Annotated in this window: 207 protein-coding genes, 1 tRNA gene and 4 pseudogenes (1 of these 212 running past the window's edge); 71 read left to right on the top strand and 141 right to left on the bottom strand. The window is 73.2% G+C overall.

Annotated elements, in window-relative coordinates; translation table 11 throughout:
* Nucleotides 1-346 (top strand): annotated as a pseudogene (locus A8711_RS20775) (hypothetical protein); the annotation flags it as partial.
* A 71-nt stretch (nt 347-417) separates the two neighbouring features.
* Here the strand turns inward: A8711_RS20775 and pulA are convergent.
* A complete protein-coding gene (pulA, locus tag A8711_RS20770) occupies nt 418-5,916 on the bottom strand; it encodes a pullulanase-type alpha-1,6-glucosidase (protein ID WP_069089110.1) in 5,499 nt (1,832 codons plus the stop codon).
* A gap of 143 nt (nt 5,917-6,059) precedes the next feature.
* Entirely contained in the window at nt 6,060-6,752 is a 693-nt protein-coding gene (locus A8711_RS20765) for a cellulose binding domain-containing protein (RefSeq protein WP_043329707.1), read from the bottom strand.
* Nucleotides 6,753-6,905: 153 nt separating this feature from the next.
* On the opposite strand from A8711_RS20765, the gene A8711_RS20760 reads away from it, so the two are divergent.
* Nucleotides 6,906-7,505: a GNAT family N-acetyltransferase gene (locus tag A8711_RS20760; protein ID WP_069089109.1), complete on the top strand. Its 600-nt coding sequence runs from the start codon at nt 6,906-6,908 to the stop codon at nt 7,503-7,505.
* Nucleotides 7,506-7,544: 39 nt separating this feature from the next.
* Here A8711_RS20760 and A8711_RS20755 read toward each other — a convergent pair whose 3' ends face one another.
* Nucleotides 7,545-8,198 carry a GPP34 family phosphoprotein gene (locus A8711_RS20755; RefSeq protein WP_030503305.1) on the bottom strand — a complete coding sequence of 218 codons (654 nt, stop codon included), beginning with the start codon at nt 8,196-8,198 and terminating at the stop codon, nt 7,545-7,547.
* A gap of 200 nt (nt 8,199-8,398) precedes the next feature.
* Between A8711_RS20755 and A8711_RS20750 the strand changes: the two genes are divergently transcribed.
* Nucleotides 8,399-9,910 carry an APC family permease gene (locus A8711_RS20750; protein WP_043329703.1) on the top strand — a complete coding sequence of 504 codons (1,512 nt, stop codon included), beginning with the start codon at nt 8,399-8,401 and terminating at the stop codon, nt 9,908-9,910.
* A 52-nt stretch (nt 9,911-9,962) separates the two neighbouring features.
* On the opposite strand, the gene A8711_RS20745 is transcribed toward A8711_RS20750, so the two are convergent.
* Nucleotides 9,963-10,352 carry a hypothetical protein gene (locus A8711_RS20745; protein ID WP_064445336.1) on the bottom strand — a complete coding sequence of 130 codons (390 nt, stop codon included), beginning with the start codon at nt 10,350-10,352 and terminating at the stop codon, nt 9,963-9,965.
* A 41-nt stretch (nt 10,353-10,393) separates the two neighbouring features.
* On the bottom strand, nt 10,394-11,101 hold the full coding sequence (locus A8711_RS20740) for a hypothetical protein (protein ID WP_064445335.1): 708 nt from the start codon (nt 11,099-11,101) through the stop codon (nt 10,394-10,396).
* Between A8711_RS20740 and A8711_RS20735 the strand changes: the two genes are divergently transcribed.
* Both A8711_RS20735 and A8711_RS20730 read left to right on the top strand, forming a co-directional pair.
* A complete protein-coding gene (locus A8711_RS20735; RefSeq protein ID WP_036343738.1) occupies nt 11,100-11,291 on the top strand; it encodes a hypothetical protein in 192 nt (63 codons plus the stop codon). The genes A8711_RS20740 and A8711_RS20735 overlap by 2 nt on opposite strands.
* Before the next feature lie 52 nt (nt 11,292-11,343).
* On the top strand, nt 11,344-12,180 hold the full coding sequence (locus A8711_RS20730; RefSeq protein WP_255365656.1) for a hypothetical protein: 837 nt from the start codon (nt 11,344-11,346) through the stop codon (nt 12,178-12,180).
* A gap of 392 nt (nt 12,181-12,572) precedes the next feature.
* Here the strand turns inward: A8711_RS20730 and A8711_RS20725 are convergent, their stop codons facing one another.
* Nucleotides 12,573-13,226 (bottom strand): DedA family protein, encoded by a 654-nt coding sequence (locus A8711_RS20725; RefSeq protein WP_064445333.1) that lies wholly within the window; start codon nt 13,224-13,226, stop codon nt 12,573-12,575.
* 24 nt (nt 13,227-13,250) lie between these two features.
* The gene (locus tag A8711_RS20720; protein ID WP_069089107.1) at nt 13,251-13,607 is read right to left on the bottom strand and encodes a glyoxalase; all 357 of its coding nucleotides are present in this window, start codon (nt 13,605-13,607) and stop codon (nt 13,251-13,253) included.
* A 156-nt stretch (nt 13,608-13,763) separates the two neighbouring features.
* On the opposite strand from A8711_RS20720, the gene A8711_RS20715 reads away from it, so the two are divergent.
* The 3 genes from A8711_RS20715 to A8711_RS31595 all read left to right on the top strand — a co-directional run bounded on the left by A8711_RS20715 (nt 13,764) and on the right by A8711_RS31595 (nt 18,120).
* Nucleotides 13,764-16,619, top strand: coding sequence for an aconitate hydratase (locus A8711_RS20715; protein ID WP_043329693.1), 2,856 nt, complete (start codon nt 13,764-13,766; stop codon nt 16,617-16,619).
* Between the two features lie 264 nt (nt 16,620-16,883).
* Nucleotides 16,884-17,840 carry a trypsin-like serine protease gene (locus A8711_RS20710; protein ID WP_233607910.1) on the top strand — a complete coding sequence of 319 codons (957 nt, stop codon included), beginning with the start codon at nt 16,884-16,886 and terminating at the stop codon, nt 17,838-17,840.
* A 73-nt stretch (nt 17,841-17,913) separates the two neighbouring features.
* Nucleotides 17,914-18,120: a hypothetical protein gene (locus tag A8711_RS31595; protein WP_043329680.1), complete on the top strand. Its 207-nt coding sequence runs from the start codon at nt 17,914-17,916 to the stop codon at nt 18,118-18,120.
* A 109-nt stretch (nt 18,121-18,229) separates the two neighbouring features.
* Here A8711_RS31595 and A8711_RS20705 read toward each other — a convergent pair whose 3' ends face one another.
* Nucleotides 18,230-18,460, bottom strand: coding sequence for a hypothetical protein (locus A8711_RS20705; protein WP_043329678.1), 231 nt, complete (start codon nt 18,458-18,460; stop codon nt 18,230-18,232).
* A gap of 56 nt (nt 18,461-18,516) precedes the next feature.
* Nucleotides 18,517-18,921 (bottom strand): SRPBCC family protein, encoded by a 405-nt coding sequence (locus A8711_RS20700; RefSeq protein WP_069089105.1) that lies wholly within the window; start codon nt 18,919-18,921, stop codon nt 18,517-18,519.
* 84 nt (nt 18,922-19,005) lie between these two features.
* Here A8711_RS20700 and A8711_RS20695 point away from each other — a divergent pair, with 84 nt between their 5' ends.
* Together A8711_RS20695 and A8711_RS20690 are read left to right on the top strand one after the other, a co-directional pair.
* Nucleotides 19,006-19,476: a YfbM family protein gene (locus tag A8711_RS20695; protein ID WP_205797677.1), complete on the top strand. Its 471-nt coding sequence runs from the start codon at nt 19,006-19,008 to the stop codon at nt 19,474-19,476.
* 79 nt (nt 19,477-19,555) lie between these two features.
* The gene (locus A8711_RS20690; RefSeq protein ID WP_069089103.1) at nt 19,556-20,332 is read left to right on the top strand and encodes a hypothetical protein; all 777 of its coding nucleotides are present in this window, start codon (nt 19,556-19,558) and stop codon (nt 20,330-20,332) included.
* A 146-nt stretch (nt 20,333-20,478) separates the two neighbouring features.
* Here the strand turns inward: A8711_RS20690 and A8711_RS20685 are convergent, their stop codons facing one another.
* Nucleotides 20,479-21,210, bottom strand: a complete 732-nt coding sequence (locus A8711_RS20685) for an SDR family oxidoreductase (RefSeq protein WP_064445325.1) — start codon at nt 21,208-21,210, stop codon at nt 20,479-20,481.
* 95 nt (nt 21,211-21,305) lie between these two features.
* Here A8711_RS20685 and A8711_RS20680 point away from each other — a divergent pair, with 95 nt between their 5' ends.
* Nucleotides 21,306-22,154 (top strand): LysR family transcriptional regulator, encoded by an 849-nt coding sequence (locus A8711_RS20680; protein WP_043329670.1) that lies wholly within the window; start codon nt 21,306-21,308, stop codon nt 22,152-22,154.
* 9 nt (nt 22,155-22,163) lie between these two features.
* On the opposite strand, the gene A8711_RS20675 is transcribed toward A8711_RS20680, so the two are convergent.
* The 8 genes from A8711_RS20675 to A8711_RS20640 form a co-directional block, all read right to left on the bottom strand.
* Complete coding sequence (locus tag A8711_RS20675; protein ID WP_064445324.1) at nt 22,164-22,646, bottom strand: GNAT family N-acetyltransferase; 483 nt, start codon at nt 22,644-22,646, stop codon at nt 22,164-22,166.
* Nucleotides 22,647-22,657: 11 nt separating this feature from the next.
* Entirely contained in the window at nt 22,658-23,266 is a 609-nt protein-coding gene (locus tag A8711_RS20670; protein ID WP_043329666.1) for an ATP/GTP-binding protein, read from the bottom strand.
* Complete coding sequence (locus tag A8711_RS20665) at nt 23,247-23,636, bottom strand: DUF742 domain-containing protein (RefSeq protein ID WP_030503284.1); 390 nt, start codon at nt 23,634-23,636, stop codon at nt 23,247-23,249. The genes A8711_RS20670 and A8711_RS20665 overlap by 20 nt, the downstream gene beginning before the upstream one ends.
* Nucleotides 23,633-24,058, bottom strand: coding sequence for a roadblock/LC7 domain-containing protein (locus tag A8711_RS20660; RefSeq protein ID WP_030503283.1), 426 nt, complete (start codon nt 24,056-24,058; stop codon nt 23,633-23,635). The genes A8711_RS20665 and A8711_RS20660 overlap by 4 nt, the downstream gene beginning before the upstream one ends.
* A gap of 65 nt (nt 24,059-24,123) precedes the next feature.
* On the bottom strand, nt 24,124-26,604 hold the full coding sequence (locus A8711_RS20655; protein WP_064445323.1) for a nitrate- and nitrite sensing domain-containing protein: 2,481 nt from the start codon (nt 26,602-26,604) through the stop codon (nt 24,124-24,126).
* Nucleotides 26,605-26,684: 80 nt separating this feature from the next.
* A complete protein-coding gene (locus A8711_RS20650; protein ID WP_064445322.1) occupies nt 26,685-28,232 on the bottom strand; it encodes a prenyltransferase/squalene oxidase repeat-containing protein in 1,548 nt (515 codons plus the stop codon).
* Nucleotides 28,229-29,104 (bottom strand): terpene synthase family protein, encoded by an 876-nt coding sequence (locus tag A8711_RS20645; RefSeq protein ID WP_064445321.1) that lies wholly within the window; start codon nt 29,102-29,104, stop codon nt 28,229-28,231. Before A8711_RS20645 ends, A8711_RS20650 begins: the two co-directional genes overlap by 4 nt.
* The gene (locus A8711_RS20640) at nt 29,101-30,438 is read right to left on the bottom strand and encodes a cytochrome P450 (protein ID WP_176722849.1); all 1,338 of its coding nucleotides are present in this window, start codon (nt 30,436-30,438) and stop codon (nt 29,101-29,103) included. Before A8711_RS20640 ends, A8711_RS20645 begins: the two co-directional genes overlap by 4 nt.
* Before the next feature lie 311 nt (nt 30,439-30,749).
* Between A8711_RS20640 and A8711_RS20635 the strand changes: the two genes are divergently transcribed.
* The gene (locus A8711_RS20635) at nt 30,750-30,998 is read left to right on the top strand and encodes a DUF2630 family protein (protein ID WP_030503278.1); all 249 of its coding nucleotides are present in this window, start codon (nt 30,750-30,752) and stop codon (nt 30,996-30,998) included.
* A 51-nt stretch (nt 30,999-31,049) separates the two neighbouring features.
* On the opposite strand, the gene A8711_RS20630 is transcribed toward A8711_RS20635, so the two are convergent.
* The 3 genes from A8711_RS20630 to A8711_RS20620 all read right to left on the bottom strand — a co-directional run bounded on the left by A8711_RS20630 (nt 31,050) and on the right by A8711_RS20620 (nt 33,720).
* On the bottom strand, nt 31,050-31,976 hold the full coding sequence (locus A8711_RS20630; protein ID WP_043329659.1) for a serine protein kinase RIO: 927 nt from the start codon (nt 31,974-31,976) through the stop codon (nt 31,050-31,052).
* A 197-nt stretch (nt 31,977-32,173) separates the two neighbouring features.
* Complete coding sequence (locus A8711_RS20625; RefSeq protein WP_030503276.1) at nt 32,174-32,818, bottom strand: HAD family hydrolase; 645 nt, start codon at nt 32,816-32,818, stop codon at nt 32,174-32,176.
* A gap of 56 nt (nt 32,819-32,874) precedes the next feature.
* Nucleotides 32,875-33,720, bottom strand: coding sequence for a carbon-nitrogen hydrolase family protein (locus tag A8711_RS20620; protein ID WP_069089102.1), 846 nt, complete (start codon nt 33,718-33,720; stop codon nt 32,875-32,877).
* A 104-nt stretch (nt 33,721-33,824) separates the two neighbouring features.
* Between A8711_RS20620 and A8711_RS20615 the strand changes: the two genes are divergently transcribed.
* The 6 genes from A8711_RS20615 (at nt 33,825) to mug (ending at nt 38,118) form a co-directional block, all read left to right on the top strand.
* Nucleotides 33,825-34,397 (top strand): TetR/AcrR family transcriptional regulator, encoded by a 573-nt coding sequence (locus tag A8711_RS20615; RefSeq protein ID WP_030503274.1) that lies wholly within the window; start codon nt 33,825-33,827, stop codon nt 34,395-34,397.
* A 102-nt stretch (nt 34,398-34,499) separates the two neighbouring features.
* Nucleotides 34,500-35,402, top strand: coding sequence for a TIGR04222 domain-containing membrane protein (locus A8711_RS20610; protein WP_043329655.1), 903 nt, complete (start codon nt 34,500-34,502; stop codon nt 35,400-35,402).
* Complete coding sequence (locus tag A8711_RS20605; protein WP_069089139.1) at nt 35,399-36,217, top strand: DUF692 domain-containing protein; 819 nt, start codon at nt 35,399-35,401, stop codon at nt 36,215-36,217. The genes A8711_RS20610 and A8711_RS20605 overlap by 4 nt, the downstream gene beginning before the upstream one ends.
* Nucleotides 36,214-36,660, top strand: a complete 447-nt coding sequence (locus A8711_RS20600; protein WP_064445317.1) for a hypothetical protein — start codon at nt 36,214-36,216, stop codon at nt 36,658-36,660. Before A8711_RS20605 ends, A8711_RS20600 begins: the two co-directional genes overlap by 4 nt.
* A gap of 32 nt (nt 36,661-36,692) precedes the next feature.
* Nucleotides 36,693-37,454 carry an SDR family oxidoreductase gene (locus A8711_RS20595; RefSeq protein WP_069089101.1) on the top strand — a complete coding sequence of 254 codons (762 nt, stop codon included), beginning with the start codon at nt 36,693-36,695 and terminating at the stop codon, nt 37,452-37,454.
* Between the two features lie 43 nt (nt 37,455-37,497).
* Nucleotides 37,498-38,118 (top strand): G/U mismatch-specific DNA glycosylase, encoded by a 621-nt coding sequence (gene mug / locus A8711_RS20590; protein ID WP_069089100.1) that lies wholly within the window; start codon nt 37,498-37,500, stop codon nt 38,116-38,118.
* Nucleotides 38,119-38,244: 126 nt separating this feature from the next.
* On the opposite strand, the gene A8711_RS20585 is transcribed toward mug, so the two are convergent.
* The 3 genes from A8711_RS20585 to A8711_RS20575 form a co-directional block, all read right to left on the bottom strand.
* A complete protein-coding gene (locus A8711_RS20585; protein WP_069089099.1) occupies nt 38,245-40,227 on the bottom strand; it encodes an ABC transporter ATP-binding protein in 1,983 nt (660 codons plus the stop codon).
* Nucleotides 40,228-40,362: 135 nt separating this feature from the next.
* Entirely contained in the window at nt 40,363-41,130 is a 768-nt protein-coding gene (locus A8711_RS20580; protein ID WP_069089098.1) for an enoyl-CoA hydratase/isomerase family protein, read from the bottom strand.
* Between the two features lie 46 nt (nt 41,131-41,176).
* Nucleotides 41,177-41,404 (bottom strand): helix-turn-helix domain-containing protein, encoded by a 228-nt coding sequence (locus A8711_RS20575; protein ID WP_007072022.1) that lies wholly within the window; start codon nt 41,402-41,404, stop codon nt 41,177-41,179.
* A gap of 302 nt (nt 41,405-41,706) precedes the next feature.
* Between A8711_RS20575 and A8711_RS20570 the strand changes: the two genes are divergently transcribed.
* Entirely contained in the window at nt 41,707-42,309 is a 603-nt protein-coding gene (locus A8711_RS20570) for a cadmium resistance transporter (protein WP_233607766.1), read from the top strand.
* Between the two features lie 41 nt (nt 42,310-42,350).
* Here A8711_RS20570 and A8711_RS20565 read toward each other — a convergent pair whose 3' ends face one another.
* Nucleotides 42,351-43,958 carry an ABC-F family ATP-binding cassette domain-containing protein gene (locus A8711_RS20565; RefSeq protein WP_064445312.1) on the bottom strand — a complete coding sequence of 536 codons (1,608 nt, stop codon included), beginning with the start codon at nt 43,956-43,958 and terminating at the stop codon, nt 42,351-42,353.
* Nucleotides 43,959-44,205: 247 nt separating this feature from the next.
* Here A8711_RS20565 and A8711_RS20560 point away from each other — a divergent pair, with 247 nt between their 5' ends.
* Nucleotides 44,206-45,120 (top strand): neutral zinc metallopeptidase, encoded by a 915-nt coding sequence (locus A8711_RS20560; protein ID WP_043331134.1) that lies wholly within the window; start codon nt 44,206-44,208, stop codon nt 45,118-45,120.
* Nucleotides 45,121-45,189: 69 nt separating this feature from the next.
* Here A8711_RS20560 and A8711_RS20555 read toward each other — a convergent pair whose 3' ends face one another.
* The 12 genes from A8711_RS20555 to A8711_RS20500 all read right to left on the bottom strand — a co-directional run bounded on the left by A8711_RS20555 (nt 45,190) and on the right by A8711_RS20500 (nt 58,889).
* Entirely contained in the window at nt 45,190-46,401 is a 1,212-nt protein-coding gene (locus tag A8711_RS20555; protein ID WP_043329648.1) for a chromosome condensation regulator, read from the bottom strand.
* A gap of 165 nt (nt 46,402-46,566) precedes the next feature.
* Nucleotides 46,567-47,205, bottom strand: coding sequence for an acVLRF1 family peptidyl-tRNA hydrolase (locus tag A8711_RS20550; RefSeq protein WP_069089096.1), 639 nt, complete (start codon nt 47,203-47,205; stop codon nt 46,567-46,569).
* Between the two features lie 85 nt (nt 47,206-47,290).
* Nucleotides 47,291-50,983, bottom strand: a complete 3,693-nt coding sequence (locus tag A8711_RS20545; protein ID WP_233607765.1) for a M12 family metallo-peptidase — start codon at nt 50,981-50,983, stop codon at nt 47,291-47,293.
* 216 nt (nt 50,984-51,199) lie between these two features.
* Complete coding sequence (locus A8711_RS20540) at nt 51,200-51,853, bottom strand: LysE/ArgO family amino acid transporter (protein WP_069089095.1); 654 nt, start codon at nt 51,851-51,853, stop codon at nt 51,200-51,202.
* 409 nt (nt 51,854-52,262) lie between these two features.
* Complete coding sequence (locus A8711_RS20535) at nt 52,263-52,700, bottom strand: metal-sulfur cluster assembly factor (RefSeq protein WP_069089094.1); 438 nt, start codon at nt 52,698-52,700, stop codon at nt 52,263-52,265.
* Nucleotides 52,697-53,170, bottom strand: a complete 474-nt coding sequence (gene sufU / locus A8711_RS20530) for a Fe-S cluster assembly sulfur transfer protein SufU (protein WP_064445308.1) — start codon at nt 53,168-53,170, stop codon at nt 52,697-52,699. The genes A8711_RS20535 and sufU overlap by 4 nt, the downstream gene beginning before the upstream one ends.
* Nucleotides 53,170-54,474, bottom strand: coding sequence for a cysteine desulfurase (locus A8711_RS20525; RefSeq protein ID WP_064445307.1), 1,305 nt, complete (start codon nt 54,472-54,474; stop codon nt 53,170-53,172). Before A8711_RS20525 ends, sufU begins: the two co-directional genes overlap by 1 nt.
* A 6-nt stretch (nt 54,475-54,480) precedes the next feature.
* Nucleotides 54,481-55,254 carry a Fe-S cluster assembly ATPase SufC gene (gene sufC, locus A8711_RS20520; RefSeq protein ID WP_064445306.1) on the bottom strand — a complete coding sequence of 258 codons (774 nt, stop codon included), beginning with the start codon at nt 55,252-55,254 and terminating at the stop codon, nt 54,481-54,483.
* Complete coding sequence (locus A8711_RS20515) at nt 55,254-55,598, bottom strand: non-heme iron oxygenase ferredoxin subunit (RefSeq protein WP_064445305.1); 345 nt, start codon at nt 55,596-55,598, stop codon at nt 55,254-55,256. The genes sufC and A8711_RS20515 overlap by 1 nt, the downstream gene beginning before the upstream one ends.
* Complete coding sequence (sufD, locus tag A8711_RS20510; RefSeq protein ID WP_069089093.1) at nt 55,598-56,740, bottom strand: Fe-S cluster assembly protein SufD; 1,143 nt, start codon at nt 56,738-56,740, stop codon at nt 55,598-55,600. The genes A8711_RS20515 and sufD overlap by 1 nt, the downstream gene beginning before the upstream one ends.
* A 56-nt stretch (nt 56,741-56,796) precedes the next feature.
* Nucleotides 56,797-58,227: a Fe-S cluster assembly protein SufB gene (sufB, locus tag A8711_RS20505; RefSeq protein WP_013287447.1), complete on the bottom strand. Its 1,431-nt coding sequence runs from the start codon at nt 58,225-58,227 to the stop codon at nt 56,797-56,799.
* Nucleotides 58,224-58,889, bottom strand: coding sequence for a metalloregulator ArsR/SmtB family transcription factor (locus A8711_RS20500; protein ID WP_223201463.1), 666 nt, complete (start codon nt 58,887-58,889; stop codon nt 58,224-58,226). Before A8711_RS20500 ends, sufB begins: the two co-directional genes overlap by 4 nt.
* Before the next feature lie 208 nt (nt 58,890-59,097).
* On the opposite strand from A8711_RS20500, the gene A8711_RS20495 reads away from it, so the two are divergent.
* Complete coding sequence (locus A8711_RS20495) at nt 59,098-60,060, top strand: heme A synthase (RefSeq protein ID WP_176722841.1); 963 nt, start codon at nt 59,098-59,100, stop codon at nt 60,058-60,060.
* Nucleotides 60,061-60,133: 73 nt separating this feature from the next.
* The gene (locus tag A8711_RS20490) at nt 60,134-61,801 is read left to right on the top strand and encodes a right-handed parallel beta-helix repeat-containing protein (protein WP_069089091.1); all 1,668 of its coding nucleotides are present in this window, start codon (nt 60,134-60,136) and stop codon (nt 61,799-61,801) included.
* Between the two features lie 599 nt (nt 61,802-62,400).
* Here the strand turns inward: A8711_RS20490 and A8711_RS20485 are convergent.
* From A8711_RS20485 to A8711_RS20475, 3 genes are all read right to left on the bottom strand, one after another.
* Nucleotides 62,401-63,318 (bottom strand): RimK family alpha-L-glutamate ligase, encoded by a 918-nt coding sequence (locus A8711_RS20485; RefSeq protein ID WP_069089090.1) that lies wholly within the window; start codon nt 63,316-63,318, stop codon nt 62,401-62,403.
* Nucleotides 63,319-63,327: 9 nt separating this feature from the next.
* On the bottom strand, nt 63,328-63,660 hold the full coding sequence (locus A8711_RS20480) for a hypothetical protein (protein WP_013287454.1): 333 nt from the start codon (nt 63,658-63,660) through the stop codon (nt 63,328-63,330).
* A gap of 219 nt (nt 63,661-63,879) precedes the next feature.
* The gene (locus A8711_RS20475; protein WP_043329632.1) at nt 63,880-64,839 is read right to left on the bottom strand and encodes a heme o synthase; all 960 of its coding nucleotides are present in this window, start codon (nt 64,837-64,839) and stop codon (nt 63,880-63,882) included.
* 264 nt (nt 64,840-65,103) lie between these two features.
* Here A8711_RS20475 and tkt point away from each other — a divergent pair, with 264 nt between their 5' ends.
* The 6 genes from tkt (at nt 65,104) to pgl (ending at nt 73,538) form a co-directional block, all read left to right on the top strand.
* A complete protein-coding gene (gene tkt / locus A8711_RS20470; protein ID WP_043329631.1) occupies nt 65,104-67,242 on the top strand; it encodes a transketolase in 2,139 nt (712 codons plus the stop codon).
* A gap of 16 nt (nt 67,243-67,258) precedes the next feature.
* On the top strand, nt 67,259-68,437 hold the full coding sequence (gene tal, locus A8711_RS20465; protein WP_069089137.1) for a transaldolase: 1,179 nt from the start codon (nt 67,259-67,261) through the stop codon (nt 68,435-68,437).
* 79 nt (nt 68,438-68,516) lie between these two features.
* Entirely contained in the window at nt 68,517-70,085 is a 1,569-nt protein-coding gene (locus A8711_RS20460; RefSeq protein ID WP_069089089.1) for a hypothetical protein, read from the top strand.
* A gap of 50 nt (nt 70,086-70,135) precedes the next feature.
* Nucleotides 70,136-71,650 carry a glucose-6-phosphate dehydrogenase gene (zwf, locus tag A8711_RS20455; RefSeq protein ID WP_043329630.1) on the top strand — a complete coding sequence of 505 codons (1,515 nt, stop codon included), beginning with the start codon at nt 70,136-70,138 and terminating at the stop codon, nt 71,648-71,650.
* A gap of 31 nt (nt 71,651-71,681) precedes the next feature.
* Nucleotides 71,682-72,698 (top strand): glucose-6-phosphate dehydrogenase assembly protein OpcA, encoded by a 1,017-nt coding sequence (locus tag A8711_RS20450; protein WP_043329629.1) that lies wholly within the window; start codon nt 71,682-71,684, stop codon nt 72,696-72,698.
* 69 nt (nt 72,699-72,767) lie between these two features.
* Nucleotides 72,768-73,538 (top strand): 6-phosphogluconolactonase, encoded by a 771-nt coding sequence (gene pgl, locus A8711_RS20445; protein WP_043329628.1) that lies wholly within the window; start codon nt 72,768-72,770, stop codon nt 73,536-73,538.
* A gap of 65 nt (nt 73,539-73,603) precedes the next feature.
* Here the strand turns inward: pgl and A8711_RS20440 are convergent, their stop codons facing one another.
* The 8 genes from A8711_RS20440 to rapZ form a co-directional block, all read right to left on the bottom strand.
* On the bottom strand, nt 73,604-73,948 hold the full coding sequence (locus A8711_RS20440; RefSeq protein WP_043329627.1) for an RNA polymerase-binding protein RbpA: 345 nt from the start codon (nt 73,946-73,948) through the stop codon (nt 73,604-73,606).
* Between the two features lie 130 nt (nt 73,949-74,078).
* Nucleotides 74,079-74,339, bottom strand: a complete 261-nt coding sequence (secG, locus tag A8711_RS20435; protein ID WP_043329626.1) for a preprotein translocase subunit SecG — start codon at nt 74,337-74,339, stop codon at nt 74,079-74,081.
* Nucleotides 74,340-74,434: 95 nt separating this feature from the next.
* Nucleotides 74,435-75,226 carry a triose-phosphate isomerase gene (gene tpiA / locus A8711_RS20430; protein ID WP_043329625.1) on the bottom strand — a complete coding sequence of 264 codons (792 nt, stop codon included), beginning with the start codon at nt 75,224-75,226 and terminating at the stop codon, nt 74,435-74,437.
* A complete protein-coding gene (pgk, locus tag A8711_RS20425; protein WP_064445300.1) occupies nt 75,227-76,426 on the bottom strand; it encodes a phosphoglycerate kinase in 1,200 nt (399 codons plus the stop codon).
* Complete coding sequence (gap, locus tag A8711_RS20420; RefSeq protein WP_043329624.1) at nt 76,423-77,427, bottom strand: type I glyceraldehyde-3-phosphate dehydrogenase; 1,005 nt, start codon at nt 77,425-77,427, stop codon at nt 76,423-76,425. Before gap ends, pgk begins: the two co-directional genes overlap by 4 nt.
* A 263-nt stretch (nt 77,428-77,690) precedes the next feature.
* Entirely contained in the window at nt 77,691-78,671 is a 981-nt protein-coding gene (whiA, locus tag A8711_RS20415) for a DNA-binding protein WhiA (RefSeq protein ID WP_030503240.1), read from the bottom strand.
* Nucleotides 78,672-78,725: 54 nt separating this feature from the next.
* On the bottom strand, nt 78,726-79,733 hold the full coding sequence (locus A8711_RS20410; protein ID WP_043329623.1) for a 2-phospho-L-lactate transferase CofD family protein: 1,008 nt from the start codon (nt 79,731-79,733) through the stop codon (nt 78,726-78,728).
* On the bottom strand, nt 79,730-80,653 hold the full coding sequence (rapZ, locus tag A8711_RS20405) for an RNase adapter RapZ (protein ID WP_043329622.1): 924 nt from the start codon (nt 80,651-80,653) through the stop codon (nt 79,730-79,732). Before rapZ ends, A8711_RS20410 begins: the two co-directional genes overlap by 4 nt.
* A 171-nt stretch (nt 80,654-80,824) precedes the next feature.
* Between rapZ and recQ the strand changes: the two genes are divergently transcribed.
* Nucleotides 80,825-82,696, top strand: coding sequence for a DNA helicase RecQ (gene recQ, locus A8711_RS20400; protein WP_069089088.1), 1,872 nt, complete (start codon nt 80,825-80,827; stop codon nt 82,694-82,696).
* A 101-nt stretch (nt 82,697-82,797) separates the two neighbouring features.
* Here the strand turns inward: recQ and A8711_RS20395 are convergent, their stop codons facing one another.
* The 5 genes from A8711_RS20395 to rsgA all read right to left on the bottom strand — a co-directional run bounded on the left by A8711_RS20395 (nt 82,798) and on the right by rsgA (nt 91,092).
* Entirely contained in the window at nt 82,798-83,454 is a 657-nt protein-coding gene (locus A8711_RS20395; RefSeq protein ID WP_069089087.1) for a C39 family peptidase, read from the bottom strand.
* Nucleotides 83,455-84,241: 787 nt separating this feature from the next.
* On the bottom strand, nt 84,242-86,191 hold the full coding sequence (gene uvrC / locus A8711_RS20390; protein WP_069089086.1) for an excinuclease ABC subunit UvrC: 1,950 nt from the start codon (nt 86,189-86,191) through the stop codon (nt 84,242-84,244).
* 75 nt (nt 86,192-86,266) lie between these two features.
* Nucleotides 86,267-86,755, bottom strand: a complete 489-nt coding sequence (locus tag A8711_RS20385) for a Rieske (2Fe-2S) protein (protein ID WP_064445299.1) — start codon at nt 86,753-86,755, stop codon at nt 86,267-86,269.
* Between the two features lie 100 nt (nt 86,756-86,855).
* Entirely contained in the window at nt 86,856-89,804 is a 2,949-nt protein-coding gene (gene uvrA, locus A8711_RS20380; protein ID WP_069089085.1) for an excinuclease ABC subunit UvrA, read from the bottom strand.
* Nucleotides 89,805-90,012: 208 nt separating this feature from the next.
* The gene (gene rsgA, locus A8711_RS20375; protein WP_069089136.1) at nt 90,013-91,092 is read right to left on the bottom strand and encodes a ribosome small subunit-dependent GTPase A; all 1,080 of its coding nucleotides are present in this window, start codon (nt 91,090-91,092) and stop codon (nt 90,013-90,015) included.
* Between the two features lie 221 nt (nt 91,093-91,313).
* Here rsgA and A8711_RS20370 point away from each other — a divergent pair, with 221 nt between their 5' ends.
* Both A8711_RS20370 and A8711_RS20365 read left to right on the top strand, forming a co-directional pair.
* On the top strand, nt 91,314-92,030 hold the full coding sequence (locus A8711_RS20370; protein WP_069089084.1) for a maleylpyruvate isomerase family mycothiol-dependent enzyme: 717 nt from the start codon (nt 91,314-91,316) through the stop codon (nt 92,028-92,030).
* An 8-nt stretch (nt 92,031-92,038) separates the two neighbouring features.
* Nucleotides 92,039-92,692 carry an MBL fold metallo-hydrolase gene (locus A8711_RS20365; RefSeq protein WP_043331130.1) on the top strand — a complete coding sequence of 218 codons (654 nt, stop codon included), beginning with the start codon at nt 92,039-92,041 and terminating at the stop codon, nt 92,690-92,692.
* A 45-nt stretch (nt 92,693-92,737) separates the two neighbouring features.
* Here A8711_RS20365 and A8711_RS20360 read toward each other — a convergent pair whose 3' ends face one another.
* Both A8711_RS20360 and A8711_RS20355 read right to left on the bottom strand, forming a co-directional pair.
* Nucleotides 92,738-93,346 (bottom strand): DedA family protein, encoded by a 609-nt coding sequence (locus A8711_RS20360; RefSeq protein ID WP_069089083.1) that lies wholly within the window; start codon nt 93,344-93,346, stop codon nt 92,738-92,740.
* Between the two features lie 89 nt (nt 93,347-93,435).
* Nucleotides 93,436-94,110 carry a methyltransferase gene (locus A8711_RS20355; protein ID WP_043331125.1) on the bottom strand — a complete coding sequence of 225 codons (675 nt, stop codon included), beginning with the start codon at nt 94,108-94,110 and terminating at the stop codon, nt 93,436-93,438.
* Between the two features lie 181 nt (nt 94,111-94,291).
* On the opposite strand from A8711_RS20355, the gene A8711_RS20350 reads away from it, so the two are divergent.
* Entirely contained in the window at nt 94,292-94,495 is a 204-nt protein-coding gene (locus tag A8711_RS20350; RefSeq protein WP_013287480.1) for a cold-shock protein, read from the top strand.
* Nucleotides 94,496-94,546: 51 nt separating this feature from the next.
* Here A8711_RS20350 and A8711_RS20345 read toward each other — a convergent pair whose 3' ends face one another.
* From A8711_RS20345 to A8711_RS20325, 5 genes are all read right to left on the bottom strand, one after another.
* Nucleotides 94,547-95,821, bottom strand: coding sequence for an MFS transporter (locus A8711_RS20345; protein ID WP_069089082.1), 1,275 nt, complete (start codon nt 95,819-95,821; stop codon nt 94,547-94,549).
* Nucleotides 95,822-95,873: 52 nt separating this feature from the next.
* Nucleotides 95,874-96,449 (bottom strand): helix-turn-helix transcriptional regulator, encoded by a 576-nt coding sequence (locus A8711_RS20340; protein WP_069089081.1) that lies wholly within the window; start codon nt 96,447-96,449, stop codon nt 95,874-95,876.
* A 97-nt stretch (nt 96,450-96,546) separates the two neighbouring features.
* Nucleotides 96,547-97,455, bottom strand: a complete 909-nt coding sequence (locus tag A8711_RS20335; protein WP_069089080.1) for a hypothetical protein — start codon at nt 97,453-97,455, stop codon at nt 96,547-96,549.
* 170 nt (nt 97,456-97,625) lie between these two features.
* On the bottom strand, nt 97,626-99,278 hold the full coding sequence (locus A8711_RS20330) for a CocE/NonD family hydrolase (RefSeq protein WP_069089079.1): 1,653 nt from the start codon (nt 99,276-99,278) through the stop codon (nt 97,626-97,628).
* A gap of 2 nt (nt 99,279-99,280) precedes the next feature.
* Entirely contained in the window at nt 99,281-99,805 is a 525-nt protein-coding gene (locus tag A8711_RS20325) for a MarR family winged helix-turn-helix transcriptional regulator (RefSeq protein WP_043329603.1), read from the bottom strand.
* A gap of 134 nt (nt 99,806-99,939) precedes the next feature.
* Between A8711_RS20325 and A8711_RS20320 the strand changes: the two genes are divergently transcribed.
* A complete protein-coding gene (locus A8711_RS20320; protein ID WP_043329601.1) occupies nt 99,940-102,075 on the top strand; it encodes an efflux RND transporter permease subunit in 2,136 nt (711 codons plus the stop codon).
* 79 nt (nt 102,076-102,154) lie between these two features.
* On the opposite strand, the gene A8711_RS20315 is transcribed toward A8711_RS20320, so the two are convergent.
* Together A8711_RS20315 and A8711_RS20310 are read right to left on the bottom strand one after the other, a co-directional pair.
* A complete protein-coding gene (locus tag A8711_RS20315) occupies nt 102,155-103,027 on the bottom strand; it encodes a lytic transglycosylase domain-containing protein (RefSeq protein WP_043329600.1) in 873 nt (290 codons plus the stop codon).
* Nucleotides 103,028-103,059: 32 nt separating this feature from the next.
* Nucleotides 103,060-104,517, bottom strand: a complete 1,458-nt coding sequence (locus A8711_RS20310; RefSeq protein WP_043329599.1) for a DedA family protein — start codon at nt 104,515-104,517, stop codon at nt 103,060-103,062.
* Between the two features lie 131 nt (nt 104,518-104,648).
* Between A8711_RS20310 and typA the strand changes: the two genes are divergently transcribed.
* Nucleotides 104,649-106,517, top strand: a complete 1,869-nt coding sequence (gene typA, locus A8711_RS20305) for a translational GTPase TypA (protein WP_043329598.1) — start codon at nt 104,649-104,651, stop codon at nt 106,515-106,517.
* A 536-nt stretch (nt 106,518-107,053) separates the two neighbouring features.
* Here the strand turns inward: typA and A8711_RS20300 are convergent.
* Nucleotides 107,054-107,719, bottom strand: a complete 666-nt coding sequence (locus A8711_RS20300; RefSeq protein ID WP_069089078.1) for a class I SAM-dependent methyltransferase — start codon at nt 107,717-107,719, stop codon at nt 107,054-107,056.
* A 61-nt stretch (nt 107,720-107,780) separates the two neighbouring features.
* Between A8711_RS20300 and A8711_RS20295 the strand changes: the two genes are divergently transcribed.
* Entirely contained in the window at nt 107,781-108,647 is an 867-nt protein-coding gene (locus tag A8711_RS20295; protein ID WP_069089077.1) for a serine hydrolase, read from the top strand.
* 5 nt (nt 108,648-108,652) lie between these two features.
* Here A8711_RS20295 and A8711_RS20290 read toward each other — a convergent pair whose 3' ends face one another.
* Nucleotides 108,653-109,450: a tyrosine-protein phosphatase gene (locus A8711_RS20290; RefSeq protein ID WP_043329595.1), complete on the bottom strand. Its 798-nt coding sequence runs from the start codon at nt 109,448-109,450 to the stop codon at nt 108,653-108,655.
* A 44-nt stretch (nt 109,451-109,494) separates the two neighbouring features.
* Between A8711_RS20290 and A8711_RS20285 the strand changes: the two genes are divergently transcribed.
* Nucleotides 109,495-110,592: a mandelate racemase/muconate lactonizing enzyme family protein gene (locus A8711_RS20285; RefSeq protein WP_069089076.1), complete on the top strand. Its 1,098-nt coding sequence runs from the start codon at nt 109,495-109,497 to the stop codon at nt 110,590-110,592.
* A gap of 129 nt (nt 110,593-110,721) precedes the next feature.
* Complete coding sequence (locus A8711_RS20280; RefSeq protein WP_233607855.1) at nt 110,722-111,558, top strand: NlpC/P60 family protein; 837 nt, start codon at nt 110,722-110,724, stop codon at nt 111,556-111,558.
* Nucleotides 111,559-111,566: 8 nt separating this feature from the next.
* Here the strand turns inward: A8711_RS20280 and A8711_RS20275 are convergent, their stop codons facing one another.
* Nucleotides 111,567-112,565, bottom strand: a complete 999-nt coding sequence (locus tag A8711_RS20275; RefSeq protein ID WP_043329590.1) for a TerC family protein — start codon at nt 112,563-112,565, stop codon at nt 111,567-111,569.
* A gap of 385 nt (nt 112,566-112,950) precedes the next feature.
* On the opposite strand from A8711_RS20275, the gene A8711_RS20270 reads away from it, so the two are divergent.
* Complete coding sequence (locus tag A8711_RS20270; protein ID WP_030503827.1) at nt 112,951-113,244, top strand: antibiotic biosynthesis monooxygenase; 294 nt, start codon at nt 112,951-112,953, stop codon at nt 113,242-113,244.
* A gap of 116 nt (nt 113,245-113,360) precedes the next feature.
* On the opposite strand, the gene A8711_RS20265 is transcribed toward A8711_RS20270, so the two are convergent.
* The 4 genes from A8711_RS20265 to uvrB form a co-directional block, all read right to left on the bottom strand.
* Complete coding sequence (locus A8711_RS20265) at nt 113,361-114,257, bottom strand: DUF5753 domain-containing protein (protein WP_030503826.1); 897 nt, start codon at nt 114,255-114,257, stop codon at nt 113,361-113,363.
* Between the two features lie 95 nt (nt 114,258-114,352).
* Nucleotides 114,353-114,721 carry a VOC family protein gene (locus A8711_RS20260; protein WP_069089074.1) on the bottom strand — a complete coding sequence of 123 codons (369 nt, stop codon included), beginning with the start codon at nt 114,719-114,721 and terminating at the stop codon, nt 114,353-114,355.
* Nucleotides 114,722-114,745: 24 nt separating this feature from the next.
* The gene (locus tag A8711_RS20255; RefSeq protein ID WP_069089073.1) at nt 114,746-115,582 is read right to left on the bottom strand and encodes a helix-turn-helix transcriptional regulator; all 837 of its coding nucleotides are present in this window, start codon (nt 115,580-115,582) and stop codon (nt 114,746-114,748) included.
* Between the two features lie 25 nt (nt 115,583-115,607).
* Nucleotides 115,608-117,713: an excinuclease ABC subunit UvrB gene (uvrB, locus tag A8711_RS20250; protein WP_043329585.1), complete on the bottom strand. Its 2,106-nt coding sequence runs from the start codon at nt 117,711-117,713 to the stop codon at nt 115,608-115,610.
* Between the two features lie 300 nt (nt 117,714-118,013).
* Here uvrB and A8711_RS20245 point away from each other — a divergent pair, with 300 nt between their 5' ends.
* The gene (locus tag A8711_RS20245) at nt 118,014-119,633 is read left to right on the top strand and encodes a hypothetical protein (RefSeq protein WP_255365654.1); all 1,620 of its coding nucleotides are present in this window, start codon (nt 118,014-118,016) and stop codon (nt 119,631-119,633) included.
* A gap of 36 nt (nt 119,634-119,669) precedes the next feature.
* On the opposite strand, the gene coaE is transcribed toward A8711_RS20245, so the two are convergent.
* Nucleotides 119,670-120,848, bottom strand: coding sequence for a dephospho-CoA kinase (coaE, locus tag A8711_RS20240; RefSeq protein ID WP_069089072.1), 1,179 nt, complete (start codon nt 120,846-120,848; stop codon nt 119,670-119,672).
* 161 nt (nt 120,849-121,009) lie between these two features.
* Nucleotides 121,010-122,539 (bottom strand): 30S ribosomal protein S1, encoded by a 1,530-nt coding sequence (rpsA, locus tag A8711_RS20235; protein WP_051611429.1) that lies wholly within the window; start codon nt 122,537-122,539, stop codon nt 121,010-121,012.
* 312 nt (nt 122,540-122,851) lie between these two features.
* Here rpsA and A8711_RS20230 point away from each other — a divergent pair, with 312 nt between their 5' ends.
* From A8711_RS20230 to A8711_RS20200, 7 genes and pseudogenes are all read left to right on the top strand, one after another.
* Nucleotides 122,852-123,655, top strand: coding sequence for a class I SAM-dependent methyltransferase (locus A8711_RS20230; protein WP_069089071.1), 804 nt, complete (start codon nt 122,852-122,854; stop codon nt 123,653-123,655).
* 107 nt (nt 123,656-123,762) lie between these two features.
* Nucleotides 123,763-124,314 (top strand): Uma2 family endonuclease, encoded by a 552-nt coding sequence (locus tag A8711_RS20225; protein WP_069089070.1) that lies wholly within the window; start codon nt 123,763-123,765, stop codon nt 124,312-124,314.
* A 41-nt stretch (nt 124,315-124,355) separates the two neighbouring features.
* Nucleotides 124,356-124,574 carry a DUF2945 domain-containing protein gene (locus tag A8711_RS20220; RefSeq protein ID WP_043329581.1) on the top strand — a complete coding sequence of 73 codons (219 nt, stop codon included), beginning with the start codon at nt 124,356-124,358 and terminating at the stop codon, nt 124,572-124,574.
* A pseudogene (locus A8711_RS20215) lies at nt 124,561-124,905 on the top strand (DUF3140 domain-containing protein); the annotation flags it as partial. The gene A8711_RS20220 and the pseudogene A8711_RS20215, both read left to right, overlap by 14 nt.
* Before the next feature lie 45 nt (nt 124,906-124,950).
* Complete coding sequence (locus A8711_RS20210; RefSeq protein WP_069089069.1) at nt 124,951-125,817, top strand: CPBP family intramembrane glutamic endopeptidase; 867 nt, start codon at nt 124,951-124,953, stop codon at nt 125,815-125,817.
* A 40-nt stretch (nt 125,818-125,857) separates the two neighbouring features.
* Nucleotides 125,858-126,607: an SDR family NAD(P)-dependent oxidoreductase gene (locus A8711_RS20205; protein WP_069089068.1), complete on the top strand. Its 750-nt coding sequence runs from the start codon at nt 125,858-125,860 to the stop codon at nt 126,605-126,607.
* A gap of 7 nt (nt 126,608-126,614) precedes the next feature.
* Nucleotides 126,615-127,016 (top strand): MerR family transcriptional regulator, encoded by a 402-nt coding sequence (locus tag A8711_RS20200; RefSeq protein ID WP_083297058.1) that lies wholly within the window; start codon nt 126,615-126,617, stop codon nt 127,014-127,016.
* A gap of 101 nt (nt 127,017-127,117) precedes the next feature.
* Here A8711_RS20200 and polA read toward each other — a convergent pair whose 3' ends face one another.
* The 11 genes from polA to A8711_RS20145 all read right to left on the bottom strand — a co-directional run bounded on the left by polA (nt 127,118) and on the right by A8711_RS20145 (nt 139,627).
* Entirely contained in the window at nt 127,118-129,817 is a 2,700-nt protein-coding gene (polA, locus tag A8711_RS20195) for a DNA polymerase I (protein ID WP_069089067.1), read from the bottom strand.
* Nucleotides 129,818-129,889: 72 nt separating this feature from the next.
* Nucleotides 129,890-130,678, bottom strand: coding sequence for an amino acid ABC transporter ATP-binding protein (locus A8711_RS20190; RefSeq protein WP_369830118.1), 789 nt, complete (start codon nt 130,676-130,678; stop codon nt 129,890-129,892).
* Between the two features lie 5 nt (nt 130,679-130,683).
* Nucleotides 130,684-131,655, bottom strand: a complete 972-nt coding sequence (locus A8711_RS20185) for an amino acid ABC transporter permease (protein WP_043329574.1) — start codon at nt 131,653-131,655, stop codon at nt 130,684-130,686.
* A gap of 2 nt (nt 131,656-131,657) precedes the next feature.
* Complete coding sequence (locus A8711_RS20180; RefSeq protein ID WP_069089065.1) at nt 131,658-132,569, bottom strand: ABC transporter substrate-binding protein; 912 nt, start codon at nt 132,567-132,569, stop codon at nt 131,658-131,660.
* A 32-nt stretch (nt 132,570-132,601) separates the two neighbouring features.
* Nucleotides 132,602-133,312 carry an ABC transporter ATP-binding protein gene (locus A8711_RS20175; protein WP_043329572.1) on the bottom strand — a complete coding sequence of 237 codons (711 nt, stop codon included), beginning with the start codon at nt 133,310-133,312 and terminating at the stop codon, nt 132,602-132,604.
* Entirely contained in the window at nt 133,302-134,147 is an 846-nt protein-coding gene (locus tag A8711_RS20170; RefSeq protein WP_047893879.1) for an ABC transporter ATP-binding protein, read from the bottom strand. Before A8711_RS20170 ends, A8711_RS20175 begins: the two co-directional genes overlap by 11 nt.
* Nucleotides 134,140-135,279 (bottom strand): branched-chain amino acid ABC transporter permease, encoded by a 1,140-nt coding sequence (locus A8711_RS20165; protein ID WP_030503807.1) that lies wholly within the window; start codon nt 135,277-135,279, stop codon nt 134,140-134,142. The genes A8711_RS20170 and A8711_RS20165 overlap by 8 nt, the downstream gene beginning before the upstream one ends.
* Complete coding sequence (locus tag A8711_RS20160; protein WP_043329571.1) at nt 135,276-136,226, bottom strand: branched-chain amino acid ABC transporter permease; 951 nt, start codon at nt 136,224-136,226, stop codon at nt 135,276-135,278. Before A8711_RS20160 ends, A8711_RS20165 begins: the two co-directional genes overlap by 4 nt.
* A gap of 105 nt (nt 136,227-136,331) precedes the next feature.
* Entirely contained in the window at nt 136,332-137,492 is a 1,161-nt protein-coding gene (locus A8711_RS20155; RefSeq protein WP_043329570.1) for a branched-chain amino acid ABC transporter substrate-binding protein, read from the bottom strand.
* 257 nt (nt 137,493-137,749) lie between these two features.
* Nucleotides 137,750-138,970: a hypothetical protein gene (locus A8711_RS20150; RefSeq protein WP_043329569.1), complete on the bottom strand. Its 1,221-nt coding sequence runs from the start codon at nt 138,968-138,970 to the stop codon at nt 137,750-137,752.
* Nucleotides 138,971-139,006: 36 nt separating this feature from the next.
* The gene (locus A8711_RS20145) at nt 139,007-139,627 is read right to left on the bottom strand and encodes an ANTAR domain-containing response regulator (protein ID WP_043331122.1); all 621 of its coding nucleotides are present in this window, start codon (nt 139,625-139,627) and stop codon (nt 139,007-139,009) included.
* Between the two features lie 104 nt (nt 139,628-139,731).
* Between A8711_RS20145 and A8711_RS20140 the strand changes: the two genes are divergently transcribed.
* Together A8711_RS20140 and A8711_RS20135 are read left to right on the top strand one after the other, a co-directional pair.
* Nucleotides 139,732-139,805 (top strand) — tRNA-Leu (locus A8711_RS20140).
* 35 nt (nt 139,806-139,840) lie between these two features.
* Entirely contained in the window at nt 139,841-140,590 is a 750-nt protein-coding gene (locus A8711_RS20135; RefSeq protein ID WP_069089064.1) for a helix-turn-helix domain-containing protein, read from the top strand.
* Nucleotides 140,591-140,626: 36 nt separating this feature from the next.
* Here A8711_RS20135 and A8711_RS20130 read toward each other — a convergent pair whose 3' ends face one another.
* The gene (locus tag A8711_RS20130) at nt 140,627-141,802 is read right to left on the bottom strand and encodes a PLP-dependent aspartate aminotransferase family protein (RefSeq protein ID WP_069089063.1); all 1,176 of its coding nucleotides are present in this window, start codon (nt 141,800-141,802) and stop codon (nt 140,627-140,629) included.
* Nucleotides 141,803-141,885: 83 nt separating this feature from the next.
* Here A8711_RS20130 and A8711_RS20125 point away from each other — a divergent pair, with 83 nt between their 5' ends.
* Together A8711_RS20125 and A8711_RS20120 are read left to right on the top strand one after the other, a co-directional pair.
* Entirely contained in the window at nt 141,886-142,365 is a 480-nt protein-coding gene (locus A8711_RS20125) for an Lrp/AsnC family transcriptional regulator (RefSeq protein WP_030503801.1), read from the top strand.
* A gap of 61 nt (nt 142,366-142,426) precedes the next feature.
* A complete protein-coding gene (locus A8711_RS20120; RefSeq protein WP_176722840.1) occupies nt 142,427-143,422 on the top strand; it encodes an LLM class flavin-dependent oxidoreductase in 996 nt (331 codons plus the stop codon).
* Nucleotides 143,423-143,589: 167 nt separating this feature from the next.
* Here A8711_RS20120 and A8711_RS20115 read toward each other — a convergent pair whose 3' ends face one another.
* The 5 genes from A8711_RS20115 to pyk all read right to left on the bottom strand — a co-directional run bounded on the left by A8711_RS20115 (nt 143,590) and on the right by pyk (nt 150,450).
* Nucleotides 143,590-145,875, bottom strand: a complete 2,286-nt coding sequence (locus tag A8711_RS20115) for a cellulose binding domain-containing protein (RefSeq protein ID WP_069089062.1) — start codon at nt 145,873-145,875, stop codon at nt 143,590-143,592.
* A 471-nt stretch (nt 145,876-146,346) separates the two neighbouring features.
* Nucleotides 146,347-147,477, bottom strand: a complete 1,131-nt coding sequence (locus tag A8711_RS20110) for a sulfite exporter TauE/SafE family protein (RefSeq protein WP_069089061.1) — start codon at nt 147,475-147,477, stop codon at nt 146,347-146,349.
* 111 nt (nt 147,478-147,588) lie between these two features.
* On the bottom strand, nt 147,589-148,056 hold the full coding sequence (locus tag A8711_RS20105; protein WP_043329564.1) for an Rrf2 family transcriptional regulator: 468 nt from the start codon (nt 148,054-148,056) through the stop codon (nt 147,589-147,591).
* 70 nt (nt 148,057-148,126) lie between these two features.
* Nucleotides 148,127-149,005, bottom strand: a complete 879-nt coding sequence (locus A8711_RS20100; RefSeq protein WP_043329561.1) for an acyl-CoA thioesterase II — start codon at nt 149,003-149,005, stop codon at nt 148,127-148,129.
* Nucleotides 149,002-150,450, bottom strand: coding sequence for a pyruvate kinase (gene pyk, locus A8711_RS20095; protein WP_043329559.1), 1,449 nt, complete (start codon nt 150,448-150,450; stop codon nt 149,002-149,004). The genes A8711_RS20100 and pyk overlap by 4 nt, the downstream gene beginning before the upstream one ends.
* 196 nt (nt 150,451-150,646) lie before the next feature.
* Between pyk and A8711_RS20090 the strand changes: the two genes are divergently transcribed.
* Nucleotides 150,647-150,871, top strand: coding sequence for a hypothetical protein (locus A8711_RS20090; protein WP_124779100.1), 225 nt, complete (start codon nt 150,647-150,649; stop codon nt 150,869-150,871).
* Here the strand turns inward: A8711_RS20090 and A8711_RS20085 are convergent.
* Nucleotides 150,855-151,220, bottom strand: coding sequence for a YciI family protein (locus A8711_RS20085; protein ID WP_043329557.1), 366 nt, complete (start codon nt 151,218-151,220; stop codon nt 150,855-150,857). The two genes, A8711_RS20090 and A8711_RS20085, sit on opposite strands and share 17 nt — an antisense overlap.
* A gap of 163 nt (nt 151,221-151,383) precedes the next feature.
* Here A8711_RS20085 and A8711_RS20080 point away from each other — a divergent pair, with 163 nt between their 5' ends.
* Complete coding sequence (locus tag A8711_RS20080) at nt 151,384-152,250, top strand: aldo/keto reductase (protein WP_069089059.1); 867 nt, start codon at nt 151,384-151,386, stop codon at nt 152,248-152,250.
* 79 nt (nt 152,251-152,329) lie between these two features.
* Nucleotides 152,330-153,922, top strand: coding sequence for a GMC family oxidoreductase (locus tag A8711_RS20075; RefSeq protein WP_069089058.1), 1,593 nt, complete (start codon nt 152,330-152,332; stop codon nt 153,920-153,922).
* 41 nt (nt 153,923-153,963) lie between these two features.
* Here A8711_RS20075 and A8711_RS20070 read toward each other — a convergent pair whose 3' ends face one another.
* The 4 genes from A8711_RS20070 to A8711_RS20055 all read right to left on the bottom strand — a co-directional run bounded on the left by A8711_RS20070 (nt 153,964) and on the right by A8711_RS20055 (nt 158,660).
* On the bottom strand, nt 153,964-154,767 hold the full coding sequence (locus tag A8711_RS20070) for an alpha/beta fold hydrolase (RefSeq protein ID WP_043329552.1): 804 nt from the start codon (nt 154,765-154,767) through the stop codon (nt 153,964-153,966).
* Between the two features lie 170 nt (nt 154,768-154,937).
* Nucleotides 154,938-155,201 (bottom strand): DUF6244 family protein, encoded by a 264-nt coding sequence (locus A8711_RS20065; RefSeq protein ID WP_013287536.1) that lies wholly within the window; start codon nt 155,199-155,201, stop codon nt 154,938-154,940.
* A 154-nt stretch (nt 155,202-155,355) separates the two neighbouring features.
* Nucleotides 155,356-156,147, bottom strand: a complete 792-nt coding sequence (locus A8711_RS20060) for a hypothetical protein (protein ID WP_069089057.1) — start codon at nt 156,145-156,147, stop codon at nt 155,356-155,358.
* The gene (locus A8711_RS20055) at nt 156,144-158,660 is read right to left on the bottom strand and encodes an FtsK/SpoIIIE domain-containing protein (RefSeq protein WP_083297057.1); all 2,517 of its coding nucleotides are present in this window, start codon (nt 158,658-158,660) and stop codon (nt 156,144-156,146) included. The genes A8711_RS20060 and A8711_RS20055 overlap by 4 nt, the downstream gene beginning before the upstream one ends.
* Nucleotides 158,661-158,844: 184 nt before the next feature.
* On the opposite strand from A8711_RS20055, the gene A8711_RS20050 reads away from it, so the two are divergent.
* The gene (locus A8711_RS20050) at nt 158,845-160,254 is read left to right on the top strand and encodes an alkaline phosphatase PhoX (protein WP_069089055.1); all 1,410 of its coding nucleotides are present in this window, start codon (nt 158,845-158,847) and stop codon (nt 160,252-160,254) included.
* 113 nt (nt 160,255-160,367) lie between these two features.
* On the top strand, nt 160,368-160,577 hold the full coding sequence (locus A8711_RS33075) for a Fic family protein (protein ID WP_069089054.1): 210 nt from the start codon (nt 160,368-160,370) through the stop codon (nt 160,575-160,577).
* Nucleotides 160,578-160,784: 207 nt separating this feature from the next.
* Here the strand turns inward: A8711_RS33075 and A8711_RS20040 are convergent, their stop codons facing one another.
* Both A8711_RS20040 and A8711_RS20035 read right to left on the bottom strand, forming a co-directional pair.
* Nucleotides 160,785-160,991, bottom strand: coding sequence for a DUF397 domain-containing protein (locus A8711_RS20040; protein WP_082930880.1), 207 nt, complete (start codon nt 160,989-160,991; stop codon nt 160,785-160,787).
* A pseudogene (locus A8711_RS20035) lies at nt 160,982-161,759 on the bottom strand (Scr1 family TA system antitoxin-like transcriptional regulator). Before A8711_RS20035 ends, A8711_RS20040 begins: the two are co-directional and overlap by 10 nt.
* A 184-nt stretch (nt 161,760-161,943) precedes the next feature.
* Here A8711_RS20035 and A8711_RS20030 point away from each other — a divergent pair.
* Entirely contained in the window at nt 161,944-162,279 is a 336-nt protein-coding gene (locus A8711_RS20030) for a hypothetical protein (RefSeq protein WP_069089053.1), read from the top strand.
* Nucleotides 162,280-162,602: 323 nt separating this feature from the next.
* On the opposite strand, the gene A8711_RS20025 is transcribed toward A8711_RS20030, so the two are convergent.
* A complete protein-coding gene (locus A8711_RS20025) occupies nt 162,603-163,184 on the bottom strand; it encodes a TetR/AcrR family transcriptional regulator (RefSeq protein WP_069089052.1) in 582 nt (193 codons plus the stop codon).
* Between the two features lie 182 nt (nt 163,185-163,366).
* On the opposite strand from A8711_RS20025, the gene A8711_RS20020 reads away from it, so the two are divergent.
* Nucleotides 163,367-164,821: an MFS transporter gene (locus A8711_RS20020; RefSeq protein WP_069089051.1), complete on the top strand. Its 1,455-nt coding sequence runs from the start codon at nt 163,367-163,369 to the stop codon at nt 164,819-164,821.
* Between the two features lie 66 nt (nt 164,822-164,887).
* Here the strand turns inward: A8711_RS20020 and A8711_RS20015 are convergent, their stop codons facing one another.
* Entirely contained in the window at nt 164,888-165,673 is a 786-nt protein-coding gene (locus A8711_RS20015; protein ID WP_069089050.1) for an SGNH/GDSL hydrolase family protein, read from the bottom strand.
* A gap of 195 nt (nt 165,674-165,868) precedes the next feature.
* On the opposite strand from A8711_RS20015, the gene A8711_RS20010 reads away from it, so the two are divergent.
* Complete coding sequence (locus A8711_RS20010; RefSeq protein WP_069089049.1) at nt 165,869-167,404, top strand: M1 family metallopeptidase; 1,536 nt, start codon at nt 165,869-165,871, stop codon at nt 167,402-167,404.
* 52 nt (nt 167,405-167,456) lie between these two features.
* On the opposite strand, the gene A8711_RS20005 is transcribed toward A8711_RS20010, so the two are convergent.
* The 3 genes from A8711_RS20005 to gltB all read right to left on the bottom strand — a co-directional run bounded on the left by A8711_RS20005 (nt 167,457) and on the right by gltB (nt 174,286).
* Nucleotides 167,457-167,984 (bottom strand): hypothetical protein, encoded by a 528-nt coding sequence (locus A8711_RS20005; protein ID WP_043329534.1) that lies wholly within the window; start codon nt 167,982-167,984, stop codon nt 167,457-167,459.
* Between the two features lie 145 nt (nt 167,985-168,129).
* Nucleotides 168,130-169,635 (bottom strand): glutamate synthase subunit beta, encoded by a 1,506-nt coding sequence (locus A8711_RS20000; protein ID WP_069089048.1) that lies wholly within the window; start codon nt 169,633-169,635, stop codon nt 168,130-168,132.
* Nucleotides 169,628-174,286, bottom strand: coding sequence for a glutamate synthase large subunit (gltB, locus tag A8711_RS19995; protein WP_069089047.1), 4,659 nt, complete (start codon nt 174,284-174,286; stop codon nt 169,628-169,630). The genes A8711_RS20000 and gltB overlap by 8 nt, the downstream gene beginning before the upstream one ends.
* A 145-nt stretch (nt 174,287-174,431) precedes the next feature.
* On the opposite strand from gltB, the gene A8711_RS19990 reads away from it, so the two are divergent.
* Nucleotides 174,432-175,274: a GNAT family N-acetyltransferase gene (locus tag A8711_RS19990; protein ID WP_069089046.1), complete on the top strand. Its 843-nt coding sequence runs from the start codon at nt 174,432-174,434 to the stop codon at nt 175,272-175,274.
* Nucleotides 175,275-175,291: 17 nt separating this feature from the next.
* Here the strand turns inward: A8711_RS19990 and A8711_RS19985 are convergent, their stop codons facing one another.
* Both A8711_RS19985 and lgt read right to left on the bottom strand, forming a co-directional pair.
* Nucleotides 175,292-176,479: an NAD(P)/FAD-dependent oxidoreductase gene (locus tag A8711_RS19985; RefSeq protein ID WP_069089045.1), complete on the bottom strand. Its 1,188-nt coding sequence runs from the start codon at nt 176,477-176,479 to the stop codon at nt 175,292-175,294.
* An 11-nt stretch (nt 176,480-176,490) separates the two neighbouring features.
* A complete protein-coding gene (gene lgt / locus A8711_RS19980) occupies nt 176,491-177,720 on the bottom strand; it encodes a prolipoprotein diacylglyceryl transferase (protein WP_083297055.1) in 1,230 nt (409 codons plus the stop codon).
* A 102-nt stretch (nt 177,721-177,822) separates the two neighbouring features.
* Here lgt and A8711_RS19975 point away from each other — a divergent pair, with 102 nt between their 5' ends.
* Nucleotides 177,823-178,374, top strand: coding sequence for an NUDIX hydrolase (locus A8711_RS19975; protein WP_043329524.1), 552 nt, complete (start codon nt 177,823-177,825; stop codon nt 178,372-178,374).
* A gap of 118 nt (nt 178,375-178,492) precedes the next feature.
* Here the strand turns inward: A8711_RS19975 and trpA are convergent, their stop codons facing one another.
* From trpA to trpC, 3 genes are read right to left on the bottom strand one after another with little or no spacing between them, the layout of a single operon-like run.
* A complete protein-coding gene (gene trpA, locus A8711_RS19970; RefSeq protein ID WP_043329522.1) occupies nt 178,493-179,296 on the bottom strand; it encodes a tryptophan synthase subunit alpha in 804 nt (267 codons plus the stop codon).
* Nucleotides 179,297-179,300: 4 nt separating this feature from the next.
* Nucleotides 179,301-180,527 carry a tryptophan synthase subunit beta gene (gene trpB / locus A8711_RS19965; protein WP_069089044.1) on the bottom strand — a complete coding sequence of 409 codons (1,227 nt, stop codon included), beginning with the start codon at nt 180,525-180,527 and terminating at the stop codon, nt 179,301-179,303.
* 35 nt (nt 180,528-180,562) lie between these two features.
* Entirely contained in the window at nt 180,563-181,366 is an 804-nt protein-coding gene (gene trpC / locus A8711_RS19960) for an indole-3-glycerol phosphate synthase TrpC (RefSeq protein ID WP_030271968.1), read from the bottom strand.
* A 443-nt stretch (nt 181,367-181,809) separates the two neighbouring features.
* Between trpC and A8711_RS19955 the strand changes: the two genes are divergently transcribed.
* The gene (locus A8711_RS19955; RefSeq protein WP_069089043.1) at nt 181,810-182,085 is read left to right on the top strand and encodes a hypothetical protein; all 276 of its coding nucleotides are present in this window, start codon (nt 181,810-181,812) and stop codon (nt 182,083-182,085) included.
* On the opposite strand, the gene A8711_RS19950 is transcribed toward A8711_RS19955, so the two are convergent.
* From A8711_RS19950 to A8711_RS19935, 5 genes and pseudogenes are all read right to left on the bottom strand, one after another.
* On the bottom strand, nt 182,078-182,635 hold the full coding sequence (locus A8711_RS19950; RefSeq protein WP_069089042.1) for a Trp biosynthesis-associated membrane protein: 558 nt from the start codon (nt 182,633-182,635) through the stop codon (nt 182,078-182,080). The two genes, A8711_RS19955 and A8711_RS19950, sit on opposite strands and share 8 nt — an antisense overlap.
* On the bottom strand, nt 182,632-184,185 hold the full coding sequence (locus A8711_RS19945; RefSeq protein WP_043329521.1) for an anthranilate synthase component I: 1,554 nt from the start codon (nt 184,183-184,185) through the stop codon (nt 182,632-182,634). The genes A8711_RS19950 and A8711_RS19945 overlap by 4 nt, the downstream gene beginning before the upstream one ends.
* Nucleotides 184,182-184,595 (bottom strand): phosphoribosyl-AMP cyclohydrolase, encoded by a 414-nt coding sequence (hisI, locus tag A8711_RS32905; protein ID WP_043331113.1) that lies wholly within the window; start codon nt 184,593-184,595, stop codon nt 184,182-184,184. The genes A8711_RS19945 and hisI overlap by 4 nt, the downstream gene beginning before the upstream one ends.
* Nucleotides 184,596-184,775: 180 nt before the next feature.
* Nucleotides 184,776-185,423, bottom strand: a pseudogene (locus A8711_RS32900) (phosphoribosyl-AMP cyclohydrolase); the annotation flags it as partial.
* Between the two features lie 151 nt (nt 185,424-185,574).
* Nucleotides 185,575-185,964 (bottom strand): MerR family transcriptional regulator, encoded by a 390-nt coding sequence (locus A8711_RS19935; protein ID WP_069089041.1) that lies wholly within the window; start codon nt 185,962-185,964, stop codon nt 185,575-185,577.
* Between the two features lie 110 nt (nt 185,965-186,074).
* Here A8711_RS19935 and A8711_RS19930 point away from each other — a divergent pair, with 110 nt between their 5' ends.
* The 3 genes from A8711_RS19930 to A8711_RS19920 are packed head-to-tail and all read left to right on the top strand — an operon-like array spanning nt 186,075 to nt 188,142.
* Nucleotides 186,075-186,797, top strand: coding sequence for an ABC transporter ATP-binding protein (locus A8711_RS19930; protein ID WP_043329517.1), 723 nt, complete (start codon nt 186,075-186,077; stop codon nt 186,795-186,797).
* Nucleotides 186,794-187,549 carry an ABC transporter permease gene (locus tag A8711_RS19925; RefSeq protein WP_043329516.1) on the top strand — a complete coding sequence of 252 codons (756 nt, stop codon included), beginning with the start codon at nt 186,794-186,796 and terminating at the stop codon, nt 187,547-187,549. Before A8711_RS19930 ends, A8711_RS19925 begins: the two co-directional genes overlap by 4 nt.
* Nucleotides 187,546-188,142 carry a TetR family transcriptional regulator gene (locus tag A8711_RS19920; protein ID WP_013475814.1) on the top strand — a complete coding sequence of 199 codons (597 nt, stop codon included), beginning with the start codon at nt 187,546-187,548 and terminating at the stop codon, nt 188,140-188,142. Before A8711_RS19925 ends, A8711_RS19920 begins: the two co-directional genes overlap by 4 nt.
* An 11-nt stretch (nt 188,143-188,153) precedes the next feature.
* Here A8711_RS19920 and A8711_RS19915 read toward each other — a convergent pair whose 3' ends face one another.
* Complete coding sequence (locus A8711_RS19915; RefSeq protein WP_069089040.1) at nt 188,154-188,888, bottom strand: DUF2470 domain-containing protein; 735 nt, start codon at nt 188,886-188,888, stop codon at nt 188,154-188,156.
* Nucleotides 188,889-188,955: 67 nt separating this feature from the next.
* On the opposite strand from A8711_RS19915, the gene rpsD reads away from it, so the two are divergent.
* Nucleotides 188,956-189,564: a 30S ribosomal protein S4 gene (gene rpsD / locus A8711_RS19910; protein WP_064445248.1), complete on the top strand. Its 609-nt coding sequence runs from the start codon at nt 188,956-188,958 to the stop codon at nt 189,562-189,564.
* A gap of 4 nt (nt 189,565-189,568) precedes the next feature.
* Here the strand turns inward: rpsD and A8711_RS19905 are convergent, their stop codons facing one another.
* Nucleotides 189,569-191,359: an ABC transporter ATP-binding protein gene (locus A8711_RS19905; RefSeq protein ID WP_043329513.1), complete on the bottom strand. Its 1,791-nt coding sequence runs from the start codon at nt 191,357-191,359 to the stop codon at nt 189,569-189,571.
* On the bottom strand, nt 191,356-193,224 hold the full coding sequence (locus tag A8711_RS19900) for an ABC transporter ATP-binding protein (protein WP_176722839.1): 1,869 nt from the start codon (nt 193,222-193,224) through the stop codon (nt 191,356-191,358). The genes A8711_RS19905 and A8711_RS19900 overlap by 4 nt, the downstream gene beginning before the upstream one ends.
* Nucleotides 193,225-193,417: 193 nt before the next feature.
* On the opposite strand from A8711_RS19900, the gene A8711_RS19895 reads away from it, so the two are divergent.
* The 3 genes from A8711_RS19895 to A8711_RS19885 all read left to right on the top strand — a co-directional run bounded on the left by A8711_RS19895 (nt 193,418) and on the right by A8711_RS19885 (nt 197,092).
* On the top strand, nt 193,418-194,047 hold the full coding sequence (locus A8711_RS19895) for a TIGR03085 family metal-binding protein (RefSeq protein ID WP_030500278.1): 630 nt from the start codon (nt 193,418-193,420) through the stop codon (nt 194,045-194,047).
* 128 nt (nt 194,048-194,175) lie between these two features.
* Nucleotides 194,176-195,126 (top strand): terpene synthase, encoded by a 951-nt coding sequence (locus A8711_RS19890; protein WP_043331108.1) that lies wholly within the window; start codon nt 194,176-194,178, stop codon nt 195,124-195,126.
* Nucleotides 195,127-195,265: 139 nt separating this feature from the next.
* Complete coding sequence (locus A8711_RS19885) at nt 195,266-197,092, top strand: long-chain fatty acid--CoA ligase (protein WP_043329509.1); 1,827 nt, start codon at nt 195,266-195,268, stop codon at nt 197,090-197,092.
* Nucleotides 197,093-197,163: 71 nt separating this feature from the next.
* Here A8711_RS19885 and A8711_RS19880 read toward each other — a convergent pair whose 3' ends face one another.
* Both A8711_RS19880 and A8711_RS19875 read right to left on the bottom strand, forming a co-directional pair.
* Nucleotides 197,164-198,471 (bottom strand): low temperature requirement protein A, encoded by a 1,308-nt coding sequence (locus tag A8711_RS19880; RefSeq protein ID WP_176722838.1) that lies wholly within the window; start codon nt 198,469-198,471, stop codon nt 197,164-197,166.
* Between the two features lie 72 nt (nt 198,472-198,543).
* Nucleotides 198,544-199,995, bottom strand: a complete 1,452-nt coding sequence (locus tag A8711_RS19875; RefSeq protein WP_064445245.1) for a PLP-dependent aminotransferase family protein — start codon at nt 199,993-199,995, stop codon at nt 198,544-198,546.
* Nucleotides 199,996-200,054: 59 nt separating this feature from the next.
* Here A8711_RS19875 and A8711_RS19870 point away from each other — a divergent pair, with 59 nt between their 5' ends.
* Both A8711_RS19870 and A8711_RS19865 read left to right on the top strand, forming a co-directional pair.
* Nucleotides 200,055-200,690 (top strand): YitT family protein, encoded by a 636-nt coding sequence (locus tag A8711_RS19870; RefSeq protein ID WP_043329506.1) that lies wholly within the window; start codon nt 200,055-200,057, stop codon nt 200,688-200,690.
* Between the two features lie 116 nt (nt 200,691-200,806).
* Nucleotides 200,807-201,268, top strand: a complete 462-nt coding sequence (locus tag A8711_RS19865) for a hypothetical protein (RefSeq protein ID WP_043329504.1) — start codon at nt 200,807-200,809, stop codon at nt 201,266-201,268.
* A gap of 7 nt (nt 201,269-201,275) precedes the next feature.
* Here the strand turns inward: A8711_RS19865 and hisF are convergent, their stop codons facing one another.
* The 12 genes from hisF to hisD form a co-directional block, all read right to left on the bottom strand.
* A complete protein-coding gene (gene hisF, locus A8711_RS19860; RefSeq protein WP_043329502.1) occupies nt 201,276-202,043 on the bottom strand; it encodes an imidazole glycerol phosphate synthase subunit HisF in 768 nt (255 codons plus the stop codon).
* 86 nt (nt 202,044-202,129) lie between these two features.
* Entirely contained in the window at nt 202,130-203,131 is a 1,002-nt protein-coding gene (locus A8711_RS19855) for an NADP-dependent oxidoreductase (RefSeq protein WP_064445244.1), read from the bottom strand.
* Nucleotides 203,128-203,553, bottom strand: a complete 426-nt coding sequence (locus tag A8711_RS19850) for an organic hydroperoxide resistance protein (RefSeq protein ID WP_064445243.1) — start codon at nt 203,551-203,553, stop codon at nt 203,128-203,130. Before A8711_RS19850 ends, A8711_RS19855 begins: the two co-directional genes overlap by 4 nt.
* A 1-nt stretch (nt 203,554) precedes the next feature.
* Nucleotides 203,555-204,001, bottom strand: a complete 447-nt coding sequence (locus tag A8711_RS19845) for a MarR family winged helix-turn-helix transcriptional regulator (RefSeq protein ID WP_043331106.1) — start codon at nt 203,999-204,001, stop codon at nt 203,555-203,557.
* 80 nt (nt 204,002-204,081) lie between these two features.
* A complete protein-coding gene (locus A8711_RS19840) occupies nt 204,082-204,504 on the bottom strand; it encodes a Rid family hydrolase (protein WP_069089037.1) in 423 nt (140 codons plus the stop codon).
* Nucleotides 204,501-205,229, bottom strand: coding sequence for a bifunctional 1-(5-phosphoribosyl)-5-((5-phosphoribosylamino)methylideneamino)imidazole-4-carboxamide isomerase/phosphoribosylanthranilate isomerase PriA (gene priA / locus A8711_RS19835; RefSeq protein ID WP_069089036.1), 729 nt, complete (start codon nt 205,227-205,229; stop codon nt 204,501-204,503). Before priA ends, A8711_RS19840 begins: the two co-directional genes overlap by 4 nt.
* Nucleotides 205,230-205,248: 19 nt before the next feature.
* Complete coding sequence (locus A8711_RS19830) at nt 205,249-205,569, bottom strand: hypothetical protein (protein ID WP_069089035.1); 321 nt, start codon at nt 205,567-205,569, stop codon at nt 205,249-205,251.
* A 19-nt stretch (nt 205,570-205,588) separates the two neighbouring features.
* The gene (gene hisH, locus A8711_RS19825; protein ID WP_043329494.1) at nt 205,589-206,212 is read right to left on the bottom strand and encodes an imidazole glycerol phosphate synthase subunit HisH; all 624 of its coding nucleotides are present in this window, start codon (nt 206,210-206,212) and stop codon (nt 205,589-205,591) included.
* On the bottom strand, nt 206,212-206,379 hold the full coding sequence (locus tag A8711_RS32475; RefSeq protein WP_176722837.1) for a hypothetical protein: 168 nt from the start codon (nt 206,377-206,379) through the stop codon (nt 206,212-206,214). The genes hisH and A8711_RS32475 overlap by 1 nt, the downstream gene beginning before the upstream one ends.
* Nucleotides 206,380-206,437: 58 nt before the next feature.
* Nucleotides 206,438-207,049, bottom strand: a complete 612-nt coding sequence (gene hisB / locus A8711_RS19820; protein WP_043329493.1) for an imidazoleglycerol-phosphate dehydratase HisB — start codon at nt 207,047-207,049, stop codon at nt 206,438-206,440.
* The gene (locus A8711_RS19815) at nt 207,046-208,119 is read right to left on the bottom strand and encodes a histidinol-phosphate transaminase (RefSeq protein ID WP_069089034.1); all 1,074 of its coding nucleotides are present in this window, start codon (nt 208,117-208,119) and stop codon (nt 207,046-207,048) included. Before A8711_RS19815 ends, hisB begins: the two co-directional genes overlap by 4 nt.
* Complete coding sequence (gene hisD, locus A8711_RS19810) at nt 208,116-209,441, bottom strand: histidinol dehydrogenase (protein ID WP_043329491.1); 1,326 nt, start codon at nt 209,439-209,441, stop codon at nt 208,116-208,118. The genes A8711_RS19815 and hisD overlap by 4 nt, the downstream gene beginning before the upstream one ends.
* 108 nt (nt 209,442-209,549) lie before the next feature.
* Here hisD and A8711_RS19805 point away from each other — a divergent pair, with 108 nt between their 5' ends.
* Nucleotides 209,550-210,254, top strand: coding sequence for an LON peptidase substrate-binding domain-containing protein (locus tag A8711_RS19805; RefSeq protein WP_069089033.1), 705 nt, complete (start codon nt 209,550-209,552; stop codon nt 210,252-210,254).
* On the opposite strand, the gene A8711_RS19800 is transcribed toward A8711_RS19805, so the two are convergent.
* The 14 genes from A8711_RS19800 to ftsZ form a co-directional block, all read right to left on the bottom strand.
* Complete coding sequence (locus A8711_RS19800) at nt 210,220-211,053, bottom strand: DUF2567 domain-containing protein (protein ID WP_069089032.1); 834 nt, start codon at nt 211,051-211,053, stop codon at nt 210,220-210,222. The genes A8711_RS19805 and A8711_RS19800 overlap by 35 nt on opposite strands.
* Nucleotides 211,054-211,102: 49 nt before the next feature.
* On the bottom strand, nt 211,103-212,641 hold the full coding sequence (locus A8711_RS19795; RefSeq protein WP_064445237.1) for a hypothetical protein: 1,539 nt from the start codon (nt 212,639-212,641) through the stop codon (nt 211,103-211,105).
* 140 nt (nt 212,642-212,781) lie between these two features.
* On the bottom strand, nt 212,782-213,636 hold the full coding sequence (locus tag A8711_RS19790) for a hypothetical protein (RefSeq protein ID WP_069089031.1): 855 nt from the start codon (nt 213,634-213,636) through the stop codon (nt 212,782-212,784).
* 2 nt (nt 213,637-213,638) lie between these two features.
* A complete protein-coding gene (locus tag A8711_RS19785; protein ID WP_064445235.1) occupies nt 213,639-214,583 on the bottom strand; it encodes an RluA family pseudouridine synthase in 945 nt (314 codons plus the stop codon).
* Nucleotides 214,580-215,182, bottom strand: coding sequence for a signal peptidase II (lspA, locus tag A8711_RS19780; RefSeq protein WP_043329486.1), 603 nt, complete (start codon nt 215,180-215,182; stop codon nt 214,580-214,582). Before lspA ends, A8711_RS19785 begins: the two co-directional genes overlap by 4 nt.
* Nucleotides 215,183-215,248: 66 nt before the next feature.
* Nucleotides 215,249-215,668, bottom strand: coding sequence for a TraR/DksA C4-type zinc finger protein (locus tag A8711_RS19775; protein ID WP_030500254.1), 420 nt, complete (start codon nt 215,666-215,668; stop codon nt 215,249-215,251).
* Between the two features lie 224 nt (nt 215,669-215,892).
* Nucleotides 215,893-217,398, bottom strand: coding sequence for a potassium/proton antiporter (locus A8711_RS19770; RefSeq protein ID WP_069089030.1), 1,506 nt, complete (start codon nt 217,396-217,398; stop codon nt 215,893-215,895).
* Nucleotides 217,399-217,420: 22 nt separating this feature from the next.
* A complete protein-coding gene (locus A8711_RS19765; RefSeq protein WP_069089029.1) occupies nt 217,421-217,729 on the bottom strand; it encodes a DUF167 domain-containing protein in 309 nt (102 codons plus the stop codon).
* A gap of 2 nt (nt 217,730-217,731) precedes the next feature.
* Complete coding sequence (locus A8711_RS19760) at nt 217,732-218,496, bottom strand: hypothetical protein (RefSeq protein WP_069089028.1); 765 nt, start codon at nt 218,494-218,496, stop codon at nt 217,732-217,734.
* Nucleotides 218,497-218,568: 72 nt separating this feature from the next.
* A complete protein-coding gene (locus A8711_RS19755; RefSeq protein WP_043329484.1) occupies nt 218,569-219,375 on the bottom strand; it encodes a DivIVA domain-containing protein in 807 nt (268 codons plus the stop codon).
* A 41-nt stretch (nt 219,376-219,416) separates the two neighbouring features.
* The gene (locus A8711_RS19750; RefSeq protein ID WP_030500249.1) at nt 219,417-219,722 is read right to left on the bottom strand and encodes a YggT family protein; all 306 of its coding nucleotides are present in this window, start codon (nt 219,720-219,722) and stop codon (nt 219,417-219,419) included.
* Between the two features lie 28 nt (nt 219,723-219,750).
* Nucleotides 219,751-220,452, bottom strand: a complete 702-nt coding sequence (locus tag A8711_RS19745) for a cell division protein SepF (protein ID WP_043329483.1) — start codon at nt 220,450-220,452, stop codon at nt 219,751-219,753.
* Nucleotides 220,453-220,645: 193 nt separating this feature from the next.
* Complete coding sequence (locus A8711_RS19740) at nt 220,646-221,392, bottom strand: YggS family pyridoxal phosphate-dependent enzyme (protein ID WP_064445230.1); 747 nt, start codon at nt 221,390-221,392, stop codon at nt 220,646-220,648.
* A gap of 9 nt (nt 221,393-221,401) precedes the next feature.
* A protein-coding gene (gene ftsZ / locus A8711_RS19735) for a cell division protein FtsZ (protein ID WP_030500246.1) crosses the window boundary here: on the bottom strand, nt 221,402-221,943 show its 3' end. 574 nt of this gene lie beyond the right edge of the window; the window shows 542 of its 1,116 coding nt (coding positions 575-1,116); its start codon lies beyond the right edge, outside the window; it ends in the stop codon at nt 221,402-221,404.

Genomic DNA, 221,943 nt, shown 5'->3' with positions numbered 1-221,943 from the left:
CCGCTTCGGCGGCGGCATCTACAACGGTGAGTGGCTCATCAAGATCGAGGACGGCTTCCTCACCCGCGAGCACGACAAGGACGACAACGCCACCCTCACCATCCGCGACACCGAGATCAAGGCCAACACCGCCCTCAACGGCGGCGGCATCTTCAACAACAAGGCCAAGATCACCCTCACCAAGACCCACGTCACCAAGAACACCGCCACCGACTCCAGCAAGCTCCACCGGGTCGCCGGCGGCGTCCTCAACAACGAAGGACGCGTCAAGCTCGACGACAAGTCCCTCATCAGCAACAACGACCCCACCAACTGCGCCAACACCGTCGAGGACTGCTTCAACTGACCTGACGGTCCCGGGGTACGCGACCGGCCCCCTGCCACGTGACGTGGCAGGGGGCCGGTCGGCCGTGCCGGTCAGCTCTGGACGAACACCGCCACGCTGCGCGCGGGCACGGTGAACGTGCCGGCGGCCCGGTCGAACGAGGCGGTACGCAGCGCCGGGTCGGCCGAGTTCCGCAGCACCGGATGCAGCGTCACGTTCGCCCCGCGCAGCCCGGTGACCGTCTGCTTCGCCGTCTCCGGCGTGGCGTTGAAGACGACGGTCACCGACTTCCACGTCCCGTCCAGCCCGCGCGCGTCGAGGGTCATGGTGAGCACGCCCGGCGTCTCCTTCGTCCCGGACAGCGGGAACGCCACCCGCTTCTGCACCTGCTCGGCGCTGCTGAGCCCGAACACCGGCGAGGATCGGCGGACGCGCAGCAGCTCCGCGTACCGGGCGTCGGCCAGTTCGACCGCCGCGCAGTCCGGCACCAGCAACGGGTCGGCCAGCAGCGGCTTCGCGTACGACCACTTGTCGCGGTTGTCGGCCTCCGGCGGCAGGCCCGCGCCGAACCCGTTGCCCTGGGCGCAGTCCCAGCGGATCTGGTTGAACCAGTCCCCCGAGTTGTACGAGTTGCGGTCCAGCGACTTCGAGCGCAGCCGCTCCGAGCCGGTGGTGACGAACCCGGCGCCCTGCCCGAGCGCTGTGGTCGCCAGCGCGAGCACCTGCATCCGGGCCCGGTCCTGCGCCGAGGTCCCCTGCGGCAGCTTGTACGCCAGCGCGTCGTACAGGATCTCGTTGTCGTGCGCGTCGACGTAGGTGACCGACTCGCCCGGCGCGGCCGTGTATCCGGCCGGCGCGCCCTTGTAGTCGACCTGCGCGCCGGTGACCCGCTTCCCGGAGGAGTCGGTGAACCGGTAGTCGCGCAGGTTACCGGTCAGGCCCACCTTGATCAGGTCGTGCTGGTGCAGCAGCCGGGCCCGCTGCTCGGCCGCCGTGCCGTTGACCTCGTCGCCGTTCGGGTCGGTGTAGAGGCCGGAGGCGAAGCCCTGCGCGCGCGGGTTCGCGTCGAACGGGCCGCCGCCGCGCACCGCGTCGCGGAGCCGGTCGTTGAACGTGCCGATGCCGGTGCCGGCCATGTTGATCTGGGTGGCCTGGGTGAACCGGGCGTCGTCGGCGACCTCGCCGAAGTTCCAGCCCTCGCCGTAGAGCAGGATCTTCCGGCCGTCGACGCCGTCGCGGGCGAGCGTGAGCTTGTCCAGCGCGGCCCGTACGGCCAGGATGTTCGCCTTCGGGTGGTGGCCCATCAGGTCGAACCGGAAGCCGTCGACCTTGTACGCCTTGGCCCAGGTGACGATCGACTCCACCACGAGCTTGCCCATCATGGCGTGCTCCGGGGCGGTGTTGGCGCAGCAGGTCGAGTTGGCCACCGACCCGTCGTCGAGGAGCCGGTGGTAGTAGCCCGGCACCACCTGGTCGAGCACCGACTTCGGGTCGGCGCCGGCGGCCGAGGTGTGGTTGTAGACCACGTCCATGACCACCCGCAGGCCGGCCTTGTTCACCCCGGCGACCATCTGCCGGAACTCGGTGGTGCGCTTGGCGCCGTTCGGGTCGGTGGCGTACCCGCCCTCCGGCACCGTGTAGTGCAGCGGGTCGTACCCCCAGTTGTAGCCGTCGGTGTCGGCGACCGCCGCGACGCACTTCTGCTGCTGGTCGGAGTCCGGCGGCAGCGCGGCCAGGTCGCAGGCCGGCTGGGCCTGGTCGGCCCGCTTCTCCGGGATGGTGGCGAAGTCGAACGCGGGCAGCAGGTGCAGGTAGTTGACCCCGGCGTCGCCGAGCGCCCGCAGGTGCTTCATGCCCGCCGTCTGCGGGTCGGTGAACGCCAGGTAGGTGCCGCGCCGCTCGGCCGGAACCGTGTTGTCGGCGATGGAGAAGTCCCGCACCGACAGCTCGGTGATCTGGGCCTTCGACGCCGGCGGGGCGGCCGGCTTGCGCAGGTTCGCCCAGCCGGCCGGCGCGAGCGCCGGGTCGGTCAGGTCGACGATCTGGCTGTGCGTGGAGTTCGGCGCGAGCGCCACCGAGTACGGGTCGGTCACCGACGCGGTGACCACCTTCTGTGTCGCCGGCTGCCACGCCTGCACCTGGTAGCGGTAGTAGCGGCCGGTCCACGCCTTCGTCCCGCGCACCGACCAGACACCGGTGCGGTCGTCGCGTCGCATCGCCACAGTGGTCGGCTCGGCCGTGGGCGAGTCGAACAGCTCCAGCGCCACCTTCTGCGCGGTGGGCGCCCACACGGCCAGCGTGGGTACCCGCCCGGCGAACGTCGGGCCGAGTTTCGCGCCGGTCGCGGCCGCGTAGACGTCGTCGAGCACGCCGGGGATCTGCACGCCGGTGGCGGCGAGCAGGGCGCCCTCGGCGTCCCGCTCGGTCACCACGAGCTGCCCGCGCAGCGCCGCCGGCACCTTGGCCAGGTCGCCGCGCGCGAGCGTGAAGGCGCGACGGTCCCAGAGATGGGGGTACGCCTGTCGTTGCGCCTCGGTCAGCCCGTTGCGCTGCGCCCGCAGCGGCAACTCGGTGTACGTGCCGGTCAGCTCGCCGTCGGCGACGCCGATCCCACCGGCCGGGGCGACCGCGAGCGCGTACCGCCTGCCGTCGGTCGGGCCGGTGGCCCAGGCGACTGTGGACCTGTCGATCCAGTTCGCCTTCTGCCTGGTGATGTCGATGTCGGTTGCGGCGCCGGACGTGGTGGTCGGCAGCAGCCGGCCCTTGACGCCGGCGAGCAGCCACACCTCGCGCCCGGCGGTGGCGAAGTCGAGCCGCTGGTCCTCGGGGTGGTCCTTCTGGTCGCCGGAGTGCACGATGTAGCTCAGCCCGGTCGCGCCGGCGCTCAGCGGCACGCGGAACACCGCGCCGTAGGCGTCGATCTTCTCCGGCTTGAGCGGCGTGGCCCAGTCGGTCGGGCTGGCGGCGCCGTCCCACAGGTGCAGGCCCCAGCCGTCGTAGTTGCCGTCGGCCTTGCGCCAGTGGATCAGCGCCGTGTCCGGCGCCACCGGCGGGTCGGGCTCGCCGGTGGCGGCCTGCCGCGTCGGGTACACCTCGGCGTCGCCCTGCTTGACCCAGACCTCCCCGGTCCGGGTCACGTCGATGAAGCGGTCGGCCGCGACGTCCTTGTTGCCGCCGGAGTCGACCACGACGAAGCCGACCGACTTCGCGCCCGGCTTGAGCTTCACCCAGGCGAACCGGCCGTACGAGTCCTCGCCGGCGAACGGCTGCCCGGCGGGCCACTCGGTGACGTACGCCGGGTCGATGTCACCCCAGGCGTAGAGCCGCCAGTCGTCGTACCCGCCGGCCGGGCGCTTGTAGTGCACGATCGCCCAGTCCCGTGACTCGCCCCGGTCCGGGGTGCCGACGGTGCCGGTGGCGCGGGCGGTGGCGGTGCGGCCCTTGCCGTCGCGGACCACTGCCTTGTACTCGACAGTGGTGCCGCCGGGCAGGCCGGTGAGGTCGTGGTGCACGGTGTACGGGGCGCGGTGCGCGCTGCCCAGCAGCGTCCACTTCCCGCCGTCGACCCGGGCGGCGAACGTGACGGTGGCGAGCGGGTCGCCGGTGACCTGGGCGGTGACGGTGGCCTTGCCGGGGGCGGGCTCGTCACCCGGCTCGGTGATCGTGATCTTCGGAGCGGCCCCGGGGTGCGGGATGGCCCGGTCGGCCTTGAGCACCACCGCCGACATCGCCGGCACGGTGAGGCTCAGCTTGCCGTCGGCAGCGGCCGTCACGTCTGCGGCGCCGCCGTACACGCCGGTGAAGCGGGCGCCGGCCGACCAGGTGTCCACCGTGACAGTCTGCGGGGTGGCGGCGTTGTTCACCGCCGCCACGTACTCGATCCGGTCGGCGGGCAGGACGCGGGAGAACGCGAAGACGCCGGGACCGTCGGCGGCGTGCCGGGTGACCTGGACGCCGTCGCGCAGCGCCGGGTGCGCGGCCCGCAGGCCGCCCAGCTCGGCGATGGTCCGGTAGAGCGGATGGCGGGTGTCGTACTGGTCGACGGCGTGGGTGCGGGTGGTGCCGATCAGGTCGTCGTCGAGGTAGTCGGCGGTCCGGGAGGCGAACATGTCCTGCCGGGCGTCCTTGTCCCCGCCCGGGCCGGTGAAGCCCTGCTCGTCGCCGGAGTAGACGACCGGCTGGCCACGGGTGAGGAACATGAGCTGGTGGGCGAGCCGGCTGCGCGTCAGCTGGGCGGCGTCGTCTCCGCCGCCGGCGGCGACGAACGAGCCGATCCGGCCCATGTCGTGGTTGCCGAGGAACGTGGTGAGCCGGTTGGCGTTCGTGTCCCGCGCGGTGTAGAGGTCGTCCTTGGCGTACACGTCGGCGAGGGCCTTGGCCGAGCCGTCGGCGGCGGCGTAGCCACGTGCCGCCTCCTGGAAGGAGAAGTCGAGCGTGGCGGGGAGGCCGCCGCGCCGCACGTAGGTGGACTGGATCTCCTGTTCGGCGCTGTAGACCTCGCCGAACATGAAGAAGTCCTTCTTGCCGGCCTTCGCCGCGGCGGCGTCGATGCCACGGGCGAACTGCGGCCAGAACTCGAGGTTCGAGTGCTTGACGGTGTCGAGGCGGAACCCGTCCACGCCGGCCTTGCCGATCCACTCGGCGTAGATGTCGGTCATGCCGCGCACCACTTCGGGCCGCTCGGTCCACAGGTCGTCCAGGCGGGAGAAGTCGCCGTACTCGCTGTTCTCCCCGGCGAAGGTGGAGTCACCGCGGTTGTGGTACATGGTCGGGTCGTTCAGCCACGCCGGTACCTTGACCTTCGCGTCGGCGGGGGTGGCGAACACCGGGGTGTACGGGAACGACTTCTCGTTGACGGCGGGGAACTTACGGGTGCCGTCGGCGTAGTTCCGGTCCTCGAAGGGTCGTCCCTGCGCGTCGCGGTAGGGCGCGGTCTTCTTGTCCACGTAGCCGTACTTGTCCTCGGCGTACCGGATGACGTCGGCGGTGTGGTTCACGATGATGTCGAGGTAGACCTTGATGCCCCGCCGGTGGGCGAGGTCGACCAGCTTCTTCAGCTCCGCGTTCGTGCCGAAGTGCGGGTCGACCTGGGTGAAGTCGGTGATCCAGTAGCCGTGGTAGCCGGCCGAGACGTCGGCGCCGGTGCCCTGCACGGGCCGGTTCTTGAAGATCGGGGCGAGCCAGATGGCAGTGGTGCCGAGCCCTTGGATGTAGTCCATCCGGTCGATCAGGCCCTTGAGGTCGCCGCCGTGGTAGAAGCCCTTGTCGGTCGGGTCGTGGCCGGTGGTGAGCCGGCCGCCGGTGAGGCCGCCGTTGTCGTTGCGCTTGTCGCCGTTGGCGAAGCGGTCCGGCAGGACGAAGTAGAACTGCTCGGCCTTGGCGGTGTTGCGGCTCGCCGCGAGCAGCGCGTCGGGCGAGGGCTCGTGGTTCCACTGGGGAGCGTTGCCGGCGGCGAGGACGTCGGGGGTGGCGGCGCGCTCGGGAGCGTCGTCGCCGAGCTGATGGAGGGCCACCGGAACGCCGACGACGGCGAGCACGAGGGAGGTGACCAGGGCGAGCAGCGCCTTGGGGGATATCGGCGGCGGTTTCATCGACGGCCTTTCTCTGGTCGCTGATTCGCCCGCACGCTAGCCCTTGCCGAAATATTCTGCAATACCTTGCAAACCATGCTGCAACAAAGCAGTTACCTTGCAAGAGAGTGCACGCGTGTCGCCCCGATCCCGGGGCGCGGGTTCTACCGAGCGACGCAGGGCGTGCCGTCGACGGTGCAGCTCGCCGGCCGGGTGCCCGCCCGCTCGATGTGGAACCGCACCGCCAGGGACTGCCCGGGGGCCAGGTCGAATCCGCTGCGGTAGGTGAAGACGCCGTCGTCGAAACGGAACACGCCCTGCTCGGCGCCCTCGACCCAGGCGGTGACCAGCCTTCCGCCGGGGAAGACCGCGCGCACCGTCCAGCCCCGGTGCGAACGCGCGGTGTTGACGAGCAGCACCTCGCCGATGAAGCCGCCGTCGAAGGCGCTCTGCACGCTGTACCTGCCGGTCACCGCGGACGGCGGCGCCACCGGCGGCGGAGACGACGGGGGCGGCACCGGCCGGGCGACGCCCCGGGGGCTGGGCGTCGACGCGGCCGGCGTCGGCCGGGCGGGCAGCTCCGTGGAGCGGGGCGACAGGCCCGGCAACACCGGAGCGGTGGCGGAGACCGGCGACGGACCGCTGGCGCTGACCGCCGTGGGGGTCGGCGGCACGTGCGGCAGCGGCATCAGCGGATCGGGCGGACCGGCCGCCGGGAACGTGCTCCGTCCCCGCACCGAACCGAGCGCCACCGCCAACAGGACCACCATCACGACCACGCCGGCGGCGACGAGGATCCAGGGGGACGAGGTCATGGCGGCCCCGGGCTGCGGGCCGGAGCGACGCGTGTGGGACATGGTCCTCCTGTCGGGGTCCGGGCCAGCGTAGCCACCGGGACCGGGCCGCGGCGAGCGGCCGGAATCGGGCCTGCCGCACGGCGCGGACTCCTGATACCTTGCACGCCGATCAATGACCACAATGGCTCGTCGAGCCGGTAGGACGGATGGCCAGTGACTGAGTGGCAGGGCAACATCCGGCGGGCGTCCACGGCGGACGCCGCCGTCGTGACCGCGATTCTCGCCGAGGCGTTCATGCAGGATCCGGTGAGCGGCTGGGTCTTCCCGGCCGACGACCACCGCGCGCGGGTCCATCCCGCCTTCTTCGGGCCGTTCGTCGCGCTGGCGCTGCGCACCGGCGAGGTCCACCTCGCGGGCGACGGCCTGGGCGCCACGCTCTGGCTGCCCACCGGCGACGGCCACGAGGCCGAGGAGGGCGACGAGTTCGCCGGGATGGAGGCCGCGATCGGCGCCGAGGCCATGAAGCGGTTCGGCATGCTCGACGAGATGATGGGCGCCCGCCACCCGAGCGAGCCGCACTGGTACCTGCCCTTCATCGCGGTACACCCGGACCATCACGGCAAGGGCGTCGGGGCGGCGCTGCTGCGTAACAAGCTGGCCGAGCTGGATCAGGCCGGCTCCGCCGCGTACCTGGAAGCCAGCTCGCCGCGCAACGCCGCGCTCTACGAGCGCCTCGGGTTCCGGCGCCGCCCGGTCACGCTCGACCTGCCGGACGGGCCCAGCCTCTACCCGATGTGGCGCGACCCGGCCTGACCGGGATCGTCCCGCCCCGGCCTCACCCGGGGCGGGACGTCATCGCCGTACCGTCGTGGTGCTCACGTCGAGCGCGCCCACGACGGCGGCGAGCAGTCCGTCGAGCTGCCCCGGCAGGAACCGCCGGCAGTCCCGCATCCGGACGCCGACCTGCGGGTCGAAGATGTTCGCGGCCAGCCCGACCGCCTCGGCGAGGCTGGCCAGCAGCAGCGTGCCCGGGTCCAGTTCGGCCGGGGACGAGTGCATCAGCATGGCGGTCAGCCGTACCCGCGGCGAGGCCGCCTGGTTCGGGTCGTTGGCCGGCCAGCGCACCGTCCGGCCGATCAGCTTGCCCTGCTCCCGGCGGAGCACGCCGGCGGTGACCAGCCGGGTGCCGACACGCTCGTTGATGTTGAGCTGGGTCCGCAGATAACGGATCCACAGCCGGGCCGGGTGCGCGCCCTCCCGACGCAGAATCTCGGTAATGAGCAGATCGGTGAGCGGCTCCTGCCACAGTCGCGGATCGACAGCGGCGATTCCGCCGCCGTCGAGGGCGATCCGGCCCTCGAACATCAATTCGGCGAGCGCGGCGCCGGCCAGCCCACACTCCAGCCGGTCGACGGCGACATGCGGCTTGCCGGTGAACTCGTCGTGTCCGATAAGGAACAGCGCATCCGCAAGCCGATACGTGGCCTGCGCCCCGGGGTAGGTCATGGTCCATCCTCGAACGGTGGCCGTGAACGTCGACACGGGACGGTACGGCATGACCACGCACAGCTCAATTCCGGTCGATCAGGAGCCCCCCAAATCGATATCGAGACGGGGTTGTGACGATCAGTGATCACCAATACCCTGCTTCAGGTTGTTCCGAAGTAGACAGCTGAACCCCCTCACTCCCCTCCCCTGGAGAAGCCTTGTCCTCCGATCCGTTTTTCTCTGACGGTGGGCTGCGCCGCGGTCGTCTCGGCACCGCTCACCTCGTCTTCTTCACCGTCGCCGCGTCGGCGCCGCTGACCGTTCTCGGCGGTGGCGTCACCACCATGTACGCGGTCAGCGGCAACATCGGCGCCGCGCTCGGATACGTGCTGCTCGCGGCAGTGCTCGCCGTTTTCGCCACCGGCTACGCCGCGATGAGCCGGTACGTCGCCAACGCGGGCGCGTTCTACGCGTACATCGCCAACGGCCTCGGTCGAGCCGGCGGGGTGGCCGGCTCGGCCGTCGCGCTGGCCGCGTACAACGCGATTCAGATCGGTCTCTACGGCCTGCTCGGCGCGATCCTCGGCGACTTCATGGACGCCAAGACCGGCATCAGCCTCGACTGGTGGGTCTGGGCGCTGCTGGCCTGGGTCTTCATCGGCGCGCTCGGCGTCCTGCGCATCGACCTGAACGCCACCGTGCTGGCGGTGCTGCTCATCCTCGAGTGCATCGCCGTGCTGATCTTCGACCTGGTCGCCTTCGCGAACCCGGCCGGCGGCGCCGTCACCACCGCCGGCATCAGCCCCGGCCACCTGTTCGGCGCCGGCTTCGGCGCGGTGCTCGCGTTCACCATCGCCTCCTTCACCGGCTTCGAGAGCGGCGCCATCTACAGCGAGGAGGTCAAGGACCCGCGGCGCACGGTGGCCCGGGCCACCTACATCGCCGTCGCGTTCACCGGCCTGTTCTACGCCTTCTCCGCGTGGGCGCTGACCGTGCTGACCGGCCCGGAGAACGCGCCGGCGGCCAGCGCCGAGGCGGGTCCCGGCGTCATCTTCGGCGCGCTCGACCAGTACACCGGCGCGGTCGTCGCGGACATCGCCAACGTCCTGTTCATCACCAGCGTGCTCGCCGCCCTGCTGTCGTTCCACAACGGCGTGGCGCGGTACCTGTTCGCGCTGGGCCGCGAGCGGGTCCTGCCGGGCTTCCTCGGCGCGACCTCCAGCCGCAGCGGCGCCCCGGTGGCGGGCTCGCTGGTGCAGAGCATCCTCGCCGTGGTGGTGTTCCTGGCGTTCGCGATGACCGGCCGTGACCCGGTCATCGACCTGTTCACCTGGCTGTCCGGCGCGGCGGCGGTCGGCGTCGTGCTGCTGATGACGCTCACCTCGGCCTCCGTCGTGGGCTTCTTCCGGGGCCGTCCCGGCCCGGAGAGCGCGTGGCAGCGGGCGATCGCCCCGGGGCTCGGCACGATCCTGCTCACCGCCGTGCTGCTGGTGCTGCTGTTCAACTTCGACGCGCTGCTCGCGCCCGACACCGCGAGCTACCTGAAGTGGCTGCTGCCGGCGATTCCGGTGGCGGCGGGCGTGCTCGGCCTGATCTGGGGCGCGGTGCTGCGCACCAGCCGGCCCGAGACGTACCGCCGGATCGGCCAGGTCACCGAGGAGGGCCTGCACGAGCCCGGCCTGCACCCGGCCCCCGAGGCCGACCGCTGGGCCGGCGCCCACCACCGCTGACGTCCGTCGGTGCGGCGGCCGGCCCGCGTGGCCGGCCGCCGCACCACCACGATCAGGCGGTACGGATGACAGTGCAGATGACCGGACCGTCCTCGGTGGTACGCAGCAGGTAGCGGTAACGCTCGCCGGGCACCGCGCCGCCCTGGCTGTCCAGGAACTCCCAGCGCACCGCCACCTCGGTGAGCAGCGCCGAGACCTGTTGCACGTCCTCGATCTGCGCGTTCGCGGCCACCAGTTCCCGCTCCTGGTAGTCGGGGGCGGCGCCGACGAAGCTGAGCGCCACCGCCGCCGGCGAGGTGAACGAGAAGCTGTAGGTGTCGGCGACCACCAGCCCGGGCAGGGCGTAGCAGCCGGCGATGGCCGGCACGTCGGCGGTGGTCAGCGCCACGCCGTACCGGTCGAAGAAGTCGGTGAGCGTGTCGAGGTCGGTGGAAGCCGTCACGACGCCCCTCATTACCGGCCCGGCGCGGCGGCAAACCTTCCTCAGCGCGGCGGGATCCGCACCTCGATCTCGGCTCCGAGGCGCGCGCCGCCGCTGAGGGCCAGGTCGTCGCCGCTCCAGAACCGTCCCGGGTCGTACCAGTTGGGCCGCCGCCCGGCGGGCAGCAGACCCATCGCCTCGTACGTCACCGCCACCACCTCGGCGCAGTACGCCGTCTCCAACGCGTTGTCGCTGCTCTGCCCGCCATCGGTGCTTTCGTCTCCGCTCCTGGTCCGGCCCCGGCCGCCGATCCGGCCCTTGATGCCGTCGAGGCTCAGGCGGCGCGGGTGCGGCACCCGGCCCCGGGCCCACCGCCAGGCGAGTTGCGCGGTGGACGGGAACGGCGTGCCGTCGAGACGGGCCACGGTACGCAGCACCGCCTCCTCCATCGCCGGGTCGGCCGGCGGTTCGAGCTGACGCAGCCAGCCCCGTTGGCCGTACCGGTTGGCCCAGACGCAGACCGCGTCGCGCAGGTCGTGCAGCTGCACGCCACGCTGGTGCGTGCCGGTCCACATGTCCGGCAGCGAACGGCCCAGCTCGGCGTGCCACATCAGCGGCGGCATGTCGTCGAGCACCACCGCCATGCCCACATGGTTGACCGGGCTGTTGGTGGTGAGCTGAATGGCGCGGTCCGGCACGCTGCGCCCGCGGAACACCCACAGATCGCCGGTGCGGGTCAGCTCCACGGCCTCGTCCAGGCTGATGCTCATGGAGGACTACCCTAAGCGGATGCGGCAACGGATGCGGTGGTGGAAGGTACTCGGACTCGCGGGTCTCGCCGGCGTCGCGGCGACCGGAGTGGTCGTGGCGCGCGCGGAACGGCGGCGCCGCGCGTACACCCCGGAGGAGATCCGGGACCGGCTGCGCGAACGGCACGCGAAGGCGTCGTCGTCCTCCTGAACGGACAGTCACGGGGCGGCGCGGCCGGGCGGGTTCTCCTAGCATCGGCGTGATGGGAACCAGTTTCTGGGAAAGCCCGTTCGTCCTCGACCCCCGGCCCGCCGCGGTGGAGCGGCACGGCGACGTCGACCTGCACGTCCCCACCGGCGACGGCCGGCATCCCGCAGTCGTGATCGTGCACGGCGTGCCGGGCCCGCCCGACGCGCCAGACGCGCGCGACTGGCCGCTCTACCGCGGTTACGGCGCGCTGCTCGCCGAGCGGGGCGTGCTGGCCGCGATTCCCCAGCTCACCGTGGCCGGCCCCGACGACCTGTACGCCGTCGCCGCGCGGGTCGCCGCCGCCGCCGAACTGCTCCGCGCCGATTCTCGCGTCGACGCCGACCGGCTCGGCCTCTGGTTCTTCTCCGGCGCCGGCCTGCTGCTCGGCGACTGGCTCCGCGACCCGCCCCGCTGGCTGCGCGGCCTGGCCGCGACCTATCCGCTGCTGGCCCCGCTGCCCGGGTGGCCCCCGGTGGATCCGCGCTTCCGCCCGATCGACGCGCTCGACCTGCCCGCCCCCACCGGCGACGCCACCGCCACCCCGGCGCGGCCGGACGACACCACGACGCCGGGCAGCGTGGACTCCGGCGGCACGGGCATCGACGCCGCGCGGCCGGGCGAGCCGGCTCGGCCGACGCTGGTGCTGACCAGGGCGGGCCGGGAACGGCCCGAGGTCGCACCCACCATCGAGGCGTTCACGGTGGTCGCCCGGCGGCGCGGCATCCCGCTGCACGTGGTGGACGTGCCGAACGGTCAGCACGGATTCGACGCGCTGGATCACACCGAGGAGTCCCGGGCCGCCGTACGCACCGCCCGAGACACCCTGCTCGACCTGCTGACCGCCCCCTGACCACCGGCCATCGCACCACCAGATCTCCCCACGCCCTCACCCCGCCTCGTTGATCATGAGGTTGGCCGGGACAAAGCAGACACAAACTGCCGCCAACCTCATGATCAACGGGGCGGGCGGCGCACCGGAATCCCGCACCCGCGCTTGAGCACCCGTTCCCGCTCGCCCCGCCCGTTCTCGCTTTCCCGGCCTACAGCCCACCAGCCAGCGCCCACGCCGGACGATCAAGGAGTTTTGGTCCTCTGGTGGGCCGAATCCGTACACAAACTCCTTGATCACCTCGGCGGCGGCGCCCGGGGGAGGCAGCTAGGCGAGGCGGAGGCGGGAGCAGGGCCGGGGACCGGAGCAGGGGCCATGGCCCAGGGCGGGGACCGGAGTGCGGGCGGGGTGGGTCAGCGGTCAGCTGCGGGGACCGGGTCGGGGGTGTCGGGGCTGTCCAGGGGCTGCAGGCGCTTGGCTCGGCGGCGCAGCCACGCGGTGCTCACCACGCCGGCCAGCACCGCCAGCACCAGCCCGGCCCAGGAGATGTCCTTGAGCCAGTGCTCGGCGGCCTGCCCCAGATAGAACAACAGGTAGGTGGTGCCGAACGCCCAGACCAGCCCGCCCGCGGCGTTCGCCACCAGGAACCGGCGGTACGGCACGCGCAGCGCTCCGGCGAGCGGCCCGGCGAGGATGCGCAGCAGCGCGACGAACCGCCCGAAGAACACCGCCCAGACACCGTGCCGGGCGAAGCTCAACTCGGCGCGGGCCAGGTGCGCGGGGCCGAGGTGTTTCGGGAAGCGCCGACCGAGCCGCTCCAAGAGGGGACGGCCACCGCGGCGGCCGACGGCGTACCCGACGGAGTCGCCGAGGATCGCGCCGGTGGCTGCGGCGGCGGCCACCCACTCGGGCCCGACGGCGCCGGTGGCGGCGAGCAGGGCGGCGCTGACCAGCACGATCTCGCCGGGCAGCGGGATGCCCATGCTCTCGACGCCGATCACCACGCCCACGAGCAGGCAGATCAGGCCCGGTGGGAGGGCGGCGAGCCAGTGCTGTACGTCGACCACCCCGCCGACCCTACCCGCGCCCGGTCACCCGGCGGGGGCCAAGAACTCCAGCCGGTTGCCGTGCGGGTCGTGCGTGTGGAACCGCCGCATGCCGGGAATCTCCTCGTCGCCCCAGGTCACGGCGTGGCCGGCGGCGACCAGGCGGGCGGCCAGCTCGTCCAGGTCGGGCCGCATCAGGGCCGGGTGGGCCTTGCGGGCGGGACGGAAGTCGTCCTCGACGCCCAGGTGCAGCTCGGCGTCGTACCCGGTGAACCAGCAACCACCGCGGGCGGCGAGGGCCGGGGGTTTGGGCTTCTCGGTGAGGCCGAGCAGGCCGACGTAGAAGGAGCGGGAGAGATCCTCGGAGCCGCGGGGGCAGGCGAGCAGGACGTGATGGATCATGGTGGCACCTCCTCGTCCCGCAGCGTGGCACGAGGTTGCGTGAATAGCAAGACGGACGTACGGTTTTGTAGAGACCGACGCAGGTAAGTGTTGCCTAAGCACGGCGGCGCTCCGGTCGGTGCGACAAACTGCTCAGGACTACTCACGGTCGCTGGTGTGAAGGAGTACGACGTGGCGAGCCTCGACACCTTCGGTGCGAAGACCCAGCTACGCGTCGGAGACGCGAGCTACGAGATTTTCAAGATCGACAAGGTGGAGGGCCACGAGCGACTGCCCTACAGCTTGAAGATCCTGCTGGAGAACCTGCTGCGGACCGAGGACGGCGCGAACATCACCGCCGACCACATCCAGCAGCTCGGCGCGTGGGACGCCACCGCCGACCCGAGCGTGGAGATCCAGTTCACCCCGGCGCGGGTGCTGATGCAGGACTTCACCGGCGTGCCCTGTGTGGTCGACCTGGCCACCATGCGCGAGGCGGTACGCGACCTCGGCGGCGACGCCACGAAGGTCAACCCCCTCGCTCCGGCCGAGCTGGTCATCGACCACTCGGTCATCGCCGACCTGTTCGGCCGCGAGGACGCCTTCGAGCGCAACGTCGAGCTGGAGTACGAGCGCAACAAGGAGCGCTACCAGTTCCTGCGCTGGGGCCAGACCGCGTTCAACGAGTTCAAGGTCGTCCCGCCGGGCACCGGCATCGTGCACCAGGTCAACATCGAATACCTGGCTCGTACGATCATGGAGCGCAACGGCCAGGCGTACCCTGACACGGTCGTCGGCACCGACTCGCACACCACCATGGTCAACGGCCTGGGCGTGCTGGGCTGGGGCGTCGGCGGCATCGAGGCCGAGGCCGCGATGCTCGGCCAGCCGGTCAGCATGCTGATCCCCCGCGTCGTCGGCTTCAAGCTCTCCGGCGAGATGCCGGCCGGCACCACCGCCACCGACCTGGTGCTGACCATCACCGAGATGCTGCGCAAGCACGGCGTGGTCGGCAAGTTCGTCGAGTTCTACGGTCCCGGCGTGAGCGCCGTGCCGCTGGCCAACCGCGCCACCATCGGCAACATGTCGCCGGAGTACGGCTCCACCGTGGCGATCTTCCCGATCGACGCCGAGACCGTCCGCTACCTGGAGCTGACCGGCCGCGACGCACAGCAGGTGGCGCTGGTCGAGGCGTACGCCAAGGAGCAGGGCCTCTGGCACGACCCGGAGCGCGAGCCGGAGTACTCCGAGCGCCTCGAGCTGGACCTGAGCACCATCGAGCCGTCGCTGGCCGGCCCGAAGCGCCCGCAGGACCGAGTGCCGCTGGGCAGCGCCAAGACGCTGTTCCGCTCCGCGCTCAGCGACTACGTGGCCGCCGACGAGACCGGCGGCGACCCGGGCCGCAAGCCGGGCGTGCCGCAGCAGGAGAAGCCGTTCGGCGCCGACGGCCCGGCCGACGAGGCGTCCGCCGAGTCCTTCCCGGCCAGCGACTCCCCCGCCAACGGCGTGAACGACCCGGCGGACGCGCCGCGCGACCTGGAGACCGCCGCCGTGGGCGCGGGCGGCCGGGCCAGCAATCCGGTACGCGTGACCGGCGCCGACGGCGTCGAGTACGAGCTGGACCACGGCGCCGTGGTGATCGCCGCGATCACCTCCTGCACCAACACCTCAAACCCGCAGGTCATGATCGGCGCCGCGCTGCTGGCCCGCAACGCGGTGGAGAAGGGCCTGGCCCGCAAGCCGTGGGTGAAGACCACCCTCGCGCCGGGATCGAAGGTCGTCATGGACTACTACGACCGCGCCGGCCTCACCCCGTACCTGGAGAAGCTCGGCTTCAACCTGGTCGGCTACGGCTGCACCACCTGCATCGGCAACTCCGGCCCGCTGCCGGAGGAGGTCTCCGCCGCCGTCAACGAGGGCGACCTCGCCGTCGTGTCGGTGCTGTCCGGCAACCGCAACTTCGAGGGCCGGATCAACCCGGACGTCAAGATGAACTACCTGGCGTCCCCGCCGCTGGTGGTCGCGTACGCGCTCGCCGGCACCATGGACATCGACCTGGCCAACGAGCCGATCGGCGAGGACGCCCAGGGCAACCCGGTGTACCTGCGGGAGATCTGGCCGAACAGCGCCGAGATCCAGGACGTCATCGCCTCCGCGATCGGCGCGACCGGCTTCAGCGCCGCGTACGCCGACGTGTTCGCCGGTGACGAGCGCTGGCAGTCGCTGCCGACCCCGACCGGCGACACGTTCTCCTGGGACGGCGAGTCGACGTACGTGCGCAAGCCCCCGTACTTCGAGGGCATGCAGCAGGAGCCGGCCCCGGTGCAGGACATCGCCGACGCGCGCGTGCTGGCGAAGCTGGGCGACTCGGTGACCACCGACCACATCTCCCCGGCCGGCTCGATCAAGGCGGACTCCCCCGCCGGCAAGTACCTGGCCGAGCACGGCGTGGCCCGCCACGAGTTCAACTCGTACGGCTCCCGCCGGGGCAACCACGAGGTGATGATCCGGGGCACGTTCGCCAACATCCGGCTGCGTAACCAGCTCGTCCCGGGTGTCGAGGGCGGCTTCACCGTCAACCACCTGACCGGTGAGCAGACCTCGATCTACGACGCCTCGATGGCGTACCAGGAGGCGGGCGTCCCGCTGGTCATCCTGGCCGGCAAGGAGTACGGCTCGGGCTCGTCGCGTGACTGGGCCGCCAAGGGCACGATGCTGCTGGGCGTGAAGGCGGTCATCGCCGAGTCGTACGAGCGGATCCACCGCTCGAACCTGATCGGCATGGGCGTGCTGCCGCTGCAGTTCCCGGGCGGGGAGACCGCCGAGTCGCTGGGCCTGACCGGCACGGAGACGTTCTCGATCAGCGGCGTGACCGCGCTGAACGACGGCGACACCCCGCGCACGGTGAAGGTCACCACCGACACCGGTGTGGAGTTCGACGCCGTGGTCCGCATCGACACCCCGGGTGAGGCGGACTACTACCGGCACGGCGGCATCCTGCAGTACGTGCTGCGCCGCATGATCGCCAGCTGATCCCGTACGGCTCACCGAGGGCCGCTTCCCGCTCCGGCGGGGAGCGGCCCTTTTGCGTACCTCATCCACCCCGAAAAATTGCGACTGGATGGAATTCCCGCAGCGACCGATCGCACATCCGACAATGCACAGAATCGACATCCATGATTCATTGACAAGCGCCGAAGCCCGTCGATACGTTTCGGTTGTCGCGACGAACCACGGGGGCGCTCCAGTTTTCGATACGGGAATCGAAACACTGGGAAGGAATTCATGAAAACGTCGATGAGACTTCTGGCATTGCCGATCCTGATCCTGCCGACGATCCTCGCCGGCACTCCGGCTCAGGCCGCCACCGACACCACCTCCGGCACCGCTGCTCCGGCCGCGGTGACCTCGATCGAGCGCAAGGTGGGGTCGTCGGCCGGGCAGGCCAGGGCATACTGGACGGCCGAGCGGATGGCGGCGGCCACTCCCGCCGACGAGGTGGAGAAGGCCGCCGGCCCGGTCACCCAGAGCCCCACGGCGGAGCGGGTACGGCGCTTCGCGGAGGCGGTGGCGCCGAAGGACGGCAGCGGCTTCGGCGCCCAGCTCAACGAGTCGATCACGGTGGGGAAGATCTTCTACACCAGCTCGACCGACGGCCTGGGCCATTACTGCTCGGCGAGCGTGGTGAACAGCCCGGCGCGCAACATGGTCTTCACCGCCGCACACTGCGTGCACGACGGGCCGGGCCGGGACTGGCACACCGCGAACTGGATGTTCGTGCCGTCCTACCGCAACGGCGCGCAGCCGTACGGCACCTGGGACTGGTCCACGCTCGCGGTGCCCAGCGGCTGGATCAGCACCCGCGAGCGGCAGTACGACGTGGCCGTCGCGCTCGTCTACGGCAGCCGGTCGATCGTGGACGCGGTCGGCGCGAACGGCCTGCTCACCGGCGGGGGGCGCGCGTACCACTACGACGTCTTCGGCTACCCGAGCAACAAGGACAGCGGCGAGATCCAGTGGGTCTGCTCGGGCACGTCGCGGGACGCGGGCAGCAACCGGATCGAGATGAACTGCGGCTTCGGGGGCGGTTCGAGCGGCGGCCCGTGGTACTACAGCTACGACAACACCACCAGGCGCGGTGACGTGCACGGGGTGATGAGCTACTCGAGCGGCACGAACACGAACGGCTCGCCGTACTTCTCCGCCGCGGTGGTGGGGACGCTCTACAACACGTACGCGAACGACACCTGGTGAACGACGGTCCGCCTGGTGTGCCGCCGGCGCACCAGGCGGACCGGCACCGGTCGACCGGTCCGGAGGAGGCGACATGTCACATCGTGTACTGCTCGGCGCGGCCGCCGTCGCGGCGCTCGCCGTGGCTGTGGCCGTCGTGGTCGTCGCGGCGCGCGACGGCGGCGCGGCGCGGCCGGCGCCGCCCGGCCCGGTGGTCGCTACCCACAATCCGAGCCCGGGTGCCACCGACCCGTCCGAATACTGGACGAGGGAACGAATGCGGGACGCGATCGGCGACTGAATCAAGAATTGCATTCGGCGCCCAGGTGCGTCGGATTTCGTCCCGCTCACGATCACCGGCCGAGCCCGGCGCGCAATTCCCATTTCAGGGGCGTGAGTGCCGCGTGCGTTCACGGGACGGTATCGGAGTAGACCTCGACGTCGTAGAGCAGTTGCACGTTGCGGCGTCCGTTGGTGATGCCGACGAAGACCGGGTCACCGGCCGGGGTGCGGCCCTGGCGCCACACCTGCTCCCGGGCCGCTTCCCGCGACTCGTGATGCACGCCGCCCTCGCGATGCGTCTGCAGGACGCGGCGGGCGGTGGTCGGGTCGCTGTCGAGGTGGATCCGCAGCAGGGGCATGACGCGCCCTCCTTGCCACTGTCGGGGCCGGACTGCCGACTGACCACGCGCGCCTCTCAGCCGGCGGCGCTCTCCAGCACGGCCTTGAGCCGGGCCAGATCCGCCTCGACCAGCGCGGTGTCCCGGTCGAAGTCCGTGTCGCTCATGCCGGGCATCCGGCGCAGGCTGAACACCACCTCGGTGGCGCTGCCGTCGGCGATGGCGCGCAACGGCACGTACACCGTCTCGCCCGACGGCGTCCGCACCTCGTGGTCGAGCACGCCGTACTCGTTGGCCGGGGCGAACGTGAGCCGCGCCCGCCCTTCGGGTGTGTCCACGAACCACTGGCCGTCGACGAGGTTCACCGAACCGCCGAGGCCCGGCGCCCAGCGGGGCAGGTTCGCCGGGTCGGCGGCGAAGGCGTAGACCTCCGCGACCGGACGGTCGATGTGGACGGCGAGGTGGCGGGTGTCAGTGGCCATGAGCCGATGGTGCCATGCCTGTCGCAAGCGCACGCTACGCTGCCGCCGATTCCGACCGGCACCCCCGAGAGGCACCCCGTGGGCATGATCTTCAACGCACGCCGGCTGTCCGCCGAGGAGCTGGCGGCGGTCCTCGCCGACCCGGAGAAGGTCGACACCCTGTTCCAGGGTGGCCCGGACGAGCTCGACCTCGACAAGGCGTGGCACGGGCTGCACTACCTACTGACCGGCGACACGTACGAGATCCGGGGCGACGCCGGGCCGGCCGTCCTGGGTGGTGACCCGATCGGGCCGGACCTGGGGATGGGCCCGGCCCGGCTGCTGATGCCCGACGCCGTCCGCGCTGTGGCCGGCGGGCTCGACGCGATCGACGAGGCGACGCTGCGGGCCCGCTTCGACCCGGCAGCCTTGTCGGAGGCCGAGATCTACCCGCACATCTGGGACGACGGCGCCGACGAGTTCGACGCCTACCTGCTGCCGAACTTCACCGCGCTGCGTGACTTCTACCGCGCCGCGGCCGAACAGGGGGACGGCATGCTGCTCGCCATCACGTGACCCGCCGGAAGCGTGCCTACGGAAGCGGGCCGGCGGAAACGGGTACGCGCCGACGATCGGGCGCCGGTAGCGTGCCGGCGTGGGACTCGACGCGTTCGTGTACTGCCGGTGCTGGCAGGACGGCCTCACCACGCCGTGCCCGGTCGGACCGGTCGGCATCGACGAGGACGGCTGTCTCGCGCTGTTGCGGCAGTGGGAGGGCAACGAGGCCGCGCACCGCACGTTCGACGCCTGGCTGGCGGAGGCGTGCCCGCACAAGGCCATGGAGCAGGCGAGCGAGCACGTTTCCAACTGGGCCGGCGTACGCCTGTTCCAGCAGGCGCTACGCGCCGCCGGCCCGGAGCGCTTCCCGACGCTCGCCACCGCGCTGCCGAACCTCAACGGCGGCTCGCTGCCGGCCGACCGGGCGGCGGTGGCGCTCGCCGAGCTGGACGCGTTCGCGCGCACCGATCGGATCACCGACGGGGTCGAACTGATCGACGAGGCGACCGGCCGGGTGCTGATGCAGTACGTCGAGAGCTACCACGGGGTGTTCATGCTCGGCCCGGACTTCCGGGCCGGGGTAGATCCGGACGGCTTCTTCGTCGTCGACACCGCCGACCCGCCGGTGACGCTGTTCCGGGCCGTCCGGTTCGGCCAGCGGCCGCTGCCCGGCGACCGGGTGGAGCTCACCGCCGGCGGGACGCGGACGGTGCTGGCGATGCTGCCGGTGGGCGCCCACGGCAAGCCGCCGCCCGAACGGCTCGCGGTGCGGACCCGGAGCCGGTCGGGCAGCGACTTCGCCTACATCGTGGAGCCGCTGCGCCGGCTGTGCGCGGCGTCGGTGGCCACCGGCAACCCGGTGATGTGGTTCTGACGGGCCACCCTCGACAGCCGGTCCGCACCGCGCTCTGATGGACCACCGCATGTCCGGGCGTGTCGTCCGGGGAAGGTGACGTCACCTGAGAGCGGTATACCCCGCCGTGAGCGTCACGCTCAGTCACGTCTAGAAGCTGACCGGAGTCACCACGGGATCGTGCCCGCGTCCTCGAAGTAGCCGCCGGTCGGCCCGTCGTCGGGCAGCGTCGCGAGCCGGATCGCGATCGCCGCGCCCTGCTGCGGGGTCCGCACACCGCGGAAGCTGTTGAGGTCGGTGGCGGTGAAGCCCGGGCAGGCGGCGTTGATCAGGATGCCGGTGTCCGCCAGCGCCCGCGCGTACTGGATGGTCACCGCGTTGAGCATGCTCTTCGACGGCGAGTACGCCACCGACAGCGGCCCGGTCTGGTCCTCTCCGGTGGAGGCGCTCTGCCGGGTCAGCGAGCCGACACCGCTGGACATGTTGACGATCCGGGGCGACGCCGAGCGGCGCAGCAGCGGCAGCATCGCCTCGGTCACCCGGACCACCCCGATCACGTTGACCTCGACGGCGGTCCGGATGGTCGCGAGGTCGACGTCGCCCGGGTGCTGCGGCACGCCACCTGTCACGCCCGCGTTGTTGACGAGCACGTCCAGACCGCCGGCCTCCGTCTCCAGCAGCCGGGCGGCGGCGGTCACGCTCGCGTCGTCGGTGACGTCCAGCGGTACGCCGAACGCGTCCACGCCGCCCGCGCGCAGCTTCGCCACCGCCTCGGCGAGCCGCCGCTCGTCCCGGGCGCCGACGCCCACCCGCCAGCCGAGCGCGCCCAGGCCGGCCGCGATCTCGTACCCGATTCCCTTGTTCGCGCCGGTCACCAGCGCGATCGTCCGTTCGCTCATGCCCTCGATCCTGTCCGCGGGCCGCGCGGGCCTCCAACACCGCTTCGGTGGCGCGCGATACCCGGAAGGTATCGATGCGGCGGTACGGTGGCGGGATGGAGACGCGGGAGCTTCGCTACTTCGTGGCGGTCGCCGAGGAGCTGCACTTCGGCCGCGCCGCGCGGCGCCTGGGCATCGCCCAGCCGCCGCTGTCGCGAGCGATCCGGCAGCTCGAACGCCGTCTCGGCGTGACTCTGCTGGAGCGGGACAGCCGCAGCGTCGCGCTCACCGCGGCCGGGTCGGTGCTGCTGCGGGAGGGCCGGGCCGCACTCGACGCCGTGGCCGCCGCCGACCGCCGCACCCGACGCGCCGGGCAGGCCGCTACCGGTGGCCCCGGGCTGGTGCTGGCGACCAAGACCGGGGCGTCGAGCGAGCTGCTGCCGAAACTGCTCGGCGCGTACGCCGCCGAGCCGGACGCGGTCCCGGTCGAGGTTCTGCTGTGCGGCATCGGCGAGCAGGAACGGCTGCTGCGCGACGGGCGGGCCGACGTGGCGCTGCTGCACCTGCCGTACGACTCGACGACCGGGCTGGACACCGAAGAGCTGATCACCGAGCCGCAGGTGGCGATCCTGCCGGCCGGGCATCCGCTGGCCCGGCGACCGCACCTGCTGATGGCCGAGGTGGAGGCGCTGCCGGGCCTGCCCATGCCGCGCTGGCCCCGGGCCGACGGGTCGTATCCGGACGGGCCCGGCCCCGAGGTCCGGGACCACGCCCAGTTGTTCCAGCTCATCGCGCTCGGCCGGACCGTGGTGGTGCTGCCGGAGTCGGCCCGGTCGCTGCTGCTCGCCGACCTGGCCACCGTGCCGGTGCCGGACGCGCCGGCGGTGACCACAGTCATCGCGTGGCCACCGCACAGCCGGTCCCGGGCGCTGGCCGGCCTGATCCGGACCGCCACCCGCCTCTGACGCTCGTGCCTAGGCGGGCAGGTCCTTGCGCATCTGCTGGGTGACCACCCGGTATCCCGACGTCTCGTACAGCTTGCGCGCCGTCTCGTTGGTGCCGAAGACGTTCAGCTCCAGCGCCTGGGCGCCGTGCTCCCGGGCCGCCCGCTCCCCCGCCGCGAGCAGCGCCCGCCCGAGCCCCCGGCCCCGGTGCCCGGCGGCCACCTCGATGTCGTAGAGGAACGCGCAGTCGGCGAGACCGCGAGGGTGGGTCAGGCCGATCCACAGCCAGCCGACCGGTGAGCCGTCGGCAAGCTCGCCGACCAGGAACAGCATGCCGGGCGTGGCCATGCCCTGCGGCAGGAAGCCGGCGGTGGCCTCCCGGGCCCGGTCGAGCGCCTCCTCGGGCGTCCAGTTGCCGGCCGTGACGTGCTCGCGCGCGTACCCGGCGGCAAGCTCGTCCTGCCAGCTGTCGAACTCCTCCGGTGACATCGCCCGGACACTCAGCTCGGTCATGCGACGCAGCCTCAGTCGCCGGCGGCGCGGCGGCGCGCCTCGCGCAGCTTCATGGCGTGTTCCAGCAGCGTGATCAGCACCTCCTTGGCCGACTCACGCTTGCGCGCGTCGCACAGCACCACAGGTACGCCCGGGTCCAGGTCGAGCGCCGCCTGCACCTCGTCGAGCCGGAACTTCTTGGCCCCCTCGAAGCAGTTCACCGCCACCACGAACGGCGTGCCGCGCCCCTCGAAGTAGTCGATCGACGGGAAGCAGTCCGCCAGGCGGCGCGTGTCGGCGAGCACCACCGCCCCGAGCGCGCCGAGCGCCAGCTCGTCCCAGACGAACCAGAACCGGTCCTGCCCGGGCGTGCCGAACAGGTAGAGCACCAGGTCGTCGCTGATGGTGATCCGGCCGAAGTCCATCGCCACGGTGGTGGTCGACTTCTCCTCCACGCCGGACAGGTCGTCGATGCCGATCCCGGTTTCGGTAAGCACCTCCTCGGTGCGCAGCGGCTTGGTCTCGCTGACCGCGCCCACCATGGTGGTCTTGCCGACGCCGAACCCGCCCGCGATCAGGATCTTGATCGCGGTGGGCAGCGGCCCGGCGCCCGCCGGCCGCTCAGAGCGCCCGTAGTCCATTGATAACCGCCTCGAAAACGTGCTCGTCGGGAAGGCCGGCGGTGGTCGCGCGCGGCTCGCGTACCTGCACCAGACTGCGGGCGGCCAGGTCTCCGAGGAGGACCCGGACCGTGCCCACCGGCAGGTCGAGATGGGCGGCGATCTCGGCCACGGAGAGAATCCGCTGGCAGAGGCCGACTATCGCCACGTGCTCCGGGCCCAGCCCGGACTCCGACCCGACATCCGTGCGGGTCGCGGTGACCAGCGAGATCAGGTCGAACGTGCCGGTCACCGGGCGGGCCCGGCCGCCGGTGACCGCGTACGGGCGCACCACCGGGCCGGCGTGGTCGTCCACCCACTCCTGCTCCGCGGACTCCCCCCGGCCGGTCATCGTGCCGCGTTCTCGCCGAGGGGCTGTTCCCGGGTCGGTGACGCGACGAACCGGCCGACCCGGGTGACGAGCATGGCCATCTCGTACGCGATCAGGCCGACATCCGCGTCCTCCGAGGCCAGCACCGCCAGGCAGGCGTTACGCCCGGCCGCTGTGACGAACAGGAAGGAGGACTGCATCTCGATGATGGTCTGCTGCACCTGCCCGCCGCCGAACCGCTTGCCCGCGCCACGGGCCAGGCTCTGGATGCCCGCCGCCATGGCGGCCAGGTGCTCGCCGTCGTCCCGGCTCAATCCGCGGGACGAGGCCATCAGCAGTCCGTCGGTGGAGAGCGCCACGGCGTGCTCCGCCTGCTTGACCCGGCCGACCAGGTCATCCAGCAGCCACGTCAGATCCGCGCTCGAAGCCGTCTTCTGCGCCACTCGTCGTCCTCTTCTTTCCGGCTGTGTGCCGTCAGCTTCCGGTTTCCGTCGCGTCGACGTCCCGGTCAGGTAACCTGCTCGTCCGCGTCGGCCGGCGCACCGCCGGCCCCCTGAGCCCCGCCGAGCAGGCGCGCGGCATCGGTACGGCCGCGTCGGGTGCCGCTCTGGTAGGAGCTCATCATCCGGCGCACCTGCTCCGGTGCACGCGCCGTGTCATCGTCGGCGGCGTCGTCGTCCGCCTCGGTCTGGTCGTGCCGCAGTTCCGGCGCGAGGCTGGCCTGGCGTACCCGGACCGGCAGTCCCGCGTCGGTGACCGGCGTCGTCTCCGCCTCGGTCTCCGGCTCCGTCGCCGGCGACGCCTCCGCCGCGTCGGTCGTGGCGGCGGGCCGCCGCTCCACCACCGCCAGCTCCGTGGTGGGCCCGGCCACCGCGGGCTGCCGCTTGCGGGTACGCGCCGGCAGCCCGGACGGGGTCAGCCGGGGCGCCCGCGTCACCGGCTCCGGCACCTGCGGGGCGGGCTCGGCCGGCTGGTCCGGTTCGGCGGCGCCGTCCGGGCCGGACGGGATCGCCGGCCCGTCGCCGGCCGGAGTGCTCCGCACCGGGTCCGGCGCGGGCGCCACGGGCAGGGCCGTCCCGGGTGCGGGAAGGGCCTCGGCCGCGTCGGCGCCGTCAGCGGTGATCAGTTCACGCGGGATCAGCACCACGGCGGTGGTCCCGCCGTACGCGGATTCCTTGAGCTGCACCTTGACGCCGTGCCGCTCGGTGAGCCGGCTGACCACGAACAGGCCCAGCCGGGCGGCGTCGGCCAGGTTCAGCTCGGACCGGTCGACGATGCGCGCGTTGGCGGCGGCCAGCTCGTCGGGGCTCATGCCGAGGCCCCGGTCCTCGATCTCGATGGCGAAGCCGTTCGCCACGAGCTGACCGCGAACCTCGACAGTGGTCTGCGGCGGCGAGAAGGAGAGCCCGTTCTCGATCAGCTCGGCCAGCAGGTGGATGACGTCACCGACGGCGCGGCCGGTCAGCGACACCTCGCCGAGTGGGCGCACCGTGACCCGGGTGTAGTCCTCGACCTCGGCTACCGCGCCGCGGACCACGTCGACCATCGGCACGTTGCGTCGCCAGGCCCGGCCGGGCGTGGAGCCGGAGAGCACGATCAGGTTCTCCGCGTTGCGCCGCATCCGGGTGGCCAGGTGGTCGACCCGGAACAGGTCCTCCAGCTCCTCGGCGTCGTGTTCCCGGCGTTCCATCGCGTCCAGCAGCGTGAGCTGCCGGTGCACGAGCGCCTGGGTGCGCCGGGCCAGGCTGAGGAAGACGTCGCGTACGCTGCGGCGCAGCTCGGCCTGCTCGACGGCGGTGCGGACGGCGGTCTCCTGCACGACGTTGAACGCCTTGCCCACCTGGCCGATCTCGTCGTCGCCGAACTGCAACGGCGGCGCCTCGCGGGCGACGTCCACCTCGTCGCCGCGGCCCAGCCGCTCCACCACGCTCGGCAGCCGCTCGTGCGCCAGGTTGAAGGCCGCCTCGCGCAGCCGTTCGAGCTGCCGCACCAGCGACCGGGCCGTGGTGATCGAGACGACCACGGAGGCGATGACGGCGAGCAGGCCGAGACCGGCGGCGAGCACCAGCCGCACGATGACGCCGATCGCTACCGGCATGGCCCGGGACACGATGTCCTCGCCGCCGGCCAGGATCACCCCGCGCAGGTCGGCCATCGCCTGCTCGGCGGCGGCCTGCCACGCCGCTGCGGTCACCGGCGGGCGCACGTCGGCGCCCTTGGCCGCGAGGACCCGGTCCTGAAGGGTCTGCAACTGCTGGAACGCGTCGCCCTCGACCATCCGCTCGAAGCGTGCGCGGTCGGTCGGGGCGAGCTCCCGGGCGGTGCGGTCGGCGAGGAACCACTGCGCGCCGACCAGGCGGGCGAACGCGGTCTGCTCGGCCACGGTGATCCGGTTGGCCGCGATCGCACCGGTGATCAGCGCGTCCTGTTGGGACAGCAGCTCCCGGGACCGGTTGAGGTCGATGAGCGCGGCGGTGTCCTTGGCGATCTCGTCGTCGTCGAGGCCGCCGAGCGCGTCGAAGACGGCGAAGATCGCGTCGACCGCCTCGTCGTACGCGGTGAGCGTGGCGGTGCGGTCGATGGTCTTGCGGCTGACGTCGGCGCGTACCTGGCCGATCTGGTCCAGCTCGGTCTTCAGCTCGCCGAGCCGCTGCATCAGCTCCTCGCTGGCCGGGATCTCGGTACGCCAGTCCTGCACCGAGCGCCACAGCGCGGTGGCGGTCTCGTCGGTACGGGCGCGCTGGGCGTCCAGCTCCCGCAGCCGGCCCGGATCGGACTCGCCCAGATAGCGCAGCGACAGCCGCCGCTCGGCCTGCAGCTCCTGCAGCAGCGGGTCGCTCGGCTCGAAGACGCGCGCGTTGAGCGTCTGCACGCCGAGCAGGTTGAACCCGTCCCGCACGGTCACCCACGCGGCGAACGCCCAGAGCGCGGTCAGCGACGCCAGCAGCGCGATGATCTTCGTACGGAGATTCGTACTGCGGGAACCCATCACACCGTCCTGGCCCGGTCTACGGTCGGTCCGAAATCCGATCGACTCCGGCGCACGCTAGCAGCCGTCGTGAACTCCATTCAAGCGATCCTGATCATGGTGGGTCCGGCCTCGACGGCGCGGCCGGAGGCCGCCAGCACCGCCGCGCGCACGATCTGCGTCGGGCGGTAGAGATCCTTGTCGTGCCATAGTGCCGGTTCGTCGTCGCATCCGTCCAGCTCGGACAGTCGACGGCGTCCGCGGGCGAGCGCCGCGGCGATCCGCGCGTCCCCGGAACGGCCTGCGCCGGCCAGTGCGAGCACCGCGTACGCGGTCTCCTCGGCGGTGCCGTGCCACAGTCCCCAGGAGCCGTCCGGGCGCTGCGTGTCCAGCAGCCAGGCGACGCCCCGCTCGACGGCGGCACGCGCCGTGCCGTCGGGCGCGTGGTCGGCCAGCGCCAGCAGCACCGCGTACGTGGCGTAGCAGGCCGAGGCGTGCCAGCGGTCCTCCCAGCGCCCGTCCGGCTGCTGCCGCTCCACCAGCCACTCGGTGACCCGGCGGCGGGCGCCGGTGACGCCGGGTCCGCTCGGCTGCTCGCCGAGCGCGTCGAGCACGTGCGCGTTAGTGGTCAGCGACGCGCCGTCCTCCCCCGGCCAGGTGCAGAAGTGCCGTCCGGTGTCGAACCCGGCCAGCGGCCCGACGCCGGGGGCGCGGCCCAGCCGGGCCAGCGCGTAGAGCGTGACAGCTGTGGTGTCCGCGTCGGCGGGCAGGCCGGGCGCGGTGGCCGCGCCGGACGGGCCGACGGCGGCGCGCAGCTCGGTGAGCACCGGCTCGGGCGCGCCGACCGGCACACCGGCCCGGACCAGGATGCCGAGCACCCAGGCGCGCTCGAAGACGGTGATCGGGCTGGCGCAGGGCACCGGGCCGGGCCGGGCCACCGCGCGCAGATAGTCCAGCGCCGCTCCGGGCTCCGGACGGCCCAGCCAGGCGGCAGTGGCGGCCGGGGAGGCGCCCACCGCGCCGCTGGCCGAGGGACGCACGCCGGCCGCCCGGTACGCCAGCTCACCGGCGACCTCCAGCGCGTGCGCCAGCTTCTCCGGCACGGGCCGCCCGGCGGCCAGCAGCGCGCGTACCCGGGTCAGGCGGGCCGGGTCGAGACCGGCCGGCAGCGGCAGGCGGGGCCGGCCGGCCCACTCGGCCAGCCCGGGTGGCGGCCCGGCCGGTCCGGTGAGGTGCCGGTCCACGGCAGTGAGCAGCGCGGGCACGATCAGGTCGGTGGCCGGCAGGTCGGGCGGCGCGTCGCCGCGCAGCGCGCCGGACAGGAACGTCAGGCCCCGGTGGGCCGCGGCGGCCGGCACGGCGGCCGGGCCGTCGCGACGCAGCACGGTCAGCAGCGCCTCGACCGCGCTCAGCGTCGGCACCAGCGCGTACCCGCCGGGACCGCCCCAGCCGCCGTCCGGCCGCTGCCGGGCCAGCAGCCAGGCCAGGCGCCGGTCGTGGCCGTCCAGCCAGGGCGCGAGCGCGACCAGCCGGGCGGTCTCGTAGACCGACGGCGACGTCTGCCCGGCCGGCTCGCCGGTGAGCGCGGCGACCAGGTCGTGCGCGGTCCCGGACCGGGTGGCGGGCACCGATCCGGCGGTGAGCGTCACCGCACGCCCCAGAAGTCGGTGTTGCGGTAGAAGCCGGTGGTGAAGCCGAGCTGCCGGGACAGGAAGTCGGCTTCCCGGGGCGCCTCACCGGCCAGCTTCGCCAGCCGGACGCGGCAGTGGTCGACCTGCTCGGCGAACCGCCGCTCGACCTCGGCCGGGTCGTCCACCAGCAGCAGCGCGTTGAGGTCGCCGGACTCGGCGTCGCGGCGGTGGGTGCCGAGGTCGTTCACCAGCCGCAGGGCCCGCTGCACCTCGTCGCTGACGGCGACCGCGTGGTCCATCGCCTCGGCGGTGGACACCGATCCGGTGTGGATCCAGTGCGCCACGTTGACCACTGTGGCGGCGAGGTTGTCGGCGTTTGCGAGGTAGTCGGCGAGCGTGGGGCGGCCGGTGCGCCGCCAGTCCCACTCGCGGGCCATCGCGTCGAGCGTGCGTTCCATCGCCGCACGCCAGTGGCCGCGCAGCGCCGGGTAGCCGGGCGCGGCGGCCACGTCGTCGCGCAGCTCGGCCAGGAACCGGCCCAGTGGGTCGTCGGTGCCGGCGCCGTCGAGCACGTCCAGGCAGACACCGGTGATCCGGTCGACCTCGGCCCGGCTGGTGGCCTGGTGGTCGACCAGCCAGTCCACGGCGAAGCCCCAGAGCACGGCGCGGTTGGTCACGGCCAGCTCGGCGGCGCTGTGCCAGGGGGCGCTGAACGCCATCGCCTGGGCGATGCTGCTGAACAGCGTCGCGTCGAACGGGTCCGCGGGGAACAGCTCCGGGTGCGCGGCGGCGGCCTTGCGCAGGCCGCGCTGGCCCTGCGCGGCGAGCGCGCAGACCCGGCCCTGCTCCGCGGCGACGGCGAGTAAATCCGGTGTCGGCCCGTCGGTCATGCCCGCTCCGCCCGCCCGGCCGCGACGAGTGTCAGCTCCACCCGCTCGCGCGGCCGCAGCGCCGCGGCCAGCCGCAACCCGGGTACGCCGGGGCGGTGCAGCCGGAACCGGTAGCGGCTGAGCATGGTGGCGAGGATGAGCTGCGCCTCCAGGTAGAACAGGTACATGCCGAGGCACTGGTGCGGCCCACCGCCGAACGGGAAGTGGGCGTACCGGTGCCGGGCCCGGACCCGCTCGGGCCGGAACCGTTCCGGGTCGAACTCGTCCGGGCGGTCCCAGAACTGCCGCATCCGCTGGGTGATCAGCGGGCTGACCGCCATCGTCGCGCCGGGCTCGATCGGCACGCCGTCGATGACGTCCCCGGCGACCGCGCGGCGCGGGATGATCCATCCGATCGGGTAGAGCCGCAGCAGTTCGTCCAGCACCATCCGGGTGTACGTGAGCCGGCTCAGGTGCTCGCGGCGTACCGGCTCGCCCCCGACCACCTCGTCGATCTCGGCGTAGAGCCGCTCGGCCACCTCGGGGTGCTGGTCCAGGTGCGGCCAGGCCCAGGTCAGCACGTTGATCGTGGTCTCGGTGGTGGCGGCGAACATGGCCACTGTGTCGTTGCGGACCTGCCGCTCGTCGAGCTGCCGCCCGTCGTCGGTGCGGGCCTGCCAGAGCGTCGAGATGACGTCGTCGCCCTGGTCGGCGGACTCGCGGGTCTCGCGGACGATCGGCACCAGCACGTCGTCCACGATGCGTACGGCACGGGCGAACGTGCGGTCGCCCGGCATCGGCAGCGACAGCGGCGCGAACGGCACGATGATGCGGGGGATGACGGCGGTGGCGATCCGGTCCTGCGCCTCGATCACGCGCATCGCGTCCGGCACCGAGATGCGGTCGGCGAAGAGCACCTTCATGATCGCTCGGCTGACGATGCGCGCCTGCTCCACGCCGATGTCGACCGGACGGCCGGCGCGGGCCGGCTCGTCCAGCTCGTCGACCGCGTCGCGGATCGCGTCGGCCATGCCGTCGACCAGCGCCTCGACCCGTTTGGCGGTGAACATCGGCTGGAGCATGCGCCGGCTGGCCGACCAGATCTGCCCCTCGCCGAGGATGCCCTCGCCGAACAGCCGCTTGACCGGACGCCAGAACAGCCCGTCGCCTGCTCGTTCGTAGTTGTCCGCCCGGTCGCGCAGGACGTGCTGCACGTGCTTGGGGTGGGTGACGAGGTAGGGGCGGAACGAGCCGAGGTTCAGCCGGACCAGTTCACCTTCGGTACGGTTGCCGATGTCGATGAGCGCCCGGGCGGGGTCGCGGAGCACCGCCGGCAGGATCTGCCGCAGCGGCACGGTTCGGGGTCGGCCGGTGGGTCCCGGTGTGTCCGTTGGTTCGGGCACCTGAACGCTCCCTCGGTTGACTCAGGGTCGCGGCTTCGTATCGACCCGTGACGTTGCTCGCGAGCATGCCATCCTGAGCCGCAGATCAAAAGGCAGGTCGGAGGATATTTCACGTAACAACAATCTCTTTGTCGAGAATGGAGCCCGTGGGATGTGCGTCACTCCCGTACACAGTGGTGGTTGCGGAGCGCGAGCAGCGCTCACCTATCGCGGACGCCGGCAGAACGCGGGCGCGGACCCGTCCGCTGTGCCAAGCTTCGGGCATGGACGACAAGACCATCCTGAGCCGGATCTCGGAACTCGTCGACGAGGAGCACCGGCTGCGGGCCGACGCGCAGCAGCACGAGTCCGGCACCGACGACGAGGCCCGGGAGCGGCTGCGGGCCCTGGAGGAGTCCCTGGACCAGTGCTGGGACCTGCTGCGCCGTCGCCGGGCCGCGCGCCAGGCGCACGGCGACCCGGACGCCCAGGGCGAGCGCCCGGTGCCGGAGGTCGAGCGCTACCTGCAATGACCCGCACGGGTGGGCGTCCCGGGCGGCTCGACCACCCGGGACGCCCGCCCGTCAGCGGATCCCCGCCTCCCGCAGCAGCGCCTCGGTGAGCGCCTCCGGATCGGTGACGGTGGCCGGCATGCCGCGGGCGGCGAACCAGGCGGCCACCACCCGCACGTCCCGGCCCAGGAACTCGCCGCCCTGCGGGTTGGCCACCACGTCGACCACCTGCGGCAGGTCGATCATCACCAGCCGGCCCGCGTGCACCAGCAGGTTGTACGGAGACAGGTCGCCGTGGGCGTACCCGGCCCGGGCCAGCACGGTGAGCGCCTCGACCAGCTGATCCCACAGGTCACGCAGCTCGGCGGCGTCGGGCCGGACCTGCGCCAGCCGTGGCGCGGCCTCCCCCGCCTCGGCGTCGCCGACGAACTCCAGCATCAGCTCGGTGCCGAGCAGCTGCACCGGATAGGGCACCGCGATCCGCCCGGAGGCGGCGCCGATCTCCCAGAGCTGGGACAGCGCGGCGAACTCGGCCGCCGCCCACTGCCCGGCGATCATCTGCCGGCCGAACGCGGTCCGGCCGGTCATCGCCCGCATCTCCCGCGACCGGCGTACCCGGCGGCCCTCCAGGTAACCGGCGTCGCGGTGGAAGAGCCGGTGCTGGGCGTCGCGGTACCGCTTGACCGCCAGCAGGCACGAGCGGTCGGTGTCCGGCACGGCGCGGCGGACCAGGTGGACGTCCGCCTCCTTGCCGGTCTTGAGCACCCCCAGCTCGGTGTCCCGGGCGGCCAGTTCGGTGACCAGCCAGTCCGGGTACGGCTCGGGGCCATGGACGGCCCGGTCCCAGGAGGACCAGCTGTCCTCCGCGTCGGGCTCGGCGTCCGGGTCGGCGAGGGTCGGCGTGGGCCGCCCCCGCTTCAGGAAGTCGGTTTCGTCGTCGTCGAAGCGGCTCTTGCCGCGGCCACGGCGCTGCGGCGCCGGGAAGTCATGATCGCGCACGGGTGGATCTGTCCTTCGATCGAGGCTGGTGGAGGCAGGTGGTACGACCCTGCGAAAACGGCCATGACCGACCTCCTCTCCTCGACCGGGCACCCCCGGCTGCGCACTCGCGCGGCACCATGCTCGTACGCGCCCCGGCGCGGGTCAACGGATTTCCGCGCGGTGCCGCCGCGCTGCCTGCCAGCCCGCGCCGCCGGTCAGCCGGCCAGCACTGCGGCGACGGCCGCGATCAGCCCGTCCTCGATCCGGGTCGGCGCGAACCGGGGGTCCGACCAGCGGCGTCCCCGATGCAGCCAGACGCTGGGCAGGCCCACCGCGGTCGCGCCGCCGATGTCCGCCTCCGGGCTGTCGCCGACCACCCACGCACCACGCAACGGCATCCGGGCCCGCTGGGCGGCGAGCGCGAAGATCCTCGGATTCGGCTTGCTGACGCCGGCCTCCTCCGAGATCACCCAGTCGGCGACGTAGCGGTCCAGGCCGGTCTTGCGGATCTTGGCGTCCTGTTGACGGGACGCGCCGTTGGTGACCACCACCGGCACCCAGCCGGCGTCGGCGGCGATCCGCAGCGCGCAGGCCACCAGCGGATCGAGCCGCATGTGCGCCACCACGCCGTCGTGCAGCTCGTCCACCAGGTCGATCGAGGGGATGCGCAGCGCGTACCGGTCGCGGATAGCGTCCGCGACGTCCCACCGGTTGGTCAGCCCGTCGGCGTCCACCGACACCAGCCAGTCGAGGTCGGCGGGCGGCGCGCCGATGCCCGCCAGGAAACGTTCTCCCCAGACACGGAACGGCCCGTCGCGGTCCAGCAGGGTGTTGTCCAGATCGAGCAGGAGCAACGGCACTTGGGCACCCTACGGGAACGCTCGGAGCACCGACAGGGCCCCGGGCCCAGCCACGGTCAGGCGACGAGCGCCGTACGGGCCGCGCCGGCGTCCACCGGCCGGTCGAGCAGCATGGTGTGCGCCGCGCGGGTGGCCGCCAGCGCTTCCGGGTCCAGCGTCGCCACCAGCACGTCCTCTCCGGTGTCGGCGCCCCGCGCCAGCGGCCGGCCCTCCGGGTCGTACACCGCCGCGCCACCGTTGAACCGCCAGGGGTCCGCGCCGCCGACGACGTTGGCGAACACGACGTACATCGTGTTGTCCAGCGCCCGGGCGGCGTAGTAGAGGTCGCGGCGGTGCTCCGAGCCGGCCAGGTAACCGCTCGGGCAGAGGTATCCGTGCGCGCCGTCCCCGGCCGCCGCCCGCGCGTGCTCCGGGAAGCAGCCGTCGTAGCAGACGCCCAGGCCCAGCCGCCACGTGTCGACTTCGAGCGTGGCGCCCCGGCGGCCGGCGTCGAACAGCTCGCGCTCGCCGCTCCAGAGCTGTTGCTTGTCGTACGCGGCGGTGACCGTGCCGGCCGGGTCCACCACGAGCGAGGAGATGGTGCGCCGCCGGTCGGGGTGGCGGACGGCGGCGCCGATCACCACTGCCGCGCCCGCGTCGGCGGCGGCGGTCCGCAGCGGGTCCAGCCGGGGGTCGGCGACCCGGCCGTCGGCGTCGGCGGCCACGTCGGTGCCCTCCGGGTCGGCGCCCAGCGTCGGCGGGTGGTAGGCCGGCAGGAACAGCTCGGGCAGCACCACGACCCGGGCGCCCTCGGCCCGGGCGACGAGGCGGGCGGCGGCGCGGGCGTTGCCGGCGACGTCACCGGGGACGGGCTGGGCCTGGACGGCGGCGACGGTGAGCGGGCGCGCGGGAAGGGCGGTCACACGCCGATCCTAACCACCGGACGCGGCCGGATGATCTTCCGAATCCGCATCTCAAGCCGTACGTACGGTTTGCATCACGCGGTTCCACCTGCGACGATCCGTTCGTGCCCAGAGTAAGTCAGGACCAGCTCGACGCGCGCCGGCAGGAGATCCTCGCGGCGGCGCGGGCGTGTTTCGCCCGGCACGGCTACGAGGGCGCCACAGTGCGGCGGCTGGAGGAGGCCACCGGCCTGTCCCGGGGTGCGATCTTCCACCACTTCCGGGACAAGGACTCCCTGTTCCTCGCCGTCGCCGAGGACGACGCCGCCGCCATGGTGGAGACGGTCGCCCGCAACGGCCTGGTGCAGGTCATGCGCGACCTGCTGGCCCGGGCGGTCTCGCCCGACACGACCGGCTGGCTCGGCAGCCAGCTGGAGGTCTCGCGCCGGCTGCGTACCGACCCGGCCTTCGCCAAGCGCTGGGCGGAGCGTTCCGAAGCCATCGCCGCGGCGACCCGGGAGCGCCTGGTACGCCAGCGCGAGGCCGGCGTGCTGCGCGACGACGTCCCGATCGACGTGCTGGCCCAGTTCCTGGAGCTGGCCTACGACGGCTTGGTGCTGCACCTGGCGATGGGCCGCCCGGCCGGCGACCTGGCCCGGGTGCTCGACCTGGTCGAGGAGGCGGTGCGCCGGCACTGAGCCCGCCGGTCTCGGTCCGGTAACTGCGCCGCTCCAGGAGATCGACTCTGGCGCGCCTGCTCCACAATGAGCCGCGACCCCTCCTCGCGACAGGAGCAGACGATGACCCCCTCCGACACCTGGGGCATCCCCGGCCCCGTATTCCTGCGCTGGTACCTCCTGCTCGCCGTCGTCCTGGTCATCGGCGCGATCGTGTACCGGCGTCGGATGCTGGCTGGCACGCCGGTGACCGATCACGGCGCGCTGGGTCCGCAGCAGGTCGCCTACCTCAACGGCGGCGACCAGCTCGCCGTCTGGGCCACGCTCGGCGCGCTGCGCCACGCGGGCGCGGTCGGCGTACGACCCGACCGGCGGCTCACCACCGGCGGTCCGCTGCCGGCCGGGGCCACCCCGCTGGACCAGGCGGTCCACCACGCGGCGAGCCGCGGCCTGCGGACCCGGGACCTGGCCGCCGACGAGTGGGTGCGGCGCGCGCTCGACGAGCTGCGCGACGGCCTGGTACGCCGGGGCCTGGCCCTGGACCAGGAGCGGCGCCGGACGCTGCGGCGCGGCGCGCTGCTGATCGGCTTCCTGCTGGCAATTGGCGTCGTGCGTGCGATCTCCGGCCTGCTCAACGACCGGCCCACCGGCTGGCTGCTGCTCAGCCTGTTCCCGCTCGGCCTCGCGTTCCTGCTGCTCAACCGCGTGCCCTGGCGCACCCGGGCGGCCACCGCCGCGCTGAACGACATGCGCCGCCGGCACGCCTGGCTGCGACCGGCCGCCTCCCCCGCGTACGCCACGTACGGCGCGACGGACGTGGCGCTGGGCGTGGCGCTGTTCGGCACCGCCACGCTCTGGACCATGGATCCGGGCTTCGCCGAGCAGGCCGAGATCCAGCGGCAGGCGATGGGCAACGTCGGCGGCGCGAGCTCCGGCACCTCCTGTGGAGGCGGCGCCTCCACGTGCGGCGGTGGCAGCTCCTGCGGCGGAGGCGGTGGCTGCGGCGGAGGCGGGTGCGGCGGATGAGCGGCCCGTCCGGCGTCGGCATCGGCTGGCGTCCCGAGATCGCCGGTTTCGTGGCCGGGCTGCCGGGGCTGCGTTTCGTCGAGGTGGTCGCGGAGGCGGTCGCACCGGCCGGGCCGCTCCCGGACGGGCTCGCCGAGCTGCGCGGACGCGGCGTCGATGTCGTACCCCACGGGGTGCGGCTGTCCCTCGGCGGCGCGGAACCGGTCGATCCGGCCCGGGTGGCGCACCTGGCCGCGGTGGCCGCGGCCCTGGACGCGCCGCTGGTGAGTGAGCACATCGCGTTCGTGCGGGCCGGCGGTCTGGAGGCCGGTCACCTGCTGCCGCTGCCGCGCAGCCGCGAGGCGGTCGCCGCGGTGGTGGCGAACGTGCGGCGGACGCAGGCGGAGCTGCCGGTGCCGCTGGCCCTGGAGCCGATCGCCGCGCTCTTCGACTGGCCCGACGACGAGCTGGACGAGGCGGACTTCCTCACCGAGATCCTCGACGCCACCGGCGCGCTGCTGCTGCTCGACGTCGCGAACGTGCACGCCAACGCCCGCAACCGGGGCGGCGAGCCGACCGCGCTGCTGGACCGGCTGCCGCTGGAACGCATCGCCTACGCGCACGTCGCGGGCGGCGCCGAACACGGCGGCTTCTACCACGACACGCACACCGACCCGGTGCCCGCCGCCGTGCTGGACCTGGTCCGCGAGTTGTGCCGGCGGCACCGGCCGCCCGCGTTGCTGCTGGAACGCGACGGGCACTACCCGCCCGCCGCCGAGCTGCGCGCGGAGCTCGACGCGCTCGCCGCCGCCTCCGGCCACCCGGCGGTCACGTGAGCGGCGACCTGGCGGCCCGGCAGGCCGAGCTGGTCGCCGCGCTCGTCGCCGGTGGACCGCTGCCGCCCGGCTTCGCACCGGCCCCGGTCGAGGCGGCCCGCCGGGCGCTGCTGCGCAAGCGGGCCGCGGACGTGGCCCGGCACTGGCCGCTGCTCGCCGCCGGCCTCGGCGCGCACTGGCCGGCGACGTTCACCACGTGGGCGGACGGACGCCCCTCGAACGGCTCCCTGCGCGACGGCTGGGACCTGGCCCGCGAGCTGCGCGACCGGGGCACGCTGCCGCCGCTGGGCGCGGAGGAGCTGGCCGCGCGCGAGGCCGCGAGCCGCTACGACGGCCACCGACCGCCCCGGCCCCGCCGGATGCCGGCCGTCGCCCGGGCCGGCGGCGCCGTCGCGGCCCAGTTCGCCGGCCGGGTACGCCTGCTGCGGCCCGCCCCGCGCTGACACGCGCCCCCGGGTACGGCAGGATCGGGCGTATGGATCTCGGACTCGCCGACCGGGTGTACGTGCTGACCGGCGCCTCCGGCGGCCTCGGCTTCGCCACCGCCGAACAACTCGTCGCCGACGGCGCCCGGGTGGTCATCTCCGCGCGTACCCCGGAACGGGTGGCCGCCGCGATCGAGGCGCTCGGCGACCCGCAGCGGGCGATCGGGCTGACCGCCGACCTCGCCGATTCCGCCACCCCGGAGCGGCTCGTCGCCGCCGCCCGCGAACACTTCGGCCGCCTCGACGGCGCGCTGATCTCGGTCGGCGGCCCGCCGCCCGGCACCGCCGCCACCGTCACCGACGAGCAGTGGCGCGAGTCGTTCGAGACGGTCTTCCTGGGCAGCGTCCGGCTCGCCCGCACGGTGGCCGGCGCGCTCACCGACGGCGGCGCGATCGGGCTGGTGCTGTCCACCTCGGTACGCGGACCGCTGGCCGGCCTCGGCATCTCCAACGGGCTGCGACCGGGCCTGGCCGGCGTGGCCAAGGACATGGCCGACGAGTTCGGCCCGCGCGGCGTCCGCGTGGTCAGCCTGCTACCCGGGCGGATCATGACCGACCGCAACCGGGAGCTGCTGGCCGGTTCCGGCGATCCCGAGCGCGCCCGCGCCCAGGCGGAGGCGGCGATCCCGCTCGGGCGAATCGGCGACCCGGCGGAGTTCGGCCGGGTGGCGGCGTTCCTGCTCTCCCCCGCCGCCGGGTACGTCACCGGGGTGACCGTCCCGGTCGACGGCGGCGCGCTGCGCGGGCTGTGACAGTGGTCGCTGTGGTGGGCCGGGCGCCCGGGGCGGTGGGCCGGTGAGCGACCGACGGCGCCCGGGCGGTGGGCGGCCCGAGGCGGCCCCGGGGCCGGGCGCGCCCGCCCGGCGGCACCCACGCCCCAGCCGCGAGCAGCTCGCGGCGGCGGCCGACCGGCTGCTGCCGGACGTCATCGCGCCCGGCCTGGACGTGCTCTTCGTCGGCATCAACCCGGGTCTGTGGTCGGCGGCGACCGGCTGGCACTTCGCCCGTCCGGGCAACCGGTTCTGGCCCGCCCTGCACCGGGGCGGGTTCACCCCGCGTCTGCTGCACCCCAGCGAGCAGGACGCGCTGCCCGCACTCGGCCTCGGGATCACCAACATGGTGGCCCGCGCCAGTGCCCGCGCCGACGAGCTGACCGCCGCCGAACTGGTCGACGGCGCGGCGACGCTCACCGCGAAGGTCGAGCGGTACCGGCCGCGCTGGGTGGCGGTGGTCGGCGTGACCGCGTACCGGATCGGGTTCACCCGGCCGAAGGCCGGCTTCGGGCCGCAGCCCGAGACACTCGGGCCGGCCCGGCTGTGGGTGCTGCCCAACCCGAGCGGCCTGAACGCCCACTTCACCCCGGAGACGCTCGGCGCCGCGTTCGCCGAGCTGCGTGCCGCGGTCGCCGCGGGTTAGAGCCCCGATCGCCGCGAGCTAGGGCTGCGGCCGTCCGGGTCGCCACGGCCCGGCCGCTGGGTGCCCGTCCACCCGGTCGGTGCCGATCCACGCCCGTCGGCGCCGGGATTGAGGCCTCGCGGGCCGCTAGTTGGCTGCCGCCGGGGGCATGGCCTCGTGGGCGACGTAGGTGCCCATCGGCACAGTGGTCACCACCGGCTCCGGCTGCTCCGCCTCGGCGTGCGGCGCGGGCGAGTCGGTGACCGCGAACTGGGTGCGGTACAGCTCGGCGTACAGGCCGCCGACGGCCACCAGCTCGTCGTGCCGGCCGCGCTCCACGATCCGCCCCTCGTCGAGCACGAGGATCTGGTCCGCGTCGCGCACCGTCGAGAGCCGGTGCGCGATCACCAGCGCGGTACGGCCGGTCAGCGCCACCGACAGCGCCCGCTGCACCGCTGCCTCGCTCTCCGAGTCCAGGTGGGCGGTGGCCTCGTCCAGGATCACTATCGACGGGGCCTTGAGCAGCAACCGGGCGATGGCGATGCGCTGCTTCTCGCCGCCGGAGAAGCGGTAGCCGCGCTCGCCGACCGTCGTGTCGAGCCCGTCCGGCAGCGCCCGGACCAGGTCGGCCACCTGCGCGCCGGCCAGGGCGGCCCAGATCTCGTCGTCGGTGGCGTCGGGCTTGGCGTACCGCAGGTTCTCGCGGATGGTCTCGTGGAACAGGTGCGAGTCCTGGGTGACCACGCCGATCTCGTCGCGCAGCGAGGCGAGCGTCGCGTCCCGCACGTCGACGCCGCCGACCAGCACCTGGCCCTCGCTGACGTCGTAGATCCGGGAGATCAGCATGGACAGCGTCGACTTGCCGGCGCCGGAGGGGCCGACCAGGGCCACCATCTGCCCGGGCTCGACGGCGAACGAGACGCCCTTGAGCACCGGCTCGTTCACCGTACGGTCGAGGGTCGAGACCTCTTCCAGCGACGCGAGCGACACCTCGGCGGCGCTCGGGTAGCGGAAGCGCACGTCGCGGAACTCGACCCGGCCGCTGCCGCGCGGCACCGGCACCGCGTCGGGCTTCTCCGCGATGCCCGGACGCAGGTCGAGCACCTCGAAGACGCGGTCGAACGACACGAGCGCGCTCATCACGTCGACCCGGACGTTGGAGAGCGCGGTGAGCGGGCCGTAGAGGCGGGTCAGCAGCAGCGCCAGCTTGACGACGGTGCCGGCGCTGACCGCACCGGTGACCGCCAGCCAGCCGCCCACCCCGTAGGTGAGCGCCTGGGCCAGCGACGCGACGAGCAGCATCGCCACGAAGAACGTCCGCGAGTACATCGCGGACTGGATGCCGATGTCGCGCACCCGCTCGGCCCGGCGGGCGAACCGGTCGGCCTCGACCTCCGGCGCGCCGAACAGCTTGACCAGCAGCGCTCCGGCCACGCCGAACCGCTCGGTCATGGTCGCGTTCATCTTCGCGTCGAGGTTGTACGACTCGCGGGTGATCTCGGCCAGGCGCCGGCCCACCCGGCGGGCCGGGATGATGAAGATCGGCAGCAGCACCAGCGCCAGCACGGTGATCTGCCAGGACAGCACGAGCATCGCGCCGGCGGTGAGCACGAGCTGGATGACGTTGCTGACCACCCCGGACAGCGTCGAGGTGAACGCCCGCTGCGCGCCGAGCACGTCGTTGTTGAGCCGGCTCACCAGCGCGCCGGTCTGCGTGYGGGTGAAGAACTGCAGCGGCATCCGCTGGACGTGGTCGTAGACCCGGGTGCGCAGGTCGAGGATGATGCCCTCGCCGATGCGGGCCGAATACCACCGCTGGACCAGGGAGAACAGGGCATCGGCCACGGCGAGCGCGGCGATGATCAGGGCGAGCCGGACCACAGTCGTGCGGGCGTCCGGACCGGCCCCGGCGATCGCGTCGATGACGTCGCCGGCGAGCAGCGGCGTGGCCACGCCGATCACCGCGGCGATGATCACGGTGATCAGGAAGACGACGATGTCACGCCGGTAGGGCCGGGCGAACGCGACGATCCGCCGGGCCGTGCCGCGCTTGAGCTCGTGGGCGGAGACCTCGTCCCGGTTGCGCAGCGACCGGAGCATGCTCCAGCCGCCCATGCCGCCGCCGGCCATCGGGTGGGACACTCGTCACCTCCAGGTCGTCAGGCAGCATGAATCGTCGGAGTCCATTCTCCAGACGCCTGTGACAACCTCGCGAGTAACCCAGATCTTCCCGAACGGTCCTTACGAAATCGCGCTCCGGGCCGGTTACTCGCCCCGGCCGGCCAGGTCCCGGATACGCCGGGTCTGCGCCTCCCGCTCGGCGCGCTGCTGCTCGGCGTGCGTACAGTCGGCCGCGCCCGCCAGGAGCGCCTTGATCTCGACGATCGCGTCCCGGTTGTTGGCGAGGAGCCCGGCCGACAGGTCACGCACCGCGGCGTCCAGCTCGTCGTTCGGCACCACGAGCGTGGCCAGGCCGATCCGGTCCGCCTCGGTGGCGTCCATCCGGCGGCCGGTGGCGCAGATCTCCAGGGCGCGCGAATAGCCGACCAGCTCGACCAGGCGGCGCGTGCCGGCCAGATCGGGCACCAGGCCGAGTGTCACCTCGGCCATCGAGAGCCTGGCGTCGGCGGCGAGCACACGCATGTCGCAGGCGAGCGCGAGCTGGAAGCCGGCGCCGATGGCGTGGCCCTGCACCGCGGCGATCGACACCACGTCCGGCCGGTGCAGCCAGGTGAAGCCGCCCTGGTACTCGGCGATCCGGTCGGCGCACTCCGCCTCCGGGAGCGCGGCCAGCTCGGCGAAGGAGCCCGGCCCGGTGGCACCGGCGACCGCCAGGTCCAGGCCCGCGGAGAAGGCGCGCCCCTCGCCGCGTACGACGACGACGCGGACGTCGCCGGGCAGGTCGCGGGAGAAGTCGCTCATCGCCCGCCACATCGCCGGGGTCTGGGCGTTGAGCACGTCGGGCCGGCACAACGTCACCGTCGCAACCGGCCCGTCGCAGTCGAAGCGCACTCCGGTCGTCTCGGCGGTCACCGGACGCCCCGGAACACTGCGCTGATGGACGACGCTGGGCGGCGGGTCACGCCTTCTTCCGGCGCCGGGCGCCGCCGCGCTGCCGCAGCTGCACGCCGGATTCGGTGAGCACACGGTGGATGAACCCGTAGGAACGGCCGGTAGAGGCCGCCAGAGCACGGATGCTCTCACCCCCGGTGTACCGCTTTACCAGGTCTTTGGCGAGCGTCTGACGCTCGGCCCCGACGATCCGGCGACCCTTCTCAGTGCTGGTGGCTGTGCCGGTGGCTGCCATGCTGATCCCTCACGTCCCAGACTGTGCGGTTCGGATACGGTCCCACCTATTAGACCGCCTCGGACGATCATGCGCCAGATATCAACTATTCGCCAACCGACACGCTACGCAATGTCAGCTTCCCGATAGAGTGATCCTTCCGACCGGCTGATCCGTACCGCCCCGCCGGACGAGCGCATCCTCCCCCATGATCGACACCAGTTCCCCGAAGTGGCTGCGTCACCGTGCTCCGGACACCTCCACTTCGGCGAACTGGTGTGGATCATGCGACGGCCGGCGCGGCGGGCCGTATCGTGCCCGGGGTGATTGACGTGATCACGGCCGCGGCGGGTGCCGCCGGTGTCTTCGCCGCCACCAATCTCGACGACATCGTCGTGCTCACGGTGCTGTTCGTGGCCCTCCGGCACACCGGACGCCCCCGGCCCTGGCAGATCGTCGCCGGGCAGTACGCGGGCATCGGCGCGCTCGTCGCGGTCGCGGTGGTGGCCGCCGCCGGGCTGCTCGTGGTGCCGGACCCGTGGCCCGGCCTGCTCGGCCTGCTGCCGATCGCGCTCGGCGTACGCGCGCTGATGTCCCGTGGCGACGACGACGAGCCGCCGGCGGTGGTCGGCAGCCTGCTCGGCGTCGCCGGGGTGACCGTGGCGAACGGAGCCGACAACGTCGCCGTCTACGTGCCGGTGTTCCGCTCCCTCGACCCGGCCACCGGCCTGGTCTGGCTGCTGGTGTTCGCGCTACTGGTGGCCGTGTGGTGCGCGGTCGCCGCCGCGCTCGGCGGGCACCCCCGGGTGGTGGCCCTGGTCGGCCGCGCCGGCCACTGGCTGGTGCCGGTGATCTTCATAGTCATCGGCGCGACCATCCTGCTCACCTCCGGCGTCCTCCCCCACCTGGCCGATCTCCTGACCTGACCGACCCGACCCGCCCCGGCCCACGGGGAAAAGAGGGCGGGTCAGGCCAGCTCGACCAGCTCCAGCAGGTCGTCGGACCAGGCGTCCTCGTCGCCGTCGGGCAGCAGGATGGCGCGGTCCGGCTTGAGCGCGCTGACCGCGCCCGGGTCGTGCGTGACCAGCACGATCGCGCCCGGGTAACGGGCGATCGCGTCGAGCACCTGCTCGCGGCTGACCGGGTCGAGGTTGTTCGTCGGCTCGTCCAGCAGCAGCACGTTGGCGCCGGAGCAGACCAGCGTGGCCAGCGCCAGCCGGGTCTTCTCGCCGCCGGAGAGCACGCCGGCCGGCTTGTCCACGTCCTCGCCGGAGAAGAGGAACGCGCCGAGGATCTTGCGCAGGTCGGTGTCGGTCTGGTCGGACGCGGCGCTGCGCATGTGCTCCAGGATCGTCCGGTCCACGTCGAGCGTCTCGTGCTCCTGGGCGTAGTAGCCCAGCCGCAGCCCGTGCCCGGGCCGCACCTCGCCGGTGTCCGGCTCCAGCAGCCCGCCGAGCATCCGCAGCAGCGTGGTCTTGCCGGCGCCGTTGAGGCCGAGGATGGCCACCCGGGAACCCCGGTCCACCGCCACGTTGACGTCGGTGAAGATCTCCAGCGACCCGTACGACTTGGACAGGCCGGTGGCGGTCAGCGGCGTCTTGCCGCACGGGGCGGGGCTCGGGAACCGTACCTTCGCGACCTTGTCCGCGACGCGGACCTCGTCCAGGCCGGAGAGCAGGCGCTCGGCGCGCCGGGCCATGTTCTGCGCGGCGACGGTCTTGGTGGCCTTGGCCCGCATCTTGTCCGCCTGCGCCATCAGCGCGCCGGCCTTCTTCTCGGCGTTTGCGCGCTCCCGGCGGCGGCGCCGCTCGTCGGTCTCCCGCGCCTCCAGGTACGCCTTCCAGCCCAGGTTGTACGTGTCGACCACGGACCGGGTGGCGTCCAGGAACCAGACCTTGTTGACCACCGCCTCCAGCAGCGAGGCGTCGTGGGAGATCACGATCAGGCCGCCCTTGTGGTTGGCGAGGAAGCCGCGCAGCCAGGTGATCGAGTCGGCGTCGAGGTGGTTCGTCGGCTCGTCGAGCAGCAGGATGCCGCCGCCGTTCTCGCCGGCGTCGCGGAACAGGATCCGGGCCAGCTCGATGCGGCGGCGCTGACCGCCGGAGAGCGTGCCGATGGTCTGCGCCAGGGCGCGGTCGGGCAGGCCGAGGTTGGCGCAGATGCGGGCGGCCTCGGCTTCGGCCGCGTAGCCGCCGAGCGAGGCGAACTGGTCCTCCAGCGCGCCGTAGCGGCGGACCAGCCGCTCGTCGTCGGCGCCCTCGGCGAGCTTGTTCTCCAGCTCCTTCATCTGCGCCATGAGCACGTCCAGCCCACGGGCGGAGAGCACCCGGTCCCGGCCGGTGACGTCCAGGTCGCCGGTGCGCGGGTCCTGCGGCAGGTAGCCGATGGCGCTGCGCCGGTCGATCTGGCCGCCGTACGGCTGTCCCTCGCCGGCGAGCACCTTGAGCGTGGTGGTCTTGCCGGCGCCGTTGCGCCCGACCAGGCCGATCCGGTCCCCCGGCTGCACCCGCAGGGTGGTGTCGGACAGCAGGATCCGGGAACCGGCGCGCAGTTCCAGGCCGGTGGCAGTGATCATCTCGGAGTACTCGCTCTCGGGTCCGGAAGGGCTGACTCAGGGCACGCGAAAGCGCCGGCGGGTGGTGTTTTCCCGTCGGCGCGGGGCGGTTCAGCCTTCGCAGCGCAGCACGGGGGCAAGTGTACCGGTCCCCGCGGGCCCCCTCCGCCGGATTACCGTGCAAGATCATCGGGTACGAAATCCGCCGTCCGGACCCGGTCCGGTACCGCAACCATCACAAACGGACACATCGGTGATCGGGGTCAACATGGAGCTGAACGAGAACGCGCGGGTCGACACCAGCCAGGTGGACGACCGGCGAGGGTCCGGCGGAGGCGGCGGGATGGGCATTCCGATCCCGATCGGCGGCGGCCGGGGCGGGATCGTGGGCATCATCATCGCCGTGCTCGTCGCCCTGGTGGGCGGCGGCTTCGGCCTCAACGCCGCCACCAACGGCGGCGGCTCCGAGCAGGGCGACAACACCTCGCTGGAGCAGAAGTGCTCGGCGCAGGACGCGCTGGAGCAGCTCGACTGCCGCAACACCCTCTACGTCAACTCGATCCAGGCGTACTGGCGTACCGCGATGCCGGAGGCGTTCGGCGAGCAGTACAAGCCGTCGAAGACCGTGTTCTTCAGCCAGAACGTCAGCACCGCCTGCGGCGCCGCCGACTCCGGCGTGGGCCCGTTCTACTGCCCGGCCGACGACCAGGTCTACATCGACCTCACGTTCTACCGGCTGCTGGCCGACCAGCTCGGCGCCAAGGGCGAGTTCGCCCAGCCGTACGTGCTGGCCCACGAGTACGGCCACCACGTGCAGGACCTGCTCGGCACCGAGGCGCAGATGCGCCGCCAGCAGGAGCGTGACCCGCAGAGCGCGAACGCGCTGTCGGTGAAGCTGGAGCTGCAGGCCGACTGCTACGCCGGCGCGTGGGCGAAGAACGCCACCGGCACCGCCGACGAGCGCGGGCAGAAGATCTTCAAGAGCATCACCGAGGAGGACATCTCGCAGGCCATCGACGCCGCCGAGAAGATCGGCGACGACGCGATCCAGGAGCGTTCCGGTCGGCCGGTGAACCCGGACGAGTTCACCCACGGCAGCTCGGAGCAGCGCAAGCAGTGGTTCACCAAGGGCTTCACCACCGGTGACCCGAAGTCCTGCGACACCTTCGGCGCCGGGGCCTGATCCCCGCTCGGCGCATCGGCCCGCACCGCCACGGACGGCGGTGCGGGCCGATGTCGTTTCCGGGGCCGGTCAGGCCGGCAGTGTCACCTGAGCCGGAGTGGACCGGTTGACAGTCGTCCCGTCACCGAGCTGGCCCCCGCTGTTGTCGCCCCAGCACCACAGGCCGGCGTCGGTACGGATCGCGCAGCCGTGGTCGGTGACCGCGAGCCCGCCGGTCCAGCTGGTGGCGGTGCCGACCTGCGCGGGCGCGGACCGGTGGGTGGTGCTGCCGTCGCCCACCTGGCCGGCGGAGTTCTTGCCCCAGCACCAGAGGGTCCCGTCGGTACGCGACGCGCAGGACGTGTCGCTGCTCGCGGCGATCCGGTTCCACGTGGTGGCGGTGCCGATCTGCACCGGCGCGGTCCGGTACGAGCCGCTCACGCCGAGCTGACCGTATCCGTTCTCACCCCAGCACCACAGCCCGCCGGCGCGGACCCCGCAGGTGTGCGCGTACCCGGCCGCGACGCCGGTCCACCCGGTCGCGGTGCCGACCTGCGCGGGCGCGGTCTGCGGCGTCAGGTTGCCGAGCCCGAGCTGGCCGTCCGAGCTGGCCCCCCAGCACCAGAGCGTGCCGCCGGTCCGGATACCGCAGGTGTGCCCGTAGCCGGTCGAGACGCTCACCCAGTCGGTGGCCGTGCCGACCTGCAGCGGGGTGTTCGCGACGTACGGCGAGGCGCCGACGCCCAGCTGGGTGGTCCGGTTGAAGCCCCAGCACCAGAGCGTGCCGTCGGTGCGTATCGCGCAGGTGTGCTGGGGGCCGGCGTCGACCCGGGCCCAGGTGGTCGCGGTGCCGACCTGCACCGGGGCGCTGCGGCTGGTGGTGCTCCCGTCGCCGAGCTGGCCCCGGAAGTTCGAGCCCCAGCACCACAGCGTCCCGTCCGTGCGGACCGCGCAGGTGTGCCCGGTGCCGGCGTCGACGTTCGTCCAGGTGGCGGTGCCGACCCGCGTCGGGGCGCTGCGGTTCGTGGTGGTCCCGTCGCCGAGCTGACCGCCGTAGTTCGAGCCCCAGCACCACAGTCCCCCGTCGGTGCTGATCGCGCACGTGTGCGCGCCGCCCGCGGTGACGCTGCTGACGGTGGGCGCGGCGAGCGCGGCGCGCTGCGCCGGGCCCGCGTTCGCCGTACCGGCGGTGAGTGTGGCGGTGAGCACGAGGCTTCCGGCGCTCATTGCCGCCGCCGCGACGAGGAGTCTCGTCGCACGGCGCCACCGGGCTCGCAGCCGGCCGTCCTGATATCCGCTCATGAAGTTGTTGTCTCCCAACGATGTCGGCGCGTGATGGCGGAGGCGAAGCTGCCCCTGCGGGTCGCCCGGAGACCCGCCGCTTCGTGACACCGACGATAGGCATCGAGTCGATTCGATGCATCATCGAGGAGCGGGATTGCGCCGTCTTGAGGTGATCTTTCCTGTTCAGCGGACCAGGATGTGGACCGCCCGGGCGGCCGCGACGGCGGCCACCAGCACCGCGTGCCGGGGCTCCGGCACGTCGAGCAGGCGCGGCGCGCGCAGCGCCGCCAGCGGGGCCAGCCGCCGGTCGGCCAGCACCGTGTCCACCGCGCGCCGGTCGCCGCCGCACACCAGCGTCGACAGCGTTCCGGCCTCCGGCAACAGCAGGCGTACGGCCAGCTCGGCCGCGTCGCCCAGGGCCGCCTTCGCCTGGTTGTCGCGCCGCCGGGCGAACCGCTGCTGGGACCAGCCGCCCGCCGCGGTACGCCCCTGCACGTACCGGGTGTCCACCTTGGAGACCACCAGGTCGGCGCCGTCGGCGACGCCGACCGCGACAGCGCCCTTGCGGGCAAGCAGCAGACCGATCCGGCGGGCCGCGGTGGCGGAGGCGACGAATCCGGGTACGTCCGCCGACGCGCTCGCCCCGGGCGGGGTGTGCAGCTCGGCGGTGGCGTCGTCCGGGGCGGTGAGGAGGAGCCCGTACTCCTGGACTGTGGTCGTGGGCGGGCCGTGCCGGTCGGTGAAACCCTCGACCCAGCGGGCGACGCGGCCGGGGTCGACCTCGACCCACCGGCCGCCGCCGGCGGCGGGTCGGCTGCTCATGGCCCGACGGTACGCCATCGCCGGACCCGGGAACGCAACGCGGGAGGACACCGTGACCGGTGCCCTCCCGCGTCTACCGGGTGGATCAGTGGACGGTGAGGTTGCCGCCCTTCAGCGTGACCTCGGCGGTGCCGCCGCCCGTCCAGTCGGACGAGAAGAGCAGCGAGCCGCCCTTCCACAGCGTGACCCCGACGGTGTCGTTCCTGCCGGGGGCGCCCCGGTCGGTCACCGTGACGGTCAGCGTCAGGCCGGAGGCCACCAGCTTGCCCTTGTTGTCGTACAGGGCGGCCTGGTAGCGCACCTGGGCGACCTTGCCCGCCGAGGTGACGCCGAGCGCGTCGACGGTGCCGGCCTTGATCGTGTACGCCTTCCCGCCGGAGCGGAACTCGATCTCGGCCTTGCCGGTGGCCGGCTTGTTCGCCTTGCCCGGCTTCGCGTTCAGCTCCACCTCGACGGTGGAGTTCACGTCGGCCGGGTAGGTGCCCGCCGAGCGGGTGGCGGTCAGGTGACCGCCACCGGTGAGGAACCCGCCGTCGGAGACGGCGACTGTGACCTGCGCGGTGGTGCTGCCCGTGTAGTTGCCGCCCACTGTCGCGGTGACGGTGTGCGTGCCCTTCGGCAGCGTGGCCTCGCACGCCGCGGACGCGCTCGTGGTGGCCGTGCCCAGCAGGGCCGGCACTGCGGCGCAGAGCGTCACGCCGTCCTTCGTGAAGGTGACGGTGGCGGTCCGGATGTCACCGGCTGTGGTGTCCGTCGCGCCGGGCAGCACCGAGCTGTCCCGGACCACGGCCCGCAGCAGGGCCTTGCCGGAGGCGCCGCCGGTCGCGGTGTTCACCAGCGTGTCACCGGCCCAGCTGACCGCCGCGTCCTCGGCGGTGACCGTGATCGTGAACGAGGTGCTGCCGGTCAGCCCGGAGCCGTCGGAGACGGTCACCGTGACCGGATAGGCACCCGGTGCCGCCGTGGTGGTGCCGGCGACCGTCCAGGTACGCGAGCCCGGCCGGGCGTCGGCCGCGGAGGTGCTCGTGACGGCCAGGGACAGGCCGGCGGGCAGCCCGGTGGCGGCGGCGGTCAGGTCCGCGCCCGTGGTGTCGCCGTCGGTGGCGGTGACCGTGACGGCAGGCGAGAGCGCGTCGCTGTACTGGACGCTCACGCCGTCCGGGGCGGTGCTGGTGACGGCCGGGGCGGACCGGATCGTGAAGTCGGCGTCGTTGACGTCGAAGAAGACGTTCCCGACCGCCTCGATCTTGATCCGGGCCTTCCCGGTCGCCACGTTCGGCAGCGTCACCGTCGCCGAGCCGGTGTTGGCGGTCTGCTCCGCCAGCACGTACGGGAAGGTCAGCCCGCCGTCGGCGGACAGCGAGATCTTCACCTGCGCGGCGTTCACCGGCGCCACGTCGGTGCCGGCCACGTCCCACGTCACGGTCTGGGTCGAGCCGCCGTCCAGGACGGCGGCGGCGCCCTGCGAGGTCACCAGGAACGGACCCGCGTCCGGCGCCAGCACCACGGCGACGTCGCCGCTGCCGATGCCGCCGCCACCCAGCCGCCCGTCCCGGGCGGTGAGCTTGAAGTGCAGGGTCCGGTCACCCGCGATGCCGACCCAGTCGCGGGTGGGCAGGAACTCGGAGTAGCAGTCGACCAGCTCGGCCGGCACGTTCGACGCGCCACCGGTGGCCGGCGGGGCCGGGGCAGCCGGGCAGGCGCCGGTGGCCGCGTTGGTGTTGCCGGCCAGGATCTGCCGCATGTCCGGGAACACCCGGGTCGAGTCGGTGGTGACCGCGTTCAGCCCCGGCGAGTAGTACTTCAGCGTGTCCGTCGGCGACACGATCGCCGCCTCGCCGAACACCCGGAACAGCGGACCGTTGACCTTCGTGTTGTTCGTCAGCGCGGTGCCGGTCGTGGCGCCCCTGTCGTTCTGCTCCCACAGGTACGTGACGGTGTCGCCGTCGGCGTCGGTGGCGCTGCCGGTCAGCGCGAACGGCGTACGCACCGGGATGGTGACGGTCTCCGGGACGGTGACCACCGGGGCGTGGTTGGTGGTCTCCTCGACCAGCCAGCCGCCGTTGTCGATGGCGCCGCCCTTCGCCGTCTCACCGACGAAACCGGACGCGCCGGAGGCGTTCGTCAGCTCCAGCGACGCCACGTTGGTGGTGGCCAGCGTGCCGCCGAAGGTCACCTGGAAGCCGTTGTCGTTGAGCGTGCCGCTGCCACCGAACGCGGCCACGGTGACCGTCGCGCCGGCCGGCCAGCCGGCGATGCCCTCGATGGCCGCCTTGATGCCCGCGGTGGTGTAGTTGACGCCCCGCGTGATCGGCGCCGAGTCGCTGCCCGCGTAGCTGATGGTGAACGAGTCACCGTCGGCGTCGAACCCGTACAGCGAGACGTTCTGCACCTCGTTGATGGCCGGGCGGTTCGACGTGACGTAGTTGGTGATCTCGGTGTAGCTGCGGTGCGACCAGTACGGGTCGCTGTGCGGCTGGAGGTTGTCCTGCTGGCAGATGCCCGCGTACGCCATGATCGACGAACCGCTGCCCGGCTCGTACGAGTTGGCCGCGCTGCGGTTGCCGCCCGAGCAGTTGTACTGGGTGCCGTTGAAGGTGTGGTTGCCGGCGAACTGGTGACCCATCTCGTGCGAGACGTAGTCGACCGCGTAGAAGTCGCCGACCGGTGTCGGCAGGCCGGTGCAGCCCTGCGCCTTGCCGTTGCCGCCGATCACGCCGAGGCTGGCCACGCCGCCGCCGTTGACGCCCAGGCCGACGTGGCCCACGTCGTAGTTGCTCGCGCCGACCAGCTGGCCGAGCACGATCCGGTTACGGCTGAGCGTGCCACTGCCGCAGGAGGTGAGCTGCGCCGGCGTGAAGCATGCCGCCGCGCCGCACGGGCCGTTCGGCTCGGTGGCCAGGGCCGGCGTGTTCAGGTTGGTCTTGTCGGTGTCGTTGATCAGCACGAGCCGGATCGCCGTCTCGTCCTCGTAGATCTGGGTGACCCGGTTCATCAGCGTCACCTTCGCGGCGGTGACGTTCTCCGCGCCGAAGTAGGTGGCGTACGACGGGTCGGTCACCAGCGCCACCCGGTACGTGCGCAGCTTCACCAGCGGCCCGGCCGGGACGTCCGCCTCGGCGATCTCCTCGGCCAGCGCGTGCGCCTCCTGCGTGACGTCCGCACGCTCGACGAACTCGCCCTCCGGGTGCTCCAGGTCGCGGGCGAAGTAACTCGCGTACAGGCTCTGGTCACGCTGGTAGTACGGGTCGATGTACCAGTTGCCCTTGGCCGACCGGACCGAGGCGTGGAACCCGAGCGGGGTGAGGTCCGCGCGGATGGTCGCGGCCGGGTCGTCCAGGCCCTTGCCGGCGTACGTGGTGATCTCCGGGTGCCTCGCGGCCAGACCGGCCTCCATGACCGGCGAGTCGACCAGCTCGAAGCGCTGGAACGTGCCGTCCGGAGCGGGCAGCGACACCACCTGCTTCGCCACCCGGGCCACCGCGACGCGCTTCTCGGCCGGCGCCTTGTCCAGCAGGCCCTTCATGGTGCCGCGGTCCAGCTTGTACGCGGTCAGCCGCTTGGCCTTGATCGCGGCCTGGCGGCCCGCCTTGGTGGCCGCCGGCTTGCCGTCCACCTTCTGCCACGGCCCGTGGACGCCGGGTGCGGCGGAGGCGGGCGCGGGCGCCGCGAGAACGGGAAGCGTCGCCGCGGCCAGCGCGGCGACGAGGAGGGCAGCGGTCCGTCCGCGCCGGGCGGGTTGCCGGTCGCGCGGCGGACGCCACAGGGTGATCCTCAAGTCTTCTCCCTGCTGGGTCTGGTGTGGATCGACGCACGACCGGTGGGGATGACCGGATGTACGTGAACGGTCCACGGATTGTTCCGTGACCCTAGGACCACTCGCGACTCCGAACATCAGCCGCGAAGATGATGCGGTTGCGTCCGGACGATGCTCCAGGTCGTCCCGGCTCCCGGAATCCGATCGATGCCGTCGGGCCGCGGCCGTCCCCTTCGGTCAGACGCCGAGCACCGTGGCGACCGCGAGGGCGGCGATGATGGCGCTGGACAGCAGCGCGGTGACCCGCCGCCCACGGGGACCGGTGAGGGCCCGGCCGATCAGCGAGCCGCCGCCGGCGATCAGCAACTGCCAGCTGGCCGAGGCGAGGAACACGCCTGCGGTGAAGGCGGCCGCGCCGACCGGGCTCGAGCCGAGCACGTCGCCCCGGCCGAGGACGAGCGCCACGAAGTAGACGACGGTGGCCGGGTTGAGCAGGGTCAGCGCGAGAACCGCGGCGAACGCCCGCACCGGCGTGTCCAGGCCACCCCGCGGACTCGGCTCCTGCGTCGGGGCGGGTGAGTTCGGCTCCTGCGCCGGGGCGGGTGGGCGCATCGCGCGCCAGGCGGTGAGGCAGGCGAGGGCCAGCAGCACCCCCGCGGCGATCAGCCGCAGCGGACCCGCGAACGGCGCGAGCCCGCTGGCCACCGCGGCCCCGCCGAGCGCCGCCACGGCCGCGTACAGCCCGTCGGCGGTGGCCACGCCGAGCGCCGCCGCCGAACCGACCCGGAACGAGGTACGCGCGCTGAGCCCGAGAATGAGGATCGCGATCGCGCCGACCGGGATGGCGACGCCGTAGCCGGCGACCAGGCCGGCCAGGAACGCCCCGGTCACGACGAGGGGTGGCGGGCCGAGGCGGCCGGCGGCAGGATGCGCTGTCGACGCGCGGCAGTGGCCGCACGGACAGGAGCCTGCTTCGGGTACGCCTCGATCACCCGCTCATCCTGCCCCCTGGTTCCCCCACCCCGGAACCGGTTTTCCCGCGCCTCGGTTGGACTGAAGATCTTGGTACGAATCTGCCCCCGCAGGGGCGATCTCGTACCAAGATCTCGCTGTTCGGGGCACCAACGCCGGTGGCAGTGCCGCCAGGTCACCTTGATCGACACCACTTCGCCGATGTGGCGACATCAAAGCCACTCCGACCACACCACATCGGCGTAACGGTGTCGATCATGCCGAGAGAACACCGCGGGCGCGGCACCCCTCAAGGGTGCCGCGCCCGTGGCGGTGACCGGGAGAACTGTCAGACGTTGAAGCCGAGCGAGCGCAGCTGGTCGCGCCCCTCGTCGGTGATCTTGTCGGGGCCCCACGGCGGCAGCCAGACCCAGTTGATCCGGATGTCGTTCACCAGGCCGCCACCGGGACCGGTGGTCAGCGCCTGCCGGGCCTGGTCCTCGATCACGTCGGTCAGCGGGCAGGCCGCCGAGGTCAGCGTCATGTCCAGGGTGGCCACGTTGTCGTCGTCGACGTGGACGCCGTACACCAGGCCCAGGTCCACCACGTTGATTCCCAGCTCGGGGTCGACGACGTCCTTCATCGCCTCCTCGATGTCGCCGATAGCGGCCTTGCCGCCGGCCGGCGCCGCCGCGCCCGCGGCCGCGCCGTCGGCAACAGCACCGTTGACGGCCGCGCCGTCCGTCGCCACCGCGCCAGCCTCGGGGGTCATGTTCTCGTCGCTCATGCCTTCACCTCCGGGCTCACGCCCACCCCGGCGCGTGCCGCGGCGTCCTTGAACGCCATCCACGACAACAGCGCGCACTTCACCCGGGCCGGGTAGCGCGCGACACCCGCGAACGCCACCCCGTCTCCGAGCACGTCCTCGTCCGGCGTGACCTGGCCCCGCCCGGACATCAACTGCACGAACGCCTCGTGCACCACCGCGGCGTCGCTCGCGGCCCTGCCGCGCAGCAGCTCGTGCAGGATGCTCGCCGACGCCTGGCTGATCGAGCAGCCCATCCCGTCGTACGAGATGTCGGTGAACACCGTGCCGTCGGTCGCCACCCGTACGGTGATCTCGTCGCCGCAGGTCGGGTTGACGTGGTGCGCCTCGCCGACCCGGGCGGCCGGGTCCGCCGCGTCCCGCAGGCCGCGGCCATGCGGGTGCTTGTAGTGGTCCAGGATGATCTCCTGGTAGAGGGATTCGAGCTGCATCACTGGAACACCTTCCGCACCCGCTCCAGACCCGCCACCAGGGCGTCGATCTCCGCGGTGGTGGTGTAGAGGTAGAACGACGCCCGCGTCGTGGCCGGCACCCCGAACCGGGTGCACACCGGCCGGGCGCAGTGGTGGCCCACCCGCACCTGCACGCCGAGCGAGTCGAGCACCTGCCCGACGTCGTGCGGGTGCACGTCACCGAGCGCGAACGAGATCGTCCCGCCCCGGCCCACCGGCACGGTCGGGCCGAAAATCCGCAGGCCGGGCACGGTGGCGAGGGCGTCCAGCGCGTACGCCGTCAGCTCCTTCTCGTGCCACTGGATGGCCGGCATGCCGATCGCGGTGAGGTAGTCCACCGCAGCGCCGAGCGCGACCGCCTCGGCGATCGGCGGGGTGCCCGCCTCGAACCGGGCCGGCGGCGCGGCGAACGTCGAGCCGCCCATGGTCACCGTCTCGATCATCGAGCCGCCGCCCATCACCGGGGGCATCGCGGCGAGCAGCTCGCCCCGGCCCCAGAGCACGCCGATGCCGGTCGGGCCGCACATCTTGTGCCCGGTGAAGACGATGAAGTCGGCGTCGTGGTCGACCACGTCCATCGGCAGGTGCGGCACCGACTGCGAGCAGTCGAGCAGCAGCAGCGCGCCGACCTCGCGGACCCGCGCGGTGATCCGCGAGGTGGCGTTGACGGTGCCGAGGATGTTCGACATGTGCACCAGCGAGACGATCTTCGTCCGCTCGGTGACCAGGTCGTCCAGGCCGGACTCGTCGAGCCGGCCCTGGTCGGTGACCGGGAACCAGCGCAGCGTCGCGCCAGTGCGCTCCGCGAGCAGCTGCCACGGGACGATGTTCGAGTGGTGCTCCATCTCGGAGATCACGATCTCGTCGCCGGGGCCCAGCCGGAACCGGGGGTCGCCGTCCGCGCGCAGCGAGGCGTTGGAGAAGGCGTACGCCACGATGTTGATCGCCTCGGTGGAGTTCTTGGTGAACACCACCTCGTCCACGCTCGGCGCGTTGATGAACGCGGCGATCTTCGCCCGCGCGCCCTCGTACGCCTCGGTGGCCTCGGTGCCCAGCGTGTGCACCGAGCGCGACACGTTGGCGTTGTGCAGCGCGTAGTGCTCGGCGAGCACGTCGAGCACCTGCCGCGGCTTGTGCGAGGTGTTGGCGCTGTCCAGGTAGACCAGCGGGTGGCCGTTGACCTCCCGGTCGAGGATCGGGAAGTCGGCCCGCACCTTCGCCACGTCGAAGCGCGGCACGTCGTCGTACTGCGGCATGCCCGCCGGGATGGCCATCGAGGTCATGGCAGGTCAGGCCCGTGCCGCGCCGGCTCCGGCGACGTAGCGCTCGTAGCCCTCTTCCTCGAGCTTGTCGGCCAGCTCCCGGCCGCCCTGCTCGACGATCCGGCCGGCCACGAAGACGTGCACGAAGTCGGGCTTGATGTAACGCAGGATGCGCGTGTAGTGGGTGATCAGCAGCAGGCCGGTGTCACCGGTGTCGCGTACCCGGTTCACGCCCTCGCTGACCACGCGCAGCGCGTCCACGTCCAGGCCGGAGTCGGTCTCGTCGAGGATCGCCATCTTCGGCTTGAGCAGCTCCAGCTGCACGATCTCGTGCCGCTTCTTCTCGCCGCCGGAGAAGCCCTCGTTGACGTTGCGCTGGGCGAACGCCGGGTCCATCTGGAGGCGCTCCATGGCGCCGCGCAGCTCGCCGCCCCAGGTGCGCAGCTTCGGCGCCTCACCGTCGATGGCGGTCTTGGCGGTACGCAGGAAGTTGGCCACCGACACGCCGGGGACCTCGACCGGGTACTGCATGGCCAGGAAGAGACCGGCGCGGGCCCGCTCGTCGACGGACATGGACAGCACGTCCTCGCCGTCGAGGGTCACCTCGCCGCCGGTGATCTCGTACTTCGGGTGACCGGCGATCGAGTACGCCAGCGTCGACTTGCCGGAGCCGTTCGGGCCCATGATGGCGTGCGTCTCGCCGGAGCGCACGGTCAGGTCGACCCCGTGCAGGATCGGCTTGAGCTCACCCTCGGGCAGCTTGACCGACACCTTCAGGTCGCGGATCTCCAGGGTGCTCATCAGCGGGTCACTCCATTGCTCGGCAGCGGACGGCCGTCGCCGTCCACGGAAAGGTAGATGTCGCCGTCGCGGACTTCGACGGAATAGACGGGTACGGGTTCGGTCGCGGGCAGCCCGGTGGGCTCACCGGTACGCAGGTCGAAACGGGATCCGTGCAGCCAGCATTCCAGCGTGCAGCCCTCGACCTCGCCCTCGGACAGCGCCACGGCGGCGTGCGAGCACTCGTCGTGCACCGCGTAGAACACGTCGTCCTCGCCGTGCACGATCGCGACCTGCACGCCGTCCACGTCGGCGCTGATCGCGGTGCCCTTCGGCACGTCCTCGGTGGAGCAGATCTTGAGCATCAGGCGCCGGCCTTCGCCAGCCGGGCCTCGATGGCGTCACCGAGGCGCTCGCGCAGGTCCTCGACCGGGATCTTGTTGATCAGCTCGGCGAAGAAGCCGCGCACCACCAGGCGCCGCGCCTCGGCCTCCGGGATGCCCCGGGCCATCAGGTAGAACAGCTGCTCGTCGTCGAACCGGCCGGTCGCGCTGGCGTGCCCGGCGCCGGCGATCTCGCCGGTCTCGATCTCCAGGTTGGGTACGGAGTCGGCCCGCGCGCCGTCGGTGAGCAGCAGGTTCCGGTTGATCTCGTACGTGTCGGTGCCGGTGGCCTCGGCGCGGATCAGCACGTCGCCGACCCAGACCGTGTGCGCGTCGTCGCCCTGCAGCGCGCCCCGGTAGCCGACGTTGCTGCGGCAGTCCGGCACGGTGTGGTCGACCAGCTGCCGGTGCTCCAGGTGCTGGCCGGAGTCGGCGAAGTAGACGCCGTACAGCTCGGCCTCGCCGCCGCGCTGGGTGTACTCCACCGACGTGTACTGCCGGACCAGGTCGCCGCCGAGGCTGACCTGCACGTGCAGGATCCGGGCGTCGCGGCCCAGCCGCACCTTCAGGTGCTGCGCCTGCACCGCGTCGTCGGCCCAGTCGGCGACGGTGACCAGGGTCAGCTTCGCCCCGTCGCCCACCGACACCTCGACGTTGTCGGCCAGCGTGGCCGAGCCGACGTGCTCGATCACCACGGTGGCCTCGGCGAACCGGTCCACCTCGACGAACGTGTGGCCGAAGGCGAGCGCCTCGGCGTTCTCGCCGACCACCCGCAGGCGCACCGGCGCCTCCACCACCGCGTCGCGGGCGACCCGCACCAGCAGCGCGCGGTCGGCCCCGCCGTACGCGAGCGCGCTGACCCGGTCGAACGGGGTGAGCACGCTGCCCACCCGGGGGTCGTCCCGGCCGATCCGGTCGACGGTGACGCCCTCGGGCAGGTCACCGTACTCGTGCCGGACCGCGCCGGTCGCGCCCTGCGCCGACCCGGTCAGGCCGCGCAGGCGCTTGAGCGGGGTGAAGCGCCACTCCTCCTCCAGGCCGGTCAGGGCCGGGAAGTCGGCGACGTCGTACGAGCGGAGCGCCTGCGACTTGGTCGTGGGCGGCGCGGAAGCCTGGGTAGTCATCTCTTCCTTGTGTTCTGCGACGAGGTGTCAGGTGAGGCGGAGGACGGGGGCCGGCGTCAGCCGACCGCGCCCTCCATCTGCAGCTCGATCAGGCGGTTGAGCTCCAGCGCGTACTCCATCGGAAGCTCCTTGGCGATCGGCTCGATGAAGCCGCGCACGATCATCGCCATCGCCTCGTCCTCGCTCAGGCCCCGGCTCATCAGGTAGAAGAGCTGGTCCTCGCTGACCTTGGAGACGGTCGCCTCGTGCCCCATCGACACGTCGTCCTCGCGGATGTCGACGTACGGGTAGGTGTCGGAGCGGGAGATCGTGTCGACCAGGAGCGCGTCGCACTTGACCGTGCTCTTGCTGCTGGTCGAGCCCTCCAGCACCTGCACCAGACCGCGGTACGAGGTGCGGCCGCCGCCCCGGGCGATCGACTTCGACACGATGGTCGAGGAGGTGTGCGGCGCGGCGTGCACCATCTTGGCGCCGGCGTCCTGGTGCTGGCCCTCGCCGGCCATGGCCACCGAGAGCACCTCGCCCTTGGCGTGCTCGCCGGTCATGTAGACCGCCGGGTACTTCATGGTGACCTTGGAGCCGATGTTGCCGTCGACCCACTCCATGGTCGCGCCCTCGTGGCACACGGCACGCTTGGTGACCAGGTTGTAGACGTTGTTCGACCAGTTCTGGATGGTCGTGTACCGGCACCGGGCGTTCTTCTTGACGATGATCTCCACGACCGCGCTGTGCAGCGAGTCGGAGGAGTAGATGGGCGCGGTGCAACCCTCGACGTAGTGCACGTACGCGCCCTCGTCGACGATGATCAGCGTCCGCTCGAACTGGCCCATGTTCTCCGTGTTGATCCGGAAGTAGGCCTGCAGCGGGATGTCCACGTGCACGCCCTTCGGCACGTAGATGAACGAGCCACCGGACCAGACGGAGGTGTTCAGCGCGGCGAACTTGTTGTCGCCGACCGGGATGACCGTGCCGAAGTACTCCTTGAACAGGTCCTCGTGCTCCTTGAGCGCGGTGTCGGTGTCCAGGAAGACGACGCCCTGCTCCTCCAGGTCCTCACGGATCTGGTGGTAGACCACCTCGGACTCGTACTGCGCCGCGACACCGGCGACCAGGCGCTGCTTCTCCGCCTCCGGGATGCCGAGCTTGTCGTAGGTGTTCTTGATGTCCTCGGGCAGGTCCTCCCAGGAGGTGGCCTGCTTCTCGGTGGACCGCACGAAGTACTTGATGTTGTCGAAGTCGATCCCGGTGAGGTCGGCGCCCCAGTTCGGCATCGGCTTGCGGCCGAACAGCCGCAGGCCCTTGAGCCGCAGGTCGAGCATCCAGGCCGGCTCGTTCTTCTTGGCCGAGATGTCCCGCACCACCGCCTCGCTGAGGCCGCGCTGGGCGGACGCCCCGGCGACGTCGGGGTCGGCCCAGCCGTACTCGTAACGACCGAGGGCCGCGAGCTGCTCCTCCTGGGTCAGGGGCTGAACGATCTGCTCGGTCATCTATCTGTCCTCACAGTGGTGACGGTGGAACCGGACTGGGCGGGAATGTGCGTGGTGCACACGCCGTCGCCGTGCGCGATGGTGGCCAGGCGCTGTACGTGGGTGCCGACCAGACGGGAGATGACCTCAGTCTCGGCCTCGCACAGCTGAGGGAACTCGGCGGCCACGTGCGCCACCGGGCAGTGGTGCTGGCAGAGCTGGCCGCCGGAGGCGATCGTGGACGCGTTGGCAGCGTAACCCTCGGCGGTGAGCGCCCCGGCGAGCGCCTCGGCCCGCGCGAGCGGCGCGTCTCCCGCGTCCTCCATGGCCGCCCGGCAGCGGGTCTCCAGCGCGGAGACCTGCTCGGCCGCGAACGCCGCGACCGCCTCGGCGCCGCCGGTGCGGGCGATCCAGCGCAGCGCGGCGGTGGCCATGTTGTCGTAGTGGTGGGTGCCGCAGCGGCCCCGGGCCGCCTCGGTGAGCGCGAAGACCTTGGCCGGCCGGCCCCGCCCCCGGCTGCCGCGCACGACCTGGTCGCGGGCGACCACGTCGCCGTCGGCGAGCATGGCGTCGAGGTGCCGGCGGATCGCGGCCGGGCTGAGGCCGAGCGCCGAGCCGAGCTGCGCTGCGGTGGTGGCGCCCCGCTCCAGCAGGAGCTGGGTGACCCGGTCACGAGTCGACAGGTCGGCCGGAGCGGACTCCCGCTCGACGTGCCGGGTGCCACGACGCGACCGCGAACCGCCGGTGACCGCACCGGTCACCGACGCCCGGGACAGCGCCGCCGCGTTTTTCACAACGGCAACGTTACGTAAATCGTCCGAGGCTCGCAAACCCGGGTCCGGTGATTCCGACCACCGGGGTGGCGGAGTCACCCGATCGGGATCAACTACGGTGCGTAGGATTCGCTCCGTGAAGCGTTCCGTCCGGTTCCCGGTCTCGTCCACGCTGCTGCGCCGCCTCGCGCTCGCCTCGATCATCGCGAACGTCGCGATCGTGGTCACCGGCGGGGCCGTCCGGCTCACCGCGTCCGGCCTCGGCTGCCCCACCTGGCCCCGGTGCACCGACGACTCCTACACCACGACCGCCGAGATGGGCGTGCACGGGGTGATCGAGTTCGGCAACCGGCTGCTCACCTTCGCGGTGGGGATCATCGCACTCGCCGTCGTGCTGGCCGTGCTGGCCCACCGTCCCCGCCGGCGCGGGCTGCTCCCGCTGGCCGTCGGCGTGCTGTTCGGCATCCCGGCCCAGGCGGTCATCGGCGGCATCACCGTGCTGACCGACCTCAACCCGTGGGTGGTCGGGCTGCACTTCCTCGCCTCGATGGCGGTCATCGCCGCCGCGTACGCGCTCTGGCGGCGGATCAAGGAGCCGGACGGGCCGGACAGCCCGACCGTGCCGGCGCCGCTGCGTACCCTCGCCTGGATCACCACGGCGGTGAGCGCGTCGGTGCTGGTGGTCGGCACCTGGGTGACCGGCAGCGGGCCGCACGCCGGCGACCACGGCGCGGCCCGCAACGGCCTGGACCCGACGCAGATCTCGCAGGTGCACGCCGACGGCGTCTTCCTGCTGATCGGTCTCTCGGTGGCGTTGTACTTCGCGTTCCGGGCGGTCGGCGCGGAGCGCGCGGCGCGGGCCGCCGCGGTGCTGATCGCGGTCGAGCTGGGCCAGGGCGTGATCGGCTTCGTCCAGTACTTCACCCACCTGCCGGGCGTGCTGGTCGGCGCGCACATGCTCGGGTCCTGCCTGGTGCTGCTGGCCACGCTCGGCGTCCTGTTCGCGACCCGGGAGCGGCTGCCGGCCGCCCCGCCGGCCCCGGCCGAGCCGGTCGCCGAGCCGGTGGGCGCCGGCGCCTGAGCGGGGCGTTATCGCGCGACGGGAACGGGAAAGCGGTCCGGGCCACGGACCGTACGCCCGAGGGGAGTTCCCGGTGCCGCGCAAGAGCCTCGCCACCACCACGCCGCAACGGCTGACGCCGGTCGCCGGCGCGCCGCTGTGGTGCGACGCCCACGAGCACGGCCTCACCGGCGACGGGGTGACGAACGACCAGCCGGCGCTGGCGGCCCTGGTGGACCGGCTCGGCGCCGGGTACGACGCCGACGGCCGGGCCCGGGTGATCTACTGTCCGCCCGGCCTGTACTCGATCCGCGACGCCGGCACCGTCTGGCGCAGCGGTGTCTCGCTGATCGGCGCCGGACCGGCCGCGACCCGGTTCCTGCTCAGCAACGAGGGCGACCGCAGCGCACCGGTCCCGCTGGCGTACTGGACCACCGTGCAGCACGGCGCCGACCGGGACCGGCACATCGCCGACTGCACGTTCGCCGACTTCGAGATCGACGGCTCCGGGGTCGCCCAGACCTCCTACGACTACCTGGCCAAGGGGCTGGGCCTGCAGTACGTGGTGCGCGGCGTGTTCCGCAACCTCTACATCCACCACACCGGGGCGACCGGCCTGGGCTGTGACTTCCTCCAGGACAGCCTGATCGACGGCGTAGTCGTGGTGGGGTGCGGCCGGCTGGACAACGGCGACCAGATGGGCGGCGCCGGGATCGGCGTCGGTATCGGCGGCTGGGGCGACGTGGAGCGCCTCACCATCGCCAACTGCACCACCATCGGCAACGGCACCAACGGGATCTTCCTGGAGTTGCAGAAGGACTACTGGACCCCACCGCGCGGTTTCCGGATCATCGGCTGCCACAGCCAGGCCAACCGGTTCGGCATCTCCGACTGGGGCGCCGACGGGTTGATCGTCTCCGGCTGCACCATGACCAACAACCTGGAGGCCGGCTTCGACGTGTCCGGCAACGGCACCGCCGGGGTGGCCGGGCGCGGCGGCCTGCTCACCGGCTGCGTGATCGACGCCAACGTCGGCGACGGGATCAGCATGGGCAACACCCCCGGCCCGTACACGGTGCAGGGCAACCGGATCAGCCGCAACGGCGGTTTCGGCTACCACGAGCACGACCTGGGCCACGGCTACCGGGGCGCGGCGGCCGACGTGGTGATCCAGGACAACGACATCCGGGAGAACGCGCTGGACGGCATCCGGATCGACCGGCCGATGCTGGACACCTCGATCGTGGGCAACCGGATCCGGGACAACGGCCGTCGCTCCGCCCCGGCCTGCTCCGGCTCCGGCGAGGCGGTGCGCTACGGCCCGCGCGAGCTCACCGACGGCAACGCGGACTGGCCCGACGGCGGGCACCGGGGCAAGGTGGTCCGAGTCGGCTCACGGGACGCGGTGGTGTCCGACAACAGCGCCACCCGGCTCTCCCTGGCCGAGGTACGCCCGGACGGCACCACCGGCTGGAACGAGGCCACCCCGGGGCCGGGCACGAGGTACGAGCTGCCGGACGGCCCGCCGGCCTGCGGCGGCATCACCATCGCCGCGCCGTTCGACTCGGCCACCGTGCGCGGCAACCGGATCTGGCACCGGGACGCCGACACCCAGGCGTACGGCATCTGGGTCACCGAGGCGGGCAGTTGCGTCTCCTGCGCGTTCGAGGACAACGACCTGGCCGGCACCGAGGCCGCGCTGCGGCTGGACACGCCGCCGATCGGCGGCCGCTGGGCACGCAACCACAGCGACCGCGACTGACCTCCCGGCGGCGCGGGCGGCACCGGCGGCTCGGGCGGCTCCGGTTCAGCCGGGCCGGCGTCGGTGGTGACAGCCAGCATGACCAAGCTGCCGTTGCTGACCGCGTACGCGACGATCAGCACCCAGAGATCGCCGTCGCGGTGCAGCAGCCTGGCGACGTGCAGGCCGAGCAGCGCGCGCTGATGGTATCGAAGACGCGGCCCGGTGGGCCCCGGCGAAAGCCGCCGACGCCACGATGGCGGCGACGGCCGGCAAACGCGCCGCCAGCCCGAGTGGAAACGCGCCCCCTCGTGCCACCCATGGCGTTCCACTCACGGCACGGACGGATCGCGAGTGGAACACCATGGGTGCCTGGACAGCCCTGAGACACCCATGCTGTTCCACCCAGGGCCCCGGCAGACAGCGAGTGGAACACCGTGGGCGCCTCGAGCCCTGAGACAGCCTGGCGTTGCGTGCACCGCGTCGGGTGGGTCGGCGAGGTGCGTCCGCAGCCAGGAGGGTCGCGGTCCCGGGCCCGCTGCCAAAGCCCGGACGCCGCCAGGGCCGGCACGCTCGCCACGGCCACCGCCAGGCCCACAGCCACGGCCAGGCGGGACGGGTCAGGCGCGGGGGGTCAAGTGGGTGAGGACCGCGTCGGCGAGCCGGTCCGGGGCGCCGTCGGCGTACCCGACGAACAGGCTCGGCTCGGTCAGCTCCAGCTCGACCAGCACGGGCGTGCCGTCCGGGCCGGGGATCAGGTCGACCCGGGCGTAGAGCAGCCGGTCCGGGCCGCCCGGCACGGCTGCCAGCACCTTCTCGGCCACCGCGCGCTGCTCCGCGGTGGCGGTGCGCGCGTCGATGCGCTCCTCCTTGTAGAGCGCGGCCTCGCCCAGGTCCGGCCCGGTCAGCATCGGGCCCTTGCGGATCGCGTGGCTGAACGCCAGGCCGTCGGGCCCGGCCAGGAACAGCAGCGCGGTCTCCCCGGCGGTGTCCACCGCCTCCAGGTACGGCTGGACCATGGTGACCCGCCCGGCGTCGGAGAGCCGCCGTACGTGGGCCACCGCCAGTTCCCGGTGCTCCCTGTCGGTCAGGTCGTAGCGGCCGGTGTCCTGGCTGCCGGCGCTGACCGCCGGCTTGATCACGTACTCGCCGCCCGCCGGTGGGGTCCACTCCCGCCCGGGCTCGACCCACTGCGTCGGCACGGTGGGCGCTCCGGCGGCGGAAAGCTCGGACAGGTAGCGCTTGTCGGTGTTCCAGGCGACCACGTCGGCCGGGTTGACCAGGGCCGGCACGGTACGCGCCCAGGCCACGAACTCGTCGCGCCGCCGCGCGTAGTCCCACGGGGAGCGGATCACGACCAGGTCGTACCCGGACCAGTCGACGGCCGGGTCGTCCCAGACCGCGATCTCGGTGGTGACCCCGCGGGCGGCGAGCGGGCCGAGCGCGAGCCGGTCGTCCGGGTCGAGGTCGGGCAGCTCGGCGCAGGTGACGAAAGCGACCCGGGGTCTCCCCCGGGTCGACTGGTGGTGGTTGGTCATTCGGTTATGTCAACGGGCCATCGTGCGCCGGGCCATCGACCGCCACAGGTCGTTGCTCGGACGCATCTGGTCCATCAGTTCACGCTCCCAGGCGTTCTCGACGTCGACCCCGGCCTTCGCGCAGGCCTGCCGCGCGACGTCGGTGCCGTCGGCGAACTGGTCTGCCCATACCCCGTCGGAACCCACGAGGACGATCCGTGCGCCGCGCTTGCCGACGTACTCGATGACCGCCTTCGCGCCGCCGTGTCCGGCGGCGAACGACTTGATGCCCGCGACCAGGCCGTTGGGGGCCTGCTCCGCGGTCTTGTCAGCCGTCAGCGTCGTATCGGAACCATCTGCCATGACGCGAAGCCTAAGCAGAGTTCCACCCGGATGTGCGAGAACCATGAACTGAATGTGATGCCAATTACCCGCCGGTTTAAGAAGAACCACAGGTAATTCGCCTGCATATGTCGCTTATATCTGGGCGAAGCGGGCGGGCGAGATCGTCACAATCTGTCCGGGTTGGACCCCTCCGGGGAAGCCCGAAAAAAATTTCTGATGAACCGCCGGACGGGCGCGTCAGAGCAGCGCGTCGAGCGCAACGGCCGCGAAGAGGATCGTGAGGTACGTGGTGGACCAGTGGAACAGCCGCATCGGCTTGACCGCCTCGCCCCGCGTCGCGCGACGGCACAGCTTGTGCGCCTCGACGAGGAAGATCCCGCCGACCACGAGCGCGGTGACACCGTAGATCGGGCTCATCCCGAGCGGCCAGACCGCCAGCGAGGAGAGCACGGTCAGCCAGGAGAACCCGATGATCTCGGCGTTGACCCGCCGGACCGAGGCCACCACCGGCAGCATCGGCACGCCGGCGCGCGCGTAGTCGGCCTTGTACTTGATGGCCAGCGCGTAGAAGTGCGGCATCTGCCAGAAGAAGACCACGGCGAACAGGCCCCACGCGGCCGGCGCCAGCGAGCCGGTGACGGCGGCCCAGCCGATCAGCACCGGCGCGGCCCCGCAGATACCGCCCCAGAACGTGTTGGCGGCGGTGGTCCGCTTCAGCCACAGCGTGTAGACCAGGTCGTAGTAGGCGATCGCGGCGAGCGTCAGCACCGTCGCCAGCCAGTTGGTGGTCGCCGCCATCAGCGCCACCGAGACGGCCGCCAGCACCAGACCGAAGATCAACGCGCTGCGCGGCGAAACCGTGTGCGCGGGCAGTGGGCGGCGCTTGGTGCGCCGCATGAGCTGGTCGATGTCCCGGTCGATGTAGCAGTTCAGGACGCTCGCCGCGCCGGCCGCGAGCGAGCCGCCGACGAGCACGACGGCGACCAGCCACAGCGACGGCATGCCGCCGTCCGCGAGCATCATCGCCGGAACGGTGGTGACCAGCAGCAGCTCGACGATCCGCGGCTTGGTCAGCGCCACGTACGCCGCCACCACGGCGCGTACGTCCCGCCGGCCGCTCGCCGGCGCCTCCGCCACCGCGCCCACCGGCGGCTGCCCGGCAGGGTTGCTGACGGGGCGCTCGGTGATCATGCTCACGGATTGCCACCTTCCGGCATCGGCGGGGGGAGGTCGTTCGGCCCGGACCCGTCGAGGTCCACACACCGCCCCACACACTACGCGGCGTCGTTTTGGCTGCCCCGCAGACCCGGCAACGGTGCGAGCCGTCACACCTGGGGTTGAACGACCGGACGTCCGCGATCCGTACAGAACAGCATGCTGAGATCCCCGGGCGGACGTTTAGCACCGCTCGATAGGGTCATCAGTGAGGGTTCCGCCCATCTGCCGAGGAGCACAACCATCGTGGCTGCCAACCGACCCGAGCTTCCCGCTCTCAACTGGTCCGACCTCGACCGCAGGGCCGTCGACACGGTCCGCGTGCTGGCCATGGACGCCGTGGAGAAATCCGGCAACGGCCACCCGGGGACGGCGATGAGCCTCGCCCCGGTGGCGTACCTGCTCTTCAACCGGGTCATGCGGCACAACCCCGCCGACCCGAACTGGGCCGGGCGCGACCGGTTCGTGCTCTCCGCCGGCCACTCCAGCCTGACGCTCTACATCCAGCTCTTCCTCTCCGGCTACCCGCTGTCGCTGGACGACCTCAAGGCGCTGCGCCAGTGGGGCTCGCTCACCCCGGGCCACCCGGAGCACGGCCACACCCCGGGCGTGGAGACCACCACCGGGCCGCTCGGCCAGGGCCTCGGCAACGCGGTCGGCATGGCGATGGCGGCCCGCCGCGAGCGCGGCCTGTTCGACAGCGAGCCGGACCGCGCCGACTCGCCGTTCCGGCACGACATCTGGTGCATCGCCTCCGACGGTGACATCGAGGAGGGCATCACCCACGAGGCCAGCGCGCTCGCCGGTCACCAGCAGCTCGGCAACCTCTGCGTGATCTACGACGACAACGAGATCTCGATCGAGGACGACACCCGCATCGCCAAGAGCGAGGACGTGGCGGCCCGCTACGAGGCGTACGGCTGGCACGTGCAGACCGTCGACTGGCGCAGCGGCGACGCCGACCAGGGCGACTACCACGAGGACGTGGAGGCGCTGTACCAGGCGCTGCTGGCCGCCAAGGCGGAGACCGGCCGGCCGTCGTTCATCGCGCTGCGCACCATCATCGGCTGGCCCGCGCCGAACAAGAAGAACACCGGCAAGATCCACGGCTCGGCGCTCGGCGCGGACGAGGTGAAGGCCACCAAGGAGATCCTCGGCTTCGACCCGCAGCGCACCTTCGAGGTCGACGAGGAGGTGCTCAAGCACGCCCGTCAGGTGCTGGAGCGTGGCGCGCAGGAGCAGGCCGAGTGGACCACCGGGTTCGACGCCTGGGCGCAGGCCAACCCGGAGCGCAAGGCGCTGTGGGACCGGATGGCCACCCGTACGCTGCCGACCGGCTGGACCGACGCGCTGCCGACCTTCCCGGCGGACGCCAAGGGCGTCGCCACCCGGGCCGCCTCCGGCAAGATCCTGGAGGCCCTGGCGCCGGTGCTGCCGGAGCTGTGGGGCGGCTCGGCCGACCTGGCCGAGAGCAACAACACCACGATGAAGGGCGAGCCGTCGTTCGTCCCGGCCGCGCACGCCACCAAGGACTTCCCCGGTGACGAGTACGGCCGCACGCTGCACTTCGGCATCCGCGAGCACGCCATGGGCGCGATCCTCAACGGCATCGCCCTGCACGGCGGCACCCGCCCGTACGGCGGCACGTTCCTGGTGTTCAGCGACTACATGCGCCCGGCGGTGCGGCTGGCCGCGCTGATGAAGCTGCCGGTGACGTACGTCTGGACGCACGACTCGATCGGCCTCGGCGAGGACGGCCCGACGCACCAGCCGATCGAGCACCTGACCGCGCTGCGGGCCATCCCCGGCCTGGACGTGGTGCGCCCGGCCGACGCCAACGAGACGGTCTGGGCGTGGCGGCAGGCGCTGGAGCACACCGACCGGCCGACCGCGCTGGCGCTCAGCCGCCAGGCGCTGCCGACGTTCGACCGCACCGACCTGGCCGGCGCCGAGGGCGTCGCCAAGGGCGGGTACGTGCTGGCCGAGGCGTCGAACGGCAAGCCGCAGGTGATCCTCGTCGGCACCGGCTCCGAGGTGCAGCTCTGCCTCACCGCGCGGGAGCGGCTGGAGGCCGACGGCACCCCCACCCGGGTCGTCTCCATGCCCTGCCAGGAGTGGTTCTTCGCGCAGGACGAGGCGTACCGGGAGTCGGTGCTGCCGCGCGGGGTAAAGGCACGGGTGAGCGTGGAGGCGGGCATCGCGATGTCGTGGCGCGCGATCGTCGGCGACAGCGGCGAGTGCGTGAGCATCGAGCACTACGGCGCCAGCGCGCCGCACACCGTGCTCTTCGAGCAGTTCGGGTTCACCCCCGACCGGATCGTGGCCGCCGCGCACGCGGCGCTGACCCGGGTGGGCGACATCACCGGTTTCACGACCGGCAACTGAGGGGAGCGTGGACGGCATGACGGACAGGCTGAAGGAGCTCCAGGGCGCCGGGGTGGCGATCTGGCTCGACGATCTCTCCCGGGTACGGCTGAGCTCCGGCGGGCTGGACAAGCTGCGCCGGGAGAGCCACGTAGCCGGGGTGACCACCAATCCGACGATCTTCGCCAAGGCGCTGAGCGACGCCGGCGAGTACGACTGGCAGCTTCGTGACCTCGCCGTACGTGGTGTGGACGTCGAGGAGGCGGTCCGCATGCTCACCACGTACGACGTGCGGTGGGCCTGCGACGTGATGCGCCCGTCGTACGAGACCAGCGGCGGCGTGGACGGCCGGGTGTCGATCGAGGTGGACCCGCGCTCGGCGCACGACGCGGCGAAGACCGTCGCCGAGGCCAAGGCGCTGTGGTGGCTGGTCGACCGGCCGAACCTGTTCATCAAGATCCCGGCCACCGAGGAGGGCCTGCCCGCGATCACCGCGACGCTGGCCGAGGGGATCAGCGTCAACGTCACGCTGATCTTCGGCCTGGACCGGTACTCGCAGGTGATGGAGGCCTTCCTGGCCGGACTGGAGCAGGCGCAGGCCAACGGGCACGACCTGTCGAAGATCGGCTCGGTCGCCTCGTTCTTCGTCTCCCGGGTCGACACCGAGGTGGACAAGCGGCTGGAGAAGATCGGCTCGGACCGGGCCAAGGCGCTGCGCGGCAAGGCCGCTGTCGCCAACGCCCGGCTGGCGTACGAGCGCTACGGCGAGGTGTTCTCCTCGGCGCGCTGGCAGAAGCTCGCCGACGCGGGCGCCCACCCGCAGCGCCCGCTGTGGGCCTCCACCTCGACGAAGAACCCGGACTACCGGGACGTCATCTACGTCGAGGAGCTGATCGCGCCCGGCACCGTCAACACCATGCCGGAGCCGGTGATCCACGCCTACGCCGAGCACGGCGAGACGAAGCCGGACACCGTCACCGTCGCGTACGACGACGCCCGCCAGGTCTTCGCCGACCTGCTGGCGGTGGGCGTTGACCTGTCCGACGTGATCGCCACGCTGGAGCGCGAGGGCGTGGAGAAGTTCGAGGCGAGCTGGGTGGAGCTGCTGGAGGGGGTCAAGAAGTCCCTCGCCGAGGCGGCCAAGGGCTCGGGCAGCCCGCACCGGGCCGCCGGGAAGAACGCGCAGTCGGCGCAGCAGGCCGGCGGCAACGCGTGACAGACGGCGTCCGACGCGTCCCGGGGCCCGGCCCCGGGGCGCGTCGCGCCGTACCGTGGTTTGGGTGAGGGGCGGCACCGTGAGTGACCTGCTGGCCGGGCGGGCCGACATGGCCGCCGGTCTGGCCGTGCGCGGCGCGGACGCCCTGGGCGCGTCGGCGCGCGCCACGCTCGTCGCCCACGACGTCCCGGCCCGGCTCGCCGCCGCCGACCCGGCCCTCTGGGGGCCCGCCGCCGAGCCGGCGGCCCTCGACCGGCTGGGCTGGCTGCACGCCCACCGGCGCAGCCGGGACCTGCTCCCCCAGCTCGCCGAGCTGGCCGCCGAGCTGAGCGACCTGGACCACGTGGTGCTGGCCGGCGCCCCCGACGACACGCTCGCCGCCGAGGTGCTGGCCGAATGCCTGGGCCGGCCGGTGACGGTGCTCGACACCGCCGATCCGGGGCCGGTCCGGGCCGCGCTCGCCGACCGCCCGGCGCGTACCCTCCTGGTGCTCGCCGCCCGGCACGGCCTGGACCGGACCACCGACGCCCACCTGCGGGCCTACCGGCAGGCGTGGGCGGACGAGGGCCCGGATGCCGCCCGGCACGTCGTGGTGGTCACCGAGCCCGGCACGGACCTCGCGGCGCGCGCCGACGAGCTGGGCGCGGTGGTGCTCCCGGCCGAGCCCGGCGTGGCCGGGCCGTGGGCCGCGCTCACCGCGTTCGGCGTGGTCCCGGCGGCGCTGGCCGGCGCGCCGGTCGCCGAGGTGCTGGACGAGGCGGAGGCGCTCACCGCCGCGCTCGACCGGGCCCGGGACAACCCGGGCCTCGCGCTCGGCGCGGCCCTGGGCGCGGCGCCCGGCGAGGGCCGGCACACGGTCGCGCTGGTCCCCGACGGCACCGGACTCGACGGCCTGGGCCGCTGGGCGGGCGCGCTGCTCGCCGACGCGACCGGCGGACGGCTCCTGCCGGTGGCCGTGGAGTCCCCCGACTCCCCCGGCGCCACCGGGCCGGGCGTGCTCACAGTCGGTCTCGGCGGCGCCCTCGGCGCGGGCGTCGGCCCGGGCGTGGCCGCCGACGTCGCCGTCAACGGGCCGCTCGGCGCGCACCTGCTCACCTGGACCTACGCCGCCGCGACCGCCGCGGTGACGCTGCGGACCGACCCGTTCGCGGCGCCCGCCGCCGCGGCGGCCGACGACGAGGCGGACAGCGGGCCGCCGTCGTCGGTGGAGGACGCGATCGAGGTGTACGCCCCGAGCGGCGCGCCGGCCGACCTGACCGGCGCGCTGTGCTGGCTGCTCGACGAGCTGGGCGAACGGGAACACCTCGCGGTCACCGCGTACCTCGACCCGCGGGCCGACGCGGCGCTGGCCGGGCTGCGCCCGCTGCTGGCACGGCACACCCGGCGGCCGGTCACCTTCACCTGGGGACCGCGCCGGCCGGAGCACACGGACACCCGCGGCCGGCACCTCCAGATCACCGGTGCGGTCACCGATGATCTGGAAGTGCCCGGTCGTCCGTACACCTTCGCGCAGCTCCAGGCGGCCCAGGCCGCCGGTGACCGGCGGGCCCTGGCCGGCCGGGAACGACCGGTGCTGCGACTGCACCTGACCAAGCGGGCGGCTGGCGTCGCCCAGCTGCTGGATACGGCCGGACGGACACGCACGTGACGATCAATGACCTGGAATCAGCGGACCGAGACGCAGGAGGAGGTGGCCCGGTGAACCCGCTGCGCGACGTCCAGGACCGGCGGTTGCCCCGGATCCCCGAGCCGTGTGCCCTGGTGATCTTCGGGGTGACCGGCGATCTGGCCCGCAAGAAACTACTGCCGGCGGTCTACGACCTGGCCAACCGGGGGCTCCTGCCGCCCGGTTTCGTGGTGCTGGGCTTCGCCCGCCGGGACTGGGGCGACGGCGACTTCGAGTCGGTGGCGCACGAGGCGGCCAAGAAGCACGCCCGCACCCCGTGGCGGGAGGAGGTGTGGGCCCGGCTGGCCGGCAACATCAAGTTCGTCGGCGGCTCGTTCGACGACGACGCCGCGTTCGACCAGCTCGCCGCCACGCTCGACGAGCTGCGCGACTCGCACGGCATCGCCGGCAACGCCGCCTTCTACTTCTCCATCCCCCCGGCGGCGTTCCCGGTGGTGCTCAAGCAGCTCGCCCGCACCGGCATGGCGGACAACGACAGGTCCGGCGGCTGGCGCCGCGTGGTGGTGGAGAAGCCGTTCGGCAACGACCTGCCCTCGGCCAAGGCGCTCAACGACCTGGTCGACGACGTCTTCACCCGCCAGGACGTGTTCCGGATCGACCACTACCTGGGCAAGGAGACGGTCCAGAACATCCTGGCGCTGCGGTTCGCGAACAACCTGTTCGAGCCGCTGTGGAACTCCAAGTACGTCGACTCGGTGCAGATCACCATGGCCGAGGACGTCGGCATCGGCACCCGGGCCGCCTTCTACGACTCCGTCGGCACCGCCCGTGACGTGCTCCAGAACCACCTGCTCCAACTGCTCGCGCTGGTCGCGATGGAGGAGCCGACGAGCTTCGACGCCGACGAGATCCGCGCCGAGAAGCTCAAGGTGCTCAAGGCGATCACCGTGCCGCACGACGTCTCCGAGGACACCGTGCGGGGCCAGTACCTGCCCGGCTGGGTGGGCGGCGAGCGCGCCAAGGGCTACCTGGAGGAGGAGGGCGTCCCGGCGGGCTCCACCACCGAGACGTACGTGGCGGTGAAGCTGGGCATCCAGAACCGGCGCTGGGCCGGGGTGCCGTTCTACATCCGGGCCGGCAAGCGGCTGCCCCGGCGGGTCACCGAGGTGGCCATCATGTTCAAGAAGGCGCCGCACCTGCCGTTCAACGCCGCCGACATGGAGTCCCTCGGTCCCAACCAGCTCGTCATCCGCGTGCAGCCGGACGAGGGCGTGGTGCTGAAGTTCGGCTCCAAGGTGCCGGGCACCACGATGGAGGTCCGCGACATCGCGATGGACTTCCAGTACGGCGAGGCGTTCACCGAGTCCAGCCCCGAGGCGTACGAGCGGCTCGTGCTGGACGTGCTGATCGGCGACCGGACGCTGTTCCCGGACGCCGCCGAGGTCGAGCAGAGCTGGCAGGTCGTCGACCCGCTGGAACACGCCTGGGAGGGCACGACGCCGGAGCCGTACCGGGCCGGCGAGTGGGGACCCCGGGCCGCCGACGAGATGCTGGCCCGCGAGGGCCGGGCTTGGCGGAGAGCGTGAGCGAGCACTGCGAGCGAACCAGGAGGCTCCATTGATCGGGCTGTGGGACACCACCGGCAACGAGGTGGTCAAGGCGCTGGCCGCGGAACGGCGCAGCGCGGGCGGGGTGGCCAGCGGCATGGCGCTCACGCTGATCGTGGTGGTGGACGAGAAGCGGGTCCGGGAGGCCGAGGCGGCCGCCACCATCGCCGCGGCGGCGCACCCCTGCCGCCTGCTCGTGGTGGTCCGCTCCGACGTGGAGCGCGACCGCAACCGGCTGGACGCGGAGATCGTCGTGGGCGGCCGGCTCGGGCCGTGCGAGGCGGTGGTGACCCGGATGTACGGGCGGCTCGCGCTGCACGCCGAATCCGTGGTGATGCCGCTGCTGGTCCCGGACGTACCGGTGGTGACGTGGTGGCACGGCGAGCCGCCGGAGGAGATCGCCACCGACTTCCTCGGTGTGGTGGCCGACCGGCGGATCACCGACTCGGCGCAGGCGGCCGACCCGATCGCCGCGCTGCGGCAGCGGGCCCACGACTACGCCCCCGGCGACACCGACCTGGCGTGGACCCGGATCACCCCGTGGCGCACGCTGGTGGCGGGCGCGTTCGACACCACCCAGGCCCGGGTCACCGAGGCCAGCGTGGTGGCGCCCCCGTCGGATCCGACGGCCGCGCTGATGAGCGGGTGGCTCAAGGCCCGGCTCGGCATCGAACCGACCTGGGAGCGGACCGACGAGTTCCCGCGCATGCGTCAGGTGCAGCTGCGCTGCGCCAACGGCGACGAGCTGACGCTGACCCGCGACGACAGCATCGCGGTGTTCCGGCGTACCGGGCAGGAGGACCGCACGCTGCCGCTGGTGCGCCGGCCGCTCGGTGACGAGCTGGCCGAGGAGCTGCGCCGCCTCGACGCCGACCAGGTGTACGCGGAGGCGCTCGGCGCTGCGGCCGGGATCACCGGACTCGACCAGCGGCCCGCCCAGCGGGTGCACGTGTGGAAGGATCCGGCGACCGCCCAGCGGGCCGAGGCCGGCGTGACCGCGCACGCGGGCGCGACCGCGAACGAGTGACCGCCCGGACCGGGTGGTCGGAGGCACAGGTGACCGCCGGTGGGCGGTCGGAACACGAGGGCTCGACGGATGACTGAGGCGAGTGTCGCCGTACACGCCGACCCCGACCTGCTGGCGCAGGCGGTGGCGGCCCGGTTGGTGGTGAAGCTGCTCGACGCGCAGGCCGAGCGCGGCCAGGCGTCGGTGGTGCTGACCGGCGGGCGGATCGCCGCTGCGGTGTACCGGGCGGTCGGGCAGCTGCCCGCCCGGGACGCGGTCGACTGGTCCCGGGTCGACGTGTGGTGGGGCGACGAGCGGTTCCTGCCCGCCGGCGACCCGGAGCGCAACGAGACGCAGGCGCGGGCGGCGCTGCTGGACGCGGTGCCGCTGGACCCGGCCCGGGTGCACCCGATGCCGGCGTCCGACGGCCCGGCCGGTGACGACCCGGAGGCGGCCGCCGCCGGGTACGCGCGGGAGCTGGCCGCCGCCGCCCGGCCCGGGAACGCGATCGTGCCGCACTTCGACGTGCTGATGCTCGGCGTCGGCGAGGACGGGCACGTGGCGTCGGTGTTCCCGGAGCATCCGGTGCACCACGACAACCGCCCGGTCAGCGCGGTACGGGGCAGCCCGAAGCCGCCGCCGGTGCGTACCACGCTGACCCTGCCGACGATCAACACGGCCGAGGAGGTGTGGCTGATCGCCGCCGGGGCGGACAAGGCCCGGGCGGTGGGCATGGCGCTGGCCGGGGCCGGGCCGGTGCAGTTGCCGGCCGCCGGGGTGCAGGGCGTCTCCCGTACGCTCTGGCTGCTCGACCGGGCCGCGGCGGCCAACGTGCCGCCGCGCCTGCGCAGCCTCCGCTGAGGTGTAAGGAAGGGCCCCTTCTTAACGTCTCCGGTAGAGAAGGGGCCCCTTCTTAACGCCTCGGCTCAGTCGCGGCCACGACGTCGGCGCAGCGCGTCGAGGGCCTCGGCGAGCAGCGCCTCCCCCTCCTCCGGCGTGCGCCGCTCCTGCACGTACGCCAGGTGGGTCTTGTAGGGCTCGGCGCGCTGGCGGCCCGGCGGGTCGCCCGGGTCGGGGCCGGCCGGCTCGCCGCAGCGGGGGCACTCCCAGGTGGCCGGCGTCTCCGCCTCGGCGGCGATCAGGAACTCGACCCGGTGACCGTGGCGGCACCAGTAGACGACCGGGCGGCGCGGCGCGGGCTCCACGCGCTGGTCGAAGCGCTCGGGGGCGGACCCGATCCGGGTGCCGCGGATGACGTTGTTGCTGGGCACGGTTGCTCGCTCCCTGTCGTCGGAGGGGACCGCCGCCGGAGGGGGTGGGCGACGGGCGACGCGCGGAGAAACAAAACTGCGCGCGGTCCGTGACGGACCGCGCGCAGATTGTACGCTTCTCAGCGCCGACTCAGGTGCCGTTGGCCATCTGCAACCGCAGCCAGAGCCCGAGCCCGATGATGCAGGCGAACCAGACGATTCCCACCAGAACGGTGTAGCGGTCGAGGTTCTTCTCGGCCACGGACGAACCGGCCAGGCTGGAGCTGACGCCGCCCCCGAACATGCTCGACAACCCGCCGCCCTTACCGCGGTGCAGGAGGATCAGCAGGACGAGCAGCACGCTGGTGATGACCAGCAACGTGATCATCGTGTAGGCGAACCAGATCGGCATGGCGGGGGTCAGTCCTCTCGTTGCGATCACTGCCCGGACCTGTCGGGCACTGCGGCACCGGCCGGTGGACGGGCAGCGTCAAGGATAGCGAGCGATCAGCGGGCGGTGTGCTCCGGGAACCGGCAGATCTGCGCGAACTCCTCCGCGTCCAGGCTGGCGCCCCCGACCAGGGCCCCGTCCACGTCCGGCTGCGCCATGATCGCGGCGACGTTCGACGCCTTGACCGACCCGCCGTACAGGATCCGGACCTGCTCGGCGGTGCCCTCGTCGTAGGTCTCGGCGATGCGCTTGCGCACCGCGCCGCAGACCTCCTGGGCGTCCTCCGGCGTGGCCGTCTTGCCGGTGCCGATCGCCCAGACCGGCTCGTACGCGACGACGACCTTGGTGACCTGCTCGGCGGTGAGCCCCTTCAGCGCGCCGTCGAGCTGGTCGCAGCAGTGCCGCACCTGCCCCGACTGTTCCCGGACCTCCAGGCCCTCGCCGATGCAGAGGATCGGGGTGAGCCCGTTCGCCAGCGCCGCCGACACCTTCGCGTTGACCAGCGCGTCGTCCTCGTGGTGGTACTGCCGCCGCTCGGAGTGGCCGACCACCACGTAGCCGCAGCCCAGCTTCGCCAGCATCGGCCCGGCGATGTCACCGGTGTACGCGCCGGACGGATGCGGCGACAGGTCCTGCGCGCCGTAGCCGATCAGCAGCTTGTCGCCGTCCACAGCGGTCTGCACCGTACGCAGGTCGGTGAAGGGCGGCAGCACCACGCACTCGACGTCGGTGAGCTGCTTCTCGTTCAGGCTCGCGGCCAGCTTCTGCACCAGCAGGTTGGCCTCGAGGTGGTTCAGGTTCATCTTCCAGTTGCCGGCCATCAGCGGCCGGCGGGTCGTGCTCGCCATTCAGTTCTCCAGAGCCGCGATGCCGGGGAGGGTCTTGCCCTCCAGGTATTCCAGGGAGGCGCCGCCGCCGGTGGAGATGTGCCCGAACGAGGACTCGTCCAGGCCCAGCGCGCGCACCGCCGCGGCCGAGTCGCCGCCACCGACCACGCTGAACGCGTCGGCCTTGGTGATCGCCTCGGCCACGCCCCGGGTGCCGTTGGCGAACGCCGCCATCTCGAACACGCCCATCGGGCCGTTCCAGAAGATGGTCTTCGCCTGCGACAGCGCGGCCGCGAAGCCGGCCACCGTCTCCGGGCCGATGTCCAGGCCCAGCCGGTGGCTGGGGATGCCGTCGGCGGGCACGGTGTCGTGCGCGGCGTCCGGCGCGAACGCGTCGGCGGCCACCACGTCGACCGGGAGCATGATCTTGCCGGGCGCGCGCTCCATCAGGTTGCGGCAGGTCTCGACCATGTCCTTCTCCAGCAGCGACGTGCCCACCTCGTGGCCCTGGGCCTTGAGGAAGGTGAAGCACATCCCGCCGCCGATGAGCAGCCGGTCCACGGTCGGCAGCAGCGCCTCGATCACGGCCAGCTTGTCGGAGACCTTCGAGCCGCCCAGCACCACCACGTACGGCCGCTCCGGGGAGCCGGTGAGGCGGCTGAGCACCTCGACCTCGCGCAGCACCAGCCGGCCGGCGACGTGCGGCAGCCGGGCCGGCACGTCGTGCACGCTGGCGTGCTTGCGGTGCACAGCGCCGAACGCGTCGTCCACGTAGGCGTCGCCGAGCGCGGCGAGCTGGTCGGCGAACGCGCCCCGCTCCGCGTCGTCCTTGCTGGTCTCGCCCTTGTTGAACCGCAGGTTCTCCAGCAGCGCCACCTGGCCGTCGGCCAGGTCGGCCACGGTGGACCGCGCCGAGTCACCGACGGTGTCCTCGGCGAAGGCCACCGGGGCGCCGAGCAGCTCACCGAGCCGCCCGGCGACCGGGCGGAGGCTGAACTGCGGGTCCGGCGCGCCCTTCGGGCGGCCCAGGTGCGAGCAGACGACCACCTTCGCGCCGGCCTGCACCAGCGCGCTCAGCGTCGGCAGGACGGCCCGGATCCGGCCGTCGTCCGTGATCTCACCGGTCTGCTTGTCGAGCGGGACGTTCAGGTCGGCGCGCACCAGCACGCGCCGACCCGACACCCCCTCGGCGAGCAGGTCGTCGAGGTTGCGGATGCTCACAGCGAGCTACCGACCAGCTTGACCAGGTCCACCAGGCGGTTCGAGTAGCCCCACTCGTTGTCGTACCAGCCGACGACCTTGACCTGGTTGCCGATCACCTTGGTCAGCGGCGCGTCGAAGATGCACGACGCCGGGTCGGTCACGATGTCGGCGGAGACGATCGGGTCCTCGTTGTAGGTGAGGATGCCCCGCAGCGGGCCCTCGGCGGCGGCCTTGAGCGCGGCGTTGACCTCGTCCACAGTGGTCTCCCGGCCGACCGTGACGGTCAGGTCGGTGGCCGAGCCGGTCGGGATCGGCACGCGCAGCGCGTAACCGTCCAGCTTGCCCTTCAGCTCCGGCAGCACCAGGCCGATCGCCTTCGCGGCGCCGGTCGAGGTCGGCACGATGTTCAGCGCGGCGGCGCGGGCCCGGCGCAGGTCCTTGTGCGGCGCGTCCTGCAGGTTCTGGTCCTGCGTGTACGCGTGGATGGTGGTCATCAGGCCCTGCTGGATGCCGAACGTGTCCTGCAGCACCTTCGCCATCGGCGCGAGGCAGTTCGTGGTGCAGGAGGCGTTCGAGATGATGTTGTGCTTGGCCGGGTCGTACTGGTCCTGGTTGACGCCCATGACCACGGTGACGTCCTCGTTCTTAGCCGGCGCGGAGATGATGACCTTCTTGGCCCCGCCGTCGAGGTGCGCCTTCGCCTTGGTGCCGTCGGTGAAGAAGCCGGTGGACTCGATGACGACGTCGGCGCCGACCTCGCCCCACGGCAGGTTCGCCGGGTCCTTCTCGGCGTACGCCTTGATGGTCTTGCCGCCCACGGTGATCTCGTCGGCGGTGGCCTTCACCTCGTGCGGGAGGCGGCCCAGGATGCTGTCGTACTTGACAAGGTGGGCGAGCGTCGCGTTGTCGGTCAGGTCGTTGACCGCCACGACCTCGATGTCAGCGCCGGACGCCAGCACTGCCCGGAAGAAGTTGCGGCCGATCCGGCCGAAGCCGTTGATGCCAACCCGGATGGTCACAGGTCCCATCTCCTCGCGTTCTGGTCCGCCGGCGCCAGACCGGGGCCGGCGGAGGTGTGTGCGCCGACCGTTGGAGCCGGCCGTCGACATGTCATCTCGGCCACCCCGCCGCGGTCACGGAGACCTGACCGCCCGAGGCGGTGAGCACGGCGAGGGATGCCTGTGCGCGGCCCCCTTGCCGTACGCAGCGACCATATCCGAGCGTGCGGCGTCGCGCTGCGGCGGGTGGTGATCCCGCTCGCGTGCTCGCCGCCCGAGTCCTATCAGACCACGAGCATGTCGGGCGTGACTGCCGCTTCCGTATCCGGGATGCCCAGGTCGCGGGCGCGCTTGTCGGCCAGCGCGAGCAGCCGGCGGATCCGGCCGGCGATGGCGTCCTTGGTCAGCGGCGGCTCGGCGAGCGCGCCCAGCTCCTCCAGGGACGCCTGACGGTGCTCCAGCCGCAGCCGGCCGGCCGAGGTCAGGTGGTTGGGCGCGTCGTCGGCGAGGATCTCCAGCGCGCGGGTCACCCGGGCGGCGGCGGCCACCGCGGCCCGGGCCGAGCGGCGCAGGTTGGCGTCGTCGAAGTTGGCCAGCCGGTTGGCGGTGGCGCGCACCTCCCGGCGTACCCGCCGCTCCTCCCAGGCCAGCACGCTGGAGTGCGCTCCTATGCGGGTGAGCAGCGCGGCGATCGCGTCGCCGTCCTTGACCACCACCCGGTCCACGCCGCGCACCTCGCGGTTCTTCGCGGTGATGCCGATGCGGCGGGCCGCGCCGACGAGCGCCAGCGCCGACTCCGGGCCGGGGCAGGTGATCTCCAGCGCGCTGGAACGGCCCGGCTCGGTCAGCGAGCCGTGCGCCATGAACGCGCCCCGCCAGGCCGACACGGCGCAGCAGACGTTCGCGGCCACCACGTGCGGCGGCAGGCCGCGCACCGGGCGGCCCCGCACGTCGAGCAGGCCGGTCTGCCGGGCGAGCGCCTCGCCGTCCTTGACCACCCGCACGATGAAGTGGCTGCCCTTGCGCAGGCCGCCGGAGGCGAGCACGTGGATCTCGCTCGGGTAGCCGTAGACCTCGGCCACCTCCCGCCGCAGCCGGCGGGCCACCGCGCCGGTGTCCAGCTCCGCCTCGACCACGACGCGGCCGGACACGATGTGCAGGCCGCCGGCGAAACGCAGCAGGGCGGCCATCTCCGCCCGCCGACAGCAGGGCTTGGGCACGTCGACCCGACTCAGCTCGTCCTTGACCGCAGCCGTCATCGCCATAGTGCGCCCCCTCACGGACCGGTTCCGGCGTGTCGCCGGTGATTACGTACGTGTCTAACGATCGGCGCGCAGGACAGGCACCAGCGCGGCGCCCAGTGCGGCTGGATCATGACGGGGCGTGCCGTCGAGGACGGCGACGGGAGCGAGGACCAGCCGGGCACCAAGCGATTCTGCCGCACGTTCGACCGCCGCGGGATCACCCACCGCCGTGGAGTCCGCCAGCACCCGGTCCACCTTCAGCTCGGGCAGATAGCGCCGCAGCGTGTCCAGATGGTCGGGCAGGGAGAGCCCGGAGGTCTCCTTCTCCGCCACCAGGTTGAGCGTCACCAGCCGCCGCGCCGGACTGGAGACGATCGCGTCGGCCAGGCCCGGCACCAGCAGGTGCGGCAGCACGCTCGTGTACCAGCTGCCCGGCCCGAAGATCAGCCAGTCCGCGGCGCGTACCGCTGTCACCGCCTCGGCGCACGCGGCCGGCGCGGGTGGGTTGAGCCGCAGCGACTCGACGGTGCCCGGGGTGACCGCGACCTGGTGCTGGCCGCGCACGGTGGACACCTCGTCCGGATGGGCCGGGTCCGCGCCGCGGACCCGGGCCTCGATGCCCACCGGCTGACGGGACATCGGCAGCACCCGCCCCACCGCGCCGAGCATCGCGCCCGCGTGGTCGAGCGCGGCCACCGGATCGCCGAGCAGCTCGGTCAGGCCGTGCAGCAACAGGTTGCCGACCGCGTGGCCGGCCAGCGAGTCGCCGGCGCGGGCGGCCGGAACCGGCGCGGCGAGCGTCGGCGGGGGCGGCGTCGCGGTGGTGAAACGGTACTGGAACAGCGCCGCGCTGCGCCGGGTGGCCGGATGGTCGCCGGCCAGCGCCACGAGCGCCTGACGCAGGTCACCCGGGGGCAGGCCGCCGCGCTCCGCGCGTAGGCGCCCGCTGGACCCGCCGTCGTCGCCGACGGTGACCACCGCGGTGATGTCCAGGTCCAGTTCGGGTACGCAGTGCCGCAGCGCCCGCAGCGACGCCGAGAGCCCGTGCCCGCCACCGAAGGCGACCACCCTGGTCGGGGTCACTCCCGCCCCAGGTCCCGGTGCTGGGCGTTGGCGGCGATACCGGAGCGGCGCAGCCGGGCGGCCAGCTCCTCGGCGATCGCCACGCTGCGGTGCTTGCCGCCGGTGCAGCCGACCGCCACGGTCAGGTAGCGCTTGCCCTCCCGCTCGAAACCGGCGGTGGTGGCGTTGACCAGGTCGGCGTACCCGGCCACGAAGGCGTCCGCGCCCTCCTGGCCCAGCACGTACGCGCTGACCGCCTCCTCCCGGCCGGTGTGCTCGCGCAGCTCCGGCACCCAGTACGGGTTCGGCAGGAACCGGGCGTCCATCACGAAGTCGGCGTCCGGCGGCAGGCCGTACTTGAAGCCGAACGAGATCACGGTGATCCGCAGCCGGCGGGCGTCCTCGCCGCCGAACAGCTCCTCGACCCGGCGCCGAAGCTGGTTCACGTTCAGGTGGCTGGTGTCGATGATCACGTCGGCCTGCTCGCGTGCCTCCTCCAGCAGCGTCCGCTCGACCGCGATGCCGTCGGCCAGCCGCCCGTCGCCCTGCAGCGGGTGCGAGCGGCGCACGCTCTCGAACCGGCGGATCAGCACCTCGTCGTCGGCGTCGACGAAGACCACCCGGGGGGAGAAGCCGCGCTCGCGCAGCTCCCGGATCGCCCCGGCCAGGTCGGTGGAGAAGGCGCGCGAGCGCACGTCCAGCACCATCGCCGTACGCCGGGCCGCGCCGCCGGCCTTGAAGGCCAGCTCGGCCATGTCGAGCAGCAGCGCCTGGGGCAGGTTGTCGACCACGTAGTAGCCGACGTTCTCCAGCGCCCGGGCCACCGTGCTGCGCCCGCCGCCGGAGAGCCCGGTCACCACCACCAGTGAGGTGTCCGACTCGGCCGGCGCCGTCTCCGCCTCGCTCGGCCCCAGGTCACCCGCTGTACGCGCCTCGCTCACCCGCTACCCCCAGCCGTGGCGCCGCGGCCGGTCGGCCGCGCATGGTCAATCAGCGACTCTAACGGCTGCGACCCCGTCCGGGATTCCACGGGGTGACCGCCGGAACATGTCGCCACCCCCGGACCGGCTCGCCGGACGGGCGCTGTCGGGGGACGCTCGTAGACTGCGCGGATGGTCTCCCCCACCGACGAGCGGACCACCTCCGCACCGGCCGGCTCCCCACCGACCGGCGACGCGCTCGACGTGTTGCGGCGGGTCTTCGGGTACGACGCCTTCCGCGGCTTCCAGCAGGACGTCGTCGAACACGTGGTGTCCGGCGGCGACGCGCTGGTGCTCATGCCCACCGGTGGCGGCAAGTCGCTGTGCTACCAGATCCCCGCGCTGGTCCGCGACGGCGTGGCGGTAGTGGTCTCCCCGCTGATCGCGCTCATGCAGGACCAGGTCGACGCCCTCACCGCCGTCGGCGTACGCGCCGGTTTCCTCAACTCGACGCAGGACCCGGCGCAGCGGCGCCGGGTCGAGGCGGCCTACCTGGCCGGCGAGCTGGACCTGCTCTACCTCGCCCCGGAAGGGCTCGCGGTGCGGTCCACGCTCGGCCTGCTGGAACGCGGCCGGATCGCGCTGTTCGCGATCGACGAGGCGCACTGCGTCTCGCAGTGGGGGCACGACTTCCGCCCCGACTACCTCAACCTGTCGATGCTGCACGAACGCTGGCCGGACGTGCCGCGCATCGCGCTGACTGCCACCGCGACCCGGGCGACCCGCACCGAGATCGCCACCCGGCTGCGGCTCACCGAGGCCCGGCACTTCGTGGCCAGCTTCGACCGGCCCAACATCCAGTACCGGATCGTGCCGAAGCGGGAGCCCCGCCGCCAGCTGCTCAGCCTGCTGCGCGATGAGCACCCGGGCGACGCCGGCATCGTCTACTGCCTGTCCCGGGCCTCGGTGGAGAAGACCGCCGAGTTCCTGGTCGCCAACGGCATCCCCGCACTGCCGTACCACGCCGGGCTGGACGCCACGACCCGCGCCACCAACCAGCAGCGCTTCCTGCGCGAGGACGGGCTGGTCATGGTCGCCACCATCGCGTTCGGCATGGGCATCGACAAGCCCGACGTACGCTTCGTCGCCCACCTGGACCTGCCGAAGTCGGTCGAGGGCTACTACCAGGAGACCGGCCGCGCCGGGCGCGACGGCTTGCCGTCCACCGCCTGGCTGGCGTACGGCCTGCAGGACGTGGTGCAGCAGCGCAAGATGATCGAGACGTCGGAGGGCGACCTGGCGCACCGGCGCAACCTCGCCGCCCACCTGGACGCGATGCTGGCGCTCTGCGAGACGGTCCGCTGCCGCCGCGCCCAGCTGCTCGAATACTTCGGCGAGACCGGCGTGGCCGCCTGCGGCAACTGCGACACCTGCCTCGACCCGCCCGAGTCCTGGGACGGCACTGTCGCCGCGCAGAAGCTGCTCTCCACCGTCTACCGGCTCGACCGCGAACGCAACCAGCGCTTCGGCGCCGGGCACAGCATCGACATCCTGCTCGGCAAGCACACCGACAAGATCGACCAGCACGGCCACGACTCGCTCAGCACGTTCGGCATCGGCACCGAGCTGCGCGAGACCGAGTGGCGGGGCGTGGTGCGGCAACTGCTCGCCGAGGGTCTGCTCGCCGTCGAGGGCGACTACGGCACGCTGGCGCTGACCGAGGCCAGCGCGGACGTGCTCGGCCGCCGCCGTACGGTCACGCTGCGCAAGGAGCCGGAGCGGCCGGCGGCCGGCCGGTCCGCCAAGCCCCGGGGCGCGGCCACTGTGGTCGCCGACCTCTCCCCCGCCGCCGCGCCGGTCTTCGAGCGGCTCCGCGCGTGGCGCGCGGCCACCGCCAAGGAGCAGGGCGTCCCGGCGTACGTCATCTTCCACGACGCGACGCTGCGGCAGATCGCCGCCGAGCCGCCCGCTTCCCTGGCCGAGCTGTCCCGGGTCAGCGGGGTGGGCGAGAACAAGCTCGCCAAGTACGGCGACGCGATCCTGGCCGTACTCACCGATTCCTGACGTACGCGGAAGGGCCCGACCCCCTGTGGTGGGGGTCGGGCCCTTCCGGTGTGCGTGCTGCCCGTTCTTGCTCTGCAGCCATGGGTGCGGCGGTGTTGGTCTTAGCTGGTGCTGTAGCCGCGGGTGGCGATCCAGTCGGCGAGGTTGTCGATGCTCATCCGGTAGGTGGCGGTGTTCGGGTCGGCGCTGTCGGCGATGGTGACGGTCTTGCCGTCGTCGCGGTAGCCGATGACGCTGATGTAGTGGCCGCCCTCGAAGGAGTGGGTGGTGCCGTCGGTGTCGGTGGCGGTGCCGGCGATGTTGGCCACCACGGCCCGGCCGGCGTCGACGGTCTTGACCACGTCAGCGCGCAGCTTGTCGGTCTGCTTGTCGTCGGCCTTGGGGGTGCTGATCTCGACCGACTTGTAGGCGTCCTTCGCGCCGGTCTCCTTGTTCAGCACCGGGGTGATGTCGTTGATGGAGTTGGTGCCGGCCTCGGTGGTGCCCATCTCGCGGGCCATGGCGTGCACGTCGATGTTCTTGCCCTGCACGCTCAGCGCGTTGCGGGCGGCGGCGGGGCCGCAGAAGTAGAAGTTGGGCTGGGCCTCGTAGCGGACGTCCAGCTCACGCTCACCATGACCGCTCTTGCGGTCGGCGACGATGGCGGCCTTCTCGGCCGGGGCGGCGTGGGCGGCGACGGCGGGGCCGGCGATGCCACCGGCGGTGGCGACGACACCGGCAGCGGTCAGAACGGTCTTGCGCAGCAGAGTGGTAGCCATGATGGTTGCCTCCCTGAAATGGGGGATACGCGGCGGGGGTGCCGCGAAGGGGAAAAGTCTTGGGGGGCGCCCGTCGAGCGGGCTGGCACGCGGGCGCCCCGAAAGGGGGCTGCTCCGCGGCTCGGGGATGTAACGACCACCGGGCCGAGGTCATTCCCGCCGGCGGGGGTGCTCGTCGTCGGGGGATGTAACGACGGCCGGGCCGGGGCGATTCCCGTGACCTGCCCCGTGGCGCCGGGCGGACCGGGGTTGAGCGCTCGGCTCTGGTGCCTGGGCGGTCAGCCATGTACAACGCCTGCACCCCACCCCGGATTCCGCCGTGAGCATGGCGCCGACCACAACGCGCCACCCCGGCAAACCGGACACCGGCCCCAGGGCGCACTGGGCGGCGCCTTCGCGGTGCACGCGCACGGCAGACCTTGCAGTCGGCCCCCCGGGCAAGCCTCACAAAGCGGTCATACGTTACGCACGAACTGCAAGGTGGACGGTTCCGCCCACCGGGAACAGCCATGGCTGGAACGGCGTATGTGTCAAAGGCGGGCGGAGACACCCATGGCGTTCCACCCGAGGCACCTGGCGACGGCGACTGGAGCGGCATGGGTGTCAAAAGCAGCCCGAGACACCCATGGCGTTCCACCCACGGCACGCGACGGCGGTGGCGGGCCGGCGGGCCGGACAACGGGCGTTGGTTGACGCACGCTGGACAGCGGCCGGGGGCCCACGGCGGCAGGCGCGACCAGCGCGAGCAGGCGCGAGCAGGCGCGAGCAGGCGCGAGCAGGCGAAGGGTCAGGAACGGGGGGCGGCCGTGGTGGCGTCGGTGGAGCCGTCCAGCGCGGCCAGGATCGCCTCGGCCGTACGCCTGCCCACCCCGGGCACCTCGGTGATCTCCTCCACGGTGGCCGACGACAGCCGCTTCAGCGAGCCGAAGTGCCGCAGCAGCGCCTTGCGGCGTACCTCGCCGAGGCCGGGGACGTTGTCCAGCGCCGATTCGGTCATCCGCTTGGAGCGCCGCTGCCGGTGGAACGTGATGGCGAAGCGGTGCGCCTCGTCGCGGACCCGTTGCAGCAGGTAGAGCGCCTCGGAGGTGCGGGGCAGGATCACCGGGAACTCGTCGTCGGGCAGCCACACCTCCTCCAGCCGCTTCGCCAGCCCGCACAGCGCCACGTCGTCGATGCCCAGCTCAGCGAGCGCCTTCGCGGCGGCGGCCACCTGCGGCGGGCCACCGTCGACCACCACGAGCTGCGGCGGGTACGCGAACTTGCGCGGCCGCCCGGTGGTCGGGTCGATGCCGGGGCGGTCCGGGTCGGAGGCGGTCTCCTCGCCCAGCTCACCGGTCTCGGCGCGGGCGTCGAGGTAGCGGGCGAAGCGCCGCCGCAGCACCTCGGACATGGCCGACAGGTCGTCGGTGGCGCCGCGCACGATGAAGCGGCGGTACTCACTCTTGCGGGGCAGCCCGTCCTCGAACACGATCATGCTGGCGACCACGTCGGTGCCCTGGATCTGGGAGACGTCGTAGCACTCGATGCGCAGCGGCGAGGTGTTCATGCCGAGCGCGTCGGCGATCTCGTCGAGCGCCTGGCTGCGGGTGGTCAGGTCGCCGGCCCGCTTGAGCTTGTGCCGGGCCAGCGCGTCCTTGGCGTTGCGCTCGACGGTCTCCAGCAGCGACCGCTTGTCGCCGCGCTGCGGCACCCGCAGCGACACCCGGCTGCCCCGGCGGGTGGAGAGCCAGTCGGCGAGCGCGTCGGCGTCGCCGGGTAGCTCGGGCACGAGCAGCTCGCGGGGCACGTCGGCCTCGCCCTGCTCGCCGCCGTACACCTGGGTGCAGAAGTGGTGCACGAGGTCGCCGGTGCTCAGCTCCTCGGTCTTCTCCACCACCCAGCCGCGCTGGCCGCGCACCCGGCCGCCGCGGACGTGGAACACCTGCACGGCGGCTTCGAGCGGGTCGTCGGCGAAGGCGACCACGTCGGCGTCGGTGCCGTCGCCGAGCACCACGGTCTGCTTCTCCATGGCCCGGCGCAGCGCCGCGACGTCGTCGCGCAGGCGGGCGGCCCGCTCGAACTCCAGTTGCTCGCTGGCGTCGAGCATCTCCTTCTCCAGCCGGCGGACCATGGTGTCGGTGCGGCCCGCCATGAAGTCGCAGAAACCGTCGACGATCTCCCGGTGCTGGTCGGCGGTGACGCTGCCGACGCACGGCGCGGAGCACTTGCCGATGTAACCGAGCAGGCAGGGCCGGCCGACCTGCCCGGCCCGCTTGAACACCCCGGACGAGCAGGTCCGCGCCGGGAAGACGCGCAGCAGCAGGTCGAGCGTCTCGCGGATCGCCCAGGCGTGGGAGTACGGCCCGAAGTAGCGCACGCCCTTGCGCTTGACGCCCCGCATCACCTGCAACCGGGGGTATTCCTCGTCGAGTGTGACCGCGAGATAGGGGTACGACTTGTCGTCGCGGTAGCGGACGTTGAACCTCGGGTCGTACTGCTTGATCCAGGTGTATTCCTGCTGGAGCGCCTCGACCTCGGTGGCGACGGTGATCCAGTCGACCGACTCGGCGGTGAAGACCATCTGCCGGGTGCGCTGGTGCAGGCCGACCGGGTCGGCGAAGTAGGAGTTGAGCCGGCTGCGCAGGTTGCGCGCCTTGCCGACGTAGATCACCCGGCCGGTGCCGTCGCGGAAGCGGTAGACCCCTGGCGACTCCGGGATGGTGCCGGGCGCGGGACGGTACGTCGAGGGGTCAGCCACGCTGTCAAGCCTAGTCCGCACCCCTGACACCCGGCCGCCGCCGCGCCCCCGGGTGACCGGGGGCGCGGCGGGTGGTCAGGCCAGGCGGATCTGGTCGCCGTCGACGGTGATGTCCTTCGCGGCGAGCGGCTTGGTGGCCGGGCCGCCCTTCACCGAGCCGTCGACGATGGAGAAGCGGCTGTTGTGGCAGGTGCAGTTGATCGTGCCGCCGTCGACGTTCGACACCGGGCAGCGCTGGTGCGTGCAGATCGGGTCGAACGCCTTGAACTGGCCGGCCTCGGGCTGGGTGATGACCACGCCCTGGCTGGCGAAGACCGCGCCGCCGCCGACCGGGATGTCCGAGGTGCGGGCCACGGAGTTGCTGCCGGCCCGGTCGCCGCCGCCGGCGTCCCCGGTGGCGGTGGCGCCGGGCGGGCCGCCGCTGGTCGGGGCGAGCCCGGGCGAGGCCTCGTCGTCGCTGCCGCAGCCCGCGAGGACCACTGCCGCGCCGACCGCCCCGGCTCCGGCGAGCAGGGCACGGCGGCTCTGGGTGACCGGTCGGGTCAATGCCTGATCATCACTCATATCCGGCCTTTCTCTCGGCTTACTGCGGAAACACGCACCAGCGTGGGGCACGGTTCATACTGGCGCGTCAACGTACCGGGCATCGCATGGAGGACGTCGGTCAGCGCGCCGCGGCCGGCACCTTGCGGGCCCGCGGCTTGGCGCCGCCGTTGCCGTTGGCCTTGGCCGCCCGGCTGGTGGCCGCCTTGGCGCCCTTGGCCTTGCCGTCGAGCTTGAGGATCGGCCGCAGGAACTGCCCGGTGTGGCTCTCCGGCACCTCGGCGACCTCCTCCGGCGTGCCGGTGGCGATGACGGTGCCGCCCCGGTGGCCGCCCTCGGGGCCCATGTCGATGAGCCAGTCGGCCGTCTTGATCACGTCGAGGTTGTGCTCGATGGTGATGACGGTGTTGCCCTTGTCGACCAGGCCCTCCAGCACCATCAGCAGCTTGCGGATGTCCTCGAAGTGCAGGCCGGTGGTCGGCTCGTCGAGCACGTAGACGGTGCGGCCGGTGGAGCGCTTCTGCAGCTCGGAGGCGAGCTTGACGCGCTGCGCCTCACCGCCGGACAGCGTCGGCGCGGGCTGGCCGAGGCGCACGTAGCCGAGGCCGACGTCGACCAGCGTCCGGAGGTGCCGGTGGATGGCCGGGATGGCGGAGAAGAACTCGGCCGCCTCCTCGATCGGCATGTCCAGCACCTCGGCGACAGTCTTGCCCTTGTAGTGCACCTCGAGCGTCTCGCGGTTGTAGCGCGCGCCCTTGCACACCTCGCAGGGGACGTAGACGTCCGGCAGGAAGTTCATCTCGATCTTGATGGTGCCGTCGCCGGAGCACGCCTCGCAGCGCCCGCCCTTGACGTTGAACGAGAACCGGCCCGGGCCGTACCCCCGGACCTTGGCCTCGGTGGTCTCGGCGAAGAGCTTGCGGATGTGGTCCCAGACGCCGGTGTAGGTGGCCGGGTTGGAGCGCGGGGTACGCCCGATCGGCGACTGGTCCACGCCGACGACCTTGTCCACGTGTTCCAGGCCGGTGATGCGGGTGTGCCGGCCGGGCACCAGCCGCGCGCCGTTGATCTGGTTGGCGAGCACCGTGTAGAGGATGTCGTTGACCAGCGTCGACTTGCCCGAGCCGCTGACCCCGGTGACCGCGATGAGCTGGCCGAGCGGGAAGCTCACGGTGAGGTTGCGCAGGTTGTGCTCGCGCGCGCCGTGCACCACCAGCTCGCGGCCCGGCGTCTGCGGGCGGCGGCCGGCAGGCGTCGGAATGGATTTGCGCCCCGAAAGGTACGCCCCGGTGACCGACTCGGTGTTGTCGAGCAGCGCCGGCACCGAGCCGCTGTGCACGATCTTGCCGCCGTGCTCGCCCGCGCCCGGGCCGATGTCGACGATCCAGTCGGCCACCCGGATGGTGTCCTCGTCGTGCTCGACCACGATCAGCGTGTTGCCCAGGCCGCGCAGCCGCAGCAGCGTCTCGATGAGCCGGTGGTTGTCGCGCTGGTGCAGGCCGATCGACGGCTCGTCGAGCACGTAGAGCACGCCGACCAGGCCGGAGCCGATCTGGGTGGCGAGCCGGATGCGCTGCGCCTCGCCACCGGAGAGCGTGCCGGCGGGCCGGTCCAGGGAGAGGTAGTCCAGCCCGACGTCGAGCAGGAACTTCAGCCGGGCGTTGATCTCCTTGAGCACCCGCTCGGCGATCATCTTCTGCCGGTCGGTCAGCTCGATGCCGGCGAGCAGGTCGGCGGCCTCGCCCACGGACAGGTTGCAGACCTCGGCGATGCTCTTGCCGGCCAGGGTGACCGCGAGCACCTCGGGCTTGAGCCGTGCGCCGCCGCAGGCCGCGCAGGGCACGTCCCGCATGTAGCCCTCGTACTTCTCCCGGGACCACTCCGACTCGGTGTCGGTGTGCCGGCGCTCGATCCACTGCACCACGCCCTCGAAGCCGGTGTAGTAGGAGCGCTCGCGGCCGTACTTGTTGCGGTAGCGCACGTGCACCTGGTCGTCGGAGCCGTGCAGGATCGTCTTCTGCGCCCGCGACGGCAGCTTCCGCCACGGCGTGTCGATGTCGAAGTGCTCGGCCTCGCCGAGCGCCTCCAGCAGCCGCAGGAAGTATTCGAGGTTGTGCCCGGTGGCCCACGGCTGGATCGCGCCCTCGCGCAGCGTGCGCTCCGGGTCGGGGATGACCAGCTCGGGGTCGACCTCCTTCTTCGTGCCCAGGCCGGTGCACTCGGGGCAGGCGCCGTAGGGCGCGTTGAAGGAGAAGACCCGGGGTTCCAGGTCCTCGATCGCGAGGGGGTGGTCGTTCGGGCAGGCCAGGTGCTCGGAGTAGCGGCGCTCCCGGGCCGGGTCGTCCTCCGGCAGGTCGACGAAGTCGAGCAGCACCAGGCCGCCGGAGAGGCCGAGCGCGGCCTCGACCGAGTCGGTCAGCCGCTGCTTGGCGCTGGGCTTGACGCTGAGCCGGTCGATCACCACCTCGATGGTGTGCTTCTCCTGCTTCTTGAGCTTCGGCGGCTCGGTCAGCGGGTGCACCACGCCGTCGACCCGGGCCCGGGCGTAGCCCTTGGCCTGCAGCTCGGCGAACAGGTCGACGTACTCGCCCTTGCGGCCGCGCACCACCGGCGCGAGCACCATGAACCGGGTGCCCTCGGCCATGGCCAGGACCCGGTCGACGATCTGCTGCGGGCTCTGCTTGGAGATCCGCTCGCCGCAGATCGGGCAGTGTGGCTCTCCGATGCGGGCGAACAGCAGGCGGAGGTAGTCGTAGACCTCGGTGATGGTGCCGACGGTGGAGCGGGGGTTGCGCGAGGTGGACTTCTGGTCGATGGAGACGGCGGGGCTGAGGCCCTCGATGAAGTCGACGTCGGGCTTGTCCATCTGCCCGAGGAACTGCCGGGCGTACGACGACAGCGACTCGACGTAGCGGCGCTGCCCCTCGGCGAAGATGGTGTCGAACGCCAGGCTCGACTTGCCCGAACCGGACAGCCCGGTGAAGACGATCAGGGCGTCCCGGGGCAGGTCGAGACTGACGTCACGCAGGTTGTGCTCGCGCGCGCCACGGATGATCAGTCGGTCGGCCACGGTGCGTGTGCTCCCGGAAGAAGAATATGAGGCGGATCTGTGCACCAGACGCCGGGTCTGGGTGGTTTTCACAGGTTGTCGGGGCGCAGAGAAGACGCCTCGGCAACTCTAGCCCCGACGTATGACAACTTCCGTCTCGCGAACATTCCCCCAGCTCAGGCCGGTCGGGCGGGAACCACCCACGCCCACCCGACCGGCTCGCGCAGGTTCAGAATGCCCCGGGTGCCGGGGGCGGCGCCGGACGCCCGGTACGTCGCCGCCCGCCACGCCAGCCGCCCCGCCGTTCGGCCGCCAGCCGGGCCGCGCGCCGGCCGCCCTCGTACTCGATCTCCCGCTGCAACCGGCGCCAGCTCTCCCAGCGGCGCACCGGCAGCGCGCCGTCCTCCAGCGCGTCGCGCACCGCGCAGCCCGGCTCGGCGTCGTGGGCGCAGTCGCCGTACCGGCAGCCGGCGGCCAGCTCGGCGATGTCGGCGAAGGCACGGTCCAGGCCGGCCGCGCCGTCGAGCAGGCCGACCGCCCGTACGCCGGGGGTGTCCAGCACCGCTCCCCCACCCGGCAGCGGCACCAGCGACCGCCAGGTGGTGGTGTGCCGGCCCTTGCCGTCGACGCGGCGGATCGCCTGGGTGCGCATCACGTCCGCCCCGGCCAGCGCGTTGACCAGGCTCGACTTGCCGGCGCCTGAGGGGCCGAGCAGGCCGAGCGTGCGCCCGGGGCCGACGAACCGGCGCAGCGGCGCCAGGCCGGCGCCCCGCTCGGCGCTGACCGGCAGCACCGGCACGCCCGGCGCGAGGTCGGCCAGCTGCCGGGCCACCGCCTCCGGGTCGGCGGCCAGGTCGGCCTTGGTGAGCACGACGAGCGGCTGCGCCCCGGATTCGTGCGCCAGGGAGAGCAGCCGTTCGATCCGTGCGGCGTCCGGTTCCGGGTGCACCGGCTCGACCACCGCGGCGGCGTCGAGGTTGGCGGCCAGCACCTGGCCGCGGGCGTCCTTGCCGGCGGTACGGCGCACCAGCGCGGTACGCCGCGGCAGCACCGCCTCCACCGTGACCGGGCCGTCCGGCCAGGTGGACAGCAGCACCCAGTCGCCCGCGCAGGGCAGCGCGGTCAGGTCACGGGCGGCGGCGGCGAGCACGGCGCCGCCGAGGCTGGCCCGCACCGGCCCCTGGGGGCTCAGCACGGTGCAGACGCCCCGGTCCACCCGGGCGACCCGCCCGGGACGGTGGCCGGCGCGCCGGTCGAGGTGGGCCGCCCAGCCGGCGTCCCAGCCGAGGGCGGTCAGGTCGAGAGTCATGGTGTCCTCTTCGGTGTCGAGGGATACGTGGTGGAGCACACGCGCTGCGACCGGCATGCACACCACCTCCTCTCCGACTCCCGGTGCCGCGTTGGCGACGACGCGGACCGGGCGGCCCAGGTCGTCGGCCCCGACGGTAGGTGCCGCGCCGACGCGCCGAAAGCGATTTCCCCGGCGGCGCGCCCTGCCCGGGCCCGCTACTGTCGAACCGTGAGAACGCGATGACCACCGACCCCCTGCTGCTGACCGGCCCGCTGGCCGAGGCGAACGACCGTCTCCTGCGTACCGTGTCCGGCCTGACCGCGGCGGACGTCGCGGCGCCCTCGCTGCTGCCGGGCTGGTCCCGGGCGCACGTGCTCACCCACCTGGCCCGCAACGCCGACGGGTTCGTCAACCTGCTCACCTCCGCACGCACCGGCGAGGACATCCCGATGTACGCCTCGGCGCAGGCGCGCGCCGCCGACATCGACGCCGGCGCCGACCGGGGTCCGGCCGACCTGCTCGACGACGTACGCCGCAGCGGCCAGCGCTTCGACGCGGCGGTCGCGGCGATGCCCGTGGACGCCTGGGGCGCCACCGTGCAGACCCGGCGCGGCCCCTGGCCGGCGGCGATGCTGGTCTGGGGCCGGCTGCGCGAGGTCGAGGTCCACCACGTCGACCTGGCGGCCGGTTACCTTCCGGCGGACTGGCCGGAGGCGTTCGCCCAGCGGCTGCTGCACGAGGTGGTGACCGGGCTGTCCGGCAATCCGGCCGCGCCGGCCATGGTGCTGCGCTTCGACGGCGCGGCCTCCGAACTCGTCGTGGGTGACCCCGAGGGGGCGCCCACGGTCACCGGCCCCGCGCCGGAACTCGCCGCCTGGCTGACCGGCCGGGGCGCGGGCGAGCTGCTCACCGTCGACCCCGACGGCCCTCTGCCCAACCCACCGGAATGGATCTGAACATCGTCATGACCTACACCGGAGACGTCACGCCCGGCGGGCCGCCGGCCGTGCGCGAGCTCGACCGGCTCACCGTCACCAAGCTGTCGGTGGGCCCGATGGACAACAACGCCTACCTGCTGCGCTGCAACGCCACCGGCGAGCAGGTGCTGATCGACGCCGCGAACGAGGCGCCGCGCCTGCTGGAGCTGGCCGGCGACGGCGGGCTGGCCGCCGTGGTGACCACGCACCAGCACATGGACCACTGGGTCGCGCTGGAAGAGGTGGTGGCCAAGACCGGGGCGCGCGCGCTCGTGCACGCCGACGACGCCGAGGGCCTGCCCATCTCCGCCGAGCGGCTCGGCGAGGGCGACACGGTGCCGGTCGGCGACTGCGCGCTGGAGGTCATCCACCTGCGCGGGCACACGCCGGGCTCGATCGCGCTGCTCTACCGCGACCCCTCCGGCACCCCGCACCTGTTCACCGGCGACTCTCTCTTCCCGGGCGGCGTCGGCAACACCGACCAGGACCCGGAGCGCTTCGGGCAGCTCATCGACGACGTCGAGGCCAAGCTCTTCGACCGGCTGCCCGACGACACCTGGTTCTACCCGGGCCACGGCAAGGACAGCACCATCGGCGCCGAGCGGCCCGCGCTGCCGCAGTGGCGCGCCCGCGGCTGGTGAACACGCCCGGTCCGGCCTCCCCCGTGGCGGCCGGGCCGGGCGCGGTCAGCCGGTGACCGCGCGCAGGCGGCGCCGGGTGGCGAGCAGCACCGGGCCGGCGAGCAGCAGCCCGACCGCCATGGTCAGCACCGTGGGGTTGAGCGCCGCGGGCAGCAGCCCGGTCAGCGCCCGCGCGGTCAGGCCCAGCGCCACGTAGAGCCCGGCCCAGGCGGTCGCCCCCGCCGCCGCGCAGGCCAGGAACCGCCGGTACGACATCCGCAGCCCGCCGGCGGCCAGCGGCAGCAGCGCGTTGAACACCGGCAGGAACGGCGCCACCAGCACGATCCGTCCGCCACCGCGGTGCAGCAGCGTCTCGGCGGCGGTCCACCGGGACTCGCCGATCCAGCCGCCGACCCGGCTCTCCCGCAGCTGCCCGCCCCAGCGCCGTCCGGCGAAGAAGCTCAGCGACCAGCCGGCCAGGCAGCCGGTGACCACCGCGGCGACGGTCAGGGCCCCGCCGGCCGGGCGACCGGCGCCGACCGCCGCGAGGACCGCCGCGTCGCCGGGCACCAGCACCCCGATCAGGGGTACGGCGTCGGCGAGCATCACGATGCCCAGCAGACCCATCAGGAGGGTGGTGGGCAGCTCACCGGCGGCGGCCACGAGATCGTTCATGAGCTGCACGCTATGGCCCGCCGGTCACCCGGCACATCGGGCATGATCCCCCAGTGGCCCCCGACACCCGACCCGGAGATCCCTGAGGGTCATCGGGGTCGCAGCACCTGCACCCGGCGTACCGGGGAGTCGACGGAGGGCTCGGTGGTCGGCACCGGGTAGCTGGCCACCAGCTCCAGCCCGCCCGGCGGCAGGTGACCCCGGTCCGGGTCGCCGACCAGCACCTCGACGCCGTGGTCGGCGCAGCGCCGCAGATAGGGCAGGACCCGCGCGGCCAGTCCGGCGTCGTAGAGCACGTCCCCGGCCACCAGCAGGTCGGCGCCCGCGACGCCGTCGAGCAGGTCGTCGCCGTCGGCCGCCACCCGGACCCGGTTGGCGCGGGCGTTCACAGTGACGGCCGCCACCGCGTACGGGTCGATGTCGTTGGCGACCACCTCGTCCGCCCCGGCGAGCGCGGCGGCGATGGCGACCAGCCCCGATCCGGCGGCCAGGTCGAGCACCCGCCGCCCGGCGGCCAGTTCGGGGTGGTCGAGCAGGTGCCGGGCCAGCGCCTGCCCGCCGGCCCAGACCGACGCCCAGTACGGCGGCGGCAGCGACCGACCGGCGGCGGCCTCCATCCGGGCCCACCACAGGATGGCGTCCTCGGCCAGGTGCAGGCGCACCTCGGGCACGAACGGCGTGTCGACCAGTCGCAGGCGGTCCGGGCCCGCGCCGGGCACCGCGATCTCCTGTTCCAGGTCGGCCAGAGCCGTCTGCGTGCTCATCGGGGCAAGCATGCCGCGCCCCGCCCGACGCCGGGGTCATTTTCCCGGCGCGGCACGTATTCATGGGCGCGCCGCGCACTTCCGGCAGCGGATTGCGGTCCGGACGGTTACTGTCGGGGTGGTACAGGGCGACCACCGGCCGCGGGGCCGGCGCTCGCCCGCATTGAACAGGGAGAGACGCATGGCAACCGGCACGGTCAAGTGGTTCAACTCGGAAAAGGGCTTCGGCTTCATCGAGCAGGACGGCGGAGGCCCGGACGTGTTCGTCCACTACTCGGCCATCCAGAGCAGTGGCTACCGCGAGCTGAACGAGGGTCAGAAGGTCGAGTTCGAGGTGACCCAGGGCCAGAAGGGCCCGCAGGCGGACAACGTCCGTCCGATGTAGTGACGTGCCGGTGGCGGCGGTCGGGGCTCCGACCGCCGCCGCAGCGCATCATCAGGACGGCGCGGCCGGCAGGTCGCGCCGTCTCCGTAGCGGCCCGGCCAGCAGGATCAGCGGGGTCAGCGCCAGCCACGCGGTCATCACCCGGATCGCGCCACCCGGCCCCCAGAGCGCGCCCAGCGCGCCGGCGAGCAGGGCGGCCAGCGGAATGGTGCCGTAGTTGAGCAGATGCATGCTCACCGTGACGCGGCCGAGCAGCCGGTGCGGGGTGTACGTCTGCCGGAAGCTGCCCTTGACCACGTTGCCGATCGCGACGCCCAGGCTCACGAGCACACCGCCGAGCACCAGCCACGCCGTGCGAGCGCCGGGTCCGGCGAGCGGGATGAGCAGCGCGGGCGGCCCGGTGAGAGCGCCGGCGAGCAGTACGGCGCGTGCGCTGCCGAGCCGGCGGGCCAGGCGCGCGGCCAGCGCGGCGCCGATCACGCCGCCGAGGCTGGCGAGTCCGATCAGGAGGCCGACCAGGCCCGCCGGGAGTTCGGCCGAGCGCACCAGGAACACCACGAGCACCGCCTGGTAGCCGGTCAGCCCGATGTTGCTCGCCGCCCCGAAGACCGTCAGCACCCGCAGGTACGGGTCGCGGACGACGAACCGCAGCCCGGCGGCGACCTCGCGGCGCAGCGACGTCGTCCCGGCGTCCCGGTGCGGCCGGGCCTCGACCGCGCTGATCCGGCGCAGGCAGAGCGCGGACAGCAGGAAGGTGAGCGCGTCCAGCGCCACAGCGGTCACCGCGCCGACGAGCTGGGCGACGAGACCGGCCAGTCCCGGGCCGACGAGGTAGCTCGCGGTCTGGGTGGCGTGCAGCCGGGCGTTCGCCTCGGGCACCTGCTCGGGACGCAGCAGCGTGGGCAGGTAGACCTGGTCGGCGGTCTCGAAGAAGACCCGGGCCAGTCCGGCGCCGAGCGCCACGACCAGCAGGTGACCGACGGTGAGCATCCCGGCCAGGGCGGCCACCGGCACGCTGGCGAACAACGCGGCGGCGGCGAGGTCGGCGGCGATCATCACCGGGCGACGGCGGACCCGGTCGACCCACGCCCCGACCGGCAGGCCGGCGAGCAGCCAGGGCAGCCACGCCGCGGCGGTGAGCACCGCCACCTGGAACGTGCTCGCGTCGAGCACCGCGACCGCGACCAGCGGCAGCGCCACTGCGGTCATGTTGCTGCCGACGGCGCTCACCGTGTGGCCGGTCCAGAGCAGCCGGAAGTCGCGGTGCCGGAACAGCCCTCCGCGCGTCGGGGCGGCCGGCCCCGACATGCGCGCGGGGGCGGTCACGACGGGCGTCCCGGTAAGGCGTTCGCGGGCGGCGCCGGAACGCGGTGGACGGTCACGGCCGGCCCGGGACGCCGTGGGCGAATACGAAGACCGGCTCGCGGCGCTGCCCGTCCTCGGGCGCCGGCCGGTCGGCCCACCGTGCGAACAGCGCGATCACCTCACGGCTGAGCTCGGCCAGCTCGTCCGGGGTCAGGTGCAGCCACTTGTCGGTGCTGAACGGCCCCTCTCCCCACGCGGCGTGCGCCTCGTCAGGGGCGGCGTGCCAGGCGCGGACCAGCTCGGCGTGCCGCTCCAGGTTGAGCGAGCTGGCCGCGTCGGCCACCACCCGGGCCGCCGGGTCGTCGCCGAAGTCGCTGTTGGACCAGCGCACCCCGCGATCGCGCAGCCGCCACCAGCGTTCCCGGCGGTCGCGTGCCAGCTCGGGCGCCTCGACCAGCAGGTCGGCGGCGGCCAGCACCTTGAGGTGGTGGCTCACGTTCGCCGGCGCCTGGTCGGTGCGGTCGGCGAGCATGCCGACGGTGCACGGGCCGTACACCTTGAGCACGTCCATGAGCCGGCGGCGCAGTGGGTGGGCGAGCGCGGCGAGCACCCGCGAGTCGGTGATCTGCCGGACGGTCCGCTGTTCCATGCGCCCGAGTCTCACATTCGCAAGAGCTGTTGCGCAACAGCTCTTGCGGAATGCGCCGGCCGACGGCGCCGCGACCCGCGGTCGCGGCGCCGGACCGTCAGGCGATCAACCGCCGGGACAACTCGTCGGCCACGTCCCGGGCGATCTGCGGCGGGATGGCCTCGGCGATCTTCTCCGGCGGCAACCCGGCCAGCACGCCGGAGACGATCTGCTGCTCGTCGGTGAAGTCCCGGCCGGACAACTCGTTCACCTGCGCGACCAGCGCCGGCCAGGCGCGCAGCATCGCCAGCATCTGCTGCAACGGCGAGTTGGGCATGGGCGGGTTGACCAGCCCGGCGGTGTTGGCCGGCGAGATCAGCCAGTTGCGCAGGTTCTGCAGGTCGGCCAGGACGTCGCCCACAGTGCGGTTCTTCGAGCCGGTGTCCTTGATGAGCCGGTCGGTCTGTTCCATGTCGTCCTCCGGTTTCGCGGTGGCGATCATTCCGATCGCGGTCAGATAGCGGCGGAACAGCGGGGTCAGGTCACGCCCCGCCTTTGTCGAGTCACGGAAGAAGCTGAAATGCGTGTGGTACAGGTGGCTGCTGTCGCCGCTGGTGCGCCGTCCCAGCCGGTCCCAGCGGCGCACGGTCCGCCCGTCCGGGGAGTAGATGATCTCCCGGATGTCCCGGGTGTCGGCCGCGTTCGCCACGCACTGCGCCACCATCCAGGTGGAGAACGTCCGCAGGTTGTGCGTACCGCCGCCGGAGCGGACGGAGAACGTGCCGACGTCCAACGCGGACGCGTACAGGGTCAGGCCGGACCGGTCCCGGGTGGACTCCACCACCGAGTAGTCGTTCGTGACGACCCGGTCGGATCCGCAGTGGTAGCCGCCCCGGTGGTTGGGGTCGCCGACGATGCCGACCTCCGCCGGCTCCAGGTCGTCGGCGCGTACGGCCTTCTTGTCGACGTTGAGATAGGTGAGCAACAGGTTCCGGACGGCCAGCAGGTTCGCCGGGGCCGACGTCATGGCAGATCCCCTTCCGATCGATGACCGGCGAGGGCACGACAATCACACCGCGTGATGGCGTGTGATCCGCGGACGCGCCCCGCCGGATAACTGCACGGCACCGGGCACTTGCTCCGAGCTTAACCACGGTTAGGCAAAAGTGCCCAGCTCAGGGACGGTTTTTTGGACTATCAGCCCGCTGTGGACGGTGTCCGCGTGAGCGGCAGCTCCAACCCCGAGGGATGCTCACGATCGCTGAGAATCTCTCGCCAACCAGCACGAAGAGTCACGGCAGTGCCGAGTGGCTCACCGGTGCCGGGATTGCGCGCGTACCGGGGGTGGGCGCCACCGGAGACCTGGACCCGCAGCCGGTGCCCGGGCGCGAAGCGGTACGCGGTCGGCCAGAGCGTCACCGGCACGGCGACCACACCGGACGGATCGCGCGGGAACCGGCCCGGCTCGACCCGGACCAGCCCGTCGCAGACGTTCCAGGAACGCCCGCGCCGGTCCACGTCGCACAGACGCACGAACACGTCCAGGTACGACAGTTCGCTGCGCACGTGGATCTCGGCGCGTACCGGCCCGGCCACCTCGACCGGCTCCGGCAGCGGCCCAGTGGTGTAGGTGAGCACGTCCGGCCGGGCCTCCACCGGCCGGTTGTCGACCGCGCCGGCCCGCTGGGCCACGAGCAGCGGCCCGCCCAGCGACGGGGTCGGGTCGGCCGGGTCGTACCAGAAGCGGTCGGGCGTGGTGCCGGGCTCCGGCGGCTCCGGGGCGAGCCCGCCGCCCGAGCGCAGGTGCCACCGCACGGGCGTGGCGGGCGGCGGCCAGTCCGGCAGGTCACGCCAGCCGCCGCCGGCGCCGCCGACGTGCACCCGCACCGGCGCGCGCTGCGGCGCGGGCCGCCCCGCCAGGTGCGTGTCGAGCCAGTCCAGCCCTTCGCGCAGCGACGCCAGGAGCAGCCCCGGGCTGCCGTGGGTCCAGGGGCCGACGACCAGGCGGGGTCGCGCTCCGGCGGCCCGCAGGCGGGCGTAGTCGTCGAGCTGGGCCGGCAGGAAGATGTCCTGCCAGCCGCTGACCATGGCGACCGGGGCGCGCACCTCGGTGATCCGTTCGCCGAAGACCCGGGTACGCCAGTAGTCGGCGTCGGGGGTGTGGTGGCGCAGCCACTCCTGGAAGAACGGCACCGTGACACCGGTGGCGACCCGGTCCGCCTCGGCCAGCGGCAGGTGCGCCAGGGCACGGACGAGGCGGGGCTGACCGCGCTTGAGTTCCCACTGCCGGGCCAGCCAGGGCACCGTCTGCGCCTGGAGCAGCTCGGCCCAGGTGAGCACCGTGTCCAGGGCGAACGACTCCCCCGCGTACGTGGAGTCGCGGGTGCCCGACGCGGTCACCACGGCGACCATCGCGCGCAGCTCGTCGCCCGCCTCGGCGGCGAGCGCCCACTGCACGAAGCCCTGGTAGCTGGCGCCGAACATGCCGAACGCGCCGGTCCACCACCGCTGGCGGCGCAGCCAGTCCAGCGTGTCGAGGCCGTCGTCGCGCTCGTGCACCAGCGGCGCGAACTCGCCGCCCGAGCCGTACGTGCCGCGGCAGGACTGGATGACCACGTGGAAGCCCCGCTCGGCGATCAGGCGGCCGAGCAGGCGGATCGGCCCGCCCCGCCCGTACGGGGTGCGGATCAGCACGCAGTGCGCGCCGGGCAGGTCGGGGGCGTAGTGGTCGGCGCGCAGCGTCACCCCGTCGCGGACCCGGACCGGGATGTCCCGGGTGACGGTGACCCGCCCGGTGCGGGCGGCCGGTAGTCGCAGCGCCGCGGCGGCGGCCCGGGTGACCAGCCGCACGGTCAGTCGCCCTCGCCGGGGCCGGGTGCGGCGCCGCGGCGGGGCGCGGCGCGGATCTCGTCCCGGTGGGTACGCATGGAGCGCACCATCTCCGCCATGAACCGCTGCACCACGGCCAGCTCGTCGTCGGTGAAGCGGTCCATCACCTCGTCGGTGCGGCGCCCGAGCGGGCCGAAGAAGCTCTGCGCCAGCGTGGCGCCACGGTCGGCGTAGTGCAGGAGGATCTTGCGGCGGTCGGCGGTGTCCCGGTCGCGGCGGATGTGGCCGCCGCGTTCCAGGCGGTCGACGAGGGCGGTCACCGACCCGGAGGAGATGTTGAGCGCCTCACCGAGGCGGCCGGGGGTGATCGGGTCGCCGATCAACTCGGCCTCCATCACCGCGATCAACGCCTGCAGGTCGGTGGCGTTGAGCCCGTGCAGTCCGGCGAAGGCGTGCCCGATGTGCTGGGCGTCGACGGAGTATCGGCGCAGGTCGTTGGTGATCTCGGCGATCATCCGCCCGCGCGGGTCGTCCCGTCGCCGGTACATCCTGTGCGCCACCGTTCGCCGACACCCCCTGCCCGAACTGATCCGGTTGCAGCATAGAACCACCCCGGATAATCTCGCTTATCAAGATACTCGTTCAGAGAGAATCCTCCGCGACCAAATAGTGAGGGCATCCGATGTCACTGTTCTCCCGCGTCGTCCGGGGCCGGCTCGCCGCCTGGCTCACCCTGGCCGTCGCGCTCGTCGTCGGCGTAGTCGCCTTCGGGCTGCCGAAGCCGGACAATCCCGACCCGGTCTCCGGCACCGGCCTGTCCGTGAAATGGCAGTCGACGCAGGTCGAACGGCTGCAGGACCAGTTGCCCTCGAAGGACGCCCAGACCGCCCTGGTCGTGGTCAGCCGCGCCGACCAGGCCCCGCTGAGCGGCGCCGACCGAGGTCAGCTCGACGGCCTCACCGGCCAGCTGAGCTCACTCGCCGCCGGCGGCCGGGTCTCCCCCGCCCAGGTCTCCCCGGACGGGACCGTGGCGCTGGTCGCGGTGCCGCTGTCCACCGAGGGCGGCCCGTCGGCGGTGGTCGACGAGGTGGAGAAGCTCCGCGAGACGGTCGGTGACCTGCCCGGCGAGCTGACCGTCGAGGTCACCGGCGGGCCCGCGTTCACCGCCGACCTGGGCAAGGTGTTCCAGGGCGCGGACACCACGCTGCTGCTGGTCACCGCCGCCGTGGTGGCGGTGCTGCTGCTGGTCACCTACCGCAGCCCGTTCCTGTGGCTCGTACCGCTGCTCGTGGTGGGCGCGACCGAGCAGATCACGCTGCGCGTGGTGGAGTCCCTCGTGCCCGCGTTCGGCATCTACCTGCCCAGCGGCCAGGTCACCGGCATCGCCAGCGTGCTGGTGTTCGGCGCCGCGACCAACTACGCCCTGCTGCTCATCGCCCGCTACCGGGAGGAGCTGCGCCGGGAGGAGGACCGGTTCGCCGCCATGCGCTCGGCGCTGCGCCGCACCGCCGAACCGATCCTGGCCAGCGGCAGCACCGTCGTCCTCGGCGTGCTCACGCTGCTGCTGTCCGAGCAGGAGACCAACCGGGCGCTCGCCATCGCCTGCGCCACCGGTGTGATCCTCGCCATGCTCTCCGCCCTGTTCGTGCTCCCCGCAGCCCTGCTGCTGTTCGGCCGGGGCCTGTTCTGGCCGTTCATCCCCCGCGTCGGCAGCGCCGCGCGCGAGGGCCGGATCTGGGGCCGCCTCGGCGAGATGGTCATCCGCCGGCCGCTGCCGGTCGCCGCGCTCGCCGTCCTGCTGCTCGCCGGCCTGGCCCTCGGCGGCCTCGGCATCCGCACCGGCCTGTCCGAGACCGAGCAGTTCAGCGAGAAGCCGGAGGCGGTCGCCGGGGCGGAGACGCTCGCCCGGGCGTTCCCGGCCGGCAGCACCCAGCCGGTTGCGGTGCTCACCAACCCGCAGGCCGCCCCGGCGGTGCTCGCCGCCGCCTCCGACGTCGACGGGGTCGCCTCGGCCCGGCCGGGCGCCGCCGGAGACCGGGTAGCCCAGATCGACGTGGTGCTCACCGCCGAGCCCGGCAGCGCCGCCTCCGACCGGGCCGTGGTGGCGCTGCGCGACGCCGTGGCCGCCGTACCGGATTCCGCGCCGCCCACCGTGGACGGCGCGGACGCCCCCGACGGCGCCCTCGTCGGTGGTTCGGTCGCCGCGACCTACGACTCGAACGAGGCGAACACCAAGGACCTCAAGCTGATCCTGCCGCTCATCCTGCTGCTGGTCGGCGCGGTGCTGGTGCTGCTGCTGCGCGGAATCCTGGCGCCGCTGCTGCTGGTGGTGACCGTGATCGCGTCGTTCTTCGCCAGCCTCGGCGCGGCCTGGCTGCTCTTCGACCACGTGCTGGACTTCCCGGCGCTGGACAGCGGGGTGCTGCTGCTCGCGTTCGTCTTCCTGGTGGCGCTCGGCGTCGACTACAACATCTTCCTGGTCACCCGGGCCCGGGAGGACGCCCGGCGCACCGGCACCCGCGACGGCATGCTGTCGGCGCTGCGGGTCACCGGCGGCGTCATCACCAGCGCGGGCGTGCTGCTCGCCGCGGTCTTCGCGGTGCTCGGCGTGCTGCCGCTGATCACGCTCACCCAGATCGGCATCATCGTCTGCATCGGTGTGCTGCTGGACACGCTGCTGGTCCGTACCGTGCTGGTGCCGTCGCTGGCGTTCCTGCTCGGCGACCGGTTCTGGTGGCCCGGCCGGATCACCCGGGACGCCGACGCGCCCAGCGACGCCGTCGACGCGCCGGCCGAGCCGGTGCCCGCGCGGGACTGACCTGGACGGACAGGGCGGGGCCGGCACGTTCGCCGGCCCCGCCCGTTCGTTTGTTCTGTTCGCTCGTTCGCTCGTTCGCTCAGAAGCTCAGGCACTCGCACTCGGTCATCAGCGCCCGCACGTTGCGCACGTACTGCGGGTTGGGGATGGTCAGCGGCTGGTCCTCCCGCGCCACCGCGCCGTGCCCGTAGTTGTACGCCGCGATCACGGCGTTGAGCAGGCAGGAGTTCAACGTGGACGTGCACAGCGAGGCGTCGAGGCGGTAGTCGGACTCGAAGTACATGTCGCCGATGTACTTGGTCAGCCAGGCCAGGTACGTGCCGCCCAGGTAGGCGTTGTCGCGGTAGGCGTCGATGTCGTACGACTGCCCGAACCGCTGGTTCATCCACTCCGCCGTGGCCGGCATGACCTGCATCAGCCCGACCCCGCCATCGCAGGCGATGATGTTGGACTGCCACCCGCTCTCCTGCCAGGCGGTGGCCTTCATCAGGGCCGACGGGATGCGGATGTCCGGCGCCGAGGTGGGCCAGTAGGTGCGCGCCGCGGCATCGGCGAGCGCCGCTTTCACCTGGCTCTGGCTGGCCTTGGTGCCCCGGTAGCTCGGCTTACAGCCCTCGTCCGCCGGCTTCGGCGGGGCGGGAGGCACCTGGGTCTCGGTCGGCGGCTTCGGCTTGGCCAGCGGGGCCGTGGACGTGCGGGACGGCTTCGCGGCCGGTTTCGGTTTCGCCGACGCGCTCGGGCTGGGCCGCCCACCCATCGCCGCGACCGCCGGTGGCTCCTCGCTGGGCGCGTCGGCGGGCGCCTCCTGCGGTTCGTCCGCCGGCGCCGCCGTGGGCAGGTCCGCGGCGACCTCGCGGACCGGCCGTTCCTGTTCGCCGCACGCCGTCAGCGTGCCCGTCGCGAGCAGCGCCGCCACCGCCACCGCGGCCCACCTGCCGAATCCTCGCCGCATCCGACCTCCCCCGTCGTTGCCGTCGGCGCACCCTAACAAGGATCGGCAGGTCCGCGGGGTACCCGAGACGCCGACCGGCGCCGCCGGGGCCGGGGCGGCGCGTCCCGTGGGGCCGGGCCGCCATCCGCCGGGTCCGGCCGCTCGGCGCCGTCCGCCAGCCGGTCCCGGGTCGCCCACGCCACCACGAACACGGTGGTCCAGGCGATGCCCAGCAGCACCGCCGTGACGGTGCCGCTCGCGGTGCTGAGTCCCAGGTAGAGCCGCGCGCCGGTGACCATGACCACGCCTGCCGACGCGGCCGTCCACACGGCCACGCCGACCGGCCAGCGCGCGCCGCGGGACAGCAGCCAGGCCAGCGTGCCGAAGCTCGCCGTCACCACCGCGTTCTGGGTCGGGAACAGGTCACCGGCCCGGTCCGGGCCACCCGGATCGGTCAGCTCCGCGACAACGACGAGCAACACCAGCGGCACCGCCGCGCCGACGGTGCCCAGCACCCCGAGCGGGTCGGCCCGCCACGGCCGGCCCCGCCCCGTCACCACGGCCGCCACCACGGCGACCGCGGCGATGAGCAGCCAGCCGCGCAGCCCCGACACCGCGGCCTGCGCCGCGTCGACCACCCCGGGGGTACGCCGGGCGGCGAACCAGTCGGAGACCAGCCCGTCGAGGACACCCAGCCCGCTGTGCCGGACCACCGCCTCCAGCAGCAGCGCCACGGCCAGCCCGGCGACGAACAGCAGCGCCAGCCCCAGCACCAGGTTGACCAGCAGGCTCCAGGCCGGGCCGACCCGCATCGCGACCAGGAAGAACAGCACGCCGTACCGGGACCGCAGCCAGCGCAGCGGCGGCAGCGCGGCGGCCCGGGCGGCCAGCGCGCGCACCGGGTCCGGGTTGCGCCCCAGCCAGCGGCCCGCCAGCACCACGCCGAGCAGGCACAGCAGCAGGGCCAGCACCGCCCCGGTGGCCTGGCCGAGCAGCTTCGACACCCGCTCGTACGACTCCCCGGCCAGGTAACCGGCCAGCACCGAGGCGCCGACCCAGCTCGCCACCCCGGCGAGGTTCCACGGCGCGAACCGCCGGTACGGCATTCCGGCCGACCCGGCCAGCCGGGGTGCCAGCGTACGGGCGAACGCGATCCAGCGGGCGGCCAGCACGCCGCGACCGCCCAGCCGGTCCAGCAGCGAATCGGCCCGCCGCCACCGGTGCGCCCCGATCCGGGCGCCCACCCCCGAGGCGCGCAGCCGTGGGCCGTACCGCCGCCCGGCCCGCCACGCGAGTGTGTCTCCGATCACGGCGGCGGCGGTCATGGCCACCAGCACGGGCGCGAGGCGCAGCGTCCCCGCGTACGCTAGGAAGCCGACCAGAAGCAGGGTCGCCTCGCCGGGCATCAGCAGCCCGACGATCACCGCGGTCTCCGCCGCGACGATCGCCGCGGCGGCCAGGTAGATCAGCAGGGGCGGCAGCTCCTGCAGCCAGCTCAGCAGGTCAGGCATCGGACACCCCGCACGGGTGTCAGCATGCCAGTCGCTGGAACGGTCGGCACAGCACTTTCGACGCAGATCCGGGCGATCTCGGGGTGACCCCGAGGCGTGCCCGGGCTACCGCAGACAGGAGTATGGAGGGTATGCAGCTACGCACCGACCTCCGCAACGTCGCCATCATCGCCCACGTCGACCACGGCAAGACGACCCTGGTCGACGCCATGTTGCGGCAGGCCGGCGCCTACGGCGCCCGCGGTGAGAACACCGAGCGGGTCATGGACTCGATGGACCTCGAGCGCGAGAAGGGCATCACCATCCTCGCCAAGAACACCGGCGTGCGGTATCTGCCGGCGGACGGCTCGGAACCGGTCACCATCAACATCATCGACACCCCCGGTCACGCCGACTTCGGCGGCGAGGTCGAGCGCGGCCTGACCATGGTCGACGGTGTGGTGCTGCTGGTCGACGCCAGCGAGGGCCCCCTGCCGCAGACCCGGTTCGTGCTCCGCAAGGCGCTGCGCGCGCGGCTGCCGATCATCCTGGTGATCAACAAGGTGGACCGTCCGGACGCCCGGATCAAGGAGGTCGTCGACGACACGTACGAGCTGTTCCTCGACCTGGACGCCGACGAGGAGCAGATCGACTTCCCGATCGTCTACGCCTGCGCCCGCGACGGCATCGCCTCGCTGACCCAGCCCGCCGACGGCGCGGTCCCGGATGACAGCAGCAACCTGGAGCCGCTGTTCCGCACCCTGCTGGACACCATCCCGGCCCCCGCGTACGACGAGGGCGCGCCGCTGCAGGCGCACGTCACCAACCTCGACGCCTCGCCGTTCCTGGGCCGGCTCGCGCTGTGCCGGGTCCGCCAGGGCACGATCAGCAAGGGCCAGACCGTGGCCTGGTGCCGCACCGACGGCAGCACCCAGCGGGTACGCATCTCCGAGCTGCTGATGACCGAGGGCCTGGAGCGCAAGCCGGCCGAGTCCGCCGGGCCGGGCGACATCATCGCCGTCGCCGGCATCCCGGAGATCATGATCGGTGAGACGCTCGCCGACGCCGAGAACCCGGTGCCGCTGCCGCTGATCACCGTGGACGAGCCGGCCATCTCGATGACCATCGGCACCAACACCTCGCCGCTGGTCGGCCGGGTCAAGGGCGCCAAGGTCACCGCCCGGATGGTCAAGGACCGGCTCGACAAGGAGCTGATCGGCAACGTGTCGCTGCGGGTGCTGCCCACCGAGCGGCCGGACGCCTGGGAGGTGCAGGGCCGTGGTGAGCTGGCCCTGGCGATCCTGGTCGAGCAGATGCGCCGCGAGTCCTTCGAGCTCACCGTCGGCAAGCCGCAGGTCGTCACCCGGGAGATCGACGGGAAGACCTGCGAGCCGGTCGAGCGGCTGACCATCGACGCCCCGGAGGAGTACCTGGGCGCGATCACCCAGCTCCTGGCCACCCGCAAGGGCCGGATGGAGCAGCTGGTCAACCACGGCACCGGCTGGATCCGGATGGAGTGGCTGGTCCCGGCGCGCGGCCTGATCGGCTTCCGCACCGAGTTCCTCACCGAGACCCGCGGCACCGGCATCCTGCACCACGTCTTCGAGTCGTACGAGCCGTGGTTCGGCGAGCTGCGCACCCGCAACAACGGGTCGCTGGTCGCCGACCGGGCCGGCGCGGTCACCGCGTTCGCGATGACCAACCTCCAGGAGCGCGGCCAGCTCTTCGTCGAGCCGGGCACCGAGGTGTACGAGGGCATGATCGTCGGAGAGAACTCCCGCTCCGACGACATGGACGTCAACATCACCAAGGAGAAGAAGCTCACCAACATGCGCTCGTCGACCGCCGACGAGACCGAGAAGCTGATCCCGCCGCGCAAGCTGTCCCTGGAGCAGGCGCTGGAGTTCTGCCGCGAGGACGAGTGCGTCGAGGTCACCCCGGCCGCGGTGCGCATCCGCAAGGTGGTGCTGGACCAGACCCAGCGCGGCCGGATGGCGGCCCGCCGCAAGCACGCCGGCTGACCCACCCCGCCCCACCCGGAGCCCGGCCCGCCCCAGGCGGACCGGGCTCCCCGTCTCTCCCCCTGCCCTGCCCGGCCCGGTTGATCATGAGGTTGGCGGCGTTTTCGATCTCCATAACCGCCGCCAACCTCATGATCGACCGCCAAGCGCGAGATCTTGGTACGAAATGGCCCCTCCAGGGGCCCTCCAGGGGCCGATTCCTACCAAGATCTACACGGATCTCGGGATATGACCTTCTAGATCCCGGATAGTGGGAGATTGGGCGGTCTCCGCGGACGGCATGGGAGCGGCCGTCGGATGACGTGGAACTGGCGGACTGAGCCAGCAGTGGACGTCCCGACGCAGGCCGGAACCGGTGGGCGGAGGAGAAGCGAGCGGGCCGACGCAGGCGGAAGCCGGCGGACGGGGGCAGGAGCGGGCGGGCGGATCCCGGAAGCGGGCGGACGAGTGGCCGACCACGGTGGAGGTCGGGCGACAGCGGTGGCGGCACGGACCCGGACGAACGCCCGTAGCAGGACGATCGCGGGGACGAGGCGTCAGCGGGGCTTGGTGGCGGCGATCGCCAGGGCGTCGGGGACAGGACCGGAGCCGGACTCGATCACCCGGGTCACCACCAGACCGGCCGCGGTGACGGCGTTGAGCAGGTCGGCCAGGGGCAGGTGCCAGGCGCCGACACGCGCCCGCACCCCCACGGCGTTCCACGACCGCAGCGTGTGCTCCCGTGAGGCGTACCCGCCGTCGATCACGATCCGCTCCGGCTCGGACCGGTCGGCGAACGCGCCCACGTAACACGGGTGCACCCCGACGTGCACCAGCCGGCCACCGGGCGCCAGCACCCGCGCCGCCTCCGCGAGCGCGGCCGGATAGTCGGGCATGTCGGTGTGCGCGAGCACGCACACCGCGGCCGGCACCGCGCCGGCGGCCAGCGGCAGCGCTGTCGCGTCAGCCCGGGCCACCGGCAGCCGCGACCGGGCGTGGCGCAGTTGCCCGCCGGACAGATCCACACCCACCGGCGTCCATCCGAGACGGCGCAGCTCGGCCGCGTGCGCGCCGGTGCCGCAGCACAGGTCCAGGCAGCGGCCCGGGCCCTCGCCCAGCAGGCCGGCCAGCACCGACCGGATCCGGTCCATGTAGACCGACGAGGTCTCGCTGGCGTACTCCTCGTACCAGTCGGCGATGCCGTCGTACAACGGGGTCGTCATCTCCGCACGCTAGCCCCGCACCGGGCCCGCCGCTGCCCCGCAGATCGGCTACGGTGCCCCCATGACCTGGGAGGAGCTCGACGCGCACCTGGACAAGGTGCCCGGCACCATCTCCGCGTACGTGGGCCGGCCCGGCGCGCGGCCGGCGTGGACGCGGCGCGCCGACGCCACCCACTACGCGGCGAGCACCATGAAGCTCGCCGTGCTGGTGGCGCTGTTCCGCGCCGCCGAGGCCGGCCGGCTCGACCTGGACGCGCCGGTGCCGGTGCGCAACTCGTTCGACTCCGCGCTGCCCGGCGCGCCCCGGTTCGCCAACGCCCGGAACTACGACAACGACGAGGCGGTCTGGGACCGCGTCGGCGGGGACGCGCCGCTGCGCTGGCTCGCCGAACGGATGATCGTCCGGTCCAGCAACCTGGCCACGAACATCTGCATCGGCCAGGTGGGGCTGCCCGCCGTGGCGCGGGCGTGGGCGCTCGCCGGGGGGCGGCACAGCGTCACCGGCCGCGGCATCGAGGACTTCGCCGCCCGCGACTCCGGCATCGACAACCTGGTCACCGCCGCCGACCTGGCCGCCCTGCTCGGCGAGCTGGCGCTCGGCGCGACCCGGCCCGGCCCGCTCGCCTCGCCGTCTGCCTGCGCGGCCATGCTCGACGTGCTCGCCGCCCAGGAGCACCGCGAGGACCTGGCCGCCGGGCTGCCCGACGGCACCCGCATCGCGCACAAGAACGGCTGGGTGCGCGGCGTGCGCCACGGCGCCGGCGTGGTCTTCCCGGACGACGCGCCGCCGTACACGATCGTCGTCTGCACCACCACCGACCTGGCCGACGGCGGCGCGGACGGCGACGAGGTGGAGGACGACGCCTGCCGGCTGATCGCGCACGTCTCCGCGCGGGTCTGGGCGGCGCGGCACGACCTGGCCGGCTGACCCGGCTACTCCAGCAGCCGCTCGCGCAGCGCCGCGCGGTCCGCGTCGGTCACCCCCAGACCGTCGCGCAGGTACGCCTCGAACGAGCCGTGCGTCCGGCGCACCTCGTCGTAGGCGGCGTCCAGGTATTCCGGGCGCACCTCCAGCAGCGGCCGCGCCACCGCCGGATCCAGGTCCGGCCGGCGCTGGATCATCGCGGACAGCAGCACCTCGCGCAGGCTCTCGGTCAGCTCGTTGTGCACCAGGTAGTCGGCGCGGATCGCCTCCTCCTGGACGCCCAGCGCGGTCAGCAGCACCACCGACAGCCAGCCGGTGCGGTCCTTGCCGGCCGAGCAGTGGAACAGCAGCGGCAGGTTCGCGTCCTCGACGGCCAGCCGCACCGCCGCGCTGAAACCGGCCCGCGCCGACTCGCCGGTGACGAACCAGCGGTAGATCGCCGTCATCGCCCCCGGCATGCCCTCCCGGGCCAGCGCCGCGTAGGCGTTCAGGTCGTGGCCCTGCAGCACCGCCGAGACGTACGTGAAGACGGGATGCGCCGCGTCGTAGACGGGCAGGTGCACCACGCGGGGCGCACCGGCCAGCCGGTCCGGCGGGGCCACCGCCTGCTCGTGGACGTCACGCAGGTCCACCACGCAGGCCGGGCCGAGCTTGCCCAGCACCGGCAGGTCCTCGTCGGTGAGCCGGCCCAGCGCGGGCGTGCGGATGAGCCGCCCGGCGCGTACCCGCCGCCCGTCTGTCGTCGGCAGTCCGCCCAGGTCACGCGCGTTCGGCGCGCCCACCAGCTCCCATTCCCGCCCGGTCATCGGCCCTCCCCTGCTCGCCGCCAGTTGGCTATAGGGTGCCCCACATGACCATCGCCGCGGTACGCACCCACCGTCTGTCGGCCCCCTTACACACCCCGTTCGTCACCGCGCTGCGCCGCACCACCACAGTGGACACGCTGGTCGTGGAGGTGATCGACGGCGACGGCCGCTCGGGTTTCGGTGAGGCGCCGCAGGTCTGGCAGGTGACCGGCGCGTCGGTGGCCGGCGCCGAGGCGTGCGTACGCGAACTGCTCGCGCCGCTGCTGATCGGCCGGGACGCCGACGATCTCCAGGCGGGCTGCGCCCTGGTGCGTCGCGCCGTGGTCGGCAACGAGTCGGCGAAGGCGGCGCTCGACGTGGCGCTGCACGACCTGGCCGCGCGGCGGCTCGGCGTACCCCTGGTGCGTCTGCTCGGCGGCACGGCGCTGCGGGTGCCGACGGATGTCACGCTGGCCGCCGGCGACGCGGTCGACCTGGCCGCGACGGCGGCGCGGCGCGGTGCCGAGGGGTTCGGGGTGCTCAAGCTCAAGGTCGGCACCGACGCCCGCGGCGACCTGGACCGGGTGCGCGCGGTGCGGGCCGCGGTCGGGCCGGACGTGCGCATCCGGCTGGACGCCAACCAGGGCTGGACGCCCCGGGAGGCGGTGCGGGTGATCCGCGCGATCGAGGACGCGGGGCTCGACGTCGAACTGGTCGAGCAGCCGGTGCACCGCCGTGACCTGGACGGGCTGGCCTGGGTCAGCGACCGGGTCGGGCTGCCGATCCTGGCCGACGAGTCGGTCTTCGACGTGCGGGACATGGTCGAGGTGATCCGGCGGCGGGCCGCCGACATGGTCAACGTGAAGCTGGCCAAGTGCGGTGGGCTGCAACCGGCCCGCACGCTGCTGGACCTGGCCGCCGCGCACGGCATGGGCACCATCGTCGGCTCGATGATGGAGGGCCCGGTCGGCGTGGGCGCCGCCGCCAGCCTGGTCGCCGCCTACGGCACCACCGCCGTGTCGGACCTCGACGCCGCCTGGTGGCTGGCCTGGTCGCCGGTGACCGGCGGCATCCGGTACGAGGGCGCGAGCGTGCTGCTGCCGGACGCGCCGGGTCTCGGCGTCACCGGCCTCCGTGAAGCTAAAATTCAGTCACATGGTTGAGTAGCGGCAGAATTTTTCATATGGTCGCCCGGAGAAGCATTCCAGAGAGGGGTACGCGTGGCGCCTCAACCGTGCCGACAGGCCGTCGTACGGGTGCCGGTGGCGACCCTGTGGACAGCACCCGATGCGGTGCGCCCGATCGACCGGCCCGCTCTCGCCGACTGCCCCGACGTCGCCGGCTGGATCGCCGGGATGGACCGCGACCAGCGGGTCGGTGACTGCGTCCTGACCCAGTTGCTGCTCGGCGAGCCGGTACGGATCACCGAGACGCGGCCGGACGGCTGGGCCCGCGTCGTCGCGCTCGGCCAGCCCGCCGCGAAACACGGCGCCGACGGCTACCCGGGCTGGGTGCGGACCGCCCACCTGACCACCGCCGAGCCGGCCGGCGCCGCGCTGACCGTCGACGTCGCCCACACCACGCTGCACGCCTCGCCGGGCGGCGCACCCGCGCTTCGCGGCCTGGTGCTCGGCACCCGCCTGGAGTCGGCCGGGCGGCCGGTGGACGGCGGGCGACCGGTCCGCGTACCGGGTCGGGCCGACCTGCTGTGGGCCCCGGAGGGCGACCTGGTGCCGCTGCCGGCCGAACGCCCCGAGGCCAAGGAGGTGCTCGCGGTCGCCGAGCGGCTGCGTGACCTGCTCTACGTCTGGGGCGGCCTGTCCACCGACGGCATCGACTGCTCCGGGCTGGTCCACCTGGCCTGGCGGCGGCACGGGATCACGCTCCCCCGCGACGCCGACGACCAGGCGGACGCGACGACGCCGGTGGCGCTCGGCGACGAACGTCCCGGCGACCTCTACTTCTTCGCGCGGCCCGGCCGGCGCGTCCACCACGTCGGGATCGTCTCGGCCGAGCCGCACGGCGGCCGGCGCCGGATGCTGCACGCCTGCTACCTGACCCGCCGGGTGGTCGAGGAGGAGCTGCCCGCCGACCGGGCCGCCACGCTCGTCGGCGCGCACCGCGTCTGACCCTGCGGTCAGGGGCGGGTCTTGACCAGCTCCCGTCGCCGGTCCCGCGACGACTTCGCCAGGCTTGCCGCAGTGGCCACGGCCAGGGTGCCGAGGATGACGGTGAGCGACAGCCAGATCGGGATGTGCGGGGCCCACCCCACGGGCTCGCCGCCGTTGATGAACGGCAGGTGGTTGTCGGCGAGCGCCTCCAGCATCAGCTTCACGCCGATGAAGCCGAGCACCACGGCGAGGCCGTAGCTGAGGTAGATGAGCCGGTCCAGCAGGCCGCCGAGCAGGAAGTAGAGCTGCCGCAGCCCCATCAGCGCGAAGACGTTGGCGGTGAAGACCAGGTACGGCTCCTGGGTGATGCCGAAGATCGCCGGGATCGAGTCGAGCGCGAAGATCAGGTCGGTGGTGCCGATCGCGATCATCACGATCAGCATCGGGGTGAACAGCCGCCGACCGTTCTCCCGGGTGGTGATCTTCGCCCCGTCGTAGTCCCGGGACAGCGGCAGCGCCCGCCGGCTCCACCGGATCAGCACGTTCTCGCTGAACTCGTCCTCGTCCGGCTCGCCCTGCCGGGCCAGGTTCACCGCGGTGTAGATGAGGAACGCGCCGAAGATGTAGAACACCCAGGAGAACTGGGAGATCAGCGCCGCGCCGGCCGCGATGAAGCCGCCGCGCATGACCAGCGCCAGGATGATGCCGACGAGCAGCACCTTCTGCTGATACTGCCGGGGCACCCCGAAGCGGGCCATGATGATGACGAAGACGAAGAGGTTGTCCACCGAGAGGCTGTACTCGGTGAGCCAGCCGGTGTAGAACTCCCCCGCCACGCGGCCACCGGCGGTCAGCCAGAGCACCCCGCCGAAGATCAGCGCCAGGCCGACGTAGAAGCCCACCCAGAGGCTGGACTCGCGGACGCTGGGCTCGTGCGGTCGCCGGCCGATGATGAACAGGTCGGCGAGCAGGACCGCGATCATCGCGATCAGCGTTACCGCCCACACCAATGCGGACACGTTCAAATCCATCCTCCGGCAGACACGCGGCCTCGGGCACACCGTACGCCGGGTGGGCTGCAGGGGTGCGTCGACGCTGACAGGGGTGACTGTCGGAGGTCTCTTCCGCCGGAGCCTGACAGCAGGTTCCGACCGACGGAGCCGGGTCGGGCCACCGTAAGGTACCGGCGCTCTTCCGTGCTGACGACTCCACCGCGAGGGAATACTCCCCTCCTCGGGCGCCATTGTTCACCATCACACCCAGGTGCCGCATCTCCGGGCCGTCGTACGGCTGGGTGACGTGCGCCGCCTCACCCCGCGTAGCGCATCCTAGGAGGCTAGCCCAGCAACTCTCGCCCGGGCGTCTCCCCCGGTGCGTACACCCGGCGGGGTGGCATGGCAGGCTGCGGACATGGTTCTTGAGGTCGCGCTGATCGATGTGACGCCCGGAAACGAGGACGACTTCGCCGCCGCCTACGCGCAGGCACGGCCGATCCTCGCCGGCGCCGAGGGCTGCCGTTCCGTGCGGATGACCCGGGGCGTGGAGTCGCCCACCCGGTTCGTCCTGCTGGTCGAGTGGGACTCGGTCGAGGCGCACGACGTGAACTTCCGCCAGACCGACCGGTTCGCGCAGTGGCGCGGGCTGATCGGCCCGTACTTCGCGGGGCCGCCGCTGGTCGAGCACTTCACCGACGTCCCGGCCTGAACTGTCGTACCCGTGCCGTAGCCTGCGCGCTGCGCGGCCACCGGCCCCGACGGTCATCGGGGGCGCCGGGCCCGGTGGCCGCGCCAGCTCGTGCCGGTCGATCCAGCTCGCGCCGGTCAGCCCAGGTCGTGCGGATCGCGCTGACGGGGCACCGGCGCGGCGCCCAGCCGCCGGGCCACCAGCTCGGCCGTGGCATCGGGTGGCAGCGCGACCGCGAGCAGCCGCTCGATGACCCGTTCGTAGTGGCTCACGTCCGTCTCGGACACCAGGCGCACGTCGGTGGTCAGCGTCTCCACCAGCACGGTGCGCGGGTCCGCCGGATCGGGGTAGGCGTAGTAGGAGAACGGCGCGAGCGGGTGCGGGCCGTCGCCGCAGGACGCGCCGGGCAGCAGCCGGACGCTGACGCGAGGCCGCTCGGCGAGCGCGAGCAGATGCCGCATCTGGTCACGCCACACGTCACCGGGCAGGCCGTCCGGGTCGCAGACCCGCTCGTCGATCAGCGCCGTGTAGTGCGGCGGATCCGGCCGGATCAGCAGCTCCTGACGCGCCGCGCGGGCGCGGACCTCGGCCTCCACGTCCACGTCCCCGGTCAGCGCCGCGCCCGCCGATACGCGCAACCGGGCGTACGCCGGGGTCTGGAGCAGGCCGGGCACGAGCGCGCACTGATACTCGACGATGCGCTCGGCGCCCGCCTCCAGCTCGACGTACGCCCGCTGCCGTTCGCCCATCTCGCCGAGCGCCCGGGACCAGCCGCGTCCGGTGGCGGCGTCCCGGGCGATGACTATCAGCTCGTCCCGCTGCGGTGACGGCACCTGATAGACGTCGAGCAGGTCGAGCACGTCGGCCAGGTCGGGCCGACTCTGCCCCAGCTCGATGCGGGACAGCTTCGAGGTGGACGCCCAACCCAGCCGGACGCAGACCTGCTCCAACGTGAGCGACTCGCGACGGCGCAGCCGGCGCAGCTCCACACCGAGCCGCGCCCTCCGGACCACGGGACTTGCTGACAACGGCATGCACGCCTCCCAGGGGAGGAGAGTACGCATGACCATCACGCTCGGCAATACCTCGCCCACACAGCGCTACCACGCCCGGAGTAGGCGCCAGTCGTTCAGGGGCGGTAGGTGCCGAACGACCAGACGTGCCCGGACAGGTCGCGGGCGATGTAGTCACGGGAGCCGTAGTCGGTGTCGAACGGCGCCCTGATGATCTCCGCGCCGGCCGCCCCGGCCCGCTCGTGATGCGCGTCGACGTCCTCGATCGCCAGGTAGACGCGGTAGTCGTCGTCGGCCGGGCGGGGCTGCGGCGCCGGCCCCGGGCCGAGCATCACCAGATCGCCGGCGTACTCCAGCTCGACGTGGACCAGGGTGCCGTCGGGCAGCTCGTGCAGCTCGCGCACGGTGAGGCCGAACGCGGAACAGAGGAATTCGACGGCGGCTCGCACGTCGGGATAGCGCAAGACGGGATAAACGCTCTGCATGCCGCCAGTCTGCCGCCGCCTCGGTCAGGCCGGATTGGACGAATGAGATCCCGGCCCGGCCAGCGCGGCCGGGGTGACGCCGGCGAACTCGCGGAACTCCCGGATCAGATGCGACTGGTCGTAGTAGCCCCACCGGGCCGCCCGCTCCGCCCAGCCGGTGTCGTCGGGCACGGCGGAGGGCGCGGTGAGCACGGTACGGCCCAGGCTCGCGTACGCCCGGTCGAAACGCAGCAGACGGGCGACGGTCCTCGGCGGCAGGCCGAACTCCCGTCGGAACCGGACCGACAGGTGGCGACGCGACCAGCCCAGCTCCTCGGCCAGCGTGGCCACGCCGACCGCTTCCCCGCCGCCGTCCAGCCGCCGCCAGGCGGCCAGCAGGTGCGGGTCCACCGGCGTGGTCGCCGCCAGCCGCGCGGACAGCGCGGCGTCGAGCCGGGCGAAGCGCTCCGGCCAGCCCGGCGCTGCGGCCAGCTCGTCGCGCAGCCGGGCCAGCCAGCCCGCCACCGCGTCGACCGGCGCCGCCCGGTTGGCCAGCTCGGCCAGCGGCAGCCCGAGCAGGCGGCGGGCCGCCGGGGCGGTCAGCATCACCTGGACCCCGGTGCCCGTCCCCACGGTGCGGGTGGCGCACCAGCTGTCGAACGGGCCGGCCAGGAAGGCGTTCGTGCCGTACGCGCCCCGGGCCCGGTCACGCGGGTCGGCGACGTCCATCGGGGCGCCCCAGCCCAGGATCAGCACCACGAACGCGCCCGCCACCTCCCGGCGCGCCAGCGGGACGGACACGTCCTCGCGGTAGCCGAGGTAGCTGTCCACCCACTGGCGCAGTCGCGGATCGGGGCGCGCGACGACGGCCTCGGTCAGCATCGCGCCGCCCCGGCCGTCACGCCGGTCACCGGACTCCTGCGGCGTCCATCCCGCGCAGCTCCTTCTTGAGGTCGGCGACCTCGTCCCGGATGCGTGCGGCCAGCTCGAACTGCAGCTCCCGCGCGGCGGCGAGCATCTGGTCGTTGAGCTCCTGGATGAGGTTGGCCAGGTCGGCCCGGGCCATGCCCTCGCGGGACGGGGTGGTCGCGGCGCCCCGGCGGCTGCGGGTCTCCTTCACCGGCGCCTTGCCCCGGGAGAGCTGCCGCACGGCACCGCCGACGTTGCTGTTCTCGGTGTCCTCCGCCTCGCGGTAGATGTCGTCGAGGATGTCGTGGATCTTCTTGCGCAGCGGCTCCGGCTTGATGCCGTTCGCCTCGTTGTGCGCGATCTGCTTGGCCCGGCGCCGGTTGGTCTCGTCGATCGCGTCCGCCATCGACGGCGTGATCTTGTCGGCGTACATGTGGACCTGGCCGGAGACGTTACGGGCCGCCCGGCCGATGGTCTGGATCAGCGACCGGCCGCTGCGCAGGAACCCCTCCTTGTCGGCGTCGAGGATCGCCACCAGGGAGACCTCGGGCAGGTCGAGACCCTCCCGGAGCAGGTTGATGCCGACGAGCACGTCGTAGTCGCCCTTGCGCAGCTCGCGCAGCAGCTCGACCCGGCGCAGCGTGTCGACCTCGGAGTGCAGGTAGCGCACCCGGATGCCGTTCTCCAGCAGGTAGTCGGAGAGGTCCTCGGCCATCTTCTTGGTGAGCGTGGTGACCAGGACGCGCTCGTCCCGCTCGGTGCGCAGCTTGATCTCGTGCATGAGGTCGTCGATCTGGCCCTTTGTCGGCTTGACCACGACCTCCGGGTCGATCAGGCCGGTGGGGCGGATCACCTGCTCGACGAACTCGCCCTGCGCCTGCTCCAGCTCCCACGGGCCGGGGGTGGCGGACAGGTAGACCATCTGGCCCACCCGCTCCAGGAACTCGTCGAAGCGCAGCGGACGGTTGTCCGCCGCGCTGGGCAGCCGGAAGCCGTGGTCGATGAGCATCCGCTTGCGGGAGGCGTCGCCCTCGTACATGCCGCCGATCTGCGGGATCGTCACGTGCGACTCGTCGACCACGGTGAGGAAGTCGTCGGGGAAGTAGTCGAGCAGGCAGTGCGGCGGGCTGCCGGGCAGCCGGCCGTCGATGTGCATGGAGTAGTTCTCGATGCCGGAGCAGAAGCCCACCTGCCGCATCATCTCGATGTCGTAGGTGGTGCGCATGCGCAGCCGCTGGGCCTCCAGCAGCTTGCCCTGCCGCTCCAGCTCGGCCAGCCGCTCGCCCAGCTCGGCCTCGATGTCGCGGATCGCCCGTTCCATCCGCTCCGGGCCGGCGGCGTAGTGCGTGGCCGGGAAGATCATCAAGCTGTCGACCTCGCGGACCACGTCACCGGTCAGCGGGTTCAGGTAGTAGAGCTTCTCGATCTCGTCACCGAACAGCTCGATGCGGACCGCCAGCTCCTCGTACGCCGGGATGATCTCCAGCGTGTCGCCGCGGACCCGGAAGGTGCCGCGCTGGAAGGCCATGTCGTTGCGCGTGTACTGGATGTCGACCAGCCGCCGCAGCAACTGGTCACGGTCCAGCTCCTGCCCCACCTTCACCCGCACGGCCCGGTCGAGGTATTCCTCCGGCGTGCCCAGCCCGTAGATCGCCGAGACGGTGGCGACCACGATGACGTCGCGCCGGGTGAGCAGCGACATGGTGGCCGAGTGCCGCAGCCGCTCGACCTCCTCGTTGATCGAGGAGTCCTTCTCGATGTAGGTGTCGGTCTGCGGGATGTACGCCTCGGGCTGGTAGTAGTCGTAGTAGGAGACGAAGTATTCGACGGCGTTGCGCGGCAGCAGCTCGCCGAACTCCTTCGCCAGCTGGGCCGCGAGGGTCTTGTTGGGGGCGAGCACCAGGGTCGGCCGCTGCAGCCGCTCGACCAGCCACGCCGTGGTGGCGCTCTTGCCGGTGCCGGTCGCGCCGAGCAGCACCGTGTTGCGGTCGCCGCGCCGCACGCGACGCTCAAGCTCGTCGATGGCAGCCGGCTGGTCACCGGCCGGCTGGAACTCACTGACGACCTGGAAGCGGCCGTCGAGCCGGGGAATGTCGAGCGCCATGACACCAACCGTACGCCCGCGGTCCGACACTTCCGGCCACGACCACGGACCGTCCCTGATCAGCTTCGATATTCCCATTGTGTGGCTCATCTCACGGGTTTACCCTCGTACCGTAGGCCGCTCGCGGCGGCCGACCGGGCCGGCGACCGCCCCCTTCCGAGGGCCGGTTGCCCCCGGCGCCAGGGCCGCAGCACCCGGGTCGACCGGCGTGCGCGCCGACGGTGGTCGCGCGCAGGCGCTGACCGGCCGCCGCGAGCGCCCCTGCTCGTCACCGAAACCCCGCTCTCGCGTTTTCCACTCGTGGGGACCTCTCCCGACCGCCGGCCGCGACGCGAGCCGCCCGACACCGGCGCGCCCCCGTCCGCCGACGACGCCGGCCGCCCGCGCGGCGCGGGTCGCCCCCGCCGCCTCACCGCCCGCGGCGGCGGCGACCAGTCCGTGCCCCGTGAGCCCGGCCGCCGGCACCGCCGCGCCCGCACCAGCACGCCGGCCCGGCCCGCCACCGTGGCCGGCCGGCGCCGCCGCGAGCTCGTCACCGGCCGCTCCCCCGCTCACCCGGCCCGGCCCGGAGGCGGCCCGGAACTGGACGGCGCCGACGACCCACCGGACGGGCCGGGCCGCCGCCGGATCATGCTCGCCGCGCTCGCCGGCGCCGCCGTGATCTCCGCGACGGCGCTGGTCGCCGCGCTGCTGACCGGGACGCCCGGGCCCGACGCACCGGCCGGGACGACTCGCCCGCTCACCTCCGCCGAGGCCGACCGGGTGGCCGCGCTGCGGGTCACCAACCTGCGCGACGTACGCGCCGGCGTCCGGGTCACTGTGGGCGCCGGCGGCGCCCGTACCGAACTGGTCGGCTGGGTCGACTGGGCCCGCCCCCTGGTCTACCTGGACGTCGGCGGCCCCGGCGCGGACGCCGACCGGGGCCTGGCCCAGGCCACCGGCTCCGCGTTGCTCGTGCGCCCCGACCCCGGCGCGCTCCCCACGCCGGCCCGGCCCCCGCTGGTGCCGCCCACTGACGGCTGGCGGATGCGGGCCCCGGGCGGCGGGCACGGCCTGGGCGCGGTACGCGACCTGCTGATCGGGCTCGGCGCCGGGCGGGTCGACCCGCCCGGCGCCGACGGCCGGTGGCTGCGCCACGACAGCGTCGGCGGCATCCCGGTGGACGTGCTCCAGGCCCCGCTCGCCGTGCCGGGCGACCCGCGGCCCACGCTCTGGCTGGACGCCGACGCCCGCCTGCACCGGCTCGCCGGACGGCTGGCCGACGGCACCCCGGTCACCGTCGAGCTGAGCCGCGCGGACCGGCCCACGCTGCACCCGGTGGACGCCCTCGGCGGCCGGCCCGGGCAACCCCGTGCCCTCACCGACGACGAGGCCGAGCGGCTGGCCGCGCTGCCCGCCCGCCTGCGCGCCGTCGGCGGCGCGGCGGTGACCGTGACCGCCCCGCTCGGCCCGTCCGCCACCCTGCGCGGCACGGGCACGCTGAGCTGGGCTACCTCGTCGGCGTACCTGGTGGTGATCGAGGACGGCAGCGGCCGGCGCACCCTGCGCTGGGTCCGGCCGGGCCGGGTGGCCAAGGCGCACCGGTCCCCCGACGGGCCGGCCACGCCGCCGACGCCGATGCCGCCCGGGTTGCTCGCGGCGCCCGCGCGCCCGCCCGGCGACGACCTGGACCGGCTGATCGACGCGGCGCTGCGCGCCGGGACGCACGCGCCGGACGGAGACGCCGTCCGGGTACGGGAGGACCGGGTCGCCGACCGGACCGTCGACGTGGTCGAGGTGCCGGGCGGCAGGCGCTGGTGGCTCGACCGCGGTGGGCTGCCACGCCGGCTGGAACTGCGCACCGGGTCCGGTGTCTGGGTCCGGCTCGACCTCACGCCGGGCCGTGTGTCCGCCGGTCCACCGGGCCCGGCGTCGCGCTGACCCGCCCGCCGCCGCGCGCGACGCCGGGGGTGAGCGTCAGGGACGCCAGCCGGTCTGCGCGGCCCACTCCTCGGCGCGCAGGTGCTCCTCGTCGAACCACGGGTCGTTGACAGTGCCCCACGCCGCGTGCTCCGGCGCGGTGGCCGCCAGCTCCCGCTTCACCTGCAGGTAGTCGGCCCGCCGCGCCGGGTCGGCGCGCAGGTGGTCGCGCATCAGCAGCGCGTACCGCCAGCCGGGCGAGCCGGCCTCGCGCAGGTGCAGCCGCACCGGACGCCCCGGGTCCGCGCCGCCGTGCAGCCGCTTGGGCCAGCGCACCGGCTCCGGCTGCCGGGGGACGTCCCACCAGTCACCCGGCAGGCGCGGGAAGCCCGCCTCGGCCAGCCGCTGCGCGATCGGCCCGTCCGCCTCGTCCAGCGAGGAGACAGTCACCTGGATGTCGATCACGTCCGGCGCGGCCAGCCCCGGCACGGCGGTGGAGCCGACGTGGTCGACCCGGACGTCACCGCCCGCCGCGTGGCGGATCCGGGCGGCCAGCCGGGCGTACTGCTCGGGCCAGGTCGGGTCCGGCCCGGCGAGCGCCGCCGGGTCGGCCGGCACGGCGCGGCGCTCGCGGACGTTGCGCTCGTAGGGCACCAGGCGGTCCCGCCAGAGGGCGTCCACGGCGGCGTGCAGCTCGGTGAGCGTGCCGTCGTTGGCCAGCAGCACGTCGGCGACCGCGCGCCGGGTGGCGTCGTCGGCCTGCGCGGCGATGCGCCGCTGCGCCTCCGCCGCGGCCATGCCCCGGTCGCGGGTCAGCCGGGCCATCCGGGTCGGCACGGCCGTCTGCACCACGACCACCAGGTGGTACGTGGGCGCGAGCCCCACCTCGACCAGCAGCGGGACGTCGTTGACGACTATCGCGTCGGCGGGGGCGGCGGCGACCAGTTCGGCGCTGCGTGCGCGTACCCGGGGGTGGGTGATCCCTTCGAGCGTGCGGCGGGCGGCCTCGTCGCCGAAGACCAGCGCGCCGAGGGCGGCCCGGTCCAGCGCCCCGTCGGCGTCGAGGACCCTGTCGGAGAAGGCGGCGACCACCTCGGCCAGCCCGTCGGTGCCGGGCGCGACGATCTCGCGGGCGATGCGGTCCGAGTCGACGATCACCGCGCCCAGCGCGGCGAGGCGGCTCGCCACCGCGCTCTTGCCCGATCCGATTCCGCCGGTCAGCCCCACCTTCAGCACCCGGACAGTCAACCGGATCGCTCGTCCACATGCCAAACCGTCCCGGCACACGACGCGGGCCCCGCCCCCGGCGCTCCGCTGGTGCGGAACGCGGGGACGGGGCCCGTCGTCAGAGGCGGTCGCCGGCTCGTCCGGTGGGACGAGCCGGCGTCAGCGTCCGGTCACTTGCCGCCGGCGAGCTTCTCCCGCAGCGCGGCGAGCGCCTCGTCGGTCGCGAGCGTGCCGGCCGGCTCCTCGGCCTGACGGCTCGGGGCCGAGGTCGAGGTGGTGGTGCCGCTGGTGGCGGGCGGAGCCGGGTTGGCAGCGGCCTCGGCGTCGGCGGCGCGGGAGGTCTGCACCTGCTTGGTGTGGGCCTCCCAGCGCTGACGTGCCTCGGCGTACTGCTGCTCCCAGGTCTCGCGCTGCTTGTCGTAGCCCTCGAGCCACTCGCCCGTCTCCGGGTCGAAGCCCTCCGGGTAGATGTAGTTGCCCTGCTCGTCGTAGGTCGCGGCCATGCCGTAGAGGGTCGGGTCGAAGTGCTCCTCGCCCTCGACGAAGCCCTCGTTGGCCTGCTTGAGCGACAGCGAGATCCGGCGGCGCTCCAGGTCGATGTCGATGACCTTGACCATGACCTCGGAGCCGACCTGCACGACCTGCTCCGGGATCTCCACGTGGCGCTCGGCCAGCTCGGAGATGTGGACCAGGCCCTCGATGCCGTCGTCCACCCGGACGAACGCGCCGAACGGCACCAGCTTGGTGACCTTACCCGGCACGATCTGCTGGATCGCGTGGGTGCGGGCGAACTGACGCCACGGGTCCTCCTGCGTCGCCTTCAGCGACAGCGAGACCCGCTCGCGGTCCAGGTCGACGTCCAGGACCTCGACCTCGACCTCCTGGCCCACCTCGACGACCTCGGACGGGTGGTCGATGTGCTTCCAGGACAGCTCGGAGACGTGCACGAGGCCGTCCACGCCGCCCAGGTCGACGAACGCGCCGAAGTTGACGATCGAGGAGACGACGCCCTTGCGGACCTGCCCCTTCTGCAGCTTGTTGAGGAACTCGGTGCGCACCTCGGACTGCGTCTGCTCCAGCCAGGCACGGCGGGACAGGACCACGTTGTTGCGGTTCTTGTCCAGCTCGATGATCTTGGCTTCGAGCTCGCGGCCGACGTACGGCTGCAGGTCACGCACACGCCGCATCTCGACGAGCGACGCGGGCAGGAAGCCGCGCAGGCCGATGTCGAGGATGAGACCACCCTTGACGACCTCGATGACCGAACCGCGGACGACGCCGTCCTCGTCCTTGATCTTCTCGATCGTGCCCCAGGCCCGCTCGTACTGCGCCCGCTTCTTGGAGAGGATCAGCCGACCCTCCTTGTCCTCCTTCTGGAGGACGAGGGCCTCGATGTGGTCGCCCACCGAAACGACCTCGGCCGGGTCCACGTCGTGCTTGATCGACAACTCCCGAGAGGGGATGACACCCTCGGTCTTGTAGCCGATGTCGAGCAGGACCTCGTCCCGATCGACCTTGACGACGGTGCCTTCGACAATGTCGCCGTCGTTGAAGTACTTGATGGTCTCGTCGATCGCGGCGAGGAAAGCTTCCTCAGAGCCGAGGTCGTCGTGGGTGACCTTGTTGGCGCTCGAGGTGGCCTCGATGCTGCTCGTCATGTGGGCGGTTGCTCCGGTCGGATGGGTTGTCACAGCGGGCATGGGTGTCGCGGTGACTCTGCCGCGCCAACGGATCCGTCGCCGGGCACACCGAACGATCGACGCGAGAAGATCATTAGTGGCTCCGGTGACCGCGCACCTGCTCCCTGCCGAGGCACACGATCCGCGAGCGCATCGTCTAGCCTACCCGCTGCATTACCACAGCGTGCAAGCCCTCCCGGGTCCGCGCGAACTCATCCGCTGCGAAAGCGGAGATTTTGCGCGGTAAGGGGCCACAGCTGTCTCGTCCGTCACACCCGTCCCAACCGCCACCCCACCCGACCGGCCGGACGCCGCCGGACCTAGCGTGGACGGGTGGACGACGACAGGGTGACCCGCCGACGGGTCGACGCCGGTGAGATCCGCCGGGCCAACCGCGGGTGGTGGGACACCGACGCCGACGCGTACCAGGCAGAGCACGGCGCGTTCCTCGGTGACGCCGACTTCGTCTGGTGCCCGGAGGGCCTGCGCGAGGCCGACGCGCGGCTGCTCGGCGACGTGGCCGGCCGGCGGATCCTCGAACTCGGCGCCGGGGCGGCCGCCGCCGCCCGCTGGCTCGCCGCCCAGGGCGCCCGGCCGGTCGCGCTGGACCTGTCCGCCGGCATGTTGCGGCACGCCGCCGAGGCCGCCGAACGCACCGGGGTACGCGTGCCGCTGGTGCAGGCCGACGCGCTCGCCCTGCCGTTCGCCGACGCCGCGTTCGACACGGTCTGCACCGCGTTCGGCGCGATCCCGTTCGTGGACGACTCGGCGGCGGCGATGCGCGAGGTGGCCCGGGTGCTGCGCCCCGGCGGCCGGTGGGTCTTCTCGGTCACCCACCCGATGCGCTGGATCTTCCTGGACGACCCGGGCGAGGGCGGGCTGACCGCCGTGCACTCGTACTTCGACCGCTCCCCCTACGTCGAGCAGGACGAGCACGGCGTGGCCACGTACGTCGAGCAGCACCGCACCCTGGGCGACCGGATCCGGGAGCTGGTCGGCGCCGGGTTCCGGCTGCTGGACCTGGTGGAGCCGGAGTGGCCGGCCGGGCACGAGGGCATCTGGGGGCAGTGGAGCCCGTTGCGCGGCCGGCTGTTCCCCGGCACCGCGATCTTCGTCACCGAGAAGCCCACGGGCTGAGCGCGTCGCACGTCCGGTGCGACACGAGCTCCGGCACCCGGCGGTACGCTCGCCGCATGAGCGCCGAGCCCATCCCGACATCACCTGGCCCCTGGTGTCCGGACCCGATGCGGCAGCAGCGTGCGGACTACACGCTGGAGGATCTGCTCACCCTGCCGGACGACGCCCCCCGCGTCGAACTCGTCGACGGAGTCTTCCAGGTGACACCCTCCCCCACCCTGGGCCACCAGACAATCTCCAGCCTGCTGTGGCTCTGGCTTCGATCGCACGCACCGGCTCACCTGCGGGCGTCCCAAGCCGTCGGAGTCGGGCTCAGCCCCAACACCAGCCGGCAACCGGACGTCCTGCTCCACCACGCCGGGCTGCCGAGCGACAGGTCCCTCCTGCGACCGGCGGACGTCGTCCTGGCCGTCGAGATCGTCTCCCCCGGCACCCGGCGCGTCGACCGGTTCGCCAAGCCGGGCGAGTACGCCGCCGCGGGGATCCCCTTCTACTGGCGGATCGAGCAGGATCCGGTGCACCTCTACGCGTACCGCCTCGGTGACCGGATCGGCCCGGGCGGCGAGCGGCAGTACGAGCTGGTGGACGACAGCAGCGAGGTGATCGAGCTGCCCGAGCCCTTCGCGATCAAGCTGCCGATCGCGGAGATCCGGCCCTGACGACGCCGTTACTCGGTATCCACTCCGGGTAACCGGGCGGCATGGCCGAGAAGGAGTTCCACGCCGGGGACCACGTCTCCTGGGCCAGCCACAGCGGCCGGGCGTACGGCGTCGTCAAGGAGAAGCTGACCGAGCGCACCCACGTCCGCGGGCACACCGTGAACGCCTCGCCGGAGCAGCCGCAGTACCGGATCACCAACGACGACTCGGGCCGCGACGTCGCCCACCGCCCGGAGGTGCTGCGCCATGAGTCGCGCTGAGGACCCGCAGCAGACGTACCGGGAGTTCACCGACGCGGTGAACATGAAGCCCGGTGAGCTGTCCCGCTGGCTGGAGACCGAGGAGTCCAAGCACGTCGGCTGGCACAAGAAGGGCACCGCCGGCGGCGAGTCGGTCGGGCACGACTCCGGCCGGCGCATCGTCGACCTGCTGCGCCGCAAGCGCGCCGACCTGACCGCCGCCGACTACAAGCACATGCGCAAGGTGATCGGGTACGTCCACCGCCACCTCGCCCAGCGGCCGTCCGGGGACGTGCGGGACACCAGGTGGCGCTGGTCGCTGATGAACTGGGGGCACGACCCGCTCAAGGGCTGAGCCCGCCCGGTCCGTTCGCCGCGCGTTGGTACCGTGCCGGCGATGACGACAGACGTCCCGACCGCCGGCCGTCATCCCCGCGCCGGACGGGTGGTCCTCCTGGCGGGCCTCGGCCTGATCGCCGTCGCGGCGCTCCTCCTGGTGACCACCGGGAACACCGGCATCCGCTACAGCGCCGACCACGACGGCACCGTGCCGATGTGGAGCCGCTGGATCCCGGCACTGGCCGGGATCGCGCTGATCCGGCTGATCCCGCCCGCGCCCGACCCGAGGTGGCCGGACCCGGTCGCGCCGTACCGCGAGGCGGTGCCGCTGCTGCTGGCCGGGATCGCGTTCGCCGCCGTCATGCCGCTGCTGGGCGGCGAACCCGCGTACACGGTGTTGAAGCTCGCGCTGCTGCTCGGCGTACCCCTCGTGGTGTTCCTGGCCGCGCGCCGCCGGCCGCCAGGGTGGCGGCCCGGCCCGGCCCCGGCGGACGCCGCCCACGGGTGGGGTCCGGCGCTGCCGGTGGCGGTGTGGCTGGCGCTCAGCTACGCGACGCCGCTGGCCGTGCCGGCGAGCGACTGGGGGCGGACCGTCACGCCGGTCGAGCTGGCCGTGACGCTGCTGGTGGCCTTCGCGGTGAACGCGCTGCTGGAGGAGGTCTTCTACCGGCGGTGGCTGCAGACCCGGTGGGAGTCGCTGCTGGGACGCTGGCCGGCGATCGTGCTCGCGTCGCTGGTGTGGGCGGTCTGGCACGTGGCCATCCAGGGCAGCGGCCGTCCCGCCGTCGACCTGGCGTCGGTGATCGTGAACCAGGGGGTCGCCGGGCTGTTCCTCGGCTACCTGTGGTCGCGGTACCGCCGCATGTGGCCGCTGCTCGTGGTGCACGGCGCGGTAAACGCGATGCCCGTCCTGCTCGGCCTCTGACTTGACCCTGCCGCAGGCGGCAGGGTCGGACGATGCCGGCATGGAACGCCGCACACCACGCGTCGCCGTGGTCACCGGTGCGGGCACCGGCATCGGCCGGGCCACCGCACACGCCCTCGCCACCGCCGGGTACGCCGTCGTCGCCGTCGGCCGGCGCGCCGCGCCGCTGTCGGAGACCGCCGCCGGCCGGCCGGACATCACGCCACTGACCGCCGACGTCACCGCGCCCGACGGGCCCGGCCGGATCGTCAGCGCCGCGCTCGACCGGTACGGCCGCCTGGACGTCCTGGTCAACAACGCGGGCGTGGCCGGCGGCGGGCCGCTGGCGGATCTGGACGAGGACGCCGCCCGGCGGCAACTGGAGACGAACCTCCTCGCGCCCGTCCGGCTGGCGCACGCCGCCGTCGAGGCGCTCGCCGCGACACGCGGTGTGCTGGTCAACGTCACCACGTCGGTCGGCCTGCGCGCCTGGCCGGGCAGTTCGGTGTACGCGGCCGGCAAGGCCGCGCTGGACTCGCTGACCCGCAGCTGGGCGGTGGAACTCGCACCGCGCGGCATCCGGGTGGTGGCGGTGGCGCCCGGCGCGATCGACACCCCCATCGGGGTGCACAGTGGCCTGTCCCCCGAGCGCCGCGCGGCGGTGCGGGACTGGCAGCTCGCGCACACCCCGGCGGGCCGGATCGGCCGCCCGGAGGACGTAGCCTGGGCGATCCGGCGGCTGTGCGGGCCGGAGGCGGGCTTCGTCACCGGCGTGGTGCTGCCGGTGGACGGGGGCGCGGTGGTCGCGTGAGAGGACGGTGACAGCGGTGCGGATCGGCGCGGTGGCGAAGGCGACGGGCTGCACGCCGCGTGCCCTGCGGCACTACGAGGAACACGGGCTCATCGCCTCGGCCCGGGCCGCGAACGGCTACCGCGAGTACGACGACGCGGTGGTCACCCGGGTCCGCAACATCCGTCACCTGCTCGACGCCGGGCTGACGCTCGACGACGTGCGGATCTTCCTGCCCTGCCTGGACGGGGACGTGGCGTCCGCGCCGCCGTCAGTGGCCGGGCTGCGGGTCGGCCGGGAGCGGCTGGCCGTGCTGGACGCCCGGATCGCGGCCCAGGTGGCCGTCCGCGACCGCCTGGCCGCCGCCCTCCAGGCCGCCGCCCCTGCGCACTCGCCCCTCCTCTCGCCGCCGTCGCCTCCTGTGAGGTGACCAAGGAGTTTGTGTCACGCCAGAGCCCGTTCGGGGACACAAACTCCTTGATCACCGCCGGGGCGGGCGGGTGGTGGCGCGGGTGGGACGGCGGCGGGGTGTCAGTGGTCGGCGCTGTTCCAGTCGCGGCCCTCGCCCACCGACACCTCCAGCGGCACCGACAGCGGGTACGCCTCGCCCATCTGCTTACGCACCAGCGCCTCCAACGCCTCCCGCTCGCCCGGCGCGACCTCGAAGACCAGCTCGTCGTGCACCTGCAGCAGCATCCGGGACCGCAGCCCGGCCTCGCGCAGCGCGCTGTCGACGTGCAGCATCGCGACCTTGATGATGTCGGCCGCCGAACCCTGGATCGGGGCGTTGAGCGCCATCCGCTCGGCCATCTCCCGACGCTGCCGGTTGTCGCTGACCAGGTCGGGCAGGTAGCGGCGGCGGCCCAGGATGGTGGAGGTGTAGCCGTCCTGGCGGGCGCGGGCCACCACCTCCTGGAGGTAGTCACGCACCCCGCCGAACCCGGCGAAGTAGTTCTCCATCAGCCCGCGCGCCTCCTCGGCGCTGATGCCGAGCTGCTGGGACAGGCCGAACGCGCTGAGCCCGTACGCCAGGCCGTAGTTCATCGCCTTGATCTTGCGGCGCTGGTCGGCGGTGACGTCCGCGACCTCGACGGTGAAGACCGAGGACGCGGTGGCTGCGTGGAAGTCGTGCCCGGAGTTGAACGCCTCGATCAGCGCGTCGTCGGAGGACAGATGCGCCATGATCCGCATCTCGATCTGGCTGTAGTCGGCGGTGAGCAGGCACTCGTAGCCCTCGCCGACGACGAACGCGCGGCGGATCCGCCGCCCCTCCTCGGTGCGGATCGGGATGTTCTGCAGGTTCGGCTCGGTGGACGACAGCCGCCCGGTCGCCGCCACCGTCTGGTTGAACGTGGTGTGGATCCGGCCGTCGTCGGAGACGGACTTGAGCAAGCCGTCGACAGTCGACTTGAGCTTCGCCACGTCGCGGTGGCGCAGTAGGTGGTGCAGCAGCGGGTGCTCGGTCTGGGCGTAGAGCCACTGGAGCGCGTCCGCGTCGGTGGTGTAGCCGGTCTTGATCCGCTTGGTCTTGGGCAGGCCCAGCTCGGTGAAGAGGATCTCCTGCAACTGCTTCGGCGACCCGAGGTTGAACTCGCGGCCGACCACCTCGTACGCGCTCTGGGCGGCGGCCTTCACCTCGGCGGCGAAGTGCGCCTCCAGCTCGGAGAGGTAGTCGGTGTCGGCGGCGATGCCGGTGCGCTCCATCGCGGCGAGCACCCGCATCAGCGGCAGCTCCACGCCGGCCATCAGCCGGGCCGACTGCTCGCCGTCGCGGGACAGCTCGGCGTCGATCGCGTCGGCCAGGTCGAGCGTGGCGCGGGCCTGGAGCATGAGGTTCTGCTCGGCCGCGCCCTCGTCGCCGAACCCGTCGAGCGTGAGCTGACCGGTCTCCGGCGCGTCGACGCGCAGCTCCCGGTGCAGGTAGCGCAGCGCCAGGTCGGTCAGGTCGTACGAACGCTGGTCGGGGCGGGCCAGGTAGGCGGCGATTTGGGTGTCGCGGGCGATGCCGTGCAGCTCCCAGCCGTGCGCGGCGAACGCCAGCACGGCCGGCTTGCTGTCGTGCAGCACCTTCGGGCGCTCGGCGTCGGCCAGCCAGCCGGCCAGCGCGGCCTCGTCGCCGGCGTCCAGCCGGCTCGGGTCGAACCAGGCGCCCGCGCCGGCGGCGGTGGCCAGCGCCATCCCGGTCACGGTGGCGGTGTGGCGGCGGTTCGGGCCGGTGTCGAGCGTGACCGCCAGGCCGACCGGCGTGCCCGCCGGGGCGTGCGTGTCGAGCCAGCCCGCGAGCGCGCCCGGCTCGGTGAGCACCGCGCCGTCCAGGTCGAAGCCCGCCTCGGCCTCCGGCTCGACCGCTTCCAGGTATTGGTAGAGCCGGTCGCGCAGGATGCGGAACTGGAGCGTGTCGAAGACCTGGTGCACCGCTTCGCGGTCCCAGCCCTGCCAGCGGGCGTCCTCGGGGCGTACCGGCAGCTCCAGGTCGGAGACCAGGCAGTTGATCTCGTAGTTGCGGATCACGTCGGCGAGCCGCTCGCGCAGGCTGTCGCCGGCCTTGCCCTTGATCTCGTCGGCGCGGGCCACCACGCCCTCGACGCCGCCGTACAGGTTGATCCACTTGGCCGCGGTCTTCGGGCCGACGCCGGGCACGCCGGGCAGGTTGTCGCTGGTCTCGCCGACCAGCGCGGCCAGGTCGCGGTAGCGATCAGGGGTGACGCCGTACTTCGCCTCGACCGCGGCCGGGTCCATCCGGGCCAGGTCGGAGACGCCCTTGCGCGGGTAGAGCACCGTGACCCGCTCGCCGACGAGCTGGAACGCGTCCCGGTCGCCGGTGGTGATCAGCACGTCCATGCCCTGGTCGCGAGCCTGGCAGGCGAGCGTGGCGATGACGTCGTCGGCCTCGTAGCCCTCCTTCTCGACCACCGGCACGCGCAGCGCGGCGAGGACCTCCTTGACCAGGCTGACCTGGCCCTTGAAGTCGGTGGGCGTCTCGCTGCGGCCGGCCTTGTACTCGGAGTACTTCTCGGTGCGGAAGGAGCGGCGGGACACGTCGAACGCGACCACGATGTGGGTCGGCTGCTCGTCGCGCAGCACGTTGATCAGCATCGAGGTGAAGCCGTAGACGGCGTTCGTCGGCTGCCCCGTGGTGGTGGAGAAGTTCTCCACAGGCAGGGCGAAGAACGCCCGGTATGCCAGGGAATGTCCGTCGACGAGGAGCAGGCGCGGCGTCGTAGCTGTCACGGCTGCGACTCTAGTCCGTACGCCCGACAACTCCGGCCTCCGGTGCGGCGCGCGCCGCACCGGAGGCCGAGGTCAGAGAACCTTGGCCAGGAACGCCTTGGTCCGCTCGTGCTTCGGCGCCGAGATCACCTCGCGCGGGTCCCCCTGCTCGACCACCACGCCGCCGTCCATGAACACGAGGTGGTCGCCCACCTCGCGGGCGAAGCCGATCTCGTGGGTCACCACGATCATCGTCATGCCGTCGCGGGCCAGGTCCTTCATCGTGTCCAGCACCTCGCCCACCAGCTCCGGGTCGAGCGCGCTGGTCGGCTCGTCGAACAGCATCAGCTTCGGCCGCATGGCCAGCGCCCGGGCGATCGCCACCCGCTGCTGCTGGCCGCCGGAGAGCTGACCGGGGTACGCGCCGAGCTTGTCGCCCAGCCCCACCCGGTCCAGCAGCTGCGCGGCGTGCTCCCGGGCCTCCGTCTTCTTGGCCTGGCGCAGCAGCACCGGGGCCTCCATGACGTTCTGCAGCACCGTCATGTGCGGGAACAGGTTGAACCGCTGGAACACCATGCCGATGGCACGGCGCTGCGCGGCCACGTCCCGGTCGCGCATCTCGTACAGCTTGCCGCCGCGCTCCCGGTAGCCGATCAGGTCGCCGTCGACCCAGATGCGGCCGGCGTCGATCTTCTCCAGGTGGTTGATGCAGCGCAGGAACGTCGACTTGCCGGAGCCGGAGGGCCCGAGCAGGCAGCACACCTCGCCGGAGCGGACCTCCAGGTCGATGCCCTTGAGCACCTCCAGCGGCCCGAACGACTTGTGCACCTGCTCGGCCCGGACCATCAACTCGGCGGCCGGCGTCTGCGGGGAAGCGGTCATGTCCGTCATTGCGCCGTCCCACTCGTGGTACTGCCGCTCTCGGCGGTCAGATTCCGCAGCCGCTGCCGGGCCCGCCCGCTGCGTCCGAACCCCTTGGAGTAGTGCCGCTCCAGGTAGTACTGCCCCACCAGCAGGACGCTGGTCAGCAGCAGGTACCACAACGTCGCCGCGACGTACATCGGGAAGGGCTGGAAGGTCCGGGAACCGACGGCCTTGAGCTGGAAGAACAGCTCCATCGACACCGGCACGAAGGCCACCAGCGAGGTGTCCTTGAGCATCGCGATGGTCTCGTTGCCGGTCGGCGGAATGATCACCCGCATCGCCTGCGGCAGCACGATCCGCCGCAGGATCTGCGCCCGGCTCATGCCCAGCGCCTGAGCCGCCTCGGTCTGCCCCTCGTCCACCGACTGGATGCCGGCCCGGACGATCTCGGCCATGTACGCGGCCTCGGAAAGGCCCAGCGCCAGCATGCCGGCGACGAAGCCGGTCAGGATGTCCACCGCGCTGAACCCGAACAGCCGGGCCTCGAAGTCGTGCAACCCGAACAGGGCGCCGATCTGCCTGTCGAACGGCAGACCGAACTCCAGCCGCGACCAGAGGATGCCGAGGTTGCCGAAGAGGATCGCCAGCACCAGCCGGGGCACCGCCCGGAAGAACCAGGTGTACACCCAGGCCACGCCGCGCAGCACCGGGTTGGGCGACAGCCGCATGATCGCGATGACGATGCCCAGGCCGATGCCGATCACCATCGACGTGATCAGCAGCAGGATGGTGCCGCGCAGCCCTTCGATGATCGGCGGGCGGAACATCTCGTCCACCATGAACGACCACTGGAACGCGGAGTTCGTGACCAGCATGTGCACGAACATCGCGACCAGCACGGCGATGACCGCCACGCCGACCCAGCGCCCGGGGTGCCGCACGGGCACGGCCTTGATCGGTTCTGGCCGTGCCCGTCCGGATGTGTCGGCCGACATGGTCAGACCGACGGGTTCAGTTCAGCGTTGGTGATGGCGCCGCCCTCGACACCCCACTTGCTGAGCGCCGCCTTGTAGCTGCCGTCGGCGATGACCGCCTGCACGGCCTCCTTGAGCACCTCGGCGAACGCCTGCTGCTCCTTGTTCACCGCGTAGCCGTAGGGCGCCGACTCGTAGATGTCGCCGAGCACCTCCAGCTGGCCGTTGCTCTGCTTCACCGCGTACGCGCCGACCGGGGAGTCGGCCAGCATGGCGTCGTTCTTGYCACTGCCCACGGCGGCGGTGGCGTCGCTCTGCGCCTGGTACTGGTCGATCTTGATGGCCGGCTTGCCGGCGTCGGTGCACTTCTTCGACCGGGCGGTGATGTCGTCGAGCTGGACCGTACCGACCTGCACGGCGATCTTCTTGCCGCAGGCGTTCTCCGGGTCCACCCCGGCCGGGTTGCCCTTCTTGGTCGCCCACTGGGTGCCCGCCGAGTAGTAGCTCACCATGTTGACCGTCTTCAGACGGTCGGCGTTGATGGTGAACGACGAGACGCCGACCTCGTACTTGCCCGAACCCACACCGGGCAGGATCGCGTCGAACGGCGCCGACTCGTACTCGGCCTTGAGACCGAGCTTCTGCGCCACCGCGTTGAACAGCTCGACGTCGAAGCCGACCACGGTCTTGCCGTCCTGGTCCAGGAACTCGGCCGGGGCGTACGTCGAGTCGGTGCCGACCTTGATCACGCCGTCGGCCTTGATGGCGTCCGGCACCTTCGCGGCCAGGTTGGAGTCGGCCGTGGCGGACACCGACGGGCCGTCGCCCGGCTCGGCCGAGTTCTCCTTCTCGCCGCACGCGGCGAGGGAGAGCAGCAGGACGGCCGCACCGGCGACGCCGAGCGCCGCCCGCCGTCCGGGGTTGGGGTGGAACATRGCTGTACTCCTTATTGCGAGGGGTCGGTCGGTCAGGCCACGCCGAGGTAGGCCTCTTTGACCGAGGGGTCGTGCAGCAGGTCCGCGCCGGTGCCGCTCTTGACGATCCGGCCGGTCTCCAGCACGTACGCCCGGTGGGCGCGCGCCAGCGCCTGCTGGGCGTTCTGCTCCACCAGCAGGATCGTGGTGCCCTGCTGGTTGATCTCCGTGATGATCGTGAAGATCTGCTGGATCAGCATCGGCGCGAGACCCATCGACGGCTCGTCGAGCAGCAGCAGCTTCGGCCGGCTCATCAGCGCCCGGCCGACCGCGAGCATCTGCTGCTCGCCGCCGGAGAGCGTGCCGCCGGCCTGCTTGCGCCGCTCGGCCAGCCGCGGGAACAGGTCCAGCACCCGGGCCAGGTCCTGCGCGATGCCGGCCTTGTCGCGCCGGGTGTACGCGCCCATGTCGAGGTTCTCCAGCACCGTCATGCCGGGGAAGATGCCCCGGCCCTCGGGCGCCTGGCACAGCCCGCGGCGGACCCGCAGGTCGGCGCGGAGCTTGGTGATGTCCTCACCGGCGAACTTGATCGTGCCGGAGGCGACCGGCCGGATGCCGGAGATCGCCCGCATGGTGGTGGACTTGCCGGCGCCGTTCGCGCCGATCAGCGCGACGATCTCCCCCTCGTCCACGGTCAGGCTGATGCCGTGCAGCGCCTGGATCCGCCCGTAGAGCAGGCTCACGTCCTCGATCTCAAGCAGCATCGTCCGGCACCCCCAGGTACGCCGCGACCACCTTCGGGTTGTCCCGCACCTCGGCGGGCAGCCCTTCGGCGATCTTCTTTCCGAACTCCAGGACCACGATCCGGTCGGTCACGCCCATCACCAGGCGCATGTCGTGCTCGATCAGCAGCACCGTCACGCCCTGGTCCCGGATCTGCCGGATGAGCTGGAGCAGCTCCTCCTTCTCCGCCGGGTTGAAGCCGGCGGCCGGCTCGTCCAGGCAGAGCAGCTTCGGGTCGGTGGCCAGCGCGCGGGCGATCTCCAGCCGGCGCTGCTCGCCGTAGGACAGGTTGCGGGCGAACTCGTGCATCCGGTTGCTGATGCCGACGAACTCCAGCAGGCGCTCGGCCTTTTCCCGGCCCTCGCGCTCCTCCTTCCAGTGCCGCGGCAGGCGCAGCAGGGCGGAGATCACGCTTGTCTTGTGGTGCGCGTCCGCGCCGACCTGGACGTTCTCCAGCGCGGTCATCTCCGGGAAGAGACGGATGTTCTGGAACGTACGGGCCATGCCCATCCGGGTGATCTGGTGGCGCTTCTTGCCACTGATCTTCTGGCCCAGGAACCGGATCTGCCCCTCGGTGGGCTGGTAGATACCGGTCATCGCGTTGAAGCAGGTGGTCTTGCCGGCGCCGTTCGGGCCGATCAGACCGAGGATCTCCCCCTTGTAGAGGGTGAAGTCCACGTCGTTGAGGGCCACCACGCCGCCGAAGCGCAGCGTGACGTGGTCGACCTCCAGCAACGGCTCCCGCTTGTCGACCGTCTCGACGGCGGGGGCCGCCGCCTGGGCCGGAACTGCCGGGGTCTGCTCGGTGTCACTCACCGACGATCACCTCCTTGCGGCGGTCCTTGAACTCCGCCGCTCGTCGCCGGTTCGGGATCAGGCCCTGCGGCCGGAAGATCATCATCACCACGAGCACCAGACCGAAGAAGAGGAACCGGTACTCGTACAGCTCGATGCCGAACAGCTCGATGCCGCGGAACCGCTCGATCATGTACGCGACCAGGCCGCCGCCGACGATCGCGCCGACGATGTTGCCCGAGCCGCCGAAGATGACGGCGGCCAGGATGATGATCGAGTTGAGCAGCTCGAAGTTCTGCGAGTTGACGAAGTTCTGCTTACCGGCGAACAACGCGCCGGCCAGGCCGGCGATGGCCGCGCCGGAGGCGAACGCCCACAGCTTGAACTTGAACGTCGGCACACCCATGAGCTGGGCGGCGTCCTCGTCCTCACGGATCGAGATCCAGGCCCGGCCGACCCGGCTGTGGGTCAGGTTCCGCACCCCGATCACCACCAGGATGATCAGCGTGAGCACCAGCCAGTAGTACGGGCGGGCGTCGAGCACGCCGAACCACGGCCGGCCGTCGGCGTACTGGCCGGGCGGGTGCGGAATCTGGTTGAAGCCGCGCTGTCCCTTGAGGAACTCGGAGCTGACCGCAGCGATCCGGATCATCTCGGCGAAGCCGAGCGTCACCAGCGCCAGGTAGTCGCCGCGCAGACGCAGCGTCGGCGTACCGAGCATGACGCCGGAGACCATGGTCAGGCCGATCGCGATCGGCACCACCGCCAGCCACGGCCACAGCGTCTTGAGGTCACTGCTCGGCGAGGTCAGCACCGCCACCGTGTACGCGCCGACGGCGAAGAAGCCGAAGTAGCCGAGGTCGAGCAGACCGGCGAAGCCGACCACGATGTTGAGGCCGACCGCCAGCAGCACGTAGATCGAGACCGTGAACATCACCTGGGTGAAGTTCGCGCCGGGCGTCGGGATCGGCCCGAGGTACTGGTAGAACTCCTTGTTCGGCAGCGCGTAGAAGAACGCGATGACCGCGACCAGCAGCACCCAGCGCACCCAGCGCGGCGCGTGGTGCCAGCGCTCCGAGATCGCGTGCCGGCCCTGCCGCAGCTTGTCCGCCGCCGTCTCCCGCCGCTCCGGCGGGTCGATGGTGGTCGTCATGCGCGTGCCCTCCCCAGTGATTCGCCGAGCAGACCGGTCGGCCGGAACATCAGCAGCACGACCAGCACCGCGAACGCGGCGAAGTCCTTCCACTGACTGCCGAACAGGCCCGCGGCGTAGTTCTCCACGACGCCGAGCAGCAACCCGCCGACGAGCGCGCCGCGCAGGTTGCCGATACCGCCGAGCACCGCGGCGGTGAACGCCTTGAGGCCCAGCAGGAAGCCGACGCTGTAGGTGAGCGTCTGGATCCGCACGTCGTAGAGCAGGCCCGCGACGCCGGCCATGGTGCCACCGGCGATGAAGACCATCAGGATGATGCGGTCCTTGTTGACGCCCATCAGCGCCGCCGTGTTGGCGTCCTGGGCCACCGCCCGGATGCCGCGGCCGGTACGGCTGCGGTTGATGAACTGGTCCAGCGCGAACATCATCACCAGCGCGGAACCGATCGTGAGCAACTGCACCGCGTCGATCGGCACCCCGGCGATGTGGAACAGCGGCTCCGAGCTGACCAGGATCGGCGCGCCCTCCGGCCGACGCCGGGTGTAGACGCCGAACGCCTCGGAGATGGCGATCGAGGCGCCGATGGCGGTGATGAGGAACGCCAGCGGCGGCGCGTTGCGCTTGCGCAGCGGCCGGTACGCCACCCGTTCGATCACCGTCGCGGTGCCCGCCGAGGCGATGGCCGCCACGATCATCGCCACCAGCAGGTAGAACAGGATCGAGCCGAGGCCGCTGACCTGCGAGTTCTGGTCGAGTCCGAATCCGTTCCAGGTCCAGATCGCGGCGAACGCGCCGGCGATGAAGACCTCGGAGTGGGCGAAGTTGATGAGCCTGAGCACGCCGTACACAAGCGTGTAGCCGAGCGCGACCAGGGCGTAGATGGCGCCCTGCGTCAAGCCGGTCGTGGTGAGTTCCCCGAAGTTGGAGAACAATCCGTCGAAGTCCAAGGGAGGGACGCTCCGTCGCTCAAGAGAAAAAGAGGGTGCGGCCGGGAGCCAGCTCCCGGCCGCACCCGCGATCACTACTCAATCGCCAGTCCAGCGATCGAACGATCAGGACTTGGGGATCTCCTGGTCCGGGACGACCTTGCCGCCCTGCACCTTGAACGCCCAGACCTTGACCTGCGCCGGGTCGAGCTCGCCGCCCTCGACGAACTTGTAGCTGGCGGCAACGCCCTCGCCGCTGTAGCCCTTCACGAACTCCAGCAGGTCGGCGCGGCTGCTCTTGCCGGCCTTGATGCCCGCCAGCAGGATGTTCGCCGCGTCGTAGGCGGTGTCGCTGTAGGTGCCCGGGTCGGTGCCGTTGAGCGCCTTGAAGTCGGCGGCGAAGGTGCCGCGCGCCTCGGTGGACGGAGCGCAGGGGCAGGTAAGGATGGTGCCCTCGGCGGCAGCCGCACCGGCGGAGGTGATGTACGCGCCGTCGTTCACGCCGTCACCGGCGACCAGCGGAGCGGTGACCCCGGCAGCGGTGAGCTGCTTACGGATCAGACCGGCCTCCTGGTAGTAGCCGCCGTAGAAGACCGCCTTCACGTTGGCGGCCTTGACCTTGGTGACCACACCGGAGAACTCGACCTGCTTGCCCTCGCCCTGGACCTTGTCGCTGCCCACGACCGCCGGGCCGAGGACCTTCTTGACCTCGTCGGCCAGGCCGGCGCCGTACGCGGACTGGTCGTCGATGACGTAGACCCGGTCGGCCTTCATCACGTTCTTCATGTAGTTACCGGCGGCCGGACCCTGGCTGAAGTCGTTGCCGACCGCGCGGAAGAACGTCTTCCAGCCCTGCTCGGCGAGGCTGGGACGGGTCGCGGAGGGGGTGATGGTGACCAGACCGGCCTCGTTGAACAGCGGACCGGCGGCCTCGGACTCGCCCGAGTAGGCCGGACCCACGACACCCAGGATCTTGGTGTCGTCGATCGCCTTCTGGGCCAGACCCGGCGCCTGGTCCGGGCTGCCCTGCGAGTCGAGCTCGGCGAGCTCCACCTTGCAGTCCGGGTTCTCCTTGTTGTACTTGTCGACGGCCAGCTTGACGCCGTTCTTCTCGTTGATGCCCAGCGCGGCCGAGCTACCGGTCAGCGCGCCGAAGAAAGCGATCTTGCTCCCGCAGGCGCTGCCCCCGGAACCCTCATCGTCGCTGCCGCTGGAACAAGCGGTGCCACCGGCGACGAGCGCCAGCATGGCGACCCCGCCGATCACGCGTGCGAGCTTCTGCCTCAAGGCCCGAACCCTCCTCCGTCCATGATCCGAACCACCCGCCGCTGATTGGCCCTTGCGGGGTGGACGAACCAAGACCGTCGTCGCCGGTCTGGGCCGGGACGTTATCCCACCGGAAGCGGTGGCGTAAGACCTGGAAAGCGGGGTTGACCGAACCGTTACACGCGGTGGCGGATTCAAGCCGATCGCCGTAAGAACCGTAGGCGGGGAAAGGCTTTCACCAACTATTCCTCGGTAACGGGCCTATCGGCGATCACCCGCTACCGATCGATGGCCGGCAACGCCCCCCACCAGGCACGGGACGTTTTCCCATCGTCGGCGACCACGAACAGCCCGTCGTCGCCGACGGCCACCGCCAGCGCCGCGTCGCCACCGTCCGGCACCGGCACCGGAGTGATCACCGGAAGCCACGACGCGCCGCCGTCACGCGACATCCAGAGCCGTCGCTGAGCCCCGTCACCGGTCACCGCGACGAGCCGCCGACCCGCCGCCGCGAGCGCGTCCACCGACGACACCCCGGGACCCGCCGTACCGAACCCGCCGACCCGCCGCCACCCCTGCGCCGCACCCGCCGAACCGGCCGACGGCGAGCCGCAGTCGTCGCACCCGCGCCACACCGCGAACCGGTCACCCACCGGCCCGAGGACCACCGGCCCGCCGTCGGCCGGCACCACCCGCTCCGCCGCCCCGGCGGCGCCCGCCGGCACCGGCAACGCCGCGCGCCGCCACACCCGGCCGTCGGCCGAGGACCACGCGAGCGGAACCCGGGCCGTACCGCCGGGCGGCAGCAACGACCCCACCACCAGCCAACCCGAGCCCACCGCCGCCACGTCGTACGCCGCCGTCCGGCCCCGGCCGTCACCGGCCAGCTCCGCCACGCCCTCACGCAGTACGAACCCCTCGGCGTCCGGCGACGCCCACACCGACGCGCCGTCCGCGCGCGACCCGGCGACCAACCACCCACCCGGCCCCGCCGCCAGCCGCGACGCGCTCACCGCGCGCGGGCCACCGAACAACTCGAACGCCGCCGGCACCTCCCGCACCGGCCCACCCGGACGCCAGACCCACGTCCCGGTACGCGGATTGCCGTGCACACCACCGGTCTTCGCACCCAGCGCCGCCATCCCGTCGTCGCGGCACGCGACCGCGTAGAGCACGTGCTGACGGCCGTAGAACGTCTGCCCGCGTACCGGGATCGGCGACCAGGTCACGCCGTCCGATGAGGACCACACCGCCGGCCGGGTCTCCCCCGCCGCGTCGACCAGCCCACCCACCACGTACCAGCGGCCGGCACAGCGCGCCGCGTCCCGGGGCACCGGGCGGCCTGCGGCACCGTCGGGAAGGGCCAGCTCCACGGCCCGCCACTCCGGGCGCACCGGCGCCGGCACGGGCAGCGGCCGCGGGGTGGCGTGACAGGCCGCCACGAGCGACGCGGCAGCGGTCACGGCGGCGAGCGCCGGCCGGACGCGCACGGAAGGCATGGACCCGATCCTATCGATCGGGCACCTTCCGGCAGGTCAGGAAGCCGGCTGCTCCACCTCGCCGCCGGCGGTCTCGGCGAGGATCCGCTCGGCGACCTCCTTCATGGTCATCCGGTGGTCCATCGCGGTGCGCTGGATCCACTTGAAGGCCTGCGGCTCGGTCATGCCGTACGTGGTCATCAGCGCGCCCTTGGCGCGCTCCACGGTCTTGCGGATCTCCAGCCGGTCGGTGAGGCCGGCGACCTCCGACTCCAGCGCGGCGATCTCCGAGTAGCGGGACAGCGCGATCTCGACCGCCGGCACCAGGTCGCTCTTCTGGAACGGCTTGACCAGGTACGCCATCGCGCCGGCCGCCCGCGCCCGCTCCACCAGGTCACGCTGGCTGAACGCGGTCAGGATGATCACCGGGGCGATGCGCGCGCCGGCGATCCGCTCGGCGGCGGCCAGCCCGTCCATGATCGGCATCTTGATGTCGAGGATGACCAGATCCGGCTTGAGCTGCTCGGCGAGCTTGACGGCGGTCTCGCCGTCACCGGCCTCACCGACCACCTCGTAGCCCTCTTCGACGAGCATCTCGGCCAGGTCCAGCCGGATGAGCGCCTCGTCCTCGGCGATCAGAACGCGCTTGCGCTCGGCGTCCGCCTGCATCTCGCCCACGAGCCACTCCCACCGGTTCGAGCCCGACACCCGCCCTGCCGGGTGTCGCCGCCCCTAGCGTAGTAGGTAACCTATGGCACGACGCGAGAGCGTCGCGCGAGCCTGTCCCCGTATTCCAACCGGTAGAGAAACGGAGCTCAAACCTCCGACAGTGTGGGTTCGAATCCCACCGGGGACACCGAAACTGTCGTACGCGCGTTCGAAGATGTCCGCGTGCATCCACCCGAGATACGCGCGCGAGCACGTCAGGCCTTCCTGTCCGGGGCCACCGTCGCGGAGGCGGCCCGCGCAGTGGGCCTCAACTACCGCACCGTCTGGCACTGGTGCAGGGATCGGCCGGAGTCGAGGGAGCACGGCACCGCGCTGCGGTGTTTCCGCTGCCGCGAGGGTGTCCGCGTTCCGACAGATCCGGCGGCCTATGCCTATCTCCTCGGGCTCTACCTGGGCGACGGGCATCTCGTGACCAGGGCACGGGTGCCGGTGCTCCGGATCTCCTGCAGTGACAGTTGGCCCGGGCTGATCGAGGCTTGCGACGACGCCATGCGGCGGGTCCTGGCGGCGAAGGTCCAGCGCGTCCAACATCCGGGCTGCGTCAGCGTGCAGAGCTACGGCAAGCACTGGCCGTGCCTGTTCCCACAGCACGGACCCGGCAAGAAGCACCAACGCCCGATCGTCCTGGCGGACTGGCAGCGCCCCATCGTCGAGGCTCAGGCGGGCGACTTCCTGCGCGGCCTCTTCCACTCCGACGGGTGCCGCTTCGCCAACCGCGTCGTCGTCCGGGAGAAGGAGTACGTCTATCCCCGTTACATGTTCCACAACGAGTCGGCCGACATCATGGGCCTGTGCCAGCAGGCCCTCGACCGGCTCGGCATCGCCTGGCGGATGAACCGCCCCAACTCCCTGTCGGTGGCCCGCCGGGAGGCGGTCGCCGCCCTCGACCAGCACGTCGGCCCGAAGTCGTGACCGGCCCGCGCCGCCGACCCGGCCGGCCGGCGGGCGTCAGATCCGCGCCAGCGCCCGCGCGAGGTCCGCCCGCAGGTCCTCCGGGTCCTCCAGGCCGACCGAGACGCGCAGCAGCCCGCCGCAGGGCTTCGCGTCACCCTCGACCGGCCGGTGGGTGAGCGAGGCCGGGTGCTGGATCAGCGTGTCGACGCCGCCGAGCGACACCGCGTGCGTGATCAGCTCGCAGGCGCCGGCGACCTCGGCCGCGGCGGGCGCGCCACCGCGTACCTCGAAGGCGAGCAGGCTGCCGGTGCCGGACATCTGGCGGCCGACCAGCCCGGCCGGGTCGTGCAGGGACGGGTGGTGGACGCGCTCGACGGCGGGGTGCCCGGCGAGCCAGGCGGCGAGCTTCTCCGCGCCGGCCTGCTGGGCGCGGACGCGCAGCGGGAGGGTCTGGATGCCGCGGTGCAGCAGGTACGCGCCGAGCGGGTGCAGGACGGCGCCGGTGACGGCGCGGACCTGGCGCAGCCGGGCGGCCCAGTCGGGGGCGCAGGCGATCACGCCGGCGAGGACGTCGCCGTGGCCGCCGATGCTCTTGGTGGCGCTGTGCAGCACGAGCGCGGCGCCGTGGCGGGCGGGCTGCTGGAGCACCGGGGTGGCGACGGTGTTGTCGACGAGCAGCGGGACGTCACCGGCGGCGTCGGCGAGCGCGGCGATGTCGACCAGGTCGAGGCTGGGGTTCGCCGGGGTCTCGACCACGACCAGGGCGGTGTCGGGGCGGATCGCGGCGGCCACGTCGGCGGGGGTGGCCCAGGTGACCTCGGTGCCGAGCAGGCCGCTGGCGAGGACGTGGTCGGTGCCGCCGTAGAGGGGACGGACGGCGACGATGTGGCGGTTGCCGTCGCGGGTGGCGGCGAGCAGGGCGGCGGTGAGCGCGGCCATGCCGCTGGCGAAGGCGACGGCCTCGGCGGTGCCTTCGAGCTGGGCGAGCGCGGTCTCGAACCGGGCCACCGTGGGGTTCCAGAGGCGCTGGTAGACGGCGCTGCCGCCGGCCGGGAGGGTGCCACCGGTGGCGAGCGTCTCGTAGTCGTCACCGCCGCCGGCCACCGAGGGCAGCGGGTTGGTGGTGGACAGGTCGATCGGCGGGACGTGGACGCCGAGCCCGGCGAGGTCGGCGCGCCCGGCGTGTACGGCTGCGGTGTCCACGGAAGTCATACAGGAAGCGTCGAACATGACGATGGCTAGAGGCAATAGCAGCGAAGAAGATTCTGGCATCCACGCTTTCGCCCAGTGGTGATTCGGTGAAGGATGGTCACATGCCTGCCGCACCGAATGATGTACGGCCGTTCGCCGGCCTGGACGACGTCGACCGCGCGATCCTCACCGAGCTGGCGGCCGACGGCCGGCTGCCGAACAACGCGCTGGCCGAGCGGGTGGGGGTGGCGCCGTCGACGTGCCTGACGCGTACCCGGGCGCTGCGCGAGTGCGGGGCGATCCGCGGGTTCCACGCCGAGGTGGACCCGGCGGCGGTGGGTCTGCCGTTGCAGGCACTGGTGTCGGTGCGGTTGACGGCGCACGAGCGGGCCGCCGTGGACGCGTTCCGGGCCCGGTCGGTGCGGCTACCAGGGGTGGTGTCGGTGTTCCACGTGGCGGGCGCGGAGGACTACGTGCTGCACGTGCGGGCCGCCTCCGGTGACGCGCTGCGGGACTTCGTCCTCGATCACCTGGCTGTCGATCCGGCGGTGCAGCACACCCAGACCAGCCTGATCTTCGAGCAGGCCCGGGGTATGGGGTAGCGCACCCGGGGGAACAATTCCGGCACGTGGCCTGTTGCACCACGCTGTGATCGACGTACCCATGTCTGTTCTTGATCTTGCCCCGGTGGCGGCGACCGGCAGCGCCGGTGAGGCGCTGCGGTACACCACGGAGCTGGCCCGCCGCGCCGAGGAACTGGGCTACCGCCGGTTCTGGGTGGCCGAGCACCACAACATGCCCGCCATCGCCAGTTCCGCGCCGGCGGTGCTGCTCGCGCACCTGGCGGCGAACACCAGCACCATCCGGCTCGGCTCGGGCGGGGTGATGCTGCCCAACCACGCGCCGCTGGTGGTGGCCGAGCAGTTCGGCACCCTGGAGGCGCTGCACCCGGGCCGGATCGACCTGGGCATCGGCCGGGCGCCCGGCACCGACCAGGTGACCGCGCTGGCGCTGCGCCGCACCATGGAGGGCCTGTCCGCGGAGCACTTCCCGCGTGAGCTGGCCGACCTGATGAACTACTTCTCCGGCGCCGAGCCGGGCCCGATCACCGCGACGCCGGGCCGCGGCCAGTCGCCGCAGGTGTGGCTGCTCGGGTCCAGCGGGTTCAGCGCGCAGCTGGCCGGCCTGCTCGGGCTGCCGTTCTCGTTCGCGCACCACTTCAGCTCGCAGAACACCATCCCGGCGTTGCAGCTCTACCGGCAGCACTTCCGGCCGTCGCAGTGGCTGGACCGGCCGTACGCGATGGTGGCGGTCAACGCGGTCTGCGCGGAGACCGACGAGCGGGCCGAGTGGCTGGCCGGGCCGGCCGGGCTGTCGTTCCTGAAGCTGCGCTCGGGGCGCCCGGAGCCGCTGGTCACGCCGGAGGAGGCGGCGGCGTACCCGTACTCGGAGTTCGAGCGGGAGTTCGTCGCCCAGCGCCGCGACGGCCAGGCGACCGGCTCGCCGGAGACGGTGGCCCGGCAGCTCGGGGAACTGCTGGAGCGCACCGGCGCGGACGAGCTGATGCTCACCACGATGGTGTACGACGTGGCTGACCGGGTCCGCTCGTTCGAGCTGATCGCCGAGAAGGTGGCGGGCGGGCTGCGCCGGGAGGGCTGAAACACGCTCTTCATAGCCACGTCACCGCAGCGTCGCGCGGGACGCATAACTTTGTCCCCGGTGGTGGTACGGCATTCCCGGTCGGGACGGGTCGGGAATGCTGCGGTGTGGTGCACCGGGTCGCCGGCGGAGCGGATTCCGCGGCCGGCGACCCGGTGCCTGTCGTTTCAGCGCAGGTAGATGTTCGGCGCGGCCGGGGTGCTCATGCCGTCGCCAAGGTAGAAGCCCGGGTGCGGCGGCTGGTTGTAGGCGGTGTTCTGCCAGGCCACCGCCACCCGGTACTGCGGGTCGTGCATCAGCGTCGGCAGCCGCAGGCCGGTGCTCACCGGCGTGCTGTAGATCCGGAGCGCGGTGCTGTCGGAGGTGCGCCAGACGACCTCCTCCCGCCAGTCGCCGAGCAGGTCCGCCGAGAGCGCCGGGGTGGACTTGGTGCCGTTGTTCGAGGCGACGCCGCTGCCGGTGAGCAGGCGGGTCTCGCCGCCGGTGCCGTACTTGTCGATCTTCGTGGCGTCGAGCAGCTCCCGGACCGGGTCGCCGTCCCACCAGATCAGGAAGTTCGCCGACGACGGCTTGCGCCCGACGTTCTGGCCCCGGGTGTTGAGCAGCCCGTCGACGGCCGACGACCAGGACTCCGCGCCCGGGCTGCCGGCCCAGACGTCGCCGGAGACGCCGCGGCCGTTGTCGCCGTTCGGCGCGGTCTGCCAGATGATCTGCCCGGTACGCGCGTCGGCCATCCAGGAGCTGGGCTTGCTGCCGTCCTCGTCGACCTTGAACACCTCCAGGCCGGCGCGGGACGGGTCGAGGTCGCCGACGTGCAGCGCGTCGCCGTGGCCGTTGCCGGTGGAGTACAGCAGCCGGCCGTTGTCGTCGATGGTGGCGGCGCCGTACACGATCTCCTGACGGCCGTCGTTGTCGACGTCGGCCACGGAGAGCTGGTGGTTGCCCTGGCCGGCGGCGGCGCCGTTGCCGGAGGCGTTCGAGTCGAACGTCCAGCGCTTGCGCAGCGTGCCGTCGCGGAAGTCCCAGGCCGCGACGACAGCCCGGGTGTAGTAGCCACGCGCCATGATCAGCGAGGGGCGCTGCCCGTCCAGGTACGCGGTGCCGGCGAGGAACCTGTCGACCCGGTTGCCGTACGAGTCGCCCCAGGACGAGACGGTGCCGCGCGGCGGGTCGTAGTCGACTGTGGACAGGGCCGCGCCGGTGCGGCCGTCGAACATGGTCAGGTACTCCGGGCCGGCGAGCACGTAACCGCTGGAGTTGCGGTGGTCGGCCGAGCCGTTGCCGATCACCTGACCGGTGCCGGAGCGGGTGCCGTCGGCGGTCTTCATGGCCACCTCGGCGTCTCCGTCGCCGTCGTAGTCGTACACCTGGAACTGGGTGTAGTGGGCGCCGGCGCGGATGTTGCGGCCCAGGTCGACGCGCCACAGCCGGGTGCCGGTGAGCGTGTACGCGTCGACGTAGACGTTGCCGGTGTAGCCGGACTGCGAGTTGTCCTTGGCGTTCGACGGGTCCCACTTGAGCACGAACTCGTAGCGGCCGTCGCCGTCGAGGTCACCGACGCTCGCGTCGTTCGCCGAGTAGCTGTACCCCTCCCCGGCCGGGGTGGTGCCGCCGGGCGGCGGCTGGATCGGCACGTCCAGGTAGCCGTTGGCGAACTGGAGCGCCGGGGCCGACGCCGCCTGCTCGGCGCCGTTCACCACGGCCCGCACGGTGTACGCGGACCCGGCCGCCGCGCCGCTGTCCAGGTACGTGGTGGCGCCGGTGATCGGGCTGGCGTTGACCTTGGTGCCACCTCGGTAGAGGTTGAACGCCACACCGGTGGTCTCGGTGCCGAGCAGCCGCCAGGAGACGAGGTTGCCGCTGCCGGAGCGGACGCTGACCAGCCCTCGGTCGAGCTTCTCCATCTGCTTCGCCCCGGCCGGCGGGTCGGTGGGCGGGGGCGTGGTTGGTGGCGGTGTGCTGGGCGGAGGTGTGGTGGGTGGCGGCGTGGTGGGCGGAGGCGGCGTCGACGGCGGCGCGCTGGTGGACGGCGCGCCGGTGCAGGCGGTGCCGTTGAGCGTGAACGCGGCCGGCACCGGGTTCGACGCGTTGTTCCACGAGCCGTTGAAGCCGAAGTTCGCGGTGCCGCCGGTGCCGATGGCCGCGTTGTAGCCGGCGTCGCGGGCGCTCACCTGCGCGCCGGACTGGCTGACCGTCGCGTTCCACGCCTGGACGACCTGCTGGCCGGCGGCGAAGCTCCAGCCGAGGGTCCAGCCGTTGACCGGGTCGCCGAGGTTGGTCACTGTCACGTCGGCGCCGAATCCGCCGCTCCACTGGTTGGTGATCCGGTAGTCGACCCGGCAGCCGACGGCCGCCGCCGCGGCGGTCATCGTGGTGAGCGCGCCGGCCGACAGGGTGAGCGCCGAGGCTGCGGCGAGCAGCGCGAGCCGGCGGCGTGGGGTGGTGAGGTGCACGGGGATGCCTTTCGCGGATGTCAGGCACGCGACGACGCCGGCCTGCCCGGACCGGCGGATACGTGCCCTGACGCGACGGGCGACGTCAACGCATCGACGTCGATGATTCGGCTCCGCGCTCCGTCAGCCTAGGTCACCGCCGGACACCCCCACAAGCGCGGCGGCGTGTGCGGGGCGGGCAGCGCGGCGGCGCGGCGTGGGCGTGGCAGCGCGGCGGCGCGGCGCGGGCGCGGCGGGGCGAGGCGGCGCGGGGCCGGGCGGGGCGGCGAAACGGCGCGGTGGAGTGGCGGCGCAGGAGCGCGGCGGCCAACAGCCGACGCCGACGCCGAAGAGATGCCTGAAAGCCGATATACCTCAGAGTCATAATTATGACTCTGAGGTATATCGGTCAGCAGGACATGTCTCTACGACGCGCGACACGCCGAGACAGAACACTCCTGGGCGATGGCGCGGCCCGGGAACGCGAGCGGCTCAGCCCTCGACGGCGGCGGCGAGCTTCCGCGACTCCGCGGCCTCGGCAGGCTCGGAGGTCTCGGCGGTGACCACCGGCTCCGGGACTTGCCCCGACTTCGCGGCCTCTGCCGACCCGACGGATTCCCCCGGCCGAGCGGACTCCCCCGCCTCCGCGGGCGACGCGGAGACGGGCGCGGCCTCGACCGGCGACGCGGAGGCCGGCGACGCGGAGGCCGGCGACGCGGAGGCCGGCGACGCGGAGGCCAGCGCCGCTTCGACGGTGGCGCGGGCGCGGCGGGTGCGGCGCAGCGCCCGCACCGCCAGGACAATGGCGACCACCCAGGCGACACCGAGCAGCGCGTACACCACCACCGGCGCCGAGCCGCTCACGCCGCCGGCGCTGAGCAGCGTGCGGGCGTTGGTCAGCACGATCACGCCGCCGATCACGGCGCCGAGCAGCTGAGCGGGAACGATGCGGACCAGCCAGGCCGCGATCGGGGCGGCGATCAGGCCACCGATCAGGAGCGCGGCCACCGTGGGCAGCAGGAAGCCCTCGGTGCCCAGGCCGATCAGGAAGCCGACGCTCGCCGCGCCGGCCACGACGAACTCGGAGGTGTCGACCGAGCCGATGACCTTGCGGGGTTCCATCCGGCCGGAGACCAGCAGCGCCGGGGTGGCGACCGGGCCCCAGCCTCCGCCGCCGGTGGCGTCGACGAAGCCGGCGACCAGGCCGAGCGGGGCGAGGAAGCGGCTCCGCAGCCGGCCGGCGGCGCGGGTGGCCCGAAGCGGCCGGGAGAACCGCACCAGCAGGTACGCGCCGAGCGTGAACAGGATGGCCGCCATCCACGGCGCGGCGGCCTCGGTGGAGATGGAACTGAGGAACGTCGCCCCGGCGAACGCGCCGATCGCGCCGGGCAGCGCGATCCGGCCGACGACCCGCCAGTCGACGTTGCCGAAGCGCCAGTGCGAGACGCCCGCGGCGAGCGTGGTGCCGATCTCGGCCAGGTGCACCGAGGCCGACGCGGCGGCCGGCGCGACACCGGCGAACAGGAGCAGCGTCGAGGAGGTCAGCCCGTACGCCATGCCGAGCGAGCCGTCGACCAGTTGCGCGGCGAGCCCGACGAGGGCGAGGACCAGCAGCTTGCGCACGAGCGCCCCCTGACTTTTCGGTATCTCCTATCGACTTGGTCGACAATGCGGCACGAAGGTGGTCCCGGTCAAGTCCCCCATCCGGTTGGTAGGACGCGCCGGACGGCGCGGTCAGCTCCAGGCGCGCGGGTCGGCGGCCAGTTCGTTGACCCGGCCGGGCAGCTCACCGGAGGCCACGTCGGCGATCGTGACCAGCTCCAGGATCTCCCGCTCGCTGGCCCGCAACGCGATCCAGACGTCCTGCAACGCGCGGGCCGCGCCCTGATAGCCGAGCTGTTCCGGACGCTGGCCGCGCACGTGCGCGAGCGGCCCGTCGATGACGCGGATCACCTCGGCCAGGGAGATCTCACTCGCCGGCCGGGCCAGCCAGTAGCCGCCCTCGGGGCCACGCTGGGCGTGCACGATGCCGCCCCGGCGAAGCTGGAGCAGGATGCTCTCCAGGAACTTCGGCGGGATGTCCTGGGACCGGGCGATCTGCTCCGCGGTCACCGGGCGGCTCCGCTCGGCGGTCCCGTCCGCGACCGAGGCCAGCTCAGCGGCCGCGCGGAGGGCATAGTCGACCCGGGCGGAAAGACGCATACGGCCAGGTTAGTCCGCTCGGGTGCGGGCCGCCCCGCCGACCCGCGCCCGGACGATCATCACCCGCCGCTCAGCCGCCGACGCGGCGCAGCAGTCCCTCCTGCACGGCGCTGGCGATGTGCCGCCCGTCGGCGGTGAACATGCGGCCGGTGGCCAGGCCACGGCCGCCCGACGCGGACGGGCTCCAGCAGTCGTACAGGAACCACTCGTCGGCGCGGAACGACCTGTGGAACCACAGCGCGTGGTCGAGGCTCGCGCCGACCACGCCGCCCGGGCCCCACACCTCGCCGTGCACCGACAGCACCGAGTCCAGCAGCGTCAGGTCGGAGGCGTACGTCAGCGCGCACGCGTGCAGCAGCGGATCGTCCGGCAGCTTGCCGTCCAGCCGCATCCACACCCGCTGGTGCGGTTCGGCCGGGCGGTCGCCGGGGCGTACCCAGCCGGGCTCGCCGACGTAGCGCACGTCGATCGGGCGCGGGATCATCCCCCAGATGCCGAGCCGCTCCGGGTAGCGGGAGAGCCTGTCGGTCATGGTCGGCACGTCGTCCGGGCCGGGCACGTCCGGCGGCACCGGGGCGTGGTGGTCCAGCCCCTCGTCCTGCCGCTGGAACGACGCCGACATGAAGAAGATCGGCTTGTCGTGCTGCAACGCCACCGAGCGGCGCACCGAGAAGGACCGGCCGTCGCGGACGTTCTCCACCTGGTACTCGATCGGCTCGGCCGGGTCACCGGGGCGCACGAAGTAGCCGTGCAGGGAGTGCACGGCCCGCTCCGCGTCGACGGTGCGGCCGGCGGCGACCAGGGCCTGGCCGGCGACCTGCCCGCCGTAGACCCGCTGCGGGCCCACCGGCGGGCTCATCCCCCGGAAGGTCATCTCCCCGGTACGGTCCAGGTCGAGCACCTCCAGCAGCTGGTCGACCGCCGCCTGCCCGGTCGCCGCAGCACTCACTGGAGCGCTCGCGCCGAGGCCGCGTCCACGAGCGAACCCAGCTGGTGCACGCGCAGCGTGTTGGTGGAGCCGGGGGTGCCGGGCGGGCTGCCCGCCACGATCACCACGTAATCGCCCGGGTTGGCCCGGTTGAGGCCGAGCAGCGCCTGGTCGACCTGGCGGAACATGTCGTCGGTGTGCTGGACGAACGGCATCAGGAACGTCTCCACGCCCCAGGAGAGCGCGAGCTGGTTGCGCACCTCCGGCACCGGCGTGAAGGCCAGCAGCGGCAGGTCGCAGTGCAGCCGGGCGAGCCGCTTGACGGTGTCGCCGGTCTGCGAGAACGCCACCATGGCCTTGGCGCCGATGGCCCGGGCGATGGAGGAGGCGGCCACGGTGAGCGCGCCGCCGTGCGTACGCGGGTCGTGCTGCAACCGGGGGACGGCGATCGAGCCGGCCTCGGTGGTGGTGACGATCTTGGCCATGGTGCTGACGGTGAGCACCGGGTACTTGCCGACGCTCGTCTCGCCGGAGAGCATCACCGCGTCCGCGCCGTCGAGCACCGCGTTGGCCACGTCGGAGGCCTCGGCGCGGGTCGGGCGGGAGTTCTCGATCATCGAGTCGAGCATCTGGGTGGCCACGATGACCGGCTTGGCGTTCTCCCGGCAGAGCTGCACGGCGCGCTTCTGCACGAGCGGCACCTGGTCCAGCGGCAGCTCGACGCCGAGGTCGCCGCGGGCGACCATGACGCCGTCGAAGGCCAGCACGATCGCCTCGAGGTGGTCGACCGCCTCGGGCTTCTCGACCTTGGCCAGGACCGGGCGGCGCACGCCCTCCTCGTCCATGATCGAGTGGACGAGCTTGATGTCCTCGGGTGAGCGGACGAACGAGAGCGCGACCAGGTCGACACCGAGGCCGAGGGCGAAGCGCAGGTCCTCCGCGTCCTTGTCGGACAGGGCCGGGACGCTGACCGCCACGTTCGGCAGCGAGACGCCCTTGTTGTTGGAGACCGGGCCGCCCTCGGTGACCAGGCACCGGATGTCGTTGCCGGTGACGTCGCTGACCTCGACCGCGACGCGGCCGTCGTCGATCAGCAGCCGGTCGCCCGGCTTCACCTCCTGCGGCAGCTTGCGGTAGGTGCAGGAGACGCGCTCCTTCGAGCCGACGACGTCGTCACCGGTGATCACGACCGAGTCGCCGGTGCGCCACTCGTGCGGGCCGTCGGCGAACCGGCCCAGCCGGATCTTGGGCCCCTGGAGGTCGGCCAGCACCGCGACCGGCTTGCCGGACGCCTCGGCGGCCTCCCGGACCAGCCGGTAGACCGATTCGTGGTCGGCGTGACTGCCGTGGCTGAAGTTGAGCCTCGCCACGTTCATGCCCGCCTCGACGAGCCCTCGGATACGCTCCGGGGACGAGGTGGCGGGGCCGAGAGTACAGACGATCTTCGCGCGGCGTGTCACGCCCATCAGGCTAGTCTCTCCTCCGGATCGGCCTCCCGGCCGACCCCTTGCGGACAGCGGAACAGTTGTCCAACGACGCGCGTGTACCGCGCGGGCGGGCGGTTGGCGTACCGCACCGGAACGTCGTGTGTGGCGGGCATCGGCGACCGCGCGGCGGAAATGGTACCCCTCGCCGTCACGTGCCGGCCGGGTGCTCCCGTGGATGCCGTCCGCCCTCGCCGTGGCGCGGCCCCGCCGGACCGGCCGGGGCAGGTTCGGGCAGCCGCCGGGCGGCCAGGCCGCGATGATCTCGGCGAGCAGGTGGTCGGCGCGCAGCCCGGACGCGGTCCGCTCCAGCGGGACCCGGCTCGCGGCGCCGTGGAAGTGGTACAGCGCGATCGCCGAGAACGGCGACGAGACCGCGCCGGCCGTCAGCTCTCCGTCTTGACCAGCGGGAACTCCAGCGAGCCGGCCGGGCAGAGGAAGGTCAGCACCTCGACCCGGTAGAGCCCGGCCTGTACCGCCGGGTCGGCCTCCATGACGCTGCGCACGTCGTCCACCGAGCCGGTGCGGGCCAGGCCGAAGCCGATCGGCGGATCCGGTTCCCGGGCCGGGCCGTCCACCGAGCCGTCGACGAGCACGATGCCGCGCCGTTGCAGCGCCCGCATGTGCTGCAGATGCTCGGCCTGCAGCCGTTGCACGGTCTCCTCCGGCAGGGCCCGGCCGGACGGCCCCGGGTAGAGCACGATGCACTCGTACGTGTCCAGCGCGAAGTCGAGCCGTGGCGTCGTGCCCATGCGCACCTCCTGCTGACCACCGTTGCGCCCAGCCTCGCACGGCGGTCCGGTGCGCCGGGGCCGCTCGCCGCAACTACCGGTGCTTCGCCGCCACGATTCGGGGAATGTCCAGGGGTCGGGGCGCGCGCCGCCCGCGACCGCGTACGAGCACAGGAGGACCGCGATGGCCACCAGCACCCAGCCCGCCAAGGCGTCCGGCAGCTACCGGATCGGTGGTGACCTGCGGGTCGACCGCCTCGGCTACGGGGCGATGCAGCTCACCGGCCCCGGCGTGTGGGGCGACCCGAAGGACCCGGCCGAGGCGATACGGGTGCTGCGCCGCGCGTACGAGCTGGGCGTCACGTTCATCGACACCGCCGACTCGTACGGGCCGTTCGTCAGTGAGCTGCTGATCCGCGAGGCGCTGCACCCGTACGCCGACGACCTGGTCATCGCGACGAAGGCCGGACTGACCCGCTCCGGCCCGGACGACTGGCGGCCGGTGGGCCGCCCGGAGTATCTGCGCCAGCAGTGCGAGCTGAGCCTGCGCCACCTGGGCCTGGACTGCATCCCGCTCTACCAGCTGCACCGCATCGACGCGAAGGTGCCGCTGGCCGACCAGCTCGGCGAGCTGGCGCTGCTGCGGCAGGAGGGCAAGATCCGGCACATCGGGCTGTCGCAGGTCAGCGTCGAGCAGATCGAGGCGGCCCGGGAGATCGTCCCGATCGTGTCCGTGCAGAACCTCTACAACCTGGCCGACCGCGGCGCCGAGGACGTGCTGGCGCACTGCGAGCGGCACGACCTGGCGTTCATCCCGTGGTTCCCGATCGCCACCGGCAACCTGGCCCGCCCCGGCGGCCCGCTGGACGCGATCTCGACCGCGCACGGCGCCACTCCGGCGCAGCTCGCGCTGGCCTGGCTGCTGCGCCGCTCGCCGGTGATGCTGCCGATCCCCGGTACGTCGTCGGTGGCGCACCTGGAGGAGAACGTGGCGGCGGCCGAGGTGGAACTGACCGACGAGGAGTTCGAGGCGCTGGCCAAGGCGGCCTGAGTCTGCCGCCGTCCGGCCCTTTCGCGGAACGTGATCGAGCAACTACCGTCAGAAGGATTCTCACGAGTGGGGGTCCGCTGTGGAGGAGTTCGACTACGTCATCGTGGGGGCCGGCGCGGCGGGGTGCGTGCTGGCCAACCGGCTAACCGAGGATCCGGGGACGCGGGTGCTGCTGCTGGAGGCGGGCGGCTGGGACCGCAGCCCGTACGTGCGCGTGCCGAAGGCGTTCTCCCGGCTGATGGACGACGAGCGCACCGCCTGGCACTACCCGGCCACCACCGGGCCGGGCCGCGAGGAGATCTGGCAGCGCGGCCGGATGATCGGCGGCTCGACGTCGGTCAACGGCATGATCTGGAGCCGCGGCGCGGCCCGCGACTGGGACGCCCTCGACCCGCTGGGCTGGGGCTGGTCGGCCATGCGGCAGGTGTTCACGCGGCTGGAGGACCACCCGCTGGGCCCCGCGCCGCACCGGGGGGCGGGCGGGCCGGTGCGGCTGTCCATCGCCACCGGCACCGACCCGCTCGCCGAGGAGATGGTGGCCACCGGCGCCGAGCTGGGCTGGCGCCGAGCCGACGACCTGGACGCCGACGACGACGAGCGGATCGGCTACCCCACCGCCACCATCCACGACGGACGGCGGGTCAGCGCCGCGAACGCGTTCCTGCACCCGATCCGGCGCCGGCCCAACCTGACCGTCGAGGTCGGCGCCGTCGTGCTGCGGGTGCTGGTCGAGGGCGGCCGGGCGGTCGGCGTACGGGTGGCGCACGGCGGCCGGGAGGTCGAGCGCCGGGCGGCCGGGGAGGTGATCCTCGCCGCGGGCGCCCTGGCCACCCCGCACCTGTTGCAGGTCTCCGGCATCGGGCCGGCGGACACGCTGCGCGCCGCGGGCGTGCCGGTGCTGCTCGACCGGCCCCGGGTCGGCGCGGGGCTGCGCGAGCACCGGTCGATGGTGCTGCAGTACCGCCTCGCCGAGCCCGGCGGCCACAACATGACCATCGGCAGCCCGCTCGGGCAGGCCCGGGCCACGCTGCGCTGGCTGCTCACCGGGGGCGGCCCGCTCGCCCTGCCGGTGCTGGACGTGGCGGCCCACGTCAAGTCCCGGCCGGACCTGGACCGCCCGGACGCGCACCTGCTGATGGCGCCGTTCTCGGCCGCCCCGCCCCGGCCCGGCAAGGCCCTCGAACTGGAACGGGAACCGGGCGTGATGTGCCTGGGCACGGTGACCCGGCCGGACAGCGAGGGCAGCCTGGCGATCACCGACGCGGACCCGCGTACGCCGCCGGCTGTCGTGGCGAACTACCTCACCACCGACCACGACCGGCGGGTGGCGGCGGACCTGTTCCGCCGGATGCGGGAGTTCTTCGCCACCGGGCCGATCGCGAAGCGGATCCGGGCCGAGACGGTGCCCGGCCCGGCGGTCCGCACCGACGCCGAGATCGTCGAGGCGGCGGTGGCACGCGGCTACTGCGGCTACCACGCCATCGGCACCTGCGCGATGGGCGACGGCGACGACCACGTGGTCGACCCGCAGCTGCGTGTACGCGGCGTGGACGGGCTGCGGGTGGTCGACGCGTCGGTGCTGCCGGTGATGGTGGCGGGCTGGACCAGCGCCCCGGTGAGCGCGCTCGCCTGGCGGGCCGCGGACGTCATCCGCGGGCGGGACGGGAGCTGACAGCGCCCGGGCCCGCGCGACGGCGGGCCCGGGCACCGGTGTCAGACCGCGAAACAGTTCGGCCGGACCGGGGCGCCGGCGAGTACCTGGCGCACCACCGTGTACGTGGTGCCGTCCAGCACCAGCCCGAGGTGGCCGACGACCCGCAGCGGGCACCACGCCTGCACCAGCACGTTCGTGGCGCCGTCGGCGAGCAGCGCGTTGTCCACCGGCCGGACCAGCTCGTCCTGCCAGGTGCGCACGGTGGCCCAGCGAACCGGCCCGGGCGTGTCGTCGCCGGCGTTGAGGTCGGCCAGGAAGCTCGACCCGATCGACATCTGCTGACAGGCGATCACCCCGGCGCAGCTGCCCAGCCCGAGGAACGCGACCAGGTTGGCGACGTACGTGCCGTACTGCGGGCTGCCCAGGCTGACGTACTGGTCCACGGTGGCGGCGCCGCCGAGGTACTTGACGTACCAGCGGCTGACCAGGCCGCCCTCGGAGTGGCCGACCAGGTCGACCCGGGCCGCTCCGGTGGCGGCGCGGACCTGGTCCACGTAGGTCGAGAGCGCACGGGCGGACTCGCGGATGTCGCCGAGGCCGAGGTTCGGCAACTGGAAGATCGAGACGCGGTAGCCGTCGGCGCGCAGCCGGGCGGCGATCGGCTCGTACGCGATGGAGATTCCACTCAGGCCGCCGACCACGATCACCGGGTCGGCGGCCGCGGCGGCGGCCCGTTGCGCGGCGGTGGCGACGGTGGCCGTGTTCGACGGGGCGGCGGGTTCGGCGGCGGCCGCCTGGGCGGCGGCCGGGACGAGCAGGACGGTGGCGGCGGTGGTGGCGGCCAGGATCGTTCGGAGCAGCATGGGCTGCACCTCCGAGGGGGAGGCACCCGGGCGGACCGGGAGGGGACGGGTGGGATCCGATCGATCGTGGACACGATGATGCGTGTCCGATTTCACACACGTCAATGAAAAGTTACGCGGCGGTAACCACTTGTCGCGCCCACCGCGCAAACCGGCAAGCCGGGCCGGGCTCAGTTGCCCAGCGCCTGGACCTTCGCGATCGTCTCCTGGACGTGCTGCCGGGCCGGCTCCCCGCCCTGCGCGGCCTGCGCCAGCGCCTGCCGGTAGGAGTCGATGACGCCGATCAGCGGCCCGGCCGTCGCCCCCTCCAGCGCGCCCGCCACCAGCGCCCGCGCCTCCGCCGCGTCCTGTGCCGCGGCAGCCGTGCGCGCCTTGGCCTCGTCCAGCTTCTGCGCCGCCGCCGCCAGCCTCGCGATGATCTCCGCCGCGCTCACAACCCCTCCCCCACCTCACCCACCCTCGGGAACCCTACCGCCCACCCCCACCCCACGCCTTCGCGATCTTGCAGTTTCCGCCCCGGCAAAAGCCACATCAAGCCCACCGCCGCGGCCACAAGTCCATGATCGACGGCGACGAACCGGGCTGGGGTCAGCGGAGGAGGCGGAACAGAAGCAGGTAGACGCAGAACAGCGACGGGGAGACCAGCGCGCAGATCACGAAGCCCAGCGGCACGTACCGCCCGGTCGTGGCCTCACCGCCGGCCAGCGCCGGGCGGCCCCACCGGGCCAGCACGACCTGACCGGCCACGAAGGACAGCAGCGGCACCCCGGCGCAGGACAGCGCCGCCACCAGGTCCAGCCCGGCCACCGGCACCGGCGACCCCACCAGCGCGACAAGCATCAGCAGCGAGCCGACGAGCGCGCAACCGCCGTACACCGCGACCGCCCGGGCCGGCGCCGACCAGGTCGGCAACAGCACCGGCGTGCGGGCCAGCGCGTCGGCCTGCTGCCCGTACCCGTCGGCCTCCCCGGCGAGCCGCTCCGCCGCAGCCAGCTCCGCCGCCGGGTCACCCGCCCGCGGCGCCACACCCGGAGAGGGGTACGCCCCGACGCCCGCCTGCCCCGGCGCGGCGGCTGCGCCGCCGGTCACGCCGTCCCCCGGCCCGGCGCCCGTCCGCCCGCCCGCGTCTGCCGCCTCCGGCGCGGCCGGTCCGGCGGCCACCGCAACCGCCGGCGCCGGTACCGAGGTCATCGGCGTGCCGATTGCCTGGCCCAGCCGGTCCAGGTGCTGCCCCTGGGCGACGAGCCGCTGCCCCAGCTTGTCGACGGCGGCCTGCAGGCCACGGCGGCGCTCCGCCTCGGCCGCGATCTCCCGCTCCCCGCCCCGCTGCCGGGTGGACAGCTCCCGCAGCAGCGCCGCGTACTCGTCGAATCCACTCATGGGACATCACTCCCCGCGGCGAACGGCACGATCAGCGCGGTGCGGTGCTCGTGCCGGTCGACGAGCAGCGCGCGGCCCTCGCGCGGCACGTACGCGAGGTCGTGCACGCCGAGGTGCAGGCCCAGGTCGGCGGCGGGCACGTTGAGCGCGACCAGGCCGGTGACGTCGTCGCGCTGCCCGCTGCCGCCCAGGTCGTCGGCGAGCCGGCGCAGCCCGCGCCACCAGCCGAGCACGTGCACCCCGCGCGCGGGCCCCTGGCGCAGCACGGCGCGCAGGTCGTCGTACCCGGAACGGAACGTCGCCGGGTCGGAGGCGGCGAGCGTCGTGGCGGCGGCGTCCACCCCGAACACCACCAGGTAGGTACGCCCGGAGGCCGGGGCGTCACCGGTGGCGGCCTCGGCGAGCTGGGCGCGCAGCGCCTCGGCGGCCAGGCGGCGGACCGGGTGCCCGGCGGCGGCCAGCGTCATGGCCAGGTCGTCGGCGGCGTCGGTGGTGCCGGGCGCCAGCGGCGCGAACAGGAACCGGGCGGTGCCGGGCGCGTGCTGCCGGGCCAGGGACAGCGTGGCCGACCGGAGCACCTCCGCGCCGACGGTGGCGGTGCCGACCACCGCCAGGTGCCGGCCCGGGCTGGCGTCGAGCGCGAACCCGGCCGGGCTGCCGGCGACGTCGACCGCGCGGCCCACGAGCGCGTACGGCGGGTCGGCGCCCGGCGTCAGCGCGGTCCAGGCGCTGTCGTCGGTGAGCCGGGGCGTCTCGTGTCCCCGGAAGACCGACGGCGGGCGCGATCCGGCCGGGCGGGCCGCGTGCAGCTCGTGACGCAACGCCGCCAGGTCGGCCGAGGCAGCGTGCGCGTCGGGGAACCGCACCTCCGCGTCCGCGCCGGGCGCGCCGGCGGCGGTGTTCACCACTGCGCTGCCGACGGTGAGCCCGCGCGCGGCGTCGTTGCGCGGGTCCAGCACGGCGTCCCCGCCGGGCAGCGCGATCCGCAGCGGGAACTGGCCGAAGATGGCCTCGGCCCGGCCGTAGAGCGCCTCGATGCCGGTGGTGCTCTGGCTGGCCAGCACCAGGTGCAGGCCGTACGAGCGGCCCTTGCGGGCCAGTTCCTCGATCAGGTCGACGGCCTGCCGGGCCAGCGCGTCGTTGCCGGCGAACAGCACGTGGAACTCGTCGATCACGGTGACGATCCGGGGCGGCCGGGCGTTGGGCGGCAGGTCGGCCAGGCGGCTGACCCCGTGCCGCTTGAGCAGGTCGGCGCGGCGGCCCAACTCGGCGCGCAGCTCCCGCAGCACCGCCACGCCGTACTCGCGGTCGGACTCGATGCCCACCGCGTCGGCGTGCGGCAGCCAGGACGGGTCGCGGTCGGTGGGCACGAACTCGGTGAAGCTCACGCCCTCCTTGAAGTCGAGCAGCATCAGCCGCAGCTCGGCCGGGGAGTAGCGGGCGGCCAGCCCGTAGAGCACGTCGAGCAGCAGCACCGTCTTGCCGGCGCCGGTGCGGCCGCCGATCAGCCAGTGCGGCGTGGCGTCGTCGAACGCCACCGCGAGCGGGCGGCGGCCGGCGCGGCCGAGCACGGTACGCAGGCCGGAGGCGGCGGACCCGGCCCAGCGCTGCGCGGGCAGCAGGTCGGCGAACGTGACGACGTCCTGGTCGGCGGTCTCGGCGTACCGGCGGGCCAGCGCGGTCACCGCGGCGTGCGACGGGTCGCCGTCGAGCACCACCGGCGCGGCCAGCCCGCTGCCGTCGGCGCTGAACGGGCGGCCGGGCGGGTCACCGACGAGCGTGTACCGCTCGGTGATCCGCAGGTGGGTGGTGGCGCCCAGCGGCGGCGCGGCGCTCGGCCCGGAGGGCCGGTGACCGGCCAGCAGCACGCAGACCGCGGCGGCCGGGCCGGCGTGGGTGAGCGCGGCGAGCCGGGCCAGCTCCCGGGGCGGCGGCGCGGACGCGGCCACCACCACCAGCAGCTCCCGGTCCTCCGGCGCGGACCGCTGGGCGGTACGGGCGTGCCGCTCGGCCGCGTCGAGCAGCGCTGCTGTCTCCGCCTCGGTGGTCGCCGCCGCGGCGAGCACCCCGGCGTCCTGCAGTGGGCGCAGCGGCAGGAACGCCGCGCCGAAGGCGGCCTGGTCGATGCCGACGACCCGGATCGCGCCGGCCGGAGCGGCGGTCAGCAGCCGCACCACCACCGCCCGCAGCAGCTCCCCGACGCGCGGGTCGCGGGCGTCCTGATCGAGCGCCAGATGCGCGCCCGCCCCCACCGGCACGAGCACCGGGAACGCGCCGTCGACTGTGGTCGCCGCGCCGAGGCGTACCGGAACGGGGTGGGTCGCGACGCGGGCGGTGCCGGGCACCGCGGCGGCCAGCTCACCGCCGAGGCGGGCCAGCCGCGCGACCAGCTCGGGGCTGCCCACCGGCGCCGGGCCGGCGGCGCCGAGCAGCCGCCGAGCCGCCTCCCAGTGGCGCAGTGCCTGCCGGTGCCGATCGACCGCCTGCCGGTACGCCGCCGCGAGTCTGCCCACCGTCCGCCCTCCGACGTCTTGCGATCGAGGGAACCCTAACGGACGCGCGGCGCAGCGGCACATGGCGCTCCGCACCGGGGATTCGTCCACTGTTCACCCGGCGGCGGACGGGCGCGCCGCCCACCGTTCCCCCGGCCCCGCTTGCCTTCCTCCAGGCAATCGTGGCGCACAGGAAGGCGACGACGTGACCTCACCTCTTCCCCGGCGGTCCCTGCTGCGCGGCGGCGTGGCCGGCGGCCTCGGCATCGTGGTGGCCGGCAGCCTGGAGGCGATCGCCGGACCGGCCGCGGCCCGGCCCGCGTGCCGCCCCGCCGTCGGCTACGGCGACCTGGTGCCGGACCCGGCCGGCCTGCTGGCGCTGCCGCCGGGCTTCTCGTACACGGTGGTCGCGCAGGCGGGCGCGACGCTGCTGGAGTCCGGGCAGCCCACCCCCAGCGACGCCGACGGCACCGGCTGCTTCCGCGGCCCGCGCGGCTCGGTGCTGGTGAACAACCACGAGATCGGCGGCGACGAGCCGTACCCGGTGCCGGCGCTGACCGGTCTCACCTACGACCCGGGCGCCCGCGGCGGCACCACCACCATCGAGGTGGACCGGCACGGGCGGCGGCTGGGCGAATACGTGAGCGTGGCCGGCACGCACAACAACTGCGCCGGTGGCATCACCCCGTGGGGCACGTGGCTGACCTGCGAGGAGACCGAGCAGCGGGCTGGTGGGCGATTCCTGAAGGACCACGGGTACGTCTTCGAGGTCGACCCGCACGACAGGTCCGCCAACACCGACCCGGTGCCGCTGACGTTCCTCGGGCGGTACTCGCACGAGGCGGTCGCGGTCGACCCGTACACGCACTCGATCTACCTGACCGAGGACGCGAGCGGGCCCAACGGCCTGTACTTCCGGTGGACGCCGCCGCCCGGTTTCCGGGCCGGCAAGGGCGCGCTGCGGGCGCTCGCCCAGCGGCCCGACGGCGGCGCCGCCGGCAGCCTCGCAGCGATGCGCTGCCTGCGCGGCGACACGCACGTGGCCGACCTGTCCGAGGCCACCACCCCCGGCACCCGCTACCGGGTCGAGTGGGTCGAGGTGCCGGACCGCGACGCCCGGACCGTGTCCGTACGCAAGCAGTTCACCGACGCGGAGGTGACCCGCAGCCGCAAGCTGGAGGGCGCCTGGTGGGGCGACGGCGGCGCGTACTTCGTGGCCAGCTACGCCCGGCACGACGACGGCAGCGCCAACGAGCACGACGGGCAGGTGTGGTTCTACGACCCGCGCCGGCAGACCGTCACGCTGAAGACGATCTTCGGGGTGAACGCCGACCCGGACGCCGACCACGGCAACTACGACGGGCCGGACAACATCACCGTGTCGCCGTACGGCGGGGTGATCCTGGCCGAGGACGGCGAGGGCGTGTCGCACCTGGTCGGCGTCACCGAGCAGGGCACTGCGTATCCGCTGGCGCGCAACGAGCTGAACGACAGCGAGTTCACCGGGCCGACGTTCAGCGCGGACGGCAGGACGCTGTTCGCCAACATCCAGTCGCCGGGGTACGTGTTCGCGATCACCGGGCCGTGGGGGCGGCCGGGTAACGGGCACCGCTGACGGGACGGTGAGCGGCCGGCGGTTCTCGCTCGGGAGCCGCCGGCCGAGCAGTGCTGGTCTGCGACAGACGTCCCATTCGACACCGCTGCACGGGTCGCCTGGCCAGGCGGATCATGCTGAACGTCTGCCATCCGTTCCGGGAGGGCAACGGACGGACCCTGCGCGCCTTCCTGCGCCAGCTCGGCGCCGCGGCCGGCTACCTGCTCGACTGGTCGGAACTCGATGCGGCGGACAACATCGCCGCTTGCGTCCAGCACCTGAACACCGGCGAGACGGACCTCCTGACGGCAGCGCTCGATCCCGTCGTCCGGCGGATCAGCTGAGCCACGCTGCTCAGTCATAGATCCTGGAGGGTATCTCCTGTGCCGCTTGACGCATGCGTTCGCGCAGCTTGACCCGACGACCGCGAGGCCACTGCTGCTCCACCTGAGCACGTTGCCTCCCCGCGCGAGCGCAGCCCTCGGCGGAGACCGCCATCCCCCGCCGGGCCAGTTCGGCATCGAGATCTTCACCGAGCGTCGGTGCTGGTGTCATCGACGCTCACTGACGCCGATCTCCTTGGCCAGGTCGACGAATCCCTGCCAGGCCGCCGGCGCGAAGGCCAGCGTCGCACCGGCCCGGTCCTTGGTGTCCCGGACCAGCACGACGCCCGCGAGGTTGTCGGCGACCTCCACACAAGAGCCGCCGTTGTTGCCGCTCTTCGTGCTCTTGCGCCATCGCGCAGCGGTCATGTCCATGATCCTGCCGCTTCCATGATCAGGTCTAGTGACTGGGTTCGGGAGAGGGCCTCGCCCCTGATGCGCTCCCACCTACGGCTGAGCGTAGCAACGGCCGCAGCCTCATTAAGTAGCTGCGCGGACGCCTGGCTGTCGACGTGCGCGACATGTTCACCGGTGGGCAGTTCGGCGAGGATGAAGCCGCCACCGAGCCCCGGATACATGCCGATGTCCCTCGGCACGACGTGTATCTGCACACCGGGCAGGGCTGCGCAGTGGACCAGGTGCTCAAGCTGCTCCCGCATCAGCTCCCGGTCGCCGTAGGCCGACTGATGCAGTACGCCCTCGAAGATGACCGCGACGACCAGAGGCGGCCGGTCCCGACGGAGGATCGCCTGTCGTTCGAGCCGCGAGGCGACCAGCTCATCGATTTCCGCTGCGGTCAGCGCCTCGCCGGTCAGCGTCGCGCGTGCATATGCCTCGGTCTGCAACAGCCCGGGCACCCATGTGTGCTCGAACCAGCGGATCGACACGGCGTCCCGCTCCCAGTCGACCCACTCACGCAGCCACGGCGGTTCACGGCGGTTCACGGCGCTTGAGGACGTCCGGCCAAAGATCCCCGACGTCCCGGCCGAGGAGCGCCGCCACCTGGGCACGTCGCCGAGGCTGCGGAATACGTCCCGGAGAGACCCAACGGGCCGCCGTCTTCGGATCCACGCCGGTCTGAGCTGCAAGGCTCTCCGCCGTCTCACCGGCTTCGACCATCGCCACCTGGAGCGCGTGGTTCATCCTTCCTCCCTCATGGACGTCCCGAACGTCTCGGCACCATACATCAACGCTGTGTATTGGTCCCATAGCTCTCAGCAAGCTGACCTCCAGGCGGCACAGCCGGTGCTCGGACGTCCGGCGGCCACAGGACCAGGGATGTCGGGCGAGCCGCCCGACGCAGCCCCCCTGGCAGGAGAGGAAACTCATGCCCGACAGCAGGCCGAGGGCGGGTCGACGCGACGCAACGGCGAATGACAGCCCGCTCAAGGCGGGAGACCTCCTCTGCCTCGACCGCAGGGCAAGCGTTCAGTTCTTTCGCCCGATCACCGTTCGCGTGATCCGGGAGATCGAGGATCGCCAGCCGTACGACGGCTGGGCATGGATCGAGGCGTACGAGTTGAACGCCCGAGGCACCGCAGTCGCCAAGCGGGAACTTTTCGTGTATTTGGCTGGTCTGCGCCGACTGGAATCAACAACTCGGGAGCGCACGTCCAGCAGCAGCCGCACTTACGCGGCCACGCGGCTGCGAGGGCTGGGGTGAGCACGGGCGCTCGCGCGCATCTGCCTATGCGCCCACCCCACTCTGGATCTGCAAACGCTGCGCTTATCCGTGGCCGTGCGCGGAGGCTCGACTCGCACTGCTCGCCGAGTACGCGAACGATCGTGTCGCCCTGTCGATCCACCTGTGTGGGCAGCTCTATGACGCAGCCCACGAGCTACATCGTCTCAACCCGTACGAGGCTCCCAGCCCACAAGTGTTGTTCGCTCGATTCGTCGGCTGGGCACGGCCGCGCCCGCCACTTCCTCCCGTGCCGAGCAGCCCTTGATGCGTCACGTCGACAGACGGCCGGGCGACGAGACGTATCAGGTCACACGGGCCGGCGGGCGCAGGCCGTCCAGCGCGATGGCCAGGACGCGGTCGCGCTGGGCCGGGTCCGGGAACTGGTACGCGGCCAGCCCGCTGATCAGCCGGATCACGTCGTCGAAGCCGGCGTCGGGCCGGGCGGCCCCGGCCTCCTGGGCGCGGCGCAGCAGCGGCTCGCCGGTCGCGTAGATCTCGGTGCGGCAGCTGCGGAACACCTCGGAGTCGTGCACCAGCTCCTCGGCCAGCGCCCGCTTGGTGGCCACGTAGGCGACGAACCGGTGCAGCCAGCCGACCAGGGCGTCCCAGGGCGGCTCGTCGGCCAGGTCGGCGGCGGAGGCGCTGAGCGCGCGCACCTCCTCGACGTAGACCGCCTCGAACAGGTCCCGCCGGTGGGGGAAGTTGCGGTAGAGCGTGCCGATGCCCACGCCGGCCCGGCGGGCGATCTCCTCCAGCGACGCGCCCGCGCCGTGCTCGCCGAAGACCTCACGGGCGGCGGCGATGAGCGCGTCGTAGTTGCGGCGGGCGTCGGCCCGTTTCGGGCGGCGGGAGAAGACCTCACCGGGCATGTCGGCGTCGGTCATGACGCGCGTCACCCCTTCCGTCTTGCAACCGGAGGCAACCCTCCGCTAAGTTAATGGAGGCAAGCCTCCGGTTGCTGACCGGAGCCACCCCTCCGGATAGCTTACTCCGGACTTCCGGCCGCCACCGCCGCAGGACCGCGCGAGCGGCCACCAGTCTCGTACCGAACGGGGAGTCGTCCCACATGATCCACTCAACCCGGCGCGGCTCGCGCCGGCTCACCTTCCTCGTGCTGGCCGCCGGCACCGGATTCTTCGCGATGCTCCAGTCGCTGATCACGCCGGTGCTGCCCACCATCCAGCACGACCTCCACACCTCGCCCAACACGGTGACCTGGGTCCTCACCGCGTACCTGCTCTCCGCGTCCGTCTTCACGCCGATCATCGGCCGCGTCGGCGACATGGTCGGCAAGGAGAAGACGCTCGTCTTCTCGCTCGCCGCGCTCGCGCTGGGCTGCCTGCTGGCGGCCGTCGCCCCCAGCATCGGCGTGTTGATCGCCGCCCGCGTGGTGCAGGGCATCGGCGGCGCCGTCTTCCCGCTGTCGTTCGGCATCATCCGCGACGAGTTCCCGGCCGCCCGGGTCAGCTCGGCGGTGGCCTCGATCTCCGCGGTCGTCGCAGTCGGCGGCGGGCTGGGCGTGGTGCTGGCCGGGCCGATCGTGGCCACGCTGGGCTACCGGTGGCTGTTCTGGATCCCGCTGGTGGTGGTCGGCCTGACCGCGCTCGCCGCGCACCGGTTCGTGCCGCGCTCGCCGGTACGCACCCCGGGCCGGATCAACTGGCTCAGCGCCGTACTCCTGTCCGGCTGGCTGGTGGCGCTGCTGCTGCCGGTCAGCAAGGGCGCCGCGTGGGGTTGGGGCTCCGGCCGGGTGGTCGGGCTGCTGGCGCTGGCCGCGGTGCTCGCGGTCGCCTGGCTGGCGACCGAGGCCCGGGCTGCGAACCCGCTGATCGACCTGCGGATGATGCGCCTACCGGCGGTCTGGACCACGAACCTCGTCGGGTTGCTCTACGGCGCCTCGATGTTCGCCGTCTACGCCTTCCTGCCGCAGTTCGCGCAGATCCCGACCAGCGCCGGCTACGGCTTCGGCGCCAGCATCACCCAGGCCGGGCTGCTGATGCTGCCGATGCTCGTCGGCATGTTCGTGGCCGGCCTACTGGCCGGACGGCTGCAGTCCCGGTTCAGCGCCAAGGCGCAGCTGAGCACCGGCGCGGTGTTCAACGTCGCGGCCGCCGCCATGCTGACCGTCGCGCACGACACCCGCTGGCAGGTCGGTGTCGCCGGTGGCCTGGTCGGCCTCGGCATCGGGCTGGCGTTCGCCTCGATGGCCAACCTGATCGTGGCGAACGTGCCGGCCGGGCAGACCGGCGCGGCGACCGGCATGAACGCCAACATCCGTACCATCGGCGGCGCGATCGGCGCGGCGCTCGCCAGTGCCGTGATCACTGCGAATCCGCAGCCGAGCGGGCTGCCCCGGGAGGCCGGTTTCACGGCGGGCTTCCTGCTGCTCACCGGTATCTCGGTGGCGGCGGCGCTGGCCGCGCTCGCCGTACCCTCCGGCCGCCGCCGGTGGCCGCGGCGACGGATCGGGCCGGCGGTGCCGGACCTGGCGCCGGCGCCGGAGCTGGTCCCGGCCCGCTGACCCCATGGGGTACGCGGACGGAAGCCCCGCCCGGCGCCGGTGCCGGGCGGGGCTTCGCCGTGCCGGTCAGCCGATGGCGGCGGTCAGCGCGGCCAGGTAGCCGTAGCGGTAGCCGTTCGCGTTCGGGTGGTACGCCTCGATCACGCCGCTGACGTCACGGATCCACGGGTCGGCGGCGCACACGCCGTGCCCGGCGAAGAACGGCCGCGCGTCAACGAACGTGCCCCCGGCCGCGGCAACCCGGCCGGAGATGACGCCGTTGAGCGTGTCGGCGGCCTGGTTGAGGATGGTGCGCTTGTAGCTGCTCATGGCGAGCAGGCCGCAGGAGCCGGTCTCGAACAGCCGCGGGTAGCCGAGCACCACCAGCCGGGCGTTCGGGGCCCGGTTGCGGATCGCGGTGTACGTGGCGTCGAGCCGGGCGGGCAGCGTCGCGGTGGCGAACGCCTTCGACTCGTTGACCGCGCTCTCGCAGCTCGACGTGCTGCCGAACCGGCAACTGGTCATCACGTCGGCGAAGCCGGCGTCGTTGCCGCCGATGGTGATGGTGACCAGCGTGGTGCTGCTGCTGAGCTGGCCGACCTGGTTGTTCAGCACGTCGGCGGTGACCGCGCCGCCGCAGGCCGGGAACTTGAAGCTGGTGACCGAGTGGGCGGCGGCCCAGAGCGGGGCGTACGACTTCTGGCTGCGCAGGCAGGTGGACAGGTCGTACGGGCCGGCGCCGACCCCGGAGGAGTAGGAGTCGCCGAGGGCGACGTAGTTGACGGTGGCCGCCCGGGCGGCGCCGGGCAGGAGCACGGCGCCGAGGACGGCCGCCAGGACGGCGGCGAACACGGTACGGACGCGACGGGGCATGGCAGAGCCTCCACGGGGCAGGGTGGTGGAGCCCGTTGACCGCGCGCGTGGCCGAGGGATCGGTGCTGTTACTGGTCGGTAATGCTATCGAAACATTTGCCGAAATTGAATAGCCGAGATCGGCCGGACGGGACAGATGCGTTCACATGCGTCGATTAGCTTGGCGGTGACGACACCCGACGGAGGGAGTCCCCCGTGCGACGCGCACTCACGGCGGCCATCGCCGCCCTGACCCTCACCGCGGCCGGCACCACAGTAACCGGCGCGCCCGGCCAGGCCGCCCCGGCCGGATGGGGCCGGCCGCAACCCGCGGCGGCCACCCCGACGCCCGGCAGCCCCGGGCTGGGCGACAGCTACTTCCCCGACTACGGCAACGGCGGCTACGACGTCGGGCACTACGACATCCGGCTGCGCTACGAGCCGGCCACCGACCGGCTCACCGGCACCACCACGATCCTGGCCACCGCCATCAAGGACCTGTCCCGGTTCAACCTGGACTTCGTCCTCGCCGTCGAGTCGGTGCGCGTGAACGGCTGGGTCGCCACGTACACCCGGGCCGGCGACCACGAGCTGGTGATCACCCCGGCCCGGCCGCTGACCAAGGGGCAGCAGCTCACCGTCGTGGTGAAGTACGCGGGCGTGCCGTCGCAGACCACGGTCCAGGGCTACACGGCGTGGACCCGTACCGCCGACGGGGCGCTCGCCGTCAACGAGCCCGAGTCGGCCTGGTGGTGGTACCCGAGCAACGACCACCCGAAGGACAAGGCCACCTGGGACATCTCCGTCTCGGTGCCGACCGGCGTCGAGGTGATCAGCAACGGCGTGCAGCCGCGCGACCCGCTGCCCGAGGCCGGCAACCGCACCCGGTGGAGCTGGCGCAGCGTCAAGCCCGGCGCCACGTACCAGGCGTTCCTGGCCATCGGACAGTACGACATCGTCACCGACGTCGCGCCGAACGGCCAGCCGGTGGTGAACGCGTACAGCACCACGCTCGGCGAGCGCCTGCCCGCCGCGCGGGCCAGCATCGAACGCACCGCCGAGATCGTCGACTGGGAGAGCGGACTGTTCGGCCCGTACCCGTTCGAGGCGCAGGGCGGCGTGGCCGGGCCGGTCGACGGCATCGGCTTCGCGCTGGAGACGCAGACCCGCCCGGTGTACGGCCCCGGCTTCTGGCGGCGCGGCGCCAACCCGTACGTGGTGGTGCACGAGAACGCCCACCAGTGGTTCGGCGACTCGGTGTCGGTGGCGGACTGGCGGCACATCTGGCTCAACGAGGGCTTCGCCTCGTACGCCGAGTGGCTCTGGTCCGAGGAGCAGGGCGAGGGCACCGCGCAGGAGCTGTTCGACTTCACCTACGACAGCTACCCGGCCGACTCGGAGTTCTGGCAGGTGCGCCCCGGCGACCCGGGCCCGAGCGGGATCTTCGACGACGCCGTCTACGACCGGGGCGCGATGGCGCTGCACCAGATCCGGCTCGCCGTCGGCGACGCCGCGTTCTTCCGCATCCTGCGTACCTGGACGGCCAAGCGGCAGTACGCCAACGGCACCGTCGCGCAGTTCCAGGCGCTCGCCGAGCGGATCTCCGGGCGGGACCTCGACGCGGTGTTCACCACCTGGCTGTTCACGCCCGGCCGCCCCGACGTGACCGCCGCCGCGCGGACGACCGCCGCACCGGCGCAGCCGGCCTCGTGGACGAGGATCCGCGCGGCGCACGACCTGCTCGGCCGCTGACCGGGCGCCGGCCGGGCCGCTCCCCCACCACGGGGGCGGCCCGGCCGGCCAGTCAACCGGCGGTCGGCACGGGTGCCGCAGTCGACGCCGTCCAGGGCTGTGCCGCCTCGACCGCGCGGATGTGGCGGTAGGCGAACCAGAGCGGCGGGAACGCGCCGACCGCGAACGAGAGGTCGACGAGCGTCCAGAACCAGGGGATGTCCCGGATCGGACCGCAGATCACCGCCAGCGGCACGATGCCGGCGCAGGCGATCATTCCGACCTGGACCACCCACACGTTGCGGACCGGATCACGCAGCGGCCCCCAGAACGCCACCGCGAGCACCAGGTGCGCGAAGGCCAGCCAGTCGGTGCCGTACCGCAGGAACGGGTAGTCCTCACCGGCCGCCACCAGTCCGACGTGGACCCGCTCGATCCAGTCGACCAGCGCCGGGAACTGCCCGGCGAGCGGGTCGGACGCCGCCAGCAGCCAGCGCACCTCGACCTCCAGCGGGAACGCGGTCACCCCGCTGAGGAAGAGCCCCGCCACCACCAGCCAGAGCCAGCGGCGGATGCGCCGCAGGCGTACCTCGACGTCCATGGCCGCAGCCTAACGACGGTCGTCGTGCCGCCGGGGCCCCGTCCGGCATGACCTGGGCCACCCTTCCCGGACGGCCGCGCGGCGGCGGCGGGTGTTAAGAAGGGCCCCCTCCTCTACCTGAGGCGTTAAGAGGGGGCCCTTCCTTTCACCTGGCGGCGAGCGGCTGGCGGGCCGGGTCGACCGGGGCGGGCAGGTCGCCCACCCCGCCCAGGTACGTGTGGATCGCCGCCGCGGCGGCGCGTCCCTCGGCGATCGCCCAGACGATCAGCGACGCGCCCCGGTGCATGTCACCGGCGACGAAGACGCCGTCGGTGGCCTGCCAGTCCGGGCGGGAGTCGATCGCGCCCCGGCCGTTGCGGGTCACCCCGAACTGCGCCAGCAGCGGCTGCTCCTCGGTGCCCTCGAAGCCGATGGCGAGCAGCACCAGGTCGGCCGGGATCTCGCGCTCGGAGCCGGGCAGCGCGGTGACGATGCGGCGACCGTCCACCTTCTCCACTGTCACCTCGGCGATCCGGACCGCGCGGACCTGGCCGGTGCCGTCGTCCACGAACTCCTGCACGGCGACGGCGAAGACCCGCTCGCCGCCCTCCTCGTGCGCCGGGTAGTTGCGCAGCACCCACGGCCAGGTCGGCCACGGGTCCCGCGCCGCGTCCCGCTCGGCCGGCGGCTCCGGGTAGAGGTCGAGCTGGTGTACGCCGGCCGCGCCCTGCCGGTGCGCCACGCCGAGGCAGTCGGCGGCGGTGTCGCCACCACCGATGATCACCACGTGCTTGCCGGCGGCGTCGATCGGCGTACCGTCGGGCAGCGTCGCGGGGGCGGGCTTCCCGTCCCCGGCGGCGGCCACCACCCGGTTCGCGGCGACCAGGTGCGCCATCGCCTGGTGCACGCCGCGCAGCGCCCGGCCGGGCGTCTCCGGGGTGTCCCGGCCCTGCAACGCGCCGCAGGCAAGCAGCACCGCGTCGTGCTCGGCGCGCAACTGCTCGGCGGTCACGTCGACGCCGACCTCGACGCCGGTGCGGAACCGCACGCCCTCGGCGGTGAGCTGGGCCAGCCGCTTGTCGATGTGCTGCTTCTCCAGCTTGAAGTCGGGGATGCCGTAGCGGAGCAGGCCGCCGATCGCGTCGTCGCGCTCGTACACGGTGACCGTGTGACCGGCGCGGGCGAGCTGCTGCGCGGCGGCCAGCCCGGCCGGGCCGGAGCCGACCACGGCCACCGACCGGCCGGTGGACACGGACGCGGGCCGGGGCCGCAGGCCGTCGCGGGCCACCGCCGCGTCGGCGATCTCCACCTCGACCTGCTTGATGGTGACCGGCTGCTGGCCGCCCAGGCCGAGCACGCAGGCCGCCTCGCACGGCGCCGGGCAGAGCCGGCCGGTGAACTCGGGGAAGTTGTTGGTGGCGTGCAGCGAGTCCACCGCCGCGTCCCAGTTGCCGGTGCGGACCAGGTCGTTCCAGTCCGGGATGCGGTTGCCCAGCGGGCAGCCGTCGTGGCAGAACGGGATGCCGCAGTCCATGCACCGGGTGGCCTGCTCGCGGATCAGCTCCTCACCGGCCGGCGGGTACACCTCCCGCCAGTCGGAGATCCGCACCGGCACCGGACGGCGGGCCGGCAGCCGCCGGTCGTAGCGCAGGAAACCGTTCGGGTCAGGCACGAGCCACCTCCTGGGCGACCGCCCGGGGCGCGGGCGGTACCGGCGCGGGCGAGAGGGCGCTCATCACCGCGTCGTCGACGTCTCGGCCGGCGGCTTCGGCGGCCCGCATGATCTCCATGACCCGGCGGTAGTCCCGGGGCACCACCGCGGTGAACTCCTCCACCGCCTGCGGCCAGCGCTTGAGCAGGTCCTCGGCGACCGCCGAGTCCGTCTCGGCGAAGTGCCGCTGGACCAGCTCGTGCAGCCGGTCGCGTTCCTCGTCGCGCAGCGACGACAGGTCGACCAGCTCGGTGTTGACCAGTCGCCGGTCGAGCCGGTGCACGAACGCGGTGCCGCCGGACATGCCGGCGGCGAAGTTGCGCCCGGTCGGCCCGAGCACCACGACGGTGCCGCCGGTCATGTACTCGCAACCGTGGTCGCCGAGGCCCTCGACCACCGCGACCGCGCCGGAGTTGCGCACCGCGAACCGCTCCCCCACCCGGCCGCGCAGGTAGACCTCGCCGCCGGTCGCGCCGTACAGGATGGTGTTGCCGGCGATGATCTGGTCCTCGGCCCGGCGGCCGGGCGCGGCGTCCACGCCGACGAACGGCGCGTCGGCGTCCGGCCGCACCACGAGGCGCCCGCCGGACAGTCCCTTGCCGACGTAGTCGTTGGCGTCGCCGTGCAGGCGCAGCGTGACGCCGCGCGGCAGGAACGCGCCGAACGACTGGCCGGCGGTGCCGCGCAGCAGGAACTCGATCGTGTCGTCGGGCAGGCCGGCGCCGCCGAAGCGGCGGGTCACCTCGCCGCCGAGCATCGCGCCGACGCTGCGGTGCTCGTTGCGCACCTCGACCTCGACCCGGACCGGGGTGCGCTCCCGCAGCGCCGGCCCGGCCAGCTCGATGAGCCGGTTGTCCAGCGCCGCGTCGAGGCCGTGGTCCTGGGCGCGTACGCCCCGGCGGGCCGCGCCCTCGGGCAGCTCGGGCAGGTGCAGCACGCGGCTCAGGTCGAGCCCGTGGCCCTTCCAGTGGTCGATCGCGCCGGCCACGTCGAGCAGCTCGGTGTGCCCGATCGCCTCGTCGATGCTGCGGAAGCCCAGCTCGGCCAGGTAGCCGCGGACCTCCTCGGCGAGGAAGAGGAAGAAGTTCTCCACGAACTCGGGGCGGCCGGTGAAGCGCTCGCGCAGCACCGGGTTCTGGGTGGCGATGCCGACCGGACAGGTGTCCAGGTGGCACACCCGCATCATCACGCAGCCCTCGACGATCAGCGGGGCGGTGGCGAAGCCGAACTCCTCGGCGCCGAGCAGCGCCGCGATCAGCACGTCCCGGCCGGTCTTGAGCTGGCCGTCGACCTGCACGGTCACCCGGTCGCGCAGCTTGTTCAGCAACAGCGTCTGCTGCGCCTCGGCCAGGCCCAGCTCCCACGGGGTGCCGGCGTGCTTGAGCGAGTTGAGCGGGGACGCGCCGGTGCCGCCGTCGTGGCCGGAGATCAGGATGACGTCGGCCTTGAGCTTGGCCACGCCCGCCGCGACGGTGCCCACGCCGACCTCGCTGACCAGCTTGACGTGCACCCGGGCGGCCGGGTTGACGCACTTCAGGTCGTGGACGAGCTGGGCCAGGTCCTCGATGGAGTAGATGTCGTGGTGCGGCGGCGGCGAGATCAGGCCGACACCGGGGGTGGCGTGCCGGGTCCGGGCGATCCACGGCCAGACCTTGTTGCCGGGTAGCTGCCCGCCCTCGCCGGGCTTCGCGCCCTGCGCCATCTTGATCTGGAGGTCGTCGGCGTTGACGAGGTATTCACTGGTCACGCCGAAGCGGCCGCTGGCGATCTGCTTGACCGCGGAGCGCCGCGCCGGGTCGTGCAGCCGCTCGACGTCCTCGCCGCCCTCACCGGTGTTGGACTTACCGCCGAGCCGGTTCATCGCGATGGCGAGCGTCTCGTGCGCCTCCGCCGAGATCGACCCGTACGACATGGCGCCGGTGGCGAAGCGCTTGACGATCTCGCTGGCCGGCTCGACCTCGTCCAGCGGCACCGCCGGACGTACGCCGGTGCGCAGCGTGAACAGCCCGCGCAGCGAGCCGGCCTGCGCGGCCAGCTCGTCGACCTTCGCGGTGTACTTCCGGAACACGTCGTACTGGCGGCTGCGGGTGGCGTGCTGGAGCAGGAAGACGGTCTCCGGGTTGAACAGGTGCAGCTCGCCCTCGCGGCGCCACTGGTACTCGCCGCCGACCTCCAGCCGGTCCGTGGCCTGCACGCCGGGCGCCGGCCAGGCCCGCGCGTGCCGGGCCGCCACCTCGGCGTGGATCTCGGCCAGCCCGATGCCGCCGATGGTGCTCGGCGTGCCCCGGAAGTACCTGTCGACCAGGCGGGTCTCCAGGCCGACCGCCTCGAAGACCTGCGCGCCGCAGTACGAGGACACGGTCGAGATCCCCATCTTGGACATGATCTTCAGGACGCCCTTGCCGAGCGCCTTGACGTAGTTGCGGACCGCCTTCACCCGGTCGACGCCGGCCAGCACGCCGGTGGAGATCATGTCCTCGACCGACTCGAAGGCCAGGTACGGGTTGACCGCCGCCGCGCCGTACCCGATCAGCACCGCCGCGTGGTGCACCTCGCGGCAGTCGCCGGACTCGACGATCAGCGCCACCTGGGTGCGGGTCTGCTCGCGTACCAGGTGCTGGTGCACCGCGGCGGTGAGCAGCAGCGACGGGATCGGGGCCAGGTCGGCGTTGGAGTCCCGGTCGGAGAGCACCAGGATGCGTACGCCGTCCTCGATCGCCTCGGAGACGTGCCGGCAGATCTCGGTCAGCCGGGCCTTGATGCCGGCGCCGCCGTCGCGCAGGCGGTAGAGACCGGAGACCCGGACCGCCTTGAAGCCGGGCAGGTCGCCGTCCTCGTCGATGGAGAGGATCTTGGCCAGCTCGTCGTTGTCGATCACCGGGTACGGCAGCACGATCTGCCGGCAGCTCGCCGGACCCGGGTCGAGCAGGTTGCCCTCCGGCCCGATGGTGGACGCCAGGCTGGTCACCAGCTCCTCCCGGATGGCGTCCAGCGGCGGGTTGGTGACCTGCGCGAAGAGCTGATGGAAGTAGTCGTAGAGCAGCCGCGGCCGGGTGGACAGCGGGGCGATGGGCGTGTCGGTGCCCATCGAGCCGATCGGCTCCGCGCCGCTGCGGGCCATCGGGCCGAGCAGGATCTTCAGCTCCTCCTCGGTGTAGCCGAACACCTGCTGGCGGCGGCGTACCGAGTCGTGGGTGTAGACGATGTGCTCGCGGGCCGGCAGGTCGTCCAGCTCGATCAGGCCCGCGTGCAGCCACTCCTGGTACGGCTGCTCGGCGGCCAGCTCGGTCTTGATCTCGTCGTCGGAGACGATCCGGCCGTTGACGGTGTCGACCAGGAACATCCGGCCCGGCTGGAGCCGGCCCTTGGCGATCACGGTGGACGGGTCCAGGTCGAGCACGCCCGCCTCGCTGCCTAGCACCACCAGCCCGTCGGCGGTGTGCCACCAGCGGCCCGGGCGCAGCCCGTTGCGGTCGAGCACCGCGCCGACGATCTCGCCGTCGGTGAAGGCGACCGAGGCCGGGCCGTCCCACGGCTCCATCAGGCTGGCGTGGAAGCGGTAGAAGGCGCGCTTGTCGGCGCGCATGTCCGGGTCGTTCTCCCACGCCTCGGGGATCATCATGAGCACCGCGTGCGGCAGGCTCCGCCCGGCCAGGTGCAGCAGCTCCAGGACCTCGTCGAAGTTCGCCGAGTCGGACGCGGCCGGGGTGCACACCGGGAAGACCCGGCGGATGTTGCCGGGCAGGTTCGGGCTGCGCAGCAGCGCCTCGCGGGCCTGCATCCAGTTGCGGTTGCCGCGAATCGTGTTGATCTCGCCGTTGTGCGCGATGAACCGGTACGGGTGCGCCAGCGGCCAGGAGGGGAACGTGTTCGTGGAGAAGCGCGAGTGCACCAGCGCGATGGCGCTGACCACCCGCTCGTCGGTCAGCTCCGGGTAGAACTCCGGAAGCTGGTCCGGGGTGAGCATGCCCTTCCACACCATGGTGCGGCCGGACAGCGACGGGAAGTACGCCGGCACGCCCCGCTCGGCGGTCTCCCGCTCGACCTGCTTGCGCAGGCAGAACGCCACCCGGTCCAGGTCCAGCCCGGTCAGCGGGGAACCGGCCGGGCCGGCCGGCGAGCCGGTCAGCCGGCGCGCGGCCACGAAGAGCTGCCGGACCCGGGGCATCGCCGCGAGCGCCGTCTCCCCCAGGCCGGACGGGTCGGTCGGCACCTCGCGCCAGCCGAGCACGTCGGCGCCCTCGACCAGCGCGTACTTGTCGACCACCTGGCGGGCACGGGTCTCGGCCACGTCGTCGTCGGGCAGGAACACCAGGCCGGTGGCGTACTGGCCGGCCGGGGGCAGCGGGAAGTCGACGGTGGCGCGCAGGAACGCGTCCGGCACCTGGATCATGATGCCGGCGCCGTCCCCGGTGTTGTGCTCCGCGCCCCGGGCGCCCCGGTGGTCCAGCCGGCACAGCGCCCCGAGGCCGTTCGCGACGACCTGGTGCGAGCGCCGCCCGTGCAGGTCGGCCACGAAGGCCACACCGCAGGCGTCATGCTCGTACGCGGGGTCGTAGAGCCCGGTCGCCGGTGGGGCCGACTGCGGGCTGTGAGGGTACGGAAAGGCCACCGGGCCTCCTGTCGTCACTCAGGATGGATCATGATGGGGACGACGTCGGCCCTCTGCGGTTTATTGAGTCTACGTTAGGGCTTCCGGCGCAAGGCCAGTTCAGATTGATCACACTTCCAGATGCTGGGACATGTAGTCTCGCGCGGTGGATCTCGCACGCGCTGACGTACTCGACCGGTTGGAGCGGTTCTACGACGCGGTGCCCCGCGACGGGGCCCGGACCGAGGAGTACGGCGCCCTGGTGCTCTTCGTCCGGGAAGGCCCCGGATGGCCGTTCTACGCCCGGCCCCGGCTCGACGCCACCGAGCACCCCACCCTCGCCGATGTCAACGCGGTACGCACCCGGCAGCAGGAACTGGGCCTGCCGGAGGCGTTCGAATGGGTGCACGAGCACCAACCGGAGCTGCTGGCGGTGGCCCGCTCGGCCGGGCTGAGCGTGCTGGAGGCGCCGCTGATGCTGCTGGAACCGGAGCGCCTGCCCGAACCGGGAACGTTCAGCGACGTACCGGTGCGGGTGCTGGACCCCGGCGACGCGGGCTTCGCCGCGGACATCGCGCTGCGGCGGGCCGTCGCCGCGGTCGGCTTCGCCAACGGCGGCACCGCGCGCGGCGAGGCCGGACCGGCCGAGCGGGACGCCACCGTCTCCGGGCTGGACGTGGCCGCGCTGGAGGAGGAGGCGACCCGGGTCGCCGACGGCCGGCGCATCTCCGTGCTCGCCGCCACGCCCGAGGAAGGCGCGCTCGCCGGCGGCATGGCCATGCGGGTCGGCGACGTGGCGGAGATCGCCGGGGTGGCCACGCTGCCGTCCGCGCGGCGGCGCGGCCTCGGCGCGGCGGTGACCGCCACCCTCGCTCGGGAACTGCGCGCTGCCGGCACCGACCTGATCTTCCTGAGCGCCGGCAGCGAGGACATCGCCCGGGTCTACCTGCGGGTCGGGTTCCGCCGGATCGGCACCGCCTGCATCGCCGAGCCCGCCGCGGTCATCTGAGGCCGCCGCGGCGGAGGTCAGGACGGCGGCTGCCAGGCGGCGGCCGCCGCGGCGGCCGTGTTACGCAGGCGCGGGCTGATCGTGCCGAGGGCGGCGTCGCGGGCGCGCAGCGCCAGCCGGCCCCGGGCCTGCAGGACCGCCGACATCCGCCGGGTCTGCCGGACCATCGTGGCCGCGCGGGGCCGGCGCAGCCTGTCGTACGCGGTCACCGCGTCCGGCAGCCGCGACTCCCGTAGCAGTCCGGCCAGCGTCGCCGCGTCCTCGAACGCCAGGCAGGCGCCCTGGCCGAGGTGCGGCGGCATGGCGTGCGCCGCGTCGCCGAGCAGCACCACGCCGCCCGGCCCGGCCGGGAAGCCGTACGCCTTCGGCAGCGGACGCAGCTCGCGGATCTCCTGCTGCACCACGTCGTCCGGGTCGGTCGCGTCCAGCAGCGTGCCGATCGGCGCGGGCCAGCCCGCGAACCAGCGCTTGAGCAGCGCGAGCTGGACCTCGGGCGGCTCCGGGCGGGGCGCGCCCGCCGCCGTGGCCACCCAGTAGACGCCGCCCCGGCGGGACGCCCCGGCGTTGCCCCGCTCGCCGAGCGAGGCGGCCAGGAACCGGTAGCCGGCGCCCAGCGTCTCCCCCTGCAGCGGCTGGTCGTCGGGCAGTTGCGGGGCCCGGTACCAGGGGATGACCGCCCGCCACGACGCGCACCCGGAGCTGACCACCGAGGTCTCCGGCGCCAACTGCCGGCGGATCTCGCTGTCGGTGCCGTCGGCGGCCACCACCAGGTCCGCCTCGTAGGTGTGCCGGCCGTCGCCCACCGCCGGGCGCTCACCGGACGCGGCGCGCACCGTCCGCACGCTCACGCCGGTACGCAGCTCGACCCGGTCACCCAGGCCGGCGATGAGCGCGTCGTGCAGGTCCTCCCGGTGCACCACCACCGGCATCCGCTCGGCCGGGGTGGACCGGGCCTGCACCAGCCAGTGCCCGTCCGGGCGGCGCACGCCGCCGTCGGGCAGCGGGGTGGCGATCGCGTCCAGCCCGTCGCCCAGCCCGAGGGCGCGCAGCGCGCGTACCCCGTTGGGCCAGAGCACCACGGCGGTCGCCTCCGGCCGGACCCGGTCGGCGCGTTCCAGCAGCGTGACCTGCCATCCCGAGCGGGCCAGCACGCCGGCCACCGCCATCCCGCCGAGGCCGGCGCCGACCACCACCGCGCTGCGCATGACTCCCCCGCTCAGCTGTCCCGGTCGGTGGGGCGCGCGGCGGCGTCGGCCCGGCCCGCGTTCGTGCGCTCGGCGTCCGTCCGTTCCGGGTCGGCGTCGGTGCCGTCCGCGTCGGCGCCGTCGGTGGCGGCGGGGTCGGTGTCCGTGCGGTCGGCCTGCTCCGCGTCGCCGTCGGTGGCACCGTCGGGGGTCTCCGGCCGGTCGTCGTCGGCCGCCGGCTCCACCGGGGGCAGCACGCCGGTCTTCCGGTACGCGTCGAACTGTTCCTCGCTCACCACCCGGTAGCCCTCGGGCGGGGCCGGCCGCGCGGCGGCCTCCCGGGCGGAGAGGTCGACCTGGGAGACGTCCCCGGACGGGGTGGGCGCGGCGGCCGGCTCGCCCACCGGCACCAGGTATTCGCGCGGGCCGCGGACCCGGATGAAGTAGGCGAGCGCGCCGAGGAAGACCAGCACGGCGGTCCAGACGTTGAGGCGTACGCCGAGGATCAGGTTCGCCTCGTCGGTGCGCATCAGCTCGATCCAGAACCGGCCCGCCGTGTAGCCCATCACGTAGAGCGCGAACGCCCGGCCGCGCCCGAGCCGCAGCTTGCGGTCGAGGTAGAGCACCAGCGCGGCGACGCCGACGTTCCAGAGCGCCTCGTAGAGGAACGTCGGGTGGTAGAGCCCCGGCTGGAGCACCGGCTTGCCGGCGTCGTCGCGCAGCGCGTGGCCCGGGTTGTCCGGGTCCATCACGTGCACCTCGAGGCCCCAGGGCAGCGTGGTGCGCCCGCCGTACAGCTCGTTGTTGAACCAGTTGCCCAGCCGGCCGACGGCCTGCGCCAGCGGCAGGCCCGGCGCCAGCGCGTCGGCGATCACGGTGAACGGGATGCCGAGCTGCCGCGCGGCGAGCCACGCGCCGACCGCGCCACCGGCCACCGCGCCCCAGATGCCGAGCCCGCCCTCCCAGATGTAGAGCGCCTTGATCGGCTCGCCGCCGGCGCCGAAGTATTTCTCCGGCGACGTGATCACGTGGTAGATCCGCGCGCCGATGATGCCCGCCGGCACCGCCCAGACGGCGATGTCGAGCACCGCGCCCGGCGCCACACCGCGGCGGCGCAGCCGGTACTCGGTGACCACGCAGGCCACCACGATGCCGAGGATGATGCAGAGCGCGTACGCCCGGATCGGAACCGGACCGAGCTGCCAGACGGCGGTGCTGGGGCTGGGCATGGCCGCCAGTGGGGTCATCGGGGCGAGGGTCACGGGTGCACACGGTACCGGTGCGGACTGTGTGCGCGGCACCCCGGGCCGCCTGCCGCGCGGGTCGGATGACTTCTGGTTTGCACGGTCGTAGGCTGTTTGTCCATGAGCCCGCTCACCTGGGCGGCCGCCGCTGTCGTCACCGACGCATCCGGGCGGCTGCTGCTCTGCGGCCGGTCCGAGGGGGCCCGGCGCTGGGGCCTGCCGGGCGGGCGGCTGCGCCACGACGAGAGCCCGGTGGATGCCGTCGTCCGGGCGGTCCGCACGGAGACCGGCTGGGCGGTGGCGCCGGCCGACCTGGTCGGCCTCTACCGGGTCACCGGTCCACCGGTGCCCGCCCCATCGGCCGGGCGGTGCGGCGCGCGCCCAGACGTGCTGGTGCACGTGTTCCGCGCCGGACCGGCCGACGCCGGACCGGCGGGCGAACCGGCGACCGGGTGCCTGCCTCGGTGGTGGCCGCCGCAAGAGCTGCCCGACGTGCTGACCCCCACGACGCGCGCGGCGATCGCGGACGCGCTCGCCGGCCGCGCCGGCGTGCTGCGGCACACGACCGCCGCCGACGCGCTCACGCCACCCGGCGACGGACAGCCCGGCGACGGGCAGCCCGCCCCGCCCGGCCAGCGCGCCTCCGAGCAGGTCGACAGCAGTAGCCGCTGACCGCCCGCCCGCTCGCTCGCTTGATCGACACCAGTTCGGCGAGGTGGCGGTGTCCCGGCGTCCTGGACCACGCCAGCTCGGCGAGGTGGAGTCGATCAGGCAGGTGGCGAGCCGGGCGTCAGCGGGCCGGGTTGCGGACGCCCTCGGCCAGTTCGGCGCTCAGCTTGCGCAGCGCGGTCAGGCCGGCGGCCTGGTCCGGGGCGTCCAGCACGCAGCGGACCAGCGCGCTGCCCACGATCACCGCGTCGGCGTACCCGGCGACGGTGGCGGCCTGCGCGCCGGTGCCCACGCCCAGCCCGACGCCGACCGGGATGTCGGTGACCTCGCGCAGCCGGGAGACCAGGACCGGGGCCGCCTCGGAGGTCTGCGCGCGGGCGCCGGTGACGCCCATGATCGCGGTGGCGTAGACGAAGCCGCGGCAGTGCTCGGCGGTCATCCGCAGCCGCGCGTCGGTCGAGGACGGTGAGACCAGGAACGTCCGGTCCAGGCCGTGCGCGTCGGAAGCGGCCAGCCACTCGGCGGCCTCGTCGGGGATCAGGTCCGGCGTGACCAGGCCGGTCCCACCGGCGGCGGCCATGTCGCGGGCGAACGCGTCGACGCCGTACTGCTCGATCGGGTTCCAGTAGGTCATGGTGACCACGCTCGCCCCGGTCGCGGCGACCGCCTCGACGACGCGCAGCGCGTCCGCGACGCGGACGCCACCGGCGAGCGCGATGTCGCTCGCCTTCTGGATGACCGGGCCGTCCATCACCGGATCGGAGTACGGGATCTCCACCTCGATGACGTCCACGCCCGCCTCGACCATGGCCTTCATGGCGGCGATGCTGCCCTCGACGGTCGGGAAACCGGCCGGCATGCAGCCGACCAGCACGGCCCGGCCGTCCGCCCGCGCCTTGTCGAAGGCGACCCCGATGCGGCTCACGCTGTCACTCCTTGTCGAGGATGCCGAAGTACGCGCCGGCGGTGTGCACGTCCTTGTCGCCCCGGCCGGACAGGTTGACCACGATCAACGGCTCCCGGCCCAGCTCCTCGGCGAGCCGGGGGGCGATCGCGCGGGCGCCGGCCAGCGCGTGCGCGCTCTCGATCGCCGGGATCACGCCCTCGGTTCGGCAGAGCATCTCGAACGCGGCCATCGCGTCGGCGTCGTCGACCGGCAGGTACGTGGCCCGCCCGGTGTCGTGCAGCCAGGCGTGCTCCGGGCCGACGCCCGGGTAGTCCAGGCCGGCCGAGATCGAGTGCGACTCGATGGTCTGCCCGTCGGCGTCCTGCAGCACGTACGTGCGGGTGCCGTGCAGCACGCCCGACGAGCCGCCGGTGATGCTGGCGGCGTGCCGGCCGGTCCCGACGCCCTCGCCACCGGCCTCGAAGCCGTAGAGGCGGACCCCGGCGTCCGGCACGAACGCGTGGAAGATGCCCAGCGCGTTGGAGCCGCCGCCGACGCACGCCGCGACCGCGTCCGGCAGCGTGCCGGTCAGGTCCAGGCACTGCTGGCGGGCCTCCACGCCGATGCCACGGACGAAGTCGCGGACCATCTCCGGGAACGGGTGCGGCCCGGCGGCGGTGCCGATCAGGTAGTGGGTGTCGTCGACGTTGGCGACCCAGTCCCGCATCGCCTCGTTCATCGCGTCCTTGAGCGTGCGCGAGCCGGTGGTCACCGGGACGACGGTGGCGCCGAGCATCCGCATCCGGGCCACGTTGAGCGCCTGCCGCTCGGTGTCCACCTGGCCCATGTAGACGACGCATTCCAGGTCGAACAGCGCGGCGGCGGTGGCGGTGGCCACGCCGTGCTGGCCGGCGCCGGTCTCCGCGATGACCCGCCGCTTGCCCATCCGCTTGGTGAGCAGCGCCTGGCCCAGCACGTTGCGGACCTTGTGCGCGCCGGTGTGGTTGAGGTCCTCCCGCTTGAGCAGGACCCGCGCCCCGACCTGCGCGGAGAAGCGCCGGGCCTCGTAGAGCATCGAGGGCGTGCCGGCGTAGTCACGCAGCAGCGCGTCGAACTCGGCGAGGAAGTCCTCGTCGCCCATCGCCTTGCGGTACGCCGCGTCCAGCTCGTCCAGCGCGGCGACGAGCGCCTCCGGGACGAACCGGCCGCCGAACCGGCCGAAGTGACCGGCGGCGTCGGGGACCTGGCCGGCTGCGGGTGCGGCGCTCATCGCGGGCGTCCTCTCGGATCGGGTGGCCCGGCGGCTCAGCGCACCGGGCGGGGCGTGGCCGGGTGGTTACCGGCGTTGACCAGCTCGGCGACCGCTTCGCGCGGGCTCTTCTGGGTGACCAGGCCCTCGCCCACCAGCACGGCGTCGGCGCCGGCGGAGGCGTACCGGATCAGGTCGTGCGGACCGCGCACCCCGGACTCGGCGATCTTGACGACGCTGCTCGGCAGGCCGGGCGCGATCCGCTCGAACACCGAGCGGTCGACCTCCAGCGTACGCAGGTCACGGGCGTTCACGCCGATCACCTGCGCGCCGGCCTCCAGGGCGCGGTCCGCCTCCTCCTCGGTGTGCACCTCGACCAACGCGGTCATGCCCAGCGACTCGATTCGCTCCAGCAGGCCGACCAGCACGTTCTGCTCCAGCGCGGCGACGATCAGCAGCACCAGGTCGGCGCCGTGCGCGCGGGCCTCGTGCACCTGGTAGCTGGAGACGACGAAGTCCTTGCGCAGCACCGGCACGTTCACCGCGGCCCGCACCGCCGCCAGGTCGTCGAGCGACCCGCCGAACCACCGGCCCTCGGTGAGCACGCTGATCGCCCGCGCTCCCCCGGCCGCGTAGTCACCGGCCAGGTCCGCCGGGTCGGCGATCTCGGCCAGCCGCCCCTTGGACGGCGACGAGCGCTTCACCTCGGCGATCACGGCCACGCCGGGCCGGCGCAGGGCCGCGTACGCGTCCAGCGGCGGCGGCGCGGCGGCGGCCAGCTCACGGATCCGCTCCAGCGGAACCTGCTCCTGCCGCCGGGCCACGTCCTCGCGCACACCGGCCAGGATCTCGTCGAGCACGCCTGCGGACGGCGCCGCTCCGGCGTCGTCCCCCTCCGCGTGCGCATGCTCAGCAGTCACCAACGGACTCCCCTCTCCGGGCGTCATGGGCCGATGCTAGGGGGCGCCACCTGGCGACAAGTGCCGGGGGGTATGGCGCACCTCACGACATGGGCTGTGGCATGATGGCCGACTTCCGGTGAACGCCACGTCACGCAGCGCCACGCTGGCATCGACCGTCACCCATCCCCCATCTCACCACGGTTGATCCGTCGCCGCAGCACCGCTCCCGCGCCGGGCTGTGACCAAGCTCAAGGACCTCCGGCCCTGCCCAGGTCGGGCCGCCTGGCGGACCGTTGACCTGTGCTTCACGAGGGCGAAACGTGAGCCCGGCAGCATCGTCCTCGGGCAGACTCGACACCGGCGGCTGACCACCGCCGACAACCATCTCGTGCGGGGTGACCATGAGCGCCAACGGGCCGAACCAGACCATCGGCTTGACCACCATCTCCCGGACCGTCGCCTCCCTCGCCTTCGGCGTGGTGCACACGCTGGAGCGCGCGGTGGCCGGTGACGGCCGGACGCGTACCGCCCAGGGCAACGCCTGGGAGGCCGTCTGCGCCGACCGGGCCCGCGCCGCCCAGCGCCGCGAGCTGGAGCGGCTGGTGGCCGAGCTGACCGCCGCACGGGCCGCGGCCCGCCGCCGGCGCGACGCGCGCGAGGCGCAGCCGGTCAGCTGACCGTCGGGTCCTCACCCCGGTCCAGCGCGTCCCACGCGTCCCGGGTGCCCCGCTCGACCGCCGGCCGGCCGGGCTCGACCGCCGGGACGGCCCGTCGCTCGTACCGCGCGCCCATCGCGGGCCAGCCCGCTGCGCGCAGCGCGGTGAACGCGCCGCCGGACGCGAGGGCCAGGCCGCCGGCCACCACCAGCGCCGGCCACTGACGGCTCACCCCGGCCTCGGCGAGGCCGATCCCGCCGCCGACCGCCACGGCCACGCCGACCGCGCCCAGCAGCAGGCCCAGCAGCCGGCGCAGGCGGCCCCGGGTGGCGAGCACCGCGCCGCCGCCGGCCAGCCCCACGTAGGTCAGCGCCAGCACCCAGGGCAGCAGCTCCGCGCCGGTCCGGTCGGCCCGGCCGGGCGGCAGCGACCCCCGGGCGGTCATCTCCACCGACCAGGTCCGGGTCACCGCCCAGCAGGCCAGGCCCGCCCCGGCCAGGCAGAGCAGCACCGCGTACGCGAGTTCGCGCCGACCGCGGGCCGACGGCGCGGTGGTGCCGGGCGCGCTCACCGGGCTGCCCGCAGCGTCTCGGCGGCCGCGATCGCGGCGAGGACGGCGGCGGCCTTGCTGCGCGTCTCCCGATCCTCGGCGGCCGGATCGGAATCGGCCACGATCCCGGCGCCGGCCTGCACGTAGGCCCGGCCGTCGCGGATCAGCGCGGTACGGATCGCGATGGCCATGTCCAGGTCGCCGCCGAAGGCGAAGTAGCCGACGGTGCCGCCGTAGACGCCGCGCCGCACCGGCTCCAGCTCCTCGATGATCTCCATGGCGCGTACCTTGGGCGCGCCGCTGAGCGTGCCGGCCGGGAACGTGGCGGCGAGCGCGTCGAACGCGGTGCGGTCGGCGCGCAGCTCGCCGACCACCGTCGAGACGATGTGCATGACATGGCTGTAGCGCTCGATGGTGGCGAACTCGGGCACCTCCACGGTGCCCGGCCGGCAGACCCGCCCCAGGTCGTTGCGGCCCAGGTCGACAAGCATGACGTGCTCGGCGCGTTCCTTGGGGTCGGCGAGCAGCTCGGCGGCGAGCCGGGCGTCGGCCTCCGGGGAGCCGCCGCGCGGCCGGGTGCCGGCGATCGGGTGCAGCAGGGCCCGCCGCCGCCCGTCCGGGCCGGCGCTGACCTTGAGGTGCGCCTCCGGGGACGACCCGACGATGTCGAAGCCGTCGAAGCGCAGCAGGTACATGTACGGGCTGGGGTTGGTGGTGCGCAGCACCCGGTAGACGTCCAGCGGGTCGGCCTCGGTGGGGCGCTCGAAACGCTGGCTGAGCACGATCTGGAAGCACTCGCCGGCGCGGATCGCCTCCTTGGCCGCCGCCACGGCCTTCGGGTAGCCGCCCTCCGGGGTCCGGCTGACCACCTCGCCGACGCCCGGCCGGCCGACGGTGGACACCATGGGCGGGATCGGTCGGGACAACGCGGTGGTCATGGCGTCCAGGCGACCCACCGCGTGGTGGTACGCGGCGTCGACCAGCTCCGCCCGCCCGGGCGTATCGAGCGGGGGCAGGACCGCGTTGGCGACCAGGATCGCCGAGCCCTCGTAGTGGTCGAGCACCACCAGGTCGGTGGCGAGCATCATGCCCAGCTCGGGCACGTCCAGCTCGTCCTCGGTCAGCTCGGGCAGCCGCTCGAAGCGGCGGACCAGGTCGTAGGCGAGGTAGCCGACCAGCCCGCCGGTCAGCGGCGGCATTCCGCCGGCCGGGTCCCAGGCCGGGCCGGCGAGCGCGTCGACCGACTCGCGGAGCACGGTGACCGGGTCCCCGGTGGTCGGTACGCCCGCGGGCGGCGTGCCGGTCCAGCGCGCCTCGCCGTCCCGCTCGGTGAGCGTGGCGCTGCTACGGACGCCGATGAACGAGTACCGCGACCAGGCCGTGCCGGCCGACCCGACGCCCTGCTCGGCGGATTCCAGCAGGAACGTGCCGGGACCGCCGGCCAGCTTGCGGTAGACCCCGACCGGGGTCTCGGCGTCGGCGAGCAGCCGCCGGGTCACCGGCACGACCCGCCAGCGGGCGGCCAGGTCGGCGAAGGTGGACCGGTCCGGGCTGACGGTGCCGTCGGTCACGGGGTCTCCTCCGGGGAGCTGACCGGCAGGTCGGTGAAGAAGCAGGTGCGCTGCCCGGTGTGGCAGGCCGCGCCGACCTGCTCCACGCTGACCAGCAGCGCGTCGCCGTCGCAGTCCAGGGCCACCGAGCGCACGTACTGGTGGTTGCCGGAGGTGGCGCCCTTGACCCAGTACTCGCCGCGGCTGCGCGACCAGTAGGTGGCCCGGCCGGTGGTGAGCGTGCGGTGCAGCGCCTCGTCGTCCATCCAGGCGACCATCAGCACCTCGCCCGTGTCGTGGGCGCGGACCACGGCGGCGACCAGGCCGTCCGGGGTGCGGCGGAGTTTGGCCGCGATGGCCGGGTCGAGCCGGGACGGCCGGGCCGGGCCGGGACTGGGGGCGCCGGTCAGCGGCGCGTCAGGGGCGGGCACGGTTGACCATTCTCCCGCACGCGGCCCGGGGACCGCCGACGTGTCCCGGGAGGCGGGCGTCACCGTCGCCAGCGCCCGGCCCAGCTGCCGCAGGTAGCGGTCCGCCCGGCCGTCGGTGAGCGCCTCGGCCAGGTCGGTCCCGGTGGCCCGGGCGATCTCCGCCGCGTACGGGCGCACCAGCGGGAGGATGCCGGTGACCAGCCGTCCGGCGGCGGCGCCGACCTCGGCCGGGTCGCCGGGGCGCAGCCCGAGGCAGAGGAGCATGTCGTCGCGGTAGCCGGGCGGGGCGACCGGCAGGTCCAGCGCGGCGGTCAGGGCGGCCCGGCGGGACACCACGCGCACCGACGGGTTGGCCGGCCGCAGCACCGAGGGGCAGAGCCGGGCCAGGTCGGCCGCGGCGAGCCGGACCCCGACCGGGTCACCGGCCAGGCGCGCGGCGGCGACCTTGCCCAGCGTGGCGATCAGCTCCTCCAGGCGCGGCTCGTCGGCGGGCTGGCAGAGCACCGGCAGGTCGATCCGGCGCCGCCATTCCGGCACCGCCCAGAGCAGCCGGGCCGGCGCGGTGACCGGGAGGCCGAACGCCCAGTCGGCGGGCTGGCCGAGCCGGCGTACCCAGGAGCGGACGTCGCGGGCGGCCACGGAGACGTGCACCAGGCGGCCGCCGAACTCGGTCAGGTACGCCCGCCGGGCCGCGTACGGCGTGCCGCGGCGGGACGTGACCTGCCGGGGCCCGCCGGTGGCGCGTGGCTCGTCGGCGGCCACCAGCACGTCCACGTCCACGTCGCTGTGCTCGGTGGCGGCCCGCCGGGCGTGGCTTCCCCGCAGCATGATCCCGACGACCGGCCGGTCGGCGGCGTGCCGCAGGCGGGCGGCCCAGAGGTCGAGGAACCCGGTGTCGGACAACGGAGCTGGACCCACTGCCTCATGGTGCCCGAAACCTGATCTTCCGATGCCGGACTCCCTGTCCGCCGCCGGGTGTTCAGCCCGACTCCTCCTCCGCCCGCCGGTACGCGTCGATCTTGTATTCGAGAACCTTCAGGTCCTCCTCCAGCTCGGCCATCCGGGCCAGCACCCGGGCGCGGTGCGCCTCGAACAGCGCCCGCCGCGCGCCGAGCGTGCTGTCGCCGTGCCGGGCCAGCTCGGCGTAGCGGCGCATGTCGCGCACCGGCATCCCGGTGCGCCGCAGCCGGGTGAGCAGGAACAGCCAGTTGACGTCGGACTCGGTGTAGCGCCGGCGGCCGGAGGAGTCCCGTCCGACGCGGCCCACCAGCCCCTCCTGCTCGTACCAGCGCAGCGTGTAGGTGGTCAGGCCGACCCGTTCCGCCGCCTCACCCACGGTGAGGCTCGTCTCCCGCGTGCTGATGTCCACGCCCTCCAGGCTTCCAGTTCGAGCCCACTCGAAGTCAAGTCCCTCGTTGCCTCGCCGACGGAATTCATCTAGCGTTGAGTTCATCGGGTGATGAATTGACGGAGGCGAGCATGGACGACGCGGTGTCGGTCCGCGAGCTGGTGGTCGACCGGGGCGGGCGGCGGGTGCTGCACGGCATCACCTGCGGGGTGCCCCGGGGCACGGTGACCGGGCTGCTCGGGCCCAGCGGCAGCGGCAAGACCACGCTGATGCGCGCGGTGGTCGGCGTGCAGACGGTCGGCTCCGGCGCGGTCGACGTGCTCGGCCGCCCGGCCGGCTCGGCCGACCTGCGCCGCCGGGTGGGCTACCTGACCCAGGCGCCGAGCGTCTACGCCGACCTGACGGTGCGGGAGAACGCCCGCTACTTCGCGGTGCTCCAGGGCCGGGGCCGCGCCGAGGCCGACCGCGCGGTCACCGACGTCGGCCTGGGAAAGGCGGCCGACCAGCTCGTCGGCACGCTCTCCGGCGGCCAGCGCAGCCGCGCCTCGCTCGCGTGCGCGCTGGTCGGCGAGCCGGAGCTGGTCGTCCTCGACGAGCCGACGGTCGGCCAGGACCCGGTGCTGCGGGCCGACCTGTGGGCCCGGTTCCACGCCATGGCCGCCGCCGGCACCACGCTGCTGGTGTCCAGCCACGTGATGGACGAGGCCGCCCGCTGCGACCGGCTGCTGCTGATCCGCGAGGGCCGGCTGGTCGCCGACGACACCCCGGCCGCGGTCCGCGCCGCCACCGGGACCGACGACCTGGAAGAGGCGTTCCTGCGCCTGATCCGCGACGCCGAGGGAGAGGCGCGATGAACGGACGGATCCTGGCCGCCACCACCGGGCGCATCCTGCGCCAGCTCCGGCACGACCGGCGGACCGTGGCGCTGCTCGTGGTGGTGCCGTCGGTGCTGCTCACGCTCGTCTACTTCATGTACGTCGACCAGCCCGCCCCGCCCGGCGCGCCCAGCACGTTCGACCGGGTGGCCCTGATCATGCTGGGCTTCTTCCCGTTCATCATCATGTTCCTCGTGACCAGCATCGCCATGCTCCGCGAGCGCACCACGGGCACGCTGGAGCGCCTGCTCACCACGCCGCTGGGCAAGCTCGACCTGCTCTTCGGGTACGGCATCGCGTTCGGCCTGGCCGGGGTGCTCCAGTCCACTGTCGCCTCGGTCGTCGCGTACCAGGTGTTCGGCCTGGAGACCGCGGGCAGCGCGTGGCTGGTCGTGCTGATCGCCGGGGTGAACGCGGTGCTGGCGGTGGCGCTCGGGCTGTTCTGCTCGGCGTTCGCCCGCACCGAGTTCCAGGCGGTCCAGTTCATGCCGGTGGTGGTGGCCCCGCAACTGCTGCTGTGCGGCCTGTTCGTGCCGCGCGACCAGATGGCCGGCTGGCTCCAGGCGGTCAGCGACGCGCTGCCGCTGTCGTACGCCGTCGAGGCGCTGCAGGAGGTCGGCGCGCACGCCGAGCCGACCGGGACGATGTGGCGGGACGTGGCGATCGTGACCGGGGCGGCGGTGGCGGCGCTGGTGCTGGCCGCCGCGACGCTGCGCCGGCGCAGCGGGTGAACGCGCGGCGCACCGGGCGGCGGCCCGGCACTCCGGACACCCGCGAGGCGATCCTCGCCGCGGCGCGGGAGGCGTTCGCCGAGCGGGGGTTCGACGCCGCGTCCATCCGGGCCATCGCCGCGGCGGCGGGAGTGGACCCGGCGCTCGTGCACCACTACTTCGGCGGCAAGGAGGAGCTGTTCCGGGCCGCGACGGCGTTCCCGGCCGACCCGGGACGGCTGCTGCCGGCGGTGCTCGCCGGCGGCCCGGACGCGCTCGGCGAGCGGATGGTCCGGGTGTTCCTGGAGGTCTGGGACTCCCCCACCGGCACCGCCGCGGTGGCGCTGCTGCGCTCGGCGGTCAGCAACGACTGGACCGCGCGCCTACTGCGCGAGTTCCTGGTCACGCAGGTGCTGCGGCGGGTGCTCGACCAGCTCGACGTCGACCCGGCGCAGCGCGCGCTGCGCGGCGGCCTGGTCGCCACCCAGCTCGCCGGGCTGGCGATGATGCGGTACGTGCTCCGCCTCGACGCGGTCGCCACCGCCGAGCCGGCGACGCTGGTGGCCGCCATCGGCCCGACGGTCCAGCGGTACCTCACCGGCGACATCACCTGAGCCGTCGCGGCTCAGGCCGCGGCCGCCCGGGGGCAGAGCATCGGGTGCAGCAGGCGGGACAGCTCCGCCACGTCGGCGACCGGCCGGGGGAAGGCGAGCCGGGCCCGCCGGGTCGCGCCGGGCCGCCCGTGCGCGACCAGCAGGCCGTACCTGTCGATCCGGACCACCCGCGGGATCTGGTCGCCGGGCACGTCCAGCCGCCGCCGAAGGTAGTCGCCGACCTGCTCGGCGTGGTGGTCGGCCAGGTCCGCGAGCAGGGCGGCCTCGACCGGGTGCAGCGGGTCCGGCTCGGCCTCCGCGAACGCCTCCGGGTCGATCCGGCGCACCCGACCGGCGCGTTCCCAGCGGGCCTCGGCCACCTCGAAGCGGTGCAGGTGGAACCGGCTGCCCACGTCGAGCAGATCGGCGACCGGGTCGGTGGCGGCGAAGTCGACCGCCGCGTCGCGCGCCGCGTCCCCGTCCAGCCGCGTCGCCCAGCCGGACACCCAGGCCCGGCCGAGCGAGGGCGCCCCGGCCGCCGGCGGCAGGTCGAGCACGTCGAGCACGGCGGCCACGTCGGCGTCGCCCGCCGGCGGCACGAGCGCCGCGGCGAGGTCACTGACCACGGGTACGAGCAGCAGCACCCGCCCGTCCGGGTCGACGGCGTGCCGGACCTGGTGCGGGCCGGGGTGCCGGGCCAGGTGGACGAGGGCGGGCAACCGGCCCGCGACAAGGGTTCGCACGATCTCCGCCGGGCTGGGCCGCATGATCCCGACCTCCTCAAGATAGGTTAGGCTTACCTAAGAAGCAGGCTAGACGATCGGAGACGCCCCCGTGAACCACCCCCGGCCCAAAGCCCGGCTCTCCCGGGCCCTCGGCATCCCGCTGACCCGCAAGTGCGTGCGGTACTTCGAGCGGCGCCCCTATCCCCCGGGCGTGCACGGCCGGTCCCGCCGCACCACCTCCGACTACCAGGTACGGCTGCTGGAGAAGCAGCGGCTGCGCCACCAGTACAACGTCAGCGAGGCCCAGTTGCGCCGGCTGTTCGACGAGGCCGCCCGGGCCGCCGGCAAGACCGGCGACACGCTCGTCGCGCTGCTGGAACGACGCCTCGACGCGGTGGTCCTGCGGGCCGGGCTGGCCCGCAGCATCTACCAGGCCCGCCAGCTCGTCGGGCACGGCCACATCACAGTGGACGGGCGCAAGGTCGACCGGCCGTCGTACCGGCTGCGGCCCGGCCAGGTGGTCGGCGTACGCGAGCGCAGCCGCACGCTGCCGCCGTTCCAGCTCGCCGCCGCCGGGGCGCACGCCGACGCGCAACCCCGGCCGTACCTGTCGGCGCAGCCGGCGCAGCTGCGCGCCACGCTGGTACGCGAACCGGCCCGGCACGAGGTGCCGGTGGTCTGCGACGAGCAACTGGTGGTGGAGTTCTACTCCCGCTGACCGGTTACCGGGTCTGCTCCAACCAGGACGCGTACAGCAGCGCGTACACCGAGTCGGTGTCGCGGACCAGCTCGTCGTGCGGGCCACGCTGCACGATCCGGCCCCGGTCCACCACGATCACCTCGTCCGCCGCCTGCGCGGTGGACAGCCGGTGCGCGATGGCGAGCGTGGTCCGCCCCCGGGTCACCGCGTCGAGCGTGCGTTGCAGGCGTACCTCGGTGGCCGGGTCGACGGCGCTCGTCGCCTCGTCCAGCACCAGCAGGTCCGGGTCCGCGACGTACGCCCGGGCCAGCGCCACGAGCTGCCGCTCGCCGACGCTGAGCGCCTCCCCGCGCTCGCCGACCGGCGTGTCCAGCCCGGACGGCAGCCCGTCCAGCCAGTCGGCCAGGCCCAGCTCGCCGAAGGCGGCGGTGAGCCGCTCGTCGGTCAGGTCGGGGCGGGCGAAGCGGACGTTCTCCCCGACCGTGGCGTCGAACAGGAAGCCGTCCTGCGGCACCATCACCACCCGGGAACGCAGCGAGTCGAAACGCACCTGCCGCAGGTCGACGCCGGAGAGCAGCACCGCGCCTTCGGTCGGGTCCATCAGCCGGGTGAGCAGCTTGGCGAACGTGGTCTTGCCGCTGCCGGTCTCGCCCACCACCGCCACCCGGCTCTTGGCCGGGATGTCCAGCGTCACGTCGTGCAGCACCGGCGGGCCGCCCGGATAGGCGAACGTCACGCCGGCGAACCGGGCGTCCAGCGGCCCGGGCGGCAGCTCCCGCCCCTGCTCGCCCGGGTCGGCCACGTCCGGGGAGACGTCCAGCACGTCCAGCACCCGGCGCCAGCCGGCGATCGCGTTCTGCGCCTCGTTGAGCACCTCGGTGGCGATCTGCACCGGCTGGATGAACAGCGTGACCAGGAACAGGAACGCGGTGAGCTGACCGACCGACAGCGTGCGGTCGACGCCCAGGCTCACCCCGACCACGACCACGCCGGCCAGCGCCAGCCCGGCCGCCAGCTCCCCCACCGAGCTGCCCATGATGCTGATCCGGATCGCCCGCTGCTGGGCCACCCGCTGACCGTCGATGGCCGTGTCGAGCCGCCGCGCGGTCCGCCCGGCGATGCCGTACGCCCGGATCACCGGCGCGCCCACCACGCTCTCGCCGATCGCGCCGAGCAGCGTGCCGGTGCGCTGCCGCACCAGGCCGTAGGCCCCGGCGAGGCGGCGCTGCAACTGCCGGATCACCAGCACCGCCGGCGCGAACGCGACGAGCACCACGAGCGTCAACTGCCAGGAGTACGCGAGCATCACCGCTGTGGTCACCAGCAGCTGGCCCAGGTTGACGATCAGGATCACGCCGCCCCACTGCAGGAACTGGGTGATCTGGTCGACGTCGCTGGTCACCCGGGAGACCAGCGAGCCGCGCCGCTCGGACTGCTGGTGCAGCATGGACAGGTCGTGCACGTGCCGGAACGCCCGGGTGCGCACCCCGGCCAGGGCCGTCTCGCTCACCGTGAACAGCCGGCGCATCATCAGGTAGCCGCAGGCGGTGGTGACCACCAGCACCCCGGCGGTGATCGCCACGGTGAGCGAGATGACGTTCAGGTCGAGCCCGCCGACGATGCCGTGGTCGATGCCGCGCTGCACCGCCACCGGCACGGCGACCCGGCCGACCATGTAGACCAGCGCCAGCGCCAGCGTGCCGGCGAGACCGGTGCGCAGCTCCGGGGAGAGCGCCAGCCCGCGCCGCAACGTCTGCCAGGTCGACTCGGTGGTCTCGGTGCTCCGGTCCGCCTCCGCCGTCGTCGCGCTCACCGCTCCACCTCCAGGCCGGAGGCCAGCGGCGTGACCTCGTCGTACGTCTGCTTCTGCTCGCGTTCCTGCTCGGCCTGCTCGTACGCGGTGACCAGGTCGGCGTAGCCGGGCACGGTGGCCAGCAGCTCGGTGTGGGCGCCGCGGGCGACCACCCGGCCCTGCTCCACGTAGATCACCTCGTCGGCGAGCGCGATGGTGGCCCGGCGGTACGCCACCACCAGGATCGACGCCGGGGCGCCGCCGTCGGCGGGCGCGCGCAGCCCGGCCAGGATGGCCGCCTCGACGCGCGGGTCGACAGCGCTCGTGGCGTCGTCGAGCACCAGCAGCCGGGGGCGCCCGGCCAGCGCCCGGGCCAGCGTCAGCCGCTGCCGCTGCCCGCCGGACAGCGAGGTACCCCGCTCGCCGACCATGGTGTCCAGCCCGTCCGGCAGCGCGGCCACGAAGCCGTCCGCCTCGGCCAGCCGCAGCGCCGCCCACACCTCGTCGTCGCCGATGCCGGCCCGGTCCAGCGCGATGTTGGCCCGGACCGTGTCGTCGAAGACGAACGGCACCTGCGCCACCAGCGCCACGTTGCCGGCGAGCGAGGCGGCGGTCAGCTCCCGCACGTCCACGCCGTCCAGCGTGACCCGCCCGGCGCCCGGGTCGACCAGGCGCACGGCCAACGACGCGATCGTGGACTTGCCCGAACCGGTGGGCCCGACCAGGGCGACTGTCTTCCCGGCCGGCACGGTGAACGTCACCTCGCCGAGCACCTGGGCGCCGGGCAGGTGCGCCTCGGCCGGCTCGTACGCGAAGTGCACGTCGTGGAACGCGAGCGTGGCCGGCGTACGGGTGGGCGGGTCGAGCGTCCTCGTGCCGTACGGCATCTCGCCTGTCGCGTCGAGCACCCGGCGCACCCGGTCCCACCCGGCGACGCTGCGCGGCAGCTCGGCCAGCACCCAGCCGATGGCGCGCACCGGGAAGGCCAGCACGGTGAACAGGAACGCGACGCTGACCAGCTCGGACACGGTGATCGCGCCCTGCCGCAGCCGGATCGCGCCGACCACCAGCACGGCGAGCGTGCCGAGGCTGGGCAGCGTCTCCAGCATCGGGTCGAAGACGCCGCGCAGCCGGCCGACCGAGATCAGCGCGTCCCGCAGCTCGCCGGCGCGGGCGGCGAAACGGGCGGTCTCCTGGGCCTCGCGGCCCATCGTCTTGACCACCAACGCGCCGTCGAAGCTCTCGTGCGCGATGCCGCTGACCTCGGCGCGCAGCCGCTGCGCCCGGGCCTGCCGGGGCGCCATCCGGCGGGAGTAGACCACGTTGAGCGCGAACAGCGCGGGGAACACGGCGAGGCCGACCAGGGCCAGCGCCCAGTCGGTGACGAACAGTGACGCCACCGCGCCGACCAGCATCACCAGCGTGCCGACCGCGAACGGCAGCGGCGCGATCGGGTACCAGGCCGCCTCCACGTCGGAGTTGGCGTTCGACAGCAGCGTGCCGGTGGAGTTGCGGTGGTGCCAGGCCAGCGGCAGTTCCAGGTAGCGGCGGGTGACCCGGCGGCGGTAGGCGGCCTGGAGCCGGTACTGCATGTAACCGGCGCCGAGCCGCCGGCCGAAGATGCCGACGACCCGCAGCACGCTGATGCCGAGCAGCGCCGCCGCGGCCAGCGCCAGGGTCCCGCGGGCCACCTCGCCGCGCTCGACCGCGGGCACGACGACCTTGCCGACCACCCCGCCGACCACGTACGCGCTGGCGATCACCAGGAGGCCGAACAGCACGCTGCCGCTGACCGCCACCGCGAAGATCCGCGGCTGTTCCCGGATGGCCCGGCCGAGCACCCGTAGCCCTCTGCCGAGCACGTCCCGACTTGTCCCGCTCGCCACGTTCGCCCCCGCCGTAAGCCGCAATTTTCTCCCCCATCCTTACCGCTCGCCGCCAGCTCCGCCGACCCGGCCGGGATATGTCCGCCGTCACGTTCGCACCGGACCTGGGCGGACACCGGCCCTCGATACTCGCGGCCCGCCGTAGCGCCGGGCGTGGCGCGCCGATCGGCCGCGACGGGCCTACGATCGGGCCATGCCGCGGTACGCCCGAACGGAGCGCGAGGCGCTCGCCGACCTGATGCTGGAGCTGGGACCGGACGCGCCGACTGTGAACGAGGGGTGGACCACCCGCGACCTGGCGGCGCACCTGCTGGTGCGGGAGCGCCGGCCGGACGCGGCGGGCGGGATCCTGCTGCCGCCGCTGCGCGGCTACGGCGAGTCGGTCCGCAGGCGGATCGCCGCCGGGCCGTACGCCGACCTGATCGCCCGGGTCCGCCGTCCCCCGGTGTGGAGCCCGGTGAGCAACCCGCTCACCGACGAGATCGCGAACGGGATGGAGTTCTTCATCCACCACGAGGACGTCCGCCGGGCCCGGCCGGGCTGGCAGCCGCGTGACCTGCCGGCCGGGCAGCAGGCGGTGCTCTGGAAGCGGGTCGCCCTGCTGGCCCGGATGGCGCTGCGGCGCTTCCCGGCCGAGGTGCTGGTGCAGGCGCCGGGGCACGGCGAGCTGCGGGCCGGTGGCGGCGGCGAGCGGCTGCGGCTGGTCGGCGCGCCGGGGGAACTCGTGCTGTTCCTCACCGGGCGGCAGCGGGTGGCCCGGGTCCAGGTGGACGGTCCGGCCGAGCGCGCCGAGCGTCTGCGTACCGCCGAACTGGGCCTGTGACAGACGTTTCCGCCCGCCCACCCAGGCGATCGTAGAATGTGGACACCCGGCGTTCGATAACGTTCGCCGGCTGCCGTACGCTCCTGCGCACCGGCCCGACCCTGCGGGGCGGCGGACAGGGGACGACGATGCGGGACTTCGCGCTCTCGGCGCTGCACGAGCCGCCCTTTCCCTCCCGGTGTCACCCGGCCGCGGACGAGGTGGCCGCGCAGAGCGTCGCCTGGGTGCGCGGTTTCGGCCTGGTCAAGACCCAGGCCGGCCTGCTGCGGCTGGCCGGCGCCCATGCCTCGGAGCTGGCCGGACGGGCCTGCCCCGAGGCGTCCCCGGCCGGTCTGCGGCTGCTCACCGACCTGATCAACTGGCTGTTCGTGGTGGACGACGCCTGCGACGACGACGGGCTGGGCGCCGCGCCGACGGTGCTCGCGCCCACCCTGGCGGCGCTGCTGGAAGTGCTCGACCGGCACGGTGACCCGGACGCGCCCGCGCCCACCGACGCCGGCCCGATGGGCCTGGCGCTGCACGATCTGTGCCGGCGGGCGCGCGGCCGGGGCCGGCCGGCGCACCTGATGCGGCTGGTGAGCCAGTTGCGGGAGTACCTGCTGGCGCTGCTGTGGGAGGCGGCGAACCGGGAGCGCCGGCGCGTGCCGGGGGTCGCCGAGTACGTGCAGATGCGCCGCCACACCGGCGGCGTACGCCCCAGCTTCACGGTGACCGACCTGGCCCGCCCGTCCCTGCCCCGGGCCGACCAGCGGGCGACCCCGGCGCTCACCGCGCTGGACGCCCTCGCCACCGACCTGGTCTGCTGGTGCAACGACGTGTTCTCCTACGGCAAGGAGCGGGGCGTCACCCCGGACGCGCACAACCTGGTGACCACGATCGCGGGCGAGACCGGGCAGGACGAGTCGGCGGCGCTGAACGCGGCGGCGAACCGCTTCAACGCGGCCCTCGCCTCGTACGCGGAGCGGGACGCGGCGTTGAGCGCCGGGGCCGACGAGGGGATGCGGGCGTTCCTGGACACCCGCCGGGACTGGATCCGGGCCACCTACGACTGGTCCCGCGCCGCCAGCCGATACGCCTGATCCGATTCCAGAAGTCGGGACCGGTGGCGACTCGGCCGATCAGGGCTAGCCGCTGGCCGGGTACAGGCAATACCCTTCGGTAACCGCAGACCGGCGTGACCCCCGTCACGTCCCTCCACCCCTGAAGGCGGCTACAGCGATGGCTCTCGATGTACCGTACCGTTCCGTACCCGACATGTTCCTCAAGCGCGTGGCGGACTCCCCCGACCGCCAGGCGTTCGCTCACCCCGCACCCGACGACTCGGGCCCGGTCTGGCTGACGTGGGAGCAGGTCGGGCAGCGCGCGAAGGCGATCGCCGCCGGGTTGCACGGGCTCGGTGTCGGCCTGGAGAACCCGGTGGCGATCCTGGCCAACACCCGGCTGGAGTGGGTGCTGGCCGACTTCGGCATCATGTGCGCCGGTGGGGCCACCACCACCGTCTACCCGACCACCGAGCCCGACGACGCGGTCTACATCATCGCCGACTCCGGCTCGAAGGTGCTGTTCGCGGAGAACCCGGCCCAGGCGGCGAAGATCGCCGGAGCGGACCTGCCCGCGCTGACCCACGTGGTGCTCTTCGACGGCGCGCCCGACCCGGCCGCCGCCGTCCCGCAGCTCACCCTGGCCGAGCTGGAGGAGCGCGGCGCCGCCGCGCTGAGCGCCGAGCCCGACCTGATCGACATGCTCGTGGCCGGCATCGGCCCGGACCACCTGGCGACGCTCATCTACACCTCGGGCACCACCGGCCGCCCGAAGGGCGTGGAGCTGCTGCACGGCGGCTGGTGCTGGGAGGGCGTGGCGCAGGCCGAGCTGGGCCTGCTGCGCACCGACGACCTGCAGTACCTGTGGCTGCCGCTGTCGCACTCGTTCGGCAAGACGCTGCTCTGCGGCGCCACCCACGTCGGCCTGCCCACGTACGTCGACGGCCGGGTGGACAAGCTGGTCGACCTGCTCGGCGTGATCCGGCCGACGCTGATGTGCGGCGCGCCCCGGGTCTTCGAGAAGGTCTACAACAAGGCGGTCACCACCGCGCAGGGCGCGGGCGGCGCGAAGGCCAAGATCTTCGCCTGGGGCGTCGAGGTCGGCAAGGAGAAGGTCGCGCTGGAGCAGGCCGGCAAGCCGGTGCCGGCCGGGCTGCGGATGAAGTACGCGCTGGCCGAGAAGCTGGTGTTCAGCAAGCTGCAGGCCCGGCTCGGCGGCCGGATGCGGGTGCTGGTCTCCGGCGCGGCGCCGCTGAGCAAGGAGATCGCCACCTTCTTCGCCGCCGCCAACCTGCCCATCTCCGAGGGCTACGGCCTGACCGAGACCAGCGCCGGCGCGTTCGTGAACCCGCCCGACGGGCTGAAGATCGGCAGCGTGGGCCGGGCCATGGGTGATCTGGAGTGCCGGATCGACACCGACGGCGAGATCCTGATGCGGGGCAAGCCGGTCATGCGGGGTTACCACAACCTCCCCGAGGAGACCGCCGCCGCGTTCACCGAGGACGGCTTCTTCCGCAGCGGCGACATCGGCACGCTCGACGACGACGGCTACCTGCGCATCACCGACCGCAAGAAGGACCTGGTCAAGACGTCCGGCGGCAAGTACGTCGCGCCGTCGCACATCGAGGGCATGTTCAAGGCGGTCTGCCCGTACACCTCGCAGGCGGTGGTGATCGGGCAGGCGCGCAACTACTGCACCATGCTCGTCACGCTGGACCCGGACGCGATCAAGGGCTGGGCCGCCGGCACCCCGCTGGAGGGCAGCGACTACACCACGATCGTCACCTCGCCGCAGGCGCGGGAGATGGTCGAGGGGTACGTCGCCGAGCTGAACGCCAAGCTCAACCGCTGGGAGACGATCAAGAAGGTGACGATCCTCCCCCGTGACCTCACCATCGAGGACGGCGAGGTCACGCCGTCGCTGAAGATCAAGCGCCGGAGCGTGGAGACGAACTTCTCCTCCGAGATCGACAAGATGTACGAGGGCACGCTCGCCGAGCTGTGACCCGCACCGCCAGCCGGTAGCGCCGGCCGTGCCCCACCGTCCCGGGGCACGGCCGTTCGCGTCGGCGCCGGTCAGAGGTGCTGCTGCCGCCAGCGGCTCTGCTCGGCCTCGGCGGCGATCTGCTCCTCCAGCGCGAGCTGGCGTACCCGGCGCCGGTGACCGTTCTCGCCCCGGGTCTCCCAGGCCACTCCCGCGCCGGTGACCACCGCCAGCGCGATCAGCGCGACCAGCTCCGGCACACGGAACACGAATGGGGCGACCGCGGTCAGCGCCCCCACGGTGGTCAGCAGCCGCCAGTGGATCTCGCGCAGCGCCACCCACCAGCACCCGGCGACGCCGAGCAGGTGCAACGCGACCCCGCCGAACAGGATCGCGCCCCAGAAGTCGCCGAGCGGCAGCCCCCAGGCGGGCGTGTGCGGATCGGCGGCCTCGGCCAGCAGGTCCTTGAGGCCGAGCGCGTAGAGGATGATCCCGGCGACTATCGGCAGGTGCAGGAACGTGTACGCGGTGCGGGCCAGCCGCAGCCGTGTGGCGCGGTCCCGGGCCTGGTGCAGGACCTGTTCCATGGCGAACGCCAGCGTGTCGAAGTACGCCCACCACAGCGCCGCCACGACCGTGATGCCGAGCAACGCGGCGATCGCCACCGGGCCGGTGAGCGGCAGCCCGCGCTTCGGGCCGAGCCCCAGCGCGATGATCGACTCGCCGAGTGCGACGAGCACGATGAGCGCGTGCCGTTCCGCCCAGTGCCCGGCCGAGAGCACCACCCACCACTGCTGGCCCAGGACCGTCCCGGCGACGTACTCGACAAGCAGCGCCAGCGTCCAGAGCGCCAGTTGCAGCCCGACCGCGAACCGCTCCTGCGGCAGCCGGCCGGGGAGTGTGCCGGCGACGACAAGCAGCGCCGTGGCCACCGTCGGGGCCAGGAAGCGCATCCGCAGTCCCCGGCGCCGGGCCGGGTCGGCGCGGTCGGCCCAGGCGAAGACGGTGAGCTGGGCGGTCCGGATCACGAAGTAGCACGCGGCGAAGACCAGCGGCCCGGGCAGCCAGCCACCGCTGTTGGCGAACGCGCTGGGCGTGCTGAGCACGAGCAGGAACGTGGCCGCCACGGTGACGACGCCGATCAGCGGCAGCATCCCCTGGTCGGCGCGGAACGCGTTGCCCATCCGGGCGAAGCCGGTCCACGACCACCAGAGCAGCGCCAGCACCAGCAGGAACCGGTAGAGGTTGGCGGGCGTGAGCACCGAGGCGGTGAGCGTGGTGACGCTCAGGAACGCGAAGACGAAGACCAGGTCGTAGAAGAGCTCCAGCCGGGTGGTGCGGGAGCCCGGCGCGCTGCGCCGCACCGCCCACGACCACCGGACCGCGTCCCCGTCTCCCACCCGGGCAGTGTGCGGGCGCGGACCCGCCCGCAGCTGTGGTTCGGGCGGTTCACCACCGGATCGGGCGGGCGGTCAGGCGATGACGCTCGGCTCGCGCCACTGCGGGCGGCTGGTGCGGTCCAGGTCGTAGCGCACCGCGGCGAGCCGGCCCACCGCTTCCACCAGTTCCTCGGCGGGCAGCGTGAAGGGCAACCGCAGGAAGCGCTCGAGCGTCCCGTCCAGGCCGAACCGGGGTCCGGGCGCCAGCCGTACGCCGACCTCCTCGGCGGCCCGGGCCAGCGCGCTGGAGATCGGGCCGTCCAGCTCGGCCCAGAGCGTCACGCCGCCGCGCGGCGGCGTGACCCGCCAGTCGGGCAGCTGCTCCGCGAGCGCCGCGACCAGGGCGTCGCGCTGCGCGGCGAGCTGGGCCCGGCGGGCGGCCACGATGGCCGGCGCCTCGGCGAGCAGGTGCACGGCGACGAGCTGGTCGAGCACCGGGCTGGCCATGTCCACCCCGACCCGGGCCGCGGCGAGCCGCTGCACCTGGGGCGCGGAGGCGCGGACCCAGCCGATCCGCAGGCCGCCCCAGTAGGGCTTGCTCATCCCGCCGATGCTGATCACCCGGGAGTGCCTGTCGAAGACCGCGACCGGCGGCGGCAGCGGGGTGCCGTCCAGCGGCAGGTCGACGAAGGACTCGTCGACGACGAGGTCGGTGCCGGCCGCGTGGGCCGCGCCGACCAGCCGTTCGCGCAGGTCGGCCGCCATCAGGTGGCCGGTCGGGTTGTGGAACTCCGGGATCACGTACGCGAGCTTCGGCCGGGTCTGCCGGATGCTGCCGAGCAGCAGCTCGGCGTCCCAGCCCTCGTCGGACAGGCCGTGCGTGGCGATCCGGGCGCGCCGGGCGGCCAGCGCGGCCAGCGCGTTGGGGTAGGTGGGTGACTCGACGAGCACCGCGCCGCCGGGCGACAGGGCCAGCCGCAGCACCAGGTCCAGCGCGTGCTGGGTGCCGCTGGTGACCATGATCTGCTCCGGGCTGGTGGGCAGCCCGCGCTCGGTGTACCCGCGGGCCACCGCCTCCCGCAGCTCGATGATGCCGGTCGGGTGGTAGCCGGCCCCGCCGAGGTAGCGGGGCAGGTCCTCGGCGGCCGCCCGGGCGGCCGGGACGAGCTGCGGCGGCGCGGACAGCGCGGCCACGCCGAGGTCGATCATGTCGCGGTCGTCCAGCGGCGTCCACAGCCCGGTGCTGGCGACCCGGTGGCCGCCGGGCAGCATGGTCCAGCTCCCGGCGCCCCGGCGGCTGGCCAGGTGGCCGCTCTCCCGCAGTTCCCGGTACGCGGCGGTGACAGTGGTCCGGCTGATCCGCAGCGCCTCGGCCAGTTCCCGCTCGGCCGGCAGGCGTACCCCCAGGGGCAGCCGGCCGTCGGCGAGCAGGCCCCGGACGGCGCCGGCGAGCGCGGCGTAGTCGGGGCTGCGGCGGCGGCCCGGCAGCGCATGCCACTGGCCGAGGAGTCGCGCCAATTGGACGCCGCGCACCTGGCTGGTCATGGCCACACCTCCAGAATTGGACCCCTTACGTCCTGCAATTGGCCCCTAGGGTGGCATGCATGGCACCGCTTGGCAATCTCGGGCACCGTTCGGCGCGACGACTCACCCAGCTCTACGCCGGGCTCGTCCTGTACGGCCTCAGCATGGCGCTGATGATCCGGTCGGAGCTGGGGCTGGACCCGTGGGACGTGTTCCACCAGGGGCTCGCCCGGCAGACCGGCCTCTCCTTCGGCACCGTCACCATCGCCGTCGGCGCTCTCGTGCTGCTGCTCTGGATCCCGCTGCGGCAGCGGCCCGGCCTCGGCACGGTCAGCAACGTCGTGGTCATCGGCCTGGTCGTCGACGCCACCCTGGCCGTGCTGCCGCCCGGTGAGGGCATGCCGGCGCGTGCCGCGATGCTCGTGGCCGGGATCGTCGCCAACGGCGCCGCCACCGGGCTCTACCTCGGCGCCGGGCTCGGCCCCGGACCCCGCGACGGTCTGATGACCGGATTCGTCGCCCGTCATCCCCGCTTCTCGGTGCGGCTGGTCCGCACGAGCATCGAGGTCACCGTGCTGGCCCTCGGCTGGCTGCTCGGCGGAACCGTCGGCCTCGGCACCGTGGCGTACGCGCTGACCATCGGCCCGCTCGCCCAGTTCTTCATCCCGGTCTTCGCGCTGCCCGCACGGCCGGCGAGCGGCGCTTACGCTACGTGACCGGCGCCGGGCCGACCGCCACGGCCCGAAGCGATCCGCAACGCGCTGAGCTGCGGTGACGAAGAACAGCAAAACCAGGTGTTTCCTCCGCCGTCGCGGCCGGGCATCATTCCTGCATGGGGGAGAACGGATGGCGTTGGAGCGACGCCTGGATCTTCGTCGCGCTTGTCATCGCCAGTGGCGCCGGCCGGCACCGGCGGTCCGCGTCGACACGCCGCCCCGAAGGCGTACGACTGGCCGACGTCCTCTCCACCGCCGACCACCTCAACCAGGCCATCCCCGAGCGGCACGAGGTGGAGGGCGCGGTCCGGCGGCTCGTCGGCGCGGGCCTGGTCAGCGTCGCCGACGGCTGGTTCCGGGTCACACCGGACGGTGAGCGGCTCTGGCGCACCCGCCCCAGCGCCGGGCTCGGCACCACTGTGGACACGGTGCAGGGCGTGCTGACCCGCCGGCACCCGCCCGGTGAGTCCGAGTGGCAGCTCGACGAGGACGACCACGCCGCCGCCGTGCAGGAGTACGTGGTCCGCTCGATCCCGATGCCGCGCCGCTCCCCCGAGGGGCACTCCGGCCGGCAGTGAGCGCGCCTCAGCGCACCGGGTGCCCGGCGCCGCGCAGCGCGTCCTTGACCTCGCCGACGGTCAGCTCACCGAAGTGGAAGACGCTCGCCGCGAGCACCGCGTCCGCCCCCGCGCCGACGGCCGGCGGGAAGTGCGCCACCTCGCCCGCGCCGCCGCTGGCGATCACCGGGACGTCGACCACCTCCCGGACCGCCTGGATCAGCGGCAGGTCGAACCCGGCCTTGGTGCCGTCGGCGTCCATCGAGTTGAGCAGGATCTCCCCCGCGCCCAGCTCGGCGCCGCGCGCCGCCCACTCGACCGCGTCCAGCCCGGTGCCCCGCCGCCCGCCGTGCGTGGTCACCTCGAAACCGCTCGGCGTCGTGCCGTCGGGCGCGCGGCGCACGTCCAGTGAGAGCACGAGCACCTGACTGCCGAACCGGTCGGCGATCTCGGCGATCAGCTCCGGGCGGGCGATGGCGGCGGTGTTCACGCCCACCTTGTCCGCCCCGGCCCGCAGCAGCGTGTCGACGTCGGCGACCTGGCGGACGCCGCCGCCCACGGTGAGCGGGATGAAGACCGACTCGGCGGTACGCCGCACCACGTCGAGCATGGTGCCGCGGTCACTGGACGAGGCGGTGACGTCGAGGAAGGTCAGCTCGTCCGCGCCGGCCCGGTCGTACGCCGCCGCCAGCTCCACCGGGTCGCCCGCGTCGCGCAGGTCGAGGAAGTTGACCCCCTTGACCACGCGCCCGGCGTCCACGTCCAGACACGGGATGACCCGTACCGCCACCGTCATGCCCCGAGCCTAGCCAACGCGCGGGCGGTGGTGACCCGCCGGTGAGGCCGGTCACCACCGCCCGTGGTGGTACGGGTTCACGCCGGTCAGAGACGGACCAGCATCTTGCCGAGGTTCTCGCCGCGCAGCAGGCCGAGGAACGCCTCCGGGGCCTGCTCGATGCCGTCGACGATCGTCTCGTCGTACGACAGCCGGCCCTCGCGCAGCCAGCCCGCCACCTCCTGCACGAACTGCTCCCGCAGGTGACCGTGGTCACTGACGAGGAAGCCGCGCAGCGTCAGGCGTTTGCCGATCACCAGCGCCAGGTTGCGCGGCGCGGCCGGCGGCTCGGTGGCGTTGTACTGGGCGATCATGCCGCAGATGGCGGCCCGGCCGTGCACGTTCATCGCCCCGATCGCGGCCTCCAGGTGGTCGCCGCCGACGTTGTCGAAGTACACGTCGACGCCGTCCGGCGCGGCCGCCCTGAGCTGCTTGGACACCGGGCCGTCGTGGTAGTCGAACGCGGCGTCGAAGCCGAGCGCGGTGAGCCGTTCCACCTTCGCCGCGGAGCCGGCGCTGCCGATCACCCGGCCGGCGCCGCGCAGCTTCGCGATCTGGCCGACCATGCTGCCCACCGCGCCGGCCGCGCCGGAGACGAAGACGGTCTCCCCCGGCTTCATGGCGGCCACGTCGAGCAGCCCGGCGTACGCGGTCAGCCCGGTCATGCCGAGCACGCCCAGATGGGCGGTCACCGGCGCCAGGTCCGGGTCGATCTTGCGCGCGCCCTTGGCGTCCACCAGCGCGTACTCACGCCAGCCCAGCCCGTGCAGCACCGTGTCGCCGGGCTTGACGCCGCCGGCCTCGCCGGCCACCACCTCACCGATCGCGCCCCCGTCGAGCGGGGCGTCGAGCGCGAACGGCGGCACGTACGACTTGACGTCGTTCATCCGCCCGCGCATGTACGGGTCGACGGACATGAACCGGTTGCGGACCACCACCTGCCCCGGGCCCGGCGTCGGCACCTCGGTGGTGACCAGCCGGAAGTTCTCCGCGGTCGGCCAGCCCTGCGGCCGGGACGCCAGATGGATCTCCCGGTTCATCCCGCTCATCGGGCCTCGCGGACCGTGCGGGTGACCTCGACGTTGCCCCGGGTCGCGTTGGAGTAGGGGCAGACCTGGTGGGCCGCGTCGACCAACTGCTCAGCGGCCGCGCGCTCGACCGCGGGCAGGTCCACCACGAGCGTCACGGCGAGGCCGAAGCCGCCGCTGCCGTTCGGGCCGATGCCCACCTCGGCCTCGACCACCGAGCCGGAGACGTCCGCCTTGGCCTTGCGGGCGACCACGCGCAGCGCGGAGTGGAAGCAGGCCGCGTAGCCGGCCGCGAAGAGCTGCTCCGGGTTGGCCGCGCCGCCGGCGCCACCCATCTCCTTCGGTACGGCGAGGTCCAGCTCGACCGTGCCGTCGGAGGTGCGGACGTGACCGTCGCGGCCGTCGCCGGTGGCGCGGGCGGAGGCGGTGTAGAGCACCTGCATGTCACTGCTCCTTCTGTCGGTGGATCGTCTCGGTGACCCGGGTGAGGATGCCGTGGAGGAAGACCAGCTCGGCCTCGGTGAGCCCGGTGGCGGTGGCCACCTGCCGCGGCACGTCACACATCCGCTCCCGCAGGGCCCGGCCCTGGCCGGTGAGGCCCACCTCGACCCGGCGCTCGTCGGCGGCCGAACGGGTACGCACCACCAGGCCGGCCGCCTCCAGCCGCTTGAGCAGCGGGGAGAGCGTGCCGGAGTCGAGCCGGAGCGCGGCGCCGAGCTCGGAGACCGTGGGGGCGTCGTCGTCACGCTCCCAGAGCACCAGCAGCACCAGGTACTGCGGATAGGTCAGGCCGTGCTCGTCGAGGATGGGCCGGTAGACGTCGGTCATGGCGCGCGACGCCGCGTAGAGGGCGAAGCACACCTGCCGGCGCAGCACCAGATCATCGGTCACCGCGAAACCGTAACGCACAATTAGGTTGTGCACAACCGATCGGCGTGTGGTCCGGGGCGCGCGAGGCACCCCGGAACGCCTCAGGCGGGGAGGTACGCCTCCAGCTCGACCTCGACCAGCAGGTCCGGGTCGATCAGCCCGGCCACCACCACCATCGTCGCCACCGGGCGTACCGGGCCGAACACCGCGTTGTGCGCCCGGCCCACCTCGTCGGCGAAGATCCGGTCCGTCACGTACATCCGGGTCCGCACCACGTCGCCCGGCCCGGCGCCCACCTCGGCCAGCGCGTCCAGGCCGATCCGGATCGCCCGCGCGGTCTGCGCCGCCGCGTCGCCGGCGTGCGCCACCCGGCCGTCCACAGTGGAGGTGCAGCCGGCCGTGATCGCCAGCGAACCGGCCCGGACCACCCGCGAGTAGCCGTACAGCGCCTCCCACGGGCCGCCCGAGCCGAGCCGGGTCACCACACCGGCGTCCGCCGGCGGCTCGGGCGGCGCGGCGGTCACGCGTCGGCCCGCAGCGTCGCCAGCGCCTCGGCGACGGTGAACGCGCCCGCGTAGAGCGCCTTCCCGGCGATCACGCCCTCCACGCCCACCGGCTCCAGCGTGGCCAGCGCCCGCAGGTCGTCGAGCGTGGACACGCCGCCGGAGGCGATCACCGGGGCGTCGGTGCGGGCACACACCTCGCGCAGCAGGTCCAGGTTCGGCCCGCGCATGGTGCCGTCCTTGGTGATGTCGGTGACCACGTACCGCGCCGCGCCCGCCGCGTCCAGCCGGGCCAGCACCTCGTACAGGTCACCGCCGTCGCGGGTCCAGCCGCGCGCCGACAGGGTACGGCCGCGCACGTCCAGCCCGATCGCCACCCGGTCGCCGTACTCGCCGCAGATCCGGTCGCACCACTGCGGATCCTCCAGCGCGGCGGTGCCGATGTTCACCCGCGCCGCCCCGGTGGCCAGCGCCGCCCGCAGCGACTCGTCGTCGCGGATGCCACCGGACAGCTCCACCTTCACGTCCAGCTTGCCGACCACCTCGGCCAGCAGCGCGGCGTTGGAGCCCCGCCCGAACGCGGCGTCCAGATCCACCAGATGGATCCACTCCGCGCCGTCGGACTGCCAGGCCAGCGCCGCGTCCAGCGGGTCGCCGTACGCGGTCTCGCTACCGGCGGCGCCCTGCACGAGCCGGACGGCCTGGCCGTCGGCGACGTCCACGGCGGGCAACAGGGTGAGGCTCAACGCTTCTCTCCTCGGGTCCTCAACGACGGTCCAGCGCGATCACCACGATCGCGGGCAGGACCAGCAACAACAACGCGACCAGCACCAGCCGCAGCGCCAGGTCGTCCACCAGGCTCCAGATGCCGACCACCGCCACCGCGGTGAGCACCAGGATCGTCGCCCGCTCCCGGCGGGTGTGCCGGCGCAGCCGGCCGGTACGGCCGCGCCGCAGCGACGGCGTCAGCCGGCGTACCAGGGAACGACGCCGTTCCCGGCGGGCCACCCGGCGGGCGCGGGCGGCGCGCGCACGCTCCTGCTCGGCCTCGCGCTCCGCGCGGCGGCGGGCCCGCTCCTTGCTCACGCGGCCGCCAGCGGGCCGGTCACAGCGTGCCGAGCCAGTTGCGCAGCAGCGCCGCACCGGCGTCGGCCGACTTCTCCGGGTGGAACTGCGCGGCCGACAGCGCGCCCCGCTCCACCGCGGCCACGAAGTCCGTGCCGTGGTGCGCGGTCGTCACCGTGGCGCCCGCCTCGGCCAGCGCCGCCGGGTCCGTCACGCCGTAGGAGTGCACGAAGTAGAACCGGGTGCCCTCCGGCAGCCCGGCGAACAGCGTCGAGCCGGCCGGCGGCCGCACCGTGTTCCAGCCCATGTGCGGCAGCCGCCGCGCGGGCAGCCGGGTCACGCCGCCGGGCAGCAGCCCGAGCCCCTTGGTGACCACGCCGTGCTCCTCGCCGTGCCCGAAGAGGATCTGCATGCCGACGCAGATGCCCAGCACCGGCCGCCCGGCGGCGACCCGCTCGGCGATCACCGGCCCGGCGCCCAGCGCCTCGATCCCGGCCATGCAGGCGGCGAACGCGCCCACGCCTGGCACCACCAGGCCGTCGGCCGACGCGGCGGCGTCCAGGTCGTCGGTGACGGTCACGTCGGCGCCGGCCCGCGCCACCGCGCGCTCGGCCGACCGCAGGTTGCCCGAGCCGTAGTCGAGCACCACCACGCGCCGCGTCATCAGCTCTCCCCCGGCAGCAGCCAGAGCACCCCGGCGACGGTGGCCAGTACGGCCAGCAGCCCGGTGACCACCACGGCGGCGCGCGGCGCGCCCTGCTTGAGCAGCGACCACGTCCCGCCGACCAGCAGCCCGGCCAGGATCAACACAAGAGTGGGCAGCACCTTCATCAGAGCCGCCTTTCATTCGCGACTGCGGGACTCCGCTGCGCTGCGTTCCTCGCGCTCATCAGAGAGCGCCCTTCGTGGACGGCACCACACCGGCGTTACGCGGGTCCAGCGCGGTGGCCTCGCGCAGCGCGCGGGAGACGGCCTTGAACTGCGCCTCGACCACGTGGTGCGCATCCGGGTGACCGCCCGGCCGGGCCGCGCGCAGCACGTCCACGTGCAGCGTGATCCGGGCCGACTGGCCGAACGACTCCCAGATGTGCCGGGTCATGCTGGTCGGGTAGACCGGCCCGATGTACGGGGCCAGCGCCGGCTCGTCGTGCACCACGTACGGGCGGCCGGACAGGTCGACGGCGGCGCGGACCAGCACCTCGTCCATCGGGACGGTGGCCGAGCCGTACCGCCGGATGCCCGCCTTGTCGCCCAGCGCCCGGTCGAACGCGGCGCCCAGCGCCAGCGCGGTGTCCTCCATCGTGTGGTGCGCGTCGATCTCCAGGTCGCCGACCGTGTGCACGGTCAGGTCGAAGCCGCCGTGCCGGGCGATCTGGTTGAGCATGTGGTCGTAGAAGCCGACGCCGGTGGAGATGTCGGCCTGGCCGGTGCCGTCGAGGTCGATCTCGACGAGCACCTTGGTCTCGTTTGTGACCCGCTCGATCCGGGCGATCCGGCTCATGAAACGTTCTCCATCGCGGTGAGGAAGGCGTCGGTCTCGGTCGGGGTGCCGGCGGTGACGCGCAGCCAGCCGGGCAGGCCGACGTCGCGCACCAGCACGCCGGCATCGAGCAGGGTACGCCAGGCCACCGCCTGGTCCCCGTCGACGGCGAACAGCACGAAGTTCGCGTCGCTGTCGGCCACCCGGTGGCCCCGGGCGCGCAGTTCGGCGACGATCCGGTCCCGCTGCTCCATGATCGCGGCCACGGTGCCGAGCAGGGCGTCCCGGTGCGCCAGCGCCGCGCGGGCGGCGGCCTGGGTGAGCGCGGACAGGTGGTACGGCAGCCGGACCAGCTGCACCGCGTCCACCACCGCCGGGTCGGCGGCCAGGTAGCCGAGCCGGCCGCCGGCGAAGCCGAACGCCTTGCTCATGGTGCGGGTCACCACCAGCCGCGGGTGGCCGGGCAGCACCGCCAGCGCGCTCACCGTGCCGGGCCGGGCGAACTCGGCGTACGCCTCGTCCACGACCACCATGCCGGGCGCCTCGTCCAGCACGGCGGCGACCACGGCCGGGTCGAGCGCGGTGCCGGTCGGGTTGTTCGGCGAGCAGAGGAACACCACGTCCGGCCGGTGCTCGCGGACCTGGGCCACCGCCTCGTCGGCGGTGAGCCCGAAGTCCGCGCCGCGCCGGGCGGGCACCCACCGGGTGCCGGTGCCGAGCGCCAGCAGCGGGTGCATCGAGTACGCCGGGGTGAAGCCGAGCGCGGTGCGCCCGGGACCGCCGAACGCCTGCAGCAGCTGCTGCTGGATCTCGTTGGAGCCGTTCGCCGCCCACACGTGGTCGGCGGTGAGCCCGTGTCCCAGGTAGGCGGCCAGGTCGGCGCGCAGCGCCACCGCGTCCCGGTCCGGGTAGCGGTTGAGGTCACGCAGCTCGGCGGCGAGCGCCTTGCCGATCGCCTCGACCACCGGCTCGGGCACCGGGTAGGAGTTCTCGTTGGTGTTCAGCCGCACCGGCACGTCGAGCTGCGGCGCGCCGTACGGCGTGCGCCCGCGCAGGTCCTCGCGGATCGGCAGGTCGTCGAGCGTGGTCACGACGCCCCGCCCTCGGGGAACCGGACGCTGACCGCCTGGCCGTGCGCGGGCAGGTCCTCCACGGTCGCCAGCGTGACCACGTGCGGGGCCACGTCGCGCAGCGCCTCCTGCGTGTATTCGACCAGGTGGACGCCGCGCAGGAACGACTGCACGGACAGCCCGGAGGAGTGCCGGGCGCAGCCGCCGGTGGGCAGCACGTGGTTGGAGCCCGCGCAGTAGTCGCCGAGCGACACCGGCGACCACGCGCCCACGAACACCGCACCGGCGTTGCGGACCCGCAGCGCCCACTCACGGGCGTTCTCGGTCTGGATCTCCAGGTGCTCGGCCGCGTACGCGTCGACCACCCGCAGGCCCGCCTCCAGGTCGTCGACGAGGACCACGCCGCTCTGCTCGCCGCGCAGCGCGGTGCCGATCCGCTCGGCGTGCTTGGCCGCGGGCGCCTGCCGGGCCAGCTCCGCGTCGACCGCGTCGGCCAGCGCTGTGGACGGGGTGACCAGCACGCTGGCCGCGAGCGGGTCGTGCTCGGCCTGGCTGATCAGGTCGGCGGCGACGTGCGCCGGGTCGGCGGTGTCGTCGGCCAGGATCGCGATCTCGGTCGGGCCGGCCTCGGCGTCGATGCCGACCACGCCGCGCAGCAGCCGCTTCGCGGCGGTGACCCAGATGTTGCCCGGGCCGGTGATCATGTCGACCGGCTCGCAGCGCTCGTCCCCGGCCGGGTCGGCGCCCGCCCCGTACGCGAGCATGGCGACGGCCTGGGCGCCGCCGACGGCGTACACCTCGTCCACGCCGAGCAGCGCGCAGGCCGCCAGGACCCGGCGGTCCGGCAGGCCGTCGTTGTCCTTCTGCGGCGGGCTCACCACCACCAGCGAGCGCACCCCGGCCGCCTGGGCCGGGACGACGTTCATCACCACCGTCGACGGGTACATGGCCAGGCCGCCGGGGACGTAGAGACCGACCCGGTCGACCGGCACCCACCGCTCGGTGACCGTGCCGCCGGGCACCACGGTCGTGGTGTGGTCGGTGCGGCGCTGGTCGGCGTGCACCTTGCGGGCCCTGGTGATCGACTCCAGCAGCGCGGCGCGGACCTGCGGGTCCAGCTCGTCCTCGGCGGCGCGGATCGTCTCGACCGGCACCCGCAGCCGCTCCGGTGACACACCGTCGAACCGTTCGCTGGCCTCCCGGATCGCCGGGTACCCATGCTCCCGGACCGCCTCGACCAGCGGGCGGATCCGCTCGACCGCCACGGAGACGTCGAGCTGGGCACGGGGCAGCAGGCGGCGCGGGTCACGTGCCCCGCCGCGCAGGTCGATCCGATTCAGCACGCCTGCGAGTCTAGGCCGCCGCCGCGGCGACCGGCCCGGGCCGCCCGCACGCCGGGACGGTGAGCCGGGACACGCGCGGGCGGGCGCGTTGGGGATACGCTCGATCGCGTGAGCGCACGGCTGCCGGTGTTCCCGCTCGGGACCGTCCTCTTCCCCGGGCTGGTCCTTCCGCTGCACATCTTCGAGGAGCGCTACCGGGCGCTGGTTCGCCACCTGGTGGCGCTGCCCGAGGGCGCGCCGCGCGAGTTCGGCGTGGTCGCGATCCGGGCCGGCTGGGAGGTGGCGCCGGCCGGGCCGCCGGGGCGCTTCGGGCTGACCGCCGGCGAGGTCACGCTGCACGAGGTGGGCTGCACCGCCGAGCTGCGGCAGGTCACCGAGCTGGCCGACGGCGGGTTCGACATCGTCACCGTGGGGCGGCGCCGGTTCCGCCTCGCCGAGGTCGACCATTCCGCCGAGCCCTACCTGACGGCGGAGGTGGAGTGGTTGCCCGAGCCGGGCGGCCCGGACGAGACGGCCGACCTGCTGGCGGCCCGGGTGATCTCGGTGTTCCGGCAATATCTCGGCCTGATCCGGCCGGACCAGCAGGAGATCTCCGAGCAGTTGCCGGAGGACCCGACGGTGCTCTCGCACCTGGTGGCCGCGACCGCCGCGCTGACCGTGGACGACCGGCAGCGGCTGCTCGCCATCGACGACACCGCCGCCCGCCTGCGGGCCGAGCTGCGCCTGCTCAACCGGGAGGCGGCGTTGCTGCGGCAGGTCCGGGCGGTGCCGGTGCCGCTCAGCGAGCTGGCGGGTCTCCCGGCGCCGAACTGAACCCCGGCGCCGGCGGCGGCCACCCGCCGTCGAACTCCGGCTCCGGCCGCAGCGACGGCCACCGCGACCAGCCCGCGAGCAGCGTGTACGTGACTGCGGCGCCGAACGCGGCGAGCAGCAGGTTGCCGTGCGGCAGCGGGAGCGGGCCGAACCAGTCGACGCCGCCGGCGCGCAGGTCGACGGGTTTGGTGAAGGCGGTACCCGGCGGCGCGGTCTCCACCAGCCGCTGGAACGTGGACAGGCCGATCCGGCGGCCGACCTGCCAGGCCACCACCGCCGCGCCGAGACCGCCGAGGGTGACCGCGAGCAGGCCCGCCGGACCACGCCGGCGGCGCAGCACCACCCACAGGGTGATCGCGGCGAGCACGCCGAAGCCGAGGGTCAGGAGGCTGAACCAGCCGTCCGCGGCGATCGGCTGCTCCGGCTGCGTGGTGGCGTAGACCGCGCCGGCCGGCGTCTGCCGTACCGGGGTGGCCGGCGCCGCCCACACCCAGAGCAGCCCGAGCGGCGCGCCGAGCGCGGTGAGCAGCGCGGCCACGCCGAGGGTGGTCGCCACCACCCGGCCGGCGGATCGCCGGGACGCGGGCGACGCACCGGGGAGCTGCGTCACGACGCCCGGATGCCCGGCCAGCGGGTCGGCGCCGGGCGCGGTGACCGGGGTGCCGGCGGGCACCGGCAGTCCGCCGGGCCAGCCGGGTGGTCCGCCGGGCCAGGCAGGCGGCTGCTCGCGCTCGGGCCGCGCCTCGGCGCCGTCGGCACGCTCGCGCGTCCGCTCGGGATCAGGGGTGTCCGGAGTCACCCGTTGATCCTCTCAGGCCGGGGCACGGCGCGGGGCGGTGGTCGCCGCCTCAGCGCGCGAACGGTTCCACCATCACCGCGGCGGCCTTGAGCCAGGCGTTGCGGGTCTCGGCCTGGAGCTGGTGGTACTCGATCGAGGAGCCGGTCTCCAGCGCCGGGTCGTAGGGCACCACCGCCACCGCCCGGGTCCGGGTGGCGAAGTGCCGTTCCAGGTCGTCCTGCAGGGAGGTCCGGCCGGGCGTCGGGCAGGAGATCAACGTGACCGCGTTGTCGGCCAGGTCGCCCATGCCCTCCTCGTGCAGCAGGTCGAGCATCCAGTCCGCGCTGAACGCCGCGTCCTCACGCGGCACGGTGGTCACCACGAGCTGGTCGGCCGCCTGCATCACGGTACGCCAGTTCGGGCTCTCCACGTTGTTGCCGGTGTCCACGCAGACCACCTCGTGGGTGCGGCGCAGCAGCTCCAGCACCCGCTTGACGGTGAACTGGTCGAGCCGCTGGGCGAAGCGCGGGCTCTCCTCGCCGGCCAGCACGTCGTAAGAGCCGTCGGAGGCGTGCCGCAGGTAGTCGTCGAGGTGGGACAGCAGCCGGTTGCCCTCGAGGATCTCGATCTGCGCCAGGTCGTGGATCAGGTGGCGGATGGTGCGGGCGTGCCGGGCGCTGCCGGCCCGCAGCCCGAGCGTGCCGCGCAGCTCGTTGTCGTCCCAGGCGAGCACGCCGCGCCCGCGGACGCTGCCCACCGTCGCCGCGGCGAGCACGGTGGCGGTGGTCTTGTGCACCCCGCCCTTGGGGTTGGCGAACGCGAGCACCCGGGGCGTGCCCAGCTCGCGGCGCAGCACGCTGGTGGCGCGTTCCAGCTCGGCGTCCGGCTCGGGGGCACGCCACTGCGCCTGGGCCGGCGCGACCCGCCCGGCGCGGCCGGAGCGGCCCTCCAGCGGGCTGCGCGGCGCGGGCACCACCGGTTCCGGCGCGGGCGGGACGTCCGGCCGGTAGCGGCCCCGGTCGAGCAGGGCGTACCGGGACTCGGCCGGCGGTGGCGCGGGCCGGTAGCCACCGTCGAGAAGGGAGTAGCGCGACTCGGCCGGCGCCTCGGCCCGGCCGCGCGGCTCCGGCAGCGCCGGTTCGGCGCGCCAGGACGGCTCCGGCCGGGGCTCGGCGGCGAAGGACGGGTCCGGCGCGACAGACGGCTCGGCGCGCCAGGACGGCTCGGCCGGATAGGGCTGCCCGGCGCGCCAGGACGGCTCCGGGTCGGTGCGGTACGCCGGCTCGGCCCGGTAGGCCGGTTCACCCTCCTGGCGGGGGTCGGCGCGGAAGGCGGGGTCGACCCGGAACGTGGCCTCGGCCCGGTAACCGGGCTCGGCGCCGTACGACCCGTCGGGGGCGCGGCCGACGGCGGCGGCGCGCCCGGTCCAGCCGGTGCCGGCGGCGCGGCGTGGCAGCGGGTCGGGCGGCGGCGCGTGGTGGTCCTCGACGTGCCGGTCGGCGTCGGCGTGCTCCGCGCCGCGACCGCCGAGCCGGGCCCGGTCGAGCAGCGCCCGCCACCGCGGTGCCGGCTCGCCCTGCCGACCCCAGCCGGTCTCGCTGCCGTCCAAGGATTCGCCCTCCCCCAGCCCATCGATCTCCGCCTGACAGGCTACGAACGAAACCCTATTCGGACCACTCCCCGCGCCGCACATCGCCCGGTGACCCGCCGCACGGTGGGATCGACCGGGTGGCCGCGCCCGCTGATGTCTCAGGAGGTGGGAGCGGGATTGGGTGGCCCGGATCCGGGGACCGGCGCACGGGCGGTCGGTGAAGGTCCGCTCACCGTCCGTGCAGCTTCCGACGAATCGCCCATTCCGCCGCCCTGGGCCGCTGCGCTGTCCGCCGGCGGCCGGGCCACGTCACGCTGCTCCGGCAGCGGCGGGGTGAACACCGTCCGGTCGAGCCGGGTGACCTCCGGCGCCGGGTCCACCACCCGTACGTCCGGGCGCCCGGCGAGCGCGCGCAGCGCGTCCGGCGCGGCACGGACCACCGCGGCGTACACGCAGGCGCACCCGGTCCGGTAGGCGTCCGCCTCCCGGGCCGCGACCTCGGCCCCGCTCTCGTACACCCGGCGCAGCTCCGGATCGGCGGTGGCCGCCGGGGCGGCGGCGCGCGACCGGTAGTCGGCGGCCTCCCGGTCCTTGCGCCCGGCGACGTCGGCCATCCCGGCGACCACGTCGTCCGGCAGCCGCAACGCCGCGATCCGGACGATCTCGGTCTGCCGGCCGGACAGCGGCACCCGCGCCACCACCGCCGAGACCGGCGCGCCGTCCAGCGCGGCGGCCGCCCGCGCCGGGGTCAGGTAGCCGGCGAACGAGACGAGCGCGTAGGCGTCGGGCGCGTCGAGGGCGGCCAGCTCCTCCCCGGCGGCACGCAGGTACGCCGGGACGCTCGCGCCGGCGGCCACCCCGACCCGGGTCACCTCGCCGACAGTGCGGTCGCTGACCGGACGGTCCCGCCGCTGTGCCACCGCTACCACCAGCACCACCAGCGCGCAGGCCAGCGCCAACCAGGTCAGCGTGGTGAACCGGGACCGGCGCGGCGGCGCGGTGTCGTCGCTCATGGTCAGTCGCGCAGGATCTCCAGCGCCCGGGCCAGATCCTCCGGGTAGTCGCTGACGAACGTCACCTCGTCGCCGGTGCCCGGGTGCGCGAAGCTCAGCGAACGGGCGTGCAGCCACTGCCGGGACAGCCCGAGCCGGGCCGACAGAGTCGGGTCCGCCCCGTAGGTCAGGTCGCCCACGCAGGGGTGCCGCATGCTGGAGAAGTGCACCCGGATCTGGTGCGTGCGCCCGGTCTCCAGCCGTACGTCGAGCAGGCTGGCGGAGGGGAACGCCTCGAGTGTGTCGTAGTGGGTGATGCTCGGCTTGCCGCCGGAGACCACCGCCCACCGGTAGTCGTGGTGCGGGTGCCTGTCGATCGGCGCGTCGATGGTGCCGCGCAGCGGGTCCGGGTGGCCCTGCACCACGGCGTGGTAGCGCTTCTCCACCTCGCGCTCCTTGAACGCCCGCTTGAGCGCGGTGTACGCGCGCTCGCTCTTGGCCACCGCCATGATCCCGGTGGTGCCGACGTCGAGCCGGTGCACCACGCCCTGCCGCTCCGCCGCGCCGCTGGTGGAGATGCGGTGGCCGATGCCGGCCAGCCCGCCGATCACCGTCGGGCCGGTCCAGCCGGGGCTCGGGTGCGCGGCCACCCCGACCGGCTTGTCCACCACCACGATGTCGTCGTCGGCGTACACCACGGTCAGGCCGGGCACGGCCTGCGGCACCACGGTCGGCGGGGCGGGCGGCGCGGGCAGCGTGACCTCCAGCCACGAGCCGGCCTTGACCTTGTGCGAGTTGGGCCGGGCCACGCCGTCGACGAGCGCGTCGCCGGCGTCGATCAGGCCGGCGGCGGCGGTGCGGGAGAGCCCGAACAGCCGGGACACGGCCTGGTCCAGGCGCATGCCGTCGAGGCCGTCCGGGACGGGCAGGGAGCGGGTGTCGCCGCCGGCGGCGAACGCGGAGGTCACGCGGTCTCCCGCTGCTCGGTCGCGGCGACGTCGTCGCGCTTCTCGTCGCGCAGCCGGGAGCCGTCGCGTTGCCGGCCGGTCAGCTCCAGGAAGACCGCCAGCACCACGCCGCAGACCAGCGAGCTGTCGGCCAGGTTGAACACCGGCCAGACCTGGCCGTACGGGTCGAAGAGGCTGATCATGTCGACCACGTGGCCGACGAAATGCCCGGGCGCGCGGAAGATCCGGTCGATCAGGTTGCCCAGCGCGCCGCCCAGCACCAGGCCCAGCGACACCGCCCACGGCAGCGAGCGCAGCCGCAGCGCCATCCACGCGATCCACCCGATCACCACGAACGTGATGATCGGGAAGACCCAGGTGTGGTCGGAGCCGATGCTCCAGGCGGCGCCGCTGTTGCGGGTGAGGCTGAAGTAGACCGCGCCGCCGAGCACCGACACCGGCTCCCGGCCGGTCAGCTCGGCCAGCGCGAGCTGTTTGGTGCCCAGATCCGCCAGCAGCGAGAACAGGGACACGCCGAGCAGCAGGCCGACGGCCCTGCGGCGGGGCGCGCCGGCACCCGACTCGGTGGTGCCGGAACCGGCGGGCGGTGCTGCGGTCATCTGCTCCCCATCGACGCTTGCGACGGCGTGGTCACCGTCTGCCGTACGGCCGCCGGGGAGCGGTGATCAGCGCCGCTCCTCCAGCTGCTTGCAGGTCACGCAGAGGGTGGCCGACGGGAACGCGGCGAGCCGCTCCACCGGGATCGGGTTGCCGCACCGCTCGCACCAGCCGTAGCCGCCCTCGTCGAGGCGCTCCAGCGCGCGCTCGACCTGCGTGATCCGCTCCTTGATGCTGTTGGCGAGAGAGATCTCCTGCTCCCGCTCGAACGTCTTGGTGCCGGTGTCGGCCTGGTCGTCCCCGGCCGAGTCGGTCAGCCGGTCGCGCTGCAGCTCGGTGATCTCGCTCAGCGTCTGATCGTACTCGGCGTTCAGCTCGTCCCGCCGCGCCGCCAGGGCGGCCCGGATCTTCTCGGTCTCCGCCGCGCTGCGGGTGGCCTTCGGCGCGGGCTTGCGGCCGGCGGTCCTGGTGTCGGCTGGCTTCGCCATCGTCAGCTCCCTCAGCCGCGTGGCGCGGCGGTCAGCGGTACGTGGGCGGGGACGCCTTCGTCGGCGTCTCCGCGTACGGAAGGGTGCACGGCGAGCGGGCCCGCCGTGCACTCCGGAGGTTGGCAAGAATACGGAACGTACAGGCGTCCGACAACGTGCCGCACCGTCGTCCCACGTATCCGCCCCGGACTGCCATCAATCGGGGCAAAAGGAACGGTAGCAGATCAGCGGGCCGTCTCCTCGCCGTACTCCCCGAACCACCGCGCCAGCCGGCCCCGGCGGCTCACCGCCCGCAGCCGCCGCTCGGTCTCGTCCCGCGCGCCGGCGGTGGCGACGATGAGCAGGCTGTCCCCGACCTTGAGCCGGGTGTCCGCGCCGGGCACGAACCCGACGCCGTCGCGCAGCACCAGCGTGACCGCGGCGCCCACCGGCAGCCGCAGCTCGTCCACGTGCACCCCGGCCAGCCGGGACCCGTCCGGCACCTCCAGCTGGAGCAGGTCGGCGCGCATCCGCTCCAGCGGGGCGGTCTCCAGCATGATCTCGTTCGGCTCGGCCGGCGCGATCACGCCCAGCCGGCGGGCCGCCGACGCCAGCGTTCCGGCCTGGAGCAACGTGAAGATCACCACCAGCACGAAGACCGCGTCGAAGAGGCGGTCCGCCCCCGGCACGTGCAGCGACAGCGGGATGGTGGCGAGCACGACCGGCACCGCGCCGCGCAGACCGGCCCAGGACAGGAAGAGCTGCTCGCGCAGGTTGACCCGGAACGCCAGCGCGGACACCGCCACCGACAACGGCCGGGCGAGCAGCAGCAGGGCCAGCCCGGTGATCACGGCGGGCAGCACCGCGGTGTCCAGCCGGCTCGGCGAGACCAGCAGGCCGAGCAGCACGAACAGGCCGATCTGGGCCAGCCAGGCCAGCCCGTCGGCGAAGCCGAGGATGGCCTGCCGGTGCGGCAGGCGGGAGTTGCCGAGCAGCACGCCGGCCACGTACACGGCGAGGAAGCCGGAGGCGTGCACCACCGAGCCGGCCGCGTACGCCAGCACGGTGAAGCCGACCACCGCGATCGGGTACAGGCCGGCCGACGGGAGCGCGGCACGGCGCAGCGCGTACCGCCCGGCCAGCCCGGCGCCCACCCCGACCGCCGCGCCGACGCCCAGCTCGTAGCCGAGCAGCAGCGCCTCGTACCACCACGGGTGGGCCGCCTCCGCTCCGGCGCGGGAGAGCAGCAGCACCACGAGCACGACGGGCGCGTCGTTCACCCCGGACTCGGCCTCCAGCGCGGCCACCAGCCGGGGTGGCAGACGCAACCGGCGCAGCGTGGCGAACACCGCCGCCGCGTCGGTCGAGGAGAGCACCGCGCCGTAGAGCAGCGCCAGCCGCCAGTCCAGGTCGAGCAGCAGGTGCACCACCACGCCGACGACCACGATGCTGACCACCACGCCGACGGTGGACAGCGTGGCCGCCAGCCCGAGCACCGGCCGCAGCGTGCTCCACCGGGCGGTCAGGCCGCCCTCCGCGATGATCACGATGAGCGCGCAGAAGCCGAGCACCCGGGTCAGCTCGACGTCGTCGAAGCGGATGCCCAGCCCGGCCTCGCCGAGCAGCACCCCGAGCGCCAGGTAGACCAGCAGGCTCGGCACGCCGAGCCGGGTGGAGAAGCGCACCGCGCCCACCGCCACCAGCAGCACGGCGGCGCCCACCAGCAACGCGACGTCCAGCCCGGGGGTCATCGCCGACCGGCCCGGGCGGATCTCACGGCGTGCTGCCGTCGCGCAGTCGCCGCAGCACCTCGGGCAGTTCGGCGTGCGGGCGTTCCACCAGGAAGAGCTTGTCCCGGCTGGCCGCGCCGGAGCGCAGCGACACGGTCGCCGGCCGGACGCCGAGCGCATCGGCGAGCGCCCTCCGGGCCGCCTCGGTCGCGCGGCCGTCCACCGCCGGCGCGTGCACCGCGACGACGAGCGCGGGACCCAGCGGCCCGTCGTACCGGCCGCCGACCCGGGTCCGGGACGCGCCGGGCTTCACCCGCACCGCGACGGTGAGCGTGTCGTCCGCGATCGTCATGGTCAGCGGGGCCGGGCCTCGGCCAGCAGGGTGGTGGCGGCGGCGCACTGCGCGCACGGGGTGAAGCCCAGGCCGACCGCCTCGGCGACCGGAACGGGCTCGTCCTCCCGGCCCACCAGATGCGGGCAGCCGGGCAGGTGGAAGCGGGGGTGGCCGTCGACCACCAGGACCTCGCCGGGCAGCCGCACCAGCCGGGCCACCTGCCCGGCGGAGAGGTACTCGGCCGGCGGGTCGCCGTCGAACGCATCGCCCGGCGCGGGCGAGGTGGGCCGCGTGGCGTCCGAGGCGCGCTGGCCGGGCGGTGAGTAGGGCGTCGGTTCCGCGTCGGTCACCGGCTCGGCGGCGACGCGTTCGTACGACTCAACGGTCGCCGGCTCGTAAGTCGCGGTGTAGGGATCGGCGTCGAACGGATCGGCCGGCGGCGAGTACGCGGCCGGCGGCGGGGTGTCGTCCGGTTCGGTCACCGGCGACCCGGGCGGTTGCCGCCACCCGGATCCGCCGGCGTCGACCGTGGACGTGTGGTGCGGGACCGGGCTCACCGGGTCGTCCGGAGACGGGACGGTGTGCGCGGTCCGGGTACGCGGCCCGGTCGCCCGGCCGGCCGTGGCCCGCGCCGCGGCCGCCTGGCGGGCGAACGCGACGAAGACGACGGCGGACAGGACGCTGGCCGCGATCGAGACGATGAGCAGGAGGCTGGATCCGCCGGCGAGCCCGGCGACCAGCAGCACGACCGCGACGACGATGAGCAGGATGCTGGCGGCTACCACGGCTCACCCCCGGCCGCGTCGTGTCGGTCTGGGCGGTCGGTGGCCGTCACGGGGACGGCCACCGACGCGGGATCAGCGGCCGGACTCGAGCGAGCCGGCGCCGCGGCCACCGCCGTAGGAGCCGGCGAGGCCGGCCGCGGCGAGACCGTTGCTGCCGGCGGCACGGGTGCCCTCGGCGCGGTTCATCTCCACCTCGAGGCCCTGGCCGCGACCGTCGAGGTCACGCAGCTGGCTCTCCAGGTACGCCTTGAGCCGGGTGCGGTACTCGCGCTCGAACTGCTTGAGCTCCTCGATGTGCTTCTGCAGCGCGGTGCGCTTGGCGTCCAGGCCGCCCATGGCCTCCTGGTGCCGCTGGCGGGCGTCCCGCTCCAGGGCGTCGGCCTTGGCGCGCGCCTCCCGGGTGACCTCCTCGGCCTTCGAACGGGCCTCGGAGAGCAGCTGGTCGGCCTCGCGACGGGCGTCGGAGACGTGGTCGTCGGCGGTGCGCTGGGCCATCATGAGCACCCGCAGCGCCTGCTGCTCGCCGTCCCCGGTCACCCCGGCCGGGCCGCCCTGCGTGCGGACCTGCTCCAGCTCGGCCTGCATCGCGCGGGCCGCCTGCTCGGCGGCCGCCTTGTCGCGCTGCACCCGGTCGAGCTGGGCCTTGACGTCGTTGAGCTCCGCCGCGAGGCGGGCGTCACCGCCGGGGCCGGCGGGAGCGCCACCCCGACCGCCGCGCTCCACCTGGGCGCGCAGCTCGTTGTTCTCCTCGATCAGACGGGCCAGCTCGCGCTCGACCTCGTCCAGGAAGGCGTCGACCTCCTCCTCGTCATACCCCCGCTTGCCGATCGGCGGCTTTTTGAAGGCGACGTTGTGAACGTCGGCCGGGGTCAGCGGCATCGAAACTCCTCGGGTCAGTTGCGGCCGCGAAAGCGCTCTGGTCAGGCAAACGCGAAGATCAGGCGCCTAAACACGAACTCCATCAGCACGAACAGGATAACCAGGAGCACAAGGGAGGCCAGGTCGATGCTCACGGTACCAATTCGCAGTGGCGGGATCACACGCCTCAACGCTCGCAGGGGCGGATCAGTGACGCTCCACACGACTTCCAGTCCCGCCGACGCTCCCCGGCCCGGTTGCCAGCGGCGACCATAGGCCAGCACCGCCCCCATAACAAATCGCGCCAAAAGGACAATTAGGAAGATGTACAGCAGCAGGTAGAGCACCTGGAACAGGATCGACAACACGGCAGGCGACGTCCCTCGGTCATGTGGGTCAGCTCAGGCTGAAGAAGCCGCCCTCAGCGATCTTGGCCTTGTCCTCCGCGGTGACCTGGACGTTGGCCGGTGAGAGCAGGAACACCCGGTTGGTCACGCGCTCGATCGTACCGCGCAGGCCGAACGCGAGCCCGGCGGCGAAGTCGACAAGGCGGCGGGCGTCCGCCTCGTCCATCTCGGTGAGATTGATGATCACCGGGACGCCGTCCCGGAAGTGCTCGCCGATGGTCCGCGCCTCGCGGTAGGTGGTCGGGTGCAGCGTGGTGATCTGGTAGCGCTGCTCGTCCTCCGGCGCCACCCGCTCCCGCTCGCGCGGCTGGGCCTGCGGCGCGAGCGCGAGATTGTCCCGCGTGTGATAGGTCAGGGCGCCCGAGGTCTCGCCGGCGGAGGACCGGGTGATCGACCGGACGCTGGAGCGCTCGACCCGCTCCGGGCGCTCCACGTCGCCCCGGTCGGTGTCGACCGACCGGCTGGAGGCGCGCTCGGACAGCCGGCCCCGGTCGCTGAGGCGGGACCGCGTCGCCGGCGGCTCGTCGGCCTCGTCGTCGTCCTCGTCGGCGAACTCCTCGGCGTACCGGCTCGACCGGTAGCGCGACGAGTCCCGGTAGCCACCCTTGTCGTAGCCACCGTCCTCGTACGCCCGCTCGTCGTCCTCCTCGACCAGACCGAGCCAGACCCCCGCCTTGCGCAGTGCACCCATCCCCGCGCCCTTCCGTCCGCCGTGCGGCACGCGCCCCCGTGCCGTGTCGCTTGATCACGAGTGGACGATCATGCCCACCGGACCGGATCGGCAATCCCCTGACGTGCGGTTCGCGGTCCGCCCGTCACGGCCCCCGGCTACGGGGACGCCGTCCTGAACAACACTGATGTAATTTGCTTCCGTCGTGGTGAGGCTACCGCAGCGCAGGGCGCATTCCGAGCAACGCGCTGCCGACACGGACATGTGTCGCGCCGTGCCCGATCGCGCTTTCCAGGTCGCCGCTCATCCCCGCCGACAGCACCGTGGCGCCCGGATGGTCGGCCCGTAGCGCCGCCGCCACCTCGGCCAGCCGGGCGAACGCCCGGTCCGGCTCCCAGCCCAGCGGCGCCACCGCCATCAGGCCGGCCAGCCGCAGGCCGTCCGCGCCGGCCACCGCCGCAGCGACCGGGTCGAGCCCGCGCTGCGGATCGGCGGCGCCCGGCAGTGCCCCGCCCCGGGCCGGGTCGCCGTCGATGCTCACCTGCACCAGCACGTCCAGCGGCCGGTCCCGGACCGCGCCCGCGGCGGCGTCCAGCGCGGCGGCCAGCCGGACGCTGTCCACCGACTGGACCACGTCGGCGTACCGGACCACCGACCGGGCCTTGTTGCGCTGCAACTGGCCGATGAAGTGCCAGCGCGGCGCGGCGCCGGCTTCGGCCACCGCCTCCGCCTTCGGCGCCGCCTCCTGGTCGCGGTTCTCCCCGACGTCGGTCACGCCCAGCGCGGCCAGCGCCACCACGTCCGACGCCGGGTACGTCTTGGTCACCGCGACCAGGGTGACCGCGTCCCGCTGCCGCCCGGCCGCCGCGCAGGCGTCGGCGATGCGGGCCCGGACCCGGGCCAGCCCGGCCGCCAGCTCGGCGCGCCGCTCGGGCCGCACCGCCGTCTGTGACTCCGTCATCGGCGCGGCTCAGGACCCGTTCTTGAGGAAGTCGGGCACGTCGACGTCGTCGAAGAGCACCCGCCGCGACGGCTGCTGCGGCGCCGGCATGGTGGCCGGCGGGCTCACCGGCGCGTTCGGCTGGGCCGGCGGGTTCTGGTTGCTCTTGCGCGGCGGCTCGACCGCCTTGTACGCGGGCGCGCCCCCGTCGAAGCCCGCCGCGATCACGGTGACCCGCACCTCGTCGCCGAGCGCGTCGTCGATGACCGCGCCGAAGATGATGTTCGCGTCCGGGTGGGCCGCGTCGGTGACCAGCTGCGCCGCGTCGTTGATCTCGAACAGGCCGAGGTCCGACCCGCCGGCGATGGACAGCAGCACACCGCGCGCGCCGTCCATGCTCTGCTCCAGCAGCGGGCTGGAGATGGCCGCCTCGGCCGCCTCGACGGCGCGGTTCTCGCCCCGGGCGCTGCCGATGCCCATGAGCGCGCTGCCCGCGCCGCTCATCACGCTCTTCACGTCGGCGAAGTCCAGGTTGATCAGACCCGGCGTGGTGATCAGGTCGGTGATGCCCT

Origin of the sequence: Micromonospora sp. II (genome assembly GCF_001709195.1) — a bacterium.
GTDB lineage: Bacteria > Actinomycetota > Actinomycetes > Mycobacteriales > Micromonosporaceae > Micromonospora > Micromonospora chalcea.
The sequence above is the reverse complement of the archived record's forward strand: the minus strand, read 5'-3'. Positions and strand labels throughout refer to the sequence as shown.

Excerpts from the sequence above, each read along its gene's own strand:
- A8711_RS19870 (WP_043329506.1), top strand. The coding sequence starts at position 200,055 with ATGGCACCGCTTGGCAATCTCGGGCACCGTTCGGCGCGACGACTCACC.
- A8711_RS20595 (WP_069089101.1), top strand. The coding sequence starts at position 36,693 with ATGGATCTCGGACTCGCCGACCGGGTGTACGTGCTGACCGGCGCCTCC.
- A8711_RS20515 (WP_064445305.1), bottom strand. The coding sequence starts at position 55,598 with ATGCTCAAGATCTGCTCCACCGAGGACGTGCCGAAGGGCACCGCGATC.
- A8711_RS20740 (WP_064445335.1), bottom strand. The coding sequence starts at position 11,101 with ATGAGCATCAGCCTGGACGAGGCCGTGGAGCTGACCCGCACCGGCGAT.
- A8711_RS20335 (WP_069089080.1), bottom strand. The coding sequence starts at position 97,455 with ATGACGTCGGCCCCGGCGAACCTGCTGGCCGTCCGGAACCTGTTGCTC.
- A8711_RS20535 (WP_069089094.1), bottom strand. The coding sequence starts at position 52,700 with ATGAGCGACGAGAACATGACCCCCGAGGCTGGCGCGGTGGCGACGGAC.
- A8711_RS20090 (WP_124779100.1), top strand. The coding sequence starts at position 150,647 with ATGCCGTCCGCCCTCGCCGTGGCGCGGCCCCGCCGGACCGGCCGGGGC.
- A8711_RS19865 (WP_043329504.1), top strand. The coding sequence starts at position 200,807 with ATGGGGGAGAACGGATGGCGTTGGAGCGACGCCTGGATCTTCGTCGCG.
- A8711_RS20365 (WP_043331130.1), top strand. The coding sequence starts at position 92,039 with ATGACCTACACCGGAGACGTCACGCCCGGCGGGCCGCCGGCCGTGCGC.
- A8711_RS20675 (WP_064445324.1), bottom strand. The coding sequence starts at position 22,646 with ATGACCGAGCTGAGTGTCCGGGCGATGTCACCGGAGGAGTTCGACAGC.
- A8711_RS20040 (WP_082930880.1), bottom strand. The coding sequence starts at position 160,991 with ATGGACATGACCGCTGCGCGATGGCGCAAGAGCACGAAGAGCGGCAAC.
- sufD (WP_069089093.1), bottom strand. The coding sequence starts at position 56,740 with ATGACTACCCAGGCTTCCGCGCCGCCCACGACCAAGTCGCAGGCGCTC.
- A8711_RS20290 (WP_043329595.1), bottom strand. The coding sequence starts at position 109,450 with ATGACCGGGCGGGAATGGGAGCTGGTGGGCGCGCCGAACGCGCGTGAC.
- A8711_RS19925 (WP_043329516.1), top strand. The coding sequence starts at position 186,794 with ATGAACGGACGGATCCTGGCCGCCACCACCGGGCGCATCCTGCGCCAG.
- A8711_RS19895 (WP_030500278.1), top strand. The coding sequence starts at position 193,418 with ATGCCGCGGTACGCCCGAACGGAGCGCGAGGCGCTCGCCGACCTGATG.
- A8711_RS20705 (WP_043329678.1), bottom strand. The coding sequence starts at position 18,460 with ATGCCCCTGCTGCGGATCCACCTCGACAGCGACCCGACCACCGCCCGC.
- A8711_RS20680 (WP_043329670.1), top strand. The coding sequence starts at position 21,306 with ATGGAGACGCGGGAGCTTCGCTACTTCGTGGCGGTCGCCGAGGAGCTG.
- A8711_RS20150 (WP_043329569.1), bottom strand. The coding sequence starts at position 138,970 with ATGCCTTCCGTGCGCGTCCGGCCGGCGCTCGCCGCCGTGACCGCTGCC.
- A8711_RS20190 (WP_369830118.1), bottom strand. The coding sequence starts at position 130,678 with ATGACCGCTTCCCCGCAGACGCCGGCCGCCGAGTTGATGGTCCGGGCC.
- rpsA (WP_051611429.1), bottom strand. The coding sequence starts at position 122,539 with ATGCCCGCTGTGACAACCCATCCGACCGGAGCAACCGCCCACATGACG.
- A8711_RS20120 (WP_176722840.1), top strand. The coding sequence starts at position 142,427 with ATGTCTGTTCTTGATCTTGCCCCGGTGGCGGCGACCGGCAGCGCCGGT.
- A8711_RS20310 (WP_043329599.1), bottom strand. The coding sequence starts at position 104,517 with ATGCCTGACCTGCTGAGCTGGCTGCAGGAGCTGCCGCCCCTGCTGATC.
- A8711_RS20480 (WP_013287454.1), bottom strand. The coding sequence starts at position 63,660 with ATGGCAGATGGTTCCGATACGACGCTGACGGCTGACAAGACCGCGGAG.
- A8711_RS19850 (WP_064445243.1), bottom strand. The coding sequence starts at position 203,553 with ATGCAGGTGCTCTACACCGCCTCCGCCCGCGCCACCGGCGACGGCCGC.
- A8711_RS20755 (WP_030503305.1), bottom strand. The coding sequence starts at position 8,198 with ATGACCTACCCCGGGGCGCAGGCCACGTATCGGCTTGCGGATGCGCTG.
- A8711_RS20300 (WP_069089078.1), bottom strand. The coding sequence starts at position 107,719 with ATGACGACCCCGTTGTACGACGGCATCGCCGACTGGTACGAGGAGTAC.
- A8711_RS20255 (WP_069089073.1), bottom strand. The coding sequence starts at position 115,582 with ATGCTGACCGAGGCCGTCGTCGCGCGCCCCGATCCGCGACTGCGCCAG.
- A8711_RS20080 (WP_069089059.1), top strand. The coding sequence starts at position 151,384 with ATGGCCACCAGCACCCAGCCCGCCAAGGCGTCCGGCAGCTACCGGATC.
- A8711_RS20665 (WP_030503284.1), bottom strand. The coding sequence starts at position 23,636 with ATGACCGGCCGGGGGGAGTCCGCGGAGCAGGAGTGGGTGGACGACCAC.
- A8711_RS20670 (WP_043329666.1), bottom strand. The coding sequence starts at position 23,266 with ATGGACTACGGGCGCTCTGAGCGGCCGGCGGGCGCCGGGCCGCTGCCC.
- A8711_RS20360 (WP_069089083.1), bottom strand. The coding sequence starts at position 93,346 with ATGAACGATCTCGTGGCCGCCGCCGGTGAGCTGCCCACCACCCTCCTG.
- whiA (WP_030503240.1), bottom strand. The coding sequence starts at position 78,671 with ATGGCGATGACGGCTGCGGTCAAGGACGAGCTGAGTCGGGTCGACGTG.
- A8711_RS20105 (WP_043329564.1), bottom strand. The coding sequence starts at position 148,056 with ATGCGTCTTTCCGCCCGGGTCGACTATGCCCTCCGCGCGGCCGCTGAG.
- A8711_RS19930 (WP_043329517.1), top strand. The coding sequence starts at position 186,075 with ATGGACGACGCGGTGTCGGTCCGCGAGCTGGTGGTCGACCGGGGCGGG.
- A8711_RS20355 (WP_043331125.1), bottom strand. The coding sequence starts at position 94,110 with ATGAGCACGCAGACGGCTCTGGCCGACCTGGAACAGGAGATCGCGGTG.
- A8711_RS31595 (WP_043329680.1), top strand. The coding sequence starts at position 17,914 with ATGTCACATCGTGTACTGCTCGGCGCGGCCGCCGTCGCGGCGCTCGCC.
- A8711_RS20225 (WP_069089070.1), top strand. The coding sequence starts at position 123,763 with ATGCGGCAGCAGCGTGCGGACTACACGCTGGAGGATCTGCTCACCCTG.
- trpB (WP_069089044.1), bottom strand. The coding sequence starts at position 180,527 with ATGAGCGCCGCACCCGCAGCCGGCCAGGTCCCCGACGCCGCCGGTCAC.
- lspA (WP_043329486.1), bottom strand. The coding sequence starts at position 215,182 with ATGACCGCAGCACCGCCCGCCGGTTCCGGCACCACCGAGTCGGGTGCC.
- A8711_RS20525 (WP_064445307.1), bottom strand. The coding sequence starts at position 54,474 with ATGACCTCGATGGCCATCCCGGCGGGCATGCCGCAGTACGACGACGTG.
- A8711_RS19745 (WP_043329483.1), bottom strand. The coding sequence starts at position 220,452 with ATGGGTGCACTGCGCAAGGCGGGGGTCTGGCTCGGTCTGGTCGAGGAG.
- A8711_RS20015 (WP_069089050.1), bottom strand. The coding sequence starts at position 165,673 with ATGCCCCGTCGCGTCCGTACCGTGTTCGCCGCCGTCCTGGCGGCCGTC.
- A8711_RS20270 (WP_030503827.1), top strand. The coding sequence starts at position 112,951 with ATGGTTCTTGAGGTCGCGCTGATCGATGTGACGCCCGGAAACGAGGAC.
- A8711_RS19765 (WP_069089029.1), bottom strand. The coding sequence starts at position 217,729 with ATGACGATCGCGGACGACACGCTCACCGTCGCGGTGCGGGTGAAGCCC.
- A8711_RS20645 (WP_064445321.1), bottom strand. The coding sequence starts at position 29,104 with ATGACCGACGGGCCGACACCGGATTTACTCGCCGTCGCCGCGGAGCAG.
- A8711_RS20735 (WP_036343738.1), top strand. The coding sequence starts at position 11,100 with ATGGAGGACTACCCTAAGCGGATGCGGCAACGGATGCGGTGGTGGAAG.
- sufB (WP_013287447.1), bottom strand. The coding sequence starts at position 58,227 with ATGACCGAGCAGATCGTTCAGCCCCTGACCCAGGAGGAGCAGCTCGCG.
- A8711_RS20340 (WP_069089081.1), bottom strand. The coding sequence starts at position 96,449 with ATGGAACAGCGGACCGTCCGGCAGATCACCGACTCGCGGGTGCTCGCC.
- A8711_RS20710 (WP_233607910.1), top strand. The coding sequence starts at position 16,884 with ATGAGACTTCTGGCATTGCCGATCCTGATCCTGCCGACGATCCTCGCC.
- A8711_RS20575 (WP_007072022.1), bottom strand. The coding sequence starts at position 41,404 with ATGGCAGCCACCGGCACAGCCACCAGCACTGAGAAGGGTCGCCGGATC.
- uvrB (WP_043329585.1), bottom strand. The coding sequence starts at position 117,713 with ATGGCGCTCGACATTCCCCGGCTCGACGGCCGCTTCCAGGTCGTCAGT.
- A8711_RS20395 (WP_069089087.1), bottom strand. The coding sequence starts at position 83,454 with ATGGCTACCACTCTGCTGCGCAAGACCGTTCTGACCGCTGCCGGTGTC.
- A8711_RS20295 (WP_069089077.1), top strand. The coding sequence starts at position 107,781 with ATGACCTGGGAGGAGCTCGACGCGCACCTGGACAAGGTGCCCGGCACC.
- A8711_RS20350 (WP_013287480.1), top strand. The coding sequence starts at position 94,292 with ATGGCAACCGGCACGGTCAAGTGGTTCAACTCGGAAAAGGGCTTCGGC.
- pyk (WP_043329559.1), bottom strand. The coding sequence starts at position 150,450 with ATGGGCGTGACACGCCGCGCGAAGATCGTCTGTACTCTCGGCCCCGCC.
- A8711_RS20765 (WP_043329707.1), bottom strand. The coding sequence starts at position 6,752 with ATGTCCCACACGCGTCGCTCCGGCCCGCAGCCCGGGGCCGCCATGACC.
- A8711_RS20060 (WP_069089057.1), bottom strand. The coding sequence starts at position 156,147 with ATGAGTGGATTCGACGAGTACGCGGCGCTGCTGCGGGAGCTGTCCACC.
- hisH (WP_043329494.1), bottom strand. The coding sequence starts at position 206,212 with ATGACGCGGCGCGTGGTGGTGCTCGACTACGGCTCGGGCAACCTGCGG.
- A8711_RS20205 (WP_069089068.1), top strand. The coding sequence starts at position 125,858 with ATGGAACGCCGCACACCACGCGTCGCCGTGGTCACCGGTGCGGGCACC.
- A8711_RS19770 (WP_069089030.1), bottom strand. The coding sequence starts at position 217,398 with ATGACCCCCGGGCTGGACGTCGCGTTGCTGGTGGGCGCCGCCGTGCTG.
- tpiA (WP_043329625.1), bottom strand. The coding sequence starts at position 75,226 with ATGGCGAGCACGACCCGCCGGCCGCTGATGGCCGGCAACTGGAAGATG.
- A8711_RS20030 (WP_069089053.1), top strand. The coding sequence starts at position 161,944 with ATGCCCGACAGCAGGCCGAGGGCGGGTCGACGCGACGCAACGGCGAAT.
- A8711_RS20550 (WP_069089096.1), bottom strand. The coding sequence starts at position 47,205 with ATGAGCAGCCGACCCGCCGCCGGCGGCGGCCGGTGGGTCGAGGTCGAC.
- secG (WP_043329626.1), bottom strand. The coding sequence starts at position 74,339 with ATGCCGATCTGGTTCGCCTACACGATGATCACGTTGCTGGTCATCACC.
- A8711_RS20485 (WP_069089090.1), bottom strand. The coding sequence starts at position 63,318 with ATGACCAACCACCACCAGTCGACCCGGGGGAGACCCCGGGTCGCTTTC.
- A8711_RS20385 (WP_064445299.1), bottom strand. The coding sequence starts at position 86,755 with ATGAGTGATGATCAGGCATTGACCCGACCGGTCACCCAGAGCCGCCGT.
- A8711_RS19855 (WP_064445244.1), bottom strand. The coding sequence starts at position 203,131 with ATGAGCGGGATGAACCGGGAGATCCATCTGGCGTCCCGGCCGCAGGGC.
- A8711_RS20085 (WP_043329557.1), bottom strand. The coding sequence starts at position 151,220 with ATGGGCACGACGCCACGGCTCGACTTCGCGCTGGACACGTACGAGTGC.
- A8711_RS20700 (WP_069089105.1), bottom strand. The coding sequence starts at position 18,921 with ATGGCCACTGACACCCGCCACCTCGCCGTCCACATCGACCGTCCGGTC.
- rsgA (WP_069089136.1), bottom strand. The coding sequence starts at position 91,092 with ATGACTCTCGACCTGACCGCCCTCGGCTGGGACGCCGGCTGGGCGGCC.
- A8711_RS20730 (WP_255365656.1), top strand. The coding sequence starts at position 11,344 with ATGGGAACCAGTTTCTGGGAAAGCCCGTTCGTCCTCGACCCCCGGCCC.
- A8711_RS19790 (WP_069089031.1), bottom strand. The coding sequence starts at position 213,636 with ATGAGCGACGACACCGCGCCGCCGCGCCGGTCCCGGTTCACCACGCTG.
- A8711_RS20175 (WP_043329572.1), bottom strand. The coding sequence starts at position 133,312 with ATGCTGCTTGAGATCGAGGACGTGAGCCTGCTCTACGGGCGGATCCAG.
- A8711_RS20720 (WP_069089107.1), bottom strand. The coding sequence starts at position 13,607 with ATGATCCATCACGTCCTGCTCGCCTGCCCCCGCGGCTCCGAGGATCTC.
- hisB (WP_043329493.1), bottom strand. The coding sequence starts at position 207,049 with ATGAGCCGGATCGCCCGGATCGAGCGGGTCACAAACGAGACCAAGGTG.
- sufU (WP_064445308.1), bottom strand. The coding sequence starts at position 53,170 with ATGCAGCTCGAATCCCTCTACCAGGAGATCATCCTGGACCACTACAAG.
- hisF (WP_043329502.1), bottom strand. The coding sequence starts at position 202,043 with ATGACGGTGGCGGTACGGGTCATCCCGTGTCTGGACGTGGACGCCGGG.
- A8711_RS20320 (WP_043329601.1), top strand. The coding sequence starts at position 99,940 with ATGTCACTGTTCTCCCGCGTCGTCCGGGGCCGGCTCGCCGCCTGGCTC.
- A8711_RS20070 (WP_043329552.1), bottom strand. The coding sequence starts at position 154,767 with ATGCTGCTCCGAACGATCCTGGCCGCCACCACCGCCGCCACCGTCCTG.
- typA (WP_043329598.1), top strand. The coding sequence starts at position 104,649 with ATGCAGCTACGCACCGACCTCCGCAACGTCGCCATCATCGCCCACGTC.
- sufC (WP_064445306.1), bottom strand. The coding sequence starts at position 55,254 with ATGAGCACCCTGGAGATCCGCGACCTGAAGGTGTCGGTCAAGCTGCCC.
- A8711_RS20210 (WP_069089069.1), top strand. The coding sequence starts at position 124,951 with ATGACGACAGACGTCCCGACCGCCGGCCGTCATCCCCGCGCCGGACGG.
- pulA (WP_069089110.1), bottom strand. The coding sequence starts at position 5,916 with ATGAAACCGCCGCCGATATCCCCCAAGGCGCTGCTCGCCCTGGTCACC.
- A8711_RS20695 (WP_205797677.1), top strand. The coding sequence starts at position 19,006 with ATGATCTTCAACGCACGCCGGCTGTCCGCCGAGGAGCTGGCGGCGGTC.
- A8711_RS20165 (WP_030503807.1), bottom strand. The coding sequence starts at position 135,279 with ATGACGACCACCATCGACCCGCCGGAGCGGCGGGAGACGGCGGCGGAC.
- A8711_RS19985 (WP_069089045.1), bottom strand. The coding sequence starts at position 176,479 with ATGCGCAGCGCGGTGGTGGTCGGCGCCGGCCTCGGCGGGATGGCGGTG.
- A8711_RS20605 (WP_069089139.1), top strand. The coding sequence starts at position 35,399 with ATGAGCGGCCCGTCCGGCGTCGGCATCGGCTGGCGTCCCGAGATCGCC.
- A8711_RS19740 (WP_064445230.1), bottom strand. The coding sequence starts at position 221,392 with ATGACGGAGTCACAGACGGCGGTGCGGCCCGAGCGGCGCGCCGAGCTG.
- A8711_RS20610 (WP_043329655.1), top strand. The coding sequence starts at position 34,500 with ATGACCCCCTCCGACACCTGGGGCATCCCCGGCCCCGTATTCCTGCGC.
- A8711_RS20325 (WP_043329603.1), bottom strand. The coding sequence starts at position 99,805 with ATGTACCGGCGACGGGACGACCCGCGCGGGCGGATGATCGCCGAGATC.
- A8711_RS19885 (WP_043329509.1), top strand. The coding sequence starts at position 195,266 with ATGGCTCTCGATGTACCGTACCGTTCCGTACCCGACATGTTCCTCAAG.
- A8711_RS20265 (WP_030503826.1), bottom strand. The coding sequence starts at position 114,257 with ATGCCGTTGTCAGCAAGTCCCGTGGTCCGGAGGGCGCGGCTCGGTGTG.
- A8711_RS20655 (WP_064445323.1), bottom strand. The coding sequence starts at position 26,604 with ATGGGTTCCCGCAGTACGAATCTCCGTACGAAGATCATCGCGCTGCTG.
- A8711_RS19875 (WP_064445245.1), bottom strand. The coding sequence starts at position 199,995 with ATGACCAGCCAGGTGCGCGGCGTCCAATTGGCGCGACTCCTCGGCCAG.
- A8711_RS20685 (WP_064445325.1), bottom strand. The coding sequence starts at position 21,210 with ATGAGCGAACGGACGATCGCGCTGGTGACCGGCGCGAACAAGGGAATC.
- A8711_RS20020 (WP_069089051.1), top strand. The coding sequence starts at position 163,367 with ATGATCCACTCAACCCGGCGCGGCTCGCGCCGGCTCACCTTCCTCGTG.
- A8711_RS20565 (WP_064445312.1), bottom strand. The coding sequence starts at position 43,958 with ATGATCACTGCCACCGGCCTGGAACTGCGCGCCGGTTCCCGGATCCTG.
- A8711_RS20635 (WP_030503278.1), top strand. The coding sequence starts at position 30,750 with ATGGACGACAAGACCATCCTGAGCCGGATCTCGGAACTCGTCGACGAG.
- A8711_RS32475 (WP_176722837.1), bottom strand. The coding sequence starts at position 206,379 with ATGAAGGTGCTGCCCACTCTTGTGTTGATCCTGGCCGGGCTGCTGGTC.
- pgl (WP_043329628.1), top strand. The coding sequence starts at position 72,768 with ATGACTGAGGCGAGTGTCGCCGTACACGCCGACCCCGACCTGCTGGCG.
- A8711_RS20125 (WP_030503801.1), top strand. The coding sequence starts at position 141,886 with ATGCCTGCCGCACCGAATGATGTACGGCCGTTCGCCGGCCTGGACGAC.
- A8711_RS19915 (WP_069089040.1), bottom strand. The coding sequence starts at position 188,888 with ATGCGGCCCAGCCCGGCGGAGATCGTGCGAACCCTTGTCGCGGGCCGG.
- A8711_RS19890 (WP_043331108.1), top strand. The coding sequence starts at position 194,176 with ATGCGGGACTTCGCGCTCTCGGCGCTGCACGAGCCGCCCTTTCCCTCC.
- A8711_RS20025 (WP_069089052.1), bottom strand. The coding sequence starts at position 163,184 with ATGACCGACGCCGACATGCCCGGTGAGGTCTTCTCCCGCCGCCCGAAA.
- A8711_RS19975 (WP_043329524.1), top strand. The coding sequence starts at position 177,823 with ATGAGCCCGCTCACCTGGGCGGCCGCCGCTGTCGTCACCGACGCATCC.
- A8711_RS20185 (WP_043329574.1), bottom strand. The coding sequence starts at position 131,655 with ATGTCGGCCGACACATCCGGACGGGCACGGCCAGAACCGATCAAGGCC.
- A8711_RS20005 (WP_043329534.1), bottom strand. The coding sequence starts at position 167,984 with ATGGACGTCGAGGTACGCCTGCGGCGCATCCGCCGCTGGCTCTGGCTG.
- A8711_RS19755 (WP_043329484.1), bottom strand. The coding sequence starts at position 219,375 with ATGCCGCTGACCCCGGCCGACGTTCACAACGTCGCCTTCAAAAAGCCG.
- A8711_RS33075 (WP_069089054.1), top strand. The coding sequence starts at position 160,368 with ATGCTGAACGTCTGCCATCCGTTCCGGGAGGGCAACGGACGGACCCTG.
- A8711_RS19775 (WP_030500254.1), bottom strand. The coding sequence starts at position 215,668 with ATGGCGAAGCCAGCCGACACCAGGACCGCCGGCCGCAAGCCCGCGCCG.
- recQ (WP_069089088.1), top strand. The coding sequence starts at position 80,825 with ATGGTCTCCCCCACCGACGAGCGGACCACCTCCGCACCGGCCGGCTCC.
- A8711_RS20260 (WP_069089074.1), bottom strand. The coding sequence starts at position 114,721 with ATGCAGAGCGTTTATCCCGTCTTGCGCTATCCCGACGTGCGAGCCGCC.
- A8711_RS20285 (WP_069089076.1), top strand. The coding sequence starts at position 109,495 with ATGACCATCGCCGCGGTACGCACCCACCGTCTGTCGGCCCCCTTACAC.
- A8711_RS20315 (WP_043329600.1), bottom strand. The coding sequence starts at position 103,027 with ATGCGGCGAGGATTCGGCAGGTGGGCCGCGGTGGCGGTGGCGGCGCTG.
- A8711_RS20560 (WP_043331134.1), top strand. The coding sequence starts at position 44,206 with ATGGAGCTGAACGAGAACGCGCGGGTCGACACCAGCCAGGTGGACGAC.
- tal (WP_069089137.1), top strand. The coding sequence starts at position 67,259 with ATGACGGACAGGCTGAAGGAGCTCCAGGGCGCCGGGGTGGCGATCTGG.
- A8711_RS20130 (WP_069089063.1), bottom strand. The coding sequence starts at position 141,802 with ATGTTCGACGCTTCCTGTATGACTTCCGTGGACACCGCAGCCGTACAC.
- A8711_RS20220 (WP_043329581.1), top strand. The coding sequence starts at position 124,356 with ATGGCCGAGAAGGAGTTCCACGCCGGGGACCACGTCTCCTGGGCCAGC.
- A8711_RS20555 (WP_043329648.1), bottom strand. The coding sequence starts at position 46,401 with ATGAGCGGATATCAGGACGGCCGGCTGCGAGCCCGGTGGCGCCGTGCG.
- A8711_RS19955 (WP_069089043.1), top strand. The coding sequence starts at position 181,810 with ATGAGCGCCAACGGGCCGAACCAGACCATCGGCTTGACCACCATCTCC.
- A8711_RS20370 (WP_069089084.1), top strand. The coding sequence starts at position 91,314 with ATGACCACCGACCCCCTGCTGCTGACCGGCCCGCTGGCCGAGGCGAAC.